General features: G+C 64.7%; 207 protein-coding genes and 1 pseudogene (2 of these 208 running past the window's edge). 90 read left to right on the forward strand and 118 right to left on the reverse strand.

From position 1 onward, the window contains the following. Nucleotides 1–165, forward strand: the 3' portion of a protein-coding gene (locus tag V8V93_RS00310) for an arabinose transporter (protein ID WP_338668349.1). It extends 1,020 nt beyond the left edge of the window; 165 of the gene's 1,185 nt are visible here — the last part of the coding sequence; its start codon lies off the left edge, out of view; its stop codon occupies nt 163–165. 55 nt (nt 166–220) lie between these two features. On the opposite strand, the gene V8V93_RS00315 is transcribed toward V8V93_RS00310, so the two are convergent. The 7 genes from V8V93_RS00315 to V8V93_RS00345 form a co-directional block, all read right to left on the reverse strand. Beyond that, nucleotides 221–655, reverse strand: a complete 435-nt coding sequence (locus V8V93_RS00315; protein WP_338668350.1) for an iron-sulfur cluster assembly scaffold protein — start codon at nt 653–655, stop codon at nt 221–223. Between the two features lie 391 nt (nt 656–1,046). Further along, nucleotides 1,047–2,498 carry a hypothetical protein gene (locus tag V8V93_RS00320; protein WP_338668351.1) on the reverse strand — a complete coding sequence of 484 codons (1,452 nt, stop codon included), beginning with the start codon at nt 2,496–2,498 and terminating at the stop codon, nt 1,047–1,049. 69 nt (nt 2,499–2,567) lie between these two features. Beyond that, nucleotides 2,568–2,975: a cytochrome c3 family protein gene (locus V8V93_RS00325; protein WP_338668352.1), complete on the reverse strand. Its 408-nt coding sequence runs from the start codon at nt 2,973–2,975 to the stop codon at nt 2,568–2,570. Between the two features lie 167 nt (nt 2,976–3,142). Next, nucleotides 3,143–3,889: a precorrin-3B C(17)-methyltransferase gene (gene cobJ / locus V8V93_RS00330; RefSeq protein ID WP_338668354.1), complete on the reverse strand. Its 747-nt coding sequence runs from the start codon at nt 3,887–3,889 to the stop codon at nt 3,143–3,145. Beyond that, nucleotides 3,882–4,910 carry a cobalt-precorrin 5A hydrolase gene (locus V8V93_RS00335; protein WP_338668355.1) on the reverse strand — a complete coding sequence of 343 codons (1,029 nt, stop codon included), beginning with the start codon at nt 4,908–4,910 and terminating at the stop codon, nt 3,882–3,884. The genes cobJ and V8V93_RS00335 overlap by 8 nt, the downstream gene beginning before the upstream one ends. 150 nt (nt 4,911–5,060) lie before the next feature. Beyond that, complete coding sequence (gene hemL / locus V8V93_RS00340; RefSeq protein WP_338668356.1) at nt 5,061–6,320, reverse strand: glutamate-1-semialdehyde 2,1-aminomutase; 1,260 nt, start codon at nt 6,318–6,320, stop codon at nt 5,061–5,063. An 11-nt stretch (nt 6,321–6,331) separates the two neighbouring features. Continuing rightward, nucleotides 6,332–6,808, reverse strand: a complete 477-nt coding sequence (locus V8V93_RS00345; RefSeq protein WP_338668357.1) for an Lrp/AsnC family transcriptional regulator — start codon at nt 6,806–6,808, stop codon at nt 6,332–6,334. A 131-nt stretch (nt 6,809–6,939) separates the two neighbouring features. Between V8V93_RS00345 and V8V93_RS00350 the strand changes: the two genes are divergently transcribed. The 5 genes from V8V93_RS00350 to V8V93_RS00370 all read left to right on the forward strand — a co-directional run bounded on the left by V8V93_RS00350 (nt 6,940) and on the right by V8V93_RS00370 (nt 11,716). Then, nucleotides 6,940–7,932: an NAD(P)H-dependent glycerol-3-phosphate dehydrogenase gene (locus V8V93_RS00350; RefSeq protein ID WP_338668358.1), complete on the forward strand. Its 993-nt coding sequence runs from the start codon at nt 6,940–6,942 to the stop codon at nt 7,930–7,932. A 13-nt stretch (nt 7,933–7,945) separates the two neighbouring features. After that, nucleotides 7,946–8,224 (forward strand): hypothetical protein, encoded by a 279-nt coding sequence (locus V8V93_RS00355; protein WP_338668360.1) that lies wholly within the window; start codon nt 7,946–7,948, stop codon nt 8,222–8,224. Between the two features lie 12 nt (nt 8,225–8,236). Beyond that, nucleotides 8,237–9,733, forward strand: coding sequence for an SDR family oxidoreductase (locus V8V93_RS00360; RefSeq protein ID WP_338668361.1), 1,497 nt, complete (start codon nt 8,237–8,239; stop codon nt 9,731–9,733). 2 nt (nt 9,734–9,735) lie between these two features. Continuing rightward, nucleotides 9,736–10,812, forward strand: coding sequence for a cobalt-precorrin-5B (C(1))-methyltransferase CbiD (cbiD, locus tag V8V93_RS00365; RefSeq protein WP_338668363.1), 1,077 nt, complete (start codon nt 9,736–9,738; stop codon nt 10,810–10,812). Between the two features lie 64 nt (nt 10,813–10,876). After that, nucleotides 10,877–11,716, forward strand: coding sequence for a glycosyltransferase family 2 protein (locus tag V8V93_RS00370; protein WP_338668364.1), 840 nt, complete (start codon nt 10,877–10,879; stop codon nt 11,714–11,716). A 66-nt stretch (nt 11,717–11,782) separates the two neighbouring features. Here V8V93_RS00370 and fsa read toward each other — a convergent pair whose 3' ends face one another. Beyond that, nucleotides 11,783–12,433, reverse strand: a complete 651-nt coding sequence (gene fsa / locus V8V93_RS00375) for a fructose-6-phosphate aldolase (protein WP_338668365.1) — start codon at nt 12,431–12,433, stop codon at nt 11,783–11,785. Nucleotides 12,434–12,582: 149 nt separating this feature from the next. Here fsa and cbiE point away from each other — a divergent pair, with 149 nt between their 5' ends. Next, nucleotides 12,583–13,827 carry a precorrin-6y C5,15-methyltransferase (decarboxylating) subunit CbiE gene (gene cbiE, locus V8V93_RS00380; protein ID WP_338668366.1) on the forward strand — a complete coding sequence of 415 codons (1,245 nt, stop codon included), beginning with the start codon at nt 12,583–12,585 and terminating at the stop codon, nt 13,825–13,827. Here cbiE and V8V93_RS00385 read toward each other — a convergent pair. Beyond that, on the reverse strand, nt 13,824–14,621 hold the full coding sequence (locus V8V93_RS00385) for a substrate-binding periplasmic protein (RefSeq protein ID WP_338668367.1): 798 nt from the start codon (nt 14,619–14,621) through the stop codon (nt 13,824–13,826). The two genes, cbiE and V8V93_RS00385, sit on opposite strands and share 4 nt — an antisense overlap. A 101-nt stretch (nt 14,622–14,722) precedes the next feature. On the opposite strand from V8V93_RS00385, the gene V8V93_RS00390 reads away from it, so the two are divergent. The 5 genes from V8V93_RS00390 to V8V93_RS00410 all read left to right on the forward strand — a co-directional run bounded on the left by V8V93_RS00390 (nt 14,723) and on the right by V8V93_RS00410 (nt 19,095). Continuing rightward, nucleotides 14,723–16,024, forward strand: a complete 1,302-nt coding sequence (locus tag V8V93_RS00390; protein WP_338668369.1) for an MFS transporter — start codon at nt 14,723–14,725, stop codon at nt 16,022–16,024. A 3-nt stretch (nt 16,025–16,027) separates the two neighbouring features. Continuing rightward, complete coding sequence (amrA, locus tag V8V93_RS00395; RefSeq protein WP_338668370.1) at nt 16,028–16,585, forward strand: AmmeMemoRadiSam system protein A; 558 nt, start codon at nt 16,028–16,030, stop codon at nt 16,583–16,585. 126 nt (nt 16,586–16,711) lie between these two features. Then, nucleotides 16,712–17,410: a flagellar brake protein gene (locus tag V8V93_RS00400; protein ID WP_338668371.1), complete on the forward strand. Its 699-nt coding sequence runs from the start codon at nt 16,712–16,714 to the stop codon at nt 17,408–17,410. A 16-nt stretch (nt 17,411–17,426) separates the two neighbouring features. After that, nucleotides 17,427–18,629 carry an HD-GYP domain-containing protein gene (locus tag V8V93_RS00405; protein ID WP_338668372.1) on the forward strand — a complete coding sequence of 401 codons (1,203 nt, stop codon included), beginning with the start codon at nt 17,427–17,429 and terminating at the stop codon, nt 18,627–18,629. Between the two features lie 31 nt (nt 18,630–18,660). After that, nucleotides 18,661–19,095 carry a hypothetical protein gene (locus tag V8V93_RS00410; protein WP_338668373.1) on the forward strand — a complete coding sequence of 145 codons (435 nt, stop codon included), beginning with the start codon at nt 18,661–18,663 and terminating at the stop codon, nt 19,093–19,095. A 4-nt stretch (nt 19,096–19,099) separates the two neighbouring features. Here V8V93_RS00410 and V8V93_RS00415 read toward each other — a convergent pair whose 3' ends face one another. Together V8V93_RS00415 and V8V93_RS00420 are read right to left on the reverse strand one after the other, a co-directional pair. Beyond that, on the reverse strand, nt 19,100–19,372 hold the full coding sequence (locus V8V93_RS00415; RefSeq protein WP_338668374.1) for a cysteine-rich small domain-containing protein: 273 nt from the start codon (nt 19,370–19,372) through the stop codon (nt 19,100–19,102). Between the two features lies 1 nt (nt 19,373). Further along, nucleotides 19,374–19,691 carry a DUF4389 domain-containing protein gene (locus V8V93_RS00420; RefSeq protein ID WP_338668375.1) on the reverse strand — a complete coding sequence of 106 codons (318 nt, stop codon included), beginning with the start codon at nt 19,689–19,691 and terminating at the stop codon, nt 19,374–19,376. A 167-nt stretch (nt 19,692–19,858) separates the two neighbouring features. On the opposite strand from V8V93_RS00420, the gene V8V93_RS00425 reads away from it, so the two are divergent. Then, complete coding sequence (locus tag V8V93_RS00425) at nt 19,859–20,755, forward strand: mechanosensitive ion channel family protein (RefSeq protein WP_338668376.1); 897 nt, start codon at nt 19,859–19,861, stop codon at nt 20,753–20,755. Between the two features lie 161 nt (nt 20,756–20,916). Continuing rightward, nucleotides 20,917–23,031 carry a methyl-accepting chemotaxis protein gene (locus tag V8V93_RS00430; RefSeq protein WP_338668377.1) on the forward strand — a complete coding sequence of 705 codons (2,115 nt, stop codon included), beginning with the start codon at nt 20,917–20,919 and terminating at the stop codon, nt 23,029–23,031. 76 nt (nt 23,032–23,107) lie between these two features. On the opposite strand, the gene V8V93_RS00435 is transcribed toward V8V93_RS00430, so the two are convergent. From V8V93_RS00435 to purN, 4 genes are all read right to left on the reverse strand, one after another. Further along, nucleotides 23,108–23,503 carry a secondary thiamine-phosphate synthase enzyme YjbQ gene (locus V8V93_RS00435; RefSeq protein WP_338668378.1) on the reverse strand — a complete coding sequence of 132 codons (396 nt, stop codon included), beginning with the start codon at nt 23,501–23,503 and terminating at the stop codon, nt 23,108–23,110. 17 nt (nt 23,504–23,520) lie between these two features. Continuing rightward, nucleotides 23,521–24,282: a precorrin-4 C(11)-methyltransferase gene (cobM, locus tag V8V93_RS00440; protein WP_338668379.1), complete on the reverse strand. Its 762-nt coding sequence runs from the start codon at nt 24,280–24,282 to the stop codon at nt 23,521–23,523. Continuing rightward, a complete protein-coding gene (locus V8V93_RS00445; protein ID WP_338668380.1) occupies nt 24,282–24,818 on the reverse strand; it encodes a 3'-5' exonuclease in 537 nt (178 codons plus the stop codon). The genes cobM and V8V93_RS00445 overlap by 1 nt, the downstream gene beginning before the upstream one ends. 257 nt (nt 24,819–25,075) lie before the next feature. Then, nucleotides 25,076–25,780, reverse strand: coding sequence for a phosphoribosylglycinamide formyltransferase (purN, locus tag V8V93_RS00450; RefSeq protein ID WP_338668381.1), 705 nt, complete (start codon nt 25,778–25,780; stop codon nt 25,076–25,078). A gap of 168 nt (nt 25,781–25,948) precedes the next feature. Between purN and V8V93_RS00455 the strand changes: the two genes are divergently transcribed. Beyond that, the gene (locus V8V93_RS00455) at nt 25,949–26,689 is read left to right on the forward strand and encodes a substrate-binding periplasmic protein (RefSeq protein ID WP_338668383.1); all 741 of its coding nucleotides are present in this window, start codon (nt 25,949–25,951) and stop codon (nt 26,687–26,689) included. Between the two features lie 170 nt (nt 26,690–26,859). Beyond that, nucleotides 26,860–27,189: a YegP family protein gene (locus tag V8V93_RS00460; protein WP_338668384.1), complete on the forward strand. Its 330-nt coding sequence runs from the start codon at nt 26,860–26,862 to the stop codon at nt 27,187–27,189. Between the two features lie 75 nt (nt 27,190–27,264). Here the strand turns inward: V8V93_RS00460 and cobA are convergent, their stop codons facing one another. Both cobA and V8V93_RS00470 read right to left on the reverse strand, forming a co-directional pair. Then, on the reverse strand, nt 27,265–28,782 hold the full coding sequence (cobA, locus tag V8V93_RS00465; protein ID WP_338668385.1) for a uroporphyrinogen-III C-methyltransferase: 1,518 nt from the start codon (nt 28,780–28,782) through the stop codon (nt 27,265–27,267). A gap of 140 nt (nt 28,783–28,922) precedes the next feature. Beyond that, entirely contained in the window at nt 28,923–31,589 is a 2,667-nt protein-coding gene (locus tag V8V93_RS00470) for a valine--tRNA ligase (RefSeq protein WP_338668386.1), read from the reverse strand. A 248-nt stretch (nt 31,590–31,837) separates the two neighbouring features. On the opposite strand from V8V93_RS00470, the gene V8V93_RS00475 reads away from it, so the two are divergent. Further along, entirely contained in the window at nt 31,838–33,100 is a 1,263-nt protein-coding gene (locus V8V93_RS00475; RefSeq protein WP_338668388.1) for a BPL-N domain-containing protein, read from the forward strand. A 138-nt stretch (nt 33,101–33,238) separates the two neighbouring features. Then, nucleotides 33,239–35,140, forward strand: coding sequence for a FapA family protein (locus V8V93_RS00480; RefSeq protein ID WP_338668389.1), 1,902 nt, complete (start codon nt 33,239–33,241; stop codon nt 35,138–35,140). Here V8V93_RS00480 and truA read toward each other — a convergent pair. The 19 genes from truA to argJ all read right to left on the reverse strand — a co-directional run bounded on the left by truA (nt 35,137) and on the right by argJ (nt 54,271). After that, a complete protein-coding gene (gene truA, locus V8V93_RS00485; protein ID WP_338668390.1) occupies nt 35,137–35,877 on the reverse strand; it encodes a tRNA pseudouridine(38-40) synthase TruA in 741 nt (246 codons plus the stop codon). The genes V8V93_RS00480 and truA overlap by 4 nt on opposite strands. Before the next feature lie 137 nt (nt 35,878–36,014). Then, the gene (locus V8V93_RS00490; RefSeq protein ID WP_338668391.1) at nt 36,015–36,722 is read right to left on the reverse strand and encodes a MotE family protein; all 708 of its coding nucleotides are present in this window, start codon (nt 36,720–36,722) and stop codon (nt 36,015–36,017) included. Then, a complete protein-coding gene (gene fliJ / locus V8V93_RS00495) occupies nt 36,646–37,086 on the reverse strand; it encodes a flagellar export protein FliJ (protein ID WP_338668392.1) in 441 nt (146 codons plus the stop codon). Before fliJ ends, V8V93_RS00490 begins: the two co-directional genes overlap by 77 nt. A gap of 45 nt (nt 37,087–37,131) precedes the next feature. Further along, nucleotides 37,132–37,305 carry a hypothetical protein gene (locus V8V93_RS00500; protein WP_165610796.1) on the reverse strand — a complete coding sequence of 58 codons (174 nt, stop codon included), beginning with the start codon at nt 37,303–37,305 and terminating at the stop codon, nt 37,132–37,134. Nucleotides 37,306–37,387: 82 nt separating this feature from the next. Beyond that, nucleotides 37,388–38,641: a hypothetical protein gene (locus V8V93_RS00505; protein WP_338668393.1), complete on the reverse strand. Its 1,254-nt coding sequence runs from the start codon at nt 38,639–38,641 to the stop codon at nt 37,388–37,390. 178 nt (nt 38,642–38,819) lie between these two features. Then, nucleotides 38,820–40,007 (reverse strand): DNA polymerase IV, encoded by a 1,188-nt coding sequence (locus V8V93_RS00510; protein WP_338670216.1) that lies wholly within the window; start codon nt 40,005–40,007, stop codon nt 38,820–38,822. 473 nt (nt 40,008–40,480) lie between these two features. Beyond that, the gene (locus V8V93_RS00515) at nt 40,481–41,860 is read right to left on the reverse strand and encodes a cobyrinate a,c-diamide synthase (protein WP_338668394.1); all 1,380 of its coding nucleotides are present in this window, start codon (nt 41,858–41,860) and stop codon (nt 40,481–40,483) included. A 13-nt stretch (nt 41,861–41,873) separates the two neighbouring features. Continuing rightward, nucleotides 41,874–42,608, reverse strand: coding sequence for a tetratricopeptide repeat protein (locus tag V8V93_RS00520; protein ID WP_338668395.1), 735 nt, complete (start codon nt 42,606–42,608; stop codon nt 41,874–41,876). A gap of 109 nt (nt 42,609–42,717) precedes the next feature. Further along, nucleotides 42,718–44,064 (reverse strand): Na+/H+ antiporter NhaA, encoded by a 1,347-nt coding sequence (nhaA, locus tag V8V93_RS00525; protein ID WP_338668396.1) that lies wholly within the window; start codon nt 44,062–44,064, stop codon nt 42,718–42,720. A 28-nt stretch (nt 44,065–44,092) separates the two neighbouring features. Beyond that, complete coding sequence (locus V8V93_RS00530) at nt 44,093–46,666, reverse strand: EAL domain-containing protein (RefSeq protein ID WP_338668397.1); 2,574 nt, start codon at nt 46,664–46,666, stop codon at nt 44,093–44,095. Beyond that, nucleotides 46,663–47,907: an ABC transporter substrate-binding protein gene (locus V8V93_RS00535; RefSeq protein WP_338668398.1), complete on the reverse strand. Its 1,245-nt coding sequence runs from the start codon at nt 47,905–47,907 to the stop codon at nt 46,663–46,665. The genes V8V93_RS00530 and V8V93_RS00535 overlap by 4 nt, the downstream gene beginning before the upstream one ends. A 122-nt stretch (nt 47,908–48,029) precedes the next feature. Next, the gene (locus V8V93_RS00540; protein ID WP_338668399.1) at nt 48,030–48,479 is read right to left on the reverse strand and encodes a metallophosphoesterase family protein; all 450 of its coding nucleotides are present in this window, start codon (nt 48,477–48,479) and stop codon (nt 48,030–48,032) included. 50 nt (nt 48,480–48,529) lie between these two features. After that, nucleotides 48,530–49,366, reverse strand: a complete 837-nt coding sequence (locus V8V93_RS00545; protein WP_338668400.1) for an MlaA family lipoprotein — start codon at nt 49,364–49,366, stop codon at nt 48,530–48,532. Beyond that, nucleotides 49,366–49,953: an ABC transporter substrate-binding protein gene (locus tag V8V93_RS00550; protein ID WP_338668401.1), complete on the reverse strand. Its 588-nt coding sequence runs from the start codon at nt 49,951–49,953 to the stop codon at nt 49,366–49,368. The genes V8V93_RS00545 and V8V93_RS00550 overlap by 1 nt, the downstream gene beginning before the upstream one ends. Before the next feature lie 76 nt (nt 49,954–50,029). After that, nucleotides 50,030–50,476, reverse strand: coding sequence for an outer membrane lipid asymmetry maintenance protein MlaD (gene mlaD, locus V8V93_RS00555; protein ID WP_338668402.1), 447 nt, complete (start codon nt 50,474–50,476; stop codon nt 50,030–50,032). After that, the gene (locus V8V93_RS00560) at nt 50,464–51,324 is read right to left on the reverse strand and encodes an ABC transporter ATP-binding protein (protein WP_338668403.1); all 861 of its coding nucleotides are present in this window, start codon (nt 51,322–51,324) and stop codon (nt 50,464–50,466) included. The genes mlaD and V8V93_RS00560 overlap by 13 nt, the downstream gene beginning before the upstream one ends. Before the next feature lie 9 nt (nt 51,325–51,333). Further along, nucleotides 51,334–52,110: an MlaE family ABC transporter permease gene (locus tag V8V93_RS00565; protein ID WP_422394384.1), complete on the reverse strand. Its 777-nt coding sequence runs from the start codon at nt 52,108–52,110 to the stop codon at nt 51,334–51,336. 207 nt (nt 52,111–52,317) lie between these two features. After that, nucleotides 52,318–52,932, reverse strand: a complete 615-nt coding sequence (locus V8V93_RS00570; RefSeq protein ID WP_338668405.1) for an HD domain-containing protein — start codon at nt 52,930–52,932, stop codon at nt 52,318–52,320. A gap of 157 nt (nt 52,933–53,089) precedes the next feature. After that, the gene (gene argJ, locus V8V93_RS00575; RefSeq protein WP_338668406.1) at nt 53,090–54,271 is read right to left on the reverse strand and encodes a bifunctional glutamate N-acetyltransferase/amino-acid acetyltransferase ArgJ; all 1,182 of its coding nucleotides are present in this window, start codon (nt 54,269–54,271) and stop codon (nt 53,090–53,092) included. 99 nt (nt 54,272–54,370) lie between these two features. Between argJ and V8V93_RS00580 the strand changes: the two genes are divergently transcribed. The 3 genes from V8V93_RS00580 to V8V93_RS00590 all read left to right on the forward strand — a co-directional run bounded on the left by V8V93_RS00580 (nt 54,371) and on the right by V8V93_RS00590 (nt 56,985). Then, entirely contained in the window at nt 54,371–55,117 is a 747-nt protein-coding gene (locus V8V93_RS00580) for a sulfite exporter TauE/SafE family protein (protein ID WP_338668408.1), read from the forward strand. Nucleotides 55,118–55,183: 66 nt separating this feature from the next. Next, the gene (locus V8V93_RS00585; protein WP_338668410.1) at nt 55,184–55,660 is read left to right on the forward strand and encodes a DUF3124 domain-containing protein; all 477 of its coding nucleotides are present in this window, start codon (nt 55,184–55,186) and stop codon (nt 55,658–55,660) included. Nucleotides 55,661–55,800: 140 nt separating this feature from the next. Then, on the forward strand, nt 55,801–56,985 hold the full coding sequence (locus V8V93_RS00590; RefSeq protein WP_338668412.1) for an MFS transporter: 1,185 nt from the start codon (nt 55,801–55,803) through the stop codon (nt 56,983–56,985). Nucleotides 56,986–57,093: 108 nt separating this feature from the next. Here V8V93_RS00590 and V8V93_RS00595 read toward each other — a convergent pair whose 3' ends face one another. Together V8V93_RS00595 and V8V93_RS00600 are read right to left on the reverse strand one after the other, a co-directional pair. Continuing rightward, the gene (locus tag V8V93_RS00595) at nt 57,094–57,447 is read right to left on the reverse strand and encodes a DVU0772 family protein (protein WP_338668414.1); all 354 of its coding nucleotides are present in this window, start codon (nt 57,445–57,447) and stop codon (nt 57,094–57,096) included. A gap of 72 nt (nt 57,448–57,519) precedes the next feature. Beyond that, nucleotides 57,520–57,942, reverse strand: a complete 423-nt coding sequence (locus tag V8V93_RS00600; RefSeq protein ID WP_338668416.1) for a hypothetical protein — start codon at nt 57,940–57,942, stop codon at nt 57,520–57,522. An 87-nt stretch (nt 57,943–58,029) separates the two neighbouring features. Between V8V93_RS00600 and V8V93_RS00605 the strand changes: the two genes are divergently transcribed. Continuing rightward, entirely contained in the window at nt 58,030–58,515 is a 486-nt protein-coding gene (locus tag V8V93_RS00605; protein WP_338668418.1) for a CinA family protein, read from the forward strand. Between the two features lie 616 nt (nt 58,516–59,131). Here V8V93_RS00605 and rnhA read toward each other — a convergent pair. The 6 genes from rnhA to V8V93_RS00635 form a co-directional block, all read right to left on the reverse strand. Beyond that, the gene (gene rnhA / locus V8V93_RS00610; protein ID WP_422394431.1) at nt 59,132–59,599 is read right to left on the reverse strand and encodes a ribonuclease HI; all 468 of its coding nucleotides are present in this window, start codon (nt 59,597–59,599) and stop codon (nt 59,132–59,134) included. 10 nt (nt 59,600–59,609) lie between these two features. After that, nucleotides 59,610–60,125, reverse strand: a complete 516-nt coding sequence (locus V8V93_RS00615) for a hypothetical protein (protein WP_338668421.1) — start codon at nt 60,123–60,125, stop codon at nt 59,610–59,612. A 101-nt stretch (nt 60,126–60,226) separates the two neighbouring features. Next, nucleotides 60,227–61,456 carry an ABC transporter permease gene (locus tag V8V93_RS00620; RefSeq protein WP_338668423.1) on the reverse strand — a complete coding sequence of 410 codons (1,230 nt, stop codon included), beginning with the start codon at nt 61,454–61,456 and terminating at the stop codon, nt 60,227–60,229. Nucleotides 61,457–61,746: 290 nt separating this feature from the next. Further along, on the reverse strand, nt 61,747–62,448 hold the full coding sequence (locus V8V93_RS00625; protein WP_338668425.1) for an ABC transporter ATP-binding protein: 702 nt from the start codon (nt 62,446–62,448) through the stop codon (nt 61,747–61,749). Next, nucleotides 62,448–63,536, reverse strand: a complete 1,089-nt coding sequence (locus tag V8V93_RS00630; protein ID WP_338668426.1) for an efflux RND transporter periplasmic adaptor subunit — start codon at nt 63,534–63,536, stop codon at nt 62,448–62,450. The genes V8V93_RS00625 and V8V93_RS00630 overlap by 1 nt, the downstream gene beginning before the upstream one ends. Then, nucleotides 63,533–63,811 (reverse strand): hypothetical protein, encoded by a 279-nt coding sequence (locus tag V8V93_RS00635; RefSeq protein WP_338668427.1) that lies wholly within the window; start codon nt 63,809–63,811, stop codon nt 63,533–63,535. The genes V8V93_RS00630 and V8V93_RS00635 overlap by 4 nt, the downstream gene beginning before the upstream one ends. Nucleotides 63,812–64,025: 214 nt before the next feature. Between V8V93_RS00635 and hflK the strand changes: the two genes are divergently transcribed. The 7 genes from hflK to V8V93_RS00670 all read left to right on the forward strand — a co-directional run bounded on the left by hflK (nt 64,026) and on the right by V8V93_RS00670 (nt 71,885). Continuing rightward, complete coding sequence (gene hflK, locus V8V93_RS00640; protein ID WP_338668428.1) at nt 64,026–65,096, forward strand: FtsH protease activity modulator HflK; 1,071 nt, start codon at nt 64,026–64,028, stop codon at nt 65,094–65,096. A gap of 12 nt (nt 65,097–65,108) precedes the next feature. Next, the gene (gene hflC / locus V8V93_RS00645; RefSeq protein WP_338668429.1) at nt 65,109–65,957 is read left to right on the forward strand and encodes a protease modulator HflC; all 849 of its coding nucleotides are present in this window, start codon (nt 65,109–65,111) and stop codon (nt 65,955–65,957) included. A gap of 276 nt (nt 65,958–66,233) precedes the next feature. After that, nucleotides 66,234–66,956 carry a LexA family transcriptional regulator gene (locus V8V93_RS00650; protein WP_207264196.1) on the forward strand — a complete coding sequence of 241 codons (723 nt, stop codon included), beginning with the start codon at nt 66,234–66,236 and terminating at the stop codon, nt 66,954–66,956. Between the two features lie 152 nt (nt 66,957–67,108). Next, nucleotides 67,109–67,996, forward strand: coding sequence for a 3-methyl-2-oxobutanoate hydroxymethyltransferase (gene panB, locus V8V93_RS00655; RefSeq protein WP_338668432.1), 888 nt, complete (start codon nt 67,109–67,111; stop codon nt 67,994–67,996). Continuing rightward, on the forward strand, nt 67,997–69,052 hold the full coding sequence (locus V8V93_RS00660) for a hypothetical protein (RefSeq protein ID WP_338668433.1): 1,056 nt from the start codon (nt 67,997–67,999) through the stop codon (nt 69,050–69,052). Nucleotides 69,053–69,613: 561 nt separating this feature from the next. After that, entirely contained in the window at nt 69,614–71,032 is a 1,419-nt protein-coding gene (locus V8V93_RS00665; protein WP_338668434.1) for a sensor histidine kinase, read from the forward strand. Between the two features lie 229 nt (nt 71,033–71,261). Next, nucleotides 71,262–71,885 carry a LysE family translocator gene (locus V8V93_RS00670; RefSeq protein ID WP_338668435.1) on the forward strand — a complete coding sequence of 208 codons (624 nt, stop codon included), beginning with the start codon at nt 71,262–71,264 and terminating at the stop codon, nt 71,883–71,885. A gap of 97 nt (nt 71,886–71,982) precedes the next feature. Here the strand turns inward: V8V93_RS00670 and V8V93_RS00675 are convergent, their stop codons facing one another. The 4 genes from V8V93_RS00675 to V8V93_RS00690 form a co-directional block, all read right to left on the reverse strand. Beyond that, on the reverse strand, nt 71,983–73,116 hold the full coding sequence (locus V8V93_RS00675; protein WP_338668436.1) for an AI-2E family transporter: 1,134 nt from the start codon (nt 73,114–73,116) through the stop codon (nt 71,983–71,985). A gap of 350 nt (nt 73,117–73,466) precedes the next feature. Continuing rightward, nucleotides 73,467–74,675, reverse strand: coding sequence for a phosphoserine phosphatase SerB (gene serB, locus V8V93_RS00680; protein WP_338668438.1), 1,209 nt, complete (start codon nt 74,673–74,675; stop codon nt 73,467–73,469). A gap of 228 nt (nt 74,676–74,903) precedes the next feature. After that, entirely contained in the window at nt 74,904–75,062 is a 159-nt protein-coding gene (locus V8V93_RS00685) for a hypothetical protein (RefSeq protein ID WP_338668440.1), read from the reverse strand. A 12-nt stretch (nt 75,063–75,074) separates the two neighbouring features. Beyond that, complete coding sequence (locus tag V8V93_RS00690) at nt 75,075–75,545, reverse strand: bactofilin family protein (RefSeq protein WP_338668441.1); 471 nt, start codon at nt 75,543–75,545, stop codon at nt 75,075–75,077. A 277-nt stretch (nt 75,546–75,822) separates the two neighbouring features. Here V8V93_RS00690 and V8V93_RS00695 point away from each other — a divergent pair, with 277 nt between their 5' ends. Further along, nucleotides 75,823–76,275, forward strand: a complete 453-nt coding sequence (locus tag V8V93_RS00695; protein WP_338668442.1) for a WYL domain-containing protein — start codon at nt 75,823–75,825, stop codon at nt 76,273–76,275. Here V8V93_RS00695 and V8V93_RS00700 read toward each other — a convergent pair. After that, nucleotides 76,232–76,651 carry a GNAT family acetyltransferase gene (locus tag V8V93_RS00700; protein WP_338668443.1) on the reverse strand — a complete coding sequence of 140 codons (420 nt, stop codon included), beginning with the start codon at nt 76,649–76,651 and terminating at the stop codon, nt 76,232–76,234. The two genes, V8V93_RS00695 and V8V93_RS00700, sit on opposite strands and share 44 nt — an antisense overlap. Nucleotides 76,652–76,741: 90 nt before the next feature. Between V8V93_RS00700 and V8V93_RS00705 the strand changes: the two genes are divergently transcribed. The 5 genes from V8V93_RS00705 (at nt 76,742) to V8V93_RS00725 (ending at nt 81,254) form a co-directional block, all read left to right on the forward strand. Continuing rightward, the gene (locus V8V93_RS00705) at nt 76,742–77,413 is read left to right on the forward strand and encodes a D-lyxose/D-mannose family sugar isomerase (RefSeq protein ID WP_338668444.1); all 672 of its coding nucleotides are present in this window, start codon (nt 76,742–76,744) and stop codon (nt 77,411–77,413) included. 278 nt (nt 77,414–77,691) lie between these two features. Next, nucleotides 77,692–78,735, forward strand: coding sequence for an ABC transporter substrate-binding protein (locus V8V93_RS00710; RefSeq protein WP_338668445.1), 1,044 nt, complete (start codon nt 77,692–77,694; stop codon nt 78,733–78,735). A 55-nt stretch (nt 78,736–78,790) separates the two neighbouring features. Then, the gene (locus V8V93_RS00715) at nt 78,791–79,759 is read left to right on the forward strand and encodes a FecCD family ABC transporter permease (protein ID WP_338668446.1); all 969 of its coding nucleotides are present in this window, start codon (nt 78,791–78,793) and stop codon (nt 79,757–79,759) included. Continuing rightward, nucleotides 79,750–80,535, forward strand: a complete 786-nt coding sequence (locus tag V8V93_RS00720; RefSeq protein ID WP_338668448.1) for an ABC transporter ATP-binding protein — start codon at nt 79,750–79,752, stop codon at nt 80,533–80,535. The genes V8V93_RS00715 and V8V93_RS00720 overlap by 10 nt, the downstream gene beginning before the upstream one ends. Next, nucleotides 80,532–81,254 (forward strand): substrate-binding domain-containing protein, encoded by a 723-nt coding sequence (locus tag V8V93_RS00725; RefSeq protein WP_338668449.1) that lies wholly within the window; start codon nt 80,532–80,534, stop codon nt 81,252–81,254. The genes V8V93_RS00720 and V8V93_RS00725 overlap by 4 nt, the downstream gene beginning before the upstream one ends. A 110-nt stretch (nt 81,255–81,364) precedes the next feature. Here V8V93_RS00725 and V8V93_RS00730 read toward each other — a convergent pair whose 3' ends face one another. The 13 genes from V8V93_RS00730 to V8V93_RS00790 all read right to left on the reverse strand — a co-directional run bounded on the left by V8V93_RS00730 (nt 81,365) and on the right by V8V93_RS00790 (nt 97,932). After that, complete coding sequence (locus tag V8V93_RS00730) at nt 81,365–82,033, reverse strand: ABC transporter ATP-binding protein (protein ID WP_338668450.1); 669 nt, start codon at nt 82,031–82,033, stop codon at nt 81,365–81,367. An 8-nt stretch (nt 82,034–82,041) separates the two neighbouring features. Further along, complete coding sequence (locus V8V93_RS00735) at nt 82,042–83,205, reverse strand: ABC transporter permease (RefSeq protein WP_338668451.1); 1,164 nt, start codon at nt 83,203–83,205, stop codon at nt 82,042–82,044. 1 nt (nt 83,206) lies between these two features. After that, nucleotides 83,207–83,656 carry a DUF2318 domain-containing protein gene (locus V8V93_RS00740; RefSeq protein WP_338668452.1) on the reverse strand — a complete coding sequence of 150 codons (450 nt, stop codon included), beginning with the start codon at nt 83,654–83,656 and terminating at the stop codon, nt 83,207–83,209. A gap of 500 nt (nt 83,657–84,156) precedes the next feature. After that, complete coding sequence (locus V8V93_RS00745) at nt 84,157–85,782, reverse strand: FmdE family protein (RefSeq protein WP_338668454.1); 1,626 nt, start codon at nt 85,780–85,782, stop codon at nt 84,157–84,159. Nucleotides 85,783–86,120: 338 nt separating this feature from the next. Beyond that, a complete protein-coding gene (gene dsrP / locus V8V93_RS00750; protein ID WP_338668455.1) occupies nt 86,121–87,347 on the reverse strand; it encodes a sulfate reduction electron transfer complex DsrMKJOP subunit DsrP in 1,227 nt (408 codons plus the stop codon). Nucleotides 87,348–87,358: 11 nt separating this feature from the next. Next, a complete protein-coding gene (gene dsrO / locus V8V93_RS00755) occupies nt 87,359–88,129 on the reverse strand; it encodes a sulfate reduction electron transfer complex DsrMKJOP subunit DsrO (RefSeq protein ID WP_338668456.1) in 771 nt (256 codons plus the stop codon). Beyond that, on the reverse strand, nt 88,129–88,509 hold the full coding sequence (gene dsrJ / locus V8V93_RS00760) for a sulfate reduction electron transfer complex DsrMKJOP subunit DsrJ (protein WP_338670217.1): 381 nt from the start codon (nt 88,507–88,509) through the stop codon (nt 88,129–88,131). Before dsrJ ends, dsrO begins: the two co-directional genes overlap by 1 nt. A 6-nt stretch (nt 88,510–88,515) precedes the next feature. After that, the gene (gene dsrK / locus V8V93_RS00765) at nt 88,516–90,186 is read right to left on the reverse strand and encodes a sulfate reduction electron transfer complex DsrMKJOP subunit DsrK (RefSeq protein ID WP_338668457.1); all 1,671 of its coding nucleotides are present in this window, start codon (nt 90,184–90,186) and stop codon (nt 88,516–88,518) included. A 45-nt stretch (nt 90,187–90,231) separates the two neighbouring features. Beyond that, a complete protein-coding gene (dsrM, locus tag V8V93_RS00770; protein WP_338668458.1) occupies nt 90,232–91,278 on the reverse strand; it encodes a sulfate reduction electron transfer complex DsrMKJOP subunit DsrM in 1,047 nt (348 codons plus the stop codon). Between the two features lie 195 nt (nt 91,279–91,473). Continuing rightward, a complete protein-coding gene (locus V8V93_RS00775) occupies nt 91,474–92,001 on the reverse strand; it encodes an RsbRD N-terminal domain-containing protein (protein WP_338668459.1) in 528 nt (175 codons plus the stop codon). Between the two features lie 235 nt (nt 92,002–92,236). Further along, nucleotides 92,237–94,813, reverse strand: a complete 2,577-nt coding sequence (locus V8V93_RS00780) for a PAS domain S-box protein (RefSeq protein ID WP_338668460.1) — start codon at nt 94,811–94,813, stop codon at nt 92,237–92,239. 304 nt (nt 94,814–95,117) lie between these two features. Then, nucleotides 95,118–96,020 carry a tRNA (adenine-N1)-methyltransferase gene (locus V8V93_RS00785; protein ID WP_338668461.1) on the reverse strand — a complete coding sequence of 301 codons (903 nt, stop codon included), beginning with the start codon at nt 96,018–96,020 and terminating at the stop codon, nt 95,118–95,120. Nucleotides 96,021–96,090: 70 nt separating this feature from the next. Then, the gene (locus V8V93_RS00790) at nt 96,091–97,932 is read right to left on the reverse strand and encodes a PAS domain-containing sensor histidine kinase (RefSeq protein WP_338668462.1); all 1,842 of its coding nucleotides are present in this window, start codon (nt 97,930–97,932) and stop codon (nt 96,091–96,093) included. A 171-nt stretch (nt 97,933–98,103) separates the two neighbouring features. Here V8V93_RS00790 and V8V93_RS00795 point away from each other — a divergent pair, with 171 nt between their 5' ends. Together V8V93_RS00795 and V8V93_RS00800 are read left to right on the forward strand one after the other, a co-directional pair. Continuing rightward, nucleotides 98,104–99,057, forward strand: a complete 954-nt coding sequence (locus V8V93_RS00795) for a radical SAM protein (RefSeq protein WP_338668463.1) — start codon at nt 98,104–98,106, stop codon at nt 99,055–99,057. 47 nt (nt 99,058–99,104) lie between these two features. Then, nucleotides 99,105–100,571 (forward strand): Rne/Rng family ribonuclease, encoded by a 1,467-nt coding sequence (locus V8V93_RS00800; RefSeq protein ID WP_338668464.1) that lies wholly within the window; start codon nt 99,105–99,107, stop codon nt 100,569–100,571. A 395-nt stretch (nt 100,572–100,966) separates the two neighbouring features. Here the strand turns inward: V8V93_RS00800 and V8V93_RS00805 are convergent, their stop codons facing one another. Both V8V93_RS00805 and V8V93_RS00810 read right to left on the reverse strand, forming a co-directional pair. Next, nucleotides 100,967–102,898, reverse strand: coding sequence for a sensor histidine kinase (locus V8V93_RS00805; RefSeq protein ID WP_338668466.1), 1,932 nt, complete (start codon nt 102,896–102,898; stop codon nt 100,967–100,969). A gap of 93 nt (nt 102,899–102,991) precedes the next feature. Then, nucleotides 102,992–103,744: a substrate-binding periplasmic protein gene (locus V8V93_RS00810; RefSeq protein ID WP_338668467.1), complete on the reverse strand. Its 753-nt coding sequence runs from the start codon at nt 103,742–103,744 to the stop codon at nt 102,992–102,994. 109 nt (nt 103,745–103,853) lie between these two features. Here V8V93_RS00810 and V8V93_RS00815 point away from each other — a divergent pair, with 109 nt between their 5' ends. From V8V93_RS00815 to ald, 3 genes are all read left to right on the forward strand, one after another. Continuing rightward, a complete protein-coding gene (locus tag V8V93_RS00815) occupies nt 103,854–105,299 on the forward strand; it encodes a DUF1007 family protein (protein WP_338668469.1) in 1,446 nt (481 codons plus the stop codon). A 157-nt stretch (nt 105,300–105,456) separates the two neighbouring features. Continuing rightward, nucleotides 105,457–105,939 (forward strand): Lrp/AsnC family transcriptional regulator, encoded by a 483-nt coding sequence (locus tag V8V93_RS00820; protein ID WP_338668471.1) that lies wholly within the window; start codon nt 105,457–105,459, stop codon nt 105,937–105,939. A 46-nt stretch (nt 105,940–105,985) separates the two neighbouring features. Further along, entirely contained in the window at nt 105,986–107,098 is a 1,113-nt protein-coding gene (ald, locus tag V8V93_RS00825) for an alanine dehydrogenase (RefSeq protein ID WP_338668472.1), read from the forward strand. A 75-nt stretch (nt 107,099–107,173) separates the two neighbouring features. On the opposite strand, the gene V8V93_RS00830 is transcribed toward ald, so the two are convergent. From V8V93_RS00830 to V8V93_RS00840, 3 genes are read right to left on the reverse strand one after another with little or no spacing between them, the layout of a single operon-like run. Then, nucleotides 107,174–108,127, reverse strand: coding sequence for an acyltransferase family protein (locus V8V93_RS00830; RefSeq protein WP_338668473.1), 954 nt, complete (start codon nt 108,125–108,127; stop codon nt 107,174–107,176). A gap of 60 nt (nt 108,128–108,187) precedes the next feature. Continuing rightward, entirely contained in the window at nt 108,188–109,309 is a 1,122-nt protein-coding gene (locus V8V93_RS00835) for a lytic transglycosylase domain-containing protein (RefSeq protein ID WP_338668474.1), read from the reverse strand. 48 nt (nt 109,310–109,357) lie between these two features. After that, nucleotides 109,358–110,548, reverse strand: a complete 1,191-nt coding sequence (locus V8V93_RS00840; protein ID WP_338668475.1) for a PhoH family protein — start codon at nt 110,546–110,548, stop codon at nt 109,358–109,360. Between the two features lie 552 nt (nt 110,549–111,100). On the opposite strand from V8V93_RS00840, the gene V8V93_RS00845 reads away from it, so the two are divergent. Together V8V93_RS00845 and dgt are read left to right on the forward strand one after the other, a co-directional pair. After that, a complete protein-coding gene (locus V8V93_RS00845) occupies nt 111,101–111,325 on the forward strand; it encodes a flagellar biosynthesis anti-sigma factor FlgM (protein ID WP_338668476.1) in 225 nt (74 codons plus the stop codon). Between the two features lie 204 nt (nt 111,326–111,529). Next, on the forward strand, nt 111,530–112,864 hold the full coding sequence (dgt, locus tag V8V93_RS00850) for a dGTP triphosphohydrolase (RefSeq protein WP_338668477.1): 1,335 nt from the start codon (nt 111,530–111,532) through the stop codon (nt 112,862–112,864). 241 nt (nt 112,865–113,105) lie between these two features. Here dgt and htpG read toward each other — a convergent pair whose 3' ends face one another. Continuing rightward, nucleotides 113,106–114,995, reverse strand: a complete 1,890-nt coding sequence (gene htpG / locus V8V93_RS00855) for a molecular chaperone HtpG (protein ID WP_338668478.1) — start codon at nt 114,993–114,995, stop codon at nt 113,106–113,108. 118 nt (nt 114,996–115,113) lie between these two features. After that, nucleotides 115,114–115,716: a MerR family transcriptional regulator gene (locus tag V8V93_RS00860; protein ID WP_338668479.1), complete on the reverse strand. Its 603-nt coding sequence runs from the start codon at nt 115,714–115,716 to the stop codon at nt 115,114–115,116. 270 nt (nt 115,717–115,986) lie between these two features. Here V8V93_RS00860 and V8V93_RS00865 point away from each other — a divergent pair, with 270 nt between their 5' ends. Then, nucleotides 115,987–116,469, forward strand: coding sequence for a MauE/DoxX family redox-associated membrane protein (locus V8V93_RS00865; protein ID WP_338668480.1), 483 nt, complete (start codon nt 115,987–115,989; stop codon nt 116,467–116,469). A 360-nt stretch (nt 116,470–116,829) separates the two neighbouring features. On the opposite strand, the gene V8V93_RS00870 is transcribed toward V8V93_RS00865, so the two are convergent. The 4 genes from V8V93_RS00870 to V8V93_RS00885 form a co-directional block, all read right to left on the reverse strand. Continuing rightward, nucleotides 116,830–117,288, reverse strand: a complete 459-nt coding sequence (locus V8V93_RS00870; protein ID WP_338668481.1) for a glycine zipper domain-containing protein — start codon at nt 117,286–117,288, stop codon at nt 116,830–116,832. Nucleotides 117,289–117,582: 294 nt separating this feature from the next. Beyond that, complete coding sequence (locus tag V8V93_RS00875; protein WP_338668482.1) at nt 117,583–118,461, reverse strand: carbohydrate kinase family protein; 879 nt, start codon at nt 118,459–118,461, stop codon at nt 117,583–117,585. Between the two features lie 2 nt (nt 118,462–118,463). Further along, nucleotides 118,464–119,813, reverse strand: a complete 1,350-nt coding sequence (locus tag V8V93_RS00880; RefSeq protein ID WP_338668483.1) for a tetratricopeptide repeat protein — start codon at nt 119,811–119,813, stop codon at nt 118,464–118,466. A 129-nt stretch (nt 119,814–119,942) separates the two neighbouring features. Next, complete coding sequence (locus V8V93_RS00885; RefSeq protein ID WP_338668484.1) at nt 119,943–121,556, reverse strand: flagellar hook protein FlgE; 1,614 nt, start codon at nt 121,554–121,556, stop codon at nt 119,943–119,945. 336 nt (nt 121,557–121,892) lie between these two features. Between V8V93_RS00885 and V8V93_RS00890 the strand changes: the two genes are divergently transcribed. Then, complete coding sequence (locus V8V93_RS00890) at nt 121,893–122,471, forward strand: OmpH family outer membrane protein (protein WP_338668485.1); 579 nt, start codon at nt 121,893–121,895, stop codon at nt 122,469–122,471. Between the two features lie 79 nt (nt 122,472–122,550). Here V8V93_RS00890 and V8V93_RS00895 read toward each other — a convergent pair whose 3' ends face one another. Both V8V93_RS00895 and V8V93_RS00900 read right to left on the reverse strand, forming a co-directional pair. Beyond that, the gene (locus tag V8V93_RS00895; RefSeq protein ID WP_338668486.1) at nt 122,551–122,898 is read right to left on the reverse strand and encodes an Hpt domain-containing protein; all 348 of its coding nucleotides are present in this window, start codon (nt 122,896–122,898) and stop codon (nt 122,551–122,553) included. Nucleotides 122,899–123,003: 105 nt separating this feature from the next. Continuing rightward, a complete protein-coding gene (locus V8V93_RS00900) occupies nt 123,004–124,263 on the reverse strand; it encodes a hypothetical protein (protein WP_338668487.1) in 1,260 nt (419 codons plus the stop codon). A gap of 300 nt (nt 124,264–124,563) precedes the next feature. Between V8V93_RS00900 and V8V93_RS00905 the strand changes: the two genes are divergently transcribed. After that, the gene (locus V8V93_RS00905) at nt 124,564–125,058 is read left to right on the forward strand and encodes a 3D domain-containing protein (RefSeq protein ID WP_338668488.1); all 495 of its coding nucleotides are present in this window, start codon (nt 124,564–124,566) and stop codon (nt 125,056–125,058) included. A 419-nt stretch (nt 125,059–125,477) separates the two neighbouring features. Here V8V93_RS00905 and V8V93_RS00910 read toward each other — a convergent pair whose 3' ends face one another. Genes V8V93_RS00910 through V8V93_RS00920 form a run of 3 tightly spaced genes read right to left on the reverse strand, consistent with a single transcriptional unit; the run spans nt 125,478 to nt 127,334 of the window. Further along, nucleotides 125,478–126,284: a nitroreductase family protein gene (locus V8V93_RS00910; protein ID WP_338668489.1), complete on the reverse strand. Its 807-nt coding sequence runs from the start codon at nt 126,282–126,284 to the stop codon at nt 125,478–125,480. Nucleotides 126,285–126,343: 59 nt separating this feature from the next. Continuing rightward, on the reverse strand, nt 126,344–126,898 hold the full coding sequence (locus tag V8V93_RS00915) for a hypothetical protein (protein WP_338668490.1): 555 nt from the start codon (nt 126,896–126,898) through the stop codon (nt 126,344–126,346). 25 nt (nt 126,899–126,923) lie between these two features. Next, the gene (locus tag V8V93_RS00920) at nt 126,924–127,334 is read right to left on the reverse strand and encodes a hypothetical protein (protein WP_338668491.1); all 411 of its coding nucleotides are present in this window, start codon (nt 127,332–127,334) and stop codon (nt 126,924–126,926) included. 209 nt (nt 127,335–127,543) lie between these two features. Here V8V93_RS00920 and V8V93_RS00925 point away from each other — a divergent pair, with 209 nt between their 5' ends. The 3 genes from V8V93_RS00925 (at nt 127,544) to V8V93_RS00935 (ending at nt 131,421) form a co-directional block, all read left to right on the forward strand. Further along, nucleotides 127,544–128,005 (forward strand): hypothetical protein, encoded by a 462-nt coding sequence (locus V8V93_RS00925; RefSeq protein WP_338668492.1) that lies wholly within the window; start codon nt 127,544–127,546, stop codon nt 128,003–128,005. A gap of 13 nt (nt 128,006–128,018) precedes the next feature. Next, nucleotides 128,019–128,810, forward strand: a complete 792-nt coding sequence (locus V8V93_RS00930) for a GGDEF domain-containing protein (protein ID WP_338668493.1) — start codon at nt 128,019–128,021, stop codon at nt 128,808–128,810. Nucleotides 128,811–128,940: 130 nt separating this feature from the next. Then, on the forward strand, nt 128,941–131,421 hold the full coding sequence (locus tag V8V93_RS00935) for an EAL domain-containing protein (RefSeq protein ID WP_338670218.1): 2,481 nt from the start codon (nt 128,941–128,943) through the stop codon (nt 131,419–131,421). Nucleotides 131,422–131,497: 76 nt separating this feature from the next. Here V8V93_RS00935 and V8V93_RS00940 read toward each other — a convergent pair whose 3' ends face one another. Further along, nucleotides 131,498–132,256 (reverse strand): RNA methyltransferase, encoded by a 759-nt coding sequence (locus V8V93_RS00940; RefSeq protein ID WP_338668494.1) that lies wholly within the window; start codon nt 132,254–132,256, stop codon nt 131,498–131,500. A gap of 325 nt (nt 132,257–132,581) precedes the next feature. Here V8V93_RS00940 and V8V93_RS00945 point away from each other — a divergent pair, with 325 nt between their 5' ends. From V8V93_RS00945 to thpR, 6 genes are all read left to right on the forward strand, one after another. Continuing rightward, on the forward strand, nt 132,582–133,550 hold the full coding sequence (locus tag V8V93_RS00945) for a TAXI family TRAP transporter solute-binding subunit (protein WP_338668495.1): 969 nt from the start codon (nt 132,582–132,584) through the stop codon (nt 133,548–133,550). A gap of 219 nt (nt 133,551–133,769) precedes the next feature. After that, nucleotides 133,770–135,698 (forward strand): TRAP transporter permease, encoded by a 1,929-nt coding sequence (locus tag V8V93_RS00950; RefSeq protein WP_338668496.1) that lies wholly within the window; start codon nt 133,770–133,772, stop codon nt 135,696–135,698. A 465-nt stretch (nt 135,699–136,163) separates the two neighbouring features. Further along, nucleotides 136,164–137,183 (forward strand): TAXI family TRAP transporter solute-binding subunit, encoded by a 1,020-nt coding sequence (locus V8V93_RS00955; RefSeq protein WP_338668497.1) that lies wholly within the window; start codon nt 136,164–136,166, stop codon nt 137,181–137,183. 275 nt (nt 137,184–137,458) lie between these two features. After that, nucleotides 137,459–138,778 (forward strand): malic enzyme-like NAD(P)-binding protein, encoded by a 1,320-nt coding sequence (locus V8V93_RS00960; protein WP_338668498.1) that lies wholly within the window; start codon nt 137,459–137,461, stop codon nt 138,776–138,778. Between the two features lie 104 nt (nt 138,779–138,882). Then, complete coding sequence (locus V8V93_RS00965) at nt 138,883–139,062, forward strand: hypothetical protein (protein ID WP_338668499.1); 180 nt, start codon at nt 138,883–138,885, stop codon at nt 139,060–139,062. A 2-nt stretch (nt 139,063–139,064) separates the two neighbouring features. Continuing rightward, a complete protein-coding gene (gene thpR / locus V8V93_RS00970; protein WP_338668500.1) occupies nt 139,065–139,619 on the forward strand; it encodes an RNA 2',3'-cyclic phosphodiesterase in 555 nt (184 codons plus the stop codon). A 117-nt stretch (nt 139,620–139,736) separates the two neighbouring features. On the opposite strand, the gene V8V93_RS00975 is transcribed toward thpR, so the two are convergent. Together V8V93_RS00975 and V8V93_RS00980 are read right to left on the reverse strand one after the other, a co-directional pair. Beyond that, on the reverse strand, nt 139,737–140,504 hold the full coding sequence (locus tag V8V93_RS00975; RefSeq protein ID WP_338668501.1) for an exodeoxyribonuclease III: 768 nt from the start codon (nt 140,502–140,504) through the stop codon (nt 139,737–139,739). Nucleotides 140,505–141,010: 506 nt separating this feature from the next. Then, on the reverse strand, nt 141,011–141,598 hold the full coding sequence (locus tag V8V93_RS00980; protein ID WP_338668502.1) for a DJ-1/PfpI family protein: 588 nt from the start codon (nt 141,596–141,598) through the stop codon (nt 141,011–141,013). A 110-nt stretch (nt 141,599–141,708) separates the two neighbouring features. Between V8V93_RS00980 and V8V93_RS00985 the strand changes: the two genes are divergently transcribed. After that, entirely contained in the window at nt 141,709–142,806 is a 1,098-nt protein-coding gene (locus tag V8V93_RS00985) for an NAD(P)/FAD-dependent oxidoreductase (RefSeq protein WP_422394392.1), read from the forward strand. 205 nt (nt 142,807–143,011) lie between these two features. Here the strand turns inward: V8V93_RS00985 and purT are convergent, their stop codons facing one another. Beyond that, nucleotides 143,012–144,193: a formate-dependent phosphoribosylglycinamide formyltransferase gene (gene purT / locus V8V93_RS00990; RefSeq protein ID WP_338668503.1), complete on the reverse strand. Its 1,182-nt coding sequence runs from the start codon at nt 144,191–144,193 to the stop codon at nt 143,012–143,014. 167 nt (nt 144,194–144,360) lie between these two features. Between purT and V8V93_RS00995 the strand changes: the two are divergent. Continuing rightward, nucleotides 144,361–144,558, forward strand: a pseudogene (locus tag V8V93_RS00995) (aminoacetone oxidase family FAD-binding enzyme); the annotation flags it as partial. 214 nt (nt 144,559–144,772) lie between these two features. Continuing rightward, a complete protein-coding gene (locus tag V8V93_RS01000; RefSeq protein WP_338670219.1) occupies nt 144,773–144,841 on the forward strand; it encodes a hypothetical protein in 69 nt (22 codons plus the stop codon). A 456-nt stretch (nt 144,842–145,297) separates the two neighbouring features. On the opposite strand, the gene V8V93_RS01005 is transcribed toward V8V93_RS01000, so the two are convergent. The 3 genes from V8V93_RS01005 to V8V93_RS01015 all read right to left on the reverse strand — a co-directional run bounded on the left by V8V93_RS01005 (nt 145,298) and on the right by V8V93_RS01015 (nt 148,471). Then, nucleotides 145,298–145,684, reverse strand: a complete 387-nt coding sequence (locus V8V93_RS01005; protein ID WP_338668504.1) for a hypothetical protein — start codon at nt 145,682–145,684, stop codon at nt 145,298–145,300. A 657-nt stretch (nt 145,685–146,341) separates the two neighbouring features. Next, nucleotides 146,342–146,950: an RdgB/HAM1 family non-canonical purine NTP pyrophosphatase gene (gene rdgB / locus V8V93_RS01010; protein ID WP_338668505.1), complete on the reverse strand. Its 609-nt coding sequence runs from the start codon at nt 146,948–146,950 to the stop codon at nt 146,342–146,344. A 39-nt stretch (nt 146,951–146,989) separates the two neighbouring features. After that, a complete protein-coding gene (locus V8V93_RS01015) occupies nt 146,990–148,471 on the reverse strand; it encodes a two-component system sensor histidine kinase NtrB (RefSeq protein ID WP_338668506.1) in 1,482 nt (493 codons plus the stop codon). Between the two features lie 102 nt (nt 148,472–148,573). Between V8V93_RS01015 and rimO the strand changes: the two genes are divergently transcribed. Continuing rightward, nucleotides 148,574–149,902, forward strand: a complete 1,329-nt coding sequence (rimO, locus tag V8V93_RS01020) for a 30S ribosomal protein S12 methylthiotransferase RimO (RefSeq protein WP_338668507.1) — start codon at nt 148,574–148,576, stop codon at nt 149,900–149,902. A 1,191-nt stretch (nt 149,903–151,093) separates the two neighbouring features. Here rimO and serS read toward each other — a convergent pair. From serS to V8V93_RS01040, 4 genes are all read right to left on the reverse strand, one after another. After that, nucleotides 151,094–152,371 (reverse strand): serine--tRNA ligase, encoded by a 1,278-nt coding sequence (serS, locus tag V8V93_RS01025; protein WP_338668508.1) that lies wholly within the window; start codon nt 152,369–152,371, stop codon nt 151,094–151,096. Nucleotides 152,372–152,413: 42 nt separating this feature from the next. Next, a complete protein-coding gene (gene cmk, locus V8V93_RS01030) occupies nt 152,414–153,073 on the reverse strand; it encodes a (d)CMP kinase (protein WP_338668509.1) in 660 nt (219 codons plus the stop codon). Further along, nucleotides 153,066–154,166, reverse strand: coding sequence for a histidinol-phosphate transaminase (hisC, locus tag V8V93_RS01035; RefSeq protein ID WP_338668510.1), 1,101 nt, complete (start codon nt 154,164–154,166; stop codon nt 153,066–153,068). Before hisC ends, cmk begins: the two co-directional genes overlap by 8 nt. Before the next feature lie 394 nt (nt 154,167–154,560). Beyond that, complete coding sequence (locus tag V8V93_RS01040; protein ID WP_338668511.1) at nt 154,561–155,001, reverse strand: universal stress protein; 441 nt, start codon at nt 154,999–155,001, stop codon at nt 154,561–154,563. Between the two features lie 275 nt (nt 155,002–155,276). On the opposite strand from V8V93_RS01040, the gene V8V93_RS01045 reads away from it, so the two are divergent. Continuing rightward, a complete protein-coding gene (locus V8V93_RS01045) occupies nt 155,277–155,747 on the forward strand; it encodes a hypothetical protein (protein WP_338668512.1) in 471 nt (156 codons plus the stop codon). Between the two features lie 589 nt (nt 155,748–156,336). Here the strand turns inward: V8V93_RS01045 and V8V93_RS01050 are convergent. From V8V93_RS01050 to V8V93_RS01070, 5 genes are all read right to left on the reverse strand, one after another. Beyond that, nucleotides 156,337–157,059 (reverse strand): ABC transporter ATP-binding protein, encoded by a 723-nt coding sequence (locus tag V8V93_RS01050; protein ID WP_338668513.1) that lies wholly within the window; start codon nt 157,057–157,059, stop codon nt 156,337–156,339. A 234-nt stretch (nt 157,060–157,293) separates the two neighbouring features. Continuing rightward, nucleotides 157,294–158,484: an ABC transporter permease subunit gene (locus V8V93_RS01055; protein ID WP_338668514.1), complete on the reverse strand. Its 1,191-nt coding sequence runs from the start codon at nt 158,482–158,484 to the stop codon at nt 157,294–157,296. Next, nucleotides 158,465–159,367 (reverse strand): branched-chain amino acid ABC transporter permease, encoded by a 903-nt coding sequence (locus V8V93_RS01060; protein WP_338668515.1) that lies wholly within the window; start codon nt 159,365–159,367, stop codon nt 158,465–158,467. Before V8V93_RS01060 ends, V8V93_RS01055 begins: the two co-directional genes overlap by 20 nt. 62 nt (nt 159,368–159,429) lie before the next feature. Next, nucleotides 159,430–160,581 carry a branched-chain amino acid ABC transporter substrate-binding protein gene (locus V8V93_RS01065; RefSeq protein ID WP_338668516.1) on the reverse strand — a complete coding sequence of 384 codons (1,152 nt, stop codon included), beginning with the start codon at nt 160,579–160,581 and terminating at the stop codon, nt 159,430–159,432. Between the two features lie 40 nt (nt 160,582–160,621). Then, complete coding sequence (locus V8V93_RS01070) at nt 160,622–161,377, reverse strand: ABC transporter ATP-binding protein (RefSeq protein ID WP_338668517.1); 756 nt, start codon at nt 161,375–161,377, stop codon at nt 160,622–160,624. 346 nt (nt 161,378–161,723) lie between these two features. Between V8V93_RS01070 and V8V93_RS01075 the strand changes: the two genes are divergently transcribed. Continuing rightward, a complete protein-coding gene (locus V8V93_RS01075; protein WP_338668518.1) occupies nt 161,724–162,479 on the forward strand; it encodes an SDR family oxidoreductase in 756 nt (251 codons plus the stop codon). A gap of 123 nt (nt 162,480–162,602) precedes the next feature. Here the strand turns inward: V8V93_RS01075 and V8V93_RS01080 are convergent, their stop codons facing one another. From V8V93_RS01080 to aprB, 7 genes are all read right to left on the reverse strand, one after another. Continuing rightward, nucleotides 162,603–163,169: a hypothetical protein gene (locus V8V93_RS01080; protein WP_338668519.1), complete on the reverse strand. Its 567-nt coding sequence runs from the start codon at nt 163,167–163,169 to the stop codon at nt 162,603–162,605. A gap of 1,053 nt (nt 163,170–164,222) precedes the next feature. Continuing rightward, nucleotides 164,223–164,876, reverse strand: a complete 654-nt coding sequence (locus V8V93_RS01085) for a hypothetical protein (protein ID WP_338668520.1) — start codon at nt 164,874–164,876, stop codon at nt 164,223–164,225. Between the two features lie 50 nt (nt 164,877–164,926). Beyond that, complete coding sequence (gene qmoC, locus V8V93_RS01090) at nt 164,927–166,198, reverse strand: quinone-interacting membrane-bound oxidoreductase complex subunit QmoC (protein ID WP_338668521.1); 1,272 nt, start codon at nt 166,196–166,198, stop codon at nt 164,927–164,929. Nucleotides 166,199–166,208: 10 nt separating this feature from the next. Beyond that, a complete protein-coding gene (locus V8V93_RS01095; RefSeq protein WP_338668522.1) occupies nt 166,209–168,491 on the reverse strand; it encodes an FAD-dependent oxidoreductase in 2,283 nt (760 codons plus the stop codon). A gap of 3 nt (nt 168,492–168,494) precedes the next feature. Then, nucleotides 168,495–169,730, reverse strand: a complete 1,236-nt coding sequence (locus V8V93_RS01100) for a CoB--CoM heterodisulfide reductase iron-sulfur subunit A family protein (RefSeq protein ID WP_338668523.1) — start codon at nt 169,728–169,730, stop codon at nt 168,495–168,497. A gap of 165 nt (nt 169,731–169,895) precedes the next feature. After that, on the reverse strand, nt 169,896–171,893 hold the full coding sequence (gene aprA, locus V8V93_RS01105; RefSeq protein ID WP_338668524.1) for an adenylyl-sulfate reductase subunit alpha: 1,998 nt from the start codon (nt 171,891–171,893) through the stop codon (nt 169,896–169,898). A 65-nt stretch (nt 171,894–171,958) separates the two neighbouring features. After that, nucleotides 171,959–172,459, reverse strand: coding sequence for an adenylyl-sulfate reductase subunit beta (aprB, locus tag V8V93_RS01110; protein WP_338668525.1), 501 nt, complete (start codon nt 172,457–172,459; stop codon nt 171,959–171,961). A 611-nt stretch (nt 172,460–173,070) separates the two neighbouring features. On the opposite strand from aprB, the gene sat reads away from it, so the two are divergent. Then, nucleotides 173,071–174,357 (forward strand): sulfate adenylyltransferase, encoded by a 1,287-nt coding sequence (gene sat / locus V8V93_RS01115; protein WP_338668526.1) that lies wholly within the window; start codon nt 173,071–173,073, stop codon nt 174,355–174,357. 321 nt (nt 174,358–174,678) lie between these two features. On the opposite strand, the gene V8V93_RS01120 is transcribed toward sat, so the two are convergent. Next, nucleotides 174,679–175,401, reverse strand: a complete 723-nt coding sequence (locus V8V93_RS01120) for a DUF1295 domain-containing protein (protein WP_338668527.1) — start codon at nt 175,399–175,401, stop codon at nt 174,679–174,681. Nucleotides 175,402–175,550: 149 nt separating this feature from the next. Here V8V93_RS01120 and V8V93_RS01125 point away from each other — a divergent pair, with 149 nt between their 5' ends. Next, entirely contained in the window at nt 175,551–176,405 is an 855-nt protein-coding gene (locus V8V93_RS01125; RefSeq protein ID WP_338668528.1) for a DMT family transporter, read from the forward strand. A 127-nt stretch (nt 176,406–176,532) separates the two neighbouring features. Here the strand turns inward: V8V93_RS01125 and V8V93_RS01130 are convergent, their stop codons facing one another. Beyond that, complete coding sequence (locus tag V8V93_RS01130; protein WP_338668529.1) at nt 176,533–176,970, reverse strand: glycine zipper domain-containing protein; 438 nt, start codon at nt 176,968–176,970, stop codon at nt 176,533–176,535. A gap of 239 nt (nt 176,971–177,209) precedes the next feature. On the opposite strand from V8V93_RS01130, the gene V8V93_RS01135 reads away from it, so the two are divergent. The 5 genes from V8V93_RS01135 to V8V93_RS01155 all read left to right on the forward strand — a co-directional run bounded on the left by V8V93_RS01135 (nt 177,210) and on the right by V8V93_RS01155 (nt 184,321). After that, complete coding sequence (locus V8V93_RS01135; RefSeq protein WP_338668530.1) at nt 177,210–179,009, forward strand: chorismate mutase; 1,800 nt, start codon at nt 177,210–177,212, stop codon at nt 179,007–179,009. Further along, a complete protein-coding gene (locus V8V93_RS01140) occupies nt 178,978–179,283 on the forward strand; it encodes a hypothetical protein (RefSeq protein ID WP_338668531.1) in 306 nt (101 codons plus the stop codon). The genes V8V93_RS01135 and V8V93_RS01140 overlap by 32 nt, the downstream gene beginning before the upstream one ends. Before the next feature lie 128 nt (nt 179,284–179,411). Continuing rightward, nucleotides 179,412–181,334: an aconitate hydratase gene (locus V8V93_RS01145; RefSeq protein WP_338668532.1), complete on the forward strand. Its 1,923-nt coding sequence runs from the start codon at nt 179,412–179,414 to the stop codon at nt 181,332–181,334. A gap of 65 nt (nt 181,335–181,399) precedes the next feature. Then, nucleotides 181,400–183,301, forward strand: coding sequence for a SurA N-terminal domain-containing protein (locus V8V93_RS01150; RefSeq protein ID WP_338668533.1), 1,902 nt, complete (start codon nt 181,400–181,402; stop codon nt 183,299–183,301). A gap of 330 nt (nt 183,302–183,631) precedes the next feature. Beyond that, nucleotides 183,632–184,321 carry an MgtC/SapB family protein gene (locus V8V93_RS01155; protein WP_338668534.1) on the forward strand — a complete coding sequence of 230 codons (690 nt, stop codon included), beginning with the start codon at nt 183,632–183,634 and terminating at the stop codon, nt 184,319–184,321. Nucleotides 184,322–184,548: 227 nt separating this feature from the next. Here V8V93_RS01155 and V8V93_RS01160 read toward each other — a convergent pair whose 3' ends face one another. The 3 genes from V8V93_RS01160 to V8V93_RS01170 form a co-directional block, all read right to left on the reverse strand. After that, nucleotides 184,549–185,118: a class I SAM-dependent methyltransferase gene (locus V8V93_RS01160; RefSeq protein WP_338668535.1), complete on the reverse strand. Its 570-nt coding sequence runs from the start codon at nt 185,116–185,118 to the stop codon at nt 184,549–184,551. An 89-nt stretch (nt 185,119–185,207) separates the two neighbouring features. After that, entirely contained in the window at nt 185,208–186,536 is a 1,329-nt protein-coding gene (locus V8V93_RS01165; protein ID WP_338668536.1) for a trypsin-like peptidase domain-containing protein, read from the reverse strand. A gap of 1 nt (nt 186,537) precedes the next feature. Then, nucleotides 186,538–187,383, reverse strand: a complete 846-nt coding sequence (locus V8V93_RS01170) for a zinc metalloprotease HtpX (RefSeq protein ID WP_338668537.1) — start codon at nt 187,381–187,383, stop codon at nt 186,538–186,540. Between the two features lie 224 nt (nt 187,384–187,607). Here V8V93_RS01170 and V8V93_RS01175 point away from each other — a divergent pair, with 224 nt between their 5' ends. From V8V93_RS01175 to V8V93_RS01205, 7 genes are all read left to right on the forward strand, one after another. After that, nucleotides 187,608–188,936, forward strand: a complete 1,329-nt coding sequence (locus V8V93_RS01175; protein WP_338668538.1) for an ATP-dependent 6-phosphofructokinase — start codon at nt 187,608–187,610, stop codon at nt 188,934–188,936. Nucleotides 188,937–189,051: 115 nt separating this feature from the next. After that, complete coding sequence (locus tag V8V93_RS01180; protein WP_338668539.1) at nt 189,052–190,365, forward strand: cytochrome ubiquinol oxidase subunit I; 1,314 nt, start codon at nt 189,052–189,054, stop codon at nt 190,363–190,365. Between the two features lie 25 nt (nt 190,366–190,390). Next, nucleotides 190,391–191,440, forward strand: coding sequence for a cytochrome d ubiquinol oxidase subunit II (gene cydB / locus V8V93_RS01185; protein ID WP_338668540.1), 1,050 nt, complete (start codon nt 190,391–190,393; stop codon nt 191,438–191,440). A 384-nt stretch (nt 191,441–191,824) separates the two neighbouring features. Then, complete coding sequence (locus V8V93_RS01190; protein WP_338668541.1) at nt 191,825–192,391, forward strand: TRAP transporter small permease subunit; 567 nt, start codon at nt 191,825–191,827, stop codon at nt 192,389–192,391. After that, on the forward strand, nt 192,392–193,714 hold the full coding sequence (locus V8V93_RS01195) for a TRAP transporter large permease (protein ID WP_338668542.1): 1,323 nt from the start codon (nt 192,392–192,394) through the stop codon (nt 193,712–193,714). Nucleotides 193,715–193,914: 200 nt separating this feature from the next. Continuing rightward, on the forward strand, nt 193,915–195,903 hold the full coding sequence (gene bioA / locus V8V93_RS01200; protein ID WP_338668543.1) for an adenosylmethionine--8-amino-7-oxononanoate transaminase: 1,989 nt from the start codon (nt 193,915–193,917) through the stop codon (nt 195,901–195,903). Between the two features lie 10 nt (nt 195,904–195,913). Next, nucleotides 195,914–197,245 carry a sodium:solute symporter family protein gene (locus tag V8V93_RS01205; protein ID WP_338668544.1) on the forward strand — a complete coding sequence of 444 codons (1,332 nt, stop codon included), beginning with the start codon at nt 195,914–195,916 and terminating at the stop codon, nt 197,243–197,245. A gap of 387 nt (nt 197,246–197,632) precedes the next feature. Here the strand turns inward: V8V93_RS01205 and V8V93_RS01210 are convergent, their stop codons facing one another. Further along, nucleotides 197,633–198,778 (reverse strand): TRAP transporter substrate-binding protein, encoded by a 1,146-nt coding sequence (locus V8V93_RS01210; RefSeq protein WP_338668545.1) that lies wholly within the window; start codon nt 198,776–198,778, stop codon nt 197,633–197,635. Nucleotides 198,779–199,010: 232 nt separating this feature from the next. On the opposite strand from V8V93_RS01210, the gene V8V93_RS01215 reads away from it, so the two are divergent. The 7 genes from V8V93_RS01215 to V8V93_RS01245 all read left to right on the forward strand — a co-directional run bounded on the left by V8V93_RS01215 (nt 199,011) and on the right by V8V93_RS01245 (nt 205,803). Then, the gene (locus tag V8V93_RS01215; protein ID WP_338668546.1) at nt 199,011–199,472 is read left to right on the forward strand and encodes a LexA family protein; all 462 of its coding nucleotides are present in this window, start codon (nt 199,011–199,013) and stop codon (nt 199,470–199,472) included. Between the two features lie 392 nt (nt 199,473–199,864). Beyond that, nucleotides 199,865–201,139, forward strand: coding sequence for a Y-family DNA polymerase (locus V8V93_RS01220; protein WP_338668547.1), 1,275 nt, complete (start codon nt 199,865–199,867; stop codon nt 201,137–201,139). Between the two features lie 389 nt (nt 201,140–201,528). Continuing rightward, nucleotides 201,529–202,830: a hypothetical protein gene (locus V8V93_RS01225; protein WP_338668548.1), complete on the forward strand. Its 1,302-nt coding sequence runs from the start codon at nt 201,529–201,531 to the stop codon at nt 202,828–202,830. Between the two features lie 19 nt (nt 202,831–202,849). Then, nucleotides 202,850–204,034 carry a THUMP domain-containing class I SAM-dependent RNA methyltransferase gene (locus tag V8V93_RS01230; RefSeq protein WP_338668549.1) on the forward strand — a complete coding sequence of 395 codons (1,185 nt, stop codon included), beginning with the start codon at nt 202,850–202,852 and terminating at the stop codon, nt 204,032–204,034. Nucleotides 204,035–204,127: 93 nt separating this feature from the next. After that, nucleotides 204,128–205,012, forward strand: coding sequence for a DMT family transporter (locus tag V8V93_RS01235; RefSeq protein WP_338670220.1), 885 nt, complete (start codon nt 204,128–204,130; stop codon nt 205,010–205,012). Nucleotides 205,013–205,071: 59 nt separating this feature from the next. Further along, complete coding sequence (locus V8V93_RS01240; protein ID WP_338668550.1) at nt 205,072–205,281, forward strand: SlyX family protein; 210 nt, start codon at nt 205,072–205,074, stop codon at nt 205,279–205,281. A 9-nt stretch (nt 205,282–205,290) separates the two neighbouring features. Continuing rightward, entirely contained in the window at nt 205,291–205,803 is a 513-nt protein-coding gene (locus tag V8V93_RS01245) for a cupin domain-containing protein (protein WP_338668551.1), read from the forward strand. Nucleotides 205,804–205,940: 137 nt separating this feature from the next. Here V8V93_RS01245 and V8V93_RS01250 read toward each other — a convergent pair whose 3' ends face one another. The 6 genes from V8V93_RS01250 to V8V93_RS01275 form a co-directional block, all read right to left on the reverse strand. After that, nucleotides 205,941–206,372, reverse strand: coding sequence for a tail fiber assembly protein (locus V8V93_RS01250; RefSeq protein WP_338668552.1), 432 nt, complete (start codon nt 206,370–206,372; stop codon nt 205,941–205,943). An 11-nt stretch (nt 206,373–206,383) separates the two neighbouring features. Further along, nucleotides 206,384–208,882: a DUF7483 domain-containing protein gene (locus V8V93_RS01255; protein WP_338668553.1), complete on the reverse strand. Its 2,499-nt coding sequence runs from the start codon at nt 208,880–208,882 to the stop codon at nt 206,384–206,386. Between the two features lie 2 nt (nt 208,883–208,884). Then, nucleotides 208,885–209,880, reverse strand: coding sequence for a phage tail fiber protein (locus tag V8V93_RS01260; RefSeq protein ID WP_338668554.1), 996 nt, complete (start codon nt 209,878–209,880; stop codon nt 208,885–208,887). A gap of 2 nt (nt 209,881–209,882) precedes the next feature. Further along, nucleotides 209,883–210,335 (reverse strand): hypothetical protein, encoded by a 453-nt coding sequence (locus tag V8V93_RS01265; RefSeq protein ID WP_338668555.1) that lies wholly within the window; start codon nt 210,333–210,335, stop codon nt 209,883–209,885. 35 nt (nt 210,336–210,370) lie between these two features. Beyond that, complete coding sequence (locus tag V8V93_RS01270) at nt 210,371–212,467, reverse strand: hypothetical protein (protein ID WP_338668556.1); 2,097 nt, start codon at nt 212,465–212,467, stop codon at nt 210,371–210,373. A gap of 408 nt (nt 212,468–212,875) precedes the next feature. Further along, nucleotides 212,876–213,133 carry a hypothetical protein gene (locus V8V93_RS01275; protein WP_338668557.1) on the reverse strand — a complete coding sequence of 86 codons (258 nt, stop codon included), beginning with the start codon at nt 213,131–213,133 and terminating at the stop codon, nt 212,876–212,878. A gap of 185 nt (nt 213,134–213,318) precedes the next feature. Between V8V93_RS01275 and V8V93_RS01280 the strand changes: the two genes are divergently transcribed. Beyond that, nucleotides 213,319–214,680 (forward strand): protoporphyrinogen/coproporphyrinogen oxidase, encoded by a 1,362-nt coding sequence (locus tag V8V93_RS01280; protein ID WP_338668558.1) that lies wholly within the window; start codon nt 213,319–213,321, stop codon nt 214,678–214,680. A gap of 6 nt (nt 214,681–214,686) precedes the next feature. Next, on the forward strand, nt 214,687–215,754 hold the full coding sequence (locus V8V93_RS01285; RefSeq protein ID WP_338668559.1) for a M24 family metallopeptidase: 1,068 nt from the start codon (nt 214,687–214,689) through the stop codon (nt 215,752–215,754). A 408-nt stretch (nt 215,755–216,162) separates the two neighbouring features. On the opposite strand, the gene V8V93_RS01290 is transcribed toward V8V93_RS01285, so the two are convergent. Continuing rightward, a complete protein-coding gene (locus tag V8V93_RS01290; RefSeq protein WP_338668560.1) occupies nt 216,163–218,046 on the reverse strand; it encodes a potassium transporter Kup in 1,884 nt (627 codons plus the stop codon). A 186-nt stretch (nt 218,047–218,232) separates the two neighbouring features. Between V8V93_RS01290 and V8V93_RS01295 the strand changes: the two genes are divergently transcribed. Together V8V93_RS01295 and V8V93_RS01300 are read left to right on the forward strand one after the other, a co-directional pair. Continuing rightward, nucleotides 218,233–218,475 (forward strand): hypothetical protein, encoded by a 243-nt coding sequence (locus tag V8V93_RS01295; protein WP_071545171.1) that lies wholly within the window; start codon nt 218,233–218,235, stop codon nt 218,473–218,475. Between the two features lies 1 nt (nt 218,476). Beyond that, nucleotides 218,477–218,983 (forward strand): acyl-CoA thioesterase, encoded by a 507-nt coding sequence (locus V8V93_RS01300; RefSeq protein ID WP_338668561.1) that lies wholly within the window; start codon nt 218,477–218,479, stop codon nt 218,981–218,983. Nucleotides 218,984–219,358: 375 nt separating this feature from the next. Here V8V93_RS01300 and V8V93_RS01305 read toward each other — a convergent pair whose 3' ends face one another. The 4 genes from V8V93_RS01305 to V8V93_RS01320 form a co-directional block, all read right to left on the reverse strand. Continuing rightward, entirely contained in the window at nt 219,359–220,222 is an 864-nt protein-coding gene (locus V8V93_RS01305) for a DMT family transporter (protein ID WP_338668562.1), read from the reverse strand. Then, nucleotides 220,219–220,947 (reverse strand): DNA/RNA nuclease SfsA, encoded by a 729-nt coding sequence (sfsA, locus tag V8V93_RS01310; protein WP_338668563.1) that lies wholly within the window; start codon nt 220,945–220,947, stop codon nt 220,219–220,221. The genes V8V93_RS01305 and sfsA overlap by 4 nt, the downstream gene beginning before the upstream one ends. 71 nt (nt 220,948–221,018) lie before the next feature. Beyond that, nucleotides 221,019–221,618, reverse strand: coding sequence for a VOC family protein (locus V8V93_RS01315; RefSeq protein WP_338668564.1), 600 nt, complete (start codon nt 221,616–221,618; stop codon nt 221,019–221,021). A gap of 163 nt (nt 221,619–221,781) precedes the next feature. Next, a complete protein-coding gene (locus V8V93_RS01320; RefSeq protein ID WP_338668565.1) occupies nt 221,782–222,717 on the reverse strand; it encodes a choice-of-anchor A family protein in 936 nt (311 codons plus the stop codon). A 275-nt stretch (nt 222,718–222,992) separates the two neighbouring features. Here V8V93_RS01320 and V8V93_RS01325 point away from each other — a divergent pair, with 275 nt between their 5' ends. The 5 genes from V8V93_RS01325 to V8V93_RS01345 form a co-directional block, all read left to right on the forward strand. Continuing rightward, nucleotides 222,993–223,535 carry an epoxyqueuosine reductase QueH gene (locus V8V93_RS01325; RefSeq protein WP_338668566.1) on the forward strand — a complete coding sequence of 181 codons (543 nt, stop codon included), beginning with the start codon at nt 222,993–222,995 and terminating at the stop codon, nt 223,533–223,535. 3 nt (nt 223,536–223,538) lie between these two features. Beyond that, nucleotides 223,539–223,892, forward strand: coding sequence for a hypothetical protein (locus V8V93_RS01330; RefSeq protein WP_338668567.1), 354 nt, complete (start codon nt 223,539–223,541; stop codon nt 223,890–223,892). A gap of 2 nt (nt 223,893–223,894) precedes the next feature. Beyond that, a complete protein-coding gene (gene hemW, locus V8V93_RS01335) occupies nt 223,895–225,124 on the forward strand; it encodes a radical SAM family heme chaperone HemW (protein WP_338668568.1) in 1,230 nt (409 codons plus the stop codon). A 7-nt stretch (nt 225,125–225,131) separates the two neighbouring features. After that, the gene (chrA, locus tag V8V93_RS01340) at nt 225,132–226,283 is read left to right on the forward strand and encodes a chromate efflux transporter (RefSeq protein WP_338668569.1); all 1,152 of its coding nucleotides are present in this window, start codon (nt 225,132–225,134) and stop codon (nt 226,281–226,283) included. A 124-nt stretch (nt 226,284–226,407) separates the two neighbouring features. Next, nucleotides 226,408–227,463: the 5' portion of a methyl-accepting chemotaxis protein gene (locus V8V93_RS01345; RefSeq protein WP_338668570.1), read on the forward strand. It continues 579 nt past the right edge of the window; only the first 1,056 of its 1,635 coding nucleotides appear in the window; the start codon lies at nt 226,408–226,410; its stop codon lies off the right edge, out of view.

Consider the following 227,463-nt stretch of genomic DNA (forward strand, 5'->3'; position numbering starts at 1 on the left):
GCGGCCTTCCAGGACATCGCCTACGCCGTGGGCGGCCCGGCCACCGGGGCACTGGCCGCCGTGGCGGGCTACCCCTCGGTCTTCCTGGCCGCAGCCGTCAGCGCGGCGCTCGGCCTGGCCGTCACCGAACTCTTTCGCCGATCCATGGCCCGGAAAGCCGCCTAGGGGCCTGCCGCCCGCCGGGCAAGGCGTAGCCGGAGGGTGAAAGGGAGAGGCGGAGTCAATCCTTTTTAGCCTGGGCCGCGGCCTGCCGGTAATAGCTGCCCACGGCCTCAAGCAGGGCATTGGCGGCCAGCCAGGCGCAATGCCGGTCGTCCTCGGGCATGCAGGCCGGGCCGCCCAGCCCTTCCAGCACGGTCTCCCCGGTGATGGCGGCGATCTCCTCGCAGCGCTTGCCCACGGCCAGTTCCGCGGCCATGGAGCCGCTGATGGCGCTGGAGCCGCAGCCGTCGGTGGCGTATCCGGCGTCGACCACGGTGTCTTCCTCTATCTGCAGGTAGATCCAGATGGTATCGCCGCACCCGCCGGTGGACGCGCCCTCATAGTTGGCCCCTGCGGGCTCCCCCCGATACGGCTGGTTGCGCCAGCGCTCGAATCCGGCCTGGCCATAGGCCTCGATGGTCTCTTCGTTGATCTTGTCCTGCAGTTCACTCACGATGTCGTCAAAGCTGGGCATCATCCCGTCCATATGCTGAATGGTTGGCCCGCCATGCCTACCCAAATCCCTCGCCAAAGGTGTTACCAGCCCGGATTCCATTCCACAACCGATAAGACCAACCCAAGCCCTCGACACTCCCCCGGAAAAGCACAAAAAAAGACCCCACCAAACCGGTAGGGTCTCCACAAATTTCTTTCCATCTTGGAGCGATTCGGGTGCCAAGGGCACCCGACAGCGGCTCTCTCCCCCGCACCAGGAATAGGCTTGGGAGAGTGGGTTAGCTGTGCATTTTTCGAGGGCCCGCCTGACCGCAGCGTACCCCAGTACGTGAGGATCAGGCGGGCCCTCGAAAAATGTGCAGATGGCCCGCTATCGCAAGCCGCTTCGGCTAGTCGTCCAATTCAGCCGCCAGGGCGGCGATCTCCTCTCGGATGATCTTGGCCGCCTCGGCCGGGACGAGCTGGGCGATCTCGTCGCGCAGGCGGCGTTCCAACTCCTCGACGCGGCCTTCGAGCTGGCGGACCGTGGCCTGGAGGCTTTCCAGGGTGGGGTCGCCCTCCTCGCGGGTCTCGGCCAGGAGCAGATCCACGTCCGCATCCACGTCCATGCCGGCGTCGGGCGGCATGGCTTCGGCGGCCAGGACCTCGTCCAGGGAGCCCTCGTCCAGGTCCATGACCAGGTCGGCGTCCAGGTCGGCGTCCAGGTCGGCGTCCGACTCCTCGGCGTCCATCACCCCGGTCACGTCCACCTCGACGTTGTCCAGCAGGCTGTCCACGTCCTCGATGTCGTCGTCCTCAAGCTGGTCCAGGCCGGTCAGTTCGGCATCGACCGGGGCTTCGCCCGCGTCGGCGAACACGTTGCCCTCCACGACCGAGGCCTCTTCAAGTTCGATTGGCTCCGGCTCGGGCTCGGGCACAGATTCGGCCTCCGGCATAAATTCGGGCTCCGGTTCGTCCTCGGCCTCGGGCGCGTCCATGATGGCCTCGATATCCTCGGCGGCAACCGCCTCGTCCACCGGCACCTCGGGCTCGGCCTCCTCGGCCATGGCGGCCAGCATGTCGTCGGCCAGGTCCGCGGCCGGATCTTGGACCGATGCCTCGGCCAGGTCTTCGGTCAGGTCCACGGTCACATCTTCGACCGTGTCCTCGGATTCAAGGGAAATATCTTCTTCGGGTCCGGCGGCGGCCTCCTCCTCGATCAGATCGTCGAGATCGATGAGCGGCTCGTCCTCATCCTCCGGGGCTTCGGGGGCCTCGGCGGCTTCCTCGACCAGGTCGTCGAGGTCGATGATCTCCTCGTCCTCGGCGTCCGCCGCTTCGGCGACGTTCTCCTCGGCGATGTCGTCCACCAGGGCCTCGACCTCGGCGGCGCTCTGCGCGGCGGCTTCCGGGGCGGGCTCGTCGCCCGCATCGGCCTCCTCGACCAGCTCGACCACTTCGTCGAGCACGATAAGGTCGTCCTCTCCGGTGCCCTCGTCCGCGGCAGCGGGCTCCTCCACCAGGTCGTCCAGGATCAGCAGGTCCTCGTCGTCCTCGGCGGAGTCGTCCCCGGCGGGTTCCTCCACCACACCGTCCAGGACCAGGAGTTCCTCCTCCGCGACCTCGGCCTCTTCGATGTCGTCCCCGGCGAACTCCACCTGGTCGTCGAGCACGATGGGACCGCCGCTCTCGTCCACGACGGGAGCGTCCTCAAGGTCGTCGGCGAACAGATCTTCGAGCTCCTGCTCGAAATCCGCGTCCACGGTATCGGGGTCGAAGCCCTCGCTGTCCGCAGCGGGTTCGTTCAGCACGTCGCGCACGTCGGCGTCGTCATCTTTGGGAGGCGGTGGAGCCGGGGTCATGGGTACCTCCGGAGGAGTTTAAAAAGGGGGGCCGTATCGCACAGCCCCCCTTGAATTCACCCTAAAGGCTTATTTGGGGTGGCACTGCTTGCAGCTGACCGGGACGTCCTTGCCGGCCTTCTTCTGCACCTTGTGGCAGCCGAGGCAGGAAGCCTGGGACTTCTTGCTGTGGAAGGCGGAATAGAAGCCGGTGGGCTCCTTCTTCGCGGCCTTGCTGGCATCGGAGTGACAGCCTTCGGAAGCACAGCTCTTGGCCTCGGCCGGGGACTTGGCCTTGTGGTGGCAGACCAGGCAATCCAGGCCGCTGTCCACGTGTTTCTTGTGCGGGAAGGTCACGGGCGTTTTGGTCGCTTTGGCGCCGGCGGGGACCTCGATGGTGATGGTGTCTGCGGGCGCAGTGGCCGCAATGACCACGGGCAGGCAGAAGACACACACCAGGGCGGCCACCATCAGGCTGATGATGAGAGATTTCTTCATTTACCTAGTTCCTCCTGTTGCATAAAAGATAAACAGTCACACTCTCTACTATGCGGGATAAATAAGTATCCACCCCCTGTCAAGCGGGGGCTGCCATCGTAGACCCTTGCTTTTACCCGATAAAGCCCCTTGAGCGCAAGGGGGGAATTACACTTTGATCCGGCAGTTTACAGGGCGTATTTGCGGTGATAGCCGCGCGGAGTGAGCATCCGGCCGTCCACCAGGCGAGTGGCCGAGTTGCCGACGATGAGCACGGTCTGCATGTCCACCTTCTCCACATCCACCCGGTGGAGCGGCACGGCCTCGACGAACTGGCCCACGCGGTACGCCTTGCGCACGATGCCCACGGGCGTGGAAGGCCTGCGGAACCGGCCGATGATGTCCAGGGCCTCGCGCAGGTGGTCCGCGCGCTTCCTGGAGCGGGGATTGTACAGGGCGATGACGAAGTCCGCGCTGGCCGCGGCCTGGAGCCGCTGCTCGATGCGTTCCCAGGGGGTCAGCAGGTCGCTTAGGGAGATGGAGGCGAAGTCGTGCATGAGCGGCGCGCCGAGCAGGGCCGCCGCCGCGTTGAAGGCGGCCACGCCGGGGATGACCTCGAAGGGCACGGTCTCGAGCAGCCCCTCGCTTTCGAGCACCTCCATGAGCAGCCCGGCCATGGCGTAGATGCCCGCGTCTCCGGAACAGACCATGACCGTCCTGCGTCCGGCACGGGCGTGCTCCACGGCCTGCCTGGCGCGGTCAACCTCGCCCGTCATGCCCGTGGAGACCACGATCTTGCCTTCGAGCATTCCCTCCGGGACCAGCTCGATGTACCCTTTGTATCCGGCCACGACATCGGCCTCCTCGATGGCCCAGCGGGCCGCCGGGGTGAGCAGGGACAAGTCGCCCGGTCCGAGACTGACCGCCTTAAGCACGGTTGCTCCGGGCCACGGCCAGGGTCACGGTGGGGGTCTTCTCCTTGGTCACGATCAGCTCCCCGCCGTGGGAAGCGAGCATGGCCGAGGCCTCGGCCACACTGGGCACGCCCATGTGCGCCTGGACCCGGTCGGACGGCGTGGGCGCGTCCACGGCCGCGAGCTGCGCCGTGGAGTAGAAGACCGGCTCCACGCCGAACTCCTCGGCCGCTTCCAGCAGCCCGGCCTCGTTGCGCTTGGCCTCCACCGATCCCACCGAGGCGATGGACTCCATGGAAAATCCGTATTTCTTGAAGACCATGTAGACGTGGTCGAGGATCTCGTAGGTCGTGATATCCCGGCGGCAGCCGATGCCCAGATGCAGCACCCTGGGGTGCAGGGCCAGGCTCCCTTCCGGGGCGTCGTTGTGCCAGGAGACCCAGATGCCGGGCTTGGCGTCGTTCCAGTCCCCGTACCCGACCTTGCCCTCGAACCCGGCGTTCCAGGCCAGGCCGAGCCAGTCCTCGGGGTCGTAGAGCTGGACCACGCGGTCTTCGAGCAGGGCCATGTTCACGTCCTTGACCTTGCTGATGGTCCCGATGGCCAGTCCCTTGGCCATGGCCAGGCTGTCGATGGACAGGACTCCGGCCGTGTCCGTGGCCGTGGTGATGACCGACTGACCGCCCATGATGCGCGCACAGCGGTCGGCGAGTTCGTTGGCCCCGCCCAGGTGGCCCGAGAGCAGGCTGATGGCGAACAGCCCGGTCTGGTCCATGCAGACCACGGCCGGATCGGTTTCCTTGGATTGCAGGTGGGACGCGATGCAGCGGACCACGATGCCCGCGGCGGCCACGAAGATGTGCCCGTCAAAGGCGTTGAAGGTGGCCGAGATCAGGTGCTTGAGGGACTCGAAGGAGATGGCGTCCTCCGCCTCGAGATTCTTGGAGGCGTAGAGCGTGCCCGGCAGCCTGGCGGCCAACCGCTTGCCCACGGCCAGTCCCTGCGAGGTCAGTGCGTATATGGCGATTTTCTTGGCTGGCATTGCTATCATCTACCAGCAACCGACCACCGGGGGAAGAAAAAAACGGCACGAGGTGGGGTGTTTTTTCCCGCTTCGGCGCACGGTCGACGGAAAACGGGCCGGGAACCCGAAGGATCCCCGGCCCGGTGCGTTCGCAAGATCGGCGCGGACCTAGAATTCCACGGCGCGCGCGGCCGCGAGGGTCTTCGCGAAGTCCTCGTCCGAGTGGGCGAAGGAGGTGAAGGCGCACTCGAAGCCCGCCGGGGCCAGGTAGATGCCCCGGGCCATCATCTGCTTCCAGTAGGCCGCGAAGGTCGCCTGGTCGCACTGCCCGGACTCGATCATGTTGGTCACGGGCCTGTCCGAGAAATACAGGGTGAAGGCCGAGCCCGCCTGGGCCACGTAGACCGGCTTGCCCTTGCCTTCCAGGATCGCGGCCAGCTCGTCGGTCAGCGCCTTGGTCTTCGCCTCCAGGGAGGCGTAGTCGCACTCTTGAAGGCGCTTGAGGGTGGCCAGCCCGGCGGCCATGGCCACGGGGTTGCCGGACAGGGTGCCCGCCTGGAACACGCCGCCCACCGGGGCCATGTGCTCCATGATCTCGCGCTTGCCGCCGTAACAGCCCACCGGGAACCCGCCGCCGATGATCTTGCCCAGCGTGGTCAGGTCCGGGGTGATGGAGTAGCGTTCCTGGGCCCCGCCGGGGGCCAGCCTGAAGCCGGTGATGACCTCGTCGAAGATGAGCACCGCGCCGTATTGTGTACACAGGTCGCGCAGCCCCTGGAGGAACCCTTCCTTCGGCAGGACCAGGCCCATGTTGCCCGCGCAGGGCTCGACGATGACGCAGGCGATCTCGTCGCCGGACTGCTCGAAATGCTGCTTCACGGCGTCCAGGTCGTTGTACTGGGCCAGCAGGGTGTGGCTGATGACCTCCTCGGGCACGCCCGGAGTGCCGGGCACGGTGCCCGCCGCCGACCCGGCCGCGGCCAGGAAGGCGTCGGCGTGGCCGTGGTAGTTGCCGATGAACTTCACGAACTTGTTGCGCCCGGTGTAGCCGCGCGCCAGGCGCAGGGCGGACATGGTCGCCTCGGTGCCGGACGAGACCATGCGCATCATCTCCATGGACGGGATGAGCTTCTGGATCTCCTCGGCCAGCAGGACCTCGCCCAGGCAGGGCGCGCCGTAGCTGGACCCGTGGTCCACGGCCGCGTGGGCGGCCGCGTTCACGGCCGGGTCCTGGTGCCCCAGGAGCATGGGTCCCCAGGAGAAGACGTAGTCCACGTATTCCCGGCCCTCCACGTCGAAGAGGTGCGCCCCCTTGGCGTTTTCGATGAAGACCGGCTCGGACTGAACATACTTGCAGGCGCGCAGCGGCGAGTTGACGCCGCCGGGCATGAGGGTCTGGGCCTTGGCGAAAAGGGATTTCGAATCCATGTCGTGCTTCCTTACTTGAAATAGACCATGGAGGTCTTCTTGAGTTCCTTGAGCGACTTGAGCGTGCAGTGGTCGTCGATGCCCACGGCCTTTTCGAGCTCGGCCACCACCTCGTCGGTCTGGCCGGGCCGCTCGCCGTGGATCATGGTGTAGAAATTGTAGGTCCACTCCGGGTAGGTGCGCCGGACGTAGCAGTGGGATATCTCGGGCCGGGCGGAGAAGAGGGCGCCGACTTCCTCGCTGCGCTCCTCGGGCACCCGCCAGGCGACCATGGCGTTGTGGCCGTAGCCCGCCTTCTGGTGGCGCAGGGTGGCCCCGAAACGGCGGATGATCCGCCGCTCCTTGAGGTCGCGGATGAGCCCGATGACCGTGTCCTCGTCCACGCCCACGGCGTCGGCTATGGTTTTGAACGGCTGCTCGGTGTCCGGCAGGTCCCCGCCCGCCAGGGCGAGTATCCTCTCCTCGGTTTCGCTGAATTGTATTGCCATGGGGGGTCTATACCTTCCGCCGCCCCCGGATGCAACCGGCGCGGGCCGTTTTCGGCGCGCCCCGCCCTTGCCACCGCCGCGCGCGCCACGTATGCTGTCGGACTGGATAACCCATCGAAGGAGACCTCTTAATGAAGATAGCCGTACTGGGCGCGGGCGCATGGGGCACCACCCTGGCCGACATGCTCGCCAAAAACGGACGGGAGACCACCCTGTGGGCGCGCGAGCCCGAGGTGGCCGCCGACATCCGCCAATATCGGGAGAACCGGGTCTTCCTGCCCGGCGTGACCCTGTCCGAAGCCCTCAAGGTCGAATCCGACCCGGAGACCGCCTTTGCCGGGGCCGACTACTTCCTGGTGGTCATCCCCAGCCAGTTCATCCGCCCGGCCCTGGCCGGATTCCGCGACCTGCTCCCGGAGCGGCCGGTGATCGTCAACGCCTCCAAAGGCATCGAGCTGTCTTCCCTGGCCCCGGTGTCCCGCGTGGTCGCCGAGGCGCTTCAGGGCAAGGCCCCCCGCTACGCGGCCCTGTCCGGCCCGTCGTTCGCGGCCGAGGTCTCCAAGGACATGCCCACCTCCGTGTCGCTCGGCTGCGAGGACCTCGATCTGGGCCGCGAGCTCCAGGAGGCCTTCTCCACCCCGTATTTCCGCGTCTACTACACCCCGGATTTCCGCGGCGTGGAGCTGGGCGGCGCGGTCAAGAACGTCATCGCCATCGCGGCGGGCATCGCCGACGGGCTGGGCTTCGGCCACGACGCCAGGGCGGCCCTGATCACGCGCGGCCTGGCCGAGCTGAGCCGGTTGGGCGAGGCCATGGGCGGCCAGGAACGGACCTTCATGGGGCTGTCCGGCATGGGCGACCTGGTCCTGACCTGCACCGGCGACCTGTCCCGCAACCGCCAGGTGGGCCTGAAGCTCGGCCGGGGCCAAACCCTGGACGATATCATCGGCGAGATGAAGGCCGTGGCCGAGGGCGTCAAGACCACCCAGTCCCTGCACGACCTGGCCGCCAAGCTCGAAGTGGAGTTGCCCATCACCGAACAGGTCTATAAGATACTCTATGAAGGCAAGGATCCGGCCCGTGCGACCACGGACCTGATGAGCCGGGATTTGAAGGATGAATAACCGGGGAGCCGCCATGCGGAGCATTGTTACCGCCACCATTTTGGCCACGTTGTTCGCGGCCGCCCTGCTCATGGGCGGCTGCTCCAAGCCCTGGACCCACCCGGACTACACGGGCGCGACCCTGGACCGCATGTTCAAGAACGACTCGGTCCAGTGCGAGGTCGTGGCGGGCGAGAAGTACCCCCTGGACAAGCACAAGCAGAACAGGGAATTCCTCATGTGCATGGCCGACAAGGGCTGGAACTACCACCCGGACGGCGAGGGCATCACCTTCCAGACCAAGCCGCGCTAGGCGGGGGCCGCCATGGCTGACGGTCCGGTTCTCGTACTCGGCTCCACGGGCTACGTGGGCGGGCGGCTGGTGCCGCAGTTGCTGGCGCGCGGCCACCGCGTGCGGGCCGCCGGGCGCAGCGTGGAGAAAATCCGCGCCCGCTCCTGGGGCGACAAGGTGGAGGCCGTGCGCGCGGACATGCACGACCCGGAGAGCCTGAAACAGGCGGCCGAGGGGTGCTGCGCCGCCTTCTACCTGGTCCACTCCATGACCCACCCCGGCCGCGACTTCGCGGAGCAGGAACGCGACGCGGCCTACAACATGGTCCTGGCCGCCGGGCACGCAAACCTTCCGAGGATCATCTACCTGGGCGGCCTGGGCGAGGACCGCGCGGACCAGCCCCTGTCCAAGCACCTGCGCTCGCGGGCCGAGGTCGGCCGCATCCTGGCGCTCGGCACGGCCAAGGTGACCACCCTGCGCGCGGCCCAGATCATCGGCTCGGGCTCGTCGTCCTTCGAGCTGGTCCGCTACCTGGCCGACCGGCTGCCGTTCATGATCACCCCGGCCTGGGTGCGCACCCGGACCCAGCCCATCGCCATCCGCAACGTCCTCGGATACCTTGCCGGGTGCCTGGAAAACGAGGCCACGGCCGGGCTGACCCTCGACATCGGCGGGCCGGACGTCATGTCCTACACGGAACTTTTCCGCCTCTACGCCGAGGTCGCGGACATCCCCCGGCGACGGCTGCTGCCCCTGCCCTTCGTCACCCCCCGGCTGTCCTCCTTCTGGGTATCCCTGATCACCCCGGTGCCCATGGCCCTGTCCCGCGCGCTGATCGAGGGGTTGCGCAACGAAGTGGTCTGCCGGGACAACCGCATCCGCGAACTCGTGCCCCAGGAGTTGCTCTCCTGCCGCGAGGCCATCCGCCGCGCCCTGGAAAAGACCGAACAGCAGGCCGTGGAGACCTGCCTGTTCGACGTGGGCTCGGCCTGCATGCCCGAGTGGGCCTCGACCGACGACCCGCTCTACGCGGGCGGCACCCGGTTCGAGATGGGCTACAAGGCCCGGCTCCAGGGCGACCCGGACAAGGTATGGGAACAGGTGGCCCGTATCGGCGGGGAACAGGGCTGGTATTTCGGCGACCCGCTGTGGCGGCTGCGCGGCTTCATCGACCGGCTCCTGGCCGGACCGGGCATGAAGCGGGGCCGCCCGCACGGCGACGCGCCCCCGCGCGTGGGCGACGCCCTGGACTTCTGGCGGGTGCTCGCTTCGGACCAGGGGCGGCGGCTCCTGCTCCTGGCCGAGATGCGCCTGCCCGGCGAGGCCCTCCTGGAATTCAGGATGGACGCCCGGTGGGGGAACGCGGTGGACCTGTCCATGACCGCCAAGTTCCTGCCGCGCGGGCTGACCGGCATCCTCTACTGGTACGCCATGTACCCCTTCCACGTGATCCTCTTCAGGAACATCATCGAAAACATCTCCGACCTGGCGGGCACCACCCTGTACGAGCCCGCCCGGAGGGTGCGCTAGCCGTGACCAAGCCGCTGAGAACGGGCCGGACCACCGGCTCCTGCGCCTCGGCCGCGGCCATGGCCGGGGTGCGCTTGCTGCTCACGGGCGAGCGTTCGGAGACCGTGGATGTCCCCCTGCCGCCGGGCGGCACGCTGACCGTGCCCGTCGAGCGCATTGAGCCCCTAAACGGCGGGGTGCGCGTGACCGTGGTCAAGGACGGTGGCGACGACCCGGACGTGACCCACGGCCACGACATCCAGGCCGTGGTCCGTCTGGAACCCGGCGAAACCGCCCCGCCCATAGTCAGCCTCGACGGCGGCCGGGGCGTGGGCCGCGTCACCCTGCCCGGCCTGCCCGTGGCCGTGGGCGAGCCCGCCATCAACCCGGAACCGCGCAAGCAGATCGAGGCGGCGGTCCGCCGGGCCGCCGAGGGATTTGCGGGGCGCATCGAGGTGACCATCGAGGTCCCCGAGGGCGAAGCCATCGCCAAGGCGACCATGAATCCGCGCCTGGGCATTGTCGGCGGCATCTCCATCCTCGGCACCCAGGGCATCGTCAAGCCGTACTCCCACGACTCCTGGAAGGCGACCATCGAGGAGGGGCTGAGCGTGGCCCGCGCCCAGGGGCTCGACCGCGCGGTCTTCACCACGGGGCGGCGCAGCGAGCGGTTCTACCTGGAGAGCCGCCCCGGCACCCCGGAGACCGCCCTGATCCAGGCCGCCGACTTCTTCGCCTTCTCCATGCGGGCCGCCGCCCGGCACGGATTCCGCGAGGTCGTCTGGGCCGTGTTCTTCGGCAAGCTGGTCAAGCAGGCCCAGGGGCTGGAATACACCCACGCCCGGACCCACCCCGTGGATTTCGGCCTGCTGGCCGCGCGCTGCCTGGAGGCCGGGGTCGATCCGGCGCGCGTCCCGGCGGTGCGCGCGGCCAACACCGCGGTCCAGGCGCTGGCCTCGCTGGAGGGCGATCCGGCCCGTGACAACGTGCTCAAGTTGCTGGTACAGAAAGCCGCAGGGCATGCCGAAAGGTATGCAGGCAGGACTTGTTCGGTTTCCTATGCGGTGTTCGACTTCGACGGCCGCGCCCTTGGAGACTAGGCCCGGCGCACCACTTGCGTTACATGCGCCCGGCCGAAACTGAAAACTGGATGAAGGGGCGCATATGCCGGTTCTTTCCGTCGTGATCCCGAGCCATGACTATGGCCGGTTCAGCGACAGGCTCTTCGGTTCCCTCGCGGCGCAGACCGCAGGGCTACATGACGTGGAAATCATTTTCGTGGACGACGCGAGCGGCGACGACTCCGTGGACCGGGCCGAGAAATGGGCGGAGCGGCTCGACTGCGAGCGGTTCGTCCTGGAGCGGCTGGAGCGCGTGGGCAGGCCCGGCCCGGTGCGCAACCACGGCCTGGCCCTGGCCAGGGGACGCTACCTGTTCAGTATGGACCCGGACGACGCCCTGCTGCCGGACTTCATGGCCCGGTGCATCCGGGCCCTGGACGACAACCCCGGCGTCTCCGGGGTCTATCCGGACTACTTCGAGTGCACCCCCGGGGAGCGGCGCGAGACGCGGCTGCCCGACTTCAACCAGGGGCTGCTGCGCATGCAGAACATCCTGCCGCCGCCGACCGTGTACCGCCGCGAGGTGTGGGACGCGGGCGCGCGCTACCCGGCCAACACCGACTACGAGGACTGGGATTACTGGGTGCAGTGCGTGGCCGCCGGAGCGCGGTTCCTGCACATCCCGGCCCCCCTCTACGAGTACCACTTCCACGGGGACAACTTCTCCTACCAGGCGAGGGAGCACGACGGCCCGGCCAAGGCGGCCATCGTCCTGAACAACCCCGGATTCTTCCATCCCGTGGTCGTGCAGTGGGCCGAGGATCTCGGACGCGGCCGCCTCTACGCCCAGCCCTTCACCCGAGGCCACATCCCCAGCCCCGACGACGTTCGTGAACTGCTCAAGACCATCGAGGGCAAGGTCCTGACCGTCTCGGGGCTCTAGCGCACGGCACCCCGGCCGCACCCCCAAAAAAAGCCGCCCCGGAGGGCGGCCTCGCCTTGGACCTTTCTATTCGCCTTTCTGGAAGGCCTCCCAGTCGGCCAGGAATTTCGCCAGGCCCTGGTCGGTCAGGGGGTGGTGCATGAGCTGGGTGATCGTGGAGTACGGCAGGGTGATGACGTCCGCGCCGATCAGCCCGGCCTCAAGCACGTGCAGGGGGTGGCGCACCGAGGCGACCAGGATCTTGGTGCCGAAGGCGTAGTTGTCGAACAGGGTCCGCATCTGGTCCACGCCCTCCATGCCGGACTGGCTCAGGCCGTCCAGCCTGCCCACGAAGGGCGAGACGTAGGTGGCCCCGAGCTTGGCCGCCAGCAGGGCCTGGGTGGGCGAGAAGACCAGGGTCACGTTGGTCTTGATGCCCCGTTCGGTCAACTCGCGGAGGGCCTTGAGCCCCTCAGGGATCATCGGGATCTTGACCACCACGTTGGTGCCGAAGGAGACCAGGTCCTTGGCCTCCTTGATCATCTCCTCGTGGCTGGTGCCGATGACCTCCAGGGAGACCGGGCCGTCCACCATCTCGCAGATGAGCGCGGCCTGCTTGCGCCAGTCGCCGCCCTCGCGGGACATGAGCGTCGGGTTGGTGGTCACGCCGTCGAGCAGGCCGAGTTCACCCACTTCGCGGATCTGGTCCAGGTTGGCGGTATCGAGAAAGAATTGCATGGTTCCTCCTAAGTAGTGGGGGGCAGGACGCTCCGAAGTTTGCACGGGTGTGATAACATAAACAAAATAAAGTGGAAACCTCCCGCAAACGTTTTCGCCGAACGCGCATTGTCCTTCCCCCCCGGCCCGGTTTCGTTTACATTGGCTCAATGACCAAGATGGAACCCGTTCGCATCATCGGGCTGCCGCCCGGCTCCCTCGTCCCTTCCGGCTCTGCGGCCGCGGCCCTGGCCGAGGCCGACCTCGTGGTCGGCGGCAAGCGCCTGCTCGCGGCCTGCCCGGACACGCTGATCCCGGAGAGCGCCCACCGGCTGGCCATCGCCGGGCCGCTCAAGCCGATCATCGAGGCCGTGCGCAAGAACGCCCGCAAGGGGCGGAAGGTGGTGGTCCTGGCCGACGGCGATCCGCTCTTCTTCGGCATCGGCAAACGGCTGGGCGACGAACTGGGCCGGGAGAACCTGGTCGTGGAGCCGAGCCTGTCGACCATCCAACTGGCCGCGGCCCGGCTGGCCCTGCCGTGGCAGGACATGGACTTCGTCTCCCTGCACGGGCGCGACGACTTTTCCCCGCTCTACGCGGCCCTGGTCCGCGCGGACCTGATCGCGGTCTTCACCGACGCCGTGAACTCGCCCGCCGAGGTGGCCCGCGCACTGCTCGAACGCGGCGCGGACTGCTTTTCCATGACCGTGCTCGAAAACCTGGGCGCGCCGGACGAGCGGATCCGCCCCCTGGCCCTGTGGGAGACCTGGGGCATGGAGTTTTCACCGCTCAACCTGGTGGTTCTGGAGCGCCAGTATCCGCCGGAGATCAGTCTGTCCCTGGGCATCCCGGACCATTTCTACCTGCACCAGAAGAACTTGATCACCAAGCTGCCCGTGCGCGCGGCCGGACTGGCCCACCTGGGCGTGGCCCCGGACTCCACGGTCTGGGACCTGGGCGCGGGCTGCGGGTCCGTGGCCATCGAGGCCTCGCACCTGGCGCGCCGGGGACGGGTCTTCGCGGTGGAGCGCAACAAGACCCGGGCGGCCATGATCCGCGAGAACATCCGGCGCACCGGAGCGTGGCTGGTGGACGTGGTCCTCGGCGACATGCCGGGGGCCCTGGACGGACTGCCCGAACCGGACCGCATCTTCATCGGCGGCGGGCTGGGCGGGGAATCCAACCAGGACACCGCCCTGCTCGAAAGCGCCTGCCGCCAGCTTGCGCCGCGCGGCCGGGTGGTGGTCCACTGCATCCTCCTCGACTCCCTGCACGCGGCCAAGGACCACTTCCAGTCCCTGGGCTGGCACTTCGGCGTGACCCAACTCCAGGCCTCGGCCACGGATTCCCTGGCCGGAGACCTGCGCTTCAAGGCGCAGAACCCGGTCTTCGTGCTCTGGGCCGAAAAGCCCTAGCGGGCCACCCCGCCCGAGTCCATCAGAAGCATGCGGACCTGGGGGCAATACTTCATCACCAGCCGGTCGTAGGTCCCGTCCCTGCGGATGGCCGCGAGCCCCGCGTTGAAGCGGGCCAGGAGCTCCCGCGCGCCGGGGTAGTTCTTGGATACCATGAGGTGCTGCGGGTTGAGATTCCAGGGAGTGGGCGTGGAGCCGAAGAGATCGGCCCGGCTGGGGAAGATCCGGTTGATCAGGGTCCAGCCGACCAGTTCGTCCTCGGCGAAGAAGGCGGCGCGCAGCTCCCACAGCCGGCGCACCCCCGAGGCCTCGCCCGGCGCGTAGTCCACGGTCAGCCCCTTTTCCTTGAAGATTTCCTCGTAGTAATGGCCCGAGGTCCCGGCGATGATGTAGCCGCGCAAGGCGTCCAGGGAGGTGTAGTCGAATTCGTCGAACCGCCCCTTGAGGTAGAAGAAGACGTTGCGGCAGACCCAGATGGATTCGCTGAACCAGGCGTAGCCCGCGCGCTTTTCCGTGCGGGCGTAGGGGTAGGCCGCGAAGGCGTCGCCCTCCCGGACCATCATCGCGCTACGCCGCCAGGGGCGGTACAGGACCTTGGTCTCCAGCCCGGCCTCGGCAAAGGCGGCCTGGACGATCTCGGTCAGCAGGCCGGGCCGCGCCCCCTTGGTCAGGACATAGGGCGGGTACTCGTCGGTCACGAGAACGACCGGGCCCGCGGCCCGGACCGGGACGGATCCGAGGAGGGGGAGGGTCAGGCTCAGGCAGGCGAGAATGAAGACGGAGATTCTGGACATGCTGCACATTAGCACGCTCCCCCGCCGTTTGCCTCTCCTTTTTTGCCCCGGCCCGCAGCTATGGGTGGCACACGCGGAGCGCATGTATTACCCTGCTCAACATGCCCGAAGCCCGCACCCCGCCCAGCCTGCGCCGCACCCCGTCGCGCCCGGTCCGCGCCCTGGTTTCCTGGGCCCTGTACGACTGGGCCAACTCCGGGTTCGCGGCCCTGGTCCAGACCTTCGTGTTCGCCGCCTATTTCGCCCGGGCCGTGGCCGAGAACGAGACCCTGGGCACGGCCTGGTGGGGCAACATGATGGGCGTGGCCGGGCTGGTCATCGGTCTGGGCGGGCCCCTGCTCGGGGCCGTGGCCGACCGCGCCGGACGGCGCAAGCCCTGGCTGGCGGCCTTCACCGGCCTGTGCATCGCGGCCACCGGGCTGCTCTGGTTCGTCCGGCCGGACCCGGCCTGGACCTGGCCCGCCCTGCTCCTGGCCGGGGCCGGTACCCTGGGCAGCGAATACGCCATGATCTTTTATAACGCCATGCTCCCGGATCTGGCCGACAAGGCGCGCATCGGCCGCTGGTCGGGCTGGGGCTGGGGGCTGGGCTACGCGGGCGGGCTGGTCCTGCTGCTCATCGCGCTCTACGGCCTGGTCCAGCCGCCGGGCTGGTTCGGGGTGCCGCGCACGGACGCCCTGAACGTGCGCGCGGTCATGCCCCTGACCGCCCTGTGGTATCTGCTCTTCTGCCTGCCGCTCTTCCTGTTCACCCCGGACGCGCCGAGCGCGCGCATCCCGCTTGGACGCGCGGTGGCCGAGGGCGCGGCCCAGTTGCGCCGCTCGCTCAGAGACCTGCGCGGCCACCGGCCCATCGCCCTGTTCCTGCTGGCACGCATGTTCTACAACGACGGCCTGACCACCATGTTCGCCTTCGGCGGCATTTACGCGGCCGGGGCCTTCGGCATGACCCCGAGCGAGGTCATCGTCTTCGGCATCGGCCTGAACGTGACCGCCGGGCTCGGCGCGGCCTCCTTCGCCTGGCTGGACGACCGGCTGGGGCCCCGCCTGACCATTCTCCTGTCCCTGGTCGGGCTGACCGTGCCGGGCGCGGCCATCCTGTTGGTGAAAAGCAAGACCCTGTTCTGGATTTTCGGGCTGGCAATCGGTATATTCGTAGGACCGGTCCAGGCCTCGAGCCGGTCCTGGCTGGCCCACGCCGCCCCGGAGGCGGTGCGCACCGAGATGTTCGGGCTCATGGCCCTGTCCGGCAAGCTGACCTCGTTCCTCGGGCCGTTTCTGGTGGGCTGGCTGACCCTGGCCACCGGCAGCCAGCGGCTGGGCATGTCCGCCGTGGTCGGCCTCTTCGTCCTCGGCCTGGCCGGCATGCTCTTCGTGCCCGCCGCAAACCGCAATCAGGAGTAAATCATGTCCGACTTCCGCTTCGAGTTGACCGACGGGGAAAAGCAATATCTCAAGGACCTGGTGGTCCGGTCCATATCGTCGGGCCTGGGCATCGGCGACGGCGAGACCCGGCCGCCCGAGCCGCCCACGGACAAGCTGCGCGAGCACCTGGGCGCCTTCGTCACCCTCAAGCTCGGCGGCAACCTGCGCGGCTGCATCGGCAACGTCCAGGGGTCGGGGCCGCTCTACCAAACGATCTGGGACATGGCCCTGTCCGCGGCCTTCCGCGACCCGCGCTTCCCGCCGCTGACCGAGGAGGAATTCCGCCGCGTCGAGTACGAGATCTCCATCCTCAGCCCCGTCGAGCCGTGCCCGGACCCGAGCCTGATCGAGGTCGGCCGCCACGGGCTGATCATGAGCGCCCACGGCCGCTCCGGCCTGCTCCTGCCCCAGGTCCCGGTGGAATGGCACTGGGACCGCGAGACCTTCCTGGGCCAGACCTGCTACAAGGCCGGCCTGCCGCGCGACGCCTGGAAGGATCCGGACACGAACATCTTCTGGTTCGAGGCGGAGGTATTCTGACGGTTGAAGGGGGATAAATCTCCTATCGACAGTGGTACTTATTATCGTGTATAGATTTCTTCCATGAAAGGTTGTCCGGCGATTCCGCCGGACAACCGCACAGACCGCCCGCAGGCAAGGTATTCCATGGCCGAGAAGCCCGAAAAGGAAACCGACAACATGATCGTCCCGGCCGAGACCAGGGTGTTGAAGATGCCGGGCGTGCAGTTGCGCATTTCCTTGGGCAAGAACGTGGTCATCCGGGTACCGGGCGCGGACCACTCCTACCGGGGCCGCATCGTGGGCTTCGACCCCTACGAGTACCTCATCGTCTCGGTCCGCCTGCCCGGCCGCATCCGCAGCCAGTTGGCCCTGGGCGGACAGATCATCGTCAAGTACATCCACCAGGGCACGGTCTACGGGTTCAAGACCACGGCGTACAACACGGTCACCTGCCCCACCTCGCTGGTCTTCTTCGCCTACCCGTCGGTCATAGAGAAGGTGGAACTGAGGCGGGATACCCGGACCCCGTGCAACATCGACGGCAGCCTCCAGGCCGAGGACGCCGAGTACGAGTGCCTGATCGTCAACATCAGCGCCACGGGCTGCAAGGCCACGGTCCGCGCCGGGGCGCGGGACCCCATCGCCCGGCTCGAGGTGGGCGACACCCTGATGGCCATCGTCAACCTGGGGACCGAGGGCACGCTCAAGCTGCCCATCGTGGTCCGAAACATCCAACGGGAACAGGGCCTGCACATCATCGGGGCCATGTTCCTCGATCTGAACGAAGTCGAAGAGGAACGTATCGGAAAGTATCTGGCGAGAATGCGCAGACTGACCCGCTAACCCACCGGACGCCGACATGATAAAGAAAATCCCCATCGAAGCTCTGAAACCAGGCATGGAAGTGGTTCAGGTCCCCGGAGAGCTCTGGCAGCACCTGCCCTATCTGTACACCGACCCCGGCATCATCGAATCCGAGGCGGAGGTGGCCCGCCTGCTGGAGCTGGGCTACAGGGAGGTCTTCGTGACCACGGAGGAGCCGGATGGGCTGTCCGACGAGGCCCACCTGGACCGGCTCATCTCCGGCAGCCAGGTCAACCGCGAAAAGCCCGTGCGCACCCCGTTCGACCAGGCCATTTCCTCGGCCATGGTTACCTACGAGGACGCCATGGTCCACGCCATGCAGATCGTCCAGGACGCCAAGCTCGGGCGCAAGATGGACTACGCCACCTCGTTCAAGACGGCCAGTTCCATAGTGGAGTCGGCCGTGTCCAACCCCGACACCCTGGTCTGCCTGGCCAAGCTGTCCGAATTCGACGACTACACCTACACGCACTGCATCAACGTGGCCGCCATCAGCGTGGTCTTCGGCGAATTCATCGGCATGACCCGCGAGGAATTGATCCTGCTCGGCGTGGCCGGAATGATGCACGACCTGGGCAAGACCACGGTACCGGCACGGATCATCAACAAGCCCGGCCCCCTGACCGGGCCCGAGCGCGACGAGGTCCGCCGCCACCCCGGGTACGGCTGCGACATCCTGCGGCGCAACGGCGACATCCCGGATCGCGTCCTCAAGGCCGTCATGCACCACCATGAGCGGTACAACGGCTCGGGCTATCCCGGCGGCCTGTCCCGAAAGGGCATCCCGGCGTTTGCCCGCATCCTCTGCCTGGCCGACGTGTACGACGCCCTGACCTCGGACCGCTGCTACAAGAACGCCATCCTGCCCAACAAGGCGCTCGGCATCATGTACGGCATGCGCGACCAGGACTTCGACCCCACCGAGGTCCAGTTGTTCATCAAGTGCCTGGGCATCTTCCCGGCGGGCAGCTTCGTGCGCCTGAACACCGGCCAGTACGCCCTGGTCTTCGAGACCAACTCGCGCGAGCCGCTGAACCCGAAGATCCGGATCATTATGGACGAGGAGATGAAGCCCATCCACACCAGGGACGTGGACCTGACCGCTCAGCCCAAGGGCGCCGGGGCCATCGAGATACTGGAATGCGCCGACCCCTCGGTCTACCGCAAGAACCTTATGAACTACCTGACCAGGAACTGACCCGCTCCGCCGGAGACCCTCGATGCTGGACATGAACATTTGGCTTGGCGTGATCGTGCTGACGGTCCTGCTCTACGGTTTCAAATGGTGGCTCGGACGCAGTCGGAAGGTGAAGGTCTACCGGATCTCGCCCCAGTCGCTGAAGCGGGCCAAGGAGGTGGTCGTCGGCGTCCTGCCCATGGTGGAGGACGGCGAGAACTTCCCCCTGGACGAGCGGCGGCTCGCCTACTCCAAGGAAGACGTCAAGAGCGCGGCCAAGATCATGGCCTATTATTTCTGGAAAAAGCGCAGGCACGACGAGCTGTCCAGGGTCAAGCACTGCTTCGTGTCCCTGGCCCGGTTCCAGGACTCCGGGCTGGACCTGGAGGCCCAGGAGCGGCGGGCCTCCCGCGAACGCACCCGGCTGGAGCGCGAACTCAACTACTACATGACCCACTCGCCCTTCAACGCCCGGCGCGGCGCCTAGGCGGTCAGTCCCCTTCCGGCCCGGCCTTGCGGATTTCGGCGAAGCGCGCCTTCAGCCTCCCCAGGATGTGGTCGTAGCCCTCGGGCGTATGCGGAATCAGGCAGTTGGTGCAGTCCTTGACCCCGGAGTCGAGGATCACGTAATTGCCGCCGCACTCCTCGAAGAAGTAGAGCGGGCAGAAGCAGAACAGGCAGTTGAACCGTTCCGGCCGCTTGGTCTTGTGGCAGGGGAAGTACTCGCAGTCCGTATTGCTGAAAAAGCGGTAGCTGTTTTTCATGTCAGCGGAACTGTACCTGCTTGGCGGGCGGCTCGCAATCCTCGTCCGAGGGGAATTCGGCAAAGGGGAAGGGCCGCCGGTTGTCGTTCAGGGTGGCGTAGCGCATGATCCGGTAGCCGTACTGGGACAGCCCGTTGCACAGCCGCCTGAGCGGCTCGCTGCGCTTCTTGGCCACGAGCAGGTAGGCGTACTGAAACAGGGTGGCCACCTCGATGATCAGGGTCAGGACCTCGAAGAAAATGAGGCAGACCAGGGTGACGATGAGGCGCTTCAGGATCTCGCCCCGGTTCACGGTGGTCGTGCGCGTTTCCGTGGACATGGGATACCCTCCGGGTTGGTGTTTACTCGTATCCAGCCTACCCCATCCCTGCCCTCCTGTACAACCGCTCCGGCACGGGCCTTTCCGAGCCGGCCGTGCGCCTCCCTTTTCAAAACCCCGGTTTGTCCGTAGGCTATGGGCGCAAACCAAACCGGGAAAGGAGCCCCATGATCGAAAACGTGAACCTGGTCGTGTATATTTCAGGCATCACCCTGCTGGCCCTGGTGGCCTACCTCTGGCTGCACATCAGGGTGACCTCCTTCAGGGAAAGCCGCGTCCGGCGCATCAAACACCTGCTCAAGGACCCCGAGACCAGGGCGGCCATGCCCACCGAGGTCCTGTCCGACAAGGAGGAGCGGCAGGACCGGCGCGACATCATCAAGGGCGTCCAATCGCGGTTCACCATCATCCGCCGGGCGCTGATCCTCTGTGTGTTCGCGGCCTGGGGCGTGGCCCTGACCTTCCCGTTTATCGGCAAGCTGCCGAGCACCATGCTGTCCATCCTCATCGCCGTGACCACGGCCGTGGTCGGCATCGCAGCCCGCCCCCTGGTGGAGAACATGATCTCCGGCATCGTCATCAGCTTCTCCAAGCAGCTGCGCGTGGGCGACACCCTGATGATGGACGGCCAGTACGGCACGGTGGAGGACATCTCCATCACCCACACGAAGATCAAGACCTGGGACTGGAAGCGCTACGTCATCCCCAACAGCCGCATGCTCAACAAGGAATTCGTCAACCTGACCCTGAACGACTCCTTGCTGTGGGCCTACCTCGAGTTCTCGGTCTCCTACGAAGCGGACCTGGAGGAAGTCAGCGAAATCGCCACGCGGGTGGCCGGGCAAAGCCAGCACCACAACGCCCAGGAGCCGCCGCAGTTCTGGGTCATGCGCATGGACAAGGAGTGCGTGACCTGCTGGGTGGCCGCCTGGGCGGATTCCCCGGCCGAGGCCTGGAACCTCAAGAGCGACATCGCCGTCCGCCTCATCCGCGAATTCCGCGAACGCGGCATCCCCACGCACATGAACCAGGTCCACCTGAACCGCGGCCCGGCCACGGCCTGACCCGCGGCCCGCAAACCGCCCGGCGCGGCGCCTTGGCGTTCGCCTCTGGACATTTAGTCCACTTTCCCGCACAGTTCTGCCGACAACATGCGTTCAATCGTTCAGCGTAGCGACGATAGGCGCGCGCTCTACGGTGCGGTCTGAAAAGGATAACGGTAGTCATGCGTTTCAACAATCTGTCGGTCAAAATCCGGCTCTCCATCTGTTTTTCCCTCCTGTCCCTGATCTTCATCGGATTCGCGATCATCCAGAACCAGGCGGTGGACGACCTGTCCAGGCTTGAGCAAACCGAGACCGAGGCCGCGGACGAGATGTCCGCCCTGCTCGAAATCGATACCCGGCTGGAATCCGTCAACGGCTATTTTTCCCGCGCCCTGCTCCGGCAGAACGCTGCGGAAGCGGAGAAAAGGGTGGCCGACATACGCTCGCGGGCCGAGGAGGACCTCGGCCTGATTGAGAACCTGGGCGGCCAGCTGGGCATGGAGGAGAACGTGGACCAATTCGCCAAGGCCTACAACAACCTCCTCGACCTCATGGGCAAGGACCTGCTCGCCATGCTGAACGACTACGGCACCAGCCGACTGCGGCTGGCGTCCATGAGCGACCGCATGGACAAGTATTATCAGACGGCCATGGCCCAGATGGACGCCCTCCAGGCCAGCCTGAAGGAGCGCATCGCCCTGCAGCAGGCCGGATTCCGGCAGACGCGGGACGAGCTGCTGCGGACCACGGCCGTCCTCACCGCCGCGTGCGTACTCGCCTCGATCCTCTTGTCCGTGTTCATCGCACTGGGCATCTCGCGCCCGGCCAAAAAGGCCCTGACCTTCGCCAGGGAGATCGCCAAAGGAAATTTTCAGGCCCGGCTCGACGTCCGCCAGAAGGACGAGATCGGGCAGTTGTGCGCGTCCCTGGTCGGCATCACCGACGTGCTCAAGGACATGTCCCGCCGGTTCGAGGAGACCGCCGAGGCCATCGTGGTCGGCAGACTGCGGACCACGGCTCCGGCCGAAGGACTTGAGGGAGAGTACGCCCGCATCCTGGACCGGAGCAACGAGATCGCCGAGGCCCTGGTCCGCTACCTGGACACCATCCCGCTGCCGCTCTTGACCGTCGACAAGGAGCTCAACGTCCTGTTCCTGAATGAGACGGGCCGGACTCTGGGCGGGTTCGAGGACCACAAGGCCTACCGCGCGGTCCGCTGCCACGAGATCTTCAAAACCTCGGACTGCCGCACCGAGAACTGCGCCTGCACCACCAGCATGCGCTCGGGCGAGATGGAGACCTCGGAGACCGACGCCCACCCGCGGGATATGGATCTGGACATCCGGTACACGGGCAAGCCCATCCTCGACGCCAAGGGAAACGTGGTCGGCGCGGTGGAGATCGTGGTGGACCAGACCGAGATCATGACCATGCAGCGCAGGAACGCCCAACTGGCCCAGCAGGCGGCCGACATCTCCCGCATCCTGGCCGATTCGTCCTCGGCCCTCGGGGTGCAGGTGGAACAGGCCAGCCGGGGCAGCCAGGTCCAGAACGAACGGACCGCCGAGACGGCCGCGGCCATGGAGGAGATGAACGCCACGGTCCTGGAAGTGGCCCGCAACGCCGGACGGGCGGCCGAGAACACCAGCCAGACCCGGCTCAAGGCAGGTGAGGGCGCGGAGGTGGTCAACCTGGTGGTCAAGGCCATCCGCGAGGTGCAGGCCCACGCCGACCGGCTCAAGGCGGACATGACCGGCCTGGGCGAACAGACGGACTCCATCGGAACCATCATCGAGGTCATCTCGGACATCGCGGACCAGACCAACCTGCTGGCGCTCAACGCGGCCATCGAGGCCGCCCGCGCGGGCGAGGCGGGCCGGGGCTTCGCCGTGGTGGCCGACGAGGTCCGCAAGCTGGCCGAAAAGACCATGGCCGCCACCACCGAGGTGAACAACGCCATCCACGCCATCCAGGAGGCCGGACGGAGGAACATCGCCTCCACGGACACGGCGGCCCTTGCCGTGGGCGAGAGCACCAAGCTGGCCGACCGGGCCCTGGCCGTGCTCGACGAGATCGTGGCCTACTCGGACGATTCCTCGGAGCAGGTCCAGTCCATTGCCGCGGCCTCGGAACAGCAGTCCGCCTCGGCCGAGGAGATCAACCGGGCCACCGAGGACATCAGCCGGGTCTCCGGCGAGACCAGCCAGTCCATGATCAAGGCCGCCGATTCCGTAAACGACCTGCAACGCATGGTCATCGAACTGGACAATCTCATCCAACGGATGGCTGCCTGACCGCAAGACAAAAAACCCCGCCGACAACGGTGGGGTTTTCTGCGCCCTCCGCCAGGGCTCCGGCACCCTGCCTTTCCTATGCGCCCAACCACTTCACCCACAGCTTGCGGGTGCGCGGCCCGTCGAACTCGCAGAAGTAGATCTTCTGCCAGGTGCCGAGCAGGATGTCCCCGCCCTCGACGATGACCATCTGGTCGCAGCCGAACAGGGAGGACTTGATGTGCGCGTCGGAGTTGCCCTCGGCGTGGTGGTAGTCGCCCCGGTGCGGGACCAGCTTCCGCAGGTTGACGACCATGTCGCGGACCACGTCCGGATCGGCGCCTTCATTGACGGTCACGGCCCCGGTGGTGTGTGGGCAGTAGAGAAGCAACGCACCGTCGGACCAGCCGTTCTCGCGGATGGCACGGCGCACGGCCGGGGTGACGTCCAGCAACTCCTCACGGTCATGGGTGCGGATTTCCAGCGTTTCCATGGCGTATCTCCCTGCGGCTAGGCGCGATACATGTGCTTGAAATTCTCGTCGTACAGCAGCGAGCGGGCCTTGCCCGCGTCTTCGCGGCCCTGGCCGGGCAGGACCAGGAACACGGTCTGGCGGGTGAAGCCGCTTTCGCGCGCGGCCTGCGCCAGCTCGGCCAGCTCGGTCTCCACGACCTGCTCGTCCGGCCAGCCCACCCGGTAGGCCATGACCACCAGGGTGGCCCCGGCCAGACCGCCGGCCAGCAGCTCCCGCTGCACGCCTTCGGGGTCGCCCGCCGAAAGATAGATGCACATGGCCGAGCCGTGGGCCGCGAGCTTGCGCAGCCCCTCGCCCTCGGGCACCGGGGTCTTGCCCTCAAGCCTCGTGAAGATCAGCGTCTGGGTCACCTCGGGCACGGTGTACGACCGCCTGGCCGCCGCCGCGGCCGCGAACCCGGCGGTCACGCCCGGCACCACCTCGTAGGAGATCCCGACCGCGTCCATGAGCGCCATCTGCTCGCGGATGGCCCCGTACAGCGACGGGTCGCCGGTGTGCACGCGGGCGACCGTCCCGCCCGAGGCCACGGTCTCGGCCATGAGCGCGTGGGTCTCCTCCAGGCTCATGGGCGCGGAATCGGCCACCTGCGCCCCGGCCTTGGCCCCGGCCACCACCTCGGCGGGCACCAGGGACCCGGCATAGAGCACCAGGTCGGCCTCGCCGATCAGCCGCCGACCCTTGACGGTCAGCAGCTCAGGATCGCCCGGCCCGGCGCCGATGAAATACACGTCCGCCATCACAGCACCTTGCTCATGAAGCCGGGGTTGAGCCGCAGCCCGTTGACCGCGATGAGCGCGCACGCCTCGGCGTCCGAGGCCGCGTTGTGGTGGTTCAATTCAATGCCCAGGTGCTCGCACACGCTCGGCAATTTGTTCGAGGCCAGCTCCCACGTCTTGCGGGCCAACTGCACGGTGCACAGGAACGGCTGTTCCGGCGCGATACGGCCCGATTCCCGGCAGCAGGTGTGCAGCACCGACTTGTCGAAGGCCGCGTTGTGCGCCACCAAGAAATCCGCGCCCTGGAAGTAGCCCTCCAGTTCGGGCCACAGGTCGCCGAAACTCGGCTCGTCGCACACATCCGACCAGTGGATGCCGTGCACGCGCACGCAAAACGGATTGAACCGGGCCCTGGGCGGACGGATCAGGCGGTAGTCCCGGGCCACGATCTCGCCCCGGTCCACCACCACAATGCCCAAAGCGCACGCCGAATCCCGCTTGGGATCCGCCGTCTCGAAATCAATCGCCACAAACCGCACGTCGTCCAATGTGGGCATAAAGCGCCTCCGGCGGCCGGGAAGGGAAGGAAAACCCTTTGAAAGGGTTCTTCCTTCCCTTCCGGACTCCATCCCTCCTTTCCAAACTTTTTATCGCCGCCTTCGGCGGGGAGGGTTACGGGGATGGGTTACGTCTTATCAGGTTGCTACAAAACATCTTTCAAACCGCTCCCGCACGCACCCGCGAAGCGGCGCCAAAAAGCTCGGAGGGGATCCAGGGCAACCCTTTCAAGGGTTCCCCCTGGCCGCCGGAGGCATCAAAAACCTTCTTCCAGCGGCGGCCAGACCAGGGCCTGGGTGTCCACGTCCACGTCGGCCGTGGGTTGCATGGCCAGATTTCGGCTGGCCGGTTTGAGGTGCACGAACCGGCCGCGCTGCTCCAGGCGTCCTTCGGCCAGCCATTGCAGGGCCTGGGGGTAAATGCGGTGTTCCAGCTTGAGGATGCGCGCGCCGAGCGCGTCGCCGCCCTCCCCCGGCTGGCACGGCACGGCGGCCTGCATGATGACCGGGCCGTGGTCCATCTGTTCATCCACGAAATGCACGGTGCAGCCGGAGATCTTGACCCCGTAGTCCGCGGCGTCGGCCTGGCCGTGCACGCCGGGGAAGCTCGGCAGCAGGGCCGGGTGAATGTTGACCACGCGCCCCCGGAACGGTTCGAGGAAGACCGGGGTGACGATGCGCATGAACCCGGCCATGACCACCGCGCCCGTCTCGTTCACGCCCGATTCGCGGATAGCCCGGACCATCTCCTCGTCGAAGGCCTCGCGTGACGGGAATTCCGTGTGCAGCAGTACGCGGGTGGGAATGTGGTGGTTGCGCGCCCGGATCAGACCGTGGGAGTCTTCCCTGTTGGACACGACCACCTTGATCTCGGCGTCGAGCATGCCCGCTTCGATGCGGTCGATGATGGATTGCAGGTTGGACCCGCCCCCGGACACGAGGACGGCGATGGGCATTGCCATGGGTGCTCCCTTGAATGGTTGAAAAAGGCGGGGGTCGCCCCGTCCCCGAACTTGGCCCAAAGCGCGCCCTTTTTCAAGGGCGTATTTCCGTTCCGGGCCTGCATTGCCTTTTCGGAAGGCGCTCCGTATATTGTGTCGAATCAAGCCTATTACCCAAGGGATAAACCCATGTATCGGCTGTGCACGCTGCTCATCCTGTTCCTGTTGCTCGGTCCCGGTCCGGCCGGAGCCGCGGACGTGCGCGTCATCACCGAGAACAACCCGCCCCTGAACTTTGCCGGGACGGGCGGGCCCTCCGGCCTGGCCACCGACCTGTTCCTGCTCATGGCAGGCCGGGCCGGGCTCAAGGTGGCTCGCAAGGACATCCAGGTCTGGCCGAGGGCGCGCGGGTACCGGGAGATACAGGAGAAGAGCGACGTCATCCTCTATGCCATGGCCAGGACCGCCGCGCGCGAAAAGCTGTTCCGCTGGATCGGCCCGATCATGCCCCTGCACACCAGCCTCTTCGCCCTGAAATCCCGAGGCATCGTCATCAAGGACCCGGTCAAGGGGGCCTGGGAATATCGGTACGGGACCATCCGGTCCAGCGCCTCGGAACAGGAGCTCATCCGCCTGGGCGTGCCCCCGCACCGGCTGGAATCGGTCCACGACCGCACCCTGAACATCCGCAAACTCCTCCTGGGGCACATCGACATCATGGTGGCCAACGAACCGGCCACCTTCTACTCCATCCGCCGGATGGACCTGAACCCGGACGACTTCGAACCCGTCTACCGGCTGATGAGCTCCAACCTCTACTACGCCGCCAGCCGGGACCTGGACCCGGCCCTTGTGCTCCGTCTCCAGTCCGCCCTGGACGGACTCAAGGCCGACGGCACCGCCGCGCGGATCATCGAAAGCTACCGCTAGCCCCACCCGACCCGCCGGTATTTTTTCGGCGTTCCATGCGATATTCGCCACCGGACGGTGGCATGGACATCCGGGATATGGTATAGAATGACATTATCAATAAAAGAGCGGCGTTTTCGACGGCGCGACGCCCGGCGCGGACGCTCCTCGCATATCCAAGGAGAACATCGATGGCAGGCAAATTCGAACGCAAGCAGGCAAAGGACGAGCAGTGGATGTTCAACCTCAAGGCGGGCAACGGCCAGGTCATCCTGACCAGCGAGCTCTACACCACCAAGGCGGCCTGCAACAACGGCATCGCCAGCGTGCAGGCCAACAGCCCGCTCGACGAGCGCTACGAACGCAAGGAGTCCAAGAGAGGCGAGCCCTATTTCGTGCTCAAGGCCGCGAACCACCAGATCATCGGCAAGAGCGAGATGTATTCCTCCAACGCGGCCATGGAGAACGGCATCGAGTCGGTCAAGACCAACGGCTCGACCGAGGTCATCGAGGACGTCTAGCCCTGGTCCCGGCAACGAAAAAGGCCCGGTGCGCAATCCTGCGCGCCGGGCCTTTTTTCGTATCTTGATGCGGGCCTATTTTGCGGCCGTCGCGTCCTGGATGAGTGCGTCCACCAGGCCGGGGATGGTGTAGTCCTCGGGCTCGATGGCCGGGGTCAGGCCGAATTTGCGGACCGTATCCGAGGTGACCGGGCCGATGGAGGCGATCTTCACGTCCGGATAATTTTTGAAGGCGTCCGCCGGGACCAGTTCGAAGAAGTTCTCCACCGTGCTCGACGAGGTGAAGGTCACGTAGCGGATGTCGCCCGCGCCGAGCGCTTCCATGATCTCGTCGCCCGAGGCCTGGCCCAGCCGGGTCTCGTAGACCGGCAGGACCGTGACCTTGCAGCCCGCCGCCTTGAGCTCGCGGGGCAGGACCTCTCTGGCCACCTTGGCGCGGGGGATGAGCACGTCCGAACCGGCGATGCCGCGTTCGAGCAGTCCCTTGACCACGTGCTCGGCCACGTATTTCTCGGGGATGAAGTCCGGCTCGATGCCCCGGGCGCGCAGTTCGTCCGCCGTGGCCGGGCCGATGGCCGCGATCTGCATGCCGCCGAAGATGCGTGCGTCCAGGCCGATGGCCCGAAGCTGTTGCCAGAAATGCTTGACGCCGTTGACCGAGGTGAACACCACCCACTGGTACCGGGCCAGTTGCAGGATGGCGGTCTCGACCTCGGCATAGTCGTCGAGCGGCTCCACCGAGATGGTCGGGAACTCGCGCACGCACGCGCCCTGCTCGCGCAGGACGCCCACCAGGCCCGAGGCCTGCTCGCGAGCGCGGGTGACGATCACGCCCCGGCCGAGCATGGGCTTCTTCTCGAACCAGCCGAGCTTGTCGTGCAGGCTGCACACGCCGCCCACGATGATGATGGACGGGGCCTTCCACTGCCGGGCCTCGGCCTCTTCGGCCACGTGCTCCAGGTCGGACACAAACGAGGTCTGGTTGCAGCGCGTGCCCCAGCGCACCAAGGCAACCGGGGTATCGGCGGCGCGGCCGTTGTCCATGAGATTTTTGGCGATCATGGGCAGATTGCCCACGCCCATATAAAAGACCAGGGTGGAGGTGGACTGCCCGTACACGGCCCAGTTGTGGCCGGACTCGGATTTGGTCGGGTCCTCGTGCCCGGTGATGAAGCAGACGCTGGTGGTGTGGTCGCGGTGGGTCACCGGGATGCCCGCGTACGCGGCGGCGGCCACGCCCGCGGTGATGCCGGGCACCACCTCGAAGTCGATGCCCGCCTCAACGAGTTCCTCGCCTTCCTCCCCGCCGCGCCCGAACACGTACGGGTCGCCGCCCTTGAGGCGGCAGATGACCTTGCCGGACTTGGCCTTTTCGACGATCAGGCCGTTGATCTGGTCCTGGGGCAGGGTGTGGTCGCCGCCCTTCTTGCCCACGTACAGGATTTCGCAGTCCGGCTTGCACCACTTCAGAAATTCGGCGTTGGCCAGATAGTCGTAGATCATCACGTCGCACGACTCGATGATCTCCTTGGCCCGCAGGGTGAGCATGCCCGGATCGCCCGGCCCGGCTCCGACGAGAAATACGTTTGCCATAAGATTTGCCTCCGGCGGCCAGGGAACCTTTTGAAAAAGGTTCCCTGGACCCTCCAAAACTTTTTATCGCGGCGCAGGCCGGTCGTGCGGAATCGTTACCGCTGCATGCGCCGATTGGGGCCTGTTCTTTGCCCTGGATGTTACCCCATCACCGACTCAAGGCGCGCCTTGAGCTGGGTCAGCTTGGTCTTTTCCTCTTCCATTTCGGCGAGCTTCTTCTTCTCGCCCTCGACCACCTCGGCCGGGGCGTTGTTCACGAAGCCGGGGTTCTTGAGCTTGCCGGCCACGCCCTTCATGGTCTTTTCGAGCTTGCCCAGGTTCTTGTCCAGGCGGGCCAGTTCGGCGTCGAAGTCGACCACGCCTTCCAGCGGCACGGACAGCTCGTTGCCCTGGACCACGGCCGCGCCCGAGGCCTTGGGAGCCTTGACGTCCGGGCCGATGGTCACGTTGTCGATGCGGGCCAGGGCCTGGATCAAGCCGAGGTTGGCCTCCAGCACGGCCTTGTCCGCGTCGCTCACGGTCCGGATCAGCAGGTCGAGCTTCTTGGCCGGTTCGATGAGCAGTTCGGTGCGGATGTTCCGAGTGCCGGAGACCACGCCCATGAACAGCTCCATCTCGGCCACGGCCTCGTCGTCCAGGCAGTCCGGCCGCTTCTCGGGGAACGGCAGGGTGGCGATATCCTCGCTGCGCTCATCGCCCGCGGGCCTCGGCAGGACGTTCCAGATCTCCTGGGTGATGAACGGGGTCACCGGGTGGAGCAGGATCATGGTCTCGGACAGCACGGTCCACAACACGCGCTGGGTGGCGGCCTTGGCCTGCTCGTCTTCACCATAGAGCGCGGGTTTGATCATCTCCAGGTACCAGTCGCAGAACTCGGACCAGATGAACTTGTAGAGCGTCTGGGCGATCTCGTTGAAGCGGTACTCCTCGGTGGCCCGGGCGATGGCTTCCTTGACCTCCTCCAGCCGATGGAGAATCCAACGGTTGGCCAGGTCGTCGGCCGCGTGCACGTCCGCGTCCGGAATCTCGTCGGGCAGGTTCATCATGGCGAACCGCGTGGCGTTCCAGACCTTGTTCATAAAATGCTTGTAGCCCTCGATGCGCTGCTCCGAGAGCTTGATGTCCCGGCCCATGGCCGCGAAGCTGGTCAGGGTGAAGCGCAGGGCGTCGGCCCCGTACTTCCCGATCATGTCCAGCGGGTCGATGACGTTGCCCGTGGACTTGGACATCTTTTTGCCCTGCTCGTCGCGCACCAGGGCGTGGATGTAGACGTGCCTGAACGGAATCTCCTCCATGAACTGGAGGCCCATCATCATCATGCGCGCCACCCAGAAGAACAGGATGTCGAAGCCGGTGACCAGGCAGGAGGTCGGGTAGTACTTGGCCAGCTCTTTCGTGTCGTCGGGCCAGCCCATGGTCGAGAACGGCCACAGGGCCGAGGAGAACCAGGTGTCCAGCACGTCCTCGTCCTGGACCAGCCTGGAGGAGCCGCACTTGGTGCACTTGGTCGGATCTTCCTTGGCCACGATGAGCTCGCCGCACTCCTCGCAGGTCCAGGCCGGGATGCGGTGGCCCCACCAGATCTGGCGGGAGATGCACCAGTCGCGGATCTCGTCCAGCCACTGGTAGTAGGTCTTGGTCCAGTGCTCCGGGAAGATCTGGGTTTCGGCCGGCACGGCGGCGCGGGCCTTTTCGGCCAGCGGCTTCATGGACACGAACCACTGGGTCGAAACGTGGGGCTCAATGGTCGATTTGCAGCGGTAGCAGACGCCCACCGAGTGGTCGTGGTCCACGATCTCGCCGAGCAGCCCTTCGGCTTCCAGGTCTTCGAGGACCACCTTGCGCGCCTCGGTCACGGACAGGCCCCGGTACTTCTCGGGCGCGTTCTCGTTGACGATGCCCTGCTCGTCCAGGATGGAGATGACCTCCAGGTTGTGCCTGCGGCCGATCTCCCAGTCGTTCATGTCGTGGGCCGGGGTGACCTTGAGGCAGCCGGTGCCGAACTCCACGTCCACGTAGGAATCGCCGATGATCGGCAGTTCGCGGCCGACCAGGGGCAGGATGGCGGTCTTGCCGATGTACTTGTTGAACCGCTCGTCTTCCGGGTTCACGGCAATGGCCGAGTCGGCCAGCATGGTCTCGGGCCGGGTGGTGGCCACGATCAGATGGCCGGAGCCGTCGGCCAGGGGATATTTGACGTGGTGCAGCTTGCCCGGCTTGGCCTCGTGTTCGACCTCGTCGTCGGCCAGGGCGGTGTGGCAGCGGTTGCACCAGTTGATGATGTAGTCGCCCTTGTAGATCAGTCCCTGCTCGAACAGGGAGACGAAGACCTCGCGCACGGCCTTGGCCCGCTGCTCGTCAAAGGTGAAACACTCGCGGGTCCAGTCCACGGAAGCGCCCATGCGCCGGATCTGGCTGAGGATGTGGTCGCCCTTCTCCTTTTTCCACTCCCAGACGCGCTCGATGAACTTTTCGCGCCCCAGGTCGTCGCGGGTCAACCCCTCTTCCTTCAACTGCCGTTCGACCACGTTCTGGGTGGCGATGCCCGCGTGGTCCGTGCCCGGCACCCACAGGACGTTCTTGCCCTGCTGGCGGTTGAAGCGGCAGAGGATGTCCTGGAGCGTCAGGTTCAGGGCGTGGCCCATGTGCAGGACGCCGGTGACGTTGGGCGGCGGGATGACGATGGAATAGGCGTCGCCCGGACCGTCGGGGTCCGGGGTGAAGGTCTCGCTCTGTTCCCAGTGGGTCTCCCACTTCTCTTCCACATCCCACGGTTCGTAGGCTTTGGCTAACTCTTTCCGGGCCATGTGTGTGCCTCCGGCGGCCGGGAAGAGGAGAGGAAACCCTTTGAAAGGGACTTTCCCTCTCCCTCCCCGGACCCCATCCCTCTTCCTTCCTAAACTTTTCGTGCCGCTTTCGGCGGAGTCCGGATCTCTTGCGGGGGGTCTGGTTCTTATTGGGGCGGTGTCGAAAACACCGTAGTATCATTCCATTTTTCTTGCGGTCAACAGCCTCGCTTGATAGCGTCGGCCTACACTTGTCAAGAGCGCCGCATATGTCAAGCATACATATATATTGGGACGAATCGCACTTCTGGGGGCTGCTGGCCGTCCGGGCCCTGACGGCCTGGGGCGTGCCCCACCGGCTGGTGCGCGGCTCAGAAATAGCCGATGGCGCGCTCGCTGGCAAGTTCGGCGAAGTCCCGAAGGCGCTCTTCGTGCCCGGCGGCCGGGCCAAGGGCAAGGCCGACCGGCTGGGCGCGCGCGGCATGGACGCGATCCGCGACTACGTGCGCGGGGGCGGCACCTATCTCGGCTTCTGCGGCGGGGCCGGGCTGGCCCTGTCCACCCCCTTCGGCCTGGGCCTCTCGCCCTGGACGCGCAAGGGATACCGCAACCGGCTGCATCACTTTCTCTCGGGCCACGTGCATGCGAGCCTGGACACGACGAGCGACCTGGTCCCGGACGCCATGGACAGTGGTCTGCTCCCGGTCTGGTGGCCGGGCCGGTTCGATCCGGTGGACCCGTCGGTCCGGGTGCTGGCCCGCTACGGCAAGCCCGGCCCGGACTTCTGGGTGGCGGACCTCAACCTGGCCACCCTGCCCAAGGGGACCATGGCCGACTGGGAGACCCTGTACGGCGTGAACCTGAACCCGGACTTCATGGAGGGCTCGCCGGTGGTGGCGACCAACGGGTTCGGGCAGGGCCGGGTGATCCTGAGCTACGCCCACCTGGAGACTCCCGCCTCGGACCAGGCCAACCGCTGGTTTTCGCACATCCTCGGCCGGGTGCTCGGCGAGCCCGCATCCGCCGCGGCCGAGCGCGGCCCGGTCCCGGCCTGGGACGTGGCCGCCCGCCAGATCGTCTGGGAGGACGCGGTGCTCATCCGCGCCCGCCGGATCATGGAGGAGATCATCCGCACCGGGTCCGAGCACTTCCTGCTCTTCTGGCGCAACCCCTGGCTGCTCGGCTGGCGGCGCGGCATCCCCGGCGCGGGCGTGAACACCCTGTACTCGCTCATCTGCGAATCCCTAGCCGCCGAACCGAACGACACCGCGCTACGCTTTTGGCAGGAACACCGCGACCGCTTCCGGGTGCTCATGGACCTGCTCGGCAACGGGCTGACCGGCTACCTCCTGGCCGAGCGGCTGGCCATGACCGTGTTCCACTCGGACTCGGGCGCGGTCTCCAAGGAGGGCCTCAGGGAGCAACGCCGGGCCCTGTTCGGCCTGCCCCCGGAACCGGGCGGCATCTACGCCGACCTGGCCGGACTGCTCGAAGAGCTGTACTGGCGGCTGTCCCTCCGGCAGGACACGTAACTATTCCTGAAACTACCGTTTTTTCAACTAATTGCCAGGCGGTTGACTGCTGTGGTACATTCCGCAAAGGGGTAATGCCGGACGGAGCGGCCCGACCGGCGGACCCGCCATTCCCTGCATCATGCAAAGCGGTGCGCCATGACGGATGAAGAGACTCTGAAAACGTGTCCCGAAGCGATCTTCCGCTTCGCCATGTCCGAGGACGGCATGAAGCTGGGCGTCAACCGGTACTTCCCGCCCAACGGCGGGGAAGAGCCGAGCGTGGCCCTGCTCAAGGCCCAGGTGGCCGCCTGCGGAGTCCGGTTGCCCGTGGACGAGGACGCCGCCAGGCGCATCGTGGAGGCGGTCAGGACCGGGGGCGATTTTCGGGGCATCACCCTGGTTCGGGGCATCCCGCCCCGCGAGCCGAGGGAGGCCACCCTGGCCGGTCTGGGGGACCTGGAGTTTCCCGTGTTCCCGGACGACCGGTTCCTGCGCTTCCGCCCCCCGGCCAAAGCCGCCGACGGCGAGACCATCGACGGTCGTCCGATCCATCCCAGCGGCACCTTCACGCCCAAGCCCGTCAAGGTCGAAACCGGCGAGAACGTGGCCTGGGACGCGGCCGCCGAGGCATACTACTCCCTGGTCTGGGGCATGGCCCACATCCGGGACAACGTGGTCTCCGTGACCCCCGTGGCCCACATCACCCACGACGAAGTCGAGGTCGTGGGCACCATCTACCACAAGGATTTCCGGGGCGAACGCATCACCGCCGAGCGCATCGAGAAGCAACTGCGGGACATGGGCGTGCTCATCCCCGTGGACCTGGAGGCGCTGGCCGCCAAGCTCAGGCAGGCGGCGGACATGAACATGCCCCTGCCCAACCAGGTCCTGGTCAAGGGCGCCCACCCGGTGCCGGGCCGCGACGGCTGGCTGGAATCCCTGGTGGCCACCCGCGAGGAGACCGGTACCGAGGACGCCGCGGGGCGCCTCGATTTCCGCGACCGGGGCGTCTATCCCATGGTCAATACCGGGCAGATCATCGGCAGGCTGCACCCGCCCACCGCGGGTGAGGGCGGCATCGACATCTACGGCAAGACCATCCCGGCCCACGCGGGCAGGGAGCTCAGGATACACCTGGGCGAAAACGTCCTGCCGCAGAACGACGGGGTGACGTACACCTCCAAGGCGCAGGGCGTGGCGGTCATGGAGCAGAACACCCTGTCCGTGACCCAGTGCCTGGTGGTCCAGGGCAACGTGGACCTCAACTCGGGCAACGTGAAGGTCGAACACGGCTCGGTCAAGGTCCTGGGGTCGGTCCAGGCCGGGTTCTCGGTCTCGGCCCCGAAGCACGTCCTGGTGGAGGGCTCCATAGAGAGCGCCGCCGTGTACGCGGGCGGCCTGGTGGAGGTCAAGGGCGGCATCCTCATGCCCGACGGCGGCGAGATCGTCTGCGACGGCCGGGTCATCGCCAACTACGCCGTGGGCGCGCGCATCCGGGCCAGGCACGACGTGCTCATCGCCAACGAAATCCAAAATTCGGTCATCCGCACGGACGGCAGGCTCATCGCCCTGTCCGGCAAGGGCACGGTCCAGGGCGGCGTGATCCTGGCCCGCAAGGGCATCGAGGTCAACGAGCTCGGCTCCGAGCTGGGCGTGGCCACGACCGTGGGCATCATCGTCGAGGAGGCCGAGGACGAAAAGCTGCGCGAGGAACGCAGCCGGGTGGTCCAGGCCATCAAGAAGATCGATGCCACGCTGGGCACCGAACCGCCCGAGGTCCTCCTGGCGCGCACCCCGGAGTCCAAGCGTCCGGCCCTGGCCGAGATCATCAAGCACCGCGAGGCCTTGGTCCAGCGGCGCGAGGCCCTCAGCGGCAAGATCCACCGGCTGCTGCTGCGCCACCAGGCGGAGATGCAGGGTGTGACCGTGAAGGTGAAGAAGTTCGTCCACCCCGGCACGATGATCACCTTCGGCAAGCACAGAAAAAAGGTCGAGAAACGGCTCGAAGCCTCGACCTTTTACTGGGATGAGGAAAAGCGCGACATCGTCTACCGCTAGTACGCCACCCGGACCAGGGTCAGCCCCTGAGGCGGCACCGTGGCCGGGGCCAGGGTGCGGTCGCCCGAAGCCAGTATGGCCCTGACCCCGTCGACCGAGAGTTTCCCCCGCCCGCAGGCCACCAGACAGCCCACCAGGTTACGGACCATCTGCTTGAGGAACCCGTCCGCCGTGAACCGCCAGACCGACTCGTGCGCGGTCAGGCCCGCGTGGCGCGAGATGTCGACAATGGTCCGTACCGTGGAGCCCACGTCCGTGCCCACGTTTTGGAAAGCCGCGAAGTCGTGCTCGCCCATGAGCACACGGGCGGCCCCCTCCATGCGCGCGAAGTCCACGGGCCCACAATCCCAGACAAATCGGCGGCGCTGGGGCAGGCAGAACCCGCGCTCGTGCCACAGGCAATACTCGTAGGTCTTGGACCTTGCCCCGTACCGGGCGTGGAAGTCGTCGGCCACCGGGCCCGCGTCGAGTACGCGCACGTCGCGCGGCAGGATGGCGTTCAGGCTGCGCTGCCACGGAAATTCGGGCCGGTCGTCCGGGGTATCGAAATGGACCGTCTGGCCGAGGGCGTGGACCCCGGAGTCGGTCCGCCCCGAGCCGTGCACCCGGACCTCGCGCCCGAGGATGGTCGAAAGCGCCCGCTCCAGCTCGCCCTGCACGGTACGGTCGGCGGGCTGCACCTGCCAGCCGCAGAACTCGGTGCCCTCGTAGGCCACAACCATTCGGATACGCGTCATGGGCCTGCTATACGTGAAGCCGCCTCGCAGTTCAACGCCGCCAAGCGCCTCTCCACCCGCCCCCCTTCCGCTTCGGCCCAAAAAAAGGCGGGCGGTCCGAAGACCGCCCGCCCGTGGGATTCGTTGTCGCGCCCGGCCTAGTTGCCGAAGGGGATCTGGAGCTTGGTCAGTTCCTCGGAGAGCTTGGCCGCCTTCTTGGATTCCACGAAGGAGAGGATCTCGCCCGCCTGCCTGCCGCGCATGCCGGACAGGACCTTGACGGCCAGGGTGTCGTCCATGGACTGGAGGATTTCGGCGGCCTTCTTGGCCTTGGTGTTGGAGAGCATGTCGACCAACTGCTTGACGCGCTGATCCTTGATCTGCTTGGCCTCGTCGAGCATGGACTTGATCTCGTCGTGGAGCTTCTGGACCTTGGTCGCCTCGGCCTTGATGGACGCCTCCATCTCCTTGAGGGTCCGCTCCTTGATGGCCAGTTCCTCCTCTTTCTTCTTCAGGGCCTTCCATTCGGCGGGCATATCCGCCTCGGTGCGCTTTTGCGCCGCGGCCTGGTCCTTGGCCGCCTCGGCCTGCGCCGCGCTGTTGGCCGCCGAGTTGGCCTTGTCGGCGATGGGCGTGGTGGACGCGGCGTTGGTCTGGGCCTCGGCGGTCTCGCCGGAGAGGACGTCGGGCAGCACGGTCTCGACCGCCTTGAGCGTCAGGGAATCGACGCTCAACAGGCCGAACACGGCGAGCTTGAGCAGGGCCAGGAAAACGAGGCTGAGAAGAACCTTAGTGATCGTGAGGCTCGAACCGGATCGTTGCCATTTCGTCGTTTTCCTTTTCTTCGCGGGCGTTTTCTTGGTCATGGTGCCTCTTGGCTTGCGTTTGCTTGAGCTTTTCCAGGAGCTTCTTGTCCTTGGACCGTTCCACGGCCTCCGTGCGGCATCTTTGCAATTTGAGTTCCAAATTGTTCAGCTCCACCCTGGCCACGGAGATGTCCTGGGACAGTGCGTCCCGGTACTGCCGCCACAACCACATGTCGTTGGCCGAGGTGCGCGACTCGGCCTCGGCGGCCATATGGGCCGCGAGCCGGGCCTCGAGACCGGCCAGCTTCTCGGCCTGAGCGTCGCGGGCCGCCCGGGCCCGGGCGAGGGCGCCCTTGGCCTGCTCCTCCAGTTGCTCGCGGTAATCGAGCACCTTGTCGAGCTTGAAATGGAACGGTCTGGGCATGGCGTGCGCTTGTCTTGACGGCTGTTTGACGCGGTCCGGCGCGGCCTAGCCTTCGGCCCCGGCGGGCCTGCCCGCCATGCCGCAGTAGCCGGTGCCCTTTTCGCGGTCCACCCAGCGCCACATCATGCACTGGGCCACCTGGCACATCTTCATCTTGTCGTCGTGGGTCATGAGCAGGGGACAGAACAGGAATTTGGCGTCATCCACGTGAACGAGCATACGGCTTCTCCTTGCGGCAAAATGAAAACGGCGCGCCGAACCGTCGGCGCGCCGTCAATATAACGTGTATCACGACCGCTGGCTAGCTGCCGGGCACGGCCTCGTGCTGGGCCACTTCCAGCGCCTGGTCGGACTGCCCGGTCTGCGGGGCCAGGGCCACGGGCTCGGGGGCCTCGTCGCCCAGAGTGACCAGGGTCTCCATGCCGAGCATGGACTTGAGCTTTTCCAAAGCCAGCACCGAGCGGCGGTCCTTCTCGTCCAGGACCTCGGCGTAGCCGCCGTCACGGATGACCTTGGCGTAGTCGCTGTCCTGAAGCTTGGGGTTGTCCTTGAAGCGACGCTCGAAGTTGCGGGCGTACTCCTGGATCAGGGTGTTCATCCGCGCGTCCGGCATGGTCAAAACGCTCTTGAGGCCGTCGGCCAGGTACTCGGGGGTCAGGTCCCGGGACTCGACCACCTTGGAGAAACTGCGCACGTAGCGCAAGGTGCCGTCATAGATGTGCGAACGCTGGACCACGTTCATGCCCGCCCAACCGGCTTTGAGCCACTTGAACAGGAAGACCGTGCTGCGCGGCGCGGCCGCATCCTGCTCCACGAAGACCTGGACCGAGCCCGAGGCGTAGGTGTAGGTGTCCATCCAGCCGATCAGACCCCGGTTGAGGCCTTCCTGCCCGGAGTAGAAGTAATCCCAACGGGTGTCGTCCAGGATGGCGCCCTTGCGGCCCACGTCGGACTTGCCGTCCTGCTGGGACACGGAGATGAGCACGTTCTTGCCCTGGAATTTGGTCAGGATCATCAGCCGGTTCAGGTCATAACCGTAATACGCCTCGGCAAAGGAGTCTGGCGTGGTCATCTCGTACTCGCGGCCGCGAACGACCACGGGCTTGTCCGCGGTCAGGCCGGGCAGTTCCTCCCACAATCCCCTGGTCCTCGACAGGAACTCGCTGCCCTTGTGCCAGCCGGACATGCGCAGGACCGCCGGGCAGAGCAGGTAGTTGGGGATATCGGGGTTGTAGAACAATTCGAGGATACGCGTCAGGTCCGTGGACACGTCGCGGCGCAGACAGATGCCCCGGCCGCCGAACCGCTTGGCCGGTTCGATGTCCTTGGGGTCCGCGTCCACGTTGACCACGAAGTCGAGCATGGGCTGGATCTCGGCCACGGAGAGCGGCTTGGAACGGTCCTCGAGCACACTGAAGAGATGGGAGATGCCCTTTTCCACATCTCCGGCCAGCGGCGCGGGTTTGGGAGAAAGGTTCACTTCCATGAGGCCCTTGGGCTCATCCTCGGCCAGGGCGGGCATGGCGAACAGGCACAGCGCAAGCAGCGCCAGCACAAAAGCCCACCTACCCCGATTACGGGGCTGTTTTTTACTTTCCATAAGTTTTTAGAGAGGTTGTTATTCGTTTGCACCCGCCGGACAGCGGGCCATTTTGTTCATCCTTACATCTATTCTATGTAGTAACGTTCACCCGGTTTGGCAAGGCGCAACCGCCGGGCCGAAATCGCCCGGATCAATCCGCCGAATTGGTTGGTTTTTTCTTGAACCCCAACAGTCCCACGCGGGTCACGGCCTTGCCGCCGAACTTGCGCCGGACCTCGTCCACGGCCTTGTCCAACTCGCTGGTGGCCTCTTTCCGGGCCGGGGCCTCCTCGAACAGGGTGACCTGCCGGGCGCGGGCTTCGAAATTGGATACCCCCACCCCGATGAGCCGCACCGAGCGGGGCAACTTCAACTGGTCGAGCAGCCCGCAGGCCGTCTCGAAGATCACCCCGGTGTTGTCCGTCCGCGCGTCCAGGCTCTTCGACCGGGTGATCTGGCTGAAATCCGAATACTTGATTTTCAGGGTCACGGTCCGTCCCTTGTACCCGTGGCGGCGCAGGTCCTCGCCCACCCGCTCGGCCTGGGCCAGGAGCCACTTCCTGAGCAGAGCCCGGTCCGTGGTGTCCTCGCGGAAGGTGTTCTCCGCGCTGCAACTCTTGGCCGCCTCATGCGGCGTGACCGGCGTGGGGTCGATGCCGCGCGCCCGGTCATAGAGCGCCGCGCCGTACTTGCCCAGCCGTTCCTCCCAGTACTCGCCGGGCTTGAGCAGGAGGTCGCCGCAGGTCCGCACGCCGAGCCGCTTGAGCACGTCCAGCAGCTTGGCGCCCACCCCCGGAATCCTGCCCACGGGCAGGCTGCGCAAAAACTCCGCGACTTCCTCGTGGCGGACGATGTACATGCCGTCCGGCTTGTCCATGTCCGAGGCGATCTTGGCCAGGAAACGCACCGGGGCCGCGCCCACGGAACAGGTCAGCCCGGTGACCTCCTTGACCCGCGCCTTGATCCGCCGCCCGACCTCGTCGATGGGCCCGAACAACCGTTCCAGCCCGGTCCCGTCCAGATAGGCCTCGTCCACGCTGGCCTGCTCCACCGTGGGCGAAAACTCCCGGAGCACACCCATGACCTGGACCGAAAGCTCCTTGTACCGCCCCATGCGGCCCGGCACCATGACGATCTCCGGGCACAGCTTGCGCGCCTTGACCACGGACATGGCCGACCGCACCCCGTACTTGCGCACCTCGTAGCTGGCCGCCGAGACCACGCTGCGGTCCGACGTCCCGCCCACGGCCACCGGCTTGCCCCTCAGCTCGGGGTTGTCCATCTGCTCCACGGACGCGAAAAACGCGTCCATGTCGATATGTAGAATCCAGGTGCGCATCCCCATAATTTTACCCGGTCCCGCCCTGCCCTGCAAGGGGATGCCTCCGGGGTGCCCCGGGATGCCTCCGGCGGCCAGAGGGGGAACGTTTTGATAAAGTTCCCCCCTCTGGACTCCCCCTTCCAAACTTTTTATCGCCGCTTCGCGGGGCGGGTCACAAAAAAAATCTCCGACACAACATTGAGTCGAAGGTTCCTCCCATTCTCTTTGGAGCGATTCGGGTGCGTCAGCACCCGACAGCGGCTCTCCGCGCGCGGGATAGGCTTTGATTCGCCCCGTCCTGGGGCTCACCCCTTCGGGGCGTTGCGGAAAGACCGCAACGTCCAAATCCGTTGTCCTGCGGATTTGTCGAGAGTGGGTCAGCTGTGCATTTTTCGAGGGTTCGCCTGACCGCAGCGTACCCCTGTACGTGAGGATCAGGCGGACCCTCGAAAAATGTGCAGATGGCCCGCTATCGGAAACCGCCTATCGCGCTAGTTCTTCTGGCACACAGTAACGAAAGCCTTCGCTATATCCGGATTAGAACCAAAATGAAGGTGTACATACGACCCCAAGGTATTCCAGGTAACAAAACCCTCCGGCGTATCGAGAGGGCCCTTGCGTCCAGCCAGATCGTAAACCGGATGGAGATTTTCAGAGGGGGACTCCTGGATCGAGGAGTAGTGGAACTCGTGGCCGCGCGCGGTGGTCCCGGCCGGGCCGAGACTGGTGGCCTCGCGGACCGTGACCTCGCGGTAGCCCAGGGCGCGGAACTTCTCGCCCATCTCGGCGCGCACCGGGTAGACCCCGGACATGGCGTAGCGGCCCCGGCCGGTGACGATGTCGTTCATGAGCAGCATGAACCCGCCGCACTCGGCGTAGACCGGCCGGCCGGACTCGCAGAACTCCTTGATCTCGCGGCGGATGCGGGTGTTCTGGCCGAGTTCGAAGGCATACAGCTCGGGGTAGCCGCCGCCGAGATACAGGCCGTCCAGGTGCTCGGGCAGGCGCGTGTCGCTCAAGGGGGAAAATTCGATGAGCCGCGCGCCCGCCTCGCGCAGGAGACGGAGGTTCTCCTCGTAGTAGAAGCAGAACGCGTTGTCCCTGGCCAGGCCGATGGTCACCTTGGGGAGCTGGGGCACAGGCTCGAACGGGGCCACGGCCTCCACCTCGGGCACGGAGGCCAGGAGCGCGTCCGGGTCCAGCCCGGTCTCCACCCAGTCGGCCAGCCGCTGATAGCGGGACAGGTCCGGGCCGTCCTGGTCCGGAGTAACCAGGCCGAGATGGCGCGAGGGGGTGCTGATGTCCTCGTCGCGGCCGAGGCAGCCGATGACCGGCACGTCGGGCACCAGGGTCATGGCCTCGCGCAGCAGTTCGGCGTGGCCCGGGCTGCCCACACGGTTGAAGATCACCCCGGCGATGGTCACCTCGGGGTCGAAGTCCGCGTACCCGGTGACCAATGCCGCGGCGGACCGGGCCATGGACCGGGCGTCCACCACAAGGATGACGGGCAGGCCGAGAATCTTGGCCATCTGGGCCGTGGACCCGGCGTCGCCGGTGCCGGAGATGCCGTCGAACAGCCCCATGACCCCTTCGATCACGGCCACGTCGCTGTCCGCAGCATAGCGGTTGAAGATGTCCAGATTGGCGGGCTCGTCGAGCATCCAGCCGTCGAGGTTGTGGCTGGGCACGGGATGCCCGTCGCGCGCGCAGGCCAGGGCGTGGTGGCCGGGGTCGATGAAGTCCGGGCCGCACTTGAAGGGCTGGACCCGGATCCCCCGGCGGGCCAGGGAGGCCATCAGGCCCAGCGAGATGGAGGTCTTGCCGCACCCGCTGTGCGTTCCGGCGATGACGAATGCCCTGACCGTGCCCATGCGCCCTCCCGGCCTAGACCAGGCCCTTCCTGGTCAGGTGTTCCATCATCTTGCGCCCTTCCTCGTGCAGCGGATCCAGGTCCAGGCACTTGGCCACGGCCTCGGCGCAGGCGGCCCAGTCCTGGCGCTCGTACTGGGCGCGGGCCAGGTTGTACCACAGGTTCTCGTCGTCGTTCGACAGTTCCAGGGCGCGGCGGTAGTAGTCCACGGCCTGGCCGAAGAGCTTCTTCTTGCGCAGGGCGATGCCGTACTCGTTGAACAGGTGCTTGTGGTCGTCGGAAAAAGCGGTGTCCAGACCGAGGATGCGGTCAAAGACCTTCCTGGCCTTGTCCTCCTCGTCGCGGGCCAGGAGGCACAGGCCGATGCCGAAGTTGGCGCGCACGTTCTGCTCGTCCAGGTTCAGGGCGTTGGCGTACTCGTACTCGGCCGTGAAATTCTCGCCCCGCTTGCGGAACTTGTCCCCCCGAGCCACGGATTTCTGAACCATGCGCAGGTTGCCGACCACCTCCTTGAAGAGCTGGGGCATGGGCAGGTAATCGGCCAGCAACTCGTCCTTGGTGATCCTCTCCACCGGCCCGAAGGGCACGTGCTTGTTGTTCAGCCCCTGGAGCTCTATGTTGTCGCCCTCCACTTCCCTGGCGTAGTACAGGGCCGTCTGCTTGACCCGACGGGCCGTGGTGCCCGTGCCGATCTTGGCCATGCGTTCGATGGAAAAGACGCCCTCGATCAATCCTTGCTCGCTCATCATTGTCTCGCTGTGGTCCGCTCGTTTCGGTCCGATGCCTCGGAGGTTGCTGGAAAAGTCGACCGCATACTCCGGTTGACGATACACCGGATCGGGCCCGATAGGAAGCGTTCTAGCCTGTCGGCGGCTTTGCAGGCGGGGCCGAGCGCAGAACCAGGTAGCCCGCAACGCCCGCTATCAGGGACGCGCCGAGCACGGCGGTCTTGGCTCCGGCCAGCAGGCCCGGCGCGTGCCCGAAAGCCAGGGTGGCGATGAACAGGGACATGGTGAAACCGATGCCGCCGAGCAGCCCGGCCCCGACGAAATGCCGGAGCGTCACGCCGCGCGGGTAGCCTTCGGAGAAGCGGATGATGAACAGGACCATGAGCACGATGCCCACGGGCTTGCCAAGGACCAGTCCGAGGGCCGTGCCCAAGGCCGCCGGAGCCGCCTGGGCCGGGATGCCGCCGCTCAAGCTCACGCCCGCGTTGGCCAGGGCGAAGACCGGCATGACCACGAAGTCCACCAGGGGATGCAGGCCGTGTTCGAGGCGTTGCAGCGGGGTCTGGGCACGGGTGGTGATGTGCTGCATGGAGAGCAGGGCCGAGTGCATGTCCCGGTTGGTCAAAACCGACTCGTCCGGCCCGGCCGCCTTGCGATAGTCCTCAAGCAGGCGCCCCGCGTTGATCGAGTAGGCCGCGGCGTCGCACCGGGTGCGGGCCGGGATGGCGAAGGCCATGAGCACGCCCGCCACCGTGGAGTGGACCCCGGACTTGAGCACGAAGAACCACAGCAGGCAGCCCGCCAGGGCATAGAAGACCGGGGTGCGCACGCCCATGCGGTTGGCCGCGAAGGCCAAGGCCAGGCAGACCGCGCCCAGGCCGAGCATGGCAAACGAGATGTCCGCGGTATAGAACAGGGCGATGACCAGGATGGAGCCGATGTCGTCGACGATGGCCACGGCGGTCAGGAATATCTTGATCTGGTAGGGTACCCGGTCGCCGAGCAGGGCCAGGATGCCCAGGGCGAAGGCGATGTCCGTGGCCATGGGGATGCCCCAGCCCGCGAGGGACGGCTCGCCCCGGTTGACCAGGGCGAAGAGGGTCGCGGGCACGACCATGCCGCCGATGGCCGCGGCGATGGGCAGCACGGCCTGGCTGCGCGAGGAGAGCTCTCCCACCAGGAATTCGCGCTTGATCTCCAGACCGACCACGAAGAAGAACAGGGCCATGAGCCCGTCGTTGACCCACAGGATGACCGGCTTGGACAGGGCGGCCGCGCCGAAGCCCACAGTGAACTCGGTCCCCCACAGGGCGTCGTAGGAATCGGCCCACGGGGAGTTGGCCCAGGCGAGCGCGGCCAGGGCGCCGACGATGAGCAGGATGCCGCTGGTGGATTTGGATCGGAAGAACTCCTGGAACGGCATGAGCACCTGTTCGATGGGCTCCACCCCGCAGGCCATGAAATCGCGTATCGCCATGGTGTAACTCCGTTTTTTCGTCCGCGCGTCAACCGCGCCGCTGTCCCTCCAGGAGGTGGTCCACCTCGGACACGGTCAGCGGCTTGTAGAAGAAATAGCCCTGCACGAAGCGGCACCCTTCCCGCTCCAGGAAGCCGAGCTGGCCCGAGGTCTCCACGCCCTCGGCCACGATCTTGAGCCCCATGGACTCGCCCAGGGAGAAGACCGTGCGCACGATGGCCTGGCTGTCCGGGTCCTCGTCCACGGCAATGATGAAGGAGCGGTCCACCTTGACCACGTCGATGGGGAACCGTTGCAGGTAGGACAGAGAGGAATAGCCCGTGCCGAAGTCGTCGATGCAGATGCGGATGCCGAGATCCTTGAGCTGCTGGAGGATCTCCTCGGCCACCGAGGGGTTGTCCATGAGCGCGGACTCGGTGATCTCGATGTTCAGGGAGTCGGCGGACAGCCCCGAATCCTCCAGGGCGCGGGAAATCTGCCCGGCCAGCATGGACTGGCCGAAGTGCTTGCCCGAAATGTTGATGTTCACGGTCAGCTCGCTGCCCTTGGTCACCCCGGCCAGGGTCTGCCAGCGCCGCACCTGGGCGCAGGCCTCCTCCAGGACGAGGTTGTCGATGGCGTAGATCAGGCCGGTGTCCTCGGCCAGGGAGATAAAGTCTCCGGGGCCGATGATGCCGTGCTCCGGGTGACGCCAGCGGACCAGGGCCTCGAACCCGCAGACCTGCCGGGTGTCCAACTGGACGATGGGCTGGTAGACCACCTCGAACTCGCGCAGGTCCACGGCGCGCCGCAGGTCGGTCTCCAACTCCATGAGCTGGAGCGCCTGGTCGTGCATCTTGCGGTTGAAGACCTTGAAGCGCGACTTGCCGAGCTCCTTGGCCCGGTACATGGCCGTGTCCGCGTCGCGCAACAGGGCCTCGGGCCGGTCGTAGCCGTCGGTCTTGAGCACAATGCCCAGGGAAGCCGAGGTGAACACCTCGTTGCCGCCGATGGTGAACGGCTGGCGCACGCCCTCAAGGATGCGCCGGGCAATGGCGATGGCGTCCTTGGGCGCCGAAATCTCTTCCTGCAGGATGGCGAACTCGTCGCCGCCGAACCGGGCGATGGTGTCCACGGACCGGCCGCACTGCTCCAGCACGCGGGCCACCCCGCGCAGGAGCTCGTCCCCCGCGTCGTGGCCGAGCGAGTCGTTGACCACCTTGAAGCGGTCCAGGTCCATGTACAGGACCGCGAACATGTGCTTGCGCCGCCGGGAGCGCTCCATGGCCATGCGCAGGTGGTCCAGGAACAGGGCCCGGTTGGGCAGTCCGGTGAGCGGGTCGTGGAAGGCCTGGCGCTTGAGCTGGTCCTCGGCCTTCTTGCGCATGGTGATGTCCTCGATGGACCCCTCGAAGCAAACGATGTTGCCGTTCTCGTCCACGATCTTACGCGCGTTCTCCGCGACCCAGATGATCCGGCCGTCGCGCTTGCGCATCTTGGACACGAAATTCTTGACCTCGTTGCGCTCCTCGATGAGGCGCAGGAACTCCTTGCGCCGGTCCGGGTCCACGTACATCTGGGTGCCGATGTCGTAGACGGAGCTCATCAGGTCCTCGGGCGACTTGTAGCCGAGGATGCGCGCCAGCGCCGGGTTGGTGTCCTGAAACCGGCCCGAGTAGGAGGACTGGTAGATACCCTCCACCGCGTTTTCGAAGATGGTCCGGTACTTCTTCTCGGCCTTGCGCAGGGCGTCGCCGATGACCTTACGCTCGGCGATCTCGATCTTGAGCTGGGTGTTGGTGCGCATCAACTCGCTGGTGCGCTCCTCGACCTTCTGCTTGAGGGCGTCGCGGGCCTCCTGCAGCTCGCGGGTCTTCTTCCGGACCCGGTCCTCCAGGCTGCCGACCAGCTCGGAAATCTGGCCGGTCATGGCCTCCATGGCCTTGGCCAACTGGCCCACCTCGTCGGTGGAGTGGATCTCCGGCACCTTGCCGAAGTCCTTGACCGCCACCCGGCCCGCGTACTCGGTCAACTGGCGGAGCGGCTGGGAGATGTTGACCACGAACAGGAAGACGAGCAGCAGGCTGACCCCGAACAGGATGAGCATGACCACCTGCTGTTCGAGCACGGCCTCGTGGATGTTCCGGTCGATGACCGCGTAGTCCATGCCGATGTGCACGTCCCCGGCCAGGCCGGACAGGATGGGGCTCGACACGTGCAGGTAGCGCTTACCGTCCAGGACCACGTCACGCAGGATGTGTTCCTCGCGGGTCTCCACCTTGGGGGTTTCGGCCACCAGGCGCATGATCCGGTCGGGGATGAACGGCACGAAGGTGTGGGCCAGGACGTTGCCGTTCTCGTCGGCCACGAGCACGTAGGAGACCGCGTTGATGCCCAGGTACTGGTCGATGCGGCCCTGGAGCGCACCCGCGTCCTGGCTCAGGATGGTGGAGATGTCGGACTCGGCCACGGACCGGGCCAGGGCCAGGGCCTTGGACTCGTATTCGCGGGTCATCTCGCGCCGGAGCTTGTTGGAGAAGGTCATTGAGGTGACCACCGCGATCATGCCGAAAATCACGACCATGAACAGCAGCGGCTTGACGAACAGCTTGGGCGCTTTCATCGCCGCCACCTTTCCCAACTGTCGACGGGCCGGAACCGCCCGTCCCGCACGGTGGTCAGGTAGACCGCGTCGAGCCCCTGGTGCCGGTTCGGACCGAAATGCGCGTCCACCCCGATGCCCAGGTCGAAGTCATGGATGGACTCCATGACCTCGGGGATGCGTTCTCTGGACGGGGCGTCGCCCATGCGCCGGACCATCTCGCCCAGGAGCATGCCGTTCAGGAACCCCTCGAAGCTGACGAAGCTGTAGCGGCGCGGGGAATACTCCTCCCCGCCCGAGGGCATGATGCCCCCCTCGTAGTTGCCCATGATCTCGCGGTAGAGACGCACGCCGGGCAGTCCGGTCTCCTCGTAGCTCGGGACCACCTGGGACTGGATCAGGTCGGTGGTGTAGTCCCGGCCCGTGCGCTCGCTCTCGGCCTTGAGCAGGTCGAGCATCTTGTCGCTGTCCGTGAAGGACAGCCCGGCGATGGGCAGGTCGCACCCGGCGTTGCGGGCGTCGCGGATGAAGGCCGCCTGGGAAGCGTAGGTCCCGACCACGATGATGACGTCCGCACCCGCGTCCATGAGGTGCCGGGCCTCGACGGAAAAGTCCTGCCCGAAGGAGGCTCCCCGGTGGTAGGCGGCCTCGGACACGATGTGCAGCCCGTGCACGGCCAGGGCGCGGCGCACGCCGTCCCAGCCGGTGCGCCCGTAGGCGTCGGACTGGTAGAAGACCCCGATGCGTCCGCGGCCCACGGCCAGCAGATGATCCACCAGGACCCTGGTCTCGTCGAAATAGGAAGCCCGCAGGTTGAAGACGTACTTGCCGAAGGGCTCGCCGCGCAGGGGCTGTGCCCCGGTGAAGGGGAAGAGCATGTAGATGTGCCGGTCCGCGAATTTCTGGAGCAGGGGGAGGACGTGGGTGGCCGTGGGCGTGCCCACGTAGGCGGCCAGGGCGAAGACGTTGTCCCGGACGATGAAGTTGACCGTGTTCTGGAAGCTGGGACCGGGGTTGTACCCGTCGTTGGCCGGCTCGACCCGGATGGTCCAGCCGCCCTCTCCCACCCGCTCGTTGTAGTAGTCCAGGTAGGCCATGAGCCCGCGGTAATATTCGATGCCCAGTTCCCCGTTGGCGCCGGTGAAGGCGGCGGACATGCCGAAGACCAGCTCCCGCTCCCCCTGTGCCCTGGCCGGCGCCGGACCGAGCAACAGGGTAAAGAGCAGCGCGAGCAGCACGGCACCGGGCAATATTGTCCTCATTTTATCCACGGTTGAGTCATGCCATCCCTGAAAAAAAAGTGCAACCGCCGGGCGGAGTTCTCCGGCTTGTGCACAATGGTCGCGGGGCGGGCTGGAAGCGGGGAAATCCGGGGGAGCCGCGCCTAGAACACGTCGACGAATTCACAGCGCAGCCCGCCCTGGCCGTCCACGTGGACCAGGGCCAGGGAACCGCTTTCGCCCAGGGAGCCGGGATTGACCAACCGGACGCCGTCGACCACGGACCAATCGCGGGCATGGGTGTGGCCGTAGCAGACCAGGTCGTAGCCCGGTCCGAACGCCCGGGCCACCTGGACCGGCACCTGGGAGCGCGGCCCCCAGCCGTGGGTCACGCCCACGTTGAGCGGCCCGACCTGGGCGGTGAGCATGGGCTCCAGCCGCTCGGCCAGCTCCGGGTCCCAGTCGCAGTTGCCGCGCACGCAAAGGAAATTGTCGTGCCGCAGGAAATAGGCCCAGGCGGCCGCGGAGGTGATGTCTCCGCAGTGAATGAGCGCGTCGGACGGGCCGAGCCAGCGATCGTAGACGGCGTCGAGCCAGGAGGGCGGCGTACCCATATGGGTGTCCGAAATGACGGCGATCTGCATGGGGACGGAAAGGGGTGTGCCTATTCGGCGACCTTCTTGGCGCGGAAGCGGATGTAGGCGTCGCGGACCGCGGCGTACTTGTCCACCGCCCCGTCGGTCAGGGTCTCGTACTCGTTGCCTTCAAGCTGCAGGGAGAGCTCGTTCAGGTTCTTGTAGGCACGGATGCCCAGGAACTCAAGGAAGGTGAACCGGCCGTAGGTCAGTGGATCGCAGTAGGCGTCCGCCACCCAGCCCACGGTGCCCCGGATGGAGCTGGGGCCGATGAACGGCCAGACGAGATATATACCGGGGCCGAACCCGGCCTTGCCCAGGGTCTGGTCGAAACCGTCGGCCGTGGGCCGCTCGGGCTCCCAGTTCTTGGGCATGCCGCCGGTGACGTCGCCCAGGCCGAGCACGCCGAACGAGGTGTTGGCCACGAACTTGGAGGTCTCCATGTAGGCGGCGTCCCACTTGCCGGTCAACAGGTCGTTGAGGAACCGGACCGGGAAGAGCAGGTTGGTGAAAAAGTTGGAAACCCAGGTGCGGGGCCGGGGCGGGACCACCCAGGCATACCCTCGGGCCATGGGCCGGAACACGCCCCGATAGAGGGAGTCGTTGATCTGGAACCAGAACCGGTTCCAGCCGGACAAGGGGTCGCTGACCAGGGGCTGGTCGCTGTACTGGGCGTCGAACTCGTCGAAGTCATCGGCGGCGGCGGGAGCGGTGGAGGGGACGGCGGCCGGCTCGCCGCCGAACTGGGCCACGCGGACCGGTTCGGCCGGGGCTTCGGCAGCGAAACAGACCCCCGACGCCCCCAGCAGGAGCGCGGCGGTCAGCACCATGGTCAGCAGGCGAAAGCCCTCTTTTTCTCCGTTCATCACGATGCCGGTTCTTCCTCTTTGCCCTGGTCGATCTGTTCGATACGATCCTGGATCGTTTTCAGCAAATCCTCGCCGGTCCCCTTGTTCAGGACCTCGGCAAACTGGCTGCGATAATTCATCACCAGGCTCACGCCTTCGGCGACGACATCATAAATCATCCATTTTCCTTGAACGATTTTCAAACGGAATTCAACTACTATTTTTTTGTCTTTGTCAATGATTTCCGTCTGGACCTTTGCGTTGTTGCCGGAAATCTCCTCGTGCGTGTAGCTCACGTTCTGTCCGCCATAAGCGGGGATGCGCTTCAGATAGGAGCGCTCCAGGAGCTTGACAAAGGCGTCCGTGAGCCGTTTGTGCAGGTCCGGGGACATGTCCAGCCAGGGCCGGCCCACGGCGTATTTGGTGACCAGGTCGAAGTCGATGTACTGCTCGGCCACCTCGCGCAGACGGCTGATGGCCTCGTCATGCCGGGACGGGTCCTGCATGGCCGGATCGGACAGCATCTTGACGATCTGGTCCACGCCTTCGCGCACCCGGTCGGTGGGGGACTGCCCGGCCACGGCGGCGAAAGCGCCGACGGCCATGAGGCAGCTCAGAACAAGGGCCAATGTGATTCGTTTACAAAACATAAGATTCCTATCCCTGGTGAGCCGTCGGTCTCTATACAGAGCCGAAGGCGAACTTGCTGATCAGGTCCTCGAGATCGACGGCGGGCAGGGTGTTGAACAGGGTATCGCCCGGCTTGACCGGGTCGCCGACCCCGCCCGGCGCGATCTTCACGTACTTGTCGCCGATCAGGCCGTTGGTCTTGATTGCGGCGATGGCGTCGTCCGTAAGCTGCACTTCCTTGAGCAGCATCATGGTGACCGAGGCCACGCCTTTCTTCTGGTCCAGGCCGATATGGCTGACAAAGCCGATGTCCACACCGAACATCTGCACCGGGGCGTTGACCTTCAGCCCCGAGATATCGGTGAAATTCGCCTTGATCTCGTAATACTTGTCCGAAAAGAGCTGCACGTTGCCCAGCTTGACGCTCATGTAGACAACGGCCAGCAGCCCCATGATCACGAAGATTCCTACAGCGGTCTCTTTCTTTATTTTGAACATCGGTCGTCCTTCCGGATGGTGATTTTTTCGCCCAGGGCCTTGGTGCAGTCGATGCGCAGCATGGCCGGATCGATGGGCGGCATGGTCAGCCTCGGGGCGTCCCGCTCCTCGGCCTTACGGTCCAGGAACCGGCGCAGATACGGGTCCGTGGTCTTCTCCAACTCCTCGATGGTCCCCTGGTACAGGCAGCGGTGCTCGCCCAGGATGACCACGAAATCGGCCAGCCCGCGCATGCTCGCCAGGTCGTGGGTGACCACGACCATGGTCATGTCGAAGTGGCACATCATCTCCAGCAGGAGCTGGTCCAGCTCGGCCGAGAGCACCGGGTCCAGCCCGGAAGTCGGCTCGTCGCAGAAGAGCACCTGCGGGTCCATGACCAGGGCCCGCGCCAATCCGGCCCGCTTGCGCATACCGCCGGACAGCTCGTTGGGAAACAGCTCCAGGGCGTGGCCCAGGCCGACCAGTTCGAGCCGGTCCTGGACGATGCGCATGACCTCCGGCTCCTTGAGCCGGGTGTGCTCGCGCAGGGGCAGGGCCACGTTGTCCTTGAGCCTGAGCGACCCGAGGAGCGCGCCGTCCTGGAAGAGCACGCCCGTGCGCTGGCGCATGCAATGCGCCTGCCTGGCCGTCATCCCGCCCAGGTCGTGGCCGCCCATCAGGATGCGGCCGCCCATGGGCTGGTGCAGCCCCAGAATGTGCCGGAGCACGGTGGACTTGCCGCAACCCGAGCCGCCCACGATCATGGACAACTGGCCGCCGGGAAATTCGATGTTCAGATCCTTGACCACGGGCGTGGCGCCGTACCCCACGGTCAGGTCTTCCAGTCGTATGCTCGGTGCCGTGCTCACGCCTCTCTCCTACCACAACAACGACGTCAGTACGTAATCCGCCGCCAGGATGACGACGCAGGACTTGACCACCGCGCTGGTGGTGGACTGGCTGACGCCCTCGGGACCGGCATGTCCGGACCGAAGGTGGGTGTAATACCCCTCGAAACAGCAGATGGTGCAGACCAGCACACCGAAGACGATGGCCTTGACGAACCCGCCCTCGATGTCGTCCCAATCCAGCGAACCGGACACCCGCGACCAGTACACGCCCGCGTTGGCCCCGAGCAGCTTCACGCCCGTCAGCCAGCCGCCCCACAGGGCGATGAGGTTGAAGAACGCGGTCAACAGGGGGAAGCTGATCAGGCAGGCGGCCATCTTCGGGGCCACCATGTAACGCATGGGATTGACGTCCATGATGGTCAGGGCGTCGATCTGCTCGGAGATGCGCATGACCCCGATCTCGGCGGTCATGGCCGATCCGGCCCGGCCCGTGAGCATGATCGCGGTCAGCACCGGGGCCAGCTCGCGGACCATGGACAAGGCCACGCCCGTACCCAGAAACCCGTCCGCGCCGAACACGGACAGGGCGTAATAGAGCTGCATGCCCATGACCATGCCCGTGAACAGCCCGATCAGGGCGATCACCGACACCGACTGCACACCGATGAAATATATCTGGCGGACGATCTTGGGGAATTGCCCCAGACCCGCGAAGATAAGCCGCAGGGAATCAAGGAGGAAGAGGGTCAGGCTCCCGATTTCGTCTACGATCTCGCGACAGATCCCGCATGGGAACAGAGGCATGGCTGTTCCGCGTGTTTTCTCCGTCATATGATTGGCTCCCCGCCCTTGGACGGCGATCCGCGCCGTCCCGACGAACGCCCCCGCCGTCAACAAACGACGGGCCGCGCATCATCCAATTTGGAATCTTTACCGAATATAGACATAAACGGCAAGACCGTTAAAATAATTTACTATGGGAATCGGCAAGGTGCCCCCGGCCGAAGAAACTCAGTCCTCTTCGGACTTGCCGTTCTTGCGCGCCCACCAGTCCCGGTCGGGGCCGAGAAACCACCACTCCTTGTGGTCGGTCTTCATGACGGTCTCGGCCAGCTCCCGGCCCCACTGCGTACGCACGCGCTTGACCGCGTCCCCCAGCCACTGCCCGGCGTACTTGTTGCCGTGGTCCAGTTCTTCCTTCAGGTTCATGATGAAGTCCAGCTGGTCCGCGTCCTGGGCGAGCTTGGCCTCCAGGGTCTCGGTCTCCTCCAGCTCCTTCCAGTAGCCGAGAATCTCCTCGCCCAGGCCCGTGCCCTCGGTGGCGTGCTCGAGCACCTTCGTGCGCTCGGACTTGTTGTAGATGTGGGCCACGTAGTTGAAGTCCCCGGTGCGCGCCTCATGCAGGTCGTGGAACAGGCACATGTACGTGGTCCGGGCCACGTCCGCCCCGGCCATCAGGGCTAGTACATGGCCGATGACCGCCGTGCGGAACGAATGCTCGGCCACGTTCTCCGAACCGGTGCCCAGGAACTGATACCCGGTCCTCGGCGTCTTGCGCAACATGCCGCACTCGTTCAAAAAGTCCACTATGCGGGTCATCCTGCCGCGCGCTTTCATATCTGCCATGGGTGTGCCTCCGGCGGCCGGGGAAGGGAGAGGGAAACCCTTTGAAAGGGCTTTCCTCTCCTTCTCGGACTCCATCCCTCTCCCTTCCTGAACTTTCTGTGCCGCCTTCGGCGGAGCGGGATGCGGATGGGGGGTCGGTATATTTCTTAAATACTAGTTAACTGCGGTAGTCCGCGTTGATGGAAATGTATTCGCGGGTCAGGTCGCTGGCCAGGAGCATGGAGGAGCCCGGACCGTCGCCCACGTCGATGTGGATGACGATGTCCCGCTCCTTCATGATCGGGTTCAGCAGGTCGTCCATGTTGCCCGGTTCCGGGGTGCCGTTGCGGAAGACCAGCACGCCGCCGATCTTGAGGACCAGGTCCTCGGCCTTGAAGTCCGCGCCCGAGTAGCCCGCCGCGCAGATGATCCGGCCCCAGTTGGGGTCCGAGCCGAACAGCGCGGTCTTGACCAGGGGCGAGTTGCCCACGGCCCGGGCCACCTTCTCGGCGTCCGCGTCGCTCTTCGCGCCCGAGACCTCGATGAAGGCCACCTTGGTGCCGCCCTCGGCGTCCATGACGATCTTGTAGGCCAGCTCCTCCAGCACGGAGAGCAGGTGCTTGCGCAGCAGCACGTAGTCGTCCTCGGACTCGATGGCCACGCCCGACTCGCCGTTGGCCAGGGCCATGACGCAGTCGTTGGTGGACATGTCGCCGTCCACGGTGACCCGGTTGATGGTCAGGTTCACGCAGTCGGCCAGCATGGTCTGCCAGGCCTCGGCCGAGATATCCGCGTCGCAGGCCACGAAGCAGAGCATGGTGGCCATCTTCGGCGAGATCATGCCCGCGCCCTTGCACATGCCGAGCAGGCGGACCTCGCCGCCCTTGAGCTCAAAGGACGCCTCGGCCAGCTTGGGCATCGTGTCCGTGGTCATGATCGCGCGGGCCGTGTCCTCGGGGCCGGCGGTGGCCAGGCTCTCCCTGAGGGCGGGCATGACGTCGGCCCATTTTTGCATGTCGAACTGCGCGCCGATGACCCCGGTGGAGGCGGGCAGCAGCTCGTCGGCCGGGACGTCGAGCGCCCGGGCCGCCAGGTTCAGGGTCTCGCGACAGTTGGCGCGGCCCTGGTCGCCGGTGCAGGCGTTGGCCTGGCCCGAGTTGCCCAGGAAGCCGGACATCTTCCGGCCGTCCGCCAGCATCTCCATGCACTGCAGCACGGGCGCGGCCTTGAACTTGTTGGTCGTGAACACCCCGGCGGCCACGGCCGGAGTCCGGCTGACAATGGCCCCCAGGTCGAGTTTGCCGGCTTTTTTGAACGACGCCGCGGCCGCGGCGAAGCTGTATCCAACGGGTATCTTCATCGGGTTCTCCGGATGCTGTTTTCGAATCGACCACAGCCATAACGCAGAGTCGGCCCGCTGAAAAGAGGGAAGTGGTTGCCTCGCCCCGCGAGCGGGCGTATGCCTGTCGCCATGGACCCGCTCACCCTCGCGCTGATATTCCTCACGTTCTTCTTCGCCGCCTTCCTCAAGGGTACGGCCGGGCTCGGCTTCGCCACCACCTGCCTGGGCATCATGGCCGCCTACCTGGACATGCGCGTGGCCATCCCCCTGGTGATCATCCCGTCCCTGCTGTCCAACACCCTGGTCATGATCGACGCGGGCGGCTTCCTGCCCATCCTGCGCCGTTTCAAATTCATGTTCCTGGCGGCCCTGCCCGGCCTGGCGCTCGGCCTGTGGCTGCTGGGCGGCAGCTCCTCGGCCACGCCCCGCCTGGTCCTGGGCGCGGCCATGATCCTCTATGGCGGCGGGGGGTTGTGGGGCGGCACCCTGCGCCTGACCCAGCGCCCGCTCCTGGACTGCGCCGTGGGCGTGGTCACCGGCACGATCAACGGGCTGACCGGCTCACAGATCATGCCCATCCTGCCCTATCTCATGGCCCTGCCCATCTCCAAGGACGAACTCGTCCAGGCCATCAACACCTCCTTCACCCTGTCCTCGATCATCATGCTCGTGGGCCTGAACAAGCTGGGGCTCGTGTCCGGGGAGCTGGTCGCCGTCTCCGTCGTGGGGCTGGCCCCCGTGTTCCTGGGCATCTACATCGGCAGCAAGGTGCGGCGCAGGCTGCCCGAGGCCGCCTTCCGCAAGATCGTCTTCGCCCTTATCGGCCTCCTCGGCGTCGGGCTGGTCGTGCGCGCCTTCCTGTAGGCCTTGCCTTCCGGCCCGGAACCGGCCTATTCTGGGTGCAAATCGGATATCCAAGGAGTTCCCGCCATGCGCACCACGTCCCTTCGCCTGATCGCGGCCGTCCTGGCCGTGGCCGTCTTCAGCCTGCCCGCCCTGGCCGGGCGCAAGCTCTTCGTGTCGAACGGACAGACCGTGTACGTGCCCATCTACTCCCATGTCTACCAGGGCCCCAAGGGGAAGCCGTACAAACTGTCCGCCCTGCTCTCCATCCGCAACGTGGACCAGAAGCACGCCATCACCGTGACCTCGGTGAAGTACTACGACAACAACGGAAACCTGGTGAAGGACCACTGCACCGACCCCATATCCATCCCGCCCATGGGCACCCGCGAGGTCTACGTGTCCGAGCGCGACCAGTCCGGCGGCTCCGGGGCCAACTTCACGGTCAAGTGGCAGGCCGAAAACGACGCCGCCGTGCCCGTGATCCAGGCGGTCATGATCGGGACCGCCTCCGGACAGGGCATCTCCTTTGTCTGCGACGGCGTGGTCATTGAAGAGAACTGACGGCAAACGGCCCGCATGGGCCGCCCGTCCGCAATCCGCGCGCAATCCGCCTCCCTCCCGCCCGCACGGTTCCGCCCCGACCCCGTGACGGGAGCCGCACAAGCCGGCCCGCAGGCCGCCGCGAGAAAAAGACCGAAAGCATGAAATCCAGCGTATTCACCAGCCTGTTCATCTCCACCGTGGTCGTCATGCTCGGCATCGGGGTCATCGCCCCGATTCTGCCCCTGTACGCCCACGGCATGGGCGCTTCGGGCGTTCAGATCGGCGCCATCTTTTCCGGGTTCGCCCTGTCGCGCCTCTTCCTGGCCCCCCTGGTGGGCCGGTTCGCCGACCAGCACCGAAAAAAACGCATCCTCATGGCGGGGCTCGCGCTGTTCATCGCCATCTCCCTGGCCTATGTCTCGGCCGACTCGCCCACCCTGCTGCTGCTCATCCGCCTGGTCCAGGGCGGCGCGAGCGTGCTGGTCACGCCCGTGGCCCAGTCCTACGTGGGCGACATTACCCCGGTGGGCCAGGAAGGCCGCATCGGCAACCTGTATTTCATGTCCATGTTCATGGGCATGGCCGGGGGCCCCTACCTGGGCGGCTGGCTGTGCGACCACTACGGCATGGCCGCGCCCTTCTATGCCATGAGCGTCCTGTCGTTCCTCGCCCTGCTGCTGATCCTGTTCCTGGTGCCCGACGCCCCGGCCACCGCGCCCCGGTCCGGGAAGTCTCCGTCCGGGTTCAAGGGGCTGCTGCCCATCTTCCGCGACCGCCCCATGTGGGGAGTCATGACCTACTTCGCCACGCGCGGCTTCTACCGCTGGGGCTTCAACTCCTTTTTCCCCATGCTGGCGGTCAAGGTCAGCGGAGCCAGCGTCACCGGGGTCGGGGTCGTCCTGTCGAGCTACATGCTCGCCGGTTCCCTGGTCCAGTATCCCTGCGGCCTGCTCGTGGACCGGTTCCCCCGCCACCGGGTCGCCTTCGTGCTCTGGGGCGGCGTCCTGGCCGCCCTGTCCATGTGCGCCATCGCCTACTGCCGGACCATGGTCATGTTTTTCCTGCTCTCCCTGGCCATGGGGCTGCTCAGCTCGGTGTCCCGCGCCGCCTGCATCGCCATCCAGACCGAGCGGGGCCGCATCCACGGCATGGGCGCGGCCGCCGGGGCGTTCACCTCCTCCATGAGCCTGGGCCAGGTCGCCGGCCCCCTGGCGCTGGGCCTGATCGTGGACTGGTCCGCCATCCCCACGGCCTTCATCGTGGCCGGCCTGATCGGCCTTGCCGGCGCGCTGGCCGCGGCCTATCTGCTGCGGCAGAACGGAGGCGGACAGACGGCCTCATGACCACGTCCGCCGAAACAAAGCGAAAAAAATCCCGCGACCACAGCCTTCGGGCGTGCGGTCGCGGGATTTTCGCTTCCGGCGCGATGCATTGCTGCCGAATTCGGCCCTCTAGGCCTCCAGCTCCTTCATCAGCCACTCCTTGATGGGCGGGGTCAGTTCAAGGATGCCCTTGATGCCCTTGATGTCGTCGAGCAGTTGCCGGGCCAGGTCCTCGGGAATCTTCTTGGAACAGAGCACGGTCGAACCGTAGTTGTTCATGCGCATGAGCACCACCTTGGGCTCGGCCCAGGTGTCGAGGGCGAAATACACCGAATATTCGCCGGACGTGGTCACCGGCGACCGCATGGCGTCGCGGTAGTTGTTGTTGCCCCATTCCAGGTACAGGGTGACGGCATCCTCGTGGATCATGTCCCAGTTCACTTCGTTCAGCCACTGCTTGCAGGCGTTGGTGTCGTCGCTCATATTCCCTCCAAAAGGTATTTATTCCATTTTTTTGATAATAGGTCTCATCTGGAATTCTGTCCACCCCCGCGGTCACGGGTCGATGCCGTTCTCCCGGTTCAGCCGGACCACCCAGGCCAGGACCGCGAACCCGGCCAGGAGCATCAGCGCCGCCAGCTCCCGGTCCCACAGGGCCCAGACCGCGAGCCCGGCCGCCAGCACCGTGAACGCCAGCCGCGACCACTTCACCCGGTTCCACGGCGCGGCCGACCAGTTCTTCTCCCACTCCACGCCGCCGCGCACGAACCGGAACCACCGGTTGTCCGGCGGCGTGTCCAGCCTCAGCTCGAAAAAACCCACCCCCAGCAGGATCAGCGAGGCGGCCAGCATCAGGTAGCCGTGCGAAAACAAGGCCAGGCCGAACAGGACCAGGGCCGCGCAATGCAGGCTCCAGTTCCACGGCTGCCGGTGCCTGGACACCGCGAGCGCGAACAATGACGACGGCGTGACGACCATGCTCCCTCCCCCCGGACCATACAAACGACCCCGCCGTCATTGCAACCCATTACGGGTTTTTGTAGAACCATGGCACGGAGGAACAACATGGATACCTATCTCATCTCGCGGGCCGTGGCCGAAGTGGGCGAATGCCTGCGCGTCGAAAACCGCTTCCTGGCCACCGCCGAGTCCTGCACCGGCGGCCTGCTCGCCAGCACCCTGACCGACACCCCCGGCAGCTCCGAATGGTTCGCCGGGGCCGTGGTCGCCTACTCCAATGCGGTCAAAAACAAACTCCTCGGCGTGCCCGCCGAAACCCTGGAAGCACACGGCGCGGTCTCCGAACCGGTCGTCCTGGCCATGGCCCAAGGCGTGCTCAAGACCATCGGCGCGGACGTGTCCGTGGCCATCTCCGGCATCGCCGGTCCCTCGGGCGGCACCCCGGAAAAGCCGGTCGGCACCGTCTGGATCGCCTGGGCTTGGCCCGGCGGCTCCCGCGCCAAGCTGTACAACTTCCAGGGCACCCGCGACCAGGTCAAAAGCCAGACCGTCATGGCCGCCATCAACGGACTGCTCGGCGTGACCAAGTAGCGCTGGTGGGGGATGGCTTGGGGGGAGGCCTCCAGCGGCCCCTTCGGGGAGACCAGGGCGCTGCCCTGGACCCGGCAGGGAGCAAGACCCCCTGCACCCCCATGTTCGCTTCGCTCAGGTTCGTGCGGCAAGGAAGGCTGGCAAGGGACGCCTTCCGCCGTGCCGGTTGGCGATTTCGGGCGGAAAAAACGGATGAAACGGCGTGCCTCTTCTCGTGAAGGAGCACGCCGTTTTTCCCGCTCGAAATCGCGGGTTGTTTTTAGAGAAGGCGGAAAGCGGAAAGAACCACTTTTTTAGCAGCCGCAAGAAAACGCCGCCAAACCGATTGAATACGTTCAGCCCGACCTCGCCTGCGGCGTTGGCAACCGTCCCGAAGGGATCGCGCCGGGCGGCCCTCCGAGGCCCGTGGCCGTCCGGCGCGATCCCTTCGGGACACCGCCTGGCCGTGCACACTCCGTCCCCACGCGGAACAGACCGCTCCGCGCGAACGCACGCCTCTGCCGAAGGCACACAAAAGGTTTGGGAGATTCTTAAGAACCTTTTTCCCAAAAGGTTCTTAAGCCGCCGGAGGCATGTCTTTCACGCCCGCCCGGCGAGGGCCTGCCGGAGGCTTCTCCTACTCCATGCCTTCGTCGACCAGCAAATCCCGGCTGGAGGCGGCGCCTCGGGCGAGGTCGTCGACGCGTTCGTTGAGCAGGTGTCCGGCGTGTCCCTTGACCCAATGGAAGGTGACGTCGTGTTCTTCGATGAGGGGCATGAGGCGTCGCCAGAGGTCCTGGTTCTTGACCGGTTTCTTGGCCGCGGTTTTCCAGCCGTTGCGCTGCCAGTTCTTGAGCCAGCGCTGGGTGATGGCCTGCTGGACGTATTTGGAGTCGGTCCAGAGGTCCACGGTGCAGGGGCGGGTGAGGGAGGACAGGCCGACGATGACGGCGAGCAGTTCCATGCGGTTGTTGGTGGTCCGCTTGTAGCCCTGGGCGAGTTCCTTGTAGTTGTCGGCGTGTTCGCCCTTGTATTCGCCGTGAATGAGGACCGCGCCGTAGCCGCCGGGGCCGGGGTTGCCCAGGCAGGAACCGTCCGTATACATGGTCACGCGATCACTCACTCTTGTTCTCCTTGTTCAATGAATCGAGTTTCTTGAGGATTTCCACCAAGACCTCCTGGATGGCCAGGGGCCAGTCGCCCTCCTTGAAGGACGGGAGCAGGAACGTGGTCTTGAGGGACTGGATGAATTCCGGGCCGAACGCGGTGCGCAGGAGCGGCGGGAAGCGCAGCTCCGCCGCGTCGATGGCCGGAGCCAGACCGATGTACAGGGTCTTGTCGTCCAGTTCGGGGACCACGAAGTCGCCGCCGTAGACCTGGATCTTGCAGTTGAGCCCCCACTTGTCGCGCAGGGTCTGGGTGAAGGAGACGATCATCTTCTTCTGGTCCCTGGTCAGGGAGCCGGTCTCGTCGTACACGGCGCTCTGCTGGTTGAGGACCTCGACCACGTGCTCGTTGTTCTTCATGAACGCCCAGATGACGGCGGCGAAGACCAGGATGAGCGCCAGGGAGCGGATGACCTTTTCCCGGGGCGAGGAACCGTACACTCGGGGGATGTTGATGCGGCGCATTTCTGCTCTCTATCGTGCGGGGGGATTTCAGGCAAGGGCCAAGCGTACACGCGGGTTCGGGCCGATGGCTGCAGCGCGGCACTCGAACCCGGATCGGCGCCCTAGCCTTCGCCGCGCAGGGCCTGGATGGGGTCCAGGGATGCGGCCTGCCGGGCGGGCTTGAGGCCGAAGACCAGGCCCACGGCCTGAGACCCGACCAGGGCCATGAAGAACGCCTTCCAGGAGAACTGGATGGTCAGGATGTCCAGGCGCGAAAGAAACTGGCCGAGCCCCAGGCCGAGGAACAGGCCGAGCACCCCGCCGAGCATGGTCAGAGCGCAGGCCTCGACCAGGAATTGCAGCATGATGGCGGAATTGCGCGCGCCCATGGCCTTTTTCAAACCGATCTCCTCGGCCCGCTCCGAGACCGAGATGGAGAAGAGGTTGGCCAGGACGAACCCGCCCACGAGCACGGCGATGCCCGCGGTCACGCCCAGGAAGACGGTCAGGCCGCCCTTGAAGAACGCCAGGAACTTGAGGATCTCGTCGGCGGTGACGATGGAGAAGTCGTCGTCCTCCTCGGGCGCGAGGTGGTGCAGGTGCCGGAGCAGGGAGCGCAGGTTCTCGGTGTGCGCGGGCATGTAGTCCGGCTCCACGAACTTGACGCGCAGGGCGCGGAAGTACTTGCGGTCCATGTTGTAGCGCTGGACCAGGGTGGACAGGGGGATGATGATGCGGTTGTCCACGTCGCCGCCCCCGCCCGAAGTCACGCCGCGGTAGGAGAGCTTGCCGACCACCTGGAACGGAATACCCGAGATGTACAGGACCCGACCCACGGGCGACTCGCCGCCGAACAGTTCGCGGGACGGCGTTTCGCCCAGCAGGGCGACCTTGGCCCCGACGCGCTCGTCCTCGGCCGACAGGTCGCGGCCCTCGCTCAGCGGCCAGTTCCAGGCCTTGGAATAGCCCTGGGTCGTGCCGACGATGACCACGTCTTGGTAGGTGCGGTTGCCCGCCCGGACCGTCTGCCCGTACTTGGCCCGCATGGGCAGCACCTGGTACGCGCCGGGCAGAGAATCCCGGATGCGCGCGGCGTCCTCGCGGCTGAGCGTCAGGGTGCGCATGCCCACGGCCCGTTTCCGGAAGTTGCCGCCGAAGACCAGGGCCGCGTCCGGGCCGAACATGTCGACCATGTCCACGGCCATGCGGTTGGCCCCGTCCACGGCCGTGACGATCAGGGTCAGCGAGGCGATGCCGAAGGCCACGCCCAAGACCACGAAGATGGAACGCAGCTTGAAGGCCCAGACAGCCTCCAAGCCCATGCCCGCCACTCTCGCCAAGGTCCGTATCATCGCGTTTCGCCTCCGGCGGCCCCCCATCCCCTCTCACCCTCCTCAACTTTTCAGCGCCGCTTCGCGGGGAGGGTGAGCCGGGTTCCGTCTGTTTCTCGTTACAATTCTAATAACTTATCAAAATTCCTGCCTGGGAATCCGTGTTCCCCATCTCCGCCCTTCGCTTCCGCACGCCCCTGCCGTAGGCACCCAAAAAGTTTTGGAGATTCTCAAGAACCTTTTCCAAAAGGTTCTTGAGCCGCCGGAGGCGCCCGCCCGGCGAGGGCCCGCCGGAGGCATTCTTTCCTTTTCTACACCTTCACTTCCTCGGCGATGCGCCCGTCGTGCAGGCGGATGATGCGGTCGGCCTCGCGGGCCACGTCCTCGTCGTGGGTGACCAGGACGATGGTCTGCCCGGCCCCGTGCACGTCGTGGAAGAGCTTCATGATCTCGCCGGAGGTGGTGGAGTCGAGCTGCCCGGTGGGCTCGTCGGCCAGGAGGATCTGCGGGTCGTTGAGCAGGGCGCGGGCCATGGCCACGCGCTGCTGCTGCCCGCCCGACAGGCGCGAGGGCTTGAAGTGCATGCGGTCGGCCAGCCCGACGCGCTCCAGGAGATTCTCCGCGCGGGCGGTCAGCTCGGAGCGCGGCTTGCCGGAGTAGAGGCCGGGCAGGATGACGTTCTCGAACGCGGTGGCGTAGGAGATCAGGTAGAAGGACTGGAACACGAAGCCCAGCGCCCGGTTGCGCAGGTCGGACTGCTGGTCGTCGTCGAGGTTGGAGGCGTCGCGGCCGAGCAGGCGGTAGACGCCGGCGGTCGGCCGGTCGAGCAGGCCGATGATGTGCAGCAGGGTGGACTTGCCCGAGCCGGACGTGCCCTGCAGGGCGATGAATTCGCCGGGGGCCACGTCCAGGGTGATGCCCTTGAGGACCTCGATGCCGGGCCCGGGCTCGTCGCCCTTGCCCTGGAGGAAGGTCTTGGTGATTTCTTGAAGGGAGATGGCCGGCTGGGTCATCACAGCCCCTTCTTGCCGACCTTGGCGCCGGGCAGGACGAGCTGGGTGGCGACCACGTCGCCCTCGGACAGCCCCTTGAGGACCTCGGAGCGCTCCAAGCCGGTCAGGCCGAGTTCGGGGGTGACCTCCTCGGGCTGCTTTTCGGGGTCGGTCACGCGGAAGCAGACCTGGCGGTCCTTGACCCACTTGAGCGCGTTGTTGGGCACGGTCAGCACGTCGTCCTTGGTCTGGACGACGATCTTACACTGGGTGGTCATCTCGGGCCGCAGGAAGTCGGCCTGCTCGCGGGTGACCTTGACCAGGGTGCGGTAGTAGACGATGTTGTCGCGGATCTCGGGCTCGGGGTAGATGCGGTCCACCGTGCCCTTGAAGACCTTGTCGCGGTAGGCGTCCACGGTATAGCGCACGGGCAGGCCGGGCTTGACGCGGCCCACGTCGGTCTCGTCCACGTAAATCCACATCTCGAGCTTTTCGGGGTTGAGCACGGTGATCAGGTTGGACACGGACAGGCCGGAGACGATGGTCTCGCCCTCCTGGGCGGCTACCTGGCTGACCACGCCGTCGATGGGCGAGTAGATGCTGGTGTAGGAGAGCTGGACCTTGAGGGTGTCGAGGAAGGCCTTGGCCGCGGCCACGCTGTAGCGGGCCATCTCCGTGTCCTGGGTGGCCACGTCCAGGGAATCCTGGGCCTCAAGCCGCTTCTGGACCAGGGTCCGCTTGCGGGGCAGGTTCTTTTCCATGTATTCGAGCTTGGCTTGGGCCAGGTCGAGGTTGGCCTTGGCCTCGGCGATGCGCGCCTTGAGCTCGCGGGCGTCTATCTTGGCGATGAGGTCGCCCTTTTTGACGTGGTCCCCGACCTTGACGGGCACGGATTCGAGTACGCCGGTGGCCTGGGCCCCGATCTTGACCTGGGCGCCCACCTGGGCCTTGACGATGCCGGTGGCCTCCAGAACCTTGGACACGCTGCCGCGCGTGACCTTGGCGGTCTTGAGGACCTTGATCCTGTCCCCGGACTGGCCCGCGGTGAAGTACCAGACGCCGCCCCCGGTCAGGAGCACGGCGATGAGGATGAATATGAGCTTTTTCATGTCTGCTTGTCTTTTTCCTGTTGGATTTCCCGGCGCAGCACGGCGGAGAAATCGGCGGGTTTGAACGGCTTGCGGCCCGTCAGCACGTCGCGGAACGTCACGTCCCTACAGGCGGGGCCGCAGCCGTCCGGGAGTCGGCCGCCCTGACAATATAGCGACTCGGGCGGATAATTTCTACATAAAGCGGGCCGGGTGTCGCGGCTGGTGCCCAGATTGCCGCCGTCGGGGCAGGCGCGGTCGAAGAACGGGAAGCCGGCGGCGTTGCGCCCGGCCATGCGGAACCGGCCGTGTTCCGGGGCCTCGGCCGCGAACCTTCCGGACCGGAAGACGCGGCACGGGACGAGGGAGCGGAAGTGGCGGAAAAGCCCGATCGGGGGATGGCCCCGCTCACGCCCCGCGGCTCCTGATTATGCCCGATACGGTCGCGCTCATGGTTTTTCCTCCGGCTTTTCTTGACCTGTCCCGGCAATATGCCTACTTGTGGTCATTATGAATTGGGATTGGGACAAATTACAAAAGCAGCAACAGGGGCGCCCCGGCGGCAAGCCGCCGAGCTTCGACGATTTCCAGGACCAGCTCGACAAACTGAAGCGGTTCAAGCTACCCGGCTGGAAACTCGTCATTCCTCTCTTCATCCTCCTCTGGATCGCCAGCGGGTTCTACATCGTCGAACCCGACGAGGTCGGCGTGGTCAAGCAGTTCGGCAAGTTCAACCGCATCACCACGGCGGGCCCGAACTACCACATTCCCTACCCGGTGGAAAGCGTGCTCACCCCCAAGGTGACCCAGATCCGGCGGGTGGAATTCGGCTTCCGGTCCGTGGGCAGGCCCATCACCCAGAGCTTCCAGCAGGGCGTCAGCCGCGAGGTCAAGGAGGAATCCCTGATGCTCACGGGCGACGAGAACATCGTCTCGGTCCAGTTCATCGTCCAGTACATGATCAAGGACGCCGAGAACTACCTGTTCAACGTCAACGATCCGGAGCAGACCCTGGCCCACGCGGGCGAGGCGGCCATGCGCGAAGTCATCGGCAACGGCAAGATCGACGACGCCCTGACCACCGGCAAGCAGGAGATCCAGGTCCAGACCCGCGAACTGATGCAGCGCATCCTGGACAACTACCACAGCGGGCTGTCCGTGGTCGCCGTGCAGATGCAGAACGTGCATCCGCCGGACGAGGTCATCGAGGCCTTCAAGGACGTGGCATCCGCCCGCGAGGACAAGAGCCGCTACATCAACGAGGCCGAGGCCTACCAGCGCGACATCCTGCCCAAGGCACGCGGCGAGGCCTCGCGCATCACCAACGCGGCCCAGGCCTACAAGGAGACCAAGGTCCGCGGGGCCGAGGGCGACGCCGCCCGGTTCCTGTCCGTGCTCAAGGAGTACGACAAGGCCAAGGACATCACCCGCAAGCGCCTCTACCTGGAGACCATGGAGGCCATCCTTTCCAATCCCGATGCGGATAAGCTGATCATGTCCGACGACGCCCTGAAGCAATCCGTACCCTACCTCCCCCTGGACAAGCAGCTCCGCCGGGCTGCCCCCAAGGAAGGGAAATAAGGGGGACATGACATGAAAAAATCGACCATCATCATAGCCGTTGTCATCATCCTGGGGGCCTTTGTCCTGACCTCCGCGGCCTTCACCGTGGACCAGACCCAGCAGGCCATCGTCATCCAGCTCGGCCGCCCGGTGAGCGACAAGCTCGGACCGGGCCTGCACTTCAAGCTGCCGCTGGTCCAGAACGTGGTCTTCTTCGACGCCCGCATCCTGGACTTCGACGCCAAGCCTGAAGAGATCACCACCACGGACAAGAAGTACATGAACGTGGACTCCTACACCAAGTGGCGGATCACCGACCCCCTGACCTTCTACACCAAGGTGCGCACCATCCAGGGCGCCCGAGCCCGGCTGGACGACATCGTCCGCTCGCAGCTTAGGGTGGCGCTGGGCCGCTACACCCTGATCGAGGTGGTCTCGCACAAGCGCCAGGAGATCATGGACGCGGTGACCAAACGCTCCCGCGAGCTGCTCCTGCCCTACGGCATCGAGGTCCTGGACGTGCGCATCAAACGCACGGACCTGCCCGCCGAGAACGCCCGGTCCATCTACGGCCGCATGAAGGCCGAGCGCGAGCGCCAGGCCAAGCAGTACCGCTCCGAAGGCCAGGAGGCCTCGGCCAAGATCAAGGCCAACGCCGACAAGGAACGGGCCATCATCCTGGCCGACGCCCGCAAGCAGGCCGAGATCATCCGGGGCGAGGGCGACGCCCAGGCCACCAAGATCTACGCCGAGTCACTGGGGCAAAATCCCGACTTCTACGACTTCATCCGGAGCCTGGACGCCTACAAGCGCGGTTTCGAGAAGAATACCCGCTTCATACTGACGCCCAAGAGCCCCTTCCTGAAACATCTGCAATAGAAAAACACCTATGTCTCGAATGAGGATGTGGTCACACAAGGGCCACATCCTTTTTCTTTTGCCAAAAATAACCTTAAACGATATCATTGACATTATCGGGAGATTCTCCCAAAGTCGCCAGGAGTTTTTCCCGGCAAAGCGAAGTTGACAGAACCTATCGTTTGGTTCGGGGGATTACCCCCTTGAAAAATATAATGGCGAGCATACAGGGATTGCCATATTCCGATTATAAGGACAGGCCCCCTTCATGCCGCCATCACTTGTTAAGGAGCGACTATGCCCAAGAAAAAACGGAGATGTGACGAAGCGCAGCTCAAGTGGTTCGAGGAAGCACTTGAACGCATCAAGAAAGCGACCGGGGCCCGCACCCAGGTCCAGCTAGCCGAAGTGCTCGACGTTCGTCAGTCGAGTATTTCGGACGCCAAGCGCCGATGCTCTATCCCCGCTGACTGGTTTTTGAAACTGTACCGCAGCCACGGGCTGGACCCGGACTGGCTGTCCGAGGGCGTGGAGCCCGTGTACATCAACGCCGACAAGGCCAAGGTCCCGGCCGACACCCTGCTGCGCGAGACCCCGGCCCCCTACGGCCGCATGAACTCGCGCGGACGGCTCGTGCCGGTCTCCACCATGGCCGGCGCGGACAAGGACGCCGCCGACTGGGAGCCCAAGTCCATCGAGGAACTGTCCGTGCCCGAGTCCTTTTGCCGCCCCAAGCTGCTGGTGGTCAAGGTCGACTCCGCGAGCATGGACCCGGTCATCACCCGCGGCGCCTTCGTCGGCATCGACCGAGACCAGAGCGAGCACCCGGACGGCGACCTGTGCGCGGTCCACTTCCCGCACCAGGGGCTGACCATCCGCCGGGTCTTCCACCAGGGAGACACCTTCCTGCTCAAGGCGGACAACGACCAGTACTCCGACCTGACCATTCCGGCCGAAGAGATGAACGACCGCACCGTGGGCCGGGTCATCTGGGTCCTGCAGAACCTCGCCCCCATGTAGGGCCCGCGAGGGTTTCGGCCGACACCGGAACGCACAAAAGGGCCGTCCGCTCGCCGGACGGCCCTTTTTTCGCGTCCGGCGCGCGCCGCTCCGGCCCGGAAAGGCGCATGAATACTTGACTTGGGGCCACCTGCGGCCCTACTCTCCGGGCCATGAGTACCACCAAGAAGCCCACCCCCGCGTCCCAGGCCAAGCCCGTTACCGCGCCCGACATCCTGGCCATGAAGGGCGGCGACAAGATCTGCTGCATGACCGCCTACGACTACCCGTCCGCGCTCATCGCGGACCAGGCGGGCGTGGACCTCGTCCTGGTGGGCGACTCCCTGGCCATGGTCGTGCTCGGCCGCCCGGACACCCTGTCCGTGACCGTGGACGAGATGGTGCACCACACCAGGGCCGCGGCCCGGGGCGTCAAGCGCGCCCTGCTCGTCGGCGACATGCCGTTCATGTCCTTCGCCACCGTGGACCGGGCGCTCGAAACGGCCCACCGGCTCATGGGCGAGGGCGGGGCCAGGGCGGTCAAGCTCGAAGGCGGCCAAACCGTGGTCCCGCAGATCACCGCCCTGACCGAGGCCGGGGTGCCGGTCATGGCCCACGTGGGCCTGACCCCGCAGCACGTGGCCAAGTTCGGCGGGTTCAAGGCCCAGGGCAAGTCCGCCGAGGCCACCCGCGTGCTCATCGAGGACGCCCAGGCCGTGGAGGACGCGGGCGCCTTCTGCGTGGTCCTGGAGGCCATCCCGGTGGAGGCCGCCCAGCTCATCACCGAGGCCGTGAACATCCCGACCATCGGCATCGGCGCGGGCAACGTGACCGACGGCCAGGTCCTGGTCTACCACGACGCGCTGGGCCTGTTCGACCGCTTCACCCCCAAGTTCGTGCGCCGCTTCGCCGAGTTGGGCGAGGCCTCGCGCCAGGCCGTGGAGCGATACTGCGCCGAGGTCCGCAAGACCACCTTCCCGGGCGACAAGAACACCTTCTACATGCCCGAGGCCGAACTGGCCCAGGTCCGCAAGATCAAGGTCAAACCCAAGAAGAAGTAGATGCACCTCGACCTCTCCTGGCCGGTGCTCTGGAGCGGCCTGTTCTGGCCGCTCATCAGGCTGACCTTCTATATCTCCGTGGCCCTGATGGTGGGCATCCTCATCGAGTCCCTGCGCTGGACCCGCTACGCGGCCAAGCTGGCCGACCCCCTGGCCCGGCGCGCCCGGCTCAAGGACATCTCCGCGGCCAGCTTCACCATGGCCTTCTTCTCCGGGATCACGGCCAACACCATGCTCGCCGACGCCCATGAAAGGGGCGAACTGTCGGACCGTGAACTGGTCCTGTCCAACCTGTTCAACTCCCTGCCCACCTACTTCCTGCACCTGCCGACCATCTTCTTCATCGCCAGCCCGTTCATCGGCTCGGCCGCCTACACCTACGTGGGGCTGACCGCGCTCGCCTCGGTCCTGCGGACCACGGGCATCGTCTTCGCCGGCAAATTTCTGCTCCCCCCGCTGCCGCCGGGCTGCCTGCCGTGCCGCCTGGCCGAGATCGAAGGCCAGGACGCAAAGAGGGTGAAGATCACCTGGCAACGGCTCAGGCGGCGGCCCGGCCCGGCCATCCTCATCGTCCGGCGCAGGCTGGCGGCCAACCTCGGACGCGCCCTGGGGCAGGCCTGGAAACGGTTCCTCAAGCGGCTGCCCAAGATCCTCTACGTGACCTGTCCCGTGTATACCCTGTTCTTCGTGCTCAAGCAGCTCGGCCTGTTCACCTGGATCCAGTCGGCCCTGGCGGGCGGGGTGCCGCTGTTCACCTTCCTGCCCCCCGAGGCCCTGTCCATCGTGGCCTTCCACATGGCCGCCGAGTTCACCGCCGGGCTGGCCGTGGCCAGCGCGCTCATCGCCGACACCAGCCTCACCCAGGTGCAGGTCATCCTGGCGCTCATGCTCGGCAACGTGCTCTCCTCGCCGGTGCGCGCCTTCCGCCACCAGTTCCCCTACTATGCGGGCATCTTCCGCCCGCGCATGGCCTTCAAGCTCATCCTCTACAACCAGGTCTCCCGCAGCCTGACCATCGCCCTGGTGGGCGCGGCCTACGCCCTGCTCATGAACTGATTCCCCCGCCCGCTTTGTGCAACACTGCACAAAAAAATGTGTAATGCACATCACATTGCACATACGTTGAACATGCAATGAATCGGTAACATGCTGTAATTATTGACTTCGAATCTTTGGCACGGGCTGTGCTTAAAGCAAGTCATGATTGATGCAGTTACCGTCACTCTCATCATCCTGGCCGTCGTGTTGTTGCGGCGGCCCCTCCTCACCGACCCGGACGCCGCCCCCGGCGTCCGGGAAGTCGGGGAAGATTTCGGCTTAACGGCCAGGGTCCCCGTGCCCGTCCGGACGTCAACCCCCCATCCCGTCCGGGTGAAACGGCACAAGGACCAGGCCTTTTAGCATATACCATACCTCCCTTGAAAAGCAGTTTCTAACCTCAAACCCCTCCTCAAAAGCAGACCTCTAACCCCCTGAAAGGGCCGCGCAAGCGGCCCTTTCGCCTCTCCGAAATACCCGCGATTTCCAGACCGATCCGGTCATTTCCTTGTCAGAATCGCCCCAACGGGGTATGTATGTGTCAAACCGTCATCCTCCAACCGGCCCGGACGCACACGCATGAACGACCTCGACAAGGACCACGACCTCTCCGGCGACAGCCTGCTCGACCTCACCGACGACGAGCGCCTCGCCCTCATCATCGAGCGCATCGAGTCCAAGTTCCTGGACTACGACGGATACGACTTCTCCCGGCGGCAGATACTGGCCCTGAACATTTTTTTCGAGCTCTCCCAGGAGTTGCGCGGGCGCGAGATGTTCTATGCGGTCTGCATGGCCATCCCCCAGGCCCTGCTCGGACTGGAGTCGACCATGTATCTCCTTGAGGACGAGGAGACCTTCGCCCTGGCCGCCTGCTCCTCGGGCAAGTGCGACAAGGACTCCACCCGGCCGTGGAGCGACGTCATGAACGACCGCCTGACCATCCAGGGCGAGAGCATGCACATCCCCATACGGGGCAACCCGGAATACAACGACCTGCTCTCCTTCGAGCCGCCCCACAACATCCTGGGCAGCTTCGTCATGCGCCCCTGCGCCGGACTGCCCGGCCACGCCCGGCTCTTCCTGGAAAAATACGTCAACCGCGTGGGATATCAGCTCCACCACCGGATCATCCGTGCCCGCAACCGCGAACACATCGCCTTTATCAAGTCCATGGTCCAGGACATCGGGCACAACGTCATCGTGCCCAACATGTACTACAAGCTCTATTTCAACCGGCTCAAGCGCAAGATCGAACAGTTGCACCTGGCCACCACCTCCATCCTGGCCAAGGTCAACAAGGGCGCGACCCCGGAACTCGTCGACGAAGGCAACCACCTGGCCGAGATCGCCGGGGGCATCGAAGCCCAGTACCAGGAGATATACTCGCACTACGAATCGACCTCCATGTTCCTGGAGACACTGCTCCGGCGGCGGCACTTCGAGGAAGGCCGCTACGTGCTCGAAAAGCGGGACGTCAACCTGCCCACCTCGGTGGTCGCCCCGGTCATAGAGCGGTTCCGCCACCGGTTCGAGGAGCACGACATCCAACTGGTCCTGATCGGCGAATGCACAGAAGACCAGGTCATCCGGCTGGTCCTGGACCGGGGCCTCATCTCCCAGGTCCTGGACAACCTCCTGTCCAACGCCCTCAAGTACACCGAACCGGTGCCCGACGGCCAAGGCGGCGAGGAGAAATGCGTGACCTACGGCTGGAAGGTCCTGGCCGACTTCTTCGGGCCGGGCAAGCCGGGCATCCGCGTGTGGGTGACTTCCTCGGGCGCGCCCCTGGACCTGAACGAGCCCATGGACGTGTTCAAACCCGGCTTCCGCGCCGACAACGTGGCCCACAAGGCGGGCACCGGCCGCGGCCTCTACTTCGTCCGCCAGGTGGTCGAACTGCACGGCGGCAAGGTCGCCTACAAGCACAACGGGGAGGGGAACGAGTTCTCCTTCATACTCCCGTTCGAGCAGGCCCAGGACGTCGGCTTGCGATAGCGGGCCGTCTGCACATTTTTCGAGGGACCGTTTGATCCTCACGTAGACGGCTACGCTGCGGTCAAACGGTCCCTCGAAAAATGCACAGCCGCCCCACTCTCCCAAGCCTCCATCCGGGCTGGGGGGGATAAGAAAGATGAGCGATGGGGTGGCGGGAGCACCGGCTTGACAATCGGGCGGATTGCCTGTCCAATCGCGGCTCGAATTCCCTCTCACCGCCGGAGCGCGCATGGATCTCGATACCTATCTGGTCTTCCTGACCGCCACCGTGGTGGTGCTGCTCATCCCCGGCCCCACCGTGATGATGGTCGTGGGCAGCTCGCTGGCCCAGGGACGGCGCGCCGCCGTGCCCCTGGCGCTGGGCGTGGGGCTGGGCAACGCCGTGGCCGCCACGGCCTCCCTGGCCGGGCTGGGCGTACTCCTGGCCGCTTCGGGCGAACTGTTCACCCTCTTCAAATGGGCGGGCGCGGCCTATCTGGTCTACCTCGGCATCAGGGCCTGGCGGGCCACCCCCGAAGCGGGCCCCGGACCGGACGCCGCGCGCCCGGCCAGCAGACGGACCCACCTGCTCAACGCCTGCGTGGTCACGGCCACGAACCCCAAGGCCATCGTCTTCCTGTGCGCCTTCCTGCCCCAGTTCATCGTCCCGGAGCGCCCCCAACTGCCGCAACTGCTCATCCTCGAAATCACCGTCCAGGTCCTGAGCATGGCGTCGGCCCTGTTCTATGCCCTGCTCGCGGTCAGGGCCCGGCGCATCGTAGCCAACCCCGGCGCCATGAAGATCGTCAACCGCATCGGCGGGACGACGCTGATCGGCGCCGGGATAGTGACGGCCGCATTGAAGCGGGCATAGGGAGCCGCTGCGACGCGCGACAGGCCTCCGCAAGCACAGAAAAAAAGCCCCCGGTCCGAGGATGGACCGGGGGCTTTCTGCTTTCCCGTTACCGTGATCAGTCCGTTTCCGCCACCGGATCCGGCGGGGTTCCCGCCGCCTTCTTGGCCAGCAGGCGGCGGTAGTAGGACAGGCACAGGCAGGTCATGGGCAGGGCGATGAGCAGGCCGAGGAAGCCGAGCAGCTTGCCCCAGACCGACAGGGACAGGAGGATGAGCCACGGGGACAAGCCCAGGCTCTCACCCTGGATTTTCGGGACCAGGACCGCGTCCTGGATGACCTGGACCACGGCCATGACCGCCACGGCCAGGCCGATGCCCACCCACACGGACTGGCCCCCCTCCAGTGAATCGAGCCCGGCCAGAAGCAGGACCGGGACCACCCCGGCCACGCCCAGATACGGGGCAATGTTCAGGATGCCGATGAGCATACCCATGGCCAGCCCGAGCGGGAGCCCGATGAGCATGAAGCCGATGGACATGAGCACGCCCACCAGGAGGCAGACGATGATCTGGCCCCGGAAATACAGCCCCATGGTTTTCTCGAACTCGTCCAGAAACCCGGTCACGCCCTCGCGGTACCGGGCGGGCAGGTAGTCCTGCCACCCGGCCTTGATACGCCCGAAATCGGCCAGCAGAAAGATGACGTACAGGACGATGACGAAGAGCCCGAACAGCCCGGCCGCCGCGTTGATCGCGCCCACGGCCACGCCCCGGATGCCCGGCACCAGGTTGCCGAGTACGCCCTTGGCCGCGTTGAGCGCGCCCTGGGCCGTGAACAGGTCGCGAACCTCGGGCGACTGCACGGTGTCGCGCACCCACTGCCAGATGTCCGGCGGCAGATGGGCGGCCACCTTGTCCGCGAACTCGGTGTTCGAGACCAGCCTCGACAGGACCTGGCCCATGTGCGCGAACTCGCCGACCACCATGGGCACCACCAGCAGGACCACCCCGGCCAAAACCACCAGCAACAACAGCATCGTCAGCAGCACGGCCACACCACGGTTGCCCACGCGCTTCTCGATGAAACAGGTCAGGGGATTGAGCAGATAGGCCACCAGCAAGGCCGCCACGAACGGCACCAGCACGCCCGAGAGATAGCCCAGCAGCCAGACCATGCCGATGAAAAATCCGGCCCCCAATACCATCCGCACCACGGAATCCAAGGTATACGGCTTGCCGCTCTCGAACATGGCCCCTCCTGAAAAAAGATAAGAAAATGAATCTGCCCCGTTCCTTACCAGCCCGCCCCGCTTTAGACAACGCCCACTTGTGTGAAGATGCTTCGCCTCCGGCGGCCGGGGCGCTGCCCTGGACCCCCTCCCAAACTTTTTGTGTGCCTTCGGCAAGGGCGTGCGGACGCGAAAAGCTGCCCCTTCGAACCATGAAAAAACGAACGCGCGACAGCACGCCACACCGCGCCCGCACGGTCCGCACAGCGGCACAAAAAGTTTAGGAAAAGGAGGGATGAGGGGCGGAAGGGAAGGAAAACCCTTTTCTCAAAGGGTTTTCCTCCCTTCCCCGGTTCTTCCCCCGCCGCGCGCTACACCACGTCGCGGGCGCGCATGCCGAGGAGAAAGAGGATGGCGTCGAGGCCGAGGGTGGAGATGGCCTGCCGGGCGCCCTGTTTGACTTTGGGTTTGGCGTGGAAGGCGATGCCCAGGCCGGCGAGGTTGAGCATGGGCAGGTCGTTGGCCCCGTCGCCCACGGCGATGACCTGTTGCAGGGAGATGCCTTCCTGGTCGGCGATGGACTGGAGCAGTTCGGCCTTTTTCTGGGCGTCGACGATATCGCCCACGGCCTTGCCGGTGAGTTTGCCGTCCTGTATTTCGAGCTCGTTGGCGTAGACGTAGTCGATGCCGTAGCGTTTGCGCAGGATCTCGCCGAAGTAGGTGAACCCGCCGGACAGGATGGCGATCTTATAGCCGACGTTCTTGAGGTTGGAGATGAGTTTCTCGGCTCCCTCGGACATGGGCAGGCGGTCGGCGACCTTTTGCAGCACGGACTCGTCGAGGCCTTCGAGCAGGGAGAGGCGTTTGCGCAGGGACTGTTTGAAGTCGAGTTCGCCGCGCATGGCGGATTCGGTGATGGCGGCCACCTGTTCGCCCACGCCCGCCTCCTTGGCCAGCTCGTCGATGACCTCGGCCTGGATCAGGGTGGAGTCCATGTCGAAGGCCACCAGGCGGCGGTTGCGGCGGAAGATGTTGTCTTCCTGGAAGCCGATGTCGACCATCATTTGGGAGGAAATTTCCAGGAACCGGGCGCGTAGCGCGGCCACGTCGTTGGGGGTGCCGCGCACGGTGAACTCGACGCAGCCGCGCGAGCATTCGTAGTCGTTGCAGTCGAGCGGCACGCGGCCGGACAGCCGGTAGATGGTGTCGATGTTCAGCCCGGCCTCGGACACGACCTTGGTGATGGCCGCGATCTGCGAGGAGGAGACCGAGCGGGCCAGCAGGGTGATGATGTAGCGCGGCTTGTGCGCCTCGCCCACCCAGGAGCTGTACTTTTCCTCGTCCAGGGGATGCAGGCGCATGGTCACGCCGAGTTCGTGGGCCTTGAAGAGCAGGTCCTTGAGCACGGGCTGGGAGTTGGCGGGCAGCCGGATGAGGATGCCGAGCGTCAGGAAGTTGTGGATGACCACCTGTCCGATGTCGAGCACGTCCACGTCGTAGCCTGCCAGGACGCCGGACAATTCGGCCGTCAGCCCGGGCCGGTCGCCGCCCGTCACATGCACCAATATGATCTTTTCCATGGATAAAACCCCCGTGCGAACTTCGTGCGGACCATCTCACATATCCCCAAGACAGTAAACCTTGGGGCGCCGCAGGCACCCGTCAGCACGGCAAAACGCGCCCAGCCCCGCGAAGCGACACCAAAAAATTAAGGAAGGAAGAGGGGATGGGGGTCCGGGGGCACAACCGAGACCAGCCCCCGGCGCGGCGCGGCGGGGGCTGGACTCGGGGCAACCGGGGCGGGCCGGTTACTTCTTTTTCGGTTCGGATTTGGCCTCGCGGATGTAGGCCAGGCCGTCGGTGAGAGAGCGGACGTGACGCTGCAGGAGCAGTTCGGCCTCTCGCTTGTCCTCGGCGGTAAAGGCGACGTATTCCGCGCCCTTGTCTTCGATAACCACTTCAAACATTGTTAACCTCCGTTAGGCTCCGCTGTCGTCGGAGCCGGTCTTGGCGACCTCAAGTTCCCTGGCGACCGGCTTGGCATTGCCGCCGCCGAAATTCGCGGACACGACCTTGGGCTTGGCCTCGACGGCCGCCGCCTTGGTCATGCTGACGGTTCCTTCGACCACGGCGCCTTTTTCCACCACAAGCACCGGCGTGTCAAGACTGCCCTTGAGCACGCTGGTCTTTTCGAACACGGCCTTTTCCTTGACGTGGACGTCGCCGAGGATTTCTCCGCAGGAGTTGAGCTGGCCCACGCGCACGGTCCCCTCGATGGAGGCTTTGCGTCCGAGGATGAGCACGCCATCGGTGGAAATTTCGCCCTCGAACCGGCCGTCGATACGGACCGTGCCGACGAAGTCGAGTTTGCCCTTATATTCGGTGCCAACGCCCAGGAAGGCGTTCAATTCGGATTTCTCTTTGGTGTTTTTGCCGGAGAAAAGGCCCATATCGTCTTCCTCGCTCGTTTCCCGGTCGGCCGAAGCCGCCCCGTGTTGCGCTCAATACAGCAGAGCAGGTTTTCCCTATATACCCCGCTGGCACCGAATGCCACTTTTTTTTCCACAGGGCAACGGCCCGGTCCGATAATAAAAGGAGAGCCCATGAAGGGGCCGCCCGCTACGGGTATCAGGCAATGCAAACGGCCGAGCATAATGATATGGATTGGGGAAATGACATCCGTTTCCGGAAGCAACCCGCAACGCCTCGCACGGCAAAGGACAGAACATGGGCTGGATAGCTTTTGCCGTTCTCCTGATCATTGTCATCTATCTGTTCGGAAGGAAAAAGGAAAACAGTCCAGCCGGAGTCCCGGTGGAGCCGCGCGAAGCCGGTTTGGAGGATGAGTACGATCCGTTCGACGGCTGGCGGCGTTCTCTCACCACGCCCTGGAGGGGCCAGGCGTCCATCGAATTTTCCTACGATTCCAACTCATCCGGCTGGTCGCACAGAAAGGTCGAGCTTGACGAGATAGCGGAGGGCCCGGAGGGCCGGGTCTATCTGCACGGCTTCTGCTCGCTGCGCAACGAGAACCGGTTCTTCAGGCTGGACCGGATCGTGGGGCCCATAGCGTGCGACGGCGCGGAGCTCTCCGGAGAGGAACTCTTCCAGGCCCTGGCGGGAACGGCGTTGCAGGCTACTCCAGGACCTTGCCCATGCTCAGGCGGGGCTCGGCGGTGAAGCCGTGGGCCTCGTAGAAGCGGCGGACCGCCTCGTTGGATTCGTGGATCTGGAGGTTGACCTTGACGCAGCCGCGCGCCTTGAGGGCGGCCAGCGCGTGGTTGAGGAGGCGGGAGCCCAGGCCGTGCCCGCGCCGGTCCCGGGCCACGGCCAGGGAGTAGATCCAGCCCCGGTGGCCGTCGTACCCGGCCATGATGGTCCCGAGCACGTCCCCGCCGTCCTCGGCCACCCAAAAAAAATCGTCCACCGCGATCTTGCGGTCGATGGCGCAGGCGGGATCGTTGTAGGCGGCCGGATAGCCGAAGACCTCGCGCCACAGGGCCGAGACCCGGCCCCGGTGGCGGGCGTCGTCATAGGTAACGATGGAGGCGGACATGCGGGTTGTGTAGCCGTGTCGGGTCCGGAAGTCCAGGCGCGCCCGCCGCTTCTTCTTGACGCCGGTACCCGGCTCACCTAGATAGATTTCATGAAACGCAGCGAGATCAACGCCCTCATTCAAGACGCCAAGGAATTCTTCGCCTCCTTCAAGTTCGCCCTGCCGCCGTGGGCCTTCTGGTCCCCCGAGCGATGGAAGGGCAAGGGCGACTCCGAGGTGGTCCGCAACCAGCTCGGCTGGGATCTGACCGACTACGGGGCCGGGGACTTCGGGAAGCGCGGGCTGATCCTGTTCACCATCCGCAACGGCAATCTGGCCACCCATCATCCCAAGAACTATGCGGAAAAGATCATGATCGTCCGCGAGAACCAGATCTGCCCCATGCATTTCCACTGGTCCAAGACCGAGGACATCATCAACCGGGGCGGCGGCAACCTGGTCATCGAGCTGTACGGCTCCACGCCCGGCGAGGAGTTGGCCAAGGAGCCCCTGGCCGTGTCCGTGGACGGGTTCACGCGCATCGTCCAGCCCGGCGGCGCGGTGGTGCTCACGCCCGGCGAATCCATCTTCCTGGAACAGGGCATGTACCACCGCTTCTACGGCGAGCCCGGCAAGGGCAAGGTCCTGGTGGGCGAGGTCTCGTCCGTGAACGACGACAACACCGACAACCGGTTCCACGAGCCCCAGGCCCGGTTCCCCGAAATCGACGAGGACGAATCCCCGCTGCACCTGCTGTGCACGGACTACCCGGACTACGTATAGATTTTCTCTTTTCCCGCGACAGGAAAGACCGCCCCTCCGGGCGGTTTTTTTCGTCCGCCGCCCCTCTCGAAGGCCGTCCCGCGACGGCGCGGTTCCGAACGCCTCCGGACGACGGTCACGCGATCACCATGTTTGCGTGACTGTTGACGTTTTTCGTTGCGAAAAAAAAACGGACGGCTATAGTCCATTTTTGGTCCCTGACGGTCAGGCGCGGACGTTCGCCCCCCCGCGAGCGCGAGGCCATCCGAACAACACCCAGCCGAGAGAGGTATGTATAGATGAAAAAGTTCCTGCGATTGACGCTGCTTGCCAGCTTGCTTCTGTTGTTGCCGTGCGCTTCGGCCTTTGCCCAGCGCACCGTCACCGACCAGTTGGGCCGGACCGTGGCCATCCCGGACACGGTCAAACGGGTGGTCGTCCTCCAGCACCAGTCCCTGGACATCATGATCCAGCTCGGCGCCCAGGACAAGGTCGTGGGCCTGATGGACAAGTGGGAAAAATACCTGCCCGGCGCGGCCAAGACCATGGCCGACATCCAATCTCTGCCCACCCCCGGCGGGCTCGACACCGTGAACATGGAGGCCCTGCTGGCCCTGAACCCGGACCTGGTCATCGTCACCCACTACGCGCCCAAGGAGATGATCCGGCAGATCAGCGACGCGAAGATTCCGGTGGTGGCCGTATCCCTGTTCGACGCGGCCAGCGACGAGGCGGCCAAGCTGAACCCCGATCTGGCCGACGCCCAGGCCGCCTACAACAAGGGGCTCAAGGACGCCGTGCTGCTCCTGGGCGAGATCTGCAACAAGCAGGCACGCGCCGAGCGGCTCATGCAGGTCGTCGAGGCCAACCAGAAGGTGCTCAAGTCGCACCTGGGCGACATCCCCGAGGACCGGCGGATCAAGTGCTACATGGCCCGCAACAACCTGCACACCTACGGCGCGGGCAAGTACACCAGCGTCATCATGGAGCGCGCGGGCGGCGTCAACGTGGTCGCCAAGGAGGTCACCGGCTTCAAGGAAGTGACCATGGAGGACGTCCTGCGCTGGAACCCGGAGGTCGTTTTTGTCCAGTGGCGGCACCGCTCCGCCGCCGACGGGCTACGCAACGACCCGGCCTGGCAGCAGGTCTCGGCCATCAAGAACGGACGGCTGTACGTCACCCCCGAGTACGTCAAGCCGTGGGGGCACGCCCTGCCCGAGTCCATGGCCCTGGGGGAGCTATGGATGGCCAAGACCCTGTACCCCGAGAAGTTCAAGGACGTCGACCTGGATGCCATGGTTGAGTCTTATTACCAGGAATTCTACGGCGTTGCCTTCAAATAGACCCTACCCCCCGCGGCCACGCCCGACCCTCGGCAGTCTTGCTCCGTGGGCGGGCGTGGCCGCCGTATTCTGCATCGGGCTCGCCTGGGGCCGGTATCCCGTGGGCCTGGGCGAGGTCCTGCGCATCCTGGGCCACGCGGTCGGGCTGCCGGTCCACCGCGACTGGCCGGGCGTGCTGGAAACCGTGATCATGCAGGTGCGCCTGCCGCGCGTGCTGGCGGCCATGCTCATCGGCGGCGGCCTGTCCGTGGCGGGCGCAGCCTTCCAGGGGCTGTTCCGCAACCCGCTGGTCTCGCCCTACATCCTCGGCGTGGCCTCCGGAGCCGGTTTCGGCGCGGCGCTCGGCATCCTGCTCTGGAACTCACCCTGGATAATCCAGGGCTCGGCCTTTTTCTTCGGCATGCTGGCCGTGACCGCGGCCTGGGGCATGAGCCGGTTGTACCGCTCGTCCGGGCCCATGATCATCATCCTGGCCGGCGTGGTCGTCGGCGCGTTCTTCCAGTCCCTGCTCTCCCTGGTCAAATACACGGCCGACCCGGACGACAAGCTGCCGGTCATCGTCTACTGGCTGATGGGCTCCCTGTCCTCCATGACCATGGACCGGTTGCTGACCGTGCTCCTGCCCATGGGCGTGTGCGTACTCGGCCTGCTCCTGGTCCGCTGGCAGCTCAACGTCCTGTCCTTGGGCGACGAGGAGGCCAGGACCCTGGGCGTGGAGGCGGGCCGCCTGCGCCTGGGCGTGATCGTGGCCGTGACCGTGGTCACGGCCAGCGCGGTCTCGGTCAGTGGCATCATCGGCTGGGTCGGGCTGGTCGTCCCGCACCTGGCGCGCATGCTGGTCGGCCCGGACTACCGCAGACTCGTCCCGGCCAGCCTGGCGCTCGGGGCCTGCTACCTGGTGCTCATCGACGGGCTGGCCCGCAACCTGACGGCCACGGAGATTCCCCTGGGCATCCTGACCGCGTCCGTGGGCGCGCCGTTTTTCGCCGTGCTGCTCGGCAGGGGGAGGACGGGATGGGCATGACCTTGCGCGCCGAAGGGTTGAGTTTCGCCTATCCGGGCCGCGACGCGGTCTGGTCCGGGGTGACCCTGGCCGCCAGGCCGGGCCGGGTGCTGTCCATCCTCGGGCCCAACGGCACGGGCAAGTCCACCCTGCTGCACTGCCTGGCCGGGCTGATCCCGCCCCGGACCGGGCGGGTCTTCGCGGGCGACCGCGACCTGGCCTCCCTGGGCCGCCGCATGACCGCGCAGGCCATCGCCATGGTCCCGCAGTCCCACACCCCGGTCTTCGCCTACCGCGCCCTGGACGTGGTGGTCATGGGGCGGACCCCGCACCTGGGGGCCTTCGCCTCGCCGTCCAGGACGGACTTCGACGCGGCCCGTGCGGCCATGGAAACCATGGGCATCGGTCACCTGGAAAACGTGTCGTACAGCGAGACCAGCGGCGGCGAACGGCAGCTCATCCTCTTTGCCCGGTCCCTGGCCCAGGGCGCGGACATCCTGCTCCTGGACGAGCCCACCTCCCACCTGGACTTCGGCAACCAGGCGCGCACCCTGGCCCTGATCCGCTCCCTGGCCGACCGGGGGCTGACCGTGATCATGACCACCCATTTCCCGGACCACGCCTTCGAGATATCGGACCAGACCGCCCTGCTCGCGCGCGGACGGCTCCAGGCCGTGGGCGCAACCGGCGAGGTCCTGTCCCCCGAGTCCCTGTCCTCGCTCTACGGCCTGGACGTGGACATCCACCGGCTCGAAAACGGCAAGACCGTGTGCACGGTCCGCCGGGAGGAAGCGTGACCCTGCCCGTGCTCGCCGCCGGAAGCCTGCGCAAGGCACTGCCCGCCATGGCCGAGGCCGCGGGGCTGCGCCTGGACGTGCGCTTCGGCCCGGCCGGGCTGCTGCGCGGACGCATTGAGGACGGGTTGCGCCCCGACCTGTTCCTGTCCGCGAGCATGGCCCACGTCCGGGCCGTGGCCCGGCTTGCCGACTATGGCGAGGCCGTGCCCCTGCTCGAGAACCGGCTCTGCCTGTTCGGACGGGAGGAAATCCTGTCCGAAGGCGATGCCCTGCGGGCCATGCTGGACCCGGACAGCCGCCTGGGCACCTCCACCCCCGGCGCGGACCCCGGCGGGGACTACGCGCTCGCGGTCTTTGACCGGGCCGAGACCATCCGGCCCGGCAGCCGGGCCATGCTCCGCGACCGCGCCCGCGCCCTGGTGGGCGGCGACCTGCCAGGCAAGGCGGCGGCCACCGGCTCGCCCGTGGCCGATCTCTTTCAGGCGGGCAAGGTGGACCTCTTCCTCGGCTACCGGACCACGGCCCTGGACGTGATCAGACGCTGCCCCGGCCTGGCTCTCCTGGACCTGCCCCCCGAGCTGGCCGTGCGCCCCGTCTACGGCGCCGTGGCCCGCGACACCGACGAGGCCCGCGCCGCCCTGGACGTGCTGCGCTCGGCCGAGGCCATGGAGGCCGCCGGGCGCTGCGGTTTCCACCCGCCGCGCAAGTCGGACCGGTAACCAACGGCTCGGGCGACCCGGCCCAAGCTTCCCATGCCCCCCGATTCCGCGTCACCCGACCAAAAAGGCCGCCCCGAGGGACGGCCTTTTCTTTCGCGCGGGGTGTCGGCTCACTGTTTCAGGACCATGCCGTCGGCCATCCGCACGGCGCGGTCCGCCCGCGCGGCGTATTCCTCGTCATGGGTTACCATGACGATGGCCAGCCCTTCGTGCTTCAGTTCCCCCAGCAACCCCATGATGGCATCCCCGGTCTCCTTGTCCAGGTTGCCGGTGGGCTCGTCCGCGAACAGGATGGCGGACTCCTTGACCAGGGCCCGGGCAATGGCCACGCGCTGCTGCTCGCCGCCGGACAGATGACCGGGCAGCTTGCCGCCCTTGCCGGACAGTCCCACTCTATCAAGACAGGCGTCGGCCCGCCTGCGCACCGCGGCGGTCACCGGGCCAAGTCCCTGCATATAGGGCAGCAGGACGTTCTCACGGGCCGTCAGATACGGGAGCAGGTGGTGGAACTGGAAGATGACCGCGAAATCCCTGCGCCGTAGCTCGTTGAGGCGCGCGCGGGACGCGTGGGTGATGTCCTCGCCCCGGTAGAGCAGTTCCCCGGAGTCCGGGGCCAGCAGGGTGGACAGGATGTTCAGGAAGGTGGTCTTGCCCGAGCCGGACCGGCCGACGATGGACACGAACCGTCCGGGTTCGACCAAAAGGTCCGCGCCGTTGAGCACGGCGGCCTCGCCGCCCTCGCCGTTGAAGGTCTTGGTGATGTTTTTCGCTTCGAACATGAGCGCTCCTAGAGTGCGATGAGGGCTTCGGACGGTTCCACGGAGGCCGCCTTCCAGGCCGGGATGAACGCGGACAGGACCGACACGCCCACGATGAACAGGCCGGTCAGGGCCATGTGCGCGGGGTTGAAGGACAGGGCCGCGTCCTTGGCCATATCGAGCAGGGCCAGAACCTTGAGGCTCAGGGCGTAGCCGCCCGCGTAGCCCGCCGCCCCGGCCACCAGGCCGATGAGCACGGCCTCGAGGCAGAAGATGGCGAAGACCCCGCCCCGGCTGAAGCCCAGCGAACGCATGAGTCCGATCTCCTTGATGCGCTCGTTGACCGAGGCCAGCATGGTCACGCCGACCATGCAGCAGGCAATGAACAGGATGACCAGGGAGACAGTCAGGATGAGCCGCTTGACGAAATCCACCGAGTACATGCGCTGCTTGACGATGGACTGGAGGGCCTGGATGTCCGTGCCCGGCAGGACGGTGCGCAACTGGCCCACGATCTCGTCGATGGGGCAGCCCGAGCACAGGGCGGCCACCTCCACGAAGCTGACCCGGCCCGGCTTGCCGAAGTGCGCCTGGGCGAAATCCATGCCCGCGAACAGGACCGAGTCGTCGTCCGAGCCCGTGGGCTTGAGCACTCCGGCCACGCGCACGGGCGTGCCGTTCAGGGTCAGTTCGGAGCCGGGCCTGAGTCCGAGCGACGCCGCCGCCTTGGCCCCGGCGAGCACGCCGTTGTCCGTGGCCGGGTAGGCCCCGTCCACGGCCCAGTAGCCCTTGAGGACCTTCTCGCGGTCGAAGCGCACGCCGACCACGCCCACGGCGGTATTTCCGGCCTTGGCCATGGCCACCAGCTTGGGCGCGACCACGGCGATGCGCTCCTTGAGCCCGATGTGGGCGACCTTGTCGGCCACCTCGGCCTCGTTCAGGTCGTGCACGCCAAGCGCCATGTCGCCCAGGGCGAAGCCCCCGTAGCTGACGGTCAGCTTCTCGCTCCTGGGCATGATCAGGATGTTCGCGCCGAAGGCCGTGAGCTTCTTTTCCAGGGAGCCGCCCACTGCACGGGACACGTAGTTGAGCGAGACGATGGAGGTCACCCCGAGGGTGAAGACCAGCAGCAGGAGCAGGGTCTTGACCCATTTCCTGCGGGTGTTCCGCAGGGGAATGGTCAGGATGTTCATGCTAGAAGTACCCCGCCCCGGCAGCCAGATCGCCGACCTTGATGGTCACGTTCCGCGCGTCGTTTTCGCGGGCCAGGGGCGAGGGATTGCAGCCGCCCTTGACCTCGTTGATGCGCGCGGAGTGAAAGCGCTGGCCGCAGTTGTTGCAGACCATGAACTCGCCGTCCTGGCTGTAGCCCTTCTTTTCCCCGAAGCAGACGTCGCAGGCGTCGAAGGCCGCCCGGATGATCCCGTCGTTGCTCTTCATGACAAAGAACTTCACGGCCTTGCCGCCCGCGTCGTAACTGTAGAAATGCGCGTCCCCGTCGGATACCTCGCTCACCGGTATGACGACTACCCCGTTCTCGGCCGTGACCGAATCATTCCCCCCGAACCCCCAAAAGGCGTGGGCCGACCCCGCCAGGACCAGCACGAACACCGCCGCGACAACCATGGATTGAATCCCTTTCATGGTTTCCTCCCGAAAATAATTCCAGACTTCTGTGGTATGAAAATAGTGCGGGCCTCTCCCGCAAGCAATGGACAAAGCCCGTACACATGCAATCCGCGCACCACCCGCGAACGCGAATCTTCCCCGCCGCTTACCGGTTCAGCCTCGGCGAAACACGGTGCACGGCCATACGCACTTGCACAAAACATGTGCAACAAACCGCACATGTCAACCAAAAACACCCGCGCCGGCGGGTGTCCCAACAGTCACTGCAAAGCGCCCCACTGGAGCGATCCGGGTGGCAACGCCACCCGACAGGGGCTCTCCCCGCACAGCAACTGTGCAAGCGCCCTCTTTTCTCAAACAGCACTCCCGCGCTCGCACAAGGCTTGGGAGAGTGGGTCAGCCGTGCATTTTCTTCCGGCGGGCTTTCACCGCAGTGCAGCCTTCTGCATGAGGATGAAAGCCCACCGGAAAAAATGTGCGGATGGCCCGCTATCGCAAGCCGCCTCCCGCGTCCCCTACTTTCCGAACGGGCATTTGGGGAAGGAGCAGGTCTTGCAGTTCATGCAGAACCCGCCCTCGCCCAGACGGGCGAGGTCCTTGCGGCGCAGTTCCTGTCCGGCCAGGATGCGCGGCAGGACCACGTCGAAGGCCGTGGTCTTGTAGAACAGGGCGCAGGCCGGGACGCCGATGATGGCGGCGCTGCCGAGCTTGCCCACAAGGGTCATGGTGCCGGGGAGCATGGGCACCCCGTAGAGATCGCCGTGCAGTCCGGCGTCCACCAGCGCGGCGCGGGTGACGTCGTCCGGGTCCACGGACATGCCCGCCGTGGTGACGATCAATTCGCAGCCGCTGTCGAGCATGGCCTTGGCCGCCTTGGTGATGGCCTCGCGTTCGTCGGGCACGATGTCGGTCATGTGCACGGTGCAGCCGAGCTTGATGACCTTGGACGAGATGATCGGGATGAACTTGTCTTCGATGAGCCCCTGGAAGACCTCGGTGCCGGTGACCAGGATGCCCACCTTGGCGGGCTTGAGCGGCAGCACGGACAGGACCGGGCCTTCGCCCAGCGCAGTCAGGGCACGGCTGAACCGGTCGCGGGAGATGTACAGGGGGATGGCCCGCGCCCCGGCCACGCCCTTGCCCTCGGGCATGAGCGAACCGTCGTGGCGGGTGGCCAGCATGACGTCCGGGGAGAGGTTGAACCGCGAGAGCGCGTCCAGGTCGATGGACAGCATGCCCGGATATTCGGCGAAGAAGTTGATCTTGCCCTCTTCCGGGTCGGGATCGTAGGTGATGCCCGGCCCGGCGATGCGCCCGGCGAAGGCCTTGACCGCGGCGTTCTCGTGGACCCACTCGTCACCGGGCACGGCCTCGCCGTCGTAGACGTTGAACTTGCCGATGCGCTGCAACCGGCAGACGTCGCCGATGCCGAGCACGTCGCCCGCCTTGGTGATCGGGCCCTTGGACTCGCCGGGCTCGATGCCGGTCATGTCGTGGACCACCTGTTTGCCCACGGCCTGTTCCACGGGCACGACCTTAAGGTCCGGCGCGTCGTCGGTACACAGCGCGCCCTCCATGGACTCGTACGGGTCCTCGCCCTGGCAGCCGCGGCAGATGGAGCCGTCCGAGCCGGGGTACGCCTCGCCGCAGACCGGGCAGACATCGATGGAGGTCATGTGGCCGTGGCCGAGGTACTTCCTGGATACGGTCACGGGCCGGATGGAGCAGATGGTGTCCCCGGCCTCCTCGATCTCCTTGAAGAGCTGGTCCGTATCCTGCTCGGCCTTGGGCTTTTCCTTCATGAACCAGGCGCGGATCTCGGGCCACTTGGAGAGCTTCTCCTGGTCGACGGCCACGCGGAAACCTTCGCCGGTGAACTTGTCGTACAGGGACACGGCGTAGCGCCCCAGCAGCTTGACCTTCATCCAGTTGTTGCCCGTGGAGCACAGGGTCAGGAGCTGGACCGCATCGGGCAGACACTTGCCGGACTCGACCAGGGCCTCGAACAAGGTGCCCTCGGGCAGCCGGGCCTTGGCCGCCTCCACCATGTACCCGCCTATGAGCAGACCCGGCGCGGGATAGCCGTGAAATTCCTTGGCCTTCTGTTTGAATTCCTCAAACGTATACTGTCCGATGTTCATGATTGCCTCGCAGTTCTATAGAATACCCGGCGTTGCCGCCGCCGTGTTTCCGCACATTGCCGCTGAAAAAGGGAAACGCACTATGCCACGCGGGTGGCATTGGTGCAACAGGGGTCCACCTTGCGCGTTTCCGCACAACATTTGAACGGACATGGGAGACGTCGAGCCCGCACCGGGACGGCAATTCTTGATCGCCGAACGCCGGGCGGCAGGGGCTAAAAAAGCGAGGCGGACCGGCCCCGCGGCACAAAAAAGGGGCCGCCCCGTTTCCGGGGCGGCCCTGTTTCAGCCTTGATGCCTAGCGAGGTGACGTTACGTGGCCAGGCTGTGTGCCGGTTTTAGGCCTCGGCAGCGGCTTCTTCGCCGGTGCAGGTGCAGCCGTCCTCGGAGGAACAGCCGCAGGCCAACCTCTGGGAGTGGCCCACTTCCTCTTTGACTTCCGTGGCTATCTTGAACAGCACGGTCACGATCAGAGCGCCGATGGAGTAGATCATCATCGAGACCAGCAGTTCCTTGCCGGTCGGCCAGTACGGCGTGATGGTGTCGAACGGCGTGGGGTTGAAGCCGCCGATCAGGAGACCGAGGCCCTTGTCCAGCCAGGTGGCGATGATCAGCAAGACCAGGGTCCAGGGCAGCAGTTTGAGGTTGTTGCGGAACCGCGGGGTCACCAGCAGAGTGATGGAGATCGCCGCGAACACGATGAACGTCCACATCAGGGTCACCAGGCCCGTACTCGCGTGCGCGAAGAGGTACAGGAGCGGATGCATGTGGCCGGGGATGTTGGAGTAGAAGGCCGTGAACACTTCCAGCAGGAAGAAGAACATGTTGATGCACATGGCGTACATGACGATCTTGACCAGCGTGGAAAGGGCGTTCTTGGGCATCTTGAAGGTCGTGACCTTCTCGGTGACCAGCAGCACCAGGATCAGGATGGCCGGTCCGGCGCAGAACGCGGAGGCCAGGAAGCGGGCGGCCAGGATGGCGGTCAGCCAGTAGTGGCGGCCGGGCAGGCCCTGGTACAGGAACGCCGTCACGGTGTGGATGGAGAAGGCCCAGATGATGGACGTGTAGATGAACGGCTTCACCCACTTGGGATGCGGCAGATGCTGGCGGTCGGCCTGCAGGCAGGTCCAGCCGCAGAGCAGGTTCAGGAACAGGTAGCCGTTGATGACGATCATGTCCCAGAACAGGATGGAGTTCGGGGTCGGGTGGAAGATCATGTTCATCATGCGCTGCGGCTGCCCGATGTCGACGATGACGAAGAGCAGGCACATTACGCAGGCCGCGATGGCCATGAACTCGCCGAAGATGACCATGTGCTTGTTGGTCTTGTAGGAGTGGAAGTAGTTGGGCAGCACGATCATGACGCCCGAAGCGGCCAGGCCGACCAGGTAGGTCAGCTGGGAGATGTAGAATCCCCAGGACACGTCGCGGCCCATGCCGGTGGTCTTCAGGCCGACCATGAGCTGGTTGACGTAGGCCGCGAAGCCTATGGCAATGAGAACCAGGAGGAACGCAATCCAGCCGTAGTATCTCTTGGAGCCTTTCAGAGCTAATTCAAGCATTCCGATTCCTCCTAAATGATGTAGTAAACACTGGGCTCAGTGCCTGCCGAGGGTTTACGACGAATGGTGAACTTCTCGCGAAGCACCTTGCGGACTTCGGAATCCGGGTCCATCAGGTCGCCGAAGTGCATGGCCCCTTCGGAGGCCTCCACGCAGACAGGCAGCTTGCCCACGGCCAGGCGCTCGACGCAGAAGTTGCACTTCTCGACGACGCCGCGCATGCGGGTGGGGAACTCGGGGTTGAGGTTGCCCAGGTCCAGGCCCAGCCGGGGGTCGCCCCAGTTGAACGAACGGGAGCCGTAGGGACAACCGGCCATGCAGTAGCGGCAGCCGATGCAGCGGTGATAGTCCATGGCCACGATGCCGTCCGGGCGCTGGAAGGTCGCCTTGGTCGGGCAGACGCGCACACACGGGGGGTTCTGGCAGTGGTTGCACAGCAGCGGGAAGACGCGCTCGTGGACCTCTTCGGCCATGTGCGGGTTTTCCTGCTCCGGGAAGGTGTGCGGATAGGTGTCGTGCCACAGCCACTTCACTTCCTGCTTGCCCTCGATGTGGGGCACGTTGTGGTCGTGGTGGCAGGCGGCGGCCAGCTTGTTGATGGCTTCGGCCGTGTTCAGCTTGGTGGTGTCGATGACCATGGCCCAATGCTTGGCGTGGATGGCCGTGGCATTGACCTTGACCGGCTCGTGCCCCTCCGCGGCCAGCCCCTTCCTGGGGGCCAGGGCCAGTCCGGCGGCGGCGATGCCGGCAAGCTTGATGAAGGTTCTTCTGCTGTTCTTCATTATTTCAAACCCTCCGGCTGAATGTGGCAATCCCAGCAATAGGGAGAGACACCCGCGTCGTTGTGACACTTGTCGCAGAAGTCGGCCTTGCTGGTGTGGCACTTCAGGCAGGTATTCTGCAGGGAGATGGTGAACTCTTTGCCCTTGTGGTTGATGTAGGTCCTTTTGCCGTCACGCAGGGCCCAGTCGCGCCACTCGTTCAGAAGCTGCATGTGGTTGGTGCGCATGTACTCGGTGGATTCGATGCACTCCTTCTCGTTCTTGGGCAGCTTGAGCTCGGGCTCCTTGTACTGCTTGGTCATGGTGCCGAGCGCAAAGGGTGCGGTCAGCATCGCGAAGAAGATGACCAGCCCGGCGACGATCGCAAATCCGTTGTACATTTTCATTTATGCATCCTCCTTGGTCGGGGGCGTCCAGTCGTCGTCTTCGTCCTCGAAACCGGGGAGGGGTTCCTGGCGCATGTCCATGGTGCGGACCTCGCCCTCTTCGAGGACCAAGGCGTTGGCGACCAGCTCGTGGGTGCCGGAGATGGTCACGCCGGGTGCCCAGTAATCGGCCAGCGGGATCAGGGTCGCGCGGTCGATGGCGCAGATGCAGGCCATCAGGTTCACGCCGTGCTGTTCCTGCACGTAGCGCAGGGCGTTGCCGCGGGGCAGGCCGCCGCGCAGGCGGATTTCCATGATCTCGTCGGTGTTCAGGCCGGAGCCGCCCGCACAGCAGAAGGTCTGCTCGCGGATGGTCGCCGGGGGCATCTCGAAGAAGTTGTTGCACACGTGCTTGAGCACGTAGCGCGGTTCTTCCAGCAGGCCCATGCCGCGCGCCGGGTTGCAGGAGTCATGGAAGGTGACCCGCAGATGGTCGTTGCGGCTGGGGTCCAGCTTCAGCTTGTTGTGCTTGATGAGGTCGGCGGTGAACTCCGTGATGTGGAGCATCTTGGTCGCCGCGGCGGTGTCGAACACGGTGCCGGTGACGGGCGATTTCGGGGTGGTCATGCCGGACCACTGGGTGTCGCCGGTCATGGTGTCCATGTACTGGTGCACGACGCGCCACATGTGCCCGCACTCGCCGCCCAGAATCCACTTGCAGCCCAGGCGCTCGGCCTCGGCGTACATCTTGGCGTTGAGCTTCTTCATGACCTCGTTGTTGGTGAACGAGCCGAAGTTGCCGCCCTCGGATGCATAGGTCGACATGGTGTAGTCCAGGTCGAGGTAATCGAACAGGAGCAGGTAGCCCATGAAGGTGTAGATGCCGGGGTCGGCAAAGACGTCGCCGGACGGGGTGATGAACAGGATCTCGTGACCCTTCTCGTTCAGCGGGGCCTTGACCCGGCGGCCGGTGACCTCTTCGATGTCGTCGACCATGAAGTCGACGATGTCCTTGAAGGCGTGCGGCTGGATGCCGAGGTGGTTGCCGGTGATGTTGCAGTTGGAGACCGGCTCCATGATCCAGTTGGTGTTCAGGCCGACCAGGTGCATGAGCTCCCTGGCCATCATGGTCATCTCCGCGGTGTCGATGCCGTAGGGGCAGAACAGGGAACAGCGGCGGCACTGGGTGCACTGGTAGAAGTAGATGAACCACTCTTTCAGGACATCCTCTTCCATGACCCGGGAACCGGTGAACTTGGACAGGATCTTGCCGGCCACGGTGAACTCGCCGCGGTAGACCGAGCGCATCAGCTCGGCGCGGAGCACGGGCATGTTCTTGGGATCGCCGGAGCCGATGAAGTAGTGGCACTTGTCGGCGCAGGCGCCGCAGCGCACGCAGATGTCCATGAACAACTGCAGGGAGCGGAACTTCTTGAGCCGCTCGCGGAAGCCGTTGACCACGGTCTCCTTCCAGTTGGCGGGCAGCTTCCAGTCCGCGTCGGAGGGCAGCCACTTACGGGGCTCGCCCCACAGGCCGGGCAGCTTCTTGTCCATGTACTCGATCTTCTCGGGCTTGGCGGGGTAGCACCAGTGGCCCGGAGAGAAGTCCACCGGGGTTTCCATCCAGCCGGTGAGCGGCGGATTGTAATCTATGCTCTTGAAGAGCTCGTCTGCTTTGGGAATGTCGGACATATTCTTATCTCCTCGGATAAAGAAAGTATCACCAGGTGGTGAACCCTAGGCCTCGGCCTCGTCTTTGGGCACCCCGTTCTCGGGGTTGTCCAGGGGCAGCCCCGCCTCGGCCATGGGCACGCCGAATTCCTTTTCGTAATCCGCGTAGGCATGCGCCTTGATGTTGGGGTCGTTCCAGGGGTTCACATGGTGCTTTGCGCGCGAGTCGTTCGGCAGGTTGCGGGTCGGGGACAGGAAGACGCCCGGCATGTGCATGAGCTTGCTGAACGGGAAGTAGACCATGAGCGTGCTGACCAGGAAGACGTGGATGAAGAAGGAGACGGTGATGGACTCGGGGACGACGTAGTGGAACGTCACCAGGCCCATGGTCAACTCCTTGATCGCGATGACGTCGACCTTGGCGTAGTAGCGCATGTAGATGCCCGACAGGGCGATGGACAGGATCAGCAGCAGCGGGAAATAGTCGGAGACGTAGCTGATGTAGTTGATCCTGGGGAGAACCAGCCTGCGGCCCAGCAGCAGGAGCACGCCGACCACCAGGCCGACATCGCTCAGGTACATGACCGGAGCGCCGATCTGCAGGATGCCGTCCACGAAATCGAGCGCGCCCACCGGGAGGAACGGGATCGGTTCGAGGAAGAGGCGCAGATGCCGCAGGGCGATGATGAAAAAGGAGTAGTGGAAGGTGATGGCGAAGAGCCACAGCCACTTGCTCGATTTGTAGGCGACGACCGGATGGCCCTTGCCCTCGTGCAGGGACACCTGGGTGTTCCTGAACAGTGAACGGAAGGCGAAAATCTCCAGGACCATGCGGAAAAAGGTCTGGGCGCCGGTCTGGGGACAGTCCAGTTTGTTCTGTTTGAACAATTCCGGGTCGAAGGACTTGAACTGACCGCCGGTTGTGGGGATGCGGAACGGCACGGCGCTCCGGCCCCAGGTGACGACTTTGTATACAAAGCCGATAATGAAGATGATGAACGCCGTCGTCGGGATGCAGACACCGAAGAAAGTCCTCATGTGTGCCGCATCAACCCCGAACAACGGGATCAACACCAGGAGAAAGACGAACAGAAGTGAGTAAAGAGCATTCATCTACCGTCACCTCGCTTGAAGGTTGGACCGCAGGGGTTACCTGGTCGGCCTGCCACTTTCGGGATGCCTCCGGAGGGGCCGGTGCAAAGATGCTTGAAGCTATGCATTGAAGACGGATTCCAGCCCTCGCGGCCGGAGCCCCCACCCTTGTCATACTTCGCCCGGCTTGCACCGTGCGCCACACCCGGCGCGTCCCTAATCGACCGTTTTATCGGCCGTAACGTCCGCAACTAATCCGGCTTTCCTGAGCAGACTGCTCTGGGCGCGCTTCACTTCCTCCACGCGGAACCGGAACACCTCATCGCGACTTTTGCTATAGATGTCGAAGGACATCATGGCCAGGTTGTCCACCTTGGCCTCGAACCGGAGCAGCTCATCCAGGGTGCCGTCCTTTTTCATGGGCCGGAAAAACTCGTCGCGAAGGAGCTTTTTCAGCAGAAAAACGAAGCTGATGGCCTGGGAGGGGGTGAAGTCCTGCACCGCCCGGATGCGGATGAGCTTGTCGAGGCTCCGCGCCATGCCCTCCGCATCCTGCCACTCGATCAAGTGATCGAGCAGCGCCCCGGTGGCCTCGATGATGGCCGCCCCGACCGGGTTCTGAAATCGATCTTTCTGTCGGGTCCAGACTTTTTGGGTTTCCTTGGGATAGGTCCTGAGGACCAGTTCCGCCCACTTCTGCGACAGTTCGGCCTTTCGCTCGGCCAACGTGGATTCAAAAGTCATTAACAACCCGCAACAATCCGTGAAATGGCCCACTTGCGGACCCGGCCTCGAAGGCGCGGGCGGACATTTCACGGACAGGCCTTTGATAAATTGTGAAAATCATCACGTAAAACTCAGAACCATATTCCAAACCCATGGGAAAACGTCAAGGTTTTTTCAAGGAAAAACCGGCCAATGAAAAGGGTTATCAGGGCTTGACGGGCCCCTGCGGAGCCCCGGTGAAACACGCTCCGCATCAGTCGCGCACCACCCGGTTGCGGCCCATCCGTTTGGCCTTGTACAGGGCCTCGTCGGCCCGGTTCAGGACCTCTTCCACGGTCTGGTCCCCGGCGCGCACCTGGGTCACGCCCATGGAGACCGTGAAGGTCACGGTTTCCGCCCCCACTTCCACGGCCAGCCCGGCCAGGGTCGACCGCAGCCGCTCGGCCACGGCGGTCCCCTCCCCGATGTCCGTCTGGGGCAGGATGACCGCGAATTCCTCGCCGCCCAGGCGGCCGAAGATGTCCGGGCCGCGCAACAGCGTCGAGACCGAGGCGGACAGGGTCTTGAGCACCTGGTCCCCGGCCGCGTGGCCGTAGGTGTCGTTGATGGACTTGAAATAATCGATGTCGAGCATGATCACGGTCAGGGGCAGGTCGTAGCGTTTGGAACGCTGCACCTCCACCGCGCCCAGGGAGAAGAACTGGTGGCGGTTGTTGGCCCCGGTCAGGGCGTCGGTGGTGGCCAGCAGCTTCATCTCCTGCTCCAGTTCGATGCGCTTGGTCACGTCGTGGATGACCGAGTAGAGGCGCTGGGCCCCCTGGACCATGATCGGCCCGGAATAGACCTCCACGTCCCGCATCTCGCCGCTGGCCAGCCGGTGCCGGAGGATGAAATAGGTCCGTCCCTCGTCCATGGAGCGGCGCATCTCCGTGAACATTGCGTCCCGGTCCAAGGCGTTGATCTGGCTCAGGTTCATGGTCCGCATGACCTCGACGGGGTAGCCGTAGAAGTCCTCGGCCGCCGGATTGGCGTCGATGATCCGCTCGGACTTGGGGTCGCTCAGGAGCATGATGGCGTGGTTGTTCTCGAAAAAGGCCCGGTACTGCTTCTCGCTCTCGCGCAGGACCTTTTCGGCCTCGATGCGCCGGGTGATGTCCCGGAAGGTCCCCTCCAAGGCCACGGGTTCGTTCTGGTTGTTGAGGACCTGGTGGGCGTTGGTCTCGATGACGATGAAGGTCCCGTCCTTGCGCCGGGCGGTCATCTGGAGCCCCCGGACGGCCCCCTTGCCCCGGAGGGTCTCGCGAAAGGCCATGCGCTCCCCGGCCCCCTTGTACAGGGTGTCGATGTTCCGGCCCACCAGCTCCGGCTCCTCGTACTGGAGCAGCCGGCAGGTGGCCGGGTTGACCATGAGCACGGTCCCTTCCAGGTCCGTGACCATGTAGCCCTCCTCGATGGTCTCGAAGATGCGCCGGAACTTCTCCTCGCTGCGCTTGAGCTCGGCCTCGGCGTACTTGCGGTCCGATATGTCGCGGATGACGTTGACCACGCCCAGCGTGGCCCCGTCGTCGCCCTTGATCAGCGAGACCGACTGGTCTGCGGGGAATATCTCGCCCTTGCGCCGCTTGAGCGGGAGCTCGAACAGGGCGCGCTCCTCGGCGTCGAACGCGGCCTTTGAGCGGGCCAGAAAATCGTCGTAGTGCCCGGCGCTGACGTGCAGCCCGCTGACGGGCTCCCCCTGGAGCTCTGCCTGGGTCCGCTCGAACATGGCCTCGGCCGCGGGGTTGGCGTCCAGGATGGTCATCTCCGGGGTGAGGATGAGCACGGCCTCGCCCAGGGCCACGAAGGTGCTGCGCAGCCACAGCTCCTTTTCGGCCAGGGCTTCCTCGATGGCCCGCTGCTCAGTGATGTCCGTGCCCGAGAGGAGCATGCCCACGGGCAGGCCGCCCTCGGTGGTCAGGACCTGGCTCTGCCACTGGACCATGCGCTTGAACCCTTCGCGGGTGGTTACCTGGAAGGTGCGCTCGTCCTCTTCCTCCACCTGGCCGGACAGGACCAGGTACAGGCAATCGCGGATCTCGTCCCGCTGGAGCAGGGGAACCAGTGTGTCCACCCAGTCCCTGCCCAGGAGCTCCTCCTCGGCGTAGCCCAGCACACGGCAGGCCGTGCGGTTGACCATGTCGACCTTGCCGGCGGCATTCAGGGTGAAAACCATGGACCCGACCACGTCGAGGTAGTGGGCCACCCGATTGCGCTCCCCGGCCAACTGCCGCTCGCCCTCCACCCGGGCGGTGATGTCGTCGAGGACCACGGCGTAGCCGTTGTGGCGGTCGGAAAAATCCGCGGCCAGGGAGACCGCGACGTTGAAATGGCGCTCGCCGTGGCGTTGGACCACGGGCACGTCGATGCGGCAGGATTCGACCCCTTCCGCGCCCAGGCCTTCGCCCTCCAGGGCGCTCTCCAGCCAAGGGGCCAGTTCGCCCAGGGGCACGGGGTCGTGGTCGCCCCGGCTCCACGCCTCCATGTCGCGCGCGCCGGTCAACTCGACGGCCGCGGGGTTCATGACCTCCACCGCGAAATCGGCGTTGAGCAGCAGGACCGGGGTGCGCAGGCTCAGGAACAGGGTGTGCAGCCTGGACGTCCGCGGGTCCGGGGGACAGTCGGCGTCCGCTTCGGGCGGAGCCGCCCGGCCCGATTCCGGGTGTCCGGCCAGCACTTCCTCGCAGAACGCGGCCCAGAACTCCACGGGATCATCGCCGTCCCGCAGACGGGCGGCATGCTCCCGGACGCGGTTCCGGAGGGGTTCCTCGGGGATGATGCGGCGATTCTTCAAGCGTTCTGTCCTCGGTCGGCGGTGCGGTTCGACAGTCATGGTCCTCGTGCGCCGCCGCGGTCGGACGGCACATCGAATGCGGGCGGAAACCATACTGCTTCACGCCGCCGTTGTCGAGCCGGTATGCCCGGATTTCCCTTTTGTCACAAAGGCTGCACCACTGTGCAGCAGGCTGCACGGCCGCCTGAACGATCCCATGGGGACGGTTGAGCGGAATGGAGGACTCGATCGGAGCCTGCTTCGCGGCGGACCCGGCCCGGAAAAAAGGCCCGCTCTACTGAGCGGGCCTTGAAGGGATTCGTGATCAGGACTCGGTCTCGTCCGAGCCGTCCTCCTGCACGGAAACGCCGGGCAGGTCCCCGGTCTCGTCCGGGCCGTCCTCCGGCGCGGAAACGCCGGGCAGATCCTCGGCCTGAGCGGCCTCGGGCCGGGGCTTGGCCGCGGGCGGCTCCATGTACCGAGCGAAGACCAGAAAGCCGGTGTGGGCGACCATGCGGTCGTCCGGACGCAGCCGGTCGGCCACGGGCTTCCAGCGGCGGACCAGGATCTCCAGGACCTCCAGGTCGGCGAAGGGGCCGTCCTCCAGGCCACGCAGCAGGTCGGACACCTGGTTGACCGTGGGCAGCAGGAAGCCGCACATGGCGCCGGGGATGACCGCGCTCGGGATGGAGTGGAGATATTCCCACGGGGTGCGCACGTCCAGGAACAGGGCGTCCGCGCCGGAATGCAGGAAGCCGTCCTCGATATTCTGGTTGACCTGCTCCACGCGGTGGGCCAGGCCCACGCGTTCCAGGTTCTTCCCGGCCAGCTTGAAGAAGTCGGCGCGGCGCTCATAGGTGACGACCTTGCCGGTGTCGCCCACGAACCAGGCCAGCGCCGTGGTCAGGCCGCCCGAGCCCGTGCCGGACTCGATGACCGTGGAGCCGGGACCGATGCCCAGCTTCATCATCAGGTAGCCGATCTCCTTGGGGTACATGATCTGGGTCTGGCGCTTTACCCCCTTGATCAGGTCGTGCAGGGTCGGTTTGAGCACCAGGTACGCCTTGCCCAGGTGGGTCTGGACGTACTGGCCGAAGCCGGCCGCGGCGATGTCGTCCATGAGCAGCTTGCCGTCATGGGTGTGGACCTCGCCTCCGGCCTCGAGCTTGCGCAGGTAGCGCTTGCCCTTGTGGCTGATGAGCAGAATAAGTTGTCCCGATTCGATCATGGGTAACAGGCCTCCTGAAAGAGATGGCCCTGAGTACGGCCCGCAAGGCCGGAAGTCAAGGAAAACGGGCTCACGCGGCGGGCAGGGTCACGCGCAGGGTGGTCCGGTCCTCCTCGTCGGAGACCGACAGCTCGACGCTCCCGCCCATGGCCCCGGCCGCCAGCCGGGCCGAATAGGTCCCCAGGCCGGTCCCGCCCAGCTTGCCCTGGGTGGAATATTTGTCGAAAAAAGTCTCGCGCATCCCCAGGGGCACGGCCCCCGTATTGGCGATGATCAGGACCACGGACTCGCCCACGTCCAGGGTCACCGCGATCTCGCCGCCCTTGGGGGCGGCCTCCACCGCGTTGAGCAGCAGATTGGCGATCATGCTCTCCAGCAGGAGCGGATTGGCAGGAATCACCGCGCCCTCCTGCCCCCGGTCCGGGCTCCCGTCGAGCAGGACCGACACGGCCAGCCCCTTGTCCGCGATCTTGCCTTCCAGGTTCACGAGAGCCTCGCGGAGGACTTCCGCCACGGCGACGGGTTCGGGATAGTAGGCATAGGTCCCGGCCTCGATCTTGTAGAGGGCCAGAGACAGGCCGATCATCTGCAGGGCCTTTTCCGCCTGGTGTTCGATGAGGTGCAGCATCCCGCTCAACTCGGCGTCCAGGCTCTCCTCCTCCAGGAGCAGAAGCCGGCACCCGTTGATCACGCCGATGATCGGGGACTTGAGGTCATGGACCACGATGCGGTTCACGTCCTCGCGCAGTTCCTCGAGCCGTTTCTGCTCGGAGATGTCCTGCAGGCTGACCACCAGGCTCTTGCGCCCGTCCACCACGCTGGCGACCATGTTCTTGAGCACCGGCAGCCGGCTGCCGTCCTTGCGGACCAGGCAGCTCTCGTCCACGATGACGTGGTCCTCCTCGGGCATCCAGGGGCAGGACGTGGCGTCGCCGCACAGGATCTTCCGGCAGGGCGAGCCGCGCAGCTCCTCCCAGGCGTAGCCGCTCATGGCCAGGGCCCCGGGGTTGGCCCCGGACAGGGTGCGCGTCTTGAGGTCGACCACGAAGATGCCCACGGGCAGGGATTCGAGGATGCTCCGCAGGCGGCGCTTGGACCGGGCCAGGGCCTCGGCCCGCTCCCGGCGGTCGGTCTCGTCCAGGGCAAAGGCATAGAAATAGTAGTTCCGGCCGTGGTGGTCGCGGGCCATGGACATGTCCAAGCGGATCCACCGGATCTCCCCGTCCTTGCGCCGCATGCGCACGGTCATCGGCTTGATGGGGTCATGCTGCCGGGCCTGGCTGACGATGCGCTCCACGTCGGCCGGGTCCACGACATGGGAAAAGGTGTCGCCCTCCAGGGCCTGGGCCTGGGCCATTTCCTCGGGCGAGTCGTAGCCGAGCATGCGGGCATACGCCCGGTTGCGCTCCACAAACCGCCCGCCCACGAAGCCGTGCGTGATGCCCACCGGGCTGTTCTCGAAGAGGATGCGGCGGCGTTCGTCCGAGATGCGCCCCTCGGCCTCGGCCTTGCAGCGCCGGTCGACCTCCTCCTCCAGTTCACGGGTCCGGGCCAGGAAGTGCTCCTCCAACTCGCTCCGGGCCCGGTCCAGTTCCTCCTGGACCTCATCCATGGTCCGGATGGAAGGCAGCCAATACCACAGTCCGACCAGGAGCAGGAACGACCCGGCCAGTTGGCCCACGAGCTTGGTCAGGTAGACGTTCACGTGGACGTCGGCGACCGTGCCCCAACCGGGGATGCCGAGCTGGTCGGTGATCTCCATGAAGATGCCGAACAGGATGAGCAGGATGCCGATCTTGATGAGCAAAAAGCCCCGCCGGCCGTAGGATACGGAACGGTCGGCGCGGATGAAGAGCCCCAACGCCAAGGCAAGGACAAAAAATCTCAGGATTTCGAGAATGACTACCAGCACGAACGGTTCCTCCAAAATGACGGGACTCGAAGCCACACTAGCCCAGGCCGAATTCCCCTCCAATTATTAATTCCCGACCTTCCGAAACAGTCCGTCGAACTTGACAGAACCGCGCAGGTACTTAATAAGTTGGCAAGAGTTAGGGACTCCTTCCAAGGAACGCAACGCGACATGGCATACAAATACGTCTTCGGCCCGGTCATGAGCGGGCGGCTCGGCCGCTCGCTCGGTCTCGACCTGCTCGGGGACCGCATCTGCTCCATGGACTGCGTGTACTGCGAGGTGGGAGCCACCAGGGACCGGACCTGCGAACGCAGGGTGTACGTCCCGGCGGCCGACATCCTCAAGGAGCTCTCCCTGTGGAAGGAGGAGGGGCTGGAACCGCCGGACATGATCACCCTGGGCGGGCTCGGCGAGCCGTGCCTGAACTCGGAGATGGAGAACGTCATCTTCGGGGCGAAGCGGCTTTTTCCCGACACGCCCGTGGCCGTGCTGACCAACGCCAGCCTGATGACCGACCCCGAGGTGCGCCGCGAGCTGTGCGCCGCCGACGTGGTCCTGCCCAGCCTCGACGCCCTGGTGGAAGCGGAATTCACCAAGGTGAACCGGCCCGACGAGGCCGTGAAGCCCGAGGCCGTCGCCGAGGGGCTCCTTGCGTTCAAGAATGAATTCAAGGGAAAGATATTTTTGGAAATTTTGCTTGCCGAAGGAATTAACGATTCCGACGAGAACCTCGGCAGGCTGAAGGATTTTTGCCAGCGGCTTGCTCCCGACCGAGTGGACGTGGTCACCCTGACCCGTCCCGGAACGGTCAAGGGGGTCCGCCCCGTGGACGGGGCGGTTCTAAGCCGATGGCGCCTGGCGCTCGGAGGCGGGGATACCCGCACCGGCGAGCGGCGGGTCCGGGGCGGCAAGGAGATGAGTCTGGAGCGGATGACCGCTGCCGTGACCGCCTCCCTGAGCCGCAGGCCTCAGACCGCGCAACAACTGGCCCAGGCCCTGGGAGCGGACCCCGACAAGGTCCGCCAGGCCGTGGAAGCCCTGGAAAAGATGGGCGACGTAACCCGCCGGGATGACCGGGGGGAGACCTTCTACCACGGAACGGGCCATGTCATCGAAGAATGAAGGGCGCGCCGGGATCAGACACACACATTTCTCGTCAAGAGGTTTCCATGACCAAGAAGAAACGGCAGAAGATGTTCATCTCCGTGCTGCCGGGAGAGCAAGTCGAGGTCGTCATCGCCGAAGAGGGCAAGGTCAACGAATACTACGTTGAGATGGTCCACCAGGCCAAGACCAAGGGCAACATCTACAAGGGTTACATCCACAACATCGACAACGGGCTCCAGGCCGCGTTCATCAACTACGGAGCCGAGCGCAACGGCTTTCTGCAGATCGACGAGGTCCACCCGGAATACTACGTCAACGACGTGACCACCAAGAAGGGCCAGCGCTTCCCGCTGATGCAGAAGGTGCTCAAGCCCGGCCAGGAGGTCCTGGTCCAGGTGGTCAAGGAGCCCACCGGCAAGAAGGGGGCGTTTTTGACCTCCTACCTCTCCCTGCCCGGACGCAGCTTCGTTTACACCGTGGGCCGCAGCCAGATCGGGGTCTCGCGCAAGATCGAGAATGAGAAGGAGCGCGCCCGGCTCAAGGCCGCCCTGGAAGGGTTCGAGACCACCGAGGGCGTGGGGCTGATCGCCCGCACCGCCGCCGTGGGCCAGTCCAAGGCCGCCCTGGAGCGCGACTACAAGTATCTGAACCGGCTGTGGACCGACATCCGGTCCAACGCCCAGAAGGTCAAGGCCCCGGCCATCGTCTACAAGGAACTCGGCCTGGCCGCCCGGGCCGTGCGCGACTACCTGACCCTGGACATCACCGAGATCTGGGTGGACGACAAGGAGACCTATGAGCAGGTCCACCAGTTCGTGAAGCTGGCCTTCCCGCGCAAGAACAACCTGGTCCGGCTGCACGAGGACAGCGACCTCTCCCTGCTGGAGCGGTTCAACCTGACCAAGCAGGTCCAGGAGATTTACTCCCGCGAGGCGTCCATGCCCTCGGGCGGACGCCTGGTCTTCGACGCCACCGAGGCCCTGACCGCCGTGGACATCAACTCCGGCAAGATCGGCGGCGAGAAGAATTTCCAGAAGATGGCGCTCAAGACCAACGTGGAGGCCGCCCGCGAGATCGCCCGCCAGCTCCGGCTGCGCGACATCGGCGGCCAGGTGGTCATCGACTTCATCGAGATGAAGAACCCCAAGGACTGCCGCGAGGTGGAGAAGGTCATGCGCGCGGAGATGAAGAACGACCGCGCCCGGACCGACGTCTCGCGCATCTCGTCCTTCGGCCTGATGGAGCTGGTCCGCCAGCGCCTGGGCTCCTCGGCCATCGCCATCTCCACCGAGCCGTGCCCCTGCTGCAAAGGCACCGGCATCCGCCGCAACATGGAATGGCAGGCCCTCCAGGCCCTCAAGGATATCCACCGCGACCTGCGCAAGCCCGGCGGCGAGGAGGTCGAGTTCGACTGCGAGGAAGAACTGGCCATCTACCTGCTGAACAACAAGCGCGGCATCCTGGCCGACCTGGAAAAGCGCTACAACAAGTCCATCCACATCGACATCGAGTACGAATACGACGAGTAGCCGTCCCCGGATACGAAACAAGAAAGGCCCCTGTCCCGAATCATCGGGGCGGGGGCTTTGCTTTCGGAGTGATGCCGATCAATCCGGCCCCCCCTGGACCCCCCTTCCAAACTTTTTGTGTGCCTTAGGCAAGCCCGTGCGGACGCGGCGAGCCCCCCCCTGGAGCGGTTCGGGTAGCGCAGCGACCCGACAGCGGCTCTTTTACCGCGCTCGCACAAGGCTTTCGAGAGTGGTGTAGCTGTGCATTTTTAAGTGAATTGTAGGCGAGTCTTCGAGCCGTACAAGATCTTATGCCCTAGGTACAGACCCGGCCGGGGCAACCGCAGCGTAGCCGTCTACGTGAGGATTGGCCCGGCCGGAAAAAATGTGCAGATGCGCCGCTATCGGAAGCCGCTCTACTCCATGGAAGGCAGTGTAAAGATGAAGGTGGAGCCTACGCCGACCTCGGACTCGACCCAGATGCGGCCACCGTAGTGCTCGATGATCTCGCGGCAGATGGTCAGGCCCAGGCCGGTGCCCTTGGGCTTGTTGACCATGGTGTCGTCGGTGTGGGTCTGGTGGAACTTCTCGAAGATCTGGGACTGGTCCTCGGGGTGGATGCCGGTGCCGGTGTCGACCACCTCCACGCGGAGCTGGCCGAAGCGCGGGAAGGCGCGCAGGGTGACCGAGCCCTTTTCCGTGAACTTGGAGGCGTTGTTGAGCAGGTTGATGAGCACCTGCTGCATGCGGTCGCGGTCGGCGAAGATGTGCGGCAGGCCGGGCTCGATCTCGGTGCGCAGCTCAAGCGAGGTCTGGGCGAACATGCCCGAGACCGAGCTGGCGGCCACCTCGATGACCTCGTTCATGTCCAGTTCCTCGTCGCGCCAGCCCATGGAGCCGGACTCGATCTTGTTCAGGTCGAGCACGTCGTTGATCAGCCGGGTAAGACGCTCGCCCTCGTGGCTGATGATGGCCAGGTTCTCCCGGATGCGCTTGCCCTTGCGCGCGAGGCTGCCGTCCGGGCTGACCAGGGGCAGGAAGTTGCGGGTGAACTCCTTGTTCAGGAGCTTGGCGAAGCCCAGGATGGAGGTCAGGGGCGTGCGCAGTTCGTGGGAGACCGAGGACAGGAAGGCCGACTTCATCTCGTCCAGCTCGCGCAGCCGCTGGTTGGCCTCCTCAAGCTCGCGGGCCTTGTTGACCAGGTCCTCGGTGCGCTCGCGCACCAACTGCTCCAGGTGGCGGTTCAGGTCGGCCAGGTCCTGCTCGGCCTTCTTGCGGTCGGTGATGTCCTCAAGGATGCCGTCCACAAACACGAAGTTGCCCTTTTCGTCGTGGATGGCCCGGGCATTGAGCGAGCCCCAGATGGTCTTGCCGTCGCGGCGGTAGTACTCGGCCTCGAACCGCTTGACCTCGCCCTGGTCGCGGACCCGGTCGAAGAACCCCTGCATGTGGTCCGGGTTGACCATGATCCGGGAGCTCAAGGAGCGGACGTTGGACAAAAACTCGTCCAGAGAGTCATAGCCGAAGATACGGGCCATGGCCGGGTTGGCCCGGCGGAGTACGCCGTCCGGGGTGGCCTGGAAGATGCCCTCGATGGCGTTCTCGAAGATGGACCGGTATTTCTCCTCCGCTTCCTGGAGGGTCTTGTTCATGGTCTGGAGCTTGTTCTCGCGGCCCTCGATCTCGATGGACATGCGCCGGAACCGTTTCGCGATCTCCAGCAGCTCGGCGTGGTAGACCTCGCCGAAGTCGTAGGAGAAGTCGCCCTTGGCCACACGGGCGATGCCGGACTGGAGGACCCTGAGCGGCTTGTTCAGGAAAACGCGCAGGAGCAGGCCGGTGATGGCCAGGATGACGGAGATGGACACGACGATGATGATGATGGACACGAACATCTGCTCGTCGAGGCGCTTCTTCTCGCGCTCCAGGGTGAAGTCGATCTCGGCCCGGCCGATGGTGCGCCCCTCGAAGATGATGGGCCGGACCTTGCTGAAATCGGCGGGCGCGCCCGAGAACTTTTCATGGGCGAAGACCACCTCGTTGCGCGAACCGTAGATGCGGATGCCCTGGACCATGTCGTCGTGGGTGTAGACCGAGCCGATGAGCCGGGCGTTGTCGTAGTCCAGGTTCCAGATGGGTACGGCCAGGATCTCGGCCACCGAGGAGATGGTGTCCTCGCCCTTCTTCTCGGCCGTGGCCCACATCTCCTGGGACTGCTGCCAATAGATGAAACCGCCGAGCGCCGTGGCGATGATCATGACGATGACCACCAGGCTGAAGGTCAGGTCCCGCGAGATGGACCTGCTGGTCAGGAGAGGCCGGTTTCTCTTGGGTTTGTCTGCTCGCATCTGTTTTCCGGAAAAAGGGAAATGGGGGACAACTCCCTAATCGCGCATCCTCTTGAGAGGCTGTACACGACTCCCCGCAACCTGTCATCACAGTTATAATGGATACCGGCCCCGCAGCCGGGCCACGGTCCCGTCCTCGACGAGGCGGTTCAGCGCCTTGCGCAGGCGGGCGCGCACGGACGGCGGCACGCGCAGGGAGACGTAGACGCGCATGAAATCCCGCTCCAGGACCAGCGGCCGGCCCAGGAAGCGGCGGCGCAGGCCGAGCCGGTCGGTGGCCGCGGCCAGCCCCTGGCGCGAGCCGATCACGGCGTCCACCCGCCCGGCCATGAGCATCTTGAAGCCGAGTTCGTGGTTCTTGCACGGAAAGGGGATGTACTTCAGCGCCTTGGCCCGCGCGCGCTCGTACCGCGAGCCCCGGAGCACGGCCACGGTCTTGCCCGCCAGGTCCCGGACGTCGCGCAGGGGCGTTTCCACGCGCCCCCAGGCCACCAGGGTCATGGCCTTGACCGGACCGATGTCCTCGGCCAGTTCGGCGATCCGGCCCTCGGGCGGGGTGATGATCATGTCGGCCATGCCCGTGTCCATCTCCTCCACGCCCCTGGCCAGGGGCACGAGCCGGTTCTCGGATGCGAGCCCGGCTTCGCGCGCCAGGGCGTTGCCGAGTTCGAAGCAGAACCCGCCGGGGCGGCCCTCCTCCATGCGTCCGCACGCGCCCAGCTCCACCGTCACGATGCGCAATTCCCGGTCCTGGGCGAAAGCCTGGGCCGGGAGGCACGACCAGAGCGACAGGAGAAGCAACAACAGGACCGGTCGCAGGCGGGGAGGGGGCGAATCATGGGGCATGCCGCAATCTAAAACGCATCCCCCGAAAAAGCAACGGACCCCGGGAATTCGCGGGAGTCGTGAGGCTTGCCTTATTCCGCGCAGTCCCTTATCTGTGCCGGAATCAACCATGCGCACGTCCCCGACCACATGGCTTCCGGCAGCCCTGCTCCTCGCGGCCCTGTGCCTGTCGGGTCCGGACCGGGCCGAGGCCCATCCGCACGTCTACGTGGACGTGTCCCTGACCTTCCACCTGGACGACTCGGGCCTGTCGAGCGTGCACCAGAGGTGGCTCTTCGACGAGATCTTCACCCGGGCGATCCTGAGCGACCTCGGGCAGGACGCGGCCTCCCTGATCACGCCCGAAGGGCAGGCGGCCATACGCGACGGGGCGTTTTCGTACCTGGCAAACTACCACTACTTCACCCTGATCGAGACCGGCGGCAAGCGGCTGCCGGTGAGCGTCGAGCACTTCCGGGCCGGCCTGGAGGGGAACCGCTTCGTCTACGACTTCGACGTGCCGCTTTCCCTGCCCGTGGCCCGGCTGGCCGACTTCCGCATGGCCGTGTTCGACAAGGAATACTACACGGACATGATCTACGCCGAGAACGGCATCCGCTTCGACGTCCAAGGCGGGGTCTCGGTCAGCCACTCCATGCGGGCCGCCAACGACCAGACCTACTGGCAGTACATCGTGCCCGACGCCGTGCACCTGACCGTCACCGCCGCACCCGGCGCGGCCCCGTCCGTGGCGCCCGACCTTGCGGGCACGGCCGACGGCCCCGGACCGCTCGCCCGGCTCATGAGCCTGGTGCGGTCCACCCAGAAGGAGCTGACCAAACGGCTCAACGGGTTCGGCACGCGGCTGAAGGACGACCCGTGGGGCGCTCCCCTGTGGATGTTCTTGGCCCTGTCCTTTGTCTACGGGGTGGTCCACGCCGTGGGCCCCGGACACGGCAAGGCCGTGGTCTGCTCCTGGTTCCTGAGCCGCCCCGGCTCGCTTTTGCGCGGCGCGCTCATGGGCAACGCCATCACCTTCGTGCACATGGGCTCCGCCGCCTTGGCCGTGGGCGCGGCCTACCTGCTCTTCTCCTCGGGCATGGGCGGATTCGCCGCCGCCAGCCGGGCCATCCAGCCCGCCGGGTACGGGCTGCTCGCCTGCATGGGCCTGTTCCTGCTGGCCAAGAGCCTGCTCGACCTGCGCAGGGGCGGCCCGCTCGGTGCCCGCGCCTGCGCCCACGCCGAGCCCGAGGGCGGCGATGTCCGGTCCATCCTGGCCGTGTCCTTCGTCACCGGGCTCATCCCCTGCCCCGGCGCGGCGGTCATCCTGGCCTTCGCCATCGGCCTGAACATCTTCTGGACCGGGGTGGCGGCCCTGGTGGCCATGGCCCTGGGCATGGGGCTGACCACCACCCTGTTCGCCTGGTTCGCGGTCTCGGCCAGAAAGGCCGCCCTGACCCTGTCGGGCCGCAACCGCCGCCTGTTCAACACGGTCCACGCCGGGCTGTCCATCTGCGGCGCGGCCGCCATCGGCCTGTTCGGCACCGCCCTGTTCATCGGCTCCCTGACCGACTGATCCCGCTCCCCGAAGCGTCCCGAAGACCGGCCCGCCCCCGGCAATGGCCGTTCTCGTCCGGTTTTCTTGTTTGCAAAAAACAATTGACAAATTTTTTTACTTTTAGGTAAAAAGACCCTGGCTAAGCTTTCCAAATCGAAAATACGGAATAACAAAAATGAAAAATACATTGGATTCACAAGACAAGCGGCTGGTGGCCGAACTGACCCGCGACGGCCAGCTCTCGCCCGGCAAGATCGGGGCGGCCACGGGCGTGACCGCACCCACGGTCCGCTCGCGGCTCAAGAACCTGATGCAGGCGGGCGCGCTCAAAGTGGCCGGGCTGGTCAATCCCACGCGCATCAAGGGACTGACCGTGGCCCTGGTGGGCATCAGCCTGATGAGCCACGAGCAGCTCGGCGAAAAACTGGACCAGATCGGGGCCCTGCCCCGGGTCAACTGGGCGGCCGCAGTCACCGGGCGCTACGACATCATCGTGGAGATCGTCTGCCAGGAAGGCATGGACGACCTCTACCAGTTCCTGGACCAGGATCTTTCCCAGGTGGGCGGCATCAACGCCTCCGAATCGTTCGTTGTCATGAAATCCCGGCGCAAGTGGCTGCTGTTGCCCGACGCCGTGATCGAAACCTTCACCAAATAACGTTCAGCCGCCGGAGAGGGCGGATAGCTTTGCAAAGGAGCATCAAATGATTATCGGTATCCCCAAGGAAATCAAAACATTGGAAAATCGTGTCGCCATGACCCCCGGCGCTGTGGAATCCCTGGTCCGCCAGGGCAACGAAGTGCTGGTCGAGGCGGGCGCCGGACTGGGCAGCGGCCTGACCGACGCGGAATACGTGGCCGCCGGGGCCAAGATGGTTTCCGCAGCCGAAGCCTGGGGCGCGGAGATGGTCATCAAGGTCAAGGAGCCGCTGGAGAGCGAATTCCAGTACCTGCGCAAGGGCCTGCTCCTGTTCACCTACCTGCACCTGGCCGCCGCTCCTGAGCTGACCAAGGCCCTGCTCGACTCCGGCACCACCGGCGTGGCCTACGAGACCGTCAAGTCCGCCGACGGCACCCTGCCCCTGCTGACCCCCATGTCCGAGGTCGCCGGCCGCATGGCCACCCAGGTGGGCGCGCACTACCTGGAGAAGACCCAGGGCGGCCGCGGCATCCTGCTGGGCGGCGTGCCCGGCGTGTACCCCGCCGAAGTGCTCGTCCTGGGCGGCGGCGTGGTCGGCACCAACGCGGCCCGCATCGCCATGGGCATGGGCGCGCGCGTGACCATCCTCGACCTCTCCCACCAGCGGTTGCAGTACCTGGACGAAGTCTTCCAGGGCCGCATCACCACCATGATGTCCACCGAGCCCAACATCCGCCAGATGGTCCAGCGCGCCGACCTGGTCATCGGCGCGGTCCTGCTGCCCGGCGCCAAGACCCCGAACCTGATCACCCGCGACATGCTGCCCCTGATGAAGGAAGGCTCGGTCATCGTCGACGTGGCCGTGGACCAGGGCGGCTGCATCGAGACCACCAAGGCCACCACCCACGACAACCCGACCTATGTCATCGACGGCGTGGTCCACTACGGCGTGGCCAACATGCCCGGCGCGGTGCCCCGCACCTCCACCTTCGCCCTGGTCAACCAGACCGCTCCCTACGCCCTGCGCCTGGCCGCCAAGGGCCTGAAGGCCCTCAAGGACGACGCCGGACTGGCCCTGGGCCTGAACACCTGGGACGGCAAGCTGACCTGCCCGGCCGTGGGCGCCGCCCTGGACATCGAAGCCATGACCCCGGAAGAGGCCCTGGCCAAGATGTAGCCCCGACGGCATAACGCAAACGAAAAGACCCCGGTCGCAGGACCGGGGTCTTTTTCATTTTCCGTGGGCCGCGCATCAGCCCAGGGGCGCGACCAGCCGCCGCGTGATCCGGACCACCGAGGGGCTGGCCAGTACCCAGGCCAGGGCCGCGGCCACGGGGATCAGCAGCCAAGCCGTGGAGCCGAGCACGCCGTACGCGGCAGGCCACAGCCGGTAGGGCACGAGCAGCAGGGAGTGGAGCAGGTAGACGTGCAGGGAGTGGCGGCCGATGCGGGTCAGCGGATTTTCGCCCGGGGGGACCATGGCGAGGGCACCCAACCCCAGGCCGAAGGCCACGGCCAGTTGGATCGCGCGGGCGACCAGCCCCACGACCAGACCGGGCCCGAGGGCCGCGTATGGCCCGTTGCCGTAGAGCATGGGCTGGAAATTGTACCCGGAAAGCCACGCGGCCAGAAACAGCCCGGCCGCCGTCAGCGCCCATCCGGTCAGGCGGCCGAACGCGGCCGTGGGCGGGATGCCCCGCTCCCTGAGCCGGTGCCCGGCCAGGAAGAACGGCAGCAGCACCAAAGTCCGGGACAGGCTCAGGTCCAGGCCGATGAACGGCACAAACCCTGCGGCCAGGGCCAGCACGATGGATGCGGGCAGGGCGAACGGCACGCGCCGCGCATACGGCAGGATCATGCGCCAGCAGAACAGGCTGAGCAGGTACCACAGCCCATACAACCCCTGGAGGACCGGGTAGGGCTCCTGCCCCATGAGCCGCAGGATGAGCGTGTGCAGCGCCACGAAAACCACATACGGGGCCAGGAGCTGCCGACCGTTCCGGACCAGCGCCGCCCGCCCCGTCTCCACCCGCGACAGCCAGCCCGAGATCAGGGCGAACATGGGCATATGAAAGGAATAGACATAGAAATAAAGCGCGTCCGCCGCCCGGTCCCCGCTGGGCACGGGCCAGACCAGGTGGCCCATGACCACCAGGATGATGAGCAGCCCCTTGGCGTTGTCGATGCGGGTGTCGCGGCCGGTCATGGTTACCTTTTAGCAGACTCGGTGCGGCCGGGGAAGCGTGCCGGGATGCCCTGCGGACCGCTACTGGACCAGCAGCTTCTGTCCGGGGTGGATGGTGGACCGCCTGGATAGCTTGTTCAGCTTGCACAGCCGGTACAAGCTCATGTCGTGTTCCCGGGCGATCTCGGTCAGGGAATCCCCCCGCTTGACCACGTAGGTGTCGGGCTTGAGGGTCTCGCGGTACTTGGCCATGAGCGGGTGGTAGCGTTCGGCGAACTCCCCGGCCGCGCCCTCGGGCAGGAAGAGGACGTGCTGGCCGGGCGGGATGATCTCGCCCAGCAACTGCGGGTTGAGGTCGCGGATGTCCTTGTAGTAGGTGCCAGCGGCCTTGGCCACCAGGGTCAGGGGCGTGGGGTACTTGGCCCGCAGCTTGACCCGGTCGAACTTGCGCGGCTTGTAGTAGTCCTCGGGGTGCAGGTCGAAGCCGTAGCGCGCCGGGTCGGTCAGGATGAGCTTGGCCGCGATGGCCCGGAGCACGTAACGCTGGGTCTCCGCGGGCAGGTGCAGGTGGTAGTAGTCCTTGACCTCCTGCATCTCGATCTGCCTGTCCAGCCCCTGCTCGCCCATGTTGTAGGCCGCGCAGGCCAGGGTCCAGGAGCCGAACCGGTCGTGCAGGTCCTTGAGGTAGGCCGCGGCCGCGCCCGTGGCGAAATAGAAGTTGCGCCGCTCGTCCACGAAGCGGTCCACGGTCAGGTCGTAGTTGCAAGCCGTGGAGGCGATGAACTGCCAGATGCCGCGCGCACCCCGGCTCGACCCGGCCCTGGGCTTGAGCGCGGACTCGATGACCGCGACGTACTTGAGGTCGTCGGGCATGCCGCGGCCGCGCAGCACGGTCTGGATGTGTGGGAAATAGCGGCCCGTGCGTTTGAGCCAGAGGATGACCTGGGCGCGGTCCCAGAGCATGAGCAGGAGTTCCTTTTCCAGCCGCTCGCGCACCTCGGGCAGGTGCAGGGGCACGAACTCGCCGCAGAAATACAGCGGCCCCTTGATGCGGATGGCGGATTCGAGCGACGGGAAGGCGGCGGTCCGCATGGGCGCGAGCATCTCGATGTCCCCGGCCTGCGCGCGCAGGGGGGCGAGCAGCGCGAGGCAGAAGAGGATCAGTCCCGCCGCAAGCGGGAGAGCGGTGTGCCGCCTGGGCATGGATGCTCCCGTCAAGGCCGGGCAGGGGACTCCCCTGCCCGTGGCCGATTACAGTTTTGATTTCAGCACGATGTCGGTGATGGGGCCGCGCGAGCGGTCACCCTTCAGGACCATGTGCGCATAGTTCTTGTACCCCTTGAGCTTGCGGACTGTCCAGTTCAGGCCGTTGTTCGACTCGTTGAGGTACGGGTTGTCCACCTGCCGGGTGTCGCCCAGGCATATACACTTGACGCCCTCGCCCATGCGGGTCAGCAGGGCGCGGGTCTCACCGCGCGACAGGTTCTGCATCTCGTCCACGATGACCACCGCGTTCTCGATGTTCATACCGCGCAGGAAGGCCACGGGCTGGACCTCGAACTTCTTGGGGTTAAACTTGAAGGAGTCGCCGGTCGGGTCCATGAAGATGCGGTTGGCGGGCCGGATGTCGTGGAGTTTGATGAGCAGGTCCTGGATGTACTTGATGTACGGCAGCATCTTCTCCTCGATGTCGCCGGGCAGGTAGCCCATCTTGGCCCCGATCTCGACCACCGGCTTGACCAGGTAGATCTTGCGGTAGGGGTTGTCCTTGCGCTCCAGCATCAGGTACAGGGCCGCGGCCAGGGACAGGAAGGTCTTGCCGTAGCCCGCCTCGGACTGGATGGAAACCAGGTCGATGCCCTCGCAGAGCATCAGCTCCAGCGCCAGGTTCTGGTACACGCTGCGCGGCTTCACCCCCCATATCTCATGGGTGTAGCCGATCTCCTTGGGACCGTCCGGGCCGTGGAAGATCGGGGTGCCGTTCTCCCAGCGGAAACAGTTGCGCACGGGCTCGTCGCCCTCCTCCACGAACCCGGTGTAGCGCTGGGACTCGGACCGGAACGGGTCGGAGTCACGGTATTCCTCGCTGGGAATGCCGTAGCACTTGGCCTTGATCTGGAGGATGCGGTCGTTGGTGATCAGCGTCGCCTCTTCCGGCCCCACGTGGAGGATTTCCTTGAGGATGCGGTCGTCCATCACGGGGTCCGTGAGGGTCTCGGCAAAGTCCGGGGGGAAGATGTTGACGGCTTCGTCTTCGAGGATGGCCCGCACCGCCTGGGAGACGATGTGGCCGATGCGCGGGTCTTTCTTCAGTCCGTCCAACTCGCCCAGGACGGTGTAGGGAATGTATATCTGGTTTTCCACCCCGTTTCTCAGGGCGACGATACATTTGGGGTTTTCAATAAGGACGTTGGTGTCGAGGACAAAATGCTTCTGGGCCATAATCCCCCGTCCGAGGTTGATGTTGATTCCAGGGTTTCTCACGACGTGGCACCCGTGGCCGGGAATCAGCGAATCAATTTCATTGTAAGCCTCCGCTTGGGTTCGACGATGCATGTAGAGCATGACCAGTTTTCACGAGAAAGTCTAGACGCAAGATGCCCGACAAGCCGGGGTCTCGTCATGGCGAACGGGTGACGATCCGACGCCTGGCCGGACCGGTGCAGTGCTCCGCAACCGTCCGCAAACCCTCGCGAAACAGGCCGCTCCCACAGGCCCGGACGGCTCGCATGCAATCTCTAGTTTATCGAAATATCAGGATAAAATTAATTCATAAATTCCGATCACCGACCCTAAGCATTCGCGTCTCGCGTCCGATAAGAGAAGCAACCGAGTACTCCCGGTCAGGTCCGGGAGGCGGGAAACGCATCCGCAAGGTTGCGGGAGAACGCGGTCGCACGGATGCGGCCGGGGGCTGTCGCAGCGGATGAGGGGAGACCTTGGGGAAGGGCGCGCCGCCCTTCCCGCAGACTTCAATAACCCAGGGAGGGGTTAATGAAGGGTTACGACGACAGCCGCGGACCGTCCGTGGCCCATATGGAGACCGAGCGTCTGCTCGACGGCTTCGACGAAGTGGACACCGGCCGCCACCGGGACACCGCCGAGGAGCGTGCCGACAAGATCGCCCGGCTCAAGGCCGAGGTGAACGCCGGCCGCTACGAACCCGACGTCATGGACATCGCCAGGCTGCTGACCTCGGCCATGGACCCGACGCTCTAGACGAAATCGCAGCGGCACTCGGGGCCGGGGCGGGAACATTCCCGCCCCGGCCCCGCTGTGTTTTGGAGCGCGATCATCCCCCTCTTACGCCTTCGACGCGAACTTTCCATTTTTCCGCCATGACTCCGCGAGGTTGACCCGGCCATGAATATCTGGTGAGTTGCGGAAGACCACCAAAAACCGCCCCCCACCGGAGGAACGCCCATGGGCTCCGCACCCCGTATGGATTGGAACAAGCTGCTCGACGCCACGCGCTACGGCCGAGAAAGCGAATCGAGCGACATCCGCAGCCCCTTCCAGCGCGACATCGACCGTATCCTGTTCAGCGACCACTTCCGGCGGCTGGCCCGCAAGACCCAGGTCCACCCGCTCAATGAAAACGACCACATCCATTCCCGGCTGACCCACAGCCTGGAGGTGGCCTCGGTGGGCAAGAGCTTGGGGGAGTTGGTGGGCGTGTTCTTGGAAGAGCAGGGAGAATTACCCGACAAACTGGAACCCCGCGACGTGGGCGAGGCCGTACAGGCCGCATGCCTGGCGCATGACATCGGCAATCCTCCCTTCGGGCATAGTGGAGAGGAGGCTATCAAGGATTGGTTCAAAAACAGGCAGCAGGATTTTAGGCATCTTCCTAAAGACTGCCTTGCGGACTTCACAAAGTTCGACGGAAACGCCATGGCCGTGCGCGTACTCCTGTCCACAGGTTTCCATCAGACGGGCATGAGCCCGACATACGCGGTTTTGGGCGCCCTGCTCAAGTATCCCTGGCCATCCCTGGCCGCCGAAAAGGACAAATTCAGCTATTTCCAGACCGAAGCCAAGGCCATGGAAAAGGTGGCGGATGCGCTCGGGCTCATCGCCATGGACAACCGGTGGTCCCGGCCGCCCCTGGCTTACCTGACCGAAGCGGCGGACGATATCTGCTACCGGATCATCGACATAGAGGACGCCACCGAGCTGGGCATACTGGACGGCTGGTTCATGTTCGAGTGCTTTGCGGAATACCTGGACCTCAAGACCGCGCCGGGAGAGGCTTACGACTGGGTATGGGGCGCGCACTTTCGGCAGCGCAACAGTCTCCTCCGCGCCAAGCTTATCACCGCCGCGACCCAAGAGGCCGCCGAGCTCTTCAAGGAGCATTACGACGCCATCATGACTGGAGAATTCGACAAAAAATACAGTCTGATGGAAAAATCAAAAACCGGCATATGCCGTCGTATCCACGACGTCTACAAAGACATTTCGGGTACAATATTCCTGTCGCGCAGAAAAGCCATCCTGGAGCTGGGAGCCCAGAACGCCCTGGGCAGGCTCCTGGACCAAACCATGATCGACGTGCATGAATTTTGCGACAAGGAACAGTCGGCCATCAACAAAAAGGTAAAGGCCATCCTGGGCGACGAAATCATCGATGCCATCCCCAAGGGCGAAAAACTCTGCCAATACCGCGTCATGATGGCCATCGTGGACTACATCTCCGGCATGACCGACAACTACGCCACCGACCTGTGCCGCAAGTTCCTGGGGCTGGGGTACTGAGTGCCGGCCTGACGAGGAAACGGCCGGCCCGGAACCATTCCGGGACCGGCCGCTTCGCGTGAGGAGGTGCAATGCCCACCCCTTCCCGACTGAGGCCTGGACGGGACATCTGCGCTTGTCATCCCCATAGCACAGCGGAGTCTTTTTTGCCGTTATAATCTGTTCCGCGGCGGCCGAGGGGCATAAAAAAACGGATTCGGGAAAACCCGAATCCGTTTTTTTTCGATATGTCGCGCCGGAGCTACTTTTCGGAGGCCACGTACCAGCCGCTGGACTTGGTCAGCAGGTCCTGGACCCGGCCCACCAGGGCGTGGGGGTCGGTCAGGTAGCCTTCGAGCAGCAGGGCCGACTCGTAGAGCTGGTTGGCGGCCTGGTCGATGAACGGGTCGTTCTCGTCCTTTTCCAGGATGGTCAGCATGTTGCGGATGAGCGCGTGGTCCGGGTTGATCTCCAGGATCTTCTTGGGAATGGAGGTGTCCTTGCTCATGACGCGCATGATCTTGTCCATGGACGAGGTCACGTTGCCGTCCGGGTTGGCCAGGCAGACCGGGGACTCGGACAGCCGGGTGGACGCCTTGACCTCGGTCACGGCGTCGCCGAGCGCGTCCTTCATGCGCTTGAGCAGCGTGTCCAGCTCGCCCTTCTGCGCCTCGTTCAGCGGCTCGGGCCTGTCCTCCTTTTCCATGGACTCGAACTTGTCGAGCTTGGCCATGTCCGCGTGCTCGGCCGAGACCAGGGTGCAGCCGTCATACTCGCGCAGCGCGTCCATGACGAACTCGTCGATGGGCTCGAACAGGTACAGGACCTCGACGTGCTTGCGCCGGAAGACTTCCAGGTGCGGGGACAGGGCCAGCGCCTCGCGGCTCGGACCGTAGGCGTAGTAAATCTCCTTCTGGTCCTCCTTGGCGCGGGCGATGTAGTCGGCAAAGGAGGTCAGCCCCTTGTCGTCGTCCATGGCCGAGGAATTGAAGCGGACCAGCCCGGCGAACTTGTCCTTGTTCAGGAAGTCCATGTAGCCCGCCTTGAAGAGCTCGCCGTGGGCGCGCCAGAACTCGTTGTAGCGGTCCGCGTCGTCCTTGGCCATCTTGCCCAGGTGGTCGAGCACCTGTTTGACCAGGGTGGAGCTGATCTTGCGCATGAGCAGGTTGTCCTGCAGGGTCTCGCGCGAGATGTTCAGGGGCAGGTCCTCGGTGTCCACGACACCCTTGACGAAGCCCAGGTACTCGGGGAGCAGGTCCTTGTTCTGCTTCTCGATGAGCACGCGGCGCACGTACAGGTCCAGTCCACGGTTCTCGCGGCCCAGGCCGAACGGATCGTTGCCGTGCTTGGGGATGAACATGAGCGCGTTGAACTGTACGGGCGCGTCCACCGAGGTGTGCAGGGTGTCGAAGGGGTCGTCCGGGTCAAACGTCAGGAACTTGTAGAACTCGGCGTACTGTTCGGCCTTGATCTGGAACTTGGGCTCACGCCACAGGGCCTGGATGGTGTTGACCCGCTCGTCGCCCACAAAAATAGGAAAGTTGATGAAATTGGAGTGGGTCTTGACCACCTGCTTGAGGTGCGCCTCATTGGTGAACTGGGAGGCCAGGTCCTCCTTGAGGCTGACGGTGATCTCGGTGCCGTGGGGCCGGTCCTCGTCCAACTCCTGGAGCTTGTAGTCGGTCCGGCCGTCCGAGGTCCAGGCGATGGCCTTGGCGTCGTCGTCCATGGACTTGGTGGTCACGGTGACCTCGTCGGCGACCATGTACACGGAATAGAAGCCCACGCCGAACCGCCCGATGAGCGAATCCATCGACTCCTTGCCCTCTTCGGCCAGCTTGGCCAGCTCGGCCGTGCCGGAGTGGGCGATGGTGCCGATGTTGCGCATCAGCTCGTCGCGGGTCATGCCCACGCCGGTGTCGGCCACGGTCAGGGTCTTGGCGTCGGCATCAACGGTGATGCGGATCTCCGGGGCCAACTCGTCGGTCTCGCCCGCGGCCTGGGTCTTGAACCGGGCCTTCTCCAGGGCGTCGGACGCGTTGGAGATCAGCTCGCGGAGAAATATCTCCTTGTTGGTGTACAGCGAGTGCACAAGGATATCGAGGAGTTGGCTGACCTCAGCCTTGAATTTGTGGGTGGTTTTCTTACCCATGAAAAATTACCTCCGTACAGGATGAGATGCGCGCCCGCCGAATGCGCGGCTCTCGCGCACCCGGCGGGACTTTTTCATAGAGAGAGTATGTTCGGGAATGGCGTCCCGGGAACAGGTCTTAAGTAGACACGGATTTGATCTTGTCAAGCAGGTATTTTTCCATTTCGCGCCGATCCTTGCGCAACCGGACCATCTCGGCCTCCATGACCGCGAGCTTTTCCTTGAGCTCGCGGTTCTCGGCCCTGAGCGCCTCGGTCTCCTGCATGGCCGCGGAGATACGCAGCGCGGTCTCCTCCAGCCCCTCGCGGATGTCGGCCACGTCGGGCACGCCCCCGCTCTCGGCCGCGAGCACCGAGCGGATGCCCTCGCCCACGGACTTGGCGATCTCCATGCCGATGGCCGCGGCCATGGTCATGACCTGGTCCATGGACCCGACGGCCTGGACGGAAGCCCCGCCCGAGGTGGCGGGCACCGCGTCGGCCTGGAGCGGATAGTCCTGGGACAGCCGGTCCATGACGTCGCGGGCCGTGTGGCCTTCCTTGAGCAGCCGGGAGATGGTCGCGAAAATCTCCACCGCCTCGGGCTTGAAGCGCTTCTGGCGCCCGCGCCCCACGCTCGGCAGATGCTGGGCGAACCGGTTCTTCCAGTAGTGCACCGTGGATTCGGGCAGGTCGAGCTCGCGGGCGATCTCGGCCACGGATAGGACTTTCTTGCCAGTCATGTCACGCTCCCTTGGCTAGCTTGCGGTCTTTGTTGTTTTTCATTGGAGTACCGGAATTAGCACTTTTCGACAAGAAAAAACAGACTCCATCATATTCATTTCACAATGTTTTTTATGAACAACAACAGACCGTAAGCCGTTGTGGTTGAAATTCATGAATTTTTCTAGACTTTTTCATGGAAAACAGGGCCGCGAACGCGGATTTGCACTCGGAGGCGGAACGCTCTATGGTCGCGGGGCCTGTGCACCGAGCCCCAAAAGGACACCACCATGAAATCGCTGCTCGCTTCCAAAACCCTCTATACCGCCGTCCGGGTGGTCCTCGGCCTGCTCTTCGTCTACGCCGGGACGGTCAAGCTCATGCATCCCGAAGGTTTTGCCGTGACCATCAACATCTACGGCCTGGTCTCCTGGAAGATGGCGGGCTTTCTGTCCTACACCATCCCCTGCGTGGAAATCCTGTCCGGGCTCTGCCTCGCCCTGGACGTGCGCGGCGCGTTGCTGATCATTGTCGCACAGTTGTTGGGGTTCATGGTGGTCCTGCTCTACGCCCTGTACCTCGGCCTGGACGCCGACTGCGGCTGCTTCGGCAACCCCAGGAACACCGACAACGCCCCCACCGGCCCCTTGGCCGCCTTCCTCCGCGACGCCGTCATGCTAGCGGGCTGCGCCCTGCTCTATGTCCAACGCCGCGTGGCTTGTTTCAGGCCGTGGTCGCTTGGGCGGTTCTTCGGGAAGAAAAAAGGCCGCTAGAGAAAGCCGCTTCGCGGCGATAGTCGGGTGATTTCGCTTTGATTCGCCCCGCCCTGGGGCTCACCCCTTTGGAATCCCTGTGTAGCCTGCGGCGAAGGGATTGGCGCGGGAGATGAAAGCGTTACGCGGAAGGTTTGGATAAGCGCGGCTCAAGACAATCCGAAAAGGCAGCGTATCGGGGCTCCCCCCAAAAACGTTCACCCACCCGCGAAGCGGCACAAAAAGTTTAGGAAGGAAGAGGGATGGAGGTCCGAGAAGAGAAGGAAACCTTTTCTCAAAGGGTTTCCTTCTCCCTTCCCCGGCGCCGGACGCAAAGCGGGGCCGCTGATGCGGCCCCGCTTTCGTCGTCCTGCGCCGATGCTACTGGACGAGTTGCCAGGAGCCGTCGGGTTGGCGGTAGGCCTTGGCGTAGACGGTCTGGTGGGAGCCGTCGGCCATGCGGGCCTTGATGGTCACATCGCGTTCGACGCGGCCGTCGTTGTATTCGCGCGGCGGTTCGGGGATGGCTTCGTAGCGGGTACGGGTATCGGGGTTGACCCACTCGGTGCTGTATCCGGACGGCGTGGTTTCGAGGGTATTGGACAGCCGGGCGCGGTCCGCCTTTTCCATTTCGTTGCCCACGATATACCCGGCGAGCATGCCCACGCCCGCGCCGATGGCGGCGCCGGACACCTTGTTCTTGAAAGTCAGCGCGCCCAGGGTGGCCCCGGCCAGGGTACCGATCCCGGCACCGTTCTGCGCCTGGGTGGTCTGGCAGCCTGCCAGCAGGGACAGCATCAGCACCAACGATACGGCGGTCTTCATCAGAGTAGTCTTCATGGTTTCATCCTCCTTGCAGCCTCACGGCCTGTTCGCATATTCGGCCGTTCGGCCTTGCTCTCGTACGGACATGAGCATGGCCCGTGCCACGAAAACCGACGCGATATTATTGATTTTTCAACAAGGAGTCCTATCAATGCGCCCACAATCTGCGCACGAGGATGCAAGAATTGTCCTCGGATGCGCCACGAAGCCTGCTTCGCGACAAGCGGGCTTCCTTCTCTCGATGGAGCGTCTCGGACGGCGCAGCCGTCCGACAGCGGCTCGCACCCCGCGCCCGCTCTCGAAAGCCCCCTACGCCAAACGCAATTCGTCGGGCACCTCGGGCATGGCTCCGGGCTGGGTGCAGACGTAGGCGGCGACCTTGGCGGCGTAGCGGTTGATCTTGTCCAGGGGCCATTGCTTGAGGTAACCGAGCACTAGGGCGGCGGTGAAGGCGTCTCCCGCGCCGATGGTGTCGACCACCCCGACCGGCTCGCCGGGCAGGTCGGCGACCGTGTCCGAAGACAGGAGCAGGCTGCCCTTGTCGCCGCGGGTCAGGACCGCGAGTTCGAGGCCGTGGCGCTCCATCAGGGCCCGCAGGGCGGGCTGCTCGCCCGGAGGCAGGGAGAAGAGGCGGGTCACGGTGTCGAGTTCGGCATCGTTGATCTTGAGCACGTCGGCCGCGTCCAGAGAGGCGGCCAGGAGCGCCGGGGTGTAGAAATCCTGGCGCAGGTTGATGTCGAAGACCTTGAGGGCCTTGCTCGCTCCGGCCAGAAAGCGGTGGACGGCCCGGCGGGAGACCTCGGCGCGCTGGGCCAGGGAGCCGAAGCAGACGGCGTCCGCGTTGGCGGCCAGGGTCAGGGCGGACTGATCCAGGGTCAGAAAATCCCAGGCCACGTCGTCCGGGAAGACATAGGTGGCCACGCCGTCCGCATCCACTCGGGCGTCCACCGTGCCGGTGGGATGGTCCGGGTCCAGGGACACGGCGTCGATGTTCAGCCCCAGGCAGACGAGCAGGGACAGGGCCTCGCGGCCCAGGTTGTCGTCGCCCACGCGGGACACCGGCACCCCGGCCCCGCCCAGGGCGTTGAGGTGATAGGCAAAATTGGCGGGCGCCCCGCCCAGCAGACGGGTCTGGGGCAGGACGTCCCAGAGAATCTCTCCCAATCCCACGGCAAGTATCGGCTGCATGGCTACCCCGCTCTTTCCACGATCTGTTTGAGGCGCGCCTCGGCCCGCTCGCGCAACGGCGGATCCGCGGACGCGGTCCGTTCCAGAAAGGCCACGAGGTTGTCCAGGGCCTCCTCCATGTAGGGATGGTCCGGCCCGAGCGAACGCTCAAAGGCGGTAAAGCCGCGCTCGAAGCAGTCGAAGGCCTCCTCGGTCCGGCCCCGGTCGTCCAGGAACAGGGCCAGGTTGCAGAGCGCCTGCCCGGTCTCGGGGTGGTCCTCGCCGAAGGCGCGGCTGCGGATGGACAGGCTCTTGCGGAAATGGGCCTCGGCCTCGGGGTCCTTGCCCAGCCGCTCGAAGAGGAGTCCGGCCAGGTTATGGCTCGCGGCGGTCTCCGGGTGGTGTTCGCCATACAGGGAGATGGTCAGCTCCAGGCTCTCCAGGGCGCGCTTCAGCCCCTCTTCTGGGCGATCCAGGGCGTCCAGGACCAGGGCCAGGTTGTGCAGGCAGGAGGCCGCAGCCGGGTGGCGCTCCTGATTCGAGGCCCGGAGCACGGCCTGGCATTCGTTCAGGGCGGCCTCGGCCCCGGACAGGTCGCCGCGCGCCTGCTTGACCATGGCCAGCCCGATCAGGACCGGGGCCGTGGCCGGGTTGTTCTCGGTGAAAATCTCGCGTTGCAGGTCCAGGCAGGCCTTGAACGCGGCCTCGGCGCGGGGCAGGTCCTCCCCGGCCCGGTAGACCGTGGCCAGCCCTTCGAGGTCGGCCGCGATGTCCGGGTGCTGCCCGCCCTTGAGGGCCACGTCCACGGCCATGGCCGCTTCCAGGAGTTCGGCGGCCTCCTTGTGGCGGCGCTGGAAGTAGAGGGAAAAGCCGGTCTGGTGCAGGACCCGGTTGGCGGCGGCGGTGTTCACGCCGAGTTCGGCGGCCAGGTCGCGGCAGGCCAGCACGTGGGGCATGAGCCACTCGACCAGGGGCCAGTTCTGCGGGTCGGCGTCGGGCAGGGCCAGGTTCAGGGCGTAGACGGCCCGCCCGGCCCACTCGGCGACCTGCTCCGGGTCCAGCGACTCGCGCAGGGCCTGGCGCACCTCGGCGGGCAGGGCGAAGACCTGATGGTCCGCGTCGGCATCGACCAGGTCGCGGCCGACCAGCGGGTCCATGAGGGCCGTGGCCGCGAAAAAGGCCGCGGCCGGGTTGACCAGGGCCGGATTGTGCGGGGTGCCGTCCATGGACAGGGCGAAGTCGTAGGGCAGGGGGGCGTCGGCCAGCATGGCGGCCATGAAGAGTGCCTCGGCCCCGCCGGGGGCCTCCCGCTCCACCTCCCGGACCAGGTCCAGGATGGCCTCGGGGCTGCGGTCGTCGCGTGTTTGCGTCACGGAATGCTCCTTGTTGGCAAATCTCGCTCTGACTATCCGGTTTGCCGGGGGAATTCAAGGCGACCCGCGAAAAAGGGCGCTGCCCGGACCGGCCGGACAGCGCCCCGGAAGGCGGTGATAGGGGAGCGGCTAGCGCTTGACCGAGATGAGCGTGTTCAGGACCGAGTCCGAGGTGGTGATGACCTTGGTGTTGGCCTGGTAGCCACGCTGGGTGACGATCATGTTGGCGAACTCCTGGGCCATGTCCACGTTGCTCTCCTCCAGGGAATTCTGGCTGATGGTCCCGCGCCCCCGGTCCCCGGCCGTGCCGAGCATGGCCTCGCCCGAGGCGTCGGTGGCCAGGAAATTGGTCCCGCCGTCGCGCTTGAGCCCCCACGGGCTGTTGAACTTGTAGACGGCGACCTGGAACAGCTCCTCGTCCTGTCCGTTGGAAAAATGGCCGCTCATGATCCCGTTCTCGTCCACGCTGACGCTGTTGAGGTATCCCCAGGTGTAGCCGTCCTGGAGATGGTACAGGGTGGCGGACGGCTTGTCGTAATTGGTGCTCACGCGGGCGTCGCGGTCCATGTTGTCCATCTCGGGCAGCAGGTCCACCCGGTTGCCGATGGAGGCGGCCGTGCCCCCGCCGCTGGACCGCCAGGAACCGCTGGTGGAGCTGAGGCCGAAATCGTAGCTGATGGTGCTGGTCGCGCCGAAGGCCGCGCCGTTGCTGCCGAAGGTGTAGTCGAACTGCGGCAGGCCCTCCTCGCTGAAGGTCGCCGGGACCCAGGAGGAGAGGCTGGTGCCGCCCGCCGCCGAAGTGGCCGAGGAGTCCAGGGTGTAGGCCGACTGGTTGATCAGCACGCCCCGGTCGTTGAAGGTCAGGACCCCCATCCCGGCCAACCCGGCCGCCGAGGTGCCGTAGGCCTCCGAGCCGTCCGACTCCCCGGGCATGGCGACGACGTATTCCCAGTAGGAATAGCCCGGCGTGGCGTTGGACAGGTTGTCGGTGGACACCGGGTCGAAATAGATGGTCATTTCATGGCTGTTGCCGAATTCGTCGTATACATCCATGGAGGTGGAGTACTGCGGCCGGTCGCTGCCGAACGGCGAGCCCGCGTTGCTCTGGTTGGCGTTGTAGGCCTCAAGCATGGCAAAGAACGGGTTGTTCTGGCTGGAAATCTGGCTGGTGGCCGAGTGGTCGAGCTGGGTGACCATCTCGACGGAGGAGGTCGCCCGTGGCTCTGACCGGACCACGCGGGCGGTCTGGCCGTCCACGGTGATGTCCTCGTAGGGGAGCTGGATGTCGGACACGGCGGTGCCCCAGGCGTTGGCATCCCTATCGTAGGCGTAGCCCTGCAGCCGGTACCCTTCGGGGTTGACCAGATAGGCCTCGTTGTCGAAGCGGAATCCGCCGGCACGGGTGTAACGGAGGACGCCCGAGGCGTCGCTGACACCGAAGAAGCCCTGGCCCGAAATGGCCAAGTCCGTGGACTCCGTGCTCGAAGACAGGGGCCCGTCCGTAAAGATGCCCCGTATGGCGGACACGCCCACGCCCATGCCCATCTGGCTGATGCGCACGGCTTCCGAGTCGTACTTGGCGCCGCCCGAAGCCACCTGTTGGCTGATCAAATCGCCGAACAGGATGTTCGAGCGCTTGTAGCCGATGGTGTCGACGTTGGCCAGATTGTTGGCCAGGACCTGCATGCCCTGGCTGTGGGCGATCACGCCGGTGGCGCCCACATACATGCTTCCAAAACTCATACTACCTCCGATCCGGCGCTGGCCGGATTCGCGGGAACCACCGGGATACCCATTCCCGGCAATAAATTCCCGACGCCTTCTCGGAAGGATAAAGAGCAAGGGGTGTGCCATCAGGAAAACTTCACGTTTTCAAGGGGAAAGGATCGGTCGGGGCGCGGCACTTCCTGCCGGGAGCCCGGCCCGGACCGCCCGTTCGCCGTCGGGCGCGCGGCCGCGCCCCGGCCGCGCGCAGACCCCGGACAACCGATCTTTCCCTTGCCAGATACCGGCTGCGCGCGTAGGCTGGCGCGACTTTCCAATCAGAGTGACATCAAACGAAACAATGGAGATATAGTAATGAAACGGATTCTTCCCCTGCTCTTCGTCGCCATCCTGGCCTTGGGCCTGAGCGCCTGCAACCAGGAGCCGTCGGTCAAGATCGGCGTCGTGGACGAGGCCGCCGCCTTCAAGGAAAACAAGCTGGCCACCGAGGCCATGGCTCACCTCCAGGAGATGGGCAAGCCCCTGCAGCAAAAGGCCGAAGCCGCGTACAAGGCCATGCAGGCCAACCAGACCGAAGAGACCGTGGCCGCCTACAAGCTGGCCATGGGCGAATTGCAGAACACCATGAACGCCGAGCAGCAACGCATCGTCGCCATGGTCGACGCCAAGTTCAACGAAATTCTGGAGAACTACCGCAAGGAAAAGGGATTGTCCCTGATCCTGAGCAAGCAGGCCGTGATCGCGTCCAGCGACACCGTGGACATCACCAAGGACATCGAGGCCGCCATGAACAACGTGACCATGGACTTCTCGCTGCCCGAGGCACCCAAGGCCGAGGCGCCCAAGGCCGAGGCTCCGGCAGCCGAACAAGCCGCCCCGGCAGCCGAGGCGCCCGCCAAGGCCGCTCCCGAGGCGAAGAAGGACGCGGAATAACCGCTCCCGCCCTCCGCACACAGCAAAAGGCCTGTCCGCCACATGGCGGACAGGCCTTTTTTTCGTCTCGGGCTCCGGTTCAGCCGTTGTTTCGGAAACGGAGCATGAGCTCCCTGGCCTGATCCAGGCTCCCGGTAAACAGGTCGAGCCGGTCGCGCACGACCTCCAGCTTCCCGTCGCGTCCCGCGTGTTCCATTTCCAGGGCCAGTCTGCCCAGGACATCGGCACGGACCACGCCGCACATGCCCTTGAGAGAATGGGCCAGTTTGGTCCCCTGGACGATATCCCCGGCGCCCAGCGCTTCGGTCAACTCCGCAACGCGCTTCGGGCAATCCTCGAGAAAGGCATCGATAAGTTCCACGGCCAGCTCCCTGTCATGGGCAAGGCTGGACAGGAACTGATCGGTGTCGAACAGATCCCGCGTCATTGTTCCCCCCCTTCGGTTCCATTAGATATTTCAACATATCATCCGCGAAAGGGGTTGGAAAGGGCTTTTCCAAGGCCTAGATGTCCCAAATTGGGCTAAATCGGCTTAAATACAGGTACAGATGCCCCCGGACAGCCGATTCCACCGGCCCTGGTCAAAGGCGAGCAGGATTTCCTGCACGGTCCGGTCGCGGCAGTCGCGCAGGCAGCAACGGACCGCCTGCCGCCGGAACCCCTCGGCCACGCGCCGGGCGTAGGAACCGTGCGAACGCACCCACACGTCGCCCGCCGGGTCAACGGAACGGACGCGGGTGTACACCTCCTCCGCGCCCAGGCCGCCCTGCTGCGGGGCCGCGATCACGGTGGGACGGGTCAGCGGAAGGACCGTGCGCCGCCCCAGGAAGGCCAGGGTGGAATCGCCGCAGACGAGCGCACCGCAGTCCGCGTCGCCGTAGCGGAAGACCAGACCGCCGGCCGGTGCGTGCAGCCGCCGGACCGCCTGGAACAGGACCGATGCCGACACGCGGCCCGACGGGCCGGGCGCCTCGGGAACGGACAGGCCGTTCAAGCACATGACCGGGTGCCGGGACACCAGGTGCTCCTCCAGCCGCCCGGTCGGCCGGAACCAGCGCACCCGGACGTCCCCCCTGGCCCGCAGCCCCTCGGCAGCCACGGCCAGGGCCAGGGTCCCGGCCACCTCGCGGGCCACCCGGTGCCGGACCACGGCCAGTCCCTCGGCATGCCGGGCCAGCAGCCTGGCGCAGAGCACGGCCCGCGCCCCGACATCGCCCGCCGCGCCCCGAGCCAGGGCCTCGATACAGAACGACCGGAGGTCGCCGCCCGACCCGGCAAACTCGGTCAGCAGCAGCTCCGCCACCGCCGAGAAGGTTGCGGACGGCGTCATCGGCCGGGGTGCGGGCGGCAACCGGCCCGTGCCCGCCGCCACCCCGAGCAGGGCCAACTCCGCAGCCGCTGCCAGGGGCTGTCCTGGCCCGACCGGCGGCAGAGTGTCGGGCACGGGGAAGGAGGCCTCCACCGACACGGGACGGCCGCACCGGACCAGCCAGTCCGGGAACCCGCCGTCGAACCGGCGCGCCGCCAGGGCCAGGGCGCGCAACCCCTCGGGCAGCCAGTACTCGGCCACCGGATAGCCGCTGTCCATGAGATCGAGGATGCCCCAGAGCCGCGCGGACGACGCGGACGTGCACACCGCGGCCCGCAATTTGCGCACCCGCCGTTCCTTGAGCAGCCGGGGCAACTCCCCGCCCAGGCCGCCCCCGTCAAAGAGGTAGGCCCCGCGCCGCGTGGACAGCAGGCAAGCCTCGCCCCGGTCCACCGGGAGCATTCTGAATGTGATCGAATCCATCTGTATCCTTGGTGAAATTCACTACAACACCGTATGTTCGCGTTCACTATATTCAAAGTGATATTCTATATCAAGAAATAATTTCACCGACAAAAATGCACCTCCCGCAACGCGTTGTTATTCCAGGCGTCTCACTCGACCCTCACACCCAATCGAGAAAGCGATAATCGTGATTATCCTTATATTTCGAAGTATTATGAACTCACGGCATGCGTCCTGCATCGAAAACACTTAGGCGTTGACAAGGTATTGACCGGTCATTATATGCCTCGGACCTAAAACAACAAGGGAGCAATCCTTATGCGAATACTCTTCAACTACACCATCACTCCGGTCCTCTGCGCGACCCTGGTGATCATGGCCGTGGTTGTGGTCGTCAAGCAGCAGAAGATCGACGACCTGACTCACCGCCTTGAGCTGGTCGAGAAGACCGCCGCCGCGCGCAAGATCATGGTCGAGGAGGCCCGCCTCCTGCAGAAGGCCAAGAACATGTCTCCGGTGCGCACGGTCACCGTGACCGCCTACAACCCCTCCACCGAACAGTGCGACGACGATCCGCTCATCGCCGCCTCCATGCGCAAGGTCCGCTCCGGCACCATCGCCGTGTCCCGCGACCTCTTCGACCAGGGCTGGGTCTTCGGCCGCAAGGTCCGCATCGAGGGCCTCGGCATCTTCGAGATCAACGACCTCATGAACAAGCGCTATCACCAGCGCATCGACATCTTCATGTGGGACGAATCGAGGGCCAGAGAGTTCGGGCGCAAGAACATCAAGGCGGCGCTACTCGATATCTAGTCCGCCAACCGCGTAAGTAAGGGCCCCGTTACGGGGCCTTTTTTTTTCGCCCCAGGCGGCTCGGGATAGCGGGCCTATCCATAGCGCGGAGAGCCGCTGTTCGGGGCGTGGACGCCCGAATGCGCTCCACAGAAATGAGGGAAGATCGCTCCCCAAAAGACAAGTGCCTCGCTCGATGCCATATCGAGCGAGGCACTTGTCTTTCTGTGGGGTGAACGCACCGCCAAAAACTGGAGCGACTCGGGTGCTTCAGCACCCGACAGCGGCTCTTAAACCGCGCTGGCACAAGGCTTTCGAGAGTGGTGCAGCTGTGCATTTTCTTCCAGGGGGCTTTCACCGCAGCGTATTGCGGCATACGTGAGGATGAAAGCCCCCTGGAAAAAATGTGCAGATGCGCCGCTATCGGAAGCCGCTTACCGCTACTCCAGCCAGTCAATCTCGACGGTGCGCCGGGTGGGGATGCGCTTGTAGCGGTACTTCGGATATCCCAACACCAATGCCGCATACACGCCATGGCCCTCGGGGATGCCCAATTCCCTGCGGATGTTGCAACAGCCCTCGGCCACCTCCATGAGGAAACCGGCCCAGCAGGCGCCCAGCCCGTGGGCGTGGGCCGCGAGTTCGAGGTAGGCGGCGGACAGGGCGCAGTCCTCGGCCGGGTTGAAGCCGTCCTCCGGGGCGTGGGCCACGGCCACGTGGGGCGCGCCGTGCAGGATCTTGTCCACGCCGCGCGCCCAGTTTTTGACCACGCCGGGCATGATCGAGTTGGTGGCCATGTACTCCACGGTCATGCCCGCCAGGCGACGGGTGGCCTGGGGCGTGCGGGTGACGATCCATTGCGCGGGCTGGCCGTTCTTGGCGCTGGGCGCGAACGAGGACACGGAAAAGAGGTGGGTCAGGGTCTCCTCGGGCACGGTCTTGTCGCGGTAGGTGCGTACCGAACGCCGCCCGGACAGGAACTGATCGGCCTGGGCCGGGGTCAGCCGGAGGCCGCGGTCGAGTGTGGCGCACTGGCCGGGGGCCAGACCGGCGGTCACGGCGGGCATCTCGGGCAGGGTCACGGCCCCCACCGGGCAGACGGCCACGCAGTGGCCGCAGTTGATGCACGTCTTTCTGGCTGCGGGACGGAGCTTGGGGAAGCCCTCGCGGTCCTCGACGACGAGGTCGAAAGGACACTCGTCCAGACACGCGCCGCAGCGCTTGCAGATATCCTTGTCGGCAAACATAGAGGCTCCTCAGAAGGGGCTAGAGACCCGGAGAACCGGGAAAAACGGACGCAACCGGGCTACTTCTTGGCCGCCTTGGCAATGGCCGGAATGGCCTCGTACATGACCCCGCGCAGGGCCTCGGCCAGGATGTCGGACTCCGTGGAGTAGCCGGGCACGACCACATCCTCCACCTCGCTGGTGTACTTCTCGGCGTGCAGTACCGTATCGCCCCGCGAGACCACGATGCGCACCGAGACGCGGCCCTTGTAGGTGGTCACGCCGGTCTGGTTCAGGGTCAGGTCCAGGACCTCGCCGGTGACCACCAGTTGATCGTCCGGGGCGGTGATGGCGGTCCGGTACTTGGGCTTGCACCCGGCGTTCTCGAGCTCGTCGAACAGGGCCCAGCCGACCCACTCGGCCACGTCGGACAGGGTGGTGATGGTCTCCTTGTCCGTGGTCTTGCCCAGCGCCGTGGCGGGCCGCTTGTCCTCGAACCGGAAGACCGTGATCTCGCCCACGCAGGGCGAGTCGGTGGAAATCAGCGCGTATTTCAGCTTGATGGCGTTGCCCGCGGCGCAGCCCGCGGCCAGGGCCACGGCCAGAAGCAAGGCCGCCGTCAGCGGCCATTTCATATATGTCCTCATCGAATCGTCTCCATCAGATTTGGTCGCCCTTGGCGGGCGGTTCCTCGGTTGCCGGGGGTTTCCGGTCCAGTTCGGATTCCATCTTGTCCAGGAGTTTGCGGGTCAGCTCCATGAGCCGGTCCAGGTTCTCGCCCACAAAGGACTTGGCTTTGTCGTCCAGCTCCTTGTCCGTGGGCGCGGTGCGGGAGTCGGCCTCGCCGCCCGCCTTGTCCGGGCCGGTCCCCTTTTCGAGCATCGAACGGATGCTCTCAAGGTTCTTGCGCACCTGGACGAGCTCCTCGCGGAACGCCTTTTCCCGTTCCCCGGCCTCCTGCCGCAGGGCCTTGACCTGGGCCTCCAGGGCGTCGAGCCGCTTGGCCTCGGGGCCGGGGCCGCTACAGGCGAAAAGGGCCAGGACCAGGACGAATGCTGCCAATCGTTGCATGGGCGTCTCCTTCGCTTGCCATCCGATACCACATCCGATTGCGGGCTGACAATCGGCAGACAGCCCCGGAACCGAGGAAACCGGTGCACCGCGCGGACCGGCGAAGGGAGACGCGGGGCCGTCCTCCTTCTTGCTTTTCACCTGTAAATCCGTACAATGCGCTCAGTCTGGATGCTTCCATACACTACTCCAGAGAGAAGATACCGGCAATGAACACACTGCGCGCCCTGACAATGCTGATCGTGCTGGCGGCCGTGGCCGTCGTACCCGCCATGGCCTCGGACTACGTCCAGGTCCCCCACCCCACCGCCTTCCGCGGCCTCGCCTGGGGCACTCCCCTGTCCGCCACCGACGGATTGGTCCCGGTGCAGAAAGCGGGTTTCGAGAACACCTACTTCAAGCGCGACGAGCCTCTGAGCTTCGGCAAGGCCGAGATCATGTCCGTGGCCTATTACTTCAACAAGGACAAGCTGTACCGCGTGGGCATCGCCTACAAGGGCAGGGTCAACCAGTTCTTCCTCAAGGACATGCTCATGCAGCGCTACGGCGTGGGCCGGGGCATCGGCTTCCGCTACGGCTGGATGTGGCCCGACTTCTCCATCGAGCTGGACTACGACAACGACAAGGACACCGGCAGCCTCTACTACACCTTCGAGGGCGCGCTGAAATAGCCAGGCTTCCCGCATGACCATGGATCGCCCCGCCTCCCACCGACCCAAGGCGCGCTACAAAGCGCTGTACGCCGCGAGCATCCTGGCCCTGGCCGCGCTGCTGTGCGTCTGCTTCGGCATGGTCTACACCCTGCGCCTCGATCCGGGCGGGGACCACGCCCGGCTCATGCAACTGGCCTATCTGTGCATGGTGGCCGGGTTCTTCATCCTCGCGGCCCAGGGACTGCTCGTCTACAAGAAGGTCATGGCCTGCATGGGCCGGGACGCGATCCGGGCCGACGAGCTGGCCGAACAACTGGAGCGGCTGACGGTCCTGGACTCCCTGACCCAGGCCTACAACCGGGGCAAGTTCGAGGAGGTCATGACCCAGGAGCTGGGCAACGTCCGGCGCTACGGCCTGGACCTGTCCGGGATCATGCTCGACATGGACGGATTCCGGGCCATCAACCAGGCCCACGGCTACTCCGCCGGGGACCGCCTCCTGGCCAACCTGGCCCACTTCCTGAACGCCAAGCTGCGGACCAACGACTTCCTATTCCGCTGGCACGGCGGCAAGTTCATCATCCTCTGCCCGCACACCGACATCGACCGGGCCGCCATCGTGGCCGAAAAGCTGCGCATGCTCGTGGGCCACAAGATCTTCGGCGGCAAGATCCGCGTGTTCCTCTCCCTGGGCGTGGCCCAGGCCGAGGAGGACGACAGCGCCGAGACCTTCATGCAGCGTCTCCAGTCCGGCCTGGCCGCGTCCAAGAACGGCGGCCGGAACCAGGTCACCGTGATCCGCGCCCCGCTCTTTCCATACTGATCCGCGTGCCAGACGCGGGCAGGTTCGGACGGGATGAAAACAACCGCTCCAACCTATTTCCTTTTTTTTTGGTTCTACGCTATATGGAGAGTGTGATAACCAGACACTGCGAACAGGACGGCCCGTGAACATGGTGCAGGACAAAACCGCGCACTACCTCAAATACGCCCCCACCAGGGTCCTGCTGCCCTCGGCGATGATGCTGCTGCTCTTCGCCGGTTCCATCTTCCTGTACCTGCTGCCGTCCATCGAAGAGGCCCTGCTCGACGCCCAGAAGGAAAAGGTCGTGGAGATCACGGACACCGTGGTCGGCACCCTGGCCCACCTGAACGAGATGGCCGAGCGTGGCGAAATCACCCTGAACTACGCCAAGCGGCTGGGCGCGGAATTCGTCAAGACCACCCGCTACGGTCCGCACGCCAAGGACTATTTCTGGATAACGGACCTGACCCCGCGGATGATCATGCACCCCTACCGCCCGGACCTGGACGGACGGGACCTGACCGACTACCGGGACAAGGACGGCAAGCGGATATTCATGGAGTTCGTGCGCGCGGCCAGGAATAACCCGGACGCCTTCGTGGACTACTACTGGCAGTGGCAGGACCAGCCCGACCGCATCGCCCGCAAGCTCTCCCACGTACGCCTGTTCGCCCCCTGGGGCTGGGTCCTCGGCACCGGGCTGTACACCGACGACGTGCATACGGAGATCGGCGTGTACCGCGACCACGTGGCCCTGATCTTCCTGGGCATCCTGCTGCTGAGCTCCCTGCTCTCCCTGTACGTCATCCGCCAGGCCGGCATCACTGAAAAGAAAAAGGCCCAGATCCAGGGCCAGCGGGAAAAGCTCGTGCGCGTGCTCCAGGAGAGCGAGGAGCGCTACCGGACCATCGCGGACTTCGGCTACGATTGGGAAATCTGGATCGGCACGGAAGGCACCATCCATTACTGTTCCCCGGCCTGCCTGCGGATCACCGGCTACCCGCCCGAGCGGTTCTTCGAGAACCCCGGCCTGGTCCGCGAGATCATCCTCAAGGACGACCAGGACGCCTGGGACGCCTACCTGGTTGAGGCCGACTCCGACCGCGGCGACTCGCTGGACTTCCGCATCCTGACCGCGGACGGAAAGACCCGCTGGCTCGGCGTGGTCGGGCGGTCCGTGTCCGGCATCGGCGGCAAGCCGCTGGGCATGCGCCTGAGCTTCCGCGACATCACCGACCGCAAGGCCATGGAGGAGCAGCTCCGCCACCAGGCCCTGCACGACCCCCTGACCAACCTGGCCAACCGCACCCTGTGCCTGGACCGGTTGGGCCAGGCCATGCGCCGGGCCAAACGCCGCGAGAACTATTTCTTCGCGGTCGTCTTCCTGGACCTCGACCGCTTCAAGATCATCAACGACTCCCTGGGCCACCGCTTCGGCGACATGGTCCTGACCGAGACGGCCATCCGGCTGACCAGCGAGATGCGCCTCCTGGACACGGTCTCGCGGTTCGGCGGCGACGAGTTCGTTTTGCTCCTGGACGAGCTGTCCAGTCCGGGCGAGGCCATCCGGATCATCAAGCGCGTGCGCAAGCGGCTGTCCGAGCCCTTCCGCTTCAACGGCAACGAGGTCCAGACCACGGCCAGCTTCGGCATCGTCCTAAGCCCGGTGACGGACGGCAAAGCTGCGGACGTGCTCCAGCACGCCAACATCGCCATGCACCGCGCCAAGGAGGCCGGGCGCAACCGCTTCAAGGTCTTCACCGAGCGCATGCTCGAAACCGCCGTGGACCAACTCACGCTCGAAAACGACATGCGCCGGGGGCTGGCCAACGACGAATTCCACGTTGTCTACCAGCCGATCATGGACCTGGCCAGTTCGGACATCGTCGGCTTCGAGGCCCTGGCCCGCTGGAACCATCCGGACCGGGGGAGCATCCCGCCCATAGAGTTCATCCCCATGGCCGAGGAATCCGGGCTGATCATCGAATTGGGCGAGTGGGTCCTGCAGCAGGCCCTGCGGACCCTGGCCGGGTGGCGCAACGAGACGGACGGCGCGGACGACATCTTCATGTCCGTGAACCTGTCCAGCAAGCAGTTCGCGCGCATCGAGCTGGACAAGATCGTGGTCAAGGCCCTGGAGCGCTACGGGCTGCCGCCCTCCTGCCTCAAGCTGGAGATCACCGAGTCCTCCATCATGGGCAACCCCGAGTCCTCCCTGCGCATCCTGAACCGGCTCAGAAGGGCCGGAGTACGCTTCTCCATCGACGACTTCGGCACCGGCTATTCCTCCCTGTCCCAACTCCAGCAACTGCCCGTGGACACCCTCAAGGTGGACCGGACCTTCATCTCGCGCATGCGGACCGACCCGGAGAACATGGAGATCGTCAAGGCGGTCATCGCCCTGGGCCACTCTCTGGACCTCAATGTGGTGGCCGAGGGCGTGGAAAGCCCGGAGCAGCTCTGCTCGCTCCTGAACCTCTTCTGCAACTGCGTCCAGGGCTTCTACTTCCACGAGCCCATGAGTGCGGGCCTGGCCCAGACCCTGCTCAAGCAGCGCACCGGCAAGACCGCCGAGCAGACTCGCGAGAAGATGGAGCGGGCGCGCCGGGACTGCGGGCCCGACGAATAGGCCGGGTCCTCACGACGTGAAAAAGCCCTGTCGGACGCAATCCGGCAGGGCTTTTTCACGGGCCTCGGCGCGGACGCTACTCCGCCTCGTCCCTGCCTTCGGGCCCGTATTTGTCAACGAACCAGCGCACCTGGCGGCAGACGCCCATAAGCAGGTTGAATTCGTTGCGCTTCAGGTTGATCTTGCTGAAGAAGCGGCGCACCGGGAGCATCCAGTAGTCCGGGTTGTCGTCCTTGAGGAAATCGATGGCCAGCAGGGTCTCCTGGAGGTTGCCGAACAGGGCCTCCTGTTCCTTGACCGTGGTCGGCCGCTCCTCGGGCGGGCCGTCCGGGGTGAACGGTGCGGCCAGGGAGCGTTTGAAGCACTCGTACAGGACCACGACCACGGCCTGGGCCAGGTTCAGGGAAGTCCCCTCGCGGCTGGTGGGGATGGTCACCAGGCCGGAGCAGATGGAGGTCTCCTCGTTGGTCAGCCCCTTGTCCTCCGGGCCGAAGACCACGGCCACCCGGCCGCCGGTGCGCAGCCGCTCGTCGACCACGCCCGCCAGGGTGTCCGGAGCCATGATCCCCTTGCGCCAGCCCCCGGTGCGGGCCGTGGTCCCGAAGATGGCGGTGCAGCCTTCCACGGCCTGTTCCAGGGTGTCCACGATGCGCGCGGATTCGAGGATGTGCCGGGCGTGGGCCGTGGCCAGGGGCAGGGCCTTGTCCATGTTGAAATTGTACGGGTCCACGACCACCAGCTCCGAGACGCCCATGTTCAGGCATGCGCGGGCCGCCGAGCCGATGTTCTCCGGGTATTTGGGGCGGAACAGTACCACCACGAGCTTATCCAACATGGAAACCCTCCTTGGGCGTTGACGACGAGGCATGTACCACACCGCCGGGGGATGTCAAAAGGCGTATTCCTTCCCGCCGCAGCCCCCGGCGGGCGGAAACCCCGGTCGTCGGAAACATAAGAACCGGTTATATAAAAGATAATTAAATCAGGCAGTGAGACCCACACCGTCAGAGAATTGCGTTGAAATATTTGTCATTCTGTGCAACAACGGGATACCGGGTGGAATAGTCTTTCCCCCGGGGGTGTGTTTACCGCGCATGATCATGCAGACGGTAAAAAAAGTTGCGGTCCTCATTAACTTCTGTGGTTCCTTAGGAGGAAACATGAAACGGATTTACATCCTGGTCTTGGCCCTTGCCCTAGTTTTCGGCATGTCCTTCAACGCGCAGGCCAAGAAGCGCTACGTGTTCGGCGGCGGCCCGGCCGGCGGTACGTTCCAGATCGTCGCCAACGCCATCCAGGTCTTCGGCCCCATCAAGAACAACCCCAACTTTTCGATCAAGGCCCAGTCCTCGGGCGGCTCCACCGAAAACCTGCGTACGGTCAACGCGGGCCGCTGCGCCTTCGGCACCGTGTACGCGGGTGAGGTATACCTTGGCCGCAACGGCAAGCTGACCGGCGATCCGAACAAGTACGAGAACGTCCTGACCGTGGGCTACCTCTACGGCGCTCCCGCCCAGTTGGTCATCCGCAAGGGTTCGGGCATCAAGTCCACCCTGGACCTGGCCGGCAAGAAGGTCGGCGTGGGCAACGCCGGTTCCGGCGCGTTCGCCAACTGCGAGCGGTTCTTCACCCACCTGGGCATCTGGGACAAGATCGAACGCAACGCCATGGGCTACAATGACGCGGCCCAGGCCTTCGGCAACGAACAGCTCGACGCCTTCTGGCTGCTGACCGCCTACCCGTCCGGGGCCGTGATCATGGCCGCGCAGACCAACGACATCGACCTGGTCGACGTCGGGGCCGACGCGGAAAAATCCGGCTACTTCAAGGCCTACCCCTACTTCGGCAAGCTGACCATCCCGGCGGGCACCTACCGCGGGGTGGATCACGATACCCCCTCCTTCTTCGATTCCGCGCTGCTCGTGGCCAACGCCGACGTGCCGGCCGAGGACGTCTACCAGCTCCTCAAGGCCATCTGGTCCGAAGCGGGCCTCAAGCACATGGTCGAGCAGAAGAAGACCTTCAAGGCCATGAGCGTGGCCGACGGCCTCAAGGGCGTGAACCCCGAAGCAACTCCCCTGCACCCCGGTGCGGTGAAGTTCTGGAAGGAAATGGGCGTCCTGAAGTAGACCCCCGCTCCCGACATCGTGCACGGGCGGGCCGCGCGGCCCGCCCGTATCGCGCGTTCCCGGCCACCCCGGACCCAGCCGCCGGGCCCGCGCGCATCGAACCGATCCGCCCCGCACGGACCATGGTCCGGTCTCCCGTCACGGGCGGCCGGGAACGGTCCGGCCCAAGGTGCGGCACATTCCCCAACCGCCGCCCGCCAGGGCGGCCGAGAGCGCGCAATGTACGACAAATTAAACAGATTCGAGCGATTCCTCTTTGACTTCCTGTCGGTGGTCATGGTCCTGTTCTACTCCTGGTCGGCCATCTTCGAACCGGCGGCAACCCAATATCACCGGGGCATCTACGTCATCATCACGTATATCCTCGTCTTCCTGCTCTACAAGTCCAGACACCGGATCACCCGGATCATGGACTACCTGCTCATGCTCGCCTCGCTGGTCTCGGTGGGCTATTGGATGCTGAACTTCGAGGTCATCAACTACCGCATCGGCATGGAGAAGGACATAGACAAGGTCATGGCCATGATCGGGGTGCTCATCGGCATCGAGCTGGCCCGCCGCGTGGTCGGCAACGTCTTCGTCTTCATCGGCGTGCTCATGCTCCTGTACGGCATGTACGGCGCACACATGCCCGAGCTCATCGCCCACGCGGGCGCGAGCTTCCCGGACCTGTGCACCTCCATCTTCTACCGCTCGGACGGCGTGTTCGGCATCATGGCCAACGTGCTGGCCACCTACATCATTCTATTCGTGCTCTTCGGGGCTTTCCTGGAGAAATGCGGGGCCCAGCGGTTCTTCATCGACTTTCCCCTGGCCGCCGTGGGCCACAAGATCGGCGGCCCGGCCAAGGTCTCGGTCATCGCGTCGGGCCTGTTCGGGTCCATCTCCGGCTCGGCCATTGCCAACACCGTGTCCACCGGCACCTTCACCATCCCGATGATGAAAAAGGCCGGGTTCAAGCCCCACGTGGCGGGCGGTATCGAACCCGCCGCCTCCATCGGCGGCATGTTCATGCCCCCGATCATGGGCGCGGGCGGGTTCATCATGGCGGAAATGACCGGCCTGCCCTACTCCCACATCATGCTCGTGGCCATCTTCCCGGCGATCATGTACTTCTTCTCGGTCTTCGTCATGGTCCACTACGAGGCCAAGAAGAACAACATCGTGGGCGAACGCTACAAGGCCGGGGCCATGGAAATTCTGCGCAAGGAATGGCTCTACACCCTGCCGCTCATCCTGATCACCATCTTCATGCTCGCGGGCTACTCCCCGGGATACTCGGCCATCGTCGGCCTGGCCGCCTGCATCGGCCTGTCCTTCAAGGACGAGGGCCCGCGCATCGATCCGACCCTGCTCGTGATCATGACCTTCATGGTCCTCTGCCCCTGGCTCGTCAAACTCATCGCCAAGGCCGGCGGGCCTGAAGCCGCCGCGACCATCAAGCCGTTCCTGTCCGGACGCGTCCTGCTCCTCTACGGCCTGGTCGTCTCGGCCGCCGTGTTCGCCTGGCGCAAACAGACCATGGCCGGGCTCAAGAACGAACTGGGCGGATTCGTGGCCGCCGCGCGCGAGGGGACCATCAACTCCCTCAAGATCGGCGCCACCGTGGGCGTCATCGGCATCATCATCGGCGTGCTCACCTACTCCGGCCTAGTCCTGACCTTCGCCGACATCGTCATCGAACTGGCCGACGGCAACCTCGTCCTGACCATCCTGCTCATCGCCCTGGCCTCGCTCGTGCTCGGCATGGGCGTGCCCGTCACCGCCGCCTACCTGATCACCGCCGTGGTCGCGGTCCCGGCACTGACCCACCTGGGCGTCAACCTGGTGGCCGCACACATGATCGTCTACTGGCTGTCCCAGGACTCCAACATCACCCCGCCGGTCTGCATTGCCGCCTTTGCGGGCGCGACCATCGCCGGGGCCAACATGTGGCGGACCGCCTTCACCTCGTTCAAGTTCGCCAAGTTCCTCTACCTGGCGCCGTTCATCTTCGCCTACGTCCCGGCCTTCACCCTGGACGCGCCCACGCAGAACATCCTCATCTCGTTCTGCGCCATCACCGTGGCCGTGTTCGCCTATGCCTGGTTCCTCAGCTTCATCTGGGTCAAACCCCTCAAACGCATCCTCGGCTTCGCCCCGGCCTGAGCCGAGAAGCAACGGCCGAACAAACAAAAGGGGGGCGGTAAACCGCCCCCCTTTTGTTTTTGCCTCCGGCGGCCGGGGGAAGGGGAGGAAAAACCCTTTGAAAAGGGTTCGTTCCCCCCCTTCCCCCGGCCCCCCATCCCCTCCTTTTCCCAAACTTTTTGTGCCGCTGCACGGATGGCAGAGCCTGGGGAAGCCGTCCTCTTCTCCAGGCGTCTCAAGGCGCCGCAGGACTATTTTCCCGCGTTCCGTCCGCCCCGTACGCGGCGTTGGCAACCGTTCCGAAGGGAGCACACCGGGCTCGGAAGTCCCGGCGGCCCGCAACGAAGGCAATCCCACGGGTCATTATAATCTTCGGCCGCAGGGCGTTCGCGCGTTGTCTTAACGGACGGCGTGTGGCAAAAACCCGTCCATCCCGAAGGTTGCCGCACGAGGCGGCGCGCCCCACCCTTTGGTTCCGGAGGTTCGATGCCGCGTTTGTTTCCCGTCCTGTCCGCCCTGTGCTGCCTGGCCCTTGTCGCGGCCATGGGCTGCTCGTCCGGGACGCCGGGCGAGGCGCATTCGGACAACCCACGGGCCAAGCCCCGGACCCTGACCTTCAACGGCGGCCCGCGCGGCGGCACCTTCAACCACTTCGCCAACAAGATGGCCGCGGTCATCTCCGAGGACGTGCCCAATCTGGACGTCCGGGCCAGGCAGTCCGGCGGCTCGGTGAGCAATCTCCTGGCCCTGTGCGCAGGCAAGGCGGACATGGCCATCGTCAACGCGGGCGACGCCTTCCTAGGCCGCACCGGCAAGCTGCGGTGCCTGGACAAGAAATACGCCGACATCCAGGCCATGGCGTTTCTGTACTGGGCCCCGGCCCAACTGGTGATCCGCGCGGACTCGAAGATTCACACCGTCCTGGACCTCCGGGGCAAGGTCATCGCCGTGGGCAACCCCGGCTCGGGCGCGGCCCTTTCCGCGGAGCGATTTTTCCGGCACCTCAAGCTCTGGACCCGATTCGAGCACCTCCCCGAGGGGTATGCCGAGGCGGCGGCCGATTTTGCGGCCGGCAAGGTTGACGGATTCTGGACCCTGGCGGGCGCTCCCACCACCGCGGTCATCGAGGCGGCAGCGGCCGTCCCGGTGCGGCTTATGGACCTGCACGAGGCGGCCACGATCTCCGGTTTCTACCAACTCTATCCCTTTTATTCGCGGGCGACCATTCCGGCCGGGACCTATCCGGGCCAGACCGAACCCGTGGACACCTTCCAGGACGCGGCCCTGTGGTGCGTCCGCCCCGGCCTGGACAACAAAACCGTATACGACAGCCTCCAGGCCGTTTTCTCCGCCAAGCGGCTCAAGGAAATGCGCCGCATCCACGGCGCGGCCGGGTCGATGGGACCGGAGACCGGCATCGACAACCTGTCCATCCCCCTGCATCCCGGCGCCGTCCACTTCTGGTCCGAACACCGGCTGGAGATACCGCCCATTCTGATGCCCTAGCGACATTCTTTCCCGCCTTCTCCCGGCGACAAATTGGTCCAACCTATTGATTTGGCTGACCGCTCAACCAGTCGACCGCCAATCGCCCGCAATGCGTTGCCGTGCAAGGATAAATACTACTTGACGGAAATTGAAAAACCCTCGTACGAATGGTCATCTATATTGCGGTCACACCAGTCTGTCGGGAGGTTGTCAGCCACGGGCCGCGCCGGTCCGCGCATCACTTTTCCGCTCTTCAACGACTGGGCCATAACTGAATCAAGGGAGGCCTGATCATGGCATTGTTCACCAAGGAAGAAGCGCTCAACTACCACTCCAGCAAACGCAAGGGCAAACTGGAGGTCATCTCCATCAAGCCGTGCAGGAACCAGAAGGACCTGTCCATGGCCTACAGCCCCGGCGTGGCCGAGGCCTGCCGGGCCATCCACGCGGACACGGAAAAGGTCTTTGAGTACACCAACAAGGGCAACCTGGTGGCCGTGGTCTCCAACGGCACCGCCGTGCTCGGCCTGGGCAACATCGGCCCCGAGGCGGGCAAGCCGGTCATGGAGGGCAAGGGCGTCCTGTTCAAGATCTTCTCCGACATCGACGTCTACGACCTGAACATCAATGCCAAGACGCCCGACGAGGTGGTCGCGTTCTGCAAGCTGCTGGAGCCGACCTTCGGGGGCATCAACCTGGAGGACATCAAGGCCCCCGAGTGCTTCGAGATCGAGACCCGGCTCAAGGCCGAGATGGGCATCCCGGTCTTCCACGACGACCAGCACGGCACGGCCATCATCTCGGCCGCGGGCATCATCAACGCCCTGGAGATCTCCGGCAAGAAGATCGAAGAGATCAAGATCGTGGTGTCGGGCGCGGGCGCGGCGGCCATCGCCTGCTCCAACCTGTACGTGCACATGGGCGTCAAGCGCGAGAACATCTTCATGTTCGACTCGCGCGGCCTGATCCACGCCGGGCGCGAGGGCCTCAACGAGTTCAAGGCCGCCTACGCCCAGGCCGAGGACAAGGGCTCCCTGGCCGACTGCATGGTCGGGGCCGACATGTTCCTGGGCCTGTCCGTCAAGGACGCCATCAACCAGGACATGGTCAAGACCATGGCCGACAACGCCATCATCTTCGCCTGCGCCAACCCGGACCCGGAGATCACCTACGAGGCGGTCAAGGAAGTGCGCCCGGACATCATCATGGGCACCGGCCGGTCCGACTTCCCGAACCAGGTCAACAACGTGCTCGGCTTCCCGTTCATCTTCCGTGGCGCGCTCGACTGCCGCGCGAAGACCATCAACGAGGAGATGAAGATCGCCGCGGCCGACGCCCTGGCCCGCCTGGCCAAGGAGCCGGTCTCCCAGGACATCTGCGACGCCTTCGGCGTGGACAAACTCGAATTCGGCATCGACTACATCATCCCCAAACCGCTCGACCCGCGCGTGCTCACCTGGCTGGCCCCGGCCGTGGCCAAGGCCGCCATGGACACCGGCGTGGCCCAGATCGCACTGGACCTCGACCAGTACGCCAAGGACCTCGAAGCCCGCATGGCCGCCTCCCACGCCCGCACCAAGCTGGTGGTCGACTCCTTCGGGTACGACATCTAGTTGAAACGACGATACGCATTGAAAGGCCGGACGCATTGTCCGGCCTTTTTTTGTGAAGAGGTGATGCCGTTGCGCAGGGGGACATTGTCATCTATGCTTTGCAGATGGACGAAACCACCCTTCAAGAACTGCGCGCACTGGCTGAGCAGCATGGCATCGACCCGGACCAACTACTGGCCATCGCCGGGGCCGACGGGCTGCCCGAGGCGCTGAGCGCGGCCATGGCCGAGGTGCTCGGCGACCTGACGATTTTCGGCCAGGCCCTGGACGGAAAGGACGAATAGCCGTGCCCCGACTGTTCATCGGCATAGAGTTACCGGACGCTTATCGGCAAGAACTCAATCCCCTCATCAAGGCACTTTCCAGCCTTACCGATGCCAGCACCAACTGGTCCAAGCCCGACACCTGGCACCTGACCCTGAAGTTTCTCGGCGAAACGGACGAGGCGCGCATCCCGTCCCTGAAAGCGGCCCTGGCCGCCGTGGATTTTACCGCCTTCACCCTGCGGGCCGGAGGCGCAGGCGCGTTCCCGGACGCGAGACGCCCGAAGGTCCTCTGGCTCGGCCTGGCCGAGGGCGGCGAGCAGAGCGCGGACCTGACCGGGGCCATCGAAGACGGGCTGGCCGCCCTCGGCATCCCCCGTGAAAAGAAACCCTTCCGCCCGCACCTGACGCTGGGCCGGGTACGCAGGCCCGCCCCCGGCGACTGGACCCCGGTCCTCGACGCGGCGGCCGCACACGAATGGCCGCCTTTCACCGTAACCCACTTCACCCTCTGGCAAAGCACCCTCACCCCCAAGGGAGCCATCCACACCGCCTTGGCCGAATTCCCGGCCCAATAGTTCAACCATCGCTTGAGCATCAAAACGCACGCATCCCCACGGAAGCGCGCCCCTGCCGAAGGCACCCAAAAAGTTTAGGAAGGAAGAGGGGATGGGGGCCCGGGGGAGGCACCGCCCCTAAACGTCGATCTCCACCCCAATGGGGCAGTGGTCGGAGCCCATGACGTCGGGTTCGATCCAGGCGCGGACCACCTTGTCCTTGAGTTCCTCGGACACGAAGAAGTAGTCGATGCGCCACCCGGCGTTGTTCTTGCGGGCGTTGAAGCGGTAGGACCACCAGGAGTAGTGGTGCGGGCCGTCCTCGAACAGACGGAAGGTGTCCACGTAGCCGTGCTCGATGAACTTGTCGATCCAGGCGCGTTCCACGGGCAGGAACCCGGACCGCTCGCTGTTGGCCTTGGGATTCTTGAGGTCGATCTCGCGGTGCGCGGTGTTGAAGTCGCCGCCGACCACGATGGGCTTGGTCTTGCGCAGCGCTTGGGCGTGTTCGAGGAAGGTGTCGTAGAAGCCCATCTTGAAGTCCAGGCGCTCGTCGGACATCTGGCCGTTGGGGAAATAGATGTTGAACAGGTGGAAGTCCGGGTATTCGAGGTGAAGCACCCGGCCCTCGTCGCGGAACCGGCCGTCGGGCAGGCCGGTGTCCCAGGACAACGGCTCGGGGTTGGCGAAGCAGGCCACACCGGAATAGCCCTTTTTTTTCTTGGACCAGTTCCAGTAGTGGTTGGAATAGGAGTCCGGCTCGCGATCCTCCGGGTCGAGCTGGTCCGGCTCGACCTTGGTCTCCTGCAGCATGACCACGTCCCCGCCGCAGCCGTCCAGCCAGTCGCGGAAATCCTTCTTGAGCACGGCCCGGTACCCGTTGATGTTCCAGGAATAGATGATCATTGCGTCTCCTTTTGGGAAAGGGAAAATTGGGACAGGAGGCCGCTTCGCGGCGATGGTCGGGTGATTTGGCTCGCACTGTCCCGGAGCTCGCCCCTTCGGGGTCGCGCCTTTTGGCGCGGTCCAAATCCGCTGTCCTGCGGATTTGGCGCCTCCGGCGGGCAAGGGTCGCACCCTTGCATCCCCTTTTGCGCCTTCGGCGCGGAGGGTTGCGCATCTTGAAGGGGGCTGAAAAAAGCGAAGGGGAACCGGCCGGACCGATTCCCCTCATGCCGCGTGCGCGGCGAAAACTAGTGTCCGTTCGGGGAACTGACCTTGATCATGACCAGCGCGGCCACGGTCAGGAACAGCCCCAGGAAAAACCAGAAATAACCCATCATGTTCGCATCCTCCACGTATTGTAGGCAATTGTTGATTTGCTCATAGCAGAAACCGGCCGGGAAGGAAAGCGGAGCGGCCCGGAGAAATTCGCCGGGCCGCCTGTTTTCGATCGCTCGGAGAACCGTGGACTAGGGCTCGATGGTCGAGCCGAGCACCTTGAGGAACTCGCGCATCCACTCGGGGTGGGCGGGCCAGGCCGGGGCGGTGACGAGATTGCCGTCCGTGCAGGCGTTGGAGGCCGTGGCGTTGACCTCGCACCAGGTGCCGCCCGCGCCGTCGATGTCCGGCTTGACCGCCGGATAGGCGGTGGAGGTCTTGCCCTTGATGACGTTCGCGGCGGTCAGGATCTGCGGACCGTGGCAGATGGCCGCGATGGGCTTGCCCGCACTCGCGAAGTGCTGCACGCACTTGATGATGTCCGGGTTGAGGCGCAGATATTCGGGGGCGCGGCCGCCGGGGATGACCAGGGCGTCGTAGTCCTCGGCCTTGATATCCTCGAAGGTGGTGGTCACCCCGAAGTTGTGGCCCGGTTTTTCGGAGTAGGTCTGGTGCCCTTCGAAGTCGTGCACGGCGGTGGCCACGGTCTCGCCCGCCTTCTTGCCGGGGCAGACAGTGTGGACCGTGTGGCCGACCATCAGGAGCATCTGAAAGGGAACCATGGCTTCGTAGTCTTCCACGAAGTCGCCGACGAGCATCAGTATTTTCTTGGCAGCCATTTTGCTTCCTCCAGAGTAGAGTTTTTACAGGTTCCGAAATCATAGCCCCACCCTGTTTTTTGTCAACACGGTTTCGTGACAATCCAGGTCCCTTGCCGTAGAACCGGCGCATGGACAGACTGGACGCCGTCATACTCGGAGCCGGGGCCTCGGGCCTGTGGTGCGCCATGACCGCCGGGGCGCGCGGCCGCAAGGTGGCCGTCATCGACCACGGGCTGAAGACCGCGCGCAAGATCCGCGTGTCCGGCGGCGGCATGTGCAACTTCACCAACCTGCATGCCTCGCCCGAACACTATCTGTGCGAGAACCCGCATTTCGTGAAGTCCGCCCTGGCCCGGCTCTCGCCGTGGGACGTGGTCGGCTTCCTCGGAGAAAACGGCATCACCTACGAGGAACGCGACCACGGCCAGTTGTTCACCCTGGAAGGCGCGGGCCGCGTGGCCGGTGCCCTCGTTGAAAGATGCCAGCGGGCGGGCGTGGAATTCCTGACCGGCTGCGAGATCGGCAAGGTGTCCGGCGACGGGCCGTTCACCGTGGAGGCGGGCGGCCGGAGCATCATAGCCGACAAGCTGGTCCTGGCGCTGGGCGGGCCGTCCTGGCCGCAGGTCGGGGCCACGGACCTCGGCTTCCGGCTGGCCGAACAATTCGGGCTCAAGCTCACCGCGACCCGGCCCGGCCTGGTCCCCCTGGTTTTCCCGAAGAAGCGGCAGGCCATGTGCGTGGAGATGGCGGGCAACGCCCTGCCCGCCACGGTCGAGACGGAAGGCGTGCGCTTCACCGACCCCCTGCTCTTCACCCACCGGGGCATCTCCGGCCCGGCCGTGCTCCAGGCGTCCAGCTACTGGCGCGAGAACCGGCCTGTGACCATCGATTTTCTGCCCGGCCAGCGGCTGGAAGCCATCGTCGAGGAGCACCGCGCCTCCAACCAGCAACTGCGCAACCTGCTCGCCCGCATCCTGCCCAAGCGGCTGCCCCCCCTGCTCCTGGACGCCTCCCTGGCCGACAGCCCGGTCAGCCAACTGTCCAAGGCCCGGATAGAGACGGCCTGCGAGGCCATCCACAGCTTCTCCATCACCCCGTCCGGCACCGAGGGCTACGCCAAGGCCGAGGTCACGGTCGGCGGCGTGGACACGGCCCGCATCTCGTCCAAGACCATGGAGGCCCGCGACGTGCCGGGGTTGTACGTGATAGGGAAACACTCGACGTGACCGGGCACCTGGGCGGGTTTAATTTACATTGGGCGTTTGCGTCGGGGCAGGCTTGCGGAGAAGTGCTGTAGCGGGCTGTCCGAAGCCCTCCCTCATGAAGGGGCCGCAGTAGTGCATCAAAACAAGGGCCTTGGTCGACACATTGTCGACCAAGGCCCTTTTCTGCTCAAGCGGACGCTTTGAGTGAAAGCGGTTTCGCTTGCCGCTAATACGAAACAGTCACGGCGGAAGAAACTCTTTTGGCCTTCTCCACGGCAGCCTCGACGTCGTCGGCAAGGGCCAGGGCAACGCCGAGACGGCGGACTCCGGCGCATTCGCCTTTCCCGAAAATCAGCACCTTTGTATCCGCCTCGCGAAGCGCGACGTCCACGCCGTCAAAGGCGGGCTTGTCCGATGTGCCGTTAGATAAAATCACACTTGAAGCGGCGGCTCCGTATTGCCGGATCCCCGGAATCGGCAAACCCAAAACGGCTCTCACATGCAGGGCGAATTCGCTTAAATCCTGAGAGATGACAGTGACCAGGCCGGTATCGTGGGGGCGGGGGGACACTTCACTGAAGATCACATCACCATCTTTGACAAAGAGTTCCACCCCGAAAAGGCCGCGCCCACCAAGGGCGTCCGTGATCTTGCGGGCATAGTCACGAGCTTGGGCAAGGGCCGCCTCACTCATGGGTTGCGGCTGCCAGGATTCGCGGTAATCCCCATTTTCCTGCCGGTGTCCGATCGGCTCGCAAAACGTTGTTCCGTCAACGTGACGCACGGTCAAGAGGGTGATCTCGTAGTCAAAAGGAACGAACTTTTCGATAATGACACGCCCTTCACCGGTACGGCCGCCGGACTGGGAATAGTCCCACGCCTTTTGGATATCGGCCTCACTTTTTACCGTGGACTGCCCTTTTCCGGAAGAGCTCATGACGGGCTTGACCACGCAGGGGATACCGATTTCAGCCACCGCCGCCCGGTATTCCTCTTCCGTATCGGCGAAGCGGTACGGCGAGGTGGGCAGGCCGACCTCCTCGGCGGCAAGACGCCGGATGCCCTCGCGATCCATCGTCAGCCTGGTCGCATTGGCGGTAGGGACGACATTGAACCCCTCTTTTTCCAGCTCGACCAGCGTGGACGTGGCGATGGCCTCGATCTCGGGCACGATATAGTCCGGCTTCTCGTCCGTAATGACCCGACGGAGCGCGTCGCCATCCAACATGGACATGGTGTACGAACGGTGCGCCACCTGCATGGCCGGGGTATCTTCATAGCGATCGACCACAATCGTCTCGATGCCGAGACGCTGCGCTTCGATCACCACTTCCTTACCGAGCTCGCCCCCACCAAGAAGCATCATTTTCTTTGCCGATGCCGTTTTGGCCGTTCCCAATGCTGTCATATCCGATCCCTTTGAGCTGATTAAAATTGTGCGTTACACAAAGAAAGCTCTATGCCAAATTTCCCCCCGAATTGAAAGGATTTCCCATTGCGATTTCCGGGCGGATACGGCTCGCCGGACCAGGCAGGCGGGGGGAGAACGGATACAGCGTGGAAACTGTCCACCGCTTCACCATCACCCCGTCCGGAGCCGAGGGCAACGCCAAGGCCGAAGTAACGGTCTGCGGCGTGGACACGGCCCGCGACGTGCCGGGGCGGTATGTGATCGGGGAAACGCTCGACGTGGCGGGGCATTTGGGCGGGTTCAATTTGCATTGGGCGTTCGCCTCGGGGCAGGCGTGCGGGGAGGCGGTGTTGGGTTGTTAGCCAAAGCCTCACATCAGAAAAGGGCCAAATATGGGAACAGCACCTACGCCATTTGTTCAGTTCATCAGATAAGGGCCTTGATTGACACGTTGTCAATCAAGGCCCTTATTGCATCCTAAATGGGCACTTTGGGGATAAATGACTTCGTCAGTTTAGCGTATACCCTAGATGGACTGATTGTTGCGGGATCGCGAAGGAACTGAACGCTCAGAAAATCAGGACCGCTCGTGACGGCAAGTGGCATCCTTCGTCTGTGAAAAGGCTGTTGGATCGGTTAGGATGACCTGTGGTAGGCGTATGACCTCATCGCCCAGGTTGAGAATCTAGCAGGGCAGTGGGGCAAGTATAAAGAGAGCCGTCACTGTAGAGAGAATCTCCAAATGCGATCATTCTTATCTACGCCAGTTTGTCCATAAATTAGTATGTTATGGACTGAGCTTTGATCTGAGTTGAAAATAGTTGCTTTAATTTGAACTATTGCTACTTGGTCTTCAGAAAACCAAATCAACGCAAAAAGATTGTTACTAGCATATGGTGAATACATTGAGTTACGTGTAGCGTTGTTGAGTTCATCACCTGTAAGAAAGTCAACCTCGCGTTGATACTTGTCCGACCATCCTGTTTCTGTCTGATACTGAACATAACATACTAGTCGTGATCTAGAGGATGAATTTGTGCTTATGAATAAGCAACATAATGTCAGTGCCGTTATTAAATAGAATCTGTTTAAGATCATATGTTATTCTTCAACGGTAACTATTCTCCACCCTCTCTGGCTCATGCATGAATTAATGGCCATTGATCGGGAATCATTGTACCTCTTGTATTCATTCATTGCCTGTTCGTTCATCCTAGAAACAGCAGCTTGTTGACTTCCGCACATACCTGCAAGTGTAATCCCTCTAGCTTGAGAGCAGTCTGGTAAGGGTTGTAGTTGAGGCGGGGATATTGCCGGGTAGACTCGCATGGCCTCTTGACGGCACATGGACAGGTCATTGTTATAAGCTGTTGGGTTAGCATCAGCAAATCCGTATGCAGGGTTGTATGACTTATTCGTCTTGCAAGACGTTAATGGTAGGGCAATGAGGATTAACAAGCTGATTGCAATGAAATAGTTGCCTTTCATGGTTGTCCTCCCTAGATGTGGTGACTAATTTATTGTTAAGAAATCGTTATCTAGCTTTAATATTTGGGTCAAATATTTCTTTTAGCCCTTCAACCGATATTGTCACCCTTGTGGATCATCCTGTAGCAGTTAGAGCAGAGCGGGACCTAGCAGGTCAGGACGGTACTGTGAGGTGAGCCTCATTCTGCCCTTGATTTTTGCTACAGCAACTTGCTACAGCAGAGCTAGCAGTTGCTGCGGTGACTTGCTGAAAAACAGACCCTCGGAGAGCTTCTTTTGACTCCAGTTGCACTCGTATAACTGCCCGAATCAACTGAAGAAACCGAGTCCGACTTAAAGAGCACGCCTGCTAAGCGTGCTACGGGGGGGAACTCCAACGAAGGTTCACATCTCTCCTCTCCGCCGCCATTCCGCCCCCCCAAAAAACAACCCGCGATTTGCGCAAGGAAAACGCCGCACCATGATTGGATCATGGCACGGCGTTTCTCGTTTTTCTTGCGCAAATCGCAAACCGGCACAGCGAGGGGCGTTCCTCCGGACCTCGCCGGAGGCGACATGGGGGTCCAGGGGGCTTTGCTCCCTGGCGGGTGCAGGGCAGCGCCCTGCCCGTCGGAGACGCCCCTGCGGCGAGCAGCCGCCGGAGGCCCCAACACAGGCCTACTTGTTGGCCTTCTCCCAGAAATCCGGCCACTGTTCCAGCAGCTTTTGCATGGCCTTGCCCCGGTGGGACTTGCCGTTCTTGACCTCGGGGTCGAGCTCGGCCACGTGGCAGCCGAAGTCGGGGTCGATGACGATGACGTCGTAGCCGAAGCCGCCCCGGCCTTTGTAGCCGTGGCCGACGGTAATCTCGTAGGCGCCGTCCGCGGTGATCTCCGCGCCGTTGGGGGCGGAGGCGGCCATGACGCAGCGGTAGCGGCCGGTGCGTTTGTCCTCGGGCACGTCCTTCATCTCGGCCAGCATCTTTTCGTTGTTGTCGTGGTCGTCGTGTTGCTCGCCCGCGTAGCGCGCGGAATAGACGCCGGGGCGGCCGTCCAGGGCGTCGATTTCGATGCCCGAATCGTCGGCCACGGCCACCAGGCCGGTCAGCTCGGCCACGGTGCGCGCCTTGATGAAGGCGTTGTCCAGAAAGGTCTCGCCGGTCTCGGGGATGTCCCCGATCTCCGGGAATTCGGCCAGGCTCTTCACGGCCACGCCGAAGGGCTCGAGCATGACCGAGAGTTCCCGGATCTTGCCCTTGTTGTTGGTCGCCAGAACGATGGTGTCCATGGATTATCCCCCTGAGGTGGTTTGTTCAGGGGGATGAACCTACGCGGAGTCGCCCGAATCTTCAACCGCCAGGGTGGGCGGCAGGAACAGGGTGACCTTGGTGCCGACCCCCTCCATGGAGACCAGGTCCACCCGGCCGCCCAGCTCGCCCACGATCTTGTGGATCTGGGCCAGGCCCAGGCCGACGCCCTTGTCCTTGGTGGAGAAGAACGGGCTGAAAATCTTGTCGCGGATGTCCAGCGGGATACCCACGCCGGTGTCTTCCACGGCGAGCACGGCCATGTCCTGGTTCATGGCGGTGGTCACGTACAGCTTGCCGCCCGATTTCATGGCCTCCAGGGCGTTCTTGATCAGGTTGATGAGGCACTGTTTGATCAGGTCCGGGTTGGCGTGGACCCTGGCCATGCCCTCGTCCAGGGAGACGTGCGGGACCACATTCTGATTGGAGCACGGCAACTGCATGACGTCCATGGTGGCGCGGACCACCTCGTTCAGGTCCACTTCGGCCACCTGGGCCTCGGTGGGCCGGGTGAAGTTGAGCAAGCTGCGCAGGACCTCGTCCAGCCGCCGGGATTCGTCCAGGATGATGGACAGCTTCTCGCGCGCCTTGGTGCCCACGTCCTTGTCGCGCATGAGCGAATTGGCGAAGCCGCTGATGGAAAAAAGCGGGTTGCGGATCTCGTGGGCCATGTAGGTGGACAGTTCGCCGATGGAAGCCAGCCGCTCGGCCTGTTGCAGCCGGTTCTCCATGGCCCGGCGCTGGGTGATGTCCCGGCGCATGGCGACCACGTGGTTGACCGCCCCGTCCTCGTCCGCCACCGGGCTGGTGTAGACCCGGAAATACTGCACCCGCCCGTCCGGGTCCACCAGGCTGGTGGTCGCCTCGGCCGGGGCGTGGGTCATCATGGTCCGCTCGAAGGGGTCCTCCCACTCCTCGCATTCCCCCTCCTTGGACCGGGTGAAGACGTCGCAGTAGTGCTTGCCCATCAGGGCCCGCTTGGGCAGGCCGGAGCGGTCCAGCACGGTCTGGTTCATGCCCACCACCATGCCGTCCCGGTTCAGAAACAGGATCTCCTGGTCCATCTGGTCGACGATGGTCTTGAGCATGGTCTGCGTATGCAGCAGGTCCACCTTGCAGGCCACCCACATCTGGTTGGAGGCCAGCAGGTTGATGAAGAACTGGGCCGCGCCGCGCTCCACCAGGGTGATGGCCGGGGGCAGGTACTTGCGCAATTCGAAAACCAGGCTCGGGCGGCCCGTGGCCTCGATGATCATGTTGATCTCGGGATGCTTTTCGAGCATGGCCTTGTAGCCCGCATAGGTGGGGACGATCCGGCCCGCGTCGGTGGCCTCGGGCAGCACGGACTCGCCCGGCAGGGCCACGGCCACCACGCCGATCTCCCTGAGGGTCTCGTCGTTGCTCTGGTCCTTGAACATCTCCCAGAGGGCGAGCAAGGCAGGGATGTCTCCGATGACTCCGATGACATATCGCTTTTCGTCCACGATGGATCCTTCGATCATTTGACCTCCTCCCCGACCTGTGCTCATCTGGCACGCGCCCAGGCTGGACTTTGCACCAACACAAGATTACCCCATTCAAGTAACGTTATCAAAGGAAATGACATGGCGAAACCGGCAACCACACTCGTGCGAACATACACCGTCAGCCTGGGGTGTCCCAAAAACCGGGTGGACACCGAACGGCTGCTCGGCGCGCTCGGCTCGAACATGGTCCCGGCGGACGCCGTGGCCGACGCCGACCTGGTCCTGGTCAACACCTGCGGCTTCATCCAGCCCGCCATCGAGGAGTCCATCGGCACCATCCTGGACGTGGTCCGCGAGGCCTCGGAAGTGGCCGAGGGCCTGGGCCGCAAGCCGCTCGTCTGCGTGGCCGGGTGCCTGGTCTCGCGCTACGGCCAGGACCTCAAGAACGGGCTGCCCGAGGTGGACCTGTGGCTGAACACCGAGGAGATCGAGCTGTGGCCCGCCATGGCCGCCGAAGCCCTGGCCCTGAACCTGCCCGGCGACACACCGCGCAACCTTTCCACCGGCCCGGCGTACGCCTTTCTCAAGGTCTCGGAGGGGTGCTCACACAACTGCCGGTTCTGCACCATCCCGTCCATTCGCGGCCCGCACAAGAGCTGGCCGGTGGATTTCCTCCTGGACGAGGCCCGGCTGCTGGCTGGCCAGGTACCCGAGATCATCGTGGTCGGCCAGGACTCCACGGCCTACGGCTCGGACCTCGGCCAGGGTCACGACCTGCCCGCCCTGATCAAGGGGCTGGCCGCCATCCCGAACCTGGAGTGGCTGCGCATCATGTATCTCTACCCGGCCGGGCTGACCGAGTCCCTGCTCGGCCTGCTGCGCGACACGGGCGCGCCGTTCCTGCCCTATTTCGACATCCCGTTGCAGCACGCCCACCCGGACGTGCTCGCGTCCATGGGCCGCCCGTTCGCCCGCGATCCGGACAAGGTCGTGGACCGGGTCCGGTCCTTCTTCCCGGACGCGGCCCTGCGGACCACCTTCATCGTCGGCTATCCCGGCGAGACGGACGAACAATTCGAAGCCCTCATGGACTTCGTGCGCCGCACCCGGTTCCACCACCTCGGGGTCTTCCCCTACTGGGCCGAGGAGGGCACCCCGGCCGCGGCCATGGAAAACCAGGTCCCGGACGAGGTCAAACAGGAGCGCAAAGACCGGCTCATGGAGCTCCAGGCCGAGATCAGCGCCGAGATTCTGGAAGGATATGTCGGCGAGACCCTGCCCGTGGTCATCGAGCGGGAGTCGGACGAGTGGCCCGGCCTGTACGTGGGCCGCGCCTGGTTCCAGGCCCCGGAGGTGGATGGGGTGACCTATGTAGGCGCGCCGCCCGACACCCGGTTGGAGTTGGGCGACATCCTCGATGTGGAGATTGAGAAGGCGGACACGTACGACCTTTCAGGTCTTGTGTAGGCCTTCTGCGGAAAGAGAAGAGGAAAAGGAAGGCCGCCCTTGGGGGCGGCTTTTTTTGTGGGATAAAATGCGCGGTTGCACCGCTGAGAGCCGCTGTGCGGGGCTCAAGCCCCTGCACTTGCTCCATGCCCTCCCGGCGGGGTCCATTTTTTTGCTGGCCCAAAAAAATAGACGAAAAAAAGGGCCTTGGAGTGTAGCGCGGCCGCCCGGAGATCGGGGGATAAGAAGCTGATCCGCTCGGGCCGGCTCCCGAATCGAGGCTCGCTGCGCTCGCTGCGATTCGAAGAGCCGCCGCCCCTCGCGGTCAGCTTCTAACCCCCCGATCAAGGGCTCGTTTGGGTGCAGGGAAGAGGATTGGCGGGGAGCGGGAGGGCGTGCCTCGGTGCGAGGCGCTCCATGGCTGCCGAAATAAGTTCCTGCCGATCCCAACGCCAAACCGAATGCGGCAGCCCGATTCTTACAGACCGAGGACAGCAATCGGAAGCGGACCCTAGAGCCCGTCTCCGGCGGCGAAGCGCAGGCTGGATCGAGTCTGCGAAGCAGACATCCATCCAGTCAGCGAAAGCCGCCTACGGGCTCTTGGGTCCGCTTCCGACGCGCTCGCACCACAGCGCAGTTTTTGCTTCCTTTTTTCTGCGCCAGCAAAAAAGGAAGTCGCCGTAAAGGCGAAATCCAAAAGTAAGGCGGACAGCCAAAAGCCCCGACGCGGATGCGCGGACGCCCGCCCGCTCATGGCCTCTTCCGCCAGCCCATTCGCGACAAACCAATCCCCACAGAAGGAGGACAGCAATCGGAAGCGGACCCTAGAGCCCGTCTCCGGCGGCGAAGCGCAGGCTGGATCGCGTCTGCGCAGCAGACCTTCGATCCGGCCAGCGAAAGCCGCCTACGGGCTCTTGGGTCCGCTTCCGCGCGCCCGCACCACAGCGCAGTTTTTGCTTCCTTTTTTCTGCGCCAGCAAAAAAGGAAGTCGCCGTAAAGGCGAAATCCAAAAGTAAGGCGGACAGCCAAAAGCCCCGACGCGGATGCGCGGCCATCCCCCCGAGCTCAACAAGGCCCGCCGCCAGGCGAACCACCACAACCCGTCGTGGGTGCGCGGACAATCCCCCGCGCACCACCTCTTCACCCAAAAAGAAAGGGCCGGGAAAGCACTCGCTCTCCCGGCCCTTGTCGTCTCAAAAACCACCACGCCTGTTAAGGCGTAACCACTTCCAGCCCCCCCATGTACGGCCTGAGCGCCTCGGGAATGACCAGAGAGCCGTCGGCCTGCTGGTAATTTTCGAGCACGGCCACCAGGCAGCGGCCCACGGCCAGGCCGGAGCCGTTCAGGGTGTGGGGGTAGAGCTTCTTCTTGGAGTCCTTGGGCTGGAACCGGATGTTGGCCCGGCGCGCCTGGAAGTCCTCGCAGTTGGAGCAGGACGAGATTTCGCGGTACTTGCCCTGACCGGGCAGCCAGACCTCGATGTCGTAGGTCTTGGCCGCGGAGAAGCCCATATCGCCGGTGCACAGGGCGATGGTCCGGTAGTGCAGGCCGAGCAGCTCCAGGATGCGCTCCGCCGAACGGGTCATGTCCTCGAGCGCCTCATAGGAGTGGTCGGGATGGGCGAAGTTGACCATCTCCACCTTGTAGAACTGGTGCTGGCGGATGAGCCCCTTGGTGTCCTTGCCGTAGGAACCGGCCTCGGAGCGGAAGCACGGTGTCTGGGCGCAGAACTTGACCGGCAGCTTTTCCTCGGGGATGACCTCGTCGGCATAGATGTTGGTCAAGGGCACCTCTGCCGTGGGGATGAGATAGAATTCGCGCTCGTCGGTCAGCTTGAACAGGTCTTCCTCGAACTTGGGCAACTGCCCCGTGCCGGTCATGGTCTTCCTGTTGACGATGAGCGGGGGCAGGACCTCGGTGTAGCCGTGTTTTTCGGTCTGGGTGTCGAGCATGAACTGGGCCAGGGCGCGCTCAAGCCGGGCGCACCAGCCGAAGCTGATGGAGAACCGGGCCCCGGCCAGCTTGGCCGCGCACTCGAAGTCCAGGCCGCCGAGCGCGGTGCCGATCTCCCAGTGCTCCTTGGGCTCGAAATCCAGGACCGGCTTCTCGCCCCAGTAGCGCAGGACCGGGTTGTCCTCCTCGCCCGCGCCCTCGGGCACGGATTCGTGCGGGATGTTGGGCACGGCCATCATCCAGTCGAATTCGGCCTTCTCCACCTCGGCCAGCTCGCGGTCCAGATCCTTGGTCCGTTCGGCCACCCTGCCCATCTTGTCGAGCAGGTCCGAGACGTCCTCGCCCGCCCGCTTGCGCTTGGCGATCTCCGGGCCCACGGCGTTCTTCTCGGCCTTGAGGGATTCCACCTCACCGATAAGTTGTTTGCGCCGCTCGTCCAGTTCGGTGAATTCGGCCACGTCGATTTTCGAGTGGCGCTTCTCCAGGCTCTGCCGGACCATGTCCGGATTCTTCTGCATCAGTTTGAGATCAAGCATGACTAAAATATCTCCTCACGTTGCTTCGAAACAGGATGTATCCTAGGCAACGGCTTCTTTCAAGGCGGCAAGGACCCGGTCCCGGTCCATGGCCGTGGTGTCGATGACGGCCGCATCACTCGCCGCCCGGAGCGGAGCCACGGCCCGGTTGCGGTCCTGGTCGTCCCGTTTGGCGATCTGTTCCTTGAGCGCATCCAGGTCGGCGGGCTTGCCCATCCCCTGAAGCTGCAGGAACCGACGGCGGGCGCGTTCGTCCACCGAGGCGTCCAGGAAAAACTTGTACGGGGCGTCCGGGAAAATCACGGTGCCCATGTCGCGGCCCTCGGCCACCAGGGAATACTTCGCCCCGAGCGCCTGCTGGGCCTTCTTCAAAAAAGTGCGGATGACCGGCAGGGTGGCCATGTTCGAGGCCCACATGCCGACCTCCTCGGTACGGATCTCGTCCCCGATGGGCGTGCCGTTCAGGGACAGGACCGAGTCCTCGCCCACCCCGGACAGCCCGTACTCGAAGCCCGCCAGAGCCTGTTCCAGCCGTTCTTCGGGCCAGTCCCAGGCACCCTCGCCGAGTTTCCAGGCCACGGACCGGAACATGGCCCCGGTGTCCAGGTACGGGATGGACAGCAGCCGGGCCAACCGTTTGGCCATGGTGGATTTGCCCACTCCGGCCGGGCCGTCGATGGTCACGATCAGGGTGTCACCCATTGAGGATGTCCCCCACGGCCTGGATGAACAGCTCGTTCTCCTTGTCCGTGCCCATGTTCACCCGGATGCAGTCGGCCAGACCGAAGCTGCCCAGGTGGCGGACGATGATGCCCCGCTCGAGCAGGGTCTGAAAGAGCGTCTTGGCGTCCATGGGCGGCCGGACCATGACGAAGTTGGACTGGCTCGGCCAGACCTTGCACCCGAGCTTCGTCAGCTCCCTGGTGAAATACTCGCGCCCGCGCATGACCACGCTTAAGGTCTCGTTGAAGAAGGTCTCGTCTTCGAGCGCGGCCAGCCCGGCCTCCTCGGCCAGCAGGTTGACCGTGAACGGAATGCGCGCGTTCCTGAGCAATGCGGCCAGGCTCGCGGGCATGATCCCGTAGCCGAGCCGCATGCCCGCCAGGCCGTAGGCCTTGGAGAACGTGCGCAGGCAGACCAGGTTCTCGAACTTGTCGAAGGCCTGGACCGGAGAATAGGACTCGGGCGGCCAGGCGAACTCGATGTACGCCTCGTCCACGACCAGCAGGCAGTCCTTGGGCAGCACGCCCGCCAGCACCGTCAGGTCCTCCACCCCGGCGGCCAGCCCCGTGGGGTTGTCCGGGCTGGTGACCACGACCATGGCCGTGTTCTCGTCCGCGGCCTCGGCCAGCGCGTCCAGGGGCAGGGCGCAGTCCTCGCCGCGCGGGACCACCCGGTACTCCAGGCCGCACAGTTTGGCGCACATGCCGTACATGGCGAAGCTGTGCTCGTAAAAGACCACGTTGGACTTGCCCGGCACGGCCTTCATGCGGAAAAGCATGTCGATGATCTCGTCCGAGCCGTTGCCCACCAGTACGCACTCGGCGGGCACGCCCGCGGTCTCGGCCACGGCCTCGGTCAGCCTCGGCGTATGGTTCTCCGGATAGCGGAAGGCCCGCGCCGCGTTGCGCTCGATGGCCTTCATCACCAGCGGCGACGTGCCCAGCGGATTCTCGTTGCTGGCCAGCTTGATGACCGACGTGAGCCCGTACCGGGCCTGGATCTGCTCAATGGTCAGACCCGGCACGTACGGCGCGAAATCCATGATCTCCGGACGAACGGTAAATTCTCTCATCACTCTCTCCTCGAAAGATGGCCTCGCCGACGGGTGGCCTCCGGCGGCCGGGGCGCTGCCCCGGACCCTGCTGGGGCGCTGCCCCAGGCCCCGCTTAAGAACCTTCTGGAAAAGGTTCTTAAGAATCTCCAAAACTTTTTGTGTGCCTTCGGCAGGGCCGTGCGGACGCGAGCGGCCGTGCCTAGCCGCTTCCCTTGTACAGCCCCCGCTTCCCTCGCCCCGCGAAGCGCCCGAGAAGCTCAGGAGGGGAGAGGGATGAGGGTCCGGGGAAGGGAGAGGGAAGCCCTTACGAAGGGTTCCCTCTCCCTTCCCGGCCGCCGGAGGCATTCTGTCCATAAAAAAAGGAACGGCCGAGACCGTTCCTTTATATGGTTTAGGTCAGTCCGTAAAGGAACTAGCTGGGCCGGACGGTGAGGACCGGGGCCTTGGAGCTCTTGACGACCTTTTCGGCCACGGAGCCGAACAGGATGCGGTCGATGCCCTTGCGGCCGTGGGTGCCCATGACGACCATGTCGCACTTCTCGGCCTCGCAGATGGCCAGGATTTCCTCTGCGGGATAACCGGTGACGACCTTGCCTTCCACGTTGAGATCGTTGAAGTTCTCCTTGACAAAGGCATTCATGGTATCTTCGGCGCCGGTGACGATCTCGCCCACGAAGCTCTCAATGGAACTGGGCGGCACATGGAAGCCCACGTACTGGCTCAACGACGGCGCGACATACAGCACCAGGACCTGGGCCCCGGAGCACTTGGCCATCATGTTGGCGTAATCGGCGACCATGGGGCTATAATCGGAAAAATCGACCGCGCACAGAATCTTCTTGATTTCGGGCATGTGGTTCTCCTCCTTGCGTATTGTCTACCCCTCCAAACCATGCGGAGGGAAATGAATCCAGCCTATTCACTATATGCCTCTCCTGCCCCGGATAGACAACCATTTTCTTCTCCAGTACAGTTGCCGGGAGCCGGGGAGCCTCATTCCCGCTCCGGCGGCAGAATTTGCCGGGCTATTTCATAAAAAGAATAATATTTTCCAAGCGGTTGTCAATAGCCGAGCATTGGCAAGGTCTTTGCAGAATCTCAGGCAAACCACAGGATAGGAGTTGAACCATGAAGATCCGTCCTGATCAGATCGAGGGCGTCCAATCGGAACAAACGCAGCGCCGCAACAAGGCGAAGCAGTCCGACGCGGCCTTCGGGGATCTTCTCAACCAGGAAGTGGCCCGGGGGGAAAAGACTGTCCCGCCGTCCGTAGCGCCGCCCCTGGTCGTGAATCCCCTGCTCGCCGCCGGACATATCGCCGCCGTGCAGCCCGTCTCCGAAGATGGAGCACAGGTCGCGGGTCAGGTGGAATCCATCCTCGACAAGTGGGACGACTACGCCGCCACCCTCGCCGACCCCGAAGCCGGGCTCAAGTCCGCCTACGGGACCCTCGACGAAATCGCCGGCGACGTGGCCGCGCTCAAGGCCGAACAACCGGACCTCGAAAGCACCCACCCCGGGCTCAAGTCCATTGTCGACGAACTGGAAACCCTCGCCGCCACCGAACAGTTCAAGTTCAACCGCGGCGACTACGCCTGACCCGACCCACGACCCATTTCGCCCGGCCCGGCCCACTCACGTGGGCCGGGCCGCTCTTTCGAAGGCATGCCTCCGGCGGCCGGGGAAGGGAGAAGGACACCCTTTGAAAAGGGCTTTCCTTCTCCCCTTCCCCGGACTCCATCCCCTCATCCTTCCTAAACTTTTTATGCCGCTTCGCGGGAGCTATCCCATTACTATGGACCACCAATGAAGCAAGCCCCCCCTCCAGAGCGCACTCCCCCCTTTGGAGCGATTCGGGTGCGCAGCACCCGACAGCGGCTCTCTCCCCCGCGCTCGGAGTAGGCTTTGATTCGCCCCGTCCTGGGGCTCACCCCTTCGGGGCGTTGCGGAAAGACCGCAACGTCCAAATCCGCTGTCCTGCGGATTTGTCGAGAGTGGGTCAGCTGTGCATTTTTCGAGGGTTCGCCTGACCGCAGCGTACCCCCGTACGTGAGGATTAGGCGGACCCTCGAAAAATGTGCAGATGACCCGCTGTCGGAAGCCGCCCCCCTGCGAAGCCGGACATACGCAAAGCCCCCCGAAAGCAACACGGCTTCCGGGGGACCTACGAGCTCTATAACTTTGCCGTCTATTCGCCCAAATACGCTTTGCGTATATCAGGATTCGCCAACAACGCCTGAGCTTCGTCTTCCATGACGACGTTGCCTGTTTCAAGAACGTAGCCGCGAGTGGCGGCCTGGAGGGCGAGGTTGGCGTTCTGCTCGACCAGGACCACGGTGACGCCCTGCTCGTTGATCATCTTGACGATGTCGAAGATCTGCTTGACCAGGAGCGGGGCCAACCCCATGGACGGCTCGTCCAGGAGCAGGACCTTGGGGCGGCTCATGAGCGCCCGGGCCATGGCCAGCATCTGCTGCTCGCCGCCGGACAGGGTGCCGCCCAGTTGCTTGCGCCGCTCGCGCAGCTTGGGGAACAGGTCGAAGACGCGGTTCACGTCCTCCTTGACCCCGGCGGCGTCGCGGCGGAAGAACGCGCCCATGTCCAGGTTTTCGAGCACGGTCAGACGCGGGAAGATGCGCCGCCCTTCGGGCACCTGGCACAGCCCCATGGTCGGCAGGATGTCCGAGTTCACGGCGTTGATGCGCTCGCCCCGGTACAGGACGTCGCCCGAGACCGCCTTGACGATGTTGCAGATGGTCATCAGCGTGGTGGACTTGCCCGCGCCGTTGGCCCCGATGATGGAGACCACCTCGCCTTCAAAGACCTTCAGCGAGATGCCCTTCAGGGCCTGGATGCGGCCGTAGGCCGAGACCACGTTTTTCAGTTCGAGAATGGGCGTCTTGTCAGTCATGTATGGTTGCTTTCCCCGGACCCCATCCCCTCTACCCTCCTAAACTTTTTAGGCCGCTTCGCGGAGAGGGGTGGTTGTCTGTAGTAGTATTCTCTATGGGCCGGACTTACGCCTTGCGCCCATCACGCCGCCATCTCGTCTTATGCTGCCCCCTTCCCCCTGGCGGCGCGCCAAAAAGTTCGGGAAGGGGGTCCGGGGGAGACCTCTTTCAAGAGGTTTCCCCCGGTTCTTTTCTTAATCGGCTTCCTCGGACCGGCGGCCGACGCGTTTGGCGGGCCAGATGCCGGCCGGACGCACGAGCATCATCAGGGTCATGGCCCCGCCGAACACGAGCATGCGGTAGAGTTCGAATCCGCGGAAGAGCTCGGGCAGGGCCACCAGGGCGAGCACGCCGAGGATGACGCCGGGGATGGAGCCCATGCCGCCGAGGATGACCATGGCCAGGACCATGGCGGATTCCAGGAAAGTGAAGGACTCGGGGCCGACGAACTTCATGCGCGCGGCGAAGAACGCCCCGGCGAAACCCGCGAAGGTCGCGCCCATGGCGTAGGCCAGGAGTTTGAGCAGGAAGGTGTTCACGCCCATGAGCTCGGCCGCGGTCTCGTCCTCGCGGATGGCCTCCCAGGCGCGCCCGATGCGCGAATAGTTGAGCCGGTAGACCGCCAGGATGGTCACCACGGCCAGGGCGAGGATGACGTAGTACATGCTCGACAGGGAGCGGAACTCATAGCCGAAGAGCTCGGGCCTGGGAATGGACAGGATGCCGTTGGGCCCGTTGGTCAGGGACATCCAGTTGTTCAGGATGAGCCGGACGATCTCGCCGAAGCCCAGGGTGACGATGGCCAAATAGTCGCCGCGCATGCGCAGGGTCGGGTAGCCGATGATGCAGCCCGCGACGGCCGCGATGACGGCCGCGATGGGCAGGCAGAGCCAGAACGACAGGCCGTAATTGATGCTCAGGATGGCGTAGGTGTAGGCGCCCACGCCGTAGAAGGCGATGTACCCGAGGTCGAGCAGCCCGGCCAGTCCGACCACGATGTTCAGGCCCAGGCCGAGGCAGATGTAGATGAGCACGCTGATGGCCACGTCGTGGGCATAGCGCTGGGTGACCAGAGGATAGACTACGGCGGCAGCCAGGACGATGCCCAGCAGCAGCCATGTGGGGGCCTTTTCGTAGGCCCGGCTCAGCGCGTTGGTGGCCTGCTTGGCGGGTGTACCCACGGCGTCGAGGTAGCCCGCCTCCTTGACCTGATAGAAGAACATGATGAAGACGGCGGCCACGGCCACGTAGCCGAAGACCTTGAAGGTCGCGGTGAACTCCAGTCCATCCGGCTTGATGCCGAGCAGGGGCCACAGCAGCAGCAGGAACCAGGCCAGCCCGACGCCGCAGGCCAGCCACAGTCGTTTAGACTCGCGTATCGTCAACGTTCTCTCCCATGATGCCCGTGGGTTTGAAGTACAGCACGCCGATCAGGATGATGAAGGCGAACACGTCCTTGTACTCGCCGGAGATGTATCCGGCGGCGAAGATTTCGACCATGCCGATGATCAGCCCGCCGACCAGCGCGCCGGTGATGTTCCCGATGCCGCCGAGCACGGCGGCGGCGAACGCCTTGATGCCGGGCACGAAGCCCATGGTATAGTTGACCGAGCCGTAGTACAGGCCGACCATGATGCCCGCTGCGGCGGCCAGCCCGGCGCCCACGGCAAAGGTCAGGGCGATGATCCGGTTGGAGTTGATCCCGACCAGGGCGGACATGACCTTGTCCTGGGCCGTGGCGCGCATGGCCCGGCCTATCCGGGTCTTGAAGACCAGGATGTTCAGGGCCACGAGCAGGAAGGCGGTCAGGGCCACGATGAGAATCTGCATGTAGGAGATGGAGATGGCCCCGATCTCGAACCCGCCGGAGGTGATCTCCGTGGGATAGGGCCGGTCGTACACGCCCTGGGTGAGCATCAGCCCGTTCTGCAGGAAGATGGACATGCCCAGCGCGGACAGCAGCGCGGCCAGGCGCGAGGCCTGCCGGAGCGGCTTGTAGGCGAGCTGCTCGACGGCCATGGCCAGCAGGGCGCAGTAGCCCATGGACAGGACCAGGGAGATGGCCAGGCAGGCGTAGGGGTTCACCCCTTGCGAGGAAAGATAGGAGATCAGGATCACGCCCATGTAGCCGCCCGCCGCAAAGAACTCGCCGTGGGCGAAGTTGATGAGCTGGATGATGCCGTAGACCATGGTGTAGCCCAGGGCGATGAGCGCGTAGACGCCGCCGAGGGTGATGCCGTTGATCAGCTGTTGGAGAAAAAAGTCCATGTTGTTCCAGTATCCGGGACCCCGCTTGAGCGGGGTCCCGGTTGGTTAGACGGGTTGAAGGTCTAGAGCTTTTGGCCGGTCAGGGAGTTCCAGTAGGGCACGAACTTGCCGTCCTGGACCTTGTACACGGTGTAGTTGGAGCCGGAGTCGCCGTTCTCCTCGTACTTGATCTGCTTGGAGGCGCCGGTGAAGTCGAGCTTGAGCAGCGCGTCGCGGACCTTGGCGGGATCGGTGGTGCCCGCATCCTTGACGGCCATCAGGTACGCGGTGGCGGAGTCGAAGGCATAGGCGGAGTAGGCGCCGGGCTCGTTGCCGGTCTTGGCCTTGTACTTGGCCAGGAACTCCTTGTACTTGGGAGCGTTCTTGTCGATGGCGCCGAAGGTGCAGAACATGCCCTCGGCATCACCCTTGGCGATCTCGATGAGTTTCGGATGGTAGACGGCGTCCTGGCCCATGAGGATGGCGTCGATGCCCATGCGCTTGGCCTGGATGACCATGAGCGCGCCGGTGGCGGAGTTCTGCAGGGAGATGTAGAGCAGGTCCGGATGGGCGGCCTTCACCTTGGTCAGCACGGCGGAGTAGTCCTTGTCGCCCTGGTTGACGTGGTCGTGTTCCAGGACCTTGATGCCTGCGGCCTCTGCGGCCTTGGCGACGCCTTCGGCCAGGCCCTGGGAGTAGGTGGTCTTGTCGTCGACGATGAAGATGGTCTTCACGCCCTCGACGTCCTTCATGAACTTGACGGCGGCCGGGGCCTGGTGGTCGTCACGACCGCAGGTGCGGAACATGTACTTCAGGCCGCGTTCGGTGACCTTGGGGTTGGTGGAGGCCGGGGTCAGCATGAAGATGTTCTCCTCGGCCAGGGTCTCGGAAGCGGGAATGGTCGAGCTGGAGCAGTACGCGCCGACAACGGCGGTGACCTTCTCGTTGATCAGCTTGTTGGCTGCGGCAACGGCCTGCTTCGGGTCGCAGGCGGTGTCTTCGGAAATGATCTCGATCTTGGAGAAGCCGGGGATGCCGCCGGCCTCGTTGAAGACCTCCACGGCGATCTCGGCACCCTGGCGGATGTCGTTGCCGTCTGCGGCGTAGGGGCCGGTCAAGGGGGACATGGTGCCGATCTTGAGGACTTTCTCGGCTTTTTGCTCTTCGCCGCCGCAGCCTGCCAGGAGCAGGCCCAGAGCGAGCAGGGCAACTGCGAGTACCAGTAAACGTTTCATAAACACTCTCTCCATTCGTTGCGGTTCAGCCAGCCTCTCTTTACTGGCCCAAATATGCCTCAATCACGTCGGGGTTCTTCTGAATCTCTTCAGGCAGCCCCTCGGCGATCATTACGCCGTGGTCGAGTACGACGATGCGGTTGCAGATGCCCATGACGACTTTCATGTCGTGTTCGACCATGAGCACGTTGATGCCCAGGTCGGTGATCCGGCCGATGGACTCCATCAGCTCCTTGGACTCGGCCGGATTCAGACCGGCTGCGGGCTCGTCCAGCAGGATGGTATGCGGCTCGCTGGCCAGGGCACGGGCGATTTCGAGCCTGCGCTGGTGGCCGTAGGGCATGTTCGAGGCCACCTCGTCGGCCCGGCGGCCCAACCCCATGAAGTCGAGCGCCTTCTGGGACTTCTCGATGATCCGTTCCTCCTCGCGCCGCTGTGAGGGGCTGCGCAGGATCGCGCCCGCCACGCCGGATTTGGAACGGCTGTGCTGGGCGACCATGCAGTTCTCCAGCGCGGTCATGTTCTGGAAGAGGCGGATATTCTGGAAAGTCCGGGCGATGCCCATGGACAGGACCTGATAGGGCCTGAGCCCGGTGATTTTCGTGCCGTCGTAGGAGACCGAGCCACTGGACGCCTTGTACACGCCGGTGATAACGTTGAACACCGTGGTCTTGCCCGCCCCGTTGGGACCGATCAGCCCCACGACCTCGCCCTCGGACACGGAAAAGGCCACATCGGTCAAGGCCTGCAACCCGCCGAAGCGGACACAGATATCGTCAAGAGTGAGATTTGCCATATTTACCTAATTAAATAGTAGAAATCATCCGCCACGCCAAGAGGGGCAGATCCCCTTTCTGCATTTCAATCGTCTGAAATGACGGTCCTTTTGGGATTAGACGCTATTACTTACCTTATTTGGCAAAAAAAGTCTAATGCTCGCTTAATTTCTGGTTCACCAGGTGAAAATTTGGCAAAATTGAAAAAAGAGTGAATTTTATTCATCGACTGTCCGGGATTACGCGGGCAAAAATGCGTTTTATTGTGAATTCGTGACTTCCGGTCACGATCGTGCCAGAATCTGCATGGTATTCCCGGTGCGCCGGACGGCGCACGTGTGTTCAGACAGACAAAGGAGCTCAACAATGGCAAAAACCATACTCATCACCGGCGCCACCGCCGGGTTCGGACAGGCCATGGCCCACCGCTTCGCGGCAGAGGGCTGGAATCTCGTCATCACCGGCCGCCGCGCCCAGCGCCTTGAGGAACTCAAGGCCGCGCTCGCCCCTGCCGAGGTGTACACCCTGGCGTTCGACGTGCGCGACCGCGGGGCGTGCGAGCAGGCCATAAAAACCCTGCCCGGCGCGTTCGCGAACATCGACGTGCTGGTCAACAACGCGGGCCTGGCATTGGGCCTGGAGCCCGCCCAGGCGTGCGATCTGGACGACTGGGAGACCATGATCGACACCAACATCAAGGGGCTGACCTACATGACCCGCGCCGTGCTGCCGGGCATGGTCGAGCGCAACACGGGCCACGTGGTCAACCTCGGGTCCGTGGCCGGGACCTACCCCTATCCGGGCGGCAACTGCTACGGCGGCACCAAGGCGTTCGTGAACCACTTCTCCAAGAACCTGCGCGCCGACCTGCTCGGCACCAAGGTCCGGGTGACCAACATCGAGCCCGGCCTGTGCGAGACCGAGTTCTCCGTGGTCCGGTTCAAGGGCGACAAGGCGGCTGCGGACAAGGTCTACGAGGGCACCCAGCCGATCACCCCCGTCGACATCGCCGAGTGCGTCTTCTGGACCACCAACCTGCCCGCCCACGTGAACATCAACTCCCTTGAGGTCATGCCCGTGCAGCAGGCCTTCGCTCCATTCGCCATTTCGCGCGACAAGTAGACCACACTGCCGCAAGACCAAACAAAAGGCCCTCTCGAACCGAGAGGGCCTTTTTTCCTGCCGTCCCGCCATCCCCAAGCAGCATTCCAGTATCGTTGCTCAGTCGCGGCGGGCGGTGTGAAATTACGACCTGCCCTTGAAGCCGGCAGCCCCTATTCCGGCCCCGGCGGTCTTGACCGAGGTGACGAAGGCGTTATGCTGGAGCATCCGGTTGCCGGGCTGATCGGCCATGTCGAGGCGGTCCGGATCGTCGGGCATGAGGTCGCCCCGCCCGTTCTTCTCCTGGTCGCCCGGCCCGCCGAAGGCCTGATTCTCGGCCTTCTTAGCCGCAGCCTGATCCTTGGCCTTTTCGACGATGTTCTCGCCCATGGGCATCTTGGTGATCTTTCTGATCTGCTTCTGGATGTCCCTGAGTTCGGACTCCTGACCGGAAGTCAGGCCGTCCTCGGCCTGGGCGGCGAGAGCCTCGGCCCGGCTCTGGAGCATCTCGACCTTGGACTTGTCCTCCTCGGACATCCCGCCGGGCACGTACCCGGAGCCCGGCCGCGCCTCCTGGCGCTGCCGCTCCTCTTCCGCGGCGATGGAGCCGAAGAGGTCCTTGCGCCCCCCCTCTTCCCGTCCCGCACGAGCCTTGCTGATGAGGTTTTCGAAGCCGTAGGGTGACGACGTCAAATCACCTGATATATTCATATTCACTCCCTGGGTAAATATTTCTCCGTCCCACTGATAAGCAAGAACCGCTCCGGACATTTTTACCCATCCTCCCGCCGACACACACTATTCCCACGAAACAACCCAAAGTATGCCTACCAGGACACAATCCCCCCACACCTGTGGCATCAAGACCCACGCTATGCTAAATATTTCCACCTTAACCCGATCTTACTATCTTTTAAAAAATACCCGCCCCTCACCTTCTCAGCCTCCCCCACGGAGCGCCTTTGAGGGCAATGCCCCAAACAGCAACTCTCACCCCACCTCCCCATGGAGCGCCTTTGGGGGCAACGCCCCCCAAACAGCAACTCTCATACCCCCTCCCCATGGAGCACCTTTGGGGGCAACGCCCCCCAAACAGCAACTCTCACCCCACCTCCCCATGGAGCGCCTTTGGGGGCAACGCCCCCAAACAGCAACTCTCATACCCCTCCCCATGGAGCGCCTTTGGGGGCAACGCCCCCCAAACAGCAACTCTCATACCCCCTCCCCATGGAGCACCTTTGGGGGCAACGCCCCCCAAACAGCAACTCTCACCCCACCTCCCCATGGAGCGCCTTTGGGGGCAACGCCCCCCAAACAGCAACTCTCATACCCCCTCCCCATGGAGCGCCTTTGGGGGCAACGCCCCCCAAACAGCAACTCTCATACCCCCTCCCCATGGAGCACCTTTGGGGGCAACGCCCCCCAAACAGTAACTCTCACCCCACCTCCCCATATGGAGCGCCTTTGGGGGCAAAGCCCCCCAAACAGCAACTCTCACCCCACCTCCCCATATGGAGCGCCTTTGGGGGCAACGCCCCCAAACAACGGCTCTCACCGCACGGAGGCTGGGGAGAGTGGGTCAGATGTGGATTTTCCGGGGGCCGCTTTGACCGCAGCGTACCCCCCAGTACGTGAGGATCAAAGCGGCCCCCGGAAAATTCGCAGATGGCCCGCTATCGCCAGCCGCCACCCCCGGACCGACGGCGCAAAAAAAGGCCCCGCGCATATGCGCGGGGCCTTGTTTTTGCGTCGGATGGTCCGGGGCTACCAATCGCCGCCGAACGCATCGGAACCGAGACCAAAATCGGCCTCGGGCTCGCCGCCGACAGCCGGGCCGTCTGCGGAAGCGTCGCCAGCGGGGGCGGCAGCGCCATCACCGGCCACGCCGGCCACGACCACGCCCTGGCTCTTGACCTTTTCCACTTCGGCCATAAGGTCGTTAAGCTTCTTGGTCATCTCGTCGAGCTTGGTGGAGGCCACGGTGACCTTCTGCTCACCGGCGGCATTGGCCGCGTCCACGGTCTTGATCTTGGCTTCCATGGGTCCGATCTTGGCGGCCAGTTCCTTTTTCTCGGCTTCCAGGGTCTCGACCTGGGCCTTGAGGGCCGCGTTGTCGGCCTTGAGAGCGGCCAGGATGTCCAGGACGGCCTTGGCGCGGACGGCCTCGGACTCGGGCAGGGCCTCGATCTTGACCTGGTTGCCGAGCTTGGAGATGTCGCCCTCGGCGTAGGCGGTCAGGCCGGGTTCCTGTTCGTAGATCCAGGCTTTGGACAGGGCCTGCGCCACAGGGGCGACGTCGGCGTCCAAAGTTTCAGCCTGGGTGATGTAAGCCAGCATATCGAGCTGAGTCTGGTCGGCGGCCTCGCCGCGCAGCACAGACACGAAAGCGTTCATGGGGAATACCTTAGCTTCAGCCATTTGATGCCTCCTTAACTAAGTAAGCTTCGTTTGTATGTTCACCCAGGCGACTATTTGTCGGCGCCCATGGGGATGCGGCCAATCTTCTTGGCGTAGGACAAGGCCACGGTGCGGTAGACCAGGTGGCCCAGCTTGGACCACGGCAGGTACGCCAGCAGCATGAACACGCTAATCAGATGCACGTAGTAGATCGGGTAGGCCAACAGGGCCACGCCCAGCAGACGGAATACGAAGGCGCCGAGACCGGTCAGGAAGATGGTCCAGATCAGGGTCAGCAGGTACCAATCGTACCAACTGGAGGACTGCTTGGACTGGTCCAGGTTGACCCGGCGTTTGGTCAGGGCCAGGAGGCCGTAGATGCCCAGGCCCGCGCCCACGTAGGCCAGCAGCTTGACCGGCGACCACCAGGGCATGGGGGTATGGCCGATGGCGGCCAGGATGTTGCCCAGTCCTTCGGCGCCGATCTGGCGGAAGAACCAGCCGCCCCAGTGGCCGGCGGCGACCACGCCGGTGACGACCATGAGGGCGATGAAGGCGAACATGAGCCAGCGATGACCGGTGGCCCGATTGATGTCGAGCTCGTCGGAGTCCTCGTCGGTGCAATCCAGGAACTGGGTGTGCTGGAGGATCTCGTACTTGACCGTGTCGATCAGGCAGGCGCAGAAGCTCGGCTCGCCCTTGCGGCCCACGATGAAGGTCTTGGGCTGGTCGTCAAAGGCCTTGAGCATGTTCCGGACGCCCGCGTAGAAGCCCCAGAGCATGAACAGGAAGACCAGTCCGAAGATCGGGTCGATGAAGTAGTCGCCGACAAACAGGCCGCCAAAGGCGATCTGGCCGTCAGCAACGGCTTTCCACGCGTGCGTCGCGTGGTCGAACTCGAAGGTGGGCAGGAAGGAGCCCAGACGCGAGGCCTGGAGAATCCAGATCAACGCGTAGATGATCGCCGGGATGGCGGCCAGGGGCAGCAGCCCGCTGGAGCTGGACATCCACTTGCCGATGATCGGCAGCGGGGCCAGGTTGCGGTAGGCCATGTTGCGCAGGGCGGACAGCAGGTCGCCCGGCTTGGCGCCGCGCGGGCACAGGTCGGAACAGGTGCCGCAGTTGTGGCAGAGCCAGATATCCATATCATTGACCAGGCGGTCCTTGAGACCCCACTGGGCCCAGACCATCTCCTTGCGGGGATACGGGCTGTCGGCGGGGGACAGGGGACAGACCACCGAACAGGTGGCGCACTGGTAGCACTTCTTCAGGGAGTCGCCGCCCACGGCCTGCAACTCTTTAACGAACTTAAGGTCCGGTTGTACCTTGACGGTATTGGACATGCCGTACCTCCTAGTAACCCTTGAACGGGTTGGGGCCGAAGTTGGTGGTGATGTTCTCGACGAACTCATCGATCATTTCAGGTACCTTGTCGTACATGTCGATGGAGACCTCGTACTGCTCGACGCGTTCGGGTTCGACACCGAGGCGTCCCAGGGACTCCGCGATGTTCTCCTTGCGGCGGTTGCACAGCTCGGAGCCCTTGACAAAGTGACACTGGTAGTCGTCGCCGTACTTGCAGCCGAGCAACATCACGCCGTCAACGCCCTTGCTCATGGCGTCGGCGACCCAGATGGCGTTGACCGAGCCGAGGCAGCGCACCGGCAGGAAGCGGACATACGGGGACCAGGACTTGCCGCGCATGGCAGCCATGTCCAGGGCCGGGTAGGCGTCGTTTTCGCAGGCCAGGACGATGATGCGGGGACCGCCCTCGTCCAGGGTGTCGGGAACCTTCACTTCCTTGATGGCCTGGCCGATCTGGCTGATGCCGTAGTTGGCGAAGCTGATGACGCGCTCCGGGCAGGCACCCATGCAGGTACCGCAGCGGCGGCAGCGGGTCGGGTTGGGCATAGGCGTGCCCTTCTCGTCGTCGTCCAGAGCGCCGAACGGGCATTCCTCGGTGCAGCGCTTGCACTGAGTGCAGCGCATGAAGTTGAACTCGGGGAAGCTCAGGTCGCCGGACCGGGGATGCACGGACACGCCGCGGTTGGCGGACTCGATGCACTGGATGGCCTTGAGGGCGGCACCGGCCGCGTCCTCGGCGGCGAGGCCCAGACCCATGGGCTGACGCACGCAACCGGCGGCGTAGACGCCCGTGCGGCGGGTCTCATACGGGAAGCAGATGTAGTTGGAATCCGCGAATCCGTCGAACAGCTCGAGGTCCGGGAAGGCCGGGCCCTGGCGGTAGACGAAGTTCATGGTCGGATCGGCCGCGGTGGTCGGGACGATGGCGGTGGGTACCACGACCATGTCGGCGACCAGTTCGACGTCCTCGCCGAGCAGTGTGTTCTTGGCCTTGACGACCACGGAGGAACCGGCCTCGGAGACTTCCGTGACCGTGCCCTTGGTCAGCATGACGCCCGGATCGTCCTGGGCGGCCTGATAGTATTTCTCGTTGATGCCGGGGACCATCATGTGGTCATAGACGATGTAGGCCACGGCGTCGGGGGCGAGTTCGCGCACGTAGTTGGCCTGCTTCAGGGCGACCAGGGAGGTCAGCTCCGAGGAGTAGGCCAGGTGCTTGGCGGATTCCTTGTCGGCGTACTGGTAGGTCTCGCACTCGTCCGAGCACTGGGACTCGTCGTCTTCCTTGCAGGGCATCTCCTCGGGTCCCTCGCAGGCTTCGCCGCAGGGATCGTAGGACACGTTCTTGGTCAGCAGGGAGGTGTCGACGATGAAGGCCACGGAGGACGGGGTCCTGCCGTCGGCGGTCTTGATGCCGCCGTTGGCCGCCATGTTCTCAAGCTCGGCGGTGGTGACCACGTTCTTGATGGTGCCGTAACCCAGCGGGGCCAGGAACTTCTGCTTGCCCGGAATCCAGCCGGTGGCCATGACGACCGCGCCGATCTCGTATTCCTTGCCCGCGATGGTGGCCTTGTACTGGGCCGGCGCGCCAGCCAGGGAATCCAGGGTGGCGCCGGTGATGACCGTGATCTTGTCGTTGGCCTCGACCTTGGCGATGACGTCCTTGATGTTGATCTGCTGCTCGCGCTCGGAATAGGGCGCGCCCAGCGGGAAGGACTTGTACATGGTGGCAGCCTTGCCGCCCAGGGTCTCGGCCTTTTCGACCAGGACCACCTGGTAGCCCAGGCTGGCGGCGTTCAGGGCCGCGTTCAGGCCGGTGAAGCCGCCGCCCACGACCAGGACGGTCTTGAAGGCGTCGGGCAGTTCCGGCGCGGGAATCCGGCTGTTGGCCAGCTTGATGATTCCCATGTTGCAGTAGTCCTTGGCGATGACTTCCATCTGGCCGGGGAATTTGGGGTCTTCCTCGTAGGACCAGACGCACTGCTCGCGCAGCGAGACGCGTTCCACCTGGACTTTGTCGCCGAACTTGAAGACGTCCCACTTGGCGCGGGGCGAGCAGGCGCAGCAGACCACGCCGTCGAGTTCGTTTTCGGCGATGTCGGCCTCGATCATGGCCTTGCCCTCCGGGCTGCACAGCACCGGGTTGGACTTGGCCACGGCAACAACGGAGGAGTGTTTGCCGTTGGCGCAGAACTGGGCCAGGGCGTCGACATCAAGGTTGGCCCCGATGTCACAGCCTCCACAGATATATACTCCAAGCTTTTCAGCCATTGGTTACCTCCCTACCACGGTTTGAATCGCCTTCATCGCGGCGGCGGTGCCGGACTGGGCGGTCTTCATGACATCAAGAGGCTGCTTGGCGCAACCGGCGGCGATGATGCCCTCGCCGTCTATGACGAAACCGTCGGCGTCGATGGCTCCGGCCGGAACCTGGAGGCCGGCGCAGCTGGGCTGCATGCCGGTGGCCAGCACGACCATGTCGTACTTCTCGTCGGTCTTGATGCCGGTCAGGGCATTTTCCACGGTGACGATCGGATTGCCGTCGGCGTCCTCGACGATGGCGGCCACCTTGCCCTTGACCAGGCTGAGCTTGTCGTCAGCCTCGGTGATGGACTTGAACTTGTCGTAGCGGCCGGGGGTGCGCAGGTCGATGTAGTAGATCGTCGCGCTCGCGTCGGAACGCTCCCGGACATAGCGGACATGCTTGAGCGAAGCCATGCAGCAGATGTACGAGCAGTAGTTCAGGTGGTTCTGATCGCGGGAACCGGCGCACTGGACAAAGGCGATCTTCTGGGGCTCGGCGCCGTCGGAAGGCCTCTTTATCTTGCCGCCGGTCGGGCCGTTGGGCGCGCACAGACGCTCGAACTGCATGTTGGTGACCACGTTCTTCAGCTTGCCCCCGCCCAGGTTGGTCAGGTTGGCCACGTCGTAGGGCTTCCAGCCGGTGGCCACGACGATGGCGCCGACGGCCAGATCGATGGACTTGGGCGCGTCATCGGTATCCACGGCGTCGTACGGGCAGGCGTTCTTGATGGCGGCCAACTCGGTCTCGGAGGCATTCTCGGCGTCCACCACGTAGCGCATGGGGAACATGAAGGGATGGGTCTTGTACGCCAGGCCGCGGGAGCCGGTGCCGAAGTCGAACTCGGAAGTCACCTTGGTGGAGGTGGCCTTCTCGCACTCGCCGCAGGCGGTACACTTTTCGTTCACGTAGCGCGGGCGCTGCGTGATCTTCACGTCGTAGTTGCCGGCCGAGCCGGAAACCGACGTGACGTCGGCCATGGTGATGACCTTGACGTTGGGGTTGTTTTTGATGCGCTGGAACTGAATCTCCAGACCGCAGGAGGGGGGGCACAGCTTGGGAAAATACTGGTTCAGCTGCGCAACCCGTCCACCGAGGTAGGGATTGGTTTCAACGATGTACACCTCGTAGCCGATTTCGGCGGCTTCGAGGGCGGCGGTGATTCCTGCGAATCCTCCGCCTACGACGAGAATACTGTTATTCGACATTCTCTTAACTCCTCCCGAATAAAGTTGAGGCTCAAGCCAAAAAATGGCCTAAACCCGGACCGGGAGCGGTTTTCCCGGCCCGGCTTCAGACCATTTTAGCCCCGGTAATTTTAAGAGAGCGCGGGTCCGGGGACCCGCGCTCTCGGGGTGATCATTACCTAATGCTTAGGCGTCGGGGATGATCTTGACGTAGGGCTTCTTGAAGACGGTGGTCACGCCGGTGGCGGGATCGTAGGTGGAGTTACAGAAGCACTTCCACTTGGAGTCATCCAGGCCCATGAAGTCGCCGCGGTAGTAGAAGCCCGGGTAACGGGATTCCTCGCGGAACTCGATGTGCTGCATGTGCAGGCGGACGGTCCACAGGCGATGGAACTGCTCCCAGCAGCGCATCAGCTCGTGCAGGTCACGGGCGGCGAGCTTCTTGGAGTCTTCTTCCATCATGCCGAGCAGCCAGAAGCCGGTGTTCAGCAGAGCCTTGGAGGTCATGTACAGGGTGCCGACGCCACCGCCGTATTCATCGGTGCACTTGATGAGGCGCATCATGAAGTTGTGCGGGGTGATGTAGGCGGGGTTCACGACGGGATCGGTGGAACCGCCCTTGTTCTCCAGGTAGGTGTACATGGGCTGGTAGATTTCCTTGGCCAGATCAGCAGCGTTTTCCTTCAGGGTCGGGGTGAAGTCCTTGTGGTCGACACACCAACGGACCAGCTGCTTGCCGACGATGCGGCCTTCAGCGTGGGAACCGGAGGAGAACTTGTGGCCGGAGGCGCCGACGCCGTCAGCGCAGGTGAACAGGCCGTTGACGGTGGTCATACGGTTGTAGACCTTGCCGTTGTCGGCTTTGACCTTGTAGGAATCCGGGACCCAGGCTTCGTCCGGACCGGAAACCCAGATGCCGCAGCAACCGGAGTGGGAACCCAGGAGGTAAGGCTCGGTGGGCATGATCTCGGAACCGCGATCCTCGGGAGCGCAGTTGGTGGCGGCCCACAGGTTGGCCTGGCCGACACACATGTCGAGGAAGTCTTCCCAAGCCTCGGACTCGAGGTGCTTCCACTCGGGACCGGTCAGGTCGCCGTTGACGGTGTTCAGCAGGGCGGTCTTGGTGTCCATGAAGATCGGGCCGCGGCCTTCACGCATTTCACGGAGCATCATGTGGTTGCGCAGGCAGGTGGGGATGATGTGACCCTTGGCGTAGCCGCGATCCTCGTAAGGCTTCAGCATGGCGCGGTTGGTCTCGCAGTAGTCCTCACCCTTGTAGTTGGTCGCCTTGGCCTTGAAGAGCAGGAACCAGGCGCCGACCGGGCCGTAACCGTCCTTGAAGCGGGCGGGGACGAAGCGGTTTTCCATCATGGTCATCTCGGCGCCGACCTGAGCACACATGGTGTAGGTGGAACCGGCGTTCCAGACGGGGTACCAGGCGCGGCCCATGCCCTCACCGGTGGAGCGGGGGCGGTACACGTTGACGGCGCCGCCACAGGCGACGACGGCGGCGTTGCACTTGTAGACGTAGACCTTGTTCTCACGGGTGGAGAAGCCGACGGCACCGGCGATGCGGTTGGGCTCGTTGGCGTCCAGGAGCATCTTAACGATGAACACGCGCTCGACGTAGCGGTCTTCGCCCAGGGAGTTCTTGGCGGCTTCAGCAACGATGCACTTGTAGGACTCACCGTTGATCATGATCTGCCAGCGGCCGGAGCGGACCGGAGCGTCGCCGTTGCGGATGGCGAGGCCTTCGGCCTTGGCTTTGGCGCCGTCGAGGTTCTTGCCGTCTTTCTTGACCCAAACGGGGAGGCCCCATTCTTCGAAGAGGTGGACGGAATCGTCAACGTGGCGGCCCAGGTCGAAGATCAGGTCTTCGCGGACGATGCCCATGAGGTCGGTGCGGACCATGCGGACGTAATCGTCCGGGTCGTTCTCACCGCAGTAGGTGTTGATGGCGGACAGGCCCTGGGCAACGGCGCCGGAGCGCTCCAGAGCGGCCTTGTCGCAGAGCATGATCTTCAGGGAAGGATCGACTTTGTCGGCCCAGCGGACAGCTTCGAAAGCGGCACCGCAGTTACCCATGCCGCCGCCGACCATGAGGATATCAACGGTCTGTTCGATGATTTCCGGCTCGGCGAGAGCAACACCCTTGGAAGCTTCTTTGATGGGAAGCAGAGGCATAATATTTCTCCTAGTATTTAACGTGATTCAAGTAGTCTAATCAGACAAGGATTCGCAAACCGGCACTAGACCAGGTTGGCGTAATCGTCCATCTTCCACTCTTTCTTCAGGTCGGCTTCGGTCACGGAAGCCTCTTCCATGGCGGTGGCCAGGGGAGCCTTCAGAGCGGACTCGGTGAAGAGCAGCTCGGAGTCCAGGTCGCCGGGCTCGGGCTTGCCGTCGAAGGGCTTGATCGAACCTTCAGCAGTGGTGCGGATGGGGAACTTGAAGCGTTTCACGCTGCCATTACGGAATTTGATGGTCCACATGATGTCTTCAGCGGAACGCATCGGGATGGAGGTACCACCCATAGGGGCGAAGTCGGCGTACGGACGGGCTTCAATAGCGCCCTGGGGGCAAATTTTCACGCAGGAATAACATTCCCAGCAAGCGGACGGTTCCTGGTTGTAGGCCTTCATTTCGGCGGGATCCAGGATCATCAGATCGTTAGGGCAAATGTACATGCAAGCGGTCTTTTCGCCACCCTTGCAGCCGTCACATTTTTCCGGGTTAACAAAGGTCGGCATAACTTCTCCTCCTAAATAGGGTTTTATTATTCACAATAACCGACATCCTCTACCTAAACAAAAATCGGCACCCGTTTTAAGGCGGGCGGAATTGGGATTAGCAAGACGAAACACCCTTGTCAACGTGAAAGTGAATTTTTGAACAAGCGTATATCGTCAACCGTATCTCGGGTTTTGAGCCGATGGCCGGAAAAGGCCCGGAATACAGGCGTTCGGGTACGCCGCGAGGCGGCGCCTGCCAATAAAAAAACACCTGTTGAAACCCATACCGTTTTTAGTTTAAACGAACAAAGAAATGCAAGCCTTTTTTCAATTTATAGAGTGTTATTGCGGTGACAACACAACAAGCTGAAAATACACGTAAAAAATACACCAAAACAGGGCCTGTTTTCTAGACTTTCTCCCGAGAAGGTCTACCTCCCCCCCTGAGTGTGCAATCAGGCGCAAATTGTTGCAGGACGGGCGGAAAAAAGCGCTTGACACGACTTTCACAAACAGCCAATAAAGGCGGACCCTATAATTGGGAAATACTCATGGTCATCCAAGCGGCCGAGGCGGCTCACCATGAATCAAGGCAATGGAAACACTGACAAACTATTTAGGAGGCTTACATGTCTAACCTCGTAGCACCTCACGGTGGTAAAGGTCTCGTTTGCTGTCTGCTCGAAGGCGCTGAGCTCGACGCTGAAATCAAAAAGGCCGCTGGCCTGAAGACCCTCGACATTTCCGATCGCGCCAAGGGCGACCTGATCATGATGGGCATCGGCGGCTTCTCTCCGCTGAACGGCTTCATGAAGAAGGCCGACTGGGCCGGCGTCTGCGAAAAGTTCCTGATGGCCGACGGCACCTTCTGGCCGGTCCCCATCACCCTCGACACCGATGACGAAGACGTCAAGGTCGGTGACGAGGTCGCCCTGAAGGCCAAGGACGGCACCGTCTACGCCACCATGAAGGTCGAAGAAAAGTACGAGATGACCGAAGCCGACAAGAAGTGGGAATGCGAACTCGTCTACAAGGGCGAGGGCGAAGATTCCGCTGACGACAAGTTCTGGGAAGTCGCCATGGAAGACCATCCCGGCGTCCAGATGGTCATGGCCCAGGGCAAGTACAACCTGGCCGGCCCGGTCAAGGTCCTCTCCGAGGGCGACTACGCCAAGCGTTTCCCGGGCGTCTACCTGACCCCCGCCCAGATCCGCGCCGAGATGGAAAAGCGCGGCTGGTCCAAGGTCGCCGCTCTGCAGCTGCGCAACCCCATGCACCGCTCCCACGAGTTCCTGGCCAAGATCGCCATCGAAGTGTGTGACGGCTGCGTCATCCACTCCCTGATCGGCAACCTGAAGCCGGGCGACATTCCGGGCAGCGTGCGCATCAAGTGCATCCAGACCCTGATCGACGGCTACTTCGTGGCCGACAACGTCATCAACGCCGGCTACCCCCTGGACATGCGTTACGCCGGTCCCCGCGAAGGCCTGCTGCACGCCACCTTCCGCCAGAACTACGGCATCAACAACATGCTCATCGGCCGTGACCACGCCGGTGTCGGCGACTTCTACGGCCTGTTCGAGGCCCAGGAGATCTTCAAGAGGATCCCCTACGTCACCGAAGCCTGCCCCGAGCCCGGCAAGGCCCTGCTCTGCCAGCCGATGAACATCGACTGGACCTTCTACTGCTACAAGTGCGACGGCATGGCTTCCATGCGCACTTGCCCACACACCAAGGAAGACCGCGTCATCCTGTCCGGCACCAAGCTGCGCAAGGCCCTGTCCGAAGGCGCCGAGGTCCCGGATCACTTCGGCCGCGACGAAGTCCTGGTCATCCTCCGCGACTACTACGAAAACCTCACCGAGAAGGTCGAGGTCAAGATGCAGAAGGCCGCTTCCGGTCAGGACATGAAGTAAGTCCTGCCGGTCGGTTTTGCTGACCACTCAAGGGGAGGTTGCTGACGCAACCTCCCCTTTTCGTTTGTCAGCAAAACGCGACCGGGCGGCGGCGCGGGATAGCAGGCCGTCTGCGAATTTTTCGAGGGGGGCTCCGATCCTCACGTACAGGAAGTACGCTGCGGTCGGAGCCCCCCTCGAAAAATCCACATCCGACCCACTCTTCCGCACCTCGATACGTCGAGAGCCGCTGTTTGGGGCGTGCCGCCCCAAAGGCGCTCCAATGGGCTATCGGGAGCCTGCGGCGCCAAGTCGCCTGGGGGGGGGGATGAGGTTGACGGCTCAGTAGATGAACGGGATGAACTTCCTGGTGGTCCGGGCGTAGGCCGGGAAGTCGTTCGGGTAGCGTTCGGCGAGGTAAGCGTCCAGGGCCGGGATGTGGTAGCCGACGAACATGGCGGCCATCAGGGCCGGGAGGACGAGGGCCCAGGGGACGGCGGTCAGCAGGGCCCAGCCGGTGAACATGACCGTGTCGCCGAAGTAGTTGATGTGCATGGAGTATTTGAACAGGCCGCCGGTGTAGCAGCGGCCCCGGTTGGCCGGGTCTCGCTTCCACAGCTTGCGCTGGGTCTCGGAGGCCGTGTTCAGGTAGGAGCCCGCCAGGACCAGGGCCAGGGCGAACCAGTCCAGCGGGCGGAACAGGGGCGGCGTGTCGTTGAACAGGCCGCCGCCCGCGAGCAGCAGACCGACCTCGATCAGGCCGATGAACGCGAGCAGCCCGAGGACCTCGGGCCAGTCCACACGCCGCGCCAGCAGATAGAAGAGCGTCACCGCATGACGCAGCCAGTACAGGACCGCGCAACCGACCAGCAGCGCCGCCCGGCCACCGTCGGCAAAGGCCCACGTCTGGCCGAACAGGCGGCCTGTCCGCTCCAATCCGCCGCACGCCAGCCAGGCGCAGCAGAGCACAATGGCCAGATGCCCCAGGCAAAAGACCGCCCGCTGCGGCAGAGAGCGCCCGTGGACGCGGTCCACCCCGCCCTTGCCGCTTGAAGAATCACCCATCACGCCCCCTTTGTTCCTGGACCGGCACACTGCGCGCCCGGCCGTTGCCAGGGGAGTATGCCAAAAAACGGCCCGGATTTGGAGAATGATCACAAGCCCGTTGCTTCCCGCTTGCAAACGCCCCTTTTTTACCGCAGAAATAGCGAGTTATGCCCGACAAGACCAAGGCCATACTGCTCATGGCGGCCACGGCGCTCATCTGGAGCTCCGGGGGGCTGGCCATCAAGCTGGTCCAGTGGAATCCCATGGCCATCACCGGAGTGCGCAGCGCGTTGGCCGCGGCGACCCTGTGCGTGCTCTTCCGGGGGCGGCTGACCTTCGGCTTCAATCGTGTGCAGTGGGGGGCGGCCTTGGGCTATGCGGGGCTGCTCGTGACCAACGTGGCGGCCACCAAGCTGACCACCTCGGCCAACGCCATCCTGCTGGCCTACACCGCCCCGGTCTATGTGGCCCTGCTCGCCCCGTGGCTCCTCGGCGAGCGCACGCGCCGGTCGGACTGGGCATTCATCGCCGTGACCGTGGGCGGCATGGCCCTGTTCTTCCTGGACCGCCTCTCGGCCACCGGATTGTGGGGCAATATTATTGCCGTAGGCACTGGTATTTCCTACGCAATATTTACCTTGTGCATGCGTTCACAAAAGGACGCCTCGCCCGTGGAGTCCGTCGTCCTCGGGCATGTCCTGACCGCCCTGGCCGGGCTGCCCTTTCTCTTCGGCTCCCTGCCGTCCGGCGAGGGGTGGCTCGGGCTGCTCTACCTCGGCATCCTGCAACAGGGCGTGTCCATGGCCCTCTACGTCTGGGCCATCAAGCGGCTCGGCGCGCTGGAGGCGATCCTGATCATGATGCTCGAACCGATCTTCAACCCCGTGCTCGTGGCCGTGGGCTACGGCGAGCTGCCCGGCCCCTGGGCCGTGGTCGGCGGCGTGACCGTCATCGGGGCCGTGACCCTGCGGGGCGCACTCGGCGCGATCAGGCGGCCCACGTTCCTGTCTCCCGGCCGTTGACGCCGCCGGTCTCCCGCCTTCCGACGGAGGAACGGCGACCGTTGTGCCGGACGGCGGGCGCAAAAGAACCCCGCCGTTGCCGGCGGGGTTCCTGTTTTCGGTTACGGGCCGTCAGGCCGTCCGGGCGCTACTGCTTGAGATGCCAGACACCCTTGTCGTCGCGCCAGGCCTTGGCCATGATGGTGTCGCCGTCCTTCTGGTCCTTGATGTAGACGTCGCGGTAGACCTTGTTCTCGGACATGTAGGGCGGGCTCGGGGTGGCCGTGTAGCTGGCCCCGGTGTCGGGGTTGGTCCAGGACTGCGGCTGATCCGACTTGCCGGTCTCCAGGGTCCTCTGGACCTGGGCCTCGTCGTGCTTGTCCCACTCGTTGCCCACGATGTACCCGAACAGGGTGCCCACGCCCGCGCCCACGGCCGCGCCGAGCAGCTTGTTCTTGAACGTCAGGGCGCCGATGGTCGCGCCCGCTAGGCTGCCGACGGTGGCACCCTGCTGGGCCTTGCTGGCGCAGCCGTAGCCTGCGGTCACGAAACAGGCCAGCAGCGCGGCTATCAGTACTTTCCTCATGGCTATTACCTCCAAGGAATTAAGGTGCTTTGCGTAACGACGCCGGACCGGGCAGAAAAAACCGGGACCGGCTCATTTCAATGTGCCCGTTGCGGCCCGGCTTGTCCAGTACGGAAACCTGAAGGACGCGTGCGGCCCGGCCCAACTGCCGGGTCTTGCATATCCTGCGCTTTCGGGCTAGAGAATCCTTTCCCGGTTCGCCGGGGAACCATATCATTCATAAGGAAGACGGAAAGACGATGATCAAGATCCGCAAAGACGAAGGTCCCTTCGAGGACCGGCCCCGCAGGGACACCGCCCAGGGCGCTCCCGGCAATACCCCCAAATACGACAACGGCCGACCGCAACGCGACGAGAAACGCGGCCCGCGCAAGTTCGACAAGCGCGGACCCAAGCGCGGCGGACGCGACTTTTTCGGGCGCAGGCCCGAAGCCCCGCCCGTGGACGACGACGCGCCGTCCAAGTCCGAGGTGGTCACCGGCCACCGCTACAACGACATCGCCGACATCGACGACCAGATCTTGGGCCTGCTCGAGAAGCGCGCCTTCCTGATCCGCAAGGAGGGGGCCTGGCGCAAGTCCCGGCAGAAGTCCCTGGTGGACCCCCAACTGGAAAAGCTGCTGCGCGGCGCGTTCGACCGCTCGGCGGGCCGCCTGGGCCTGGACGCCAAGCTGACCAAACAGCTCTTCACCCTGCTCAACCAGTTCTCCCTGGCCGACGCACGCAAGAAATTCGAAGGCGAGGGCTACAAACTCGCCCCGCGCGTGGAGCCCATCTCGGCGGGCATCGCCGGGCCCCGCTCCTTCCGATTCACCCGGATGATGCTGGCCATGGCCGCATCCGCCGGGACCCAGGTGACCCTCTCCCCGGTGACCATGAACGCCCCGAACAAGGACCTGGCCAAGGCGCTCAAGCAGGTCGGCGCGCCCATCCACTGGGATGACGACTTCATCCGCAACGACGGCGGCCGGACCCTGGAATTCGAGGGCAAGATGGCCTTTGTCGGCGAGGACAAATTCAACTTTTATATGCTGCTCTGCCTGGCGCTCGGCCACGCCGGGCGGTGCAAGTTCACGGGCAAGCCCTCCCTGCAATTGCTCGACGCGGCCTCCCTGAACAAGGTGCTGCCGTCGCTCGGCGCGCGGGTGGTGCCCATGAATCCGAACAACCCCGGTCTGCCCGTGCGGCTGGAGTGCGGCGGCGCCATGGACGAGTCCGTGACCCTGCCCGGCGGCATCGACCCGGACTTCGCGGCCGCCCTGACCCTGGCCGCATGGTCCTTCCCCGGCGGGCTGACCGTCAAGGGACTGACCTCGGAAGCCCGCGAGCGGGTGGCCGAGGCCGTGACCGTGCTCCAGGCCTGCGGCATCGAGGCCAAGCTCGGCAAGGACTCGGTCAGCGTGCCCGACGGCGTCCCGGCCATCGAGGCGCAACCCCAACTGCCCCTGTCCGTGCGCCTGAACGCCATGCTCCTGGCCCTGCCCGCCTTGAGCGGCGGCCGGATCAACCTGGAAGGAACCTGGCCCAGGAACGAGCAGGCCGACCGCGTGCTCGAACAGCTCCGGGCGCTCGGCCTGCGCATCGACGTGGCCACCGAGAATGTGGTGGCCGTCATGGAGGGCGAACTGCCCGAATCCGCGGACATCCCGCTGGGCGCGTCCCCGGACCTCATGCCCCTGGCCCTGGCCCTGGCCCTCAAGGTGGGCGACGCCAAACTGGCCGGCGCGGACAACGACGTGGCCGTGGAGCTGCTCGACCGCATGGGCGCGAGCTACGAGATCGACGGCGACGTCATCCATATCAAGCCCGGCAAGCCGCAGTGGGACGGCACCTGGTTCAGTCCGGAGCCGGTCTGGTCCATGGGCTGCGCCCTGGCCGCCTACGCCGTGCCCGGCATCGTGCTCGAGAACCACGGCGAAGTGACCGCCACCTGGCCCGAGTTCTGGAACTTCTACAACTCCCTGCCCACCGGCAAGATGAAACCCAAACCGGAACGCGAGAAGAAGGATGACACGAGAAGACGAATCAAAATCCGGTGACAAGCGGCTGAGCGACGACATCCACGTCCTTGAGGCGGAGGTGGCGCAGTTGAACGTGGAACTCGAGAAGACCAAGCTGGCCGTCCGGCAGCTTCGCGACGAAGAGGACCCGGCCAGGGGCGTATACCGCCACGAGGAGATATTCCAGGCCCAGCAGGACAAGCTGCGTCTGGACGTGGAGATCCAGTTCCGCACCAACAAGATCAACCGGATCAAGCTCGGCATCGAGGACATGGAACCCTCGGAAGGCGTCAAGAACGGCTTCCTGTTCTGATCTCCGTACCGATTGTACTATTTAGGACATGGACCACCCCGTACGGGGCGCGGCCGGGAGGTGAGAGACCCGGACCACGCCGCCCCCGGACGGTACCGAGAGAGACCCAACGCATTGTAGGAGAGACCATGGGCAAGAACATCACCCGCAAAATCATCGAGAAGCACCTCGTTTCCGGGAACATGGTTCCCGGCGAAGAGGTCGGCCTGCGCATCGACCAGACCCTGACCCAGGACGCCACCGGCACCATGGCCTGGCTCCAGTATGAAGCCATCGGCATCGGCCGCGTCCGCACGGACCTGTCCGTGAGCTACGTGGACCACAACACCCTGCAGATGGGCTTCCGCAACCCCGACGACCACCGCTTCCTGCGCACCGTGGCCGCCAAGTCCGGCGCGGTCTTCTCGCCCGCGGGCACCGGCATCTGCCACCAACTCCACCTGGAGAATTTCGCCAAGCCCGGCGCGACGCTCATCGGCTCGGACTCACACACCCCCACCGCGGGCGGCATCGGGGCCATGGCCATGGGCGCGGGCGGCCTGTCCGTGGCGTTGGCCATGGCGGGCGAGGCCTATTTCATCCCCATGCCCAAGGTGGTCAAGGTCGAGCTGACCGGCGAGCTGACCGGCTGGGCCCAAGGCAAGGACGTCATCCTCGAACTGCTCCGCCTGCTGACCGTCAAGGGCGGCGTGGGCAAGGTCTTCGAGTACGCCGGTCCGGGCGTGGCCTCCCTGTCCGTGCCCGACCGCGCGACCATCACCAACATGGGCGCCGAACTGGGCGCGACCACGTCCATCTTCCCGTCCGACGAAACCACCCGCGACTTCCTGGCCAAGATGGGCCGGGCCGACGACTGGACCGAACTGGTCGCCGACGCGGACGCCGAATACGACGAGGTCGTGACCATCAACCTGTCCGAACTGGAGCCCCTGGTGGCCCAGCCGCACATGCCGGACCAGGTCTGCAAGGTCAAGGACCTGGCCGGAAAGAAGATCGACCAGGTGGCCATCGGCTCCTGTACCAACTCCTCCTATTCCGACCTCAAGAACACCGCCCAGATCCTGGCCGGGCACATCACCCCGCCCGAGACCGACCTGATGATCTCCCCCGGCTCCAAGCAGGTGCTCAAAATGCTCTCCCGCGAAGGGCTGATCGAACCGTTGCTGGACGCGGGCGCGCGCCTGCTCGAATGTTCCTGCGGCCCGTGCATCGGCATGGGCGGCTCCCCGGTCTCGGCCGGCGTGTCCGTGCGCACCTTCAACCGCAACTTCGAGGGCCGCTCCGGCACCCAGGACGGCCAGATATTCCTGGTCTCGGCCCAGACGGCCGCCAAGCTCGCCCTGGAAGGCGAGTTCTCCGACCCGGCCGGATGGGGCCCGGCGCCCGAGCGCGTCACCCTGCCCGAGGACGTGCCGTCCATCCGCGACCTGTTCGTCTTCCCGCCCGAGGACGGCGCCGCCGTGGAGGTCCTGCGCGGACCGAACATCGTGGCCCTGGAGGACTTCGACAAGCTGCCCGAGACCGTGGAGGCCAAGGTCCTGCTCAAGGTCGGCGACAACATCACCACCGACCACATCCTCCCCGCGGGCGCGCAGATCACGGCCCTGCGCTCCAACATCCCGGCCATCAGCCAGTACATCTTCTCCCGCGTGGACGAAGGGTTCGTCGGGCGCATGAAGGAGCACGGCAAGGGCATCATCCTGGGCGGCGAGAACTACGGCCAGGGCTCCAGCCGCGAACACGCCGCGCTCGGACCGCGCCACTTGGGCGTCAAGGCCGTGGTGGTCAAGTCCCTGGCCCGCATCCACCGGGCCAACCTGATCAACTTCGGCATCCTGCCCCTGCTCTTGGTTGAGCCCTCGGACTACGATAAGCTGGAAGAGGGCGTGGACCTGACCATCCCGGCCTCGGCAATCACCCCCGGCGGCACCGTGGACATGGTCGCGGGGAACGGGGCAACCGTTCCGGTCACAAATGATTTGACCGAAAAGGAACTACAGATTATCCAGGCAGGTGGCCTCCTGAACGCCGTTCGGGAAGGCAAGTCCTAAAGATCGGCACGACGTTGCCTCCCCTTCGGGGGAGGCAACCTGTTCATCATAGCTATGGAGCAAACATGTTAGAAATAATGCGCAACAACGCATCCGGCTGGATCGTCAAGATACTCTTCGCCGTCATCATCTTCATCTTCATCTTCGCCTTCGGCATGTCCGGGCTGAACAGCTCCGGCGACCCGACCGTGGCCACGGTGAACGGCCAGGCCATCAGCCGGGCCGAGTACGAGCAGATGTACCAGCGCGCGGCCGAGAACATCCGCCGGACCAACCCGGACGTGGACCAAGCGCAGCTCAGGTCGCCCCAGTTCAAGCAGATGGTCCTGGGTCAGTTGATCAGCGAGAAGCTCCTCCTCGACCAGGCCCAGAAGCTCGGCATCCGCGCCTCCGACAAGGAAGTGGCCGCGGGCATCGCCGCGGTGGCCGCCTTCAAGGACGCCAACGGCAACTTCGACAAGCAGCGCTACCAGGCCGCCCTGCGCGGGATCCACATGACCCCGGCCGAATTCGAGGAAAACTACCGCAAAGACCTGACCATGCAGCAGGTCAAGGACGCCGTGGGCGCCCCGGCCGACGTGTCCGAAGCCCAGGCCCGGCAGATTTTCGACTGGATCAGCGAACAGGCCCGGCTCGACTACATCGAGGTCCTGCCCGTGGACTTCCGCAAGGATGTGACCGTCGGCGAGGCCGAGATCGAGGCCTACTACAAGGCCAACCAGGACCGCTTCAAGATTCCGGCCCAGGTGACCCTGCGGACCCTCGCCTTCACTCCGGCCAACCTGGCCAAGTACCAGACCGTCACCGACGACGAGATCAAGAAATACTACGCGGCCAACCAGGACGCCATGCAGGAGCCCGAACAGATCCACGCCCGCCACATCCTGGTCGCGGTCAAGGACTCCGACTCCGAAGCCGCCAAGAAGAAGGCCAAGGAGCGCATCGACAAGATTTATCAGGAAGCCAAGGCCGGTGCGGACTTCGCCAAGCTCGCCAAGGACAACTCCGACGGCCCCAGCGCCCCCAACGGCGGCGACCTGGGCTGGTTCGGCAAGGGCGCCATGGTCCCCGACTTCGAGAAGGCCGCCTTCGCCCTGAACAAGGGCGAGGTGTCCGAGCCGGTCAAGACCCGGTTCGGCTGGCACGTCATCAAGGTCGAGGACAAGAAGGCAGGGACCACCAAGACCCTTGAGGAGGCCAGGGACGAGATCAAGAGCCGCCTGGCCGAGGAAAAGGCCTCGGACAAGGCCAACGACCTCCTGGACCAGGCCACCGACCGCCTCGTGTCCGGCATGTCCCTGACCAAAATCGGCTCCGAGCTCGGCCTCGAACCCCAGACCACCGACCCCATGCCCGCCCAGTACCTGGCCCAGACCTTCGGCATGTCCGCAGACGCGGCCAAGGCCGTAGCCGCGCTGGCTCCCGGTACCGCCTACAAGAGCCCGGTGGCCGTCAACGGCGGCTACATGCTCGTGGAGAAGGTCGAGGACACCCCGCCCTCGGTCATGGCCCTGGACCTGGTCCGCCCGACCATCGTCAACACCTTGAAAGACCAGAAGGGCGCGGAACTGGCCCAGAACGCGGCAGACAAGATCCACGCGGCCCTGACCGGCCCCGACGCCGCGGCCGCCGCCAAGAAGTACGCCTCGCGCATTAAGACCACCAAGCCGTTCAACCGCCAGGGCAACATCCCCGAACTGGGGCAGAGCCAGCCGCTGGCCAAGGCCGCCTTCAACGCCAAGAACAAGGATTGGTTCAAGCTCGTCTACAACATGCCCGGCGGCGGCGCCGTCGTGGCCCGCCTCAACGAGCGCATCCCGGCCTCCGACGCCATCTGGAAGGAACAGAAAAAGTTCTGGATGGACCAGGCCGGTCAGAACTACCGCCGCGAAGCCGTGGCCGCCTTCATGGACGACCTGAGCAAAAACGCCCAGGTCAAAATCGCCAGGCCGGATATCCTGAAATAGACGGGCGCATTACCGACAAGTCAAAAGGGCTGTTCCTGATGGAGCAGCCCTTTTTTTGCACCTCCGGCGGCCGGGGCGCTACTTCGGCCCCCGTCAGGAAACCTTTTGGAAAGGGGCAAGACTGGAACAGCGGTCTTTCCCGGGCATGCATTCAGCGGCAATTCACCGAAATGCGGGCCAAAAATGGCGAGCCTTGAATGGAAGCGGCGAGGCGTCCGTTTTCCTGGAGCATGGCCGGGCAAGCGCCGTTTTTTCAAGATGACAGACTCGATACAGGGGCATAAGGGTTGAAGTGCCGGTTCCCCTTCGGCAAGAAAATTGAGAGGTACTATGTCGCATATACTGGATATCATCAGCAACGATTGGATTTTCGTCGTCCGCCTCCTGGTGGCCATGCTCCTGGGCGGCCTGGTCGGGGTGGAGCGGCAGATCAGGGGCCGGGCCGCGGGGTTGCGCACGAACATTCTGGTGTGCATGGGGTCGGCGGCCATCATTGTCACGTTCCAGAAACTCTCCATCGAGATGAACATGGGAGCGGACTCCGCCATCCGCATGGACCCCGCTCGCACGGCCGCGGGCGTGATAACGGGCATCGGCTTTCTCGGGGCCGGAACCATCGTGAAGAGCCAGGATTTCGTGCGCGGGCTGACAACGGCCGCCTCCATCTGGGTGGTCTCGGCCATCGGCGTGACGGTCGGCCTGGGCGAGTACGTCATCGCTGTCCCGCTGACCATGCTGGTCCTGATCGCCCTGTACGCGCTCCATCGTCTGCCCATCAGCGGCGACCAGTTCTATTCGCTGCGCCTCGAATGGACGGGCGGCCTTGACCTGCTCGACGAGGTGACGGAACGGATTCATGAGGAACAGATCGAGATCATCGAACGCAACGTCTCCCGCCAGCCCAATACAAAGCAATGCCGGGTGAACTTGGGCCTGCGAATGCGGGACAGGCACCGCCGCGTCTCCTTCTTCGACCTGCTGCAGGCGGACGAACGGTTCACCGAAGTCGGCCTGAGCTGACCCCCTGAGAGTGAACGAACAACGCCGGGCATCGCAGCCCGGCGTTCTGTTTTTCGATCGGCGGAAGGCACCCCGTCACAGCCTTGGGCCGCCGCACGCCCTTGAGCGAAGCGAACACGGAATTCTCAAGGTCCTCGGCCTTGAGCGGGTGCAGGGCAGCGCCCTGACCGTCGGAGACGCCCGCCCGGCGAGGGCCCGCCGGAGGCCTTCTCTCCCTCGCCTCGCCGCTAACCGGGCATCTTCACGACGGCATAGAAGCCGTTGGAATGGTGCCCGTGCATGGTTTCATACCCCACCTCTTCGAAGACCAGAGTCTCGAAGCCGGAGAACAGGGCCTCCATGTGGTTGCGGTCGTGGTGGCGCAGGGTGCCGCCGTCGTCCACGTCGAACACGCCGTAGAGGCCGTATTTTTCCTGGCCGAGCTGGTAGCGGTCGAGGTTGCGGCGGTCGCGGTTGAGCAGGAAGTCGTTGACGTAGAGCACGCCGCCGGGCTTGAGCACGCGCTTCAGTTCGAGCAGGGCCTCGGCCTGGGTGCGGGTTTCGAGCATGCAGGTGAAGACCGCGAGCATGACGGCGGCGTCGAAGGTGTCGTCGGCGTACGGCAGGGGCCCGCCGGGGTAGGCGGCCAGGTTGAGCTCGGGGTGTTCCGCAAGGCCGCGCCTGACCAGGGGCTCGGAAAAGTCGATGCCGGTCAGGTCGGTGTACCCGGCCTGCGCCAGTTCGGCCATGATCCGGCCGTAGCCGCAGCCGAAATCCAATATGCGCGCCTTCGTGTCCGGGACGTGCTTGTTGAACACGTCGAGCCGGAACGGGGTGGTGAATGTCTTGGCCGCACACTTGTCGGCCCAGTAGCGTTGTTGGTCGGGTGGAATGGGAAAGCTCCTTTCTAGAGGGTCAGCCGGACGGTGTAGAGGTTGCGCCCGCGCTGGACGCGCATCATGACCGTCTTCTGCATGCGGTTGCGCAGAAAGGCGTTGAGCAGGTCGATGCCGGAACGCAGGCGGCGGTTGCCGATCTGGTGGATGATGTCGCCCTGTTTCAGGCCGAGCTTGGCCGCTGCCGAGCCGGGGACCACGGTGGTCACTTCAGCGCCCGGCCCCTGCGGCCTGTCGGCCAGCTCGAAGCCCCAGCGGGTGCGCACCAGGTCGAGCGCCTTGGCCTTGTCCAGGACCTGGGGCCGGAGGTGCAGGCGGATTTCATGCCCGTCGCGCAGGGCGACCAGGTTGACGGATTCGGACTTGGTCACGCTGAACAGGCGGGTCAGGTAGTCGCTCTTGTTGGCCAGGGGCCGGCCGTTGAAGGAGACGATCACGTCGCCGGGCTTGAGCAGGGCCTCCGCGGCCGGGGTGCCGGGATAGACCTCGGTGACGAGCATGCCGTTCAGGTCCTTGAGGTTGAAATAGCGGGCCGCGGCCTGATCCACGTCCTGGCCGAACAGGCCGAGCCAGATGGGCGAGACGTGGCCGGTGTCGAGGAGCTCGGCGATGACGTGCTTGGCCTTGTTGATGGGGATGGCGAAGCCGATGCCCTCGGCCCGGGCCTGGATGGCGGTGTTGATGCCGATGAGCTCGCCGTTGATGTTCAGGAGCGGGCCCCCGGAGTTGCCGGGGTTGATGGCCGCGTCGGTCTGGATGAAGCTGCCGTACGCCCCGCCGTTGGTCTTCATGGGCCGGTTCAGGGCCGAAACCACGCCGGTGGTCACGGTGTTGGAGTAGCCGAAGGGGTTGCCGATGGCGATGACGGTCTCGCCGATATAGATGTTTTCCGAGTCGCCCATGGAGACCTGGGGCAGGTCCTTGGCGTTTTCCAGCTTAAGCACGGCCAGGTCGAAGTCGGCGTCCGAGCCCACCAGGTCGGCCTTGAACTCGCGGCCGTCCTTGAGGCGGACCGAGATGTCGCCGCCCGAGGCGATGACATGGGCGTTGGTCAGGACCAGCGCCTTCCTGCCGTCGATGATCACGCCCGAGCCGAGGCTCTGGGATTGGCGGGGCCGCTGGTCGTAATATCCCTTGAAGAGCTGGTCGAAGAAGGGGTCGCCGAAGGGTGAACGGCTGCCGCCCTTGACCGTGGAGGTCACGGTGATGTTGACCACCGAGGGGCTGACCGCCTCCACGGCGAGGACCACCGGGGTGCGGCGGTCGGCGGCTTGGGCGGGGATGGCGGCGAAGCCGAGGATAAGGAAAAGGAACAGAAGGGAAAATGCGGATCGTTTCATGTTACCTGCCTTGGGCCATGGCCCTGAGGCGCGCGATGCGGTCTTCTATGGGCGGATGGGTGGCGAACAGGGACGCGGCCCTGCGCCCGCTGAACGGATTGACGATGAACAGGTTTTCCGTGGCCGGGCTGCCCTGGAGCGGCACCCGCTGGGAGGCGGCGTCGAGCTTGGACAGGGCGTCGGCCAGGGCGTTCGGGTCGGACAGGCGCGCGCCGGTGGCGTCGGCCAGGTACTCACGCGAACGGGAGATGGCCATCTGGATGAGGGTGGCGGCGATGGGCGCAAGAAAGGCCATGGCCAGCGCGGCCAGGGGATTGCCGCCCTCGTCGTCGCGGGAGAAGCCGCCGAAGATGGCCGTGAACTGGAGCATGTTGGCGATGAACACGATGGCCCCGGCCAACACGGCCGCGATGGTCTGGATGAGGATGTCGCGGTTGACGATGTGGCCGAGTTCATGGGCCAGCACGCCGCGGAGCTCGTCGGGGTCCAGAATATTGACGATGCCGCGCGTGACCGCGACCACGGCGTTCTGCGGGTTCCGTCCGGTGGCAAACGCGTTGGGCGCGTCCTGGGGGATGAGCACGATGCGCGGCTTGGGGATTCCCGCGGCCTGCGCCATCTCGCCCACCACCCGGTGGATGTGCGGAGCGTCGCCCGGAGACAGGGGCCTGGCCTTGTACATGCGCAGGACGATCTTGTCCGAATACCAGTAGCTGCCCACGTTCATGAGCATGGCGAATCCGAAGGCCAGGAACAACCCCGCGCGGCCGCCCATGGCACCGCCCAAGGCCATCAACAGGCCGGTGAGCAGGCTCAGGAGCAGTAGGGTTTTGATCTGACTGGTCATAAGGGGTGATATCCTCCGGTCATCATGATGACTGCGGAACCACTAGATAGGTATTTGCCCGGAAAGGTCAAGACCCGATGCGCCCTCCGGCCCGCGGGCCATGCCGATCCTGTGATTTTCTGTTATAGTATTGGGAAAAAACACAGATACAGTTTGCCCACACGGGAAAATCATTATAATACGGTAGGTCAATGGACCATTGCTGCATTCGGGAGGTCGATACAGTGAAAACATGCAATTCTGAGAGCCCTACACCCAAATCCACCGAAATTTCCACCGTGGGCACGGCCAAGATCGCCAACCCCATCAAGTTCGGTCGGTTCGTCGAGGAAGACGACGCCGTGCTGGTGAACATCTCCCGCAGGACCGTGGAGGGCGCGTCCAAGAGCCGCAAGAAGCCCCAACACATCTTTTTCGAGCCCGCCGGTCCCCGCGACAAGATCTACTACGACCCGAGCAAGACCAAGTGCGCGGTGGTCACCTGCGGCGGACTGTGCCCCGGCCTGAACGACGTCATCCGGGCCATCGTCATGACCGCCTTCCATGAATACAAGGTCCCGGCCGTGCTCGGCATCCAGTACGGCCTGGCCGGGTTCGTGCCCGAGCAGGGTTACGACGTCATCGAGCTGACCCCGGACTTCGTCTCGCGAATCCACGAGTTCGGCGGCACGGTGCTCGGCAGTTCGCGCGGTCCCCAGGAACCGGAGGCCATCGTGGACGCGCTGGAGCGCATGAACGTCTCCATCCTGTTCATGGTCGGCGGCGACGGGACCATGCGCGCGGCCGCCACGGTGGTGGCCGAGATCGAGAAGCGCGGGCTGTCCATCTCCGTGGTCGGCCTGCCCAAGACCATCGACAACGACATCAACTACGTCTCGCCCTCCTTCGGCTTCGACACCTCGGTGGAGACCGCGGCCATGGCCATCAAGGGGGCACATGTGGAGGCCACGGGCGCGCCCTGGGGCATCGGCATGGTCAAGGTCATGGGCAGGGACGCGGGCTTCATCGCGGCCCAGAGCGCCCTGTCCTGCCAGGAGGTCAACTTCTGCCTCATCCCGGAGGAGCCCTTCGACATTTACGGCCCCAAGGGCTTCCTGGCCGCCCTGGACGAGCGCATGAAACGGCGCGGCAACGCGGTCATCGTGGTGGCCGAAGGCGCGGGCCAGGACCTGCTGGAGGCATCGGGCAAGCAAGACGCCTCGGGCAACGTCAAGCTGAGCGACATCGCCGCCCTGCTCAAGAGGGAGATCCTCGACCATTTCAGGAAACAGGGCATCGAGGCCACCCTCAAGTACATCGACCCGAGCTATATCATCCGCTCGGTCCCGGCCAACGCCAACGACCGCATCTACTGCTCGTTTCTAGGCATCCACGCGGTCCATGCGGGCATGTCGGGCCGCACCGGCCTGGTCATCTCCCGCTGGAACGGCCGGTACGTGCACATCCCCATGGCCGTGGTCACCCGGGGCAAGAAGCGCATCAACACCTGCTCCAACTACTGGCGGGCCGTGCTCGAATCCACGGGCCAGCCCCTGTCCATGAAAAATGATTAACAGGAACAATAATTATTCTTGATTTGTTCGAGAGCCGGATGTATGCATCTTTGAACGTTAAGCATTTTGTTAACGGTATGAGGTATGTCAAAGCAATATCCACAAGGGGGTTTGTATGGATGTGCTGATGCTTTCCCGGCTGCAATTCGCCGCAGCCACCATGTTCCACTTCATTTTCGTGCCGCTGACGCTGGGGTTGTCGATCCTCATCGCGTGCATGGAAACGGCCTACGTACGCACCGGCAACGAGGTGTACAAGAAAATGGCCAAGTTCTGGGGTAAACTGTTCCTGGTGAACTTCGCCCTCGGCGTGGTCACCGGCATCACCCTGGAGTTCCAGTTCGGCACCAACTGGTCCCGGTACTCCATGTACGTGGGCGACATCTTCGGTTCGCTCCTGGCCATCGAGGCCACGGCGGCCTTTTTCCTGGAATCCACCTTCATCGGCGTCTGGCACTTCGGCTGGGACAAGCTCTCGCCCAAGGCCCACGCCATCACCGCCTGGCTGGTGGCCGGCGCCTCCAACCTGTCGGCCATCTGGATTCTCATCGCCAACGGCTTCATGCAGAATCCCGTGGGCTACGTCCTGCGCAACGGCCGGGCCGAGCTGACCGACTTCTGGGCGGTCATCACCAACAAGTACGCCTGGCTCGAATTCTTCCACGTGGTCCCGGCCTCCCTGCTCCTGGCCGGGTTCTTCATCGTCGGCATCTCGGCGTGGCACCTGCTGCGCAAGAGCAACACCGAGTTCTTCCGGAAATCCTTCAACCTGGGCATCTCCGTGGCCTTGGTCTTCGCCCTGTTCACCGCGGCCGAGGGCCATATCCACGGCAACAACCTGTCCGACACCCAGCCCGCCAAGCTGGCGGCCATGGAATCCCACTGGGAAACCCAGAGAAACGCTCCCATGTATCTCCTGGTCATTCCGGGCGAGAACGGCAACCACCTCCAGGCCCTGCCCCTGCCGGGCATGCTGAGCTTCCTGGCCTACAACGACTTCAACGCCGAAGTGAAAGGGCTGAGCGACTTCCCCGCAGCGGACCGCCCGCCCGTGGTCATTTCCTTCCTCTCCTTCCGGCTGATGGTCGGCCTAGGCACCCTGTTCATCCTGCTCGCCGGCTTCGGCTTTCTGGTGCGCAACAAGATCGACAGATACCCTCGCCTCCTCAAGGTGCTGCCCTTCTGTATCCCGCTGCCCTACTTCGCGTTGTGGGCGGGCTGGACGCTGACCGAAGTGGGTCGCCAGCCGTGGATCGTCTACGGGCTCATGCGCACCTCGGACGCGGTCTCCCCGGTGGGAGCCGGTGAGGTGGGCTTCACCCTGGTGCTGATGACCCTGCTCTACGCCCTGCTCGGCGCCGTCGGCATCTGGCTGATGGTCAAGCTGGCCAAGAAGGGTCCCGAGGACAACACGCCCATCCAGGCCTAATCCCAGCGAATAAAGGAGAAAATCTATGACTACTTTGATGGAAACCGGTTCGCTGCACTACTACCTGGCGATGATTTGGTTCATCCTCTGGGGCGTGCTCTGGGCCGTCTACTTCATCCTCGACGGCTTCGACCTGGGCGTGGGCACCCTGCTGCCCTTCCTGGCCCGGTCCGAGACCGACAAACGGGCCATCCTCAACGCCACCGGTCCCTTCTGGGACGGCAACGAGGTCTGGCTCATCGCGGCCGGCGGCGTGACCTTCGCCGCCTTCCCCTACGCCTACGCGCAGATGTTCAGCGGCCTGTACCTGGCGCTCATGCTGCTCCTGTTCACCCTGATCGTGCGCGGCGTGTCCTTCGAGTTCCGCTCCAAGGTGGAGAGCGCGGCCTGGAAAAAGGTCTGGGACACCGCCCACGCGGTCTGTTCGTTCCTGCCCGCCCTGCTGCTGGGCGTGGCCTTCGGCAACATCTTCCAGGGCATCCCCCTGGACGAGACCGGGTTCTCCCAGGCCGGACTGTTCGGTCTGCTCAACCCCTACGGTATCGCGGGCGGCATCCTGTTCGTGACCATCTTCATGATGCACGGGGCCCTGTGGCTGTGCATCCGGACCACCGGCGAGCTCAAGGCGCGGGCCGAGAGCGTGGCCACCAAGCTGTGGCCCGGCGTGGTCGTCCTGACCGTGCTGTTCCTGGCCTACACCGCCATGTCCACGCAGTTGTTCGCCAACTACATGGTCTACCCGATCCTGTTCGTCATCCTGCTCCTGCCCGTGGCCGGGCTGGTGCTCATGCGCACCTACCTCGGCGCCGGCAAGTACTGGATGGCCTGGGCCGCCAGCGGCCTGTACATCGGCGGCACGGCCCTGTTCGGCGTGGTCGGGATCTTCCCGGCGATCATCCCGTCCAACCCCAATCCGGCCAACAGCCTGACCATCATGAACTCCGCGTCGAGCGCCCTGACGCTGGAGATCATGCTCGTGGTGGCCGTGATCTTCGTGCCCCTGGTCATCGGCTACCAGTCCTGGGTCTACAAGCGGTTCGCCACGGCCATGAGCGAGGACGACCTGCAATACTAGGGGACCGGCTTCCCCGAATTGAAAAACCGCCCGGTCCGGCATCCCGCCGGACCGGGCTTTTTTTCGTATTTTCATGGAAAAACAGTTTCCGGGCCGCTTTCCCCCTTTCCCGGTCCCTCCCGAAGGGCCATGTAACGAAAATCCGGTAGAACAAGGGGGAAAAAATACCGTGCCGGCCCCCGGCAACCCCCGCCGTGCCTGCCTTTGCGCCGCCAAGCTCCCTTTCTATCTTTTTTACAACCCAAAGCAGTTCTGCTAGGTTGCACCATTCTTTGCACAAATCCTTATGGCATTGAGGTCGGCCCCATGTGAGCGCCACCTGATAATGCTTTTATATAATTCGTTATCCGGCGACCTGTCGCCGTTTTTCAAGGAAGGATTCCGATGGCAATTCTGCTCGGCTTAGTGCGAAGCATCGACCGGCTCAACGATTGGGTCGGCAAACTGGCGGGGTACATCTCCCTGCTTATGGTCGTGGTGGTGACCACGGACGTGATCATGCGATACGCGTTCGATACCACCTTCGTGGCGGTTCAGGAACTGGAATGGCACCTGTTCGGAGCCATGTTCCTGCTCGGCGCAGGCTACACCCTGCTCAAGGACGAACACGTGCGCGTGGACGTCATCTACCAACGCCTCAGCCGCAAGGCCCGGGCCTGGATCAATTTTCTCGGCGTGCTCTTCTTCCTGCTGCCCGGCTGCTTCCTGGTGCTGGCCACCTCCTGGAAGTTCTTCAGCATGTCCCTGGCCATTCACGAGGGGTCGCCCGATCCCGGCGGGCTCCCGGCCCGCTACGTGCTCAAGGCCTTCATCCTCATCGGCTTCGTCCTGGTCGCCCTGCAGGGCGTGTCCATGGGCATCAAGGCCTTTCTGGAGATCATCGGCAGGCCGTACGAACCGGCTCCCGGCACCACGGAAAAGGCCGTTCCGGCCAAAGGGGAGGGTGCCTAGATGATGGAAGCGCTCCCCCTGATCATGTTCGGGGTCCTGACCCTGCTCCTGATGATCGGCTTTCCCGTGGCCTTCACCCTGCTCGGCACCTCCCTGGTCTTCGGCATCATCCGCTTCGGCTGGGACTTCTTCAACCTGCTGCCCATGCGCATCTGGGGCACCATGACCAACCAGACCCTGTTGGCCGTGCCCCTGTTCATCTTCATGGGCGTCATGCTCGAACGATCAGGACTGGCCGAAGACCTGCTCGAGACCATGGCCCTGCTCTTCGGGCGCATGTGCGGCGGCTTGGCCGTGTCCGTGGTCATCGTGGGCATGCTGCTCGGCGCGTCCACCGGTATCGTCGGAGCCACCGTGGTGACCATGGGACTCATCTCCCTGCCGACCATGCTCCGGCGCGGCTACCAGACCGAACTGGCCACGGGCGTGATCTCGGCCTCGGGCACGCTCGGGCAGATCATCCCGCCGTCCATCGTGCTCGTGCTGCTCGGCGACATCATCGGCGTGTCCGTGGGCGACCTGTTCATGGGTGCGGTCATCCCGGGCATGCTTCTGGTCGGCCTGTACTGCCTCTACATCATCGTCTACTCGCACTTCAACAAGACCTGCGCCCCGACCATTCCGGATGAGGAATGGAACGAGATCCTGGCCGCCGGGCTGTGGAAGCGGGTCTTCAAGGCCCTGGTGCCCCCGCTGCTGCTCATGACCTGCGTGCTCGGCTCCATCTTCGCGGGCGTGGCCTCGCCCACCGAGGCGGCTGCCGTGGGCGCGTCCGGCGCGATGCTCCTGTCCATGGTCAACCGGCGGTTCACCTTCGAGCGCCTGCGCGAGACCATGATGACCACCACGGTGCTGACCTCCATGGTCTTCATCATCCTGGTGGGCGCGAGCGCCTTCGGCCTGGTCTTCCGAGGGCTGGGCGGCGACCACGTCATCCGCGACTACATCACCCACCTGGCCTTCGGGAAATGGACCGTGATGCTCATCGTCATGACGATCATCTTCGTCATCGGCTTCTTCCTGGACTTCATCGAGATCACCTTCATCCACATCCCGGTGCTGGCCCCGATCATGCACGATTTCGGCTTCAACCCCCTGTGGTTCGCCATCCTGTTCGCCATCAACCTGCAGACCTCGTTCATGACCCCGCCGTTCGGCTTCTCGCTCTTCTTCCTCAAGGGCGTGGCCCCGCCGTACGTGCGCACCGGGCAGATATACAAGGGCATCATCCCCTTTGTCCTGCTCCAGCTCTTCGGCATGGGCCTGGTCATCATCTTCCCCGAATTGGCCACATGGCTCCCTTCAGTGGTCTTCGGCGACTAACCGGACCGAAACCCGAGCCCCTGTCCCCTGCGGACAGGGGCTTTTTCATCCGCCCCGACATCTGCTCCCCCCGTCACGCATCAATATAAACAACTGTTTACATTAAACACTTACTGCCCGGCTTGCCCTCCGAGGCCGGGCGGTGTAAGGTTGCGCCCCTGCGCCGGGAGCCGCTTTCCGGTACGCAACCACCATCTCCCATGAACGGATACTTCATCACCGGCACCGACACCGACGTCGGCAAAACACTGGCCACCGCCGCCCTGCTGCGGGCGCTGCTGGACGCCGGACACCGGGCCGTGGCCCTGAAGCCGGTCCAGACGGGCTGCCCCGAGCGGGACGGACGCCTCATGGCCGAAGACCCGGCGGTCTACGCCCGGTTCGCCGAACCGTACTTCCCGGACGGCTACCCCGAGGCGTGCTGCCGCAAGTTCATCCCGGCCTGCTCCCCGCACCTGGCCGCCGCCATGGCCGGTGAAACCCTGGATGTCGACGAACTCGCCGCCGGGCTCGAAGCCCTGGCCCGCGGCTACGGCGCCGTGCTCGTGGAGGGAGCGGGCGGCTGCGCCGTGCCGTTGGGGAACGGGCGGACCATGCTCGACCTGATGCAACGGCTCGACCTGCCGGTCATCGTGGTCGCGGACAACAGGCTGGGCGCGGTCAACCATGCGCTCATGACCGTGGAGATTCTCCGCGGACGCGGCCTGGACGTGGCCGGCGTGATCATGACCAACACCACGGCCCCGTCCGGCAAAGACGAGGCACTGCGCCGGGACAACGTCATGGCCATCGCCGAGCTGGGCGGCGCGCCCATCCTGGCCGACATCCCCTACACCCCCGGCGCTCCCGTGGCCGAAATCACGGCCCACGCGGCCCGCGCCCTGGACTGCCTGCCCCGCCCCCGGCCCGTGGACGAAGGACTCGATTTCGACCGGGACCACATCTGGCATCCCTACACCTCGGCCCTGGCCCCCCTGCCCGTGAACAAGGTCCGCAGCGCACACGGCGCGCGCATTGTCCTGGACGACGGCCGCGAGCTGGTCGACGGCATGGCCTCCTGGTGGTGCGCCATCCACGGCTACGCCCGCCCGGAGCTGCTACGGGCCGCCCGCGCCCAACTGGGCCGCATGCCCCACGTCATGTTCGGCGGGCTGACCCACGACCCGGCCATCGGGTTGTGCCGCGACCTCCTGGACATGGCCCCGGACAGCCTGGAACACGTCTTTCTGGCCGATTCCGGCTCGGTGAGCGTGGAGGCGGCCATCAAGATGGCGCTCCAATACATGCAGGCCAAGGGACAGACCGGACGCACCAGGCTGTTCACCGTGCGCGGCGGGTACCATGGCGATACCTGCGGGGCCATGTCCGTGTGCGACCCGGACAACGGCATGCACCACCTTTTTTCCGGACTCCTGCCCCAACAGATTTTCGCGCCCGTGCCGGACTGCCCGTTCCACGAGCCGTTCGACCCCGAGTGCTTTCGGGAGACGGAACGCCTCTTCCGCGAACGGCAGTCCGAGATCGCGGCCGTCATCGTGGAGCCCATCGTCCAGGGGGCGGGCGGCATGCGCTTCTACCACCCGGAATACCTGCGCCGGTTGCGCACCCTGGCCGACGAGCACGGGGTGCTGCTCATCCTGGACGAGATCGCCACCGGGTTCGGCCGGACCGGCAAATTGTTCGCCTGCGAGTGGAGCGGCGTGACCCCGGACATCCTGTGCGTGGGCAAGGCCCTGACCGGCGGGACCATGACCCTGGCCGCCGTACTGGCCACCGGGAACGTGGCCCGGACCATTTCGTCGGGCGGCGGCGTGTTCATGCACGGCCCGACCTTCATGGGCAACCCCCTGGCCTGCGCCGTGGCCCGGGCCAGCCTGGGCATACTCAAAAAAACGGACTGGCAGGCACGGGTCCGCGCCGTGGAAGAGCGGCTTGCGGAAAGCTTCGGCCCGTGCCGCGAGCTGCCGGGCGTGGCCGACGTCCGGGTCCTCGGGGCCATCGGCGTGGTCGAGATGGAAAACCCGGTCAACGTGCCGGGTCTGCAAGCATTTTTCGTGGACCACGGCGTGTGGCTGCGGCCCTTCGGCAGACTGATCTACGCCATGCCGCCGTACATCATCAACCGGGACGAGACGGCCCGCCTGGGCGCGGCCGTGCACGACGCCATCACGGCCCGCGCCCACCTGTAAGGAGACCGCCATGACCCTGCTCGCCCTCTACTTCGCCCTGTTCATCGGGATGGGCATATACGAATACGCCAAGCGCAAGGACTTCGAGGACTTCGCGGTGGCCGGACGGCATCGCGGCGCGGGCGTGGTCGGGGTGTCCATCGTGGCCTCCTGCGTGGGCGCGTCGGCGACCATCGGCATGACCGGCCTGGCATTTTCCGCCGGAACGCCCGCCTTCTGGTGGCTCGGCTCGGGCACGGCCGGGCTGCTCGTGCTCGGCTCCCTGCTGGCGGTCAAGGTGCGCCGGAGCGGGGTCTGCACCCTGCCCGACATGGCCGAGAAGTTCATCTCGCCCGCCACGCGCAGGCTGACCGCCCTGATCATCGTCCCGGCCTGGGCCTCGATCCTGGCCGCCCAGTACATCGCCGCGGCCAAGGCGGCCACCGCCCTGTCCGGCATGGACCATTCCACGGCGCTGGTGGCCTGCGCCGCGGCCATCACCGCCTACACCCTGCTCGGCGGCCAGAACTCGATCATGAAGAGCGATGTGGTCCAGTACGGCCTGGTCGCGGCCGGGCTCGGCCTGGCCCTGTACTACACGGCCACGGCCTCACCGATCTCCCTGGACGCGGTGGACCTGCAGTGGACCAACGAGGTGTTCCCGCTGTCCAAGTGGACCTATTTCATGCTCATCGTGGGCGGCAGCTACGTGGTCTGCCCCATGCTCTTCGGGCGGCTCTTCTCCGCCCGCACCGAAAGGCAGGCCAAGCGGGGGGCGTTGTTCGGCAGCCTCGGCATCGCCCTGTCCGCCGTGCTCATCGTCTGCATCGGCCTGTACGCCCGCGGCCTGGCCCCGGCCGGGACGGACGCGGACTCCATCCTGACCCAGGTCGTGCCCTCGGTCATGCCCGCCTGGGCCGGGACCGCCCTGCTCTTCGCCCTGCTCTCGGCCATCGTCTCCTCGGCCGATTCCTGCCTGATCACCGCGGCCACCATCCTGGAACACGACCTCATCGGCGGCAAAAGCACGGCCCGCTGCCGCCTGCTCATGCTCGGCATCGGCCTGGGCGCGCTGGTGGTTGCCAAATCCGGCGGCACCATCCTGTCCCTGCTCCTGGCGGCCAACGACATCTACGTCTGCGGCGTGGTTGCCCCCATGTTCGTGGCCATCCTGGCCTGGGGCAAACGGGCGATCAACCCGCGCACCATGCTCCTGGCCATGCTCGCCGGAGGTACGCTGGGCATCGCCGCCGCCTGGACCGGCCTCAAACTCTTCAGCTTCGCCGGAGTCGGCATCTCCCTCGCCCTCTCCGCCGCCGCCCTCCTCCCCCAACAAACCCCGGCCAAGGCCGAGGGAGCCTAAGCCCTCCCTGACGTTGCGTCAGCAACGTCCCCACCCCACACTCCCAAGCGGCACCAGCGCAGCGCCGTGCCGCCAGCATCAAAGTCAAAGCCCCACACGGCCCACACCTCCCCCTGCGGCACCAGCGCAGCGCCGTGCCGCCCGCACCGCCCTCCGCGCCCGCACGCCCCCCTCGCCGCACCGAGGCTTTGGAGGGTGGTGGAGATGTGCATTTTTCGAGGGAGCGGCCGACCGCAGCGTAGTCTTCCTACGTGAGGATCGGACGTTGCCTCGAAAAATACGCAGATCCGCCGCCATCCGAAGCCGGCACTCCGGCGCGAGGCGCAAAAAAAGGCGCGGCCACCCGAAGGGGCAGCCGCGCCTTGTTTTTGCGCCGACGCGCCGGACTTACACGCCGATGGACATGGTGTCGAAGTAGGTGCGCGAGGAGACGTCGGCCCAGGAGCCCCACTGCTTCTGGAACTCGTTGAAGCCCTTGGCGACCTTGGTGGCCATAGGCGACTTGGCGGCCTCTTCGGCGACCACTTCGCGGGCCAGGACGCGGAGGTCGGCCAGAATCTCGGGGGAGAGCTTGCGGACCTCGACGTGGTGCTTCTCGACCAGCTCCTTGAGGGCCGCGCCGTTCTGGGCCTCGAAGTCGCACAGGGCCTGCATGTTGGTCTGCGCCGCGGCGGCCTCGCAGATGGCCTTGAGGTCCGAGGGCAGGGCGTTGAACTTGTCCCTGTTGAACATGACGTCGAGGCAACTGCCGCCTTCGTGCCAGCCCGGAGTGTAGTAGTACTTGGCGGCCTGGTAGAAGCCCATGCGCAGGTCGTGCATGGGGCCGACCCACTCGGTGGCGTCGATGACGCCGCGCTCAAGCGAAGTGAAGATCTCACCGCCGGGCAGGAGCACGACCGTACCGCCCGCGCGGGCGATGACCTTGCCGCCCAGGCCGGGGATGCGCATCTTGAGGCCCTTGAAATCGTCGATGGAGTTGATCTCGCGGTTGAACCAGCCCGCCATCTGCACGCCGGTGTTGCCCATGGGGCGGCCGATCAGGTTGAACTGTCCGTAGACCTCGTCCCACAGGTCCAGGCCGCCGCCGGAGTAGAACCAGGAGTTCAGGCCCTGGGCGTTCAGGCCGAAGGGCACGGCGGAAAACCACTGGCACGCCGGGTCCTTGCCCGCCCAATAGTAGGGGGAGCCGGAGCCGCACTCGACGGTGCCCTGGGACACGGCGTCGAACACGCCCAGGCCGGGCACCAACTCGTTGGCCGCGTAGACGTCGATCTTCATGCGGCCGCCGCTCATGACCTCGATCCGCTTGGCCAGGTCCTCGGAGCCGGTCTGCAGGATGGGGTACTTGGGCGGCCAGGTGGTGACCATCTTCCAATGCACGGTCTTGCCGACCTGGGCCGGAGCCGCGGCCTGGCCCGCCTCGGCCTTGGGGCCCTCGGCTTTCTTGGTGTCGTCGTTGCAGGCCGCCAGCAGGGCGGTGCCGCCCGCAAGACCGGCGATGGCCGCCTTGCTCAAAAAGTCACGTCGCTTCATCTTTCCTCCGATATGGAAACATTGTATCGGCCGTCCATGGGCCGCATCTAGTGGTATAGCGGAAGAAAACGTGCATGATTTCAGCAGCAATTGCAAGCCGTCCGGCCCGGCCCGCCGCCATTTTCCGGCCTCTGCCGCCCTTGATCCCCACCTACTTTTGTTTTATTAATATTGACATTGTCGCTCGATTTACAGAAAATGTTTTATATAAATTGACAATAAAGGATAGTACATGAATTCTTGTCTGCATACGGCACTCCCGTCGGGCCGCTGGGTCCGGGCGGTGGCCCGGCCGGATTTCGGGTCGCGACTGGCCGTGCCCCTGGCCGGGGAGTCGGTCCCGGCCGGGTTCCCGTCGCCCGCCGAGGAGTATCTGGAGAAGCGGCTGGACCTGAACGAGCACCTGGTGGCGCGTCCGGAGTCGACCTATTTCGTGCGCGTGTCCGGGGATTCCATGATCGGCGCGGGCATCCACCACGGTGACCTCCTGGTGGTGGACCGCTCCCTGGACCCCAAGCCGGGCCATGTCATTATTGCCTTGGTGGACGGGGAGTTCACGGTGAAAAGGCTGAGGCGGACGGCAATAGGCCTGGAGCTCGCTCCGGAGAACCCGGAGTATGGGGTGATTCCGCTCTCGGAGGAGACGGACTTCCAGGTCTGGGGCGTCGTCCTCCACGTAGTACATAAGGTTTAGGCGCGGGGGGCGGCTTCCGATAGCGGGCCATCTGCACATTTTTTCCGGGGGCTTCCATCCTCACGTAGACGGCTACGCTGCGGTGAAAGCCCCCGGAAGAAAATGCACAGCTGACCCACTCTCGAAAGCCTTGTGCCAGCGCGGGGGAGAGAGCCGCTGTCGGGTGCTGAAGCACCCGAATCGCTCCATTTTGGGGAGAAAGCGGGAGACGAATGGTGCGCCCCGCCCCGCCGAAGGCAAATATAAAAAGTTTGGGAAAAGGAGGGATGGGAGTCCGAGGAAGGGAGAAAACCCTTTTCAAAGGGTTTTCCTCCCCTTCCCGGCCGATCGCTGCTGTCCTCATCCGTAACGCTCGAAGGCTCGCGAACGGCTGAAGCCCGGAGGCAACGTCCATGGCCAGTTATGCGTTGATTGACTGCAACAATTTTTATGCGTCGTGCGAGCGGGCGTTCCGGCCGGAGTTGAACGGGCGGCCGGTGGTGGTCTTGTCGAACAACGACGGGTGTGTGATCGCGCGGTCCTCAGAGGCCAAGGCCATGGAGATCGCCATGGGTACGCCGTATTTCAAGTGCCGGTCGTTGATGGAACGCCGGGGGGTGGCCGTGTTCTCGTCCAACTACGCGTTGTACGGGGACATGTCCGCGCGGGTGATGCAGACATTGTCGAGGTTCTGCCCGGCGGTGGAGGTCTATTCCATCGACGAGGCGTTCTGCGACCTGAGCGGCGTACCGGGCGGGGCCGACGCGTATGCGCGGCGGGTGCGGGCCACGGTCCTGGCCTGGACCGGCATCCCGGTGTCCGTGGGCATCGGCCGGACCAAAACCCTGGCCAAGTTGGCCAACCGGTTCGCCAAGAAACAGCCGCGCAGCCGGGGCGTGTTCGACCTTGACGCCAGCCCGGACCCGGACCGGGTGCTGCGCTGGACCGACATCGGCGACGTCTGGGGCATCGGCCCGCGCCACGCCAAGCGGCTGCGCGCCCTGGGCGTGACCGACGCGCTCAAATTCCGCAAGCTGAAACGGGACTGGGTCCAGAAGAAGATGACCGTCACCGGCCTGCACACGCTCCTGGAGTTGCGCGGCTTCCCCTGCCACGGCTTCCAGGCCGGTCCGGCGGACAAGAAGACCATCGTGTCGTCCCGCTCGTTCGGCCACCCGGTCACGCGGCTCGACCACATGCTCGAAGCCACCGCCCAATACACCACCCGCGCCGCCGAAAAACTGCGCAAACAGGGGGCCGTGGCCGCGAACATCATGGTCTACCTCCAGACCAACAAATTCAGGCTCGGCCAGCCCCAATATTCCAATACCCTGTCCGTGCCCCTGCCCGTGGCCACCGCCCATACCCCGACCCTGATACGGGCCGCCAAGAGCGGCATGCTGCGCATCTTCAAGGAGGGCTACCAGTACAAGAAATGCGGGGTCATGCTCTCGGGCCTGGAGCCCGAACACGGGCGCTGGCTCAGCCTGCTCGCCCTGCCGCCCGACCATCGGCCGGGAGACGGGCCGCTCATGCGCGCCGTGGACCGCGTCAACCAGCGCTGGGGCCGAGACACCGTGTCCTTCGCCGCCTCGGGCGTCACCCGCGACTGGCGCATGAAACGCGAAATGCGCTCACCTCGGTATACCACCGTCTGGGAGGAGATACTGACGGTGCGGGCCAAGTAGGGCCTGGGTGAGAAATGCCTCCGCCCGACGGCTGGTCCTCACGCCCTGCAGATGCGAAGGGCGCGATCGGACGGCGCGGCGCAGCCTTATTTATAGACACCCGGCCGCTGCGAATCGTCCGCGCATGGCCGGGCCCGGCAACACGGGCCACGCGAGGACAATTTCCATACGGCGGGCACCATCTTCAAAATATGTGGACGGTTGCCCGATCTCAACGCCTCCCGCTGAATTGTCTTAATTATTTCAAGAAATTATCTAGAGTGCCTGATGAGGCAAAATCTCATATTTTGGGGGGTGGCCGAAAAAAAGATGGCCCGGAATCATTGAAAAAACCCCATTGCCGGGGGCAGAGGCGCCTTTACCTGACGTGGCCAAAGAGGTAATTGACGGTGCGTATGGAACAGGAACAGCCCAAGAAACGGACCTGGTCCAGGCTGGCGGCGGTGCCCCTGGCCGTGGCCTGTGCGGCGGTGCCCCTGGGGACCCTGCTCTCGCAATTCGCCGGTCCCGGCCCGGAGAGTTCGCCGTTCATGCCCTGGGTGGCGCTGGCGGCCCTGGGCACGGTGCACGCCATTTTGTTCCGGCGGTCCGGGCAGCGACTGCGGACCCGCTTCTTTCTGGAGCTGGCCATGTTCGCCGGGCTGTCGGCCATCGTGATCCTGCATCACGAGGACATCTTCTTCCAGTTGGAACGCTTCACGCCCTATCTGCCGGAACTGGCGCCGGTGATCATGCTCTGCTTCTGCTGGTTGTGGACCATCACCTTCGGGATGCCCGACCGGGCGGCCTTCCAACGGTGGGGCGCGGTGCTCGGCCTGCTCTGCGTGCTCGATTTGGCCGTGGAAGCCTTCATTTACCGGGCCGCGCCGCCCCTGCGCTGGATCGGCCAGGCCGACCTGTTGGCCGGACTGCTGCTCGTCTGCCTGTGCGCCTCGCTCAAGCCGGGGCCGCTGGACAACGGGTTGTATGAACCGGACCAGGGCACGCCCCTTTACCGGGCTCTGATCCTGGCCGGGCTCCTGGCCACCCTGTCGCGCACCGGACTGTTCGCGGCGGCCTGGATATACCTCTGTTTCGGCCGGGGCGGGCGCATCCTGCGCATATCCGTTTTCCTGGCCTGTTTCGCGGCCCTGGCCCTGACCTTCCGGCTGCCGCTCACGCCCTCGGACCTGGCCCGGTACGTGGACTACTGGCTGTGGGCCAAGTCCATGAACCTGTTCGCGCAGTCCCCGTCCACCCTGATCGCCGGGCTGCCCCTGGACCACGCCCTGCCCTTCGCCTTCCCGCCCGAGATGGTCCCCATCTGGGAGCGGGTCACGAATTCGCCTGCTTTGTTCGGCGCGCATCTGAGCCAGGTGCCGTCCTTCTGGCTGCGCTTCACCCTCGGCTGGGGGGCCATCCTGCCGACGGCCTGCCTGACCGGGCTGTTCGTCCTGGTCTTCCGGCGGCTAACGCGCATGGGCGCCGGGCTGGCCGCCGCCCTGTTCGTCCAGGGCATGTCCACCCCGCTGTTCTACGAGCCATCCACGGGCGCGGTGGCTTGGCTTGCCCTGTTCCTGGCCCTGTCGGCGCCCCGGCAAGCGCGCCTGGCCGGCCCGGCCCATTCCGATGACGGCCGCAATCCCGAGCCGCCCGCCGGGCCCCAACCTCAAGACGATCCGGCCCGCGAGTGGGACATGCGCCCCCTCTAGGCCGGACCCGAGTGCGATCATGACAAAATTTTCCGACACGGCCCCCATCCTGGTGACCTGCCCCAGAGACATGCCCGAATATCTTCAGGCCGAGCTCACGGCCCTGGGCTTTGCCCGGACCATACCCCTGGACGCGGGCGTGGAGGTCCACGGCTCCCTGGACGACTGCATGCGCCTGAACCTGTGGGTGCGCACCGGGCACCGGGTGCTCTTCGAACTGAAACGGTTCCGGGCCTTCGACGCAGACGAGCTGTACTGCGAGGTGAAGCGCATCCCCTGGGAGGAATACATCCCGGGGGACGGCTATTTCCGGGTGGACGCGTCGGTGCGCGACACCACGGTCAACGACGCGCGCTTCGCCGGGCTGCGGGTCAAGGACGCCGTGGCCGACCGGTTCACGGAGCTGACCGGGGCACGGCCGGACTCGGGCCCTGACACGGGCGGGGTCTGCCTGTTCCTGCACTGGCGCGAGAACCGGGCCACCCTGTACCTGGACACCACGGGCGAACCGCTACCCCGTCGCGGCTACCGCAAGCGGCCGCACAAGGCACCCATGCAGGAGACCCTGGCCGCAGCCTGCATCCTGGCCGCGAACTGGCCCGAACGGGCCCGGCAGGGCGGACACTTCATCGCGCCCATGTGCGGCTCGGGCACCCTGCCCATCGAGGCCGCGCTCATGGCCATGAACGGCGCGCCGGGGCTTTTGCGAGACGATTTCGCCTTCATGCGCGTGATCGGCTTCGACCCCGAGGCGTGGGACGGCCTGCTCGGCCGGGCCGAGGACGCGGAGGTCCCGGAGATCAAGGGGAGGATCATCGCCACGGACCACGACCCCGAGGCCATCGCGGCGGCCAGGGACAACGCCCGACTGGCCGGGGTGGGCGACTTCATCGAATTTCAGGTCTGCGACTTCACCGAGACCGAGGTGCCGGAGGGGCCGGGCGTGGTCATGCTCAACCCGGAATACGGCATCAGGCTGGGCGAGATCGAATCGCTCAAGGCGGTCTACAAGGGGATCGGCGATTTCTTCAAACAGCGCTGCGGCGGAAAGACCGGATTCATCTTCACCGGCAACATGGACCTGGCCAAATGCGTGGGGTTGCGCACCCGGCGGCGGCGCGTCTTCTGGAACGCCAAGATCGAGTGCCGGCTCCTGGAATACGAGCTCTACGCCGGGACAAAAAAGGGCGGCGACCCGCGATAGCCCGGCATCGCCGGAGGTGATGGAAGCCATCGGGAAAAAGCCGGGGCCGGAGGGGTGGATAATTCGTGCGTTCGCGAGTATACCCTGCCGACCATGAAGCAATCCCTGACCTACACCTACGTCCTGCTCGTGCTGAGCATGATGCTGTGGGGCGGCACCTGGGTGGCCGGGCGCGTCCTGGCCCAGTCGGTGCACCCCATGACCGCCGCCGTGCTGCGCTTCTCCCTGGCCTCGGTCATCCTGCTGTTCATGTGCCGGCGGGCCGAGGGGCGGCTGCCCCGGCTGAAACGCGACCAGATTCTGCCGGTGGTCTTCCTGGGAGCCACCGGGGTATTTGCCTACAGCTATTTCTTCTTCACCGGCCTGCAGACCATCTCGGCCGGGCGGGCCGCGCTCATCGTGGCCTGCACGCCCGTGTGCATCGCCGTGATCTCGGCCCTGTTCTGCGGGGAGAGGTTCGGCCCCCTGCGCGCCGCCGGGACGCTCATTTCCCTGGTCGGCGTGTCCGTGGTCATCGCGGACGGCGACCCGCTGGCCCTGCTGTCCGGCGGCGTCAGCCGGGGCGATTTCATGATCCTCGGCTGCGTGGCCAGTTGGACCGCCTACACCATGGGCGGGCGCGCGGTCATGAAGCACCTGCCCCCGCTGACCTCGGTGGCCTGGTCGAGCTTCACCGGCACCCTCATGCTCCTGCCCGCCGCCCTGGCCCAGGGGCTGGTCGCGGACCTCGGCAACGTCCGGCCCGTGGACTGGGGCTGCGTCGTCTTCCTCGGCTTCCTGGCCACGGCCCTGGCCTACTACTGGTACTACCGGGCCATCAACATCATCGGCGCGTCCAGGGCGGGCATTTTCATCAACATGGTCCCGGCCTTTGCCGTGCTCACGGGCTTCCTGCTGCTCGACGAGCCCATCCACCTCTCCCTGGCCATCGGCGGGTTCATGGTCATCAGCGGCGTGTACCTGACCAACCGGGCCTGACCGGAGCCCGTTGCCAACCCGGCGCCCATGGCGCATACTCGGCCCATCAAGGAGGCCACATGGACGACAGGATAGAACGGCTGGAAAGCCTGGTCGCGCTCCAGGACCGAACCATGGAAAAACTCAGCGACCAGCTCTACGATCAGCAGAAGCAGATCGAGGACCTCAGGCGGCTGGTGGAACGGCTGGCCAAGAAGGTCCGCGCCCTGGACGAAGAGATCGAAAGCTCCGGACCGGCGGACGTGCCTCCGCCCCACTACAACGGCTAAGGGAGAAACATGCCCGCACCGACCGCCAGGGAAATCATCGATCATCTCGGCCTGAGCCCCCACCCCGAGGAGGGCGGCTGGTTCCTGGAGACCCACCGGGCCGACGAGTCGCTGGCCCGCGAAATCCTGCCGGGCCGGTATGCCGGGCCGCGCGCCTTCGGCACGGCCATCTACTACCTGCTCACGCCCGACACCTACTCCCACATGCACCGGCTCATCTCCGACGAGATCTTCCATTTCTACGCGGGCGGCCCGTGCGAGATGCTCCAGCTCCACCCGGACGGGTCGGGCGAGACCCTCCTGTTCGGCAACGACGTCCTGGCCGGACAACGCCCGCAGATCGTGGTCCCGCGCAATGCCTGGCAGGGACTGCGCCTGCTGCCCGGCGCGGACTTCGCGCTCATGGGCTGCACCGTGGCTCCCGGCTTCGAGTACGCGGACTACGCCCACGGCAACCGCGCCGAGCTGACCGCCCGCTACCCCGATTTCCGCGAGCAGATCATCCGCCTGACCGCGGTATAGGGCCCATCACTCCGCGCAAAGCCGCCGTCATCTCCCGATCCGTTTCCCCGACCGAAAGGGGGCGCGCCCCCCGGAAGGAACGCGCCCCGTGTCGAGGTGGGAAGGTAGGGATGGCGAATGAATGCGTTGTCGGTGCGTTACGCCGGTGGCGTCGGCCAGGTCACATTATACGGGAACCCACCCTGTTGCGGCACGTCGCGCCATGCCTGCCGTTTGGTCGCCCACACCGTCTTTTCCTCGGCGTCCAGGGGCGCATCCGCGAGTTGGGTCCAGTCGCTGTCGGCCAGCAGCTTGTCGCGCCGGGCCCGGACCGCATCGGCCTCGGCCGCCGCCCTGGCGGCTTCGTCCACCACCTGGTTTACTGCGGATTCGCGATAAACCAAATCCGCCCCCTTGACCCATTCGGTTTCATAGGTCGTATACGGTTCCCGATTGAGCGGCATGGCCTCGTTGTAGCCAATTTCGTCGCGTTGGACCGGGGTCAGGTCCACGAACTTGTGGATGTACCCGCCGTATTCAACGCTGGCGGGGGGAGACTGCCGAAAGGTTCCGTCGGGATATCTGAACATGCTTTTACTCCTTAGTAGGCGTTTCGGTATTTGGGATTGCGCACAACAGCCACACCAACGTGTCGATGGCCGCTCACGTTGTACCCGTTGAGAGCAAGCGTCTTGAAACCATTGGACAAGAAGTCGAGTACAGTTTCAGACGCCTCCGCATTGGGCAGGTTAGAATAGATATATTCGTTTATGGGGTTGGCCTCAGAGCGCACGCCCCACTGTACGGGCCAGTTGTACGCCCCGTCCGCATCCTTGAGGAAGACGATGGACACCGGCGTACCCTCCACGTTGACGAAGACCCCGCCAGCCCCGGACGCCCCGCTTCCGAGGTAGTATATTTCCCTATACGGCCCCGCATCCGACCATACCCAAAGCTGGTACTTGTTGCCGACGGCATTGACTGCGGCGTTTGTTCCCACCGTCACCAGAGTGACCGTAGGTGCGGTATTGTTCCAGAATGTCGAATCCGTCGCGACCGTATCTGGAGCCAAAAGAGACAGCGCTCTTGTCCGCCCCAATGAGAGTGTCCTGAACGGCCAGGGATGCGCGTTAGTGTCATTGGGCATTACGGCCACGGCGAACGGTGCGCGGTCGAGCCCATGGGCTACGGTACGCACCACGCCGGTCCCGGTATAGGGTACGATGTTGAAACCGGACTCCGCACCTACCCGGAAGACCTCCACCGCATAGGTGTCGCCATTCACAAGCAAGTTTACTGGGAGGGTAATAGTGCTCCCGGACACGGATACGGGCGTGGACAATGCCACCTTGGGAACACCGGCCGCAGAATCGCCTGCGTTATTCACGTAGCCAAGACCAGCCACCGTGGAGATATACCGCCAACTCGCGGCAGACGATAGATTCTTGAGCCGTAAGCCCCAATCCGTATTTTCTGCGTTCCACCCCACAGTGATATCCTTGGGCGTATCCACCGGGGCGGTGAAGACGGCGGAAAGTACGTGCTCGGACACGTCGGGGACCGTCGGTTCCGGCAAAGACGCATCGCACAGCGGCAGGAACCCGGCGGGGGGGCTGTTGTGCAATTCCTCGGCAGCGAAGTACACGGTTTCCACCGCGCCGCCAGACATCCCGAAGGTGGGGTAGTATGTTCTGCGGTCAGGCGTCCACGTGGCGGCGGCATGGGTGGTATTTCCGGCCTCCATCTCCGCGTAGGACGCACCATTCACCGGCACCCCCTTCACGGTGAACCACAGGGCACCCAGGTCCATGTCCACAACAACGCCAACAACGTCACCCGCAGAGTATACTACCCCGAACGGATTGTTGGTAACCGTCCCGTTGTGGTATATGTAGTGCGAGCTTGAATCGGAGTAGTACCCGTAGGCATACGCGGACCCGACGGACCCGGCATTGTTAATACCGTTGGCCCGATCATCGACGCCTACGCATCCGGCGGCACCACCAGCCCGCGAGGACTCAAAGTACCATTTACCCGTTGTCATACCGAAACAAGCATGACATCCATACCCGTTACTGGGCACCTGCCAGGATCGCAAGCCGTTGCTAAACGTACCCGAGTTGGACTGCGCCAACGGGTTGAGAGTGGCCATGTTGTTCGTCGGGGTGTCCGTGGATTGTTCAGCAGCCGTCAATGTCCAATCCTTGTTAACGGGGTTGGGACCTTCGACGGACACGTTATCAATCACTATTTGCCCCGATGTCTGTTGGCTGCTCAAGTACATCTTGATATCATTGTCCTGCGTTGTTTTGTCGCAGGTAATGTATACCGTATGGTCGCCAACGGTAGAGGGCAGTGCACCGGCAGGGTAGGCAGACGAGGATGACATACCCAAAACACTGGTGCTCACTCCCGGTACGAGGCTATTGGATACAACGGTATATCTCAGCGTGTAGGTAGTACCAACCACAGGGATGCTATCCATATCCGTATAGACGTACTGCGTAACACCAGCCCCCCCGGTACCTGTGAGAGTACCCCCATCCACTGCCCAAGTATCTGCCCCCCAGACTGCGGACGCAAGAAGGTCACCTCTGGGACTGGTACCGGATGTATCTCTGCCAAGGTTGGAGGCATCGGAGAAATCCAGCAGGGTATGCACGCTGAGGCTGCCCAGGTTGGCTACAGTCCACAGTCCGCCAACAACGCCCGAGGGACGGTAAAAACTCGTGTAGTCCAGGGCGCTCTCCACTATCACCAGTCGGGAGAAGTATCCCTTTGCCGCCCCGGCAAATTGCGTCAGCGCCTCGGCCAGCAACTCGGCGTAGGTCGCTGCCGTTGTGGTATAGTCGCCTAGGGCAATATCCTGTTTCCAGACAGTCACAGTTGTTCCGACTTTACGAATGGTCAGCAAATAATGGTGCGTCGGATCGCAGAGCGGATAGGTGGTAGCCACAGCCGTGGGCTTCCAGCAAAAGGCCATGGTGGCGTCAACCGCCATGGACCCGGATGACGAAAACCCGGACTCGCACAGGGCGGAATAGGCGATGGGCACCGCGCGGGCGTTGCCGCCCGCGCCCGTTTCCTTGGGAGTCAGCACGGCTACACCTCCACGTTCTGCAGGGACACGATGGTCTTGCGCGCGTTGTACTGTTCCACGACGATGCGGATCTCCCCGGCATCAGGGTCCGGGGACGGCAGCAGGCCGCCGCTCTTGTAGCTCGCGGCCAGGGCCAGGCTGTTGCCGCAGGGGTAGACGTGGAAGACGTAGGTCCCGTCGTAGGGTAGGATCGCATCGGAAAAGGCGCTGTCAGCCGTCAGGGTCCAGGCCACGTGGTTGCGGGACACGGCCAGCCCGGACAGGTCCGGGCCCGCGTGGACCTGGACCTCGTCGCCGTAGACGGCCCGGAGCAGGCCCGGCGCATCGACCTTGAGCAGGGCCGCGTCCGCGGGCTGGGCCCCGATGACGGCCAGAATCTCGGCCTCGTCATCGCACCCGGCCACGGTCAGGCCCGCCGCGCCGAAGCCGAGGTTGAACAGGGCCTCGGCCGGGTTGTCCGCGTCGGTCCCGCCCTGGCTGATGGGCACGGGAACGGTCAGGCCGCCCGCCTCGGCCACGCTTTTATTGACCAGGTTGTCGCCGTCGGCGTTCCAGGCGAGCACGAGGTCCGGGCCGGGTTCCGGCAGGTTCACGCCGGTCACGGCCGAGGAGATCCGGAAGGTCAGGGCGCGGTCCAGCTTTTCGGCCAGGGCCTGGCAGATCATGGTCAATTTGTCCAGGGCGGCCTCGTGGGTGGCGGCCGGGAAGGCGTCGTTCTCCACATAGTCCACCTCCTGGACCAGGGCCGGTTCGCGGCTGATGACCACGGCCTGGCCCGCTTCGGGTGGTACGGTCAGGGTACAGGTCCCGCCCATCTGTTCCCCGACCCCGGAGAGCCGGTAGTCGGTCCCTTCAAGCCGGGGCCGTTCCAGGCCGTCATCGCCGATGACCAGGACCCGGATATCTTCGTTGCGCAAGAACATGAACGGGACCGGGAAGTTGGCAGTGGACCCGTCGCCGGAATAGATCGCCTTGGTCACGGTGGAGGAAAGGGTCATGCTCAGTCCCTCCCGTATATTTTGGAGCCCAGGGACAGGATGGAGCGTGCGGGCGAGGCCTTCTCGCCGATGCGCAGCATGTTCGCCTGGTTGCGGGCCGAACGCAGGCCGGACCGGGCGTTCATCTCGCCCTCGAAGAGAACGTCTTCCTCGGCCTGGCGGTCCTTGAGCCGGTCCGCGTCGCGGATGAGCGCCTTGGACCCGGACATGGCCAGGTTCGATCCGCCCCAGCGGGCGGTTTCCCTGGACCGGGAACGTTCCCGGTCCTCCCGGAGTTCGCCGGCGTCCTTTTCAGCCCGCCGACGAGTCTCGTGGGCGGCGCCCGCCGCGTCGGTCTCGATGAGCCCGGCCCGGGTATCCGCCTGGTCGTCCTTGTGGCCGCCCAGGTAATCCGTGAAACCGTCGAACAGGGAAATCCCCTGCTCGAGAATCTGTGGGGAAGCGGTGTTTCCCATGGTTATCCTCTCCTTATTGTTTGGGTTTATCCCGGTTATTCGTTGATGATGAGCTGGGGCACGAGCATGAGTACGCTCAGGGGCAGGGGCTGCTCCTGGATGACCGTCAACAGTCCGTCGCGGTCCCAGCCCTTGGGGAAATTGACGATCTTGTCGCCGCAGAACGGTCCCGGCGACTGGCCCATGGGCGTGGCCGGGGAGCGGAAATAGACCGGTTCCAGCCTGGACGCGTCCGGTCCGATGAGGCCGCCGAGGGTGTTGTGGAACCGCACGGCCACCTTGGTGATGCGTTTTCTCTTGGTCTGGGCCGTGCCCCGCTGGCTGCCCGCGTCCAGCCGCATGGGCTGGAGCACGGAGCGGTAGGGAAGCCCGGCGTGGATGGTCGAGGCGGGCCGGTCCAGGGACAGGGTGCCGTCCGGGGCCACGGTCCGGTCGGCCTGCACGGTTCCGTCGGCCAGCACGGACACGGTCCGCCCGGCCAGGTGGGTGAGCCCGGACACGGTGTCCGTAGGGTCTCCCCGGTAGGTCAGGCCGCTGTCCACGAAAAAGGCGTCCTTGATGCTCCCGTCGAACGGAGCCTCCAGGTACTCGATGTAGCGGCGGGACTCGCCGTTCACGGTGCGCAGCACGGCGATCCACAGCTCATCGCGCTTCTCGGCGTCGTTGTAGACCGTGGCAGCGCGTTCCACGACGCCGTCGGTGACGATGCGCGACCAGGCCGCCACCTCCTGGTCCGGGACGTAGGTCAGGGCGACGAGCACTCCGTCCGCGCGCACCCCGTAGAGGATGGAGTCCGGTTCCTGAACGTAGGCCAACTGGGTCAGCCCGCCCTCGGTGATGTGCTCCGAGAGAAGGGTCAGGTCCTTGGAGACATAGGCGTCCGCCTCGAAGCGATAGGACATCTCGCGGATCTTGCGTCCGGCCCGCTGGATGTACAGGGTGGCGAAGCCCACGGACTCTGGCCGGGTGGCCGAGGCCCCGCTGGTGCCCTCCTGGGCGGCCTTGACGTTCTCCGGGGTGAGCGGGTCGCTGGACGAGGCGCTCAGGGTCCACTCGCCGCCCGCCGTGCCGATCCACAGGGAGCGGCGCGGGACGATGAACTCGATGCCGTTGGCCTGGCGGCCGGACAGGGTGACCTCGATGGCGTCGTCGTCCAGGGGGGCCTCCCCGGCCGGGGCGTCGGTCCGGTCGCCGACCTCGAAGCAGTCCCAGGCGTCGGCGTTGAATGCGCCGTCCTCGCCCCAGATCGCTTCGATCTGGCCGCCCTCGGGCTCGGCCGCGAAGGTGACCGTGATCTGCGCGCCCACGGCCGAATAATTCACCGTCCCCTTGTAGCGGTAGTAGCGCGTGGCCCCGTCCGGGTGCTGGCCCTTGAGGGCGTCACGGGCCTCGAACCCGGACCCGGCAGGGAGAACGAGGGTGTCCCCGGCCTTGCCGTCGCGCAGCCCGTCGTTGTTCCCGTCGGTGATCTCCAGGTCCCGCCAGCCGTCCAGGGGCACCTCCCGAGTCTTCAGCCGGAAATCGCGGAACTCGCCGGTGCGCGACAGCCACAGGGTGGCCGGGCTGGTCCGGGTGGCGGCCAGGACCAGACGCTGCTCGTAGAAGCACACGGCCGAGGGGTAGTCGCCCTCGCCCCAGACCTCGGGCCTGCCGGTGAAGGCCATCTCCTCCAGGGTCCAGTCGTCGTGGTCCACGCGGGTCATCTCGCGCACCGGATGGTCCGGATGGACCAGGATGAGCGAGTTGTCCGACTGGGCGTAGCGCAATGCATCGAACTCGTCGGCCGTGTAGGGGACATCCCGGACGTACTCCGTGCCGCCGGACAGGACCACCCCGTGACCGGAGAAGACGCGCATGCGCCCTTGCCCGTCCCCGTCCTCGGCGAATTCGAGCACGTAGGCCTGCCCCGCGTTGAACTCGAAGGGGATGAGCAGGACCGGCCCGTCCCGACCCAGGGACTCGGCAACGAAGCGGAATCCGGGCCGTCGGGAAGTCCCGCCGTGGGGGTGGACGTGGAAGTTCTCCAGGGTGCGGCACCCGTTGAAATATTTGGAGAGGTCGGTCCTTCCCTCCAGACGCGGGGAAATCTCGCCCGCCGTGAAATTGGTGATCGCTGGGGTGGCTGTGCTCATCTGTGGTCGGCTCCTTGATTTTTCGGGGACGCGCCCCGGGCTTGCGAAGGAGCATAGCCCCGGTTTTCCGACCGGGAGCCGATTGGGTATCGAGCGGAGCCGAGAGGTATGAAAAAACAGCTTGACGGGATTCGCGCGGGCCCGACGGCCGGACGGCCGTGGGCGGCGATTTTTTTACCGCATTAAATCAACATGTTATATTTTACGGCAGACAGCCCGGAGCGGACCGGGAAAGGGTCTCCGGGAGAGAATGACTAGTGATCGGGTATGAAATGACAAGCAAAGGCGGACACGGGGGAATCCCCGGGCGGGGCGGCGGAGCTTCCGGGGAGCAAAAAAGCGAAAACGCCTGTATTCCGGATAGTTACCCGGAACACAGGCGCTTTTCACGCCGTATGTCGGCCTGCCCTAGTTGGCCACTGCCGGCATGGAGGATCGCTCGTCCTTTGCCCGGTTCAGGCGAATGACCTGGGTGGTGAAGGTGGTCTCGTCGGGCACGCAGTTGGGGCACCCTTCCGAGATGATCACGCACCGCTCATCCAGGGTGGACGGATCGATCTTGGCCAGTTTGAGAAGCTTCGTGGTCATGCCGCGCTTCCAGAGGACAGGCTGGCCGCAACGGTGACATTCCACATACAGCAGTTCGGGATCGAATTTACGGGTCATGATTCCAAGGTAAGCCCCCTACCGGGGATTGGCAAGGGGCCGTCCCCTTAGCCGGGTTATTATTTCCCCCGGTCCCGCCTGTCCCCCGGCAGACCGGCCCTTTGACACCGGGAACGCGGGCTGGCACCAAACTTGATAGATCCCACGGACCGGAAAGAACTACCCATTGCAATCAGAGGCGCACAGTGAAAACGAAATACCTGATCATCGGCGCGGGCCCCACGGGCCTGGGCGCGGCCCACCGTTTGAAGGAGCTCGGCGAGGCCGACTTCCTGGTGCTCGAACGCAACCCCCACGCGGGCGGGCTGGCCGCCAGCTTCCGGGACGACAACGGCTTCACCTGGGACATCGGCGGCCACGTGGTCTTCTCCCACTACGACTATTTCGACGCGCTCATGGATTCCCTGCTCGGCTGCGAGCGTCTGGAACACCAGCGCGAGTCCTGGATCCGCACCAACCGCACCTGGGTGCCCTACCCGTTCCAGAACAACATCCGCCATCTGCCGAAAGCGGCCCGCTGGGAGTGCGTGGAGGGGCTGCTGCCCGGCAACCGGCCCGACACGCCCCCCGAGAACTTCGCCCAGTGGATCGACGCGGTCTTCGGCCGGGGCATCGCCCGCCACTTCATGGACCCGTACAACTTCAAGGTCTGGGCCACCCCGCCCGAGCTGATGCAATTCGGCTGGATCGGCGAGCGGGTCTCGGTGGTGGACCTGAAAAAGGTCCTGCGCAACATCATCCTGGAACGCGACGACGTGGGCTGGGGGCCGAACAACACCTTCAAGTTCCCGCTCAAGGGCGGCACGGGCGAAATCTTCCGGCGGCTGGCCGACCGGTTGGCCGACCGCATCAAGTACGATCAGTCCGTCAACCGCATAGACGCCCAGTCCAAAACCGTGACCACCGAACAGGGACTGACAGTAGGATACGAGGCCCTGCTCAACACCGCGCCCCTGGACATTCTGGCCCGCGACTGGCTTACGGACGCGCCGGACGCCATGGTCGACGCGGCGGGCAGACTGACCCACAACTCGGTCTACGTGGCCGGGGTGGGTCTCGACATGGAGCCCGATGCCGTCCCGGACCCGCGCTGCTGGATGTATTTCCCGGAATCGGATTCGCCCTTCTACCGGGTGACCAATTTCCACAACTATTCGCCGAACAACACGGCAAAGCCCGGCGAGCAGGCCGCCTTCATGTGCGAGACGTCCTTCTCGGAGCACAAACCGGAAAACGTCCACGAACTGATGGACCGCACCGTGCAGGGTCTGGTAAACTCCGCCCTGTTGCGCGGGGACAGGGTGGACGACATCCTGACCCGCTGGGAGATGGCCGTGGATTACGGCTATCCCGTGCCGTGCCTCGCGCGCGACAAGGCCCTGAACGTCCTCCAGCCGGGCTTGGAAGCCATGGGCATCCAGTCCCGGGGCCGCTTCGGCGGCTGGAAATACGAGGTCTCCAACATGGACCATTCGGTCATGCAGGGCGTGGAATGGGCCGAGCGCATGGTGAGCGGCACCCCGGAAAAAACCTACACACTGGATTAGGACATCATGGACAAATCCGTATTCGAAAAACGCCGCGAGGAGCTCAAGAGCGAAATGCACGCCCGCGGCCTGTCCGCCATGCTCGTCTCGCTGGCGGCCAACCGGTATTACCTGAGCGGCTTCGAGCTGCACGACGCGCAGTGCAACGAATCGTCCGGCTGGGTGGTCGTCACCCCCGGCGACGACTACCTGTTCACCGACCCGCGTTATCTGGACGCGGCCCGGCAGGTCTGGGACGAGAACAACCTGTGCATCTACACGGCCCGCAAGCACAAGGAGATCGCCGAATTCCTCAAGGGACGCGGCGTCGATTCCCTGGGCTTCGAGCCCAAGGCCCTGCACCTGTTCGACTACGACAAGCTGGCCGAGGAGTTCACCCTGACTCCCACCGAAAACCTCGTGGAGTCCCTGCGGATCATCAAGGACCAGGACGAAATCCGCCGCATGGACGAGTCCATGCGCCTCAACCACGAGCTGTTCGAATACATCGAGGGCGAGCTGATCCCCGGACGCACCGAAAAGGAAATCGCCTGGCTGGTGGAGAAATTCTTCCGCGAGCACGGCGCCCAGGAGCTGGCCTTCTCGACCATCGTGGGCGTGGGCCCCAACGCGGCCCTGCCCCACTGCATCCCCGGCGAGACCAAGCTGCGCGAGAACGACATGGTCCTCATCGACACCGGCTGCAGGCTGCTCGACTACAACTCGGACCAGACCCGGACCTTCTGGGTCGGCGACAAGCCGTCCGACCGCTTCCGGAAAACCATGGACCAGGTGCGCGCCGCCCAGCAGGCGGCCATCAACATCATCCGCCCCGGCCTGTCCTGCGTGGAGGCCTACCGGGCCGCCTACGCGGTCTTTGAAAAGGACGGCGTGGAAGCCCTGTTCACCCACGGCCTGGGCCACGGCGTGGGCCTGGAAACCCACGAACCCCCGTCCCTGTCCCGCGCGGGCCAGGGACAGCTCGAACCCGGCATGGTCGTCACCGTCGAGCCCGGCCTCTACGACCCCGCCTGGGGCGGCATCCGCTGGGAATACCAGGTCTTCATCACCGAAGACGGCTGCCGCGTCATGTAACCACCCCTGAGACCATCACAAGAAACTCGCGGCCCGCTGTAGCGGGCCGCGAGTTCTTTAACGCTTCGCGGCCAGAGAGGGAAACTCTCGAAAAAGTTTCCCCTCTGGACTCCCCTTCCAAGCCTTTTAGCGCCGCTTCGCGGGGTGGGCCACATAAAAGGGCCCCCTGACGCATACTGGACTCATAGCCCCTGCCTTTCTCTTAATGGAGTGAATCGGGTGCGCAGCACCCGACAGCGGCTCTCTCTTACCGACGCACTCCCGTACCCGGAATAGGCTTTCGAGAGTGGGTCAGCCGTGCATTTTCCGAAGGGGGATTTGACCGCAGTGTACACCCCCGTACATGAGGATCAAATCCCCCTTCGGAAAATGTGCGGATGGCCCGCTATCGGAAGCCGCTAAGGGTCCCTATATCTGTAATCGAGCGCCGACTTCGATGACCTGCTCGGAGGGGATATCGAAGAACGCCGCCGGGTCCATGCCGTTCCTGGCCAGGAAGAGGTAGAGGCCGGAGCGCCAGCGGCTCATGGCCGGGGGATCGCCCACGGTCAGCTTTTCGCGGCCCAGGAAGAAGCTGGCTGTGTTGATGTCCACGTTCACGCCCTTGTCCTTGCACAGGGCGAAGATCACGGCCACGGTGGGCTCTTCCATGTAGCCGAAGTGGGCGATGACCCGGAGCACACCCGAGCCGAACCGCTCCAGCTCGATCTTCTCGAAGTTGGGCACGCGGGGGATCTGCTCGGTGCGGATGTTCAGGAAGTAGACCTCGGAGTGCAGGACCTTGTTGTGGCGCAGGTTCTGGATCATGGCCACCGGCACGGTGGTGTGGCTGCGGGTCAGGAACACGGCCTGCCCCGGAACGCGCTTGGGCGGATTCTCGCTGATCTCCTTGAGGAAGGCATCCAGGGGGCGGGTCAATCCACGGGCGCGGACGGCCAGGATCTCGCTGCCCTTCTCCCAGGTGAGCATCACGGCCAGGACCAGCAGGGCGATGACCAGGGGGAACCACGCGCCGTGGGCGATCTTGGTCATGTTCGCGGCGAAGAACGAGAAGTCCACGGTGAAGAACAGGGCCGTGAGCCCGACGGCCACGGGCAGTTTCCACTCCCAGCGCCTGCGCATGACCACGTAGAACAGGGTGGCGGTGACCAGCATGCTCGCGGTCACGGCCACGCCGTAGGCCGCGGCCAGCTTGCTCGAAGTCCGGAAACCCAGGACCAGGCCGACGGTGCAGACCATCAGCAGCCAGTTGACCGGGGCCACGTAGATCTGGCCCATGTGCGTGGACGAGGTGTGGGTCACGCGCAGCCTCGGCAGGTAACCGAGCTGGACCGCCTGGGAGGTCAGGGAAAAGGCCCCGGTGATGACCGCCTGCGAGGCCACGATGGTAGCCATGGTGGCCAGGATGACCATGGGGATGATCGCCCAGCGGGGCACGATGGCATAGAACGGGTGGAAGGCGTCCTGGGGCACGGCCAGCAGGTGCGCACCCTGGCCGAAATAGTTGAGCAGCAGGGCGGGCAGGGCCACCAGGAACCAGGTCAGCCGAATGGGCTTGCGCCCGAAATGGCCCAGGTCCGCGTAGATGGCCTCGGCCCCGGTGGCCACCAGGAAGACCGCGCCCAGGACCACGAAGCCGTGGACCTTGTTGGCGATCAGAAAATGCAGGCCGTGCCAGGGCAGGATGGCCGCGAACACCGAGGGGTTCTTGATTACCTGGTGCAGGCCGAGCAGGGCCAGGGTGGTCATCCAGATCAGGATGACCGGGCCGAACAGGGTGCCGACCTTGGCCGTGCCGTGGCGTTGCAGCAGGAACAGGCTGATCAGGATGGCCAGGGTGATGTGCAGGATGTACGGATCGAACAGCGGCGTGATGTGCCCCAGCCCCTCCACCGCGCTCAGGACCGAGATGGCCGGGGTGATCATGCCGTCGCCGTAAAGCAGGCAGGCCGCGAACAGGCCGAGGATGATCAGGATCCAGGCCCCCTTGGTCATGTGCTCCCGGCGCGGTTTGACCAGGGTGGTCAGCGCCAGCACACCGCCCTCGCCGTCGTGGTCGGCGCGCAGCACCATGGTCAGGTACTTGAAGGAGACGATGAGCATCAACGCCCAGAAGATCAGGGACAGGACGCCCAGGACGTTCTCCGGGGTGACCGCGATGCCGTATTCGCCGTGAAAACACTCGCGCAGGGCATACAGGGGGCTGGTGCCTATGTCGCCGAAGACCACGCCCAGCGCGGCCAGGGAAAGGGCTGCCAACCGTTTGCCCGTCGGATTATCGGTATGTTCCATTTACGCTCCGGTTCATGTGGCCGGTCCGGGATCTCCGGCCCGACGCGGAGCATCATACCGTCATCTTCCCTCGGGGGCCACCCCTCATCTGCGGCCCGGAAACCCCCGCTATACGGGGCTTGACCGCCGGGCCACGCTCTGTCATCAATTTGAATGACACAATGAAAACCTCCGGGGGGTGGTGCCATGAGCAAGAAAGTCCGCAGTGTCCGCGTGCCCAAGGAATTGGAAACCCTGAACCTTTCAGGCATTATCCGGGAGTGCGAGAGCCACTTGCGTGATCTCGAATCCGCCACCCTGCTCAAGCAGCAGGGAAACCAGGAGGCGGCCGAGGCGCTGATGAAGACGCGCCAGGCCGACCTGGGCCGCAAGATCGGGAAACTGGTCTGGGAGGCCCGCGTTCAATACGGAAAATCCAGAGAGGACTGATATGAAAGCAAAATCCGCAGCAGAATCCGAGGTGATCATGACCCACCTCGTCATGCCCCAGGACGCCAACCCCGCAGGCAACCTGCACGGCGGCGTCATACTCAAGCACGTGGACACGACCGGCGGCGTGGTGGCCAAACGCCACTCGCGCAGCAACACCGTGACCGTGTCCATCGACCGCATGGCCTTCAAGCAGCCCGCCTACATGGGCGAGTTGCTCATCTTCAAGGCCAGCCTGAACCACGTGGGCCGCACCTCCATGGAGATCGGCGTGCGCGTGGAGGCCGAAAACCTGCGCACCGGCGAGGTCCGCCACACCAACTCCGCCTACCTGACCTACGTGGCCCTGGACGACAACGGCAAACCTACCGAAGTCCCGCCCCTCAAACTTGAAACCGAGACCGCCAAACGCCGCTACAAGGAAGCCGAACTCCGCCGCGAAATGCGCAAACGGGAACGGGAACTCGAAGAAGGCAAAAAACTCTGCCAACCCAACAAAGACCAGTAGCCGGACAAAAGGGCCGCCCGAAGCGGCCCTTTTTGTTGGAATGCCTCCGGCGGCCAGAGGGGGAAACTTTTGAAAAAGTTTCCCCCTCTGGACTCCCCCTTCCAAACTTTTTGTCGCCGCTTCGCGGGGCATGACGCACAAAAAGGCCTCCGACTCATTCACGAGTCGGAGGCCCTTCATTCTTCTGGAGCGAATCGGGTGCGCAGCACCCGACAGCGGCTTTCCTCGCTCGGAATAGGCTTTGATTCGCCCCGTCCTGGGGTTCACCCCTTCGGGGCGTTGCGGAAAGACCGCAACGTCCAAATCCGCTGTCCTGCGGATTTGTCGAGAGTGGGTTAGCTGCACATTTTCCGAGGGTCCGCAATCGGAAGCCGCCTATGCGCGAGACTTCTTCCTTCCGCCCTGAGAGCCGATGTAGATGCCCACGAGAGCCAGGGCGACACCGGACAGCTCCACCAAATTGACCGCCTTGCCGAAGAAGAGGATGTCCCAGACAAAGGAGAGGGTCGGTTGCAGGAGCAGGATGAGGCCGACCAGGGCGCCGCGCACGGTCTGGATGCCGCGGGTGATCAGGAACCAGCCCACGGCGTGGCAGACCAGGGCCAGGGTGGAGATGGCGGCCAGGGACTTGAGGGTGGGGATGGCGAAGGACTCGCCCTCGACCACGGCGAACGCGCCGAGGATCAGGCCGGTGGCCAGGGCCGCGGCCGAGGCCAGGACCAGGGAGTCCGTCTTGTCCTTGGCCAGGGAGTATTTCAGCGAGAGCATGTACAAGGCGTAGAAGCAGGCCGTGGCCAGCCCGTAGAACACGCCCAGCCTGTAGTCGGCGGTAAAGCCGGACCAGCCCACGCCGACCATGAGATAGAGTCCGGCCAGAGCCAGCGGGATGGCCGCGTACATGCGCGGCGGCATGCGCTCCTTGAAGAACAGGGCCGAGACGATGGCCAGGGGGATGACCTGAAAGTTGCCGAGCATGGTGGACAGGCCCGGCCCGACAAAGGCGATGGAGCGGTGCCAGAACACAAAGTCGCCCGCAAAGAACACGGCGGCCACGCAGCCCCATTTGATGACGTTGGGGGTGAACAGCCTGAGCTTGCCCATGCGGGCCAGGACCGCGAGCATGGCCAGCCCGCCGCCGGTCAGGCGGTAGAACCCGGCCACGTCCGGGGGCAACCCGGCCAGGACCACCATGGCCGAGGAGAAGCTGATCAGCACCGCGCCGATGAACAGCGCGCTCACGGGGCCACCACCTTGAGCCTGCGGCCCAGCGTGATGCCGGTCTCGTCCACCTGGGCCACATAGGGCCAGGCCTCGACCCCGGCGTCCAGGGCCGCGTAGAACAACTCCGCGTAAACCGGATCGATCATGTCCGCCGGGCCGAAACAATGGCCGTCGGGCCGCTGGACCAGGAAGAACAGGACCACGCGCGCGCCGGTCCCGGCCAGGGCCATGAGCTCGCGCAGGTGCTTCTGACCGCGCTCGGTGACCGCGTCCGGAAACAGGGCCACGTCGTCCTCCACCAGGGTGACGTTCTTGCACTCCACCCACAGGTCGCCGGGCGCGCCGGTCAGGTGCGCATCCAGTCGGCTTTGGCCCACCTTGGCCTCTTTCTGGAAATGATCGTACCCGTCCATCTCGGGCAGGGAACCCGTCTGCCAGGCCGCGTAGAGCATGCGGTTGGGCGTGAGCGTGTTCACCCCGACCATGGCCCCGGCCAGTTCCAGCCCCTCCAGGGTGTACTTGAGCTTGCGGTCCGGGTTGGCCGCGGGCGAGAGTAGGGCCGTCCCGCCCGGCCGGAGCAGGCCGAGCATGGACCCGGTATTGTTGGTGTGGGCCGCAAGCAGCGCGCCCTTGTCCGGGCCGTCCAGGGCCTCGGCCTCCACGGTGAACCGCTTTATCCGACGGACAAAGGCGGCCCGGCGGCACGGGGCATGAAAGGGAATATGGGCGGCGGGTCTGGACACGGTTGCTCCTGGGGGACAAGCACTAGGCGATTTCCCCCGCTTTTGCCAGCGGAAAGGAGCCGCCCCCCCGGCTACTCCCCTTGCCCGAGCTTTTCCAGGGCCTCGACGATCTTGTGCCCCTCACCCTCGTACACGGCCTTGTCCTCCTCGGGCGTGGGCGCGGTCACCTCGGGCCAGACGCCGGGCCGCGGGTCGGGCCCCTTGCGGGCCTCCGCGCTCGGCTTCGTGTCGGTCATGACCGGGGTCTTGCGGATGTCCACGCCGGGCACCGGGGCGCTGAACTCGATGGGGATATTGTTCGGATCGAAGGCGTAGATGGAGTGGATGAACCCGTGGTCCACCACCTCGGAGCACCACACGTCCGCGGCCTCCAGTTTGTCCTTGAGCTCCCACAGATCGTCCTCGGCGGCCACGCCGAAGGCAATGTGGTCGAAGGCGACCTTGCCCCGGACCGGAAACCCGTGGTCCTTTTCGTCCAGCGGCTCCACGCCGTCCCACTCGAAGAAGGCGATCATGTCGTTTTCCGCGATCTCGAAGAAATAGTGGCGGTAGCCGGGGCGCCCAAGGCCGACCACCAACCGCATGCCCAGCAGGTCGCGCCAGAAGCGGATGGTCCCATCCATGTCGCCGGTGACCATGGCCAAATGGTTGATGCCGGTGTATCGTGCCATGTGCAATCCTTTCCTTGTTCGGTTTCCGGGCAGGCTACCATGGGAAGGAAAAGGAGAAAAGGAGAACCGGACCGAACCGGACCGAACCGGACGGACCTCCGGCGCGCGGACGCAAAAAAAGCCCCGGACAGAAGTCCGGGGCCCGTGTCCGTCTTGTCTACGTCTAGGCGCGTTGTCCGCGCCGCCGCATGAAACCGACCAGCCCCAGGAGCCCGAGCCCCATGATGGCGAAGGTGCCGGGTTCGGGCACCGGCGTGGTGCTGTTGAACGGGACGTCGTGCTGCTGAATATGCGCATAGTAGAAATCCGCGATGAGGGTTCCGTCTATGCTGCCCCCTCCGCCGCTGATTTTGTCATAGTAGCCGGTTACGGTGGCATTCGGGGCCAGGATGGAGCCCTGGACGCCGACGCCGTCCAGATACAGGCTCTCGGTCTCGTAAAAATTGAACAGGATGTCGTTGCGGTAGGCCGTGAGATCCACCATGCCCATGCCGACCAGCCCGGATTCCTTGCCGGAGACGTTGATCAGGATGGTCGATCCGTCGGCGATCCCGCCGAGGCTCAGTTCGGTGCTGCCCAAAAGGTCGGCGCCGTCGAGGTTGAACACCTGCAACTGAGAACTGCCGTCGCCGGTCAGGGTCAGGACGTTCCCGCCCAGGACGTCCGTGCCGGTCGCCGCGTAGCCGCCCAGTGTGACGGCCAGGGCCCGGAGGTAGGCCGCCTGTTCCTTGAAATTGATCACGCTGGTGCCTGCATACAGGGTCCCGCTGTCCACGTCCGGGGATGACAAGACAGAGCCGCCCACGGCCACGTCGCCGTGGTAGACATCCCCGCCGTTGTAGTTGAGGTTTCCCCCCACCACCAGTGAGTAGCCGGAGTAGCCGTCGGGCAGGGCATACCCGACGGAGTACGGACTCATGGTGGCGTTGCCCCCCACGGCCAGACGGCCCTGGGTATCGGAGGCGCCGCTCGAAAACTCGCCGAGGATGAACGCGTTGTACTCCCCGGCCTCGCCGAGGTCGATGTAGCCCGCCCGCGCGGGGGAGGCCGCGAGGGCCAGTGCCAGCAGGGTGATAAGGATAAATATGGACGTCTTCATGAGGATGCTCCGGTGTCTGTGCGTCGGCCCTGCGGGCTCTTTCGCGGTATCGGTATTTGTATCTTAGCAAAAACAGTGCCTATCGGCTATCTTTTTGAAATACGGCATGTTCCGAAAATGTACTATGCAAAATTCTGTAAAGAAGCGGCCTTCCCTGTCGGTGATCTTTACAGCAGCGGGGCGGAAAATCAACGCGTTGCCGGGCCGCCGGCGGGCGGCGCGGGCCACTGCGTTCCCTTTACAAATCGCGTGAAATGGGCTCAAACTGCGGCCAAATGTCAAGAGTTCTGCTGCATATCTGTTGTGGGCCGTGTTCCATCACCACGCTCAAGACGCTGCTGGCCGAGGGGCACGAGGTCACGGGGCTGTTCTACAACCCGAACATCCACCCGCTCACGGAGTACGTGAAGCGGCGGGACGGCTGTCTGGCCGTGGCCGAGAGACTCGGCGTGAAGGTCATCGTCAAGGACGACGAGTACCGGCCGCAGGAGTGGTTCCGGGCCGTGGCCCACCGCGAGAACAACCGCTGCTTCCACTGCTACGCCATGCGCCTGGAGCGCACCGCGCAGATCGCCAAACGGGGCAATTTCGATCTCTTCACCACCACCCTGCTCTATTCCAAGTACCAGAAGCACGACGAGATCGCGGCCCTGGGCCGGGACCTGGAGTCGGCCAAAACGAAATTTTTGTACCACGACTTCCGCGAGGGCTGGAGCGAGGGCATCGAGACCTCGAAAGAGTGGGAAATCTACCGCCAGCAATACTGCGGCTGCCTGTACAGCGAGAACGAGCGGTACAAGCGGGAGTTGATGGGCTAGGCCATGCGCGCGCTGTTCGCCTTCCTGTTCACGCGCAAGCACGCGCTCATCGGCTTTCTGTTGCTCAAAACCATTGCCGTGGTCGTCAACGGGCTGGTCCGGGGCTCGGCCGAGGTCTGGGGCATCGGCATCCTGGCCCTGGCGGTCTACGCGATCATCGCCCGCTTCGCCCAGGCCGGACGGGTCATCTCCATCTGGGCCGCGACCCTGCTGATGCTCTACGAGGCGGCCGGGGCGCTGCTCCTGGCCTGGTCCGGCCTGACCAGCGCGCCCGGCATGGCCCTGATCGGCCTTGTCGTGGCCGCGTACCTCATCGTCGGGGCGCTGGCGGTCTTCGCCAGCCGCAGGGAGAGTTGAGCGTGGGCAGGATATACGGCGAGAACGTCCCGGTCAGGGCCGCCTTTCCCGAGGCCGGGTCCAAGCCGGTGCAGGTCGCGGATCACGGCAAGGGGCTGCTGCTCTACATCCACGTGCCGTTCTGCCGCTCCCGGTGCCACTACTGCTCCTTCCACTCCCAATCCTTCGACCAGGCCACCTTCGCCTGGTACGTCTCCCTGCTGCTCAAGGAGATCGAGCTGTGGGGACGGCGGTTGCAACGCCCCAGGCTGCGCACGGTCTATTTCGGCGGCGGCACCCCGTCCCTGATCCCCCTGGCCCAGCTCGACCGGATCATGAAGGCGCTGAACAAGGCGTTCGTCTTCAATCCGGGGATCGAGGCGACCATCGAGGCCAATCCGGATTCGGCCCAGGACGTCAGCTACTTCCGGGGGCTGTTGTCCCTGGGCTTCAACCGGCTGTCGCTGGGCATGCAGAGCCTCAAGGACGCGGACCTCCAGACCATGGGCCGCCCGCACTCGGTGGCCATGGCCTACCAGGCCTTTGACCAGGCGCGCCGGGCCGGGTTCGGCAACATCGGCGTGGACCTCATCTGGGGGTTGCCCGGCCAGAAACTCAAGGTCTGGCTCGACCAGTTGCGCATCGTCTCGGAGATGCGGCCCGAGCACATTTCGGCCTACAACCTGACCCTGGAGGAAGGCACGGTAATGGCCAGGCGCTGCGCCGAGGGCGGCGACCTGAGCCTGCCGCTGGACCAGGAACAGGGGCGCATGTTCGTCTACGGGGCCGAGTATCTGGAGTCCGTGGGCTACCTGCACTATGAGGTCTCCAACTTCGCGCGCATGGGGTTCATGTCCGTGCACAACTCCGGGTACTGGGACGGATCCGACTACCTCGGGCTGGGGCCGTCGGCCGTGTCCACCCTGGGACGCAGGCGGTTCACGGTGCCGCGCTACATGGACGAATACGACGCCTTTGTCCGCGGCGAACTGGTCGGCAGCGACTACGAGGAACTGACCGACGAGGTCCTGCTCGAGGAGATGGTCATGCTCTCCCTGCGCACGAGCAAGGGGCTGGACCTGAAGGAATACCGCAGGCGCACCGGCTTCGACCTGATCAAGAGGAAGGAGCAGTTGATCAGCGCCTTGCACCGCGAGAACCTGGTGCGCATCTCGGGCGGCAGGCTCCGGCTGACCAAGAACGGCATGCTCGTGTCCAACGTGATCATTGAACGGCTCGCCTTCGGCGATTAGGATACCCATGAACACTCCCTCCCTGACGCGCATCTTTCTCGCCTTCCTCCGGCTGGGGCTGACCGCCTTCGGCGGCCCGGCCATGGTCCCGTACATCCGGGCCATGGCCGTGGAGCGCAAGGGCTGGCTCGACGAGCCCTCGTTCTCGCTGGGCATGTCCCTGACCCAGTTGCTGCCCGGCGCCACGGCCATGCAGGTGGCCGCCTACGTGGGGCTCCGGGCGCGCGGCGGGGCCGGAGCCCTGGCCGCCTACGTCGGGTTCGGCCTGCCCGCCTTCCTGCTCATGCTCGGCCTGACCGTGCTCTATTTCTCGGCCCGGGACGTGGCCGCCGTGACCGCGGCCTTCACCGGCCTGCAACTGGTCATCGTCGCCCTGATCCTGCATGCGGCGGTCAACTTCGCCCGGCGCTACCTGGACACCCTGGCCTCCCGGCTCCTGGCCTGCCTGGCGGGCGTCTGGCTCGGGCTCAAGGGCAACCCCATCCTGGCCATGGCCGTGGTCTGCATCCTGGCCGTGTTCCTGCTCCGCAACGAGCAGGGCGGCGCGCCCGCGCGGCCGACCCCGACCGGGCGCGGGCCCCTGCGTTTTGCCGGACTGCTCCTGGGGGTCCTGGTCCTTTTCCTGGCCGCATTGTACGCGGTAAACCCGGAGCTGTTCCGGCTCGGCCTGCTCATGGTCAAGATCGACTGCTTCGCCTTCGGCGGCGGGTACGTGTCCGTACCGCTCATGCTCCATGAAGTGGTCGAAGTGCGCGGCTGGCTGACCCAACCCATGTTCATGGACGGCATCGCGCTGGGGCAGGTCACGCCCGGCCCCATCGTCATGACCGGGGCTTTCGTGGGCTATGCCGTGGCCGGGCTGGCCGGGGCCCTGACCGCGGCCGTGACCGTGTTCTCGCCCTCGCTCATCATCCTGTGCGCGGCCACCCCCTTCGCCGACCGGCTGGTGGCCTCGCCCGTGGCCCGGCGGGTGCTCAGGGGCAGCCTCATCTCCCTGGTGGGGTTGATGGCCGCCGTGGCCGTGCGCTTCGGGCTGTCCGTCCACTGGACCGTGGCCCAGGCGGTCTTTGCCCTGGCCGCGTTCATCGCCCTGCGCAAAAAGGTGGACATCCTCTGGGTGGTCCTGGCCGGGGCCGGGATCGGAGCGCTGGCTTTCTGACCGGAAAACCGCCCGTGTTGACAGAATCCGGCGGCCACCGTAGAGAATCTATAGAATATCTAGATAATTGGCCCGCCTTGACGGGCCCAGCGGGTGTCGCCCGACAATCCCGGAGGGAGGGGGTATGTTCGATTCCAAGAGGATTCCGTTCCGGTTCAAGCTCATCCTCGGCGTAGTGTCCATGGTGTTCCTGACCTCCATCATCCTGGCCGGGGGCATCGTCTATCTCATGGACGGCGCGCTGAGCGAGCTGAACGTGAGCCCCGAGGCCTTGGGCGCGGTGGAACGCCAGATCCTTCTCGCGGCCGGGGGCATCGTAGCCGCGGGCGTGGCCGTTTCCCTGCTCGGCAGCTTCCTCCTGATCCGCACCCTGCTCAAGCCGCTGCGCGACCTCTCGGCCTACACCCTCGAAGTGGCCGCCGGCAACTATGCCGCGACCATCGACTACCAAGCCCGCGACGCCATCGGCGAAACCATCGACGCGGTCAAAGACATGACCGCCGAGCTCAAGGCCAAGCTCGGCATGTCCCAGGGGCTGCTGACCAGCCTGACCCAGCCGTGCGTGGTCACGGACACCGACGAGATCATCACCTTCCTGAACCAGCCGGAGCTGGACCTGTTGCAGATCGACGGGCAACCGTCCGATTTCATCGGCATGCATATGTCCGAGTTCGTCTACGGGGACCGCTCGCGGCCGACCCTGCTCGGCCAGTGCATGCGCAAGGGCAAGGTCATCGTGGGCCAGACCACCAAGGGCAAGGGGCGCAAGGGCCGTCCCTACAACCTGCTGGTCGACACCTCGCCCATCAGGGACCTGGACGGGAAGATCGTGGGCGCGTTCACCATCCTGACCGAGACCACGGAGATCAAGAAGAGCGAGGCCGAGGCCCTGCACCAGCACGAACGCATCGCCGAAGCAGCCCGCGAGGCCGAGGCCATCGCCCTGGAGCTGGACGAGGCGTCGTCCACCCTGTCCCGCAAGGTGGACGAGGCCAGCCACGGCTCTGACGTCCAGCGCGACCGGGCTACCGAGACGGCCACGGCCATGGAACAGATGAACGCCACCGTGCTGGAGGTGGCCCAGAATGCGGGAAGCGCCTCCTGCAATGCGGACGACATGCGCGACCTGGCCGAAGAGGGCGCCGGGCTGGTCCACCATGTGGTCGAAGCCATCCAGGAC

Source organism: Pseudodesulfovibrio sp. 5S69, from assembly GCF_037094465.1.
Taxonomy (GTDB): domain Bacteria; phylum Desulfobacterota; class Desulfovibrionia; order Desulfovibrionales; family Desulfovibrionaceae; genus Pseudodesulfovibrio; species Pseudodesulfovibrio methanolicus.

Bases quoted from the DNA above. Each gene is read 5' to 3' on its own strand.
- V8V93_RS00320 (WP_338668351.1), bottom strand. From the start codon at position 2,498: ATGACCCCGGCTCCACCGCCTCCCAAAGATGACGACGCCGACGTGCGC.
- V8V93_RS00325 (WP_338668352.1), bottom strand. From the start codon at position 2,975: ATGAAGAAATCTCTCATCATCAGCCTGATGGTGGCCGCCCTGGTGTGT.
- V8V93_RS00335 (WP_338668355.1), bottom strand. From the start codon at position 4,910: ATGCCAGCCAAGAAAATCGCCATATACGCACTGACCTCGCAGGGACTG.
- hemL (WP_338668356.1), bottom strand. From the start codon at position 6,320: ATGGATTCGAAATCCCTTTTCGCCAAGGCCCAGACCCTCATGCCCGGC.
- V8V93_RS00345 (WP_338668357.1), bottom strand. From the start codon at position 6,808: ATGGCAATACAATTCAGCGAAACCGAGGAGAGGATACTCGCCCTGGCG.
- V8V93_RS00350 (WP_338668358.1), top strand. From the start codon at position 6,940: ATGAAGATAGCCGTACTGGGCGCGGGCGCATGGGGCACCACCCTGGCC.
- V8V93_RS00355 (WP_338668360.1), top strand. From the start codon at position 7,946: ATGCGGAGCATTGTTACCGCCACCATTTTGGCCACGTTGTTCGCGGCC.
- V8V93_RS00360 (WP_338668361.1), top strand. From the start codon at position 8,237: ATGGCTGACGGTCCGGTTCTCGTACTCGGCTCCACGGGCTACGTGGGC.
- V8V93_RS00370 (WP_338668364.1), top strand. From the start codon at position 10,877: ATGCCGGTTCTTTCCGTCGTGATCCCGAGCCATGACTATGGCCGGTTC.
- fsa (WP_338668365.1), bottom strand. From the start codon at position 12,433: ATGCAATTCTTTCTCGATACCGCCAACCTGGACCAGATCCGCGAAGTG.
- cbiE (WP_338668366.1), top strand. From the start codon at position 12,583: ATGACCAAGATGGAACCCGTTCGCATCATCGGGCTGCCGCCCGGCTCC.
- V8V93_RS00385 (WP_338668367.1), bottom strand. From the start codon at position 14,621: ATGTCCAGAATCTCCGTCTTCATTCTCGCCTGCCTGAGCCTGACCCTC.
- V8V93_RS00390 (WP_338668369.1), top strand. From the start codon at position 14,723: ATGCCCGAAGCCCGCACCCCGCCCAGCCTGCGCCGCACCCCGTCGCGC.
- amrA (WP_338668370.1), top strand. From the start codon at position 16,028: ATGTCCGACTTCCGCTTCGAGTTGACCGACGGGGAAAAGCAATATCTC.
- V8V93_RS00400 (WP_338668371.1), top strand. From the start codon at position 16,712: ATGGCCGAGAAGCCCGAAAAGGAAACCGACAACATGATCGTCCCGGCC.
- V8V93_RS00405 (WP_338668372.1), top strand. From the start codon at position 17,427: ATGATAAAGAAAATCCCCATCGAAGCTCTGAAACCAGGCATGGAAGTG.
- V8V93_RS00410 (WP_338668373.1), top strand. From the start codon at position 18,661: ATGAACATTTGGCTTGGCGTGATCGTGCTGACGGTCCTGCTCTACGGT.
- V8V93_RS00415 (WP_338668374.1), bottom strand. From the start codon at position 19,372: ATGAAAAACAGCTACCGCTTTTTCAGCAATACGGACTGCGAGTACTTC.
- V8V93_RS00420 (WP_338668375.1), bottom strand. From the start codon at position 19,691: ATGTCCACGGAAACGCGCACGACCACCGTGAACCGGGGCGAGATCCTG.
- V8V93_RS00425 (WP_338668376.1), top strand. From the start codon at position 19,859: ATGATCGAAAACGTGAACCTGGTCGTGTATATTTCAGGCATCACCCTG.
- V8V93_RS00430 (WP_338668377.1), top strand. From the start codon at position 20,917: ATGCGTTTCAACAATCTGTCGGTCAAAATCCGGCTCTCCATCTGTTTT.
- V8V93_RS00435 (WP_338668378.1), bottom strand. From the start codon at position 23,503: ATGGAAACGCTGGAAATCCGCACCCATGACCGTGAGGAGTTGCTGGAC.
- cobM (WP_338668379.1), bottom strand. From the start codon at position 24,282: ATGGCGGACGTGTATTTCATCGGCGCCGGGCCGGGCGATCCTGAGCTG.
- V8V93_RS00445 (WP_338668380.1), bottom strand. From the start codon at position 24,818: ATGCCCACATTGGACGACGTGCGGTTTGTGGCGATTGATTTCGAGACG.
- purN (WP_338668381.1), bottom strand. From the start codon at position 25,780: ATGGCAATGCCCATCGCCGTCCTCGTGTCCGGGGGCGGGTCCAACCTG.
- V8V93_RS00455 (WP_338668383.1), top strand. From the start codon at position 25,949: ATGTATCGGCTGTGCACGCTGCTCATCCTGTTCCTGTTGCTCGGTCCC.
- V8V93_RS00460 (WP_338668384.1), top strand. From the start codon at position 26,860: ATGGCAGGCAAATTCGAACGCAAGCAGGCAAAGGACGAGCAGTGGATG.
- cobA (WP_338668385.1), bottom strand. From the start codon at position 28,782: ATGGCAAACGTATTTCTCGTCGGAGCCGGGCCGGGCGATCCGGGCATG.
- V8V93_RS00470 (WP_338668386.1), bottom strand. From the start codon at position 31,589: ATGGCCCGGAAAGAGTTAGCCAAAGCCTACGAACCGTGGGATGTGGAA.
- V8V93_RS00475 (WP_338668388.1), top strand. From the start codon at position 31,838: ATGTCAAGCATACATATATATTGGGACGAATCGCACTTCTGGGGGCTG.
- V8V93_RS00480 (WP_338668389.1), top strand. From the start codon at position 33,239: ATGACGGATGAAGAGACTCTGAAAACGTGTCCCGAAGCGATCTTCCGC.
- truA (WP_338668390.1), bottom strand. From the start codon at position 35,877: ATGACGCGTATCCGAATGGTTGTGGCCTACGAGGGCACCGAGTTCTGC.
- V8V93_RS00490 (WP_338668391.1), bottom strand. From the start codon at position 36,722: ATGACCAAGAAAACGCCCGCGAAGAAAAGGAAAACGACGAAATGGCAA.
- fliJ (WP_338668392.1), bottom strand. From the start codon at position 37,086: ATGCCCAGACCGTTCCATTTCAAGCTCGACAAGGTGCTCGATTACCGC.
- V8V93_RS00500 (WP_165610796.1), bottom strand. From the start codon at position 37,305: ATGCTCGTTCACGTGGATGACGCCAAATTCCTGTTCTGTCCCCTGCTC.
- V8V93_RS00510 (WP_338670216.1), bottom strand. From the start codon at position 40,007: ATGCGCACCTGGATTCTACATATCGACATGGACGCGTTTTTCGCGTCC.
- V8V93_RS00515 (WP_338668394.1), bottom strand. From the start codon at position 41,860: ATGGGCACGGTCAGGGCATTCGTCATCGCCGGAACGCACAGCGGGTGC.
- V8V93_RS00520 (WP_338668395.1), bottom strand. From the start codon at position 42,608: ATGATGAGCGAGCAAGGATTGATCGAGGGCGTCTTTTCCATCGAACGC.
- nhaA (WP_338668396.1), bottom strand. From the start codon at position 44,064: ATGGCGATACGCGATTTCATGGCCTGCGGGGTGGAGCCCATCGAACAG.
- V8V93_RS00530 (WP_338668397.1), bottom strand. From the start codon at position 46,666: ATGAAAGCGCCCAAGCTGTTCGTCAAGCCGCTGCTGTTCATGGTCGTG.
- V8V93_RS00535 (WP_338668398.1), bottom strand. From the start codon at position 47,907: ATGAGGACAATATTGCCCGGTGCCGTGCTGCTCGCGCTGCTCTTTACC.
- V8V93_RS00540 (WP_338668399.1), bottom strand. From the start codon at position 48,479: ATGGGTACGCCGCCCTCCTGGCTCGACGCCGTCTACGATCGCTGGCTC.
- V8V93_RS00545 (WP_338668400.1), bottom strand. From the start codon at position 49,366: ATGAACGGAGAAAAAGAGGGCTTTCGCCTGCTGACCATGGTGCTGACC.
- V8V93_RS00550 (WP_338668401.1), bottom strand. From the start codon at position 49,953: ATGGCCGTCGGCGCTTTCGCCGCCGTGGCCGGGCAGTCCCCCACCGAC.
- mlaD (WP_338668402.1), bottom strand. From the start codon at position 50,476: ATGTTCAAAATAAAGAAAGAGACCGCTGTAGGAATCTTCGTGATCATG.
- V8V93_RS00565 (WP_422394384.1), bottom strand. From the start codon at position 52,110: ATGCCTCTGTTCCCATGCGGGATCTGTCGCGAGATCGTAGACGAAATC.
- V8V93_RS00570 (WP_338668405.1), bottom strand. From the start codon at position 52,932: ATGGCAGATATGAAAGCGCGCGGCAGGATGACCCGCATAGTGGACTTT.
- argJ (WP_338668406.1), bottom strand. From the start codon at position 54,271: ATGAAGATACCCGTTGGATACAGCTTCGCCGCGGCCGCGGCGTCGTTC.
- V8V93_RS00580 (WP_338668408.1), top strand. From the start codon at position 54,371: ATGCCTGTCGCCATGGACCCGCTCACCCTCGCGCTGATATTCCTCACG.
- V8V93_RS00585 (WP_338668410.1), top strand. From the start codon at position 55,184: ATGCGCACCACGTCCCTTCGCCTGATCGCGGCCGTCCTGGCCGTGGCC.
- V8V93_RS00590 (WP_338668412.1), top strand. From the start codon at position 55,801: ATGAAATCCAGCGTATTCACCAGCCTGTTCATCTCCACCGTGGTCGTC.
- V8V93_RS00595 (WP_338668414.1), bottom strand. From the start codon at position 57,447: ATGAGCGACGACACCAACGCCTGCAAGCAGTGGCTGAACGAAGTGAAC.
- V8V93_RS00600 (WP_338668416.1), bottom strand. From the start codon at position 57,942: ATGGTCGTCACGCCGTCGTCATTGTTCGCGCTCGCGGTGTCCAGGCAC.
- V8V93_RS00605 (WP_338668418.1), top strand. From the start codon at position 58,030: ATGGATACCTATCTCATCTCGCGGGCCGTGGCCGAAGTGGGCGAATGC.
- rnhA (WP_422394431.1), bottom strand. From the start codon at position 59,599: ATGTATACGGACGGTTCCTGCCTGGGCAACCCCGGCCCCGGCGGCTAC.
- V8V93_RS00615 (WP_338668421.1), bottom strand. From the start codon at position 60,125: ATGCGCCGCATCAACATCCCCCGAGTGTACGGTTCCTCGCCCCGGGAA.
- V8V93_RS00620 (WP_338668423.1), bottom strand. From the start codon at position 61,456: ATGATACGGACCTTGGCGAGAGTGGCGGGCATGGGCTTGGAGGCTGTC.
- V8V93_RS00625 (WP_338668425.1), bottom strand. From the start codon at position 62,448: ATGACCCAGCCGGCCATCTCCCTTCAAGAAATCACCAAGACCTTCCTC.
- V8V93_RS00630 (WP_338668426.1), bottom strand. From the start codon at position 63,536: ATGAAAAAGCTCATATTCATCCTCATCGCCGTGCTCCTGACCGGGGGC.
- V8V93_RS00635 (WP_338668427.1), bottom strand. From the start codon at position 63,811: ATGGCCGGGCGCAACGCCGCCGGCTTCCCGTTCTTCGACCGCGCCTGC.
- hflK (WP_338668428.1), top strand. From the start codon at position 64,026: ATGAATTGGGATTGGGACAAATTACAAAAGCAGCAACAGGGGCGCCCC.
- hflC (WP_338668429.1), top strand. From the start codon at position 65,109: ATGAAAAAATCGACCATCATCATAGCCGTTGTCATCATCCTGGGGGCC.
- V8V93_RS00650 (WP_207264196.1), top strand. From the start codon at position 66,234: ATGCCCAAGAAAAAACGGAGATGTGACGAAGCGCAGCTCAAGTGGTTC.
- panB (WP_338668432.1), top strand. From the start codon at position 67,109: ATGAGTACCACCAAGAAGCCCACCCCCGCGTCCCAGGCCAAGCCCGTT.
- V8V93_RS00660 (WP_338668433.1), top strand. From the start codon at position 67,997: ATGCACCTCGACCTCTCCTGGCCGGTGCTCTGGAGCGGCCTGTTCTGG.
- V8V93_RS00665 (WP_338668434.1), top strand. From the start codon at position 69,614: ATGAACGACCTCGACAAGGACCACGACCTCTCCGGCGACAGCCTGCTC.
- V8V93_RS00670 (WP_338668435.1), top strand. From the start codon at position 71,262: ATGGATCTCGATACCTATCTGGTCTTCCTGACCGCCACCGTGGTGGTG.
- V8V93_RS00675 (WP_338668436.1), bottom strand. From the start codon at position 73,116: ATGTTCGAGAGCGGCAAGCCGTATACCTTGGATTCCGTGGTGCGGATG.
- serB (WP_338668438.1), bottom strand. From the start codon at position 74,675: ATGGAAAAGATCATATTGGTGCATGTGACGGGCGGCGACCGGCCCGGG.
- V8V93_RS00685 (WP_338668440.1), bottom strand. From the start codon at position 75,062: ATGTTTGAAGTGGTTATCGAAGACAAGGGCGCGGAATACGTCGCCTTT.
- V8V93_RS00690 (WP_338668441.1), bottom strand. From the start codon at position 75,545: ATGGGCCTTTTCTCCGGCAAAAACACCAAAGAGAAATCCGAATTGAAC.
- V8V93_RS00695 (WP_338668442.1), top strand. From the start codon at position 75,823: ATGGGCTGGATAGCTTTTGCCGTTCTCCTGATCATTGTCATCTATCTG.
- V8V93_RS00700 (WP_338668443.1), bottom strand. From the start codon at position 76,651: ATGTCCGCCTCCATCGTTACCTATGACGACGCCCGCCACCGGGGCCGG.
- V8V93_RS00705 (WP_338668444.1), top strand. From the start codon at position 76,742: ATGAAACGCAGCGAGATCAACGCCCTCATTCAAGACGCCAAGGAATTC.
- V8V93_RS00710 (WP_338668445.1), top strand. From the start codon at position 77,692: ATGAAAAAGTTCCTGCGATTGACGCTGCTTGCCAGCTTGCTTCTGTTG.
- V8V93_RS00720 (WP_338668448.1), top strand. From the start codon at position 79,750: ATGGGCATGACCTTGCGCGCCGAAGGGTTGAGTTTCGCCTATCCGGGC.
- V8V93_RS00730 (WP_338668450.1), bottom strand. From the start codon at position 82,033: ATGTTCGAAGCGAAAAACATCACCAAGACCTTCAACGGCGAGGGCGGC.
- V8V93_RS00735 (WP_338668451.1), bottom strand. From the start codon at position 83,205: ATGAACATCCTGACCATTCCCCTGCGGAACACCCGCAGGAAATGGGTC.
- V8V93_RS00740 (WP_338668452.1), bottom strand. From the start codon at position 83,656: ATGAAAGGGATTCAATCCATGGTTGTCGCGGCGGTGTTCGTGCTGGTC.
- V8V93_RS00745 (WP_338668454.1), bottom strand. From the start codon at position 85,782: ATGAACATCGGACAGTATACGTTTGAGGAATTCAAACAGAAGGCCAAG.
- dsrP (WP_338668455.1), bottom strand. From the start codon at position 87,347: ATGCTTGAATTAGCTCTGAAAGGCTCCAAGAGATACTACGGCTGGATT.
- dsrO (WP_338668456.1), bottom strand. From the start codon at position 88,129: ATGAAGAACAGCAGAAGAACCTTCATCAAGCTTGCCGGCATCGCCGCC.
- dsrJ (WP_338670217.1), bottom strand. From the start codon at position 88,509: ATGTACAACGGATTTGCGATCGTCGCCGGGCTGGTCATCTTCTTCGCG.
- dsrK (WP_338668457.1), bottom strand. From the start codon at position 90,186: ATGTCCGACATTCCCAAAGCAGACGAGCTCTTCAAGAGCATAGATTAC.
- dsrM (WP_338668458.1), bottom strand. From the start codon at position 91,278: ATGAATGCTCTTTACTCACTTCTGTTCGTCTTTCTCCTGGTGTTGATC.
- V8V93_RS00775 (WP_338668459.1), bottom strand. From the start codon at position 92,001: ATGACTTTTGAATCCACGTTGGCCGAGCGAAAGGCCGAACTGTCGCAG.
- V8V93_RS00785 (WP_338668461.1), bottom strand. From the start codon at position 96,020: ATGATCGAATCGGGACAACTTATTCTGCTCATCAGCCACAAGGGCAAG.
- V8V93_RS00795 (WP_338668463.1), top strand. From the start codon at position 98,104: ATGGCATACAAATACGTCTTCGGCCCGGTCATGAGCGGGCGGCTCGGC.
- V8V93_RS00800 (WP_338668464.1), top strand. From the start codon at position 99,105: ATGACCAAGAAGAAACGGCAGAAGATGTTCATCTCCGTGCTGCCGGGA.
- V8V93_RS00805 (WP_338668466.1), bottom strand. From the start codon at position 102,898: ATGCGAGCAGACAAACCCAAGAGAAACCGGCCTCTCCTGACCAGCAGG.
- V8V93_RS00810 (WP_338668467.1), bottom strand. From the start codon at position 103,744: ATGCCCCATGATTCGCCCCCTCCCCGCCTGCGACCGGTCCTGTTGTTG.
- V8V93_RS00815 (WP_338668469.1), top strand. From the start codon at position 103,854: ATGCGCACGTCCCCGACCACATGGCTTCCGGCAGCCCTGCTCCTCGCG.
- V8V93_RS00820 (WP_338668471.1), top strand. From the start codon at position 105,457: ATGAAAAATACATTGGATTCACAAGACAAGCGGCTGGTGGCCGAACTG.
- ald (WP_338668472.1), top strand. From the start codon at position 105,986: ATGATTATCGGTATCCCCAAGGAAATCAAAACATTGGAAAATCGTGTC.
- V8V93_RS00830 (WP_338668473.1), bottom strand. From the start codon at position 108,127: ATGACCGGCCGCGACACCCGCATCGACAACGCCAAGGGGCTGCTCATC.
- V8V93_RS00835 (WP_338668474.1), bottom strand. From the start codon at position 109,309: ATGCCCAGGCGGCACACCGCTCTCCCGCTTGCGGCGGGACTGATCCTC.
- V8V93_RS00840 (WP_338668475.1), bottom strand. From the start codon at position 110,548: ATGGCCCAGAAGCATTTTGTCCTCGACACCAACGTCCTTATTGAAAAC.
- V8V93_RS00845 (WP_338668476.1), top strand. From the start codon at position 111,101: ATGAAGGGTTACGACGACAGCCGCGGACCGTCCGTGGCCCATATGGAG.
- dgt (WP_338668477.1), top strand. From the start codon at position 111,530: ATGGGCTCCGCACCCCGTATGGATTGGAACAAGCTGCTCGACGCCACG.
- htpG (WP_338668478.1), bottom strand. From the start codon at position 114,995: ATGGGTAAGAAAACCACCCACAAATTCAAGGCTGAGGTCAGCCAACTC.
- V8V93_RS00860 (WP_338668479.1), bottom strand. From the start codon at position 115,716: ATGACTGGCAAGAAAGTCCTATCCGTGGCCGAGATCGCCCGCGAGCTC.
- V8V93_RS00865 (WP_338668480.1), top strand. From the start codon at position 115,987: ATGAAATCGCTGCTCGCTTCCAAAACCCTCTATACCGCCGTCCGGGTG.
- V8V93_RS00870 (WP_338668481.1), bottom strand. From the start codon at position 117,288: ATGAAGACTACTCTGATGAAGACCGCCGTATCGTTGGTGCTGATGCTG.
- V8V93_RS00875 (WP_338668482.1), bottom strand. From the start codon at position 118,461: ATGCAGCCGATACTTGCCGTGGGATTGGGAGAGATTCTCTGGGACGTC.
- V8V93_RS00885 (WP_338668484.1), bottom strand. From the start codon at position 121,556: ATGAGTTTTGGAAGCATGTATGTGGGCGCCACCGGCGTGATCGCCCAC.
- V8V93_RS00890 (WP_338668485.1), top strand. From the start codon at position 121,893: ATGAAACGGATTCTTCCCCTGCTCTTCGTCGCCATCCTGGCCTTGGGC.
- V8V93_RS00895 (WP_338668486.1), bottom strand. From the start codon at position 122,898: ATGACGCGGGATCTGTTCGACACCGATCAGTTCCTGTCCAGCCTTGCC.
- V8V93_RS00900 (WP_338668487.1), bottom strand. From the start codon at position 124,263: ATGGATTCGATCACATTCAGAATGCTCCCGGTGGACCGGGGCGAGGCT.
- V8V93_RS00905 (WP_338668488.1), top strand. From the start codon at position 124,564: ATGCGAATACTCTTCAACTACACCATCACTCCGGTCCTCTGCGCGACC.
- V8V93_RS00910 (WP_338668489.1), bottom strand. From the start codon at position 126,284: ATGTTTGCCGACAAGGATATCTGCAAGCGCTGCGGCGCGTGTCTGGAC.
- V8V93_RS00915 (WP_338668490.1), bottom strand. From the start codon at position 126,898: ATGAAATGGCCGCTGACGGCGGCCTTGCTTCTGGCCGTGGCCCTGGCC.
- V8V93_RS00920 (WP_338668491.1), bottom strand. From the start codon at position 127,334: ATGCAACGATTGGCAGCATTCGTCCTGGTCCTGGCCCTTTTCGCCTGT.
- V8V93_RS00925 (WP_338668492.1), top strand. From the start codon at position 127,544: ATGAACACACTGCGCGCCCTGACAATGCTGATCGTGCTGGCGGCCGTG.
- V8V93_RS00930 (WP_338668493.1), top strand. From the start codon at position 128,019: ATGACCATGGATCGCCCCGCCTCCCACCGACCCAAGGCGCGCTACAAA.
- V8V93_RS00935 (WP_338670218.1), top strand. From the start codon at position 128,941: ATGGTGCAGGACAAAACCGCGCACTACCTCAAATACGCCCCCACCAGG.
- V8V93_RS00940 (WP_338668494.1), bottom strand. From the start codon at position 132,256: ATGTTGGATAAGCTCGTGGTGGTACTGTTCCGCCCCAAATACCCGGAG.
- V8V93_RS00945 (WP_338668495.1), top strand. From the start codon at position 132,582: ATGAAACGGATTTACATCCTGGTCTTGGCCCTTGCCCTAGTTTTCGGC.
- V8V93_RS00950 (WP_338668496.1), top strand. From the start codon at position 133,770: ATGTACGACAAATTAAACAGATTCGAGCGATTCCTCTTTGACTTCCTG.
- V8V93_RS00955 (WP_338668497.1), top strand. From the start codon at position 136,164: ATGCCGCGTTTGTTTCCCGTCCTGTCCGCCCTGTGCTGCCTGGCCCTT.
- V8V93_RS00960 (WP_338668498.1), top strand. From the start codon at position 137,459: ATGGCATTGTTCACCAAGGAAGAAGCGCTCAACTACCACTCCAGCAAA.
- V8V93_RS00965 (WP_338668499.1), top strand. From the start codon at position 138,883: ATGGACGAAACCACCCTTCAAGAACTGCGCGCACTGGCTGAGCAGCAT.
- V8V93_RS00975 (WP_338668501.1), bottom strand. From the start codon at position 140,504: ATGATCATCTATTCCTGGAACATCAACGGGTACCGGGCCGTGCTCAAG.
- V8V93_RS00980 (WP_338668502.1), bottom strand. From the start codon at position 141,598: ATGGCTGCCAAGAAAATACTGATGCTCGTCGGCGACTTCGTGGAAGAC.
- V8V93_RS00985 (WP_422394392.1), top strand. From the start codon at position 141,709: ATGGACAGACTGGACGCCGTCATACTCGGAGCCGGGGCCTCGGGCCTG.
- purT (WP_338668503.1), bottom strand. From the start codon at position 144,193: ATGACAGCATTGGGAACGGCCAAAACGGCATCGGCAAAGAAAATGATG.
- V8V93_RS01005 (WP_338668504.1), bottom strand. From the start codon at position 145,684: ATGAAAGGCAACTATTTCATTGCAATCAGCTTGTTAATCCTCATTGCC.
- rdgB (WP_338668505.1), bottom strand. From the start codon at position 146,950: ATGGACACCATCGTTCTGGCGACCAACAACAAGGGCAAGATCCGGGAA.
- V8V93_RS01015 (WP_338668506.1), bottom strand. From the start codon at position 148,471: ATGATCGAAGGATCCATCGTGGACGAAAAGCGATATGTCATCGGAGTC.
- rimO (WP_338668507.1), top strand. From the start codon at position 148,574: ATGGCGAAACCGGCAACCACACTCGTGCGAACATACACCGTCAGCCTG.
- serS (WP_338668508.1), bottom strand. From the start codon at position 152,371: ATGCTTGATCTCAAACTGATGCAGAAGAATCCGGACATGGTCCGGCAG.
- cmk (WP_338668509.1), bottom strand. From the start codon at position 153,073: ATGGGTGACACCCTGATCGTGACCATCGACGGCCCGGCCGGAGTGGGC.
- hisC (WP_338668510.1), bottom strand. From the start codon at position 154,166: ATGAGAGAATTTACCGTTCGTCCGGAGATCATGGATTTCGCGCCGTAC.
- V8V93_RS01040 (WP_338668511.1), bottom strand. From the start codon at position 155,001: ATGCCCGAAATCAAGAAGATTCTGTGCGCGGTCGATTTTTCCGATTAT.
- V8V93_RS01045 (WP_338668512.1), top strand. From the start codon at position 155,277: ATGAAGATCCGTCCTGATCAGATCGAGGGCGTCCAATCGGAACAAACG.
- V8V93_RS01050 (WP_338668513.1), bottom strand. From the start codon at position 157,059: ATGACTGACAAGACGCCCATTCTCGAACTGAAAAACGTGGTCTCGGCC.
- V8V93_RS01060 (WP_338668515.1), bottom strand. From the start codon at position 159,367: ATGGACTTTTTTCTCCAACAGCTGATCAACGGCATCACCCTCGGCGGC.
- V8V93_RS01065 (WP_338668516.1), bottom strand. From the start codon at position 160,581: ATGAAACGTTTACTGGTACTCGCAGTTGCCCTGCTCGCTCTGGGCCTG.
- V8V93_RS01070 (WP_338668517.1), bottom strand. From the start codon at position 161,377: ATGGCAAATCTCACTCTTGACGATATCTGTGTCCGCTTCGGCGGGTTG.
- V8V93_RS01075 (WP_338668518.1), top strand. From the start codon at position 161,724: ATGGCAAAAACCATACTCATCACCGGCGCCACCGCCGGGTTCGGACAG.
- V8V93_RS01080 (WP_338668519.1), bottom strand. From the start codon at position 163,169: ATGAATATATCAGGTGATTTGACGTCGTCACCCTACGGCTTCGAAAAC.
- V8V93_RS01085 (WP_338668520.1), bottom strand. From the start codon at position 164,876: ATGGCTGAAGCTAAGGTATTCCCCATGAACGCTTTCGTGTCTGTGCTG.
- qmoC (WP_338668521.1), bottom strand. From the start codon at position 166,198: ATGTCCAATACCGTCAAGGTACAACCGGACCTTAAGTTCGTTAAAGAG.
- V8V93_RS01095 (WP_338668522.1), bottom strand. From the start codon at position 168,491: ATGGCTGAAAAGCTTGGAGTATATATCTGTGGAGGCTGTGACATCGGG.
- V8V93_RS01100 (WP_338668523.1), bottom strand. From the start codon at position 169,730: ATGTCGAATAACAGTATTCTCGTCGTAGGCGGAGGATTCGCAGGAATC.
- aprA (WP_338668524.1), bottom strand. From the start codon at position 171,893: ATGCCTCTGCTTCCCATCAAAGAAGCTTCCAAGGGTGTTGCTCTCGCC.
- aprB (WP_338668525.1), bottom strand. From the start codon at position 172,459: ATGCCGACCTTTGTTAACCCGGAAAAATGTGACGGCTGCAAGGGTGGC.
- sat (WP_338668526.1), top strand. From the start codon at position 173,071: ATGTCTAACCTCGTAGCACCTCACGGTGGTAAAGGTCTCGTTTGCTGT.
- V8V93_RS01120 (WP_338668527.1), bottom strand. From the start codon at position 175,401: ATGGGTGATTCTTCAAGCGGCAAGGGCGGGGTGGACCGCGTCCACGGG.
- V8V93_RS01125 (WP_338668528.1), top strand. From the start codon at position 175,551: ATGCCCGACAAGACCAAGGCCATACTGCTCATGGCGGCCACGGCGCTC.
- V8V93_RS01130 (WP_338668529.1), bottom strand. From the start codon at position 176,970: ATGAGGAAAGTACTGATAGCCGCGCTGCTGGCCTGTTTCGTGACCGCA.
- V8V93_RS01135 (WP_338668530.1), top strand. From the start codon at position 177,210: ATGATCAAGATCCGCAAAGACGAAGGTCCCTTCGAGGACCGGCCCCGC.
- V8V93_RS01140 (WP_338668531.1), top strand. From the start codon at position 178,978: ATGACACGAGAAGACGAATCAAAATCCGGTGACAAGCGGCTGAGCGAC.
- V8V93_RS01145 (WP_338668532.1), top strand. From the start codon at position 179,412: ATGGGCAAGAACATCACCCGCAAAATCATCGAGAAGCACCTCGTTTCC.
- V8V93_RS01150 (WP_338668533.1), top strand. From the start codon at position 181,400: ATGTTAGAAATAATGCGCAACAACGCATCCGGCTGGATCGTCAAGATA.
- V8V93_RS01155 (WP_338668534.1), top strand. From the start codon at position 183,632: ATGTCGCATATACTGGATATCATCAGCAACGATTGGATTTTCGTCGTC.
- V8V93_RS01165 (WP_338668536.1), bottom strand. From the start codon at position 186,536: ATGAAACGATCCGCATTTTCCCTTCTGTTCCTTTTCCTTATCCTCGGC.
- V8V93_RS01170 (WP_338668537.1), bottom strand. From the start codon at position 187,383: ATGACCAGTCAGATCAAAACCCTACTGCTCCTGAGCCTGCTCACCGGC.
- V8V93_RS01180 (WP_338668539.1), top strand. From the start codon at position 189,052: ATGGATGTGCTGATGCTTTCCCGGCTGCAATTCGCCGCAGCCACCATG.
- cydB (WP_338668540.1), top strand. From the start codon at position 190,391: ATGACTACTTTGATGGAAACCGGTTCGCTGCACTACTACCTGGCGATG.
- V8V93_RS01190 (WP_338668541.1), top strand. From the start codon at position 191,825: ATGGCAATTCTGCTCGGCTTAGTGCGAAGCATCGACCGGCTCAACGAT.
- V8V93_RS01195 (WP_338668542.1), top strand. From the start codon at position 192,392: ATGATGGAAGCGCTCCCCCTGATCATGTTCGGGGTCCTGACCCTGCTC.
- bioA (WP_338668543.1), top strand. From the start codon at position 193,915: ATGAACGGATACTTCATCACCGGCACCGACACCGACGTCGGCAAAACA.
- V8V93_RS01205 (WP_338668544.1), top strand. From the start codon at position 195,914: ATGACCCTGCTCGCCCTCTACTTCGCCCTGTTCATCGGGATGGGCATA.
- V8V93_RS01210 (WP_338668545.1), bottom strand. From the start codon at position 198,778: ATGAAGCGACGTGACTTTTTGAGCAAGGCGGCCATCGCCGGTCTTGCG.
- V8V93_RS01215 (WP_338668546.1), top strand. From the start codon at position 199,011: ATGAATTCTTGTCTGCATACGGCACTCCCGTCGGGCCGCTGGGTCCGG.
- V8V93_RS01220 (WP_338668547.1), top strand. From the start codon at position 199,865: ATGGCCAGTTATGCGTTGATTGACTGCAACAATTTTTATGCGTCGTGC.
- V8V93_RS01230 (WP_338668549.1), top strand. From the start codon at position 202,850: ATGACAAAATTTTCCGACACGGCCCCCATCCTGGTGACCTGCCCCAGA.
- V8V93_RS01235 (WP_338670220.1), top strand. From the start codon at position 204,128: ATGAAGCAATCCCTGACCTACACCTACGTCCTGCTCGTGCTGAGCATG.
- V8V93_RS01240 (WP_338668550.1), top strand. From the start codon at position 205,072: ATGGACGACAGGATAGAACGGCTGGAAAGCCTGGTCGCGCTCCAGGAC.
- V8V93_RS01245 (WP_338668551.1), top strand. From the start codon at position 205,291: ATGCCCGCACCGACCGCCAGGGAAATCATCGATCATCTCGGCCTGAGC.
- V8V93_RS01250 (WP_338668552.1), bottom strand. From the start codon at position 206,372: ATGTTCAGATATCCCGACGGAACCTTTCGGCAGTCTCCCCCCGCCAGC.
- V8V93_RS01260 (WP_338668554.1), bottom strand. From the start codon at position 209,880: ATGACCCTTTCCTCCACCGTGACCAAGGCGATCTATTCCGGCGACGGG.
- V8V93_RS01265 (WP_338668555.1), bottom strand. From the start codon at position 210,335: ATGGGAAACACCGCTTCCCCACAGATTCTCGAGCAGGGGATTTCCCTG.
- V8V93_RS01270 (WP_338668556.1), bottom strand. From the start codon at position 212,467: ATGAGCACAGCCACCCCAGCGATCACCAATTTCACGGCGGGCGAGATT.
- V8V93_RS01275 (WP_338668557.1), bottom strand. From the start codon at position 213,133: ATGACCCGTAAATTCGATCCCGAACTGCTGTATGTGGAATGTCACCGT.
- V8V93_RS01285 (WP_338668559.1), top strand. From the start codon at position 214,687: ATGGACAAATCCGTATTCGAAAAACGCCGCGAGGAGCTCAAGAGCGAA.
- V8V93_RS01290 (WP_338668560.1), bottom strand. From the start codon at position 218,046: ATGGAACATACCGATAATCCGACGGGCAAACGGTTGGCAGCCCTTTCC.
- V8V93_RS01295 (WP_071545171.1), top strand. From the start codon at position 218,233: ATGAGCAAGAAAGTCCGCAGTGTCCGCGTGCCCAAGGAATTGGAAACC.
- V8V93_RS01300 (WP_338668561.1), top strand. From the start codon at position 218,477: ATGAAAGCAAAATCCGCAGCAGAATCCGAGGTGATCATGACCCACCTC.
- V8V93_RS01315 (WP_338668564.1), bottom strand. From the start codon at position 221,618: ATGGCACGATACACCGGCATCAACCATTTGGCCATGGTCACCGGCGAC.
- V8V93_RS01320 (WP_338668565.1), bottom strand. From the start codon at position 222,717: ATGAAGACGTCCATATTTATCCTTATCACCCTGCTGGCACTGGCCCTC.
- V8V93_RS01325 (WP_338668566.1), top strand. From the start codon at position 222,993: ATGTCAAGAGTTCTGCTGCATATCTGTTGTGGGCCGTGTTCCATCACC.
- V8V93_RS01330 (WP_338668567.1), top strand. From the start codon at position 223,539: ATGCGCGCGCTGTTCGCCTTCCTGTTCACGCGCAAGCACGCGCTCATC.
- chrA (WP_338668569.1), top strand. From the start codon at position 225,132: ATGAACACTCCCTCCCTGACGCGCATCTTTCTCGCCTTCCTCCGGCTG.